At 71.7% G+C, this 180,719-nt stretch carries 151 protein-coding genes, 1 tRNA gene, 1 pseudogene and 2 riboswitches (1 of these 155 running past the window's edge); of the genes and pseudogenes, 81 read left to right on the forward strand and 72 right to left on the reverse strand.

Annotation, left to right across the window (positions count from 1 at the left end; all coding sequences use genetic code 11):
• Nucleotides 1-288, reverse strand: partial view of a glutathione S-transferase family protein gene (locus O3T09_RS03055; protein ID WP_269295326.1) — the start only. 864 nt of this gene lie to the left of the window's left edge; the window shows 288 of its 1,152 coding nt (coding positions 1-288); it begins with the start codon at nt 286-288; the stop codon falls past the left edge of the window.
• 12 nt (nt 289-300) lie between these two features.
• On the opposite strand from O3T09_RS03055, the gene O3T09_RS03060 reads away from it, so the two are divergent.
• Both O3T09_RS03060 and O3T09_RS03065 read left to right on the forward strand, forming a co-directional pair.
• Nucleotides 301-1,116 carry an MBL fold metallo-hydrolase gene (locus O3T09_RS03060; protein WP_144869279.1) on the forward strand — a complete coding sequence of 272 codons (816 nt, stop codon included), beginning with the start codon at nt 301-303 and terminating at the stop codon, nt 1,114-1,116.
• 72 nt (nt 1,117-1,188) lie between these two features.
• Entirely contained in the window at nt 1,189-1,725 is a 537-nt protein-coding gene (locus tag O3T09_RS03065; RefSeq protein WP_144869282.1) for a universal stress protein, read from the forward strand.
• A 16-nt stretch (nt 1,726-1,741) separates the two neighbouring features.
• Here the strand turns inward: O3T09_RS03065 and O3T09_RS03070 are convergent, their stop codons facing one another.
• Together O3T09_RS03070 and O3T09_RS03075 are read right to left on the reverse strand one after the other, a co-directional pair.
• Nucleotides 1,742-3,136: a mechanosensitive ion channel family protein gene (locus O3T09_RS03070; RefSeq protein WP_269295394.1), complete on the reverse strand. Its 1,395-nt coding sequence runs from the start codon at nt 3,134-3,136 to the stop codon at nt 1,742-1,744.
• Nucleotides 3,137-3,144: 8 nt separating this feature from the next.
• Entirely contained in the window at nt 3,145-3,312 is a 168-nt protein-coding gene (locus O3T09_RS03075) for a hypothetical protein (RefSeq protein ID WP_269295327.1), read from the reverse strand.
• 134 nt (nt 3,313-3,446) lie between these two features.
• On the opposite strand from O3T09_RS03075, the gene hisD reads away from it, so the two are divergent.
• Both hisD and O3T09_RS03085 read left to right on the forward strand, forming a co-directional pair.
• Entirely contained in the window at nt 3,447-4,763 is a 1,317-nt protein-coding gene (gene hisD / locus O3T09_RS03080; RefSeq protein ID WP_100058012.1) for a histidinol dehydrogenase, read from the forward strand.
• A gap of 10 nt (nt 4,764-4,773) precedes the next feature.
• Nucleotides 4,774-5,142 carry an RNA-binding S4 domain-containing protein gene (locus tag O3T09_RS03085; RefSeq protein ID WP_002855797.1) on the forward strand — a complete coding sequence of 123 codons (369 nt, stop codon included), beginning with the start codon at nt 4,774-4,776 and terminating at the stop codon, nt 5,140-5,142.
• 47 nt (nt 5,143-5,189) lie between these two features.
• Here the strand turns inward: O3T09_RS03085 and O3T09_RS03090 are convergent, their stop codons facing one another.
• The gene (locus tag O3T09_RS03090; RefSeq protein ID WP_269295328.1) at nt 5,190-5,810 is read right to left on the reverse strand and encodes a hypothetical protein; all 621 of its coding nucleotides are present in this window, start codon (nt 5,808-5,810) and stop codon (nt 5,190-5,192) included.
• A gap of 188 nt (nt 5,811-5,998) precedes the next feature.
• Nucleotides 5,999-6,118: riboswitch (SAM riboswitch) on the forward strand.
• 73 nt (nt 6,119-6,191) lie between these two features.
• On the opposite strand from O3T09_RS03090, the gene O3T09_RS03095 reads away from it, so the two are divergent.
• Nucleotides 6,192-6,716 carry a flavin reductase family protein gene (locus tag O3T09_RS03095; protein WP_020628180.1) on the forward strand — a complete coding sequence of 175 codons (525 nt, stop codon included), beginning with the start codon at nt 6,192-6,194 and terminating at the stop codon, nt 6,714-6,716.
• 238 nt (nt 6,717-6,954) lie between these two features.
• Nucleotides 6,955-7,158: a cold-shock protein gene (locus tag O3T09_RS03100; RefSeq protein ID WP_010080175.1), complete on the forward strand. Its 204-nt coding sequence runs from the start codon at nt 6,955-6,957 to the stop codon at nt 7,156-7,158.
• Nucleotides 7,159-7,368: 210 nt separating this feature from the next.
• On the opposite strand, the gene O3T09_RS03105 is transcribed toward O3T09_RS03100, so the two are convergent.
• The 4 genes from O3T09_RS03105 to O3T09_RS03120 all read right to left on the reverse strand — a co-directional run bounded on the left by O3T09_RS03105 (nt 7,369) and on the right by O3T09_RS03120 (nt 14,980).
• Entirely contained in the window at nt 7,369-8,589 is a 1,221-nt protein-coding gene (locus O3T09_RS03105; RefSeq protein ID WP_144819999.1) for an MFS transporter, read from the reverse strand.
• 119 nt (nt 8,590-8,708) lie between these two features.
• Nucleotides 8,709-10,721, reverse strand: a complete 2,013-nt coding sequence (locus O3T09_RS03110) for an FMN-binding glutamate synthase family protein (RefSeq protein WP_041102661.1) — start codon at nt 10,719-10,721, stop codon at nt 8,709-8,711.
• Between the two features lie 13 nt (nt 10,722-10,734).
• Nucleotides 10,735-11,316: an acyl-CoA thioesterase gene (locus O3T09_RS03115; protein ID WP_036338752.1), complete on the reverse strand. Its 582-nt coding sequence runs from the start codon at nt 11,314-11,316 to the stop codon at nt 10,735-10,737.
• 19 nt (nt 11,317-11,335) lie between these two features.
• The gene (locus O3T09_RS03120) at nt 11,336-14,980 is read right to left on the reverse strand and encodes a bifunctional proline dehydrogenase/L-glutamate gamma-semialdehyde dehydrogenase (RefSeq protein ID WP_036338749.1); all 3,645 of its coding nucleotides are present in this window, start codon (nt 14,978-14,980) and stop codon (nt 11,336-11,338) included.
• A 131-nt stretch (nt 14,981-15,111) separates the two neighbouring features.
• On the opposite strand from O3T09_RS03120, the gene O3T09_RS03125 reads away from it, so the two are divergent.
• The gene (locus O3T09_RS03125) at nt 15,112-16,161 is read left to right on the forward strand and encodes an agmatine deiminase family protein (RefSeq protein ID WP_101966108.1); all 1,050 of its coding nucleotides are present in this window, start codon (nt 15,112-15,114) and stop codon (nt 16,159-16,161) included.
• Here O3T09_RS03125 and O3T09_RS03130 read toward each other — a convergent pair.
• Nucleotides 16,127-17,413, reverse strand: coding sequence for an AI-2E family transporter (locus O3T09_RS03130; RefSeq protein WP_101966109.1), 1,287 nt, complete (start codon nt 17,411-17,413; stop codon nt 16,127-16,129). The two genes, O3T09_RS03125 and O3T09_RS03130, sit on opposite strands and share 35 nt — an antisense overlap.
• A 46-nt stretch (nt 17,414-17,459) precedes the next feature.
• Nucleotides 17,460-17,565, forward strand: a riboswitch (TPP riboswitch).
• 66 nt (nt 17,566-17,631) lie between these two features.
• Here O3T09_RS03130 and O3T09_RS03135 point away from each other — a divergent pair.
• The 7 genes from O3T09_RS03135 to O3T09_RS03165 all read left to right on the forward strand — a co-directional run bounded on the left by O3T09_RS03135 (nt 17,632) and on the right by O3T09_RS03165 (nt 25,290).
• Nucleotides 17,632-18,699: a thiamine ABC transporter substrate-binding protein gene (locus O3T09_RS03135; protein WP_041102657.1), complete on the forward strand. Its 1,068-nt coding sequence runs from the start codon at nt 17,632-17,634 to the stop codon at nt 18,697-18,699.
• On the forward strand, nt 18,699-20,429 hold the full coding sequence (locus tag O3T09_RS03140; RefSeq protein ID WP_269295329.1) for an ABC transporter permease: 1,731 nt from the start codon (nt 18,699-18,701) through the stop codon (nt 20,427-20,429). The genes O3T09_RS03135 and O3T09_RS03140 overlap by 1 nt, the downstream gene beginning before the upstream one ends.
• Nucleotides 20,429-21,130, forward strand: coding sequence for an ABC transporter ATP-binding protein (locus O3T09_RS03145; protein ID WP_036316162.1), 702 nt, complete (start codon nt 20,429-20,431; stop codon nt 21,128-21,130). The genes O3T09_RS03140 and O3T09_RS03145 overlap by 1 nt, the downstream gene beginning before the upstream one ends.
• Entirely contained in the window at nt 21,127-21,633 is a 507-nt protein-coding gene (locus O3T09_RS03150; protein ID WP_002857997.1) for a TetR family transcriptional regulator, read from the forward strand. Before O3T09_RS03145 ends, O3T09_RS03150 begins: the two co-directional genes overlap by 4 nt.
• A 212-nt stretch (nt 21,634-21,845) precedes the next feature.
• Nucleotides 21,846-23,201: an RNase H family protein gene (locus O3T09_RS03155; protein WP_269295330.1), complete on the forward strand. Its 1,356-nt coding sequence runs from the start codon at nt 21,846-21,848 to the stop codon at nt 23,199-23,201.
• 60 nt (nt 23,202-23,261) lie between these two features.
• Nucleotides 23,262-24,704, forward strand: coding sequence for an alanine/glycine:cation symporter family protein (locus tag O3T09_RS03160; protein ID WP_049161123.1), 1,443 nt, complete (start codon nt 23,262-23,264; stop codon nt 24,702-24,704).
• A 190-nt stretch (nt 24,705-24,894) separates the two neighbouring features.
• Nucleotides 24,895-25,290 (forward strand): hypothetical protein, encoded by a 396-nt coding sequence (locus O3T09_RS03165; RefSeq protein WP_049146465.1) that lies wholly within the window; start codon nt 24,895-24,897, stop codon nt 25,288-25,290.
• 138 nt (nt 25,291-25,428) lie between these two features.
• Here O3T09_RS03165 and O3T09_RS03170 read toward each other — a convergent pair whose 3' ends face one another.
• Entirely contained in the window at nt 25,429-25,683 is a 255-nt protein-coding gene (locus O3T09_RS03170) for a DUF6480 family protein (RefSeq protein WP_049146454.1), read from the reverse strand.
• A gap of 257 nt (nt 25,684-25,940) precedes the next feature.
• Between O3T09_RS03170 and O3T09_RS03175 the strand changes: the two genes are divergently transcribed.
• Genes O3T09_RS03175 through O3T09_RS03185 form a run of 3 tightly spaced genes read left to right on the forward strand, consistent with a single transcriptional unit; the run spans nt 25,941 to nt 29,907 of the window.
• The gene (locus O3T09_RS03175; protein WP_070709059.1) at nt 25,941-27,089 is read left to right on the forward strand and encodes an acetyl-CoA C-acetyltransferase; all 1,149 of its coding nucleotides are present in this window, start codon (nt 25,941-25,943) and stop codon (nt 27,087-27,089) included.
• Nucleotides 27,090-27,109: 20 nt separating this feature from the next.
• On the forward strand, nt 27,110-28,708 hold the full coding sequence (locus tag O3T09_RS03180) for a fatty acyl-CoA synthetase (protein WP_269295331.1): 1,599 nt from the start codon (nt 27,110-27,112) through the stop codon (nt 28,706-28,708).
• On the forward strand, nt 28,705-29,907 hold the full coding sequence (locus O3T09_RS03185) for an acyl-CoA dehydrogenase family protein (RefSeq protein WP_144820005.1): 1,203 nt from the start codon (nt 28,705-28,707) through the stop codon (nt 29,905-29,907). Before O3T09_RS03180 ends, O3T09_RS03185 begins: the two co-directional genes overlap by 4 nt.
• Before the next feature lie 9 nt (nt 29,908-29,916).
• On the opposite strand, the gene O3T09_RS03190 is transcribed toward O3T09_RS03185, so the two are convergent.
• Nucleotides 29,917-30,303: a hypothetical protein gene (locus O3T09_RS03190; protein WP_051050341.1), complete on the reverse strand. Its 387-nt coding sequence runs from the start codon at nt 30,301-30,303 to the stop codon at nt 29,917-29,919.
• A 132-nt stretch (nt 30,304-30,435) separates the two neighbouring features.
• On the opposite strand from O3T09_RS03190, the gene O3T09_RS03195 reads away from it, so the two are divergent.
• Nucleotides 30,436-30,978 (forward strand): MarR family winged helix-turn-helix transcriptional regulator, encoded by a 543-nt coding sequence (locus tag O3T09_RS03195; protein WP_002857975.1) that lies wholly within the window; start codon nt 30,436-30,438, stop codon nt 30,976-30,978.
• Between the two features lie 9 nt (nt 30,979-30,987).
• On the opposite strand, the gene O3T09_RS03200 is transcribed toward O3T09_RS03195, so the two are convergent.
• Nucleotides 30,988-31,116, reverse strand: coding sequence for a hypothetical protein (locus tag O3T09_RS03200; protein WP_255351296.1), 129 nt, complete (start codon nt 31,114-31,116; stop codon nt 30,988-30,990).
• Between the two features lie 21 nt (nt 31,117-31,137).
• Here O3T09_RS03200 and O3T09_RS03205 point away from each other — a divergent pair, with 21 nt between their 5' ends.
• Nucleotides 31,138-31,938: an enoyl-CoA hydratase/isomerase family protein gene (locus O3T09_RS03205; RefSeq protein ID WP_144820006.1), complete on the forward strand. Its 801-nt coding sequence runs from the start codon at nt 31,138-31,140 to the stop codon at nt 31,936-31,938.
• A gap of 90 nt (nt 31,939-32,028) precedes the next feature.
• Here the strand turns inward: O3T09_RS03205 and O3T09_RS03210 are convergent, their stop codons facing one another.
• Both O3T09_RS03210 and O3T09_RS03215 read right to left on the reverse strand, forming a co-directional pair.
• Nucleotides 32,029-32,238, reverse strand: coding sequence for a hypothetical protein (locus O3T09_RS03210; protein WP_002857973.1), 210 nt, complete (start codon nt 32,236-32,238; stop codon nt 32,029-32,031).
• A gap of 75 nt (nt 32,239-32,313) precedes the next feature.
• Nucleotides 32,314-34,854 carry a GmrSD restriction endonuclease domain-containing protein gene (locus tag O3T09_RS03215; protein ID WP_269295332.1) on the reverse strand — a complete coding sequence of 847 codons (2,541 nt, stop codon included), beginning with the start codon at nt 34,852-34,854 and terminating at the stop codon, nt 32,314-32,316.
• Nucleotides 34,855-34,969: 115 nt separating this feature from the next.
• On the opposite strand from O3T09_RS03215, the gene O3T09_RS03220 reads away from it, so the two are divergent.
• Genes O3T09_RS03220 through O3T09_RS03235 form a run of 4 tightly spaced genes read left to right on the forward strand, consistent with a single transcriptional unit; the run spans nt 34,970 to nt 41,967 of the window.
• Entirely contained in the window at nt 34,970-37,081 is a 2,112-nt protein-coding gene (locus O3T09_RS03220) for a site-specific DNA-methyltransferase (protein ID WP_185194494.1), read from the forward strand.
• A 4-nt stretch (nt 37,082-37,085) separates the two neighbouring features.
• Entirely contained in the window at nt 37,086-39,656 is a 2,571-nt protein-coding gene (locus O3T09_RS03225; protein ID WP_269295333.1) for a DEAD/DEAH box helicase family protein, read from the forward strand.
• A gap of 38 nt (nt 39,657-39,694) precedes the next feature.
• Nucleotides 39,695-40,018, forward strand: a complete 324-nt coding sequence (locus O3T09_RS03230) for a nucleotide pyrophosphohydrolase (protein ID WP_101967490.1) — start codon at nt 39,695-39,697, stop codon at nt 40,016-40,018.
• Entirely contained in the window at nt 40,015-41,967 is a 1,953-nt protein-coding gene (locus tag O3T09_RS03235) for a DNA/RNA helicase domain-containing protein (RefSeq protein ID WP_269295334.1), read from the forward strand. Before O3T09_RS03230 ends, O3T09_RS03235 begins: the two co-directional genes overlap by 4 nt.
• Before the next feature lie 327 nt (nt 41,968-42,294).
• Here O3T09_RS03235 and O3T09_RS03240 read toward each other — a convergent pair whose 3' ends face one another.
• Together O3T09_RS03240 and O3T09_RS03245 are read right to left on the reverse strand one after the other, a co-directional pair.
• The gene (locus tag O3T09_RS03240; RefSeq protein WP_269295335.1) at nt 42,295-43,707 is read right to left on the reverse strand and encodes a hypothetical protein; all 1,413 of its coding nucleotides are present in this window, start codon (nt 43,705-43,707) and stop codon (nt 42,295-42,297) included.
• A gap of 11 nt (nt 43,708-43,718) precedes the next feature.
• Nucleotides 43,719-44,822: an alcohol dehydrogenase catalytic domain-containing protein gene (locus O3T09_RS03245; protein WP_269295336.1), complete on the reverse strand. Its 1,104-nt coding sequence runs from the start codon at nt 44,820-44,822 to the stop codon at nt 43,719-43,721.
• A 122-nt stretch (nt 44,823-44,944) separates the two neighbouring features.
• Here O3T09_RS03245 and O3T09_RS03250 point away from each other — a divergent pair, with 122 nt between their 5' ends.
• Nucleotides 44,945-46,669 (forward strand): helix-turn-helix domain-containing protein, encoded by a 1,725-nt coding sequence (locus tag O3T09_RS03250; protein WP_269295337.1) that lies wholly within the window; start codon nt 44,945-44,947, stop codon nt 46,667-46,669.
• Nucleotides 46,670-46,830: 161 nt separating this feature from the next.
• On the forward strand, nt 46,831-47,658 hold the full coding sequence (locus O3T09_RS03255; RefSeq protein WP_269295338.1) for a hypothetical protein: 828 nt from the start codon (nt 46,831-46,833) through the stop codon (nt 47,656-47,658).
• Nucleotides 47,659-47,667: 9 nt separating this feature from the next.
• On the opposite strand, the gene O3T09_RS03260 is transcribed toward O3T09_RS03255, so the two are convergent.
• Nucleotides 47,668-47,943, reverse strand: coding sequence for a DUF1540 domain-containing protein (locus tag O3T09_RS03260; protein WP_020624892.1), 276 nt, complete (start codon nt 47,941-47,943; stop codon nt 47,668-47,670).
• 224 nt (nt 47,944-48,167) lie between these two features.
• Here O3T09_RS03260 and O3T09_RS03265 point away from each other — a divergent pair, with 224 nt between their 5' ends.
• Both O3T09_RS03265 and O3T09_RS03270 read left to right on the forward strand, forming a co-directional pair.
• On the forward strand, nt 48,168-49,751 hold the full coding sequence (locus O3T09_RS03265; protein ID WP_269295339.1) for an alkaline phosphatase D family protein: 1,584 nt from the start codon (nt 48,168-48,170) through the stop codon (nt 49,749-49,751).
• A 91-nt stretch (nt 49,752-49,842) separates the two neighbouring features.
• Nucleotides 49,843-50,604: an OBAP family protein gene (locus O3T09_RS03270; protein WP_269295340.1), complete on the forward strand. Its 762-nt coding sequence runs from the start codon at nt 49,843-49,845 to the stop codon at nt 50,602-50,604.
• 170 nt (nt 50,605-50,774) lie between these two features.
• Here O3T09_RS03270 and O3T09_RS03275 read toward each other — a convergent pair whose 3' ends face one another.
• From O3T09_RS03275 to O3T09_RS03295, 5 genes are all read right to left on the reverse strand, one after another.
• The gene (locus O3T09_RS03275) at nt 50,775-51,956 is read right to left on the reverse strand and encodes an NAD(P)/FAD-dependent oxidoreductase (protein ID WP_269295341.1); all 1,182 of its coding nucleotides are present in this window, start codon (nt 51,954-51,956) and stop codon (nt 50,775-50,777) included.
• A gap of 112 nt (nt 51,957-52,068) precedes the next feature.
• Nucleotides 52,069-53,022, reverse strand: coding sequence for a WcbI family polysaccharide biosynthesis putative acetyltransferase (locus tag O3T09_RS03280; RefSeq protein WP_269295342.1), 954 nt, complete (start codon nt 53,020-53,022; stop codon nt 52,069-52,071).
• A gap of 17 nt (nt 53,023-53,039) precedes the next feature.
• Entirely contained in the window at nt 53,040-53,966 is a 927-nt protein-coding gene (locus O3T09_RS03285; RefSeq protein ID WP_269295343.1) for a hypothetical protein, read from the reverse strand.
• Between the two features lie 64 nt (nt 53,967-54,030).
• Nucleotides 54,031-55,410 (reverse strand): glycosyltransferase, encoded by a 1,380-nt coding sequence (locus O3T09_RS03290; protein WP_269295344.1) that lies wholly within the window; start codon nt 55,408-55,410, stop codon nt 54,031-54,033.
• Nucleotides 55,407-56,519: a hypothetical protein gene (locus O3T09_RS03295; protein WP_061867497.1), complete on the reverse strand. Its 1,113-nt coding sequence runs from the start codon at nt 56,517-56,519 to the stop codon at nt 55,407-55,409. Before O3T09_RS03295 ends, O3T09_RS03290 begins: the two co-directional genes overlap by 4 nt.
• Nucleotides 56,520-56,684: 165 nt before the next feature.
• On the opposite strand from O3T09_RS03295, the gene O3T09_RS03300 reads away from it, so the two are divergent.
• Complete coding sequence (locus O3T09_RS03300; RefSeq protein ID WP_269295345.1) at nt 56,685-58,679, forward strand: glycosyltransferase; 1,995 nt, start codon at nt 56,685-56,687, stop codon at nt 58,677-58,679.
• Between the two features lie 33 nt (nt 58,680-58,712).
• On the opposite strand, the gene O3T09_RS03305 is transcribed toward O3T09_RS03300, so the two are convergent.
• From O3T09_RS03305 to O3T09_RS03320, 4 genes are all read right to left on the reverse strand, one after another.
• Nucleotides 58,713-59,804, reverse strand: coding sequence for a glycosyl transferase (locus O3T09_RS03305; RefSeq protein ID WP_144818990.1), 1,092 nt, complete (start codon nt 59,802-59,804; stop codon nt 58,713-58,715).
• On the reverse strand, nt 59,804-60,931 hold the full coding sequence (locus tag O3T09_RS03310) for a glycosyltransferase (RefSeq protein WP_144818988.1): 1,128 nt from the start codon (nt 60,929-60,931) through the stop codon (nt 59,804-59,806). The genes O3T09_RS03305 and O3T09_RS03310 overlap by 1 nt, the downstream gene beginning before the upstream one ends.
• Before the next feature lie 244 nt (nt 60,932-61,175).
• Nucleotides 61,176-61,248, reverse strand: a tRNA-Ala gene (locus O3T09_RS03315).
• Nucleotides 61,249-61,282: 34 nt separating this feature from the next.
• Nucleotides 61,283-61,693, reverse strand: coding sequence for a VanZ family protein (locus tag O3T09_RS03320; RefSeq protein ID WP_043278591.1), 411 nt, complete (start codon nt 61,691-61,693; stop codon nt 61,283-61,285).
• Nucleotides 61,694-62,046: 353 nt separating this feature from the next.
• On the opposite strand from O3T09_RS03320, the gene O3T09_RS03325 reads away from it, so the two are divergent.
• From O3T09_RS03325 to O3T09_RS03335, 3 genes are read left to right on the forward strand one after another with little or no spacing between them, the layout of a single operon-like run.
• Nucleotides 62,047-63,744, forward strand: a complete 1,698-nt coding sequence (locus O3T09_RS03325) for a sodium:solute symporter family protein (protein ID WP_269295346.1) — start codon at nt 62,047-62,049, stop codon at nt 63,742-63,744.
• 33 nt (nt 63,745-63,777) lie between these two features.
• Nucleotides 63,778-63,906 carry a putative transporter small subunit gene (locus tag O3T09_RS03330; RefSeq protein ID WP_036339645.1) on the forward strand — a complete coding sequence of 43 codons (129 nt, stop codon included), beginning with the start codon at nt 63,778-63,780 and terminating at the stop codon, nt 63,904-63,906.
• A gap of 21 nt (nt 63,907-63,927) precedes the next feature.
• Nucleotides 63,928-64,137: a hypothetical protein gene (locus tag O3T09_RS03335; RefSeq protein ID WP_269295347.1), complete on the forward strand. Its 210-nt coding sequence runs from the start codon at nt 63,928-63,930 to the stop codon at nt 64,135-64,137.
• A 31-nt stretch (nt 64,138-64,168) separates the two neighbouring features.
• Here the strand turns inward: O3T09_RS03335 and O3T09_RS03340 are convergent, their stop codons facing one another.
• From O3T09_RS03340 to O3T09_RS03350, 3 genes are read right to left on the reverse strand one after another with little or no spacing between them, the layout of a single operon-like run.
• Nucleotides 64,169-64,864, reverse strand: coding sequence for a LutC/YkgG family protein (locus tag O3T09_RS03340; RefSeq protein WP_101965925.1), 696 nt, complete (start codon nt 64,862-64,864; stop codon nt 64,169-64,171).
• Complete coding sequence (locus O3T09_RS03345) at nt 64,861-66,501, reverse strand: LutB/LldF family L-lactate oxidation iron-sulfur protein (RefSeq protein WP_269295348.1); 1,641 nt, start codon at nt 66,499-66,501, stop codon at nt 64,861-64,863. Before O3T09_RS03345 ends, O3T09_RS03340 begins: the two co-directional genes overlap by 4 nt.
• Nucleotides 66,498-67,361, reverse strand: a complete 864-nt coding sequence (locus O3T09_RS03350; protein WP_060775468.1) for a (Fe-S)-binding protein — start codon at nt 67,359-67,361, stop codon at nt 66,498-66,500. Before O3T09_RS03350 ends, O3T09_RS03345 begins: the two co-directional genes overlap by 4 nt.
• 201 nt (nt 67,362-67,562) lie before the next feature.
• Between O3T09_RS03350 and O3T09_RS03355 the strand changes: the two genes are divergently transcribed.
• Together O3T09_RS03355 and O3T09_RS03360 are read left to right on the forward strand one after the other, a co-directional pair.
• Entirely contained in the window at nt 67,563-69,224 is a 1,662-nt protein-coding gene (locus tag O3T09_RS03355) for an L-lactate permease (protein WP_206397483.1), read from the forward strand.
• A 79-nt stretch (nt 69,225-69,303) separates the two neighbouring features.
• Nucleotides 69,304-70,032, forward strand: coding sequence for a FadR/GntR family transcriptional regulator (locus O3T09_RS03360; RefSeq protein ID WP_206397484.1), 729 nt, complete (start codon nt 69,304-69,306; stop codon nt 70,030-70,032).
• Between the two features lie 58 nt (nt 70,033-70,090).
• Here O3T09_RS03360 and O3T09_RS03365 read toward each other — a convergent pair whose 3' ends face one another.
• Complete coding sequence (locus O3T09_RS03365) at nt 70,091-70,588, reverse strand: DUF456 domain-containing protein (protein ID WP_078026223.1); 498 nt, start codon at nt 70,586-70,588, stop codon at nt 70,091-70,093.
• Nucleotides 70,589-70,632: 44 nt separating this feature from the next.
• On the opposite strand from O3T09_RS03365, the gene ald reads away from it, so the two are divergent.
• Nucleotides 70,633-71,775, forward strand: a complete 1,143-nt coding sequence (gene ald, locus O3T09_RS03370) for an alanine dehydrogenase (protein WP_269295349.1) — start codon at nt 70,633-70,635, stop codon at nt 71,773-71,775.
• A 36-nt stretch (nt 71,776-71,811) separates the two neighbouring features.
• Here ald and pdxT read toward each other — a convergent pair whose 3' ends face one another.
• The 4 genes from pdxT to O3T09_RS03390 form a co-directional block, all read right to left on the reverse strand.
• A complete protein-coding gene (gene pdxT, locus O3T09_RS03375; protein WP_217565173.1) occupies nt 71,812-72,447 on the reverse strand; it encodes a pyridoxal 5'-phosphate synthase glutaminase subunit PdxT in 636 nt (211 codons plus the stop codon).
• A 42-nt stretch (nt 72,448-72,489) separates the two neighbouring features.
• Nucleotides 72,490-73,434 carry a pyridoxal 5'-phosphate synthase lyase subunit PdxS gene (gene pdxS, locus O3T09_RS03380; protein ID WP_098470839.1) on the reverse strand — a complete coding sequence of 315 codons (945 nt, stop codon included), beginning with the start codon at nt 73,432-73,434 and terminating at the stop codon, nt 72,490-72,492.
• A gap of 107 nt (nt 73,435-73,541) precedes the next feature.
• A complete protein-coding gene (locus O3T09_RS03385) occupies nt 73,542-74,027 on the reverse strand; it encodes a DedA family protein (protein ID WP_269295350.1) in 486 nt (161 codons plus the stop codon).
• A 51-nt stretch (nt 74,028-74,078) separates the two neighbouring features.
• Nucleotides 74,079-74,924: an HpcH/HpaI aldolase/citrate lyase family protein gene (locus tag O3T09_RS03390; protein WP_144824972.1), complete on the reverse strand. Its 846-nt coding sequence runs from the start codon at nt 74,922-74,924 to the stop codon at nt 74,079-74,081.
• A gap of 158 nt (nt 74,925-75,082) precedes the next feature.
• On the opposite strand from O3T09_RS03390, the gene O3T09_RS03395 reads away from it, so the two are divergent.
• The 10 genes from O3T09_RS03395 (at nt 75,083) to O3T09_RS03440 (ending at nt 87,479) form a co-directional block, all read left to right on the forward strand.
• Nucleotides 75,083-75,880: a hypothetical protein gene (locus O3T09_RS03395; RefSeq protein ID WP_269295351.1), complete on the forward strand. Its 798-nt coding sequence runs from the start codon at nt 75,083-75,085 to the stop codon at nt 75,878-75,880.
• Nucleotides 75,881-75,952: 72 nt separating this feature from the next.
• The gene (locus tag O3T09_RS03400; RefSeq protein WP_269295352.1) at nt 75,953-77,167 is read left to right on the forward strand and encodes an aminotransferase-like domain-containing protein; all 1,215 of its coding nucleotides are present in this window, start codon (nt 75,953-75,955) and stop codon (nt 77,165-77,167) included.
• Nucleotides 77,168-77,261: 94 nt separating this feature from the next.
• Nucleotides 77,262-78,860, forward strand: coding sequence for a fumarylacetoacetate hydrolase family protein (locus tag O3T09_RS03405; protein WP_269295353.1), 1,599 nt, complete (start codon nt 77,262-77,264; stop codon nt 78,858-78,860).
• Nucleotides 78,861-78,862: 2 nt separating this feature from the next.
• Complete coding sequence (locus tag O3T09_RS03410; protein WP_269295354.1) at nt 78,863-79,564, forward strand: GntR family transcriptional regulator; 702 nt, start codon at nt 78,863-78,865, stop codon at nt 79,562-79,564.
• An 80-nt stretch (nt 79,565-79,644) separates the two neighbouring features.
• A complete protein-coding gene (hpaE, locus tag O3T09_RS03415) occupies nt 79,645-81,189 on the forward strand; it encodes a 5-carboxymethyl-2-hydroxymuconate semialdehyde dehydrogenase (protein WP_222958629.1) in 1,545 nt (514 codons plus the stop codon).
• A gap of 116 nt (nt 81,190-81,305) precedes the next feature.
• Nucleotides 81,306-82,472, forward strand: coding sequence for a 3,4-dihydroxyphenylacetate 2,3-dioxygenase (gene hpaD, locus O3T09_RS03420; RefSeq protein ID WP_060775458.1), 1,167 nt, complete (start codon nt 81,306-81,308; stop codon nt 82,470-82,472).
• 394 nt (nt 82,473-82,866) lie between these two features.
• Nucleotides 82,867-83,652: a 2-keto-4-pentenoate hydratase gene (locus O3T09_RS03425; protein WP_227448805.1), complete on the forward strand. Its 786-nt coding sequence runs from the start codon at nt 82,867-82,869 to the stop codon at nt 83,650-83,652.
• Nucleotides 83,653-83,788: 136 nt separating this feature from the next.
• On the forward strand, nt 83,789-84,649 hold the full coding sequence (locus tag O3T09_RS03430) for an HpcH/HpaI aldolase family protein (RefSeq protein ID WP_070709502.1): 861 nt from the start codon (nt 83,789-83,791) through the stop codon (nt 84,647-84,649).
• 209 nt (nt 84,650-84,858) lie between these two features.
• Nucleotides 84,859-85,809, forward strand: a complete 951-nt coding sequence (locus O3T09_RS03435; protein WP_269295355.1) for a hypothetical protein — start codon at nt 84,859-84,861, stop codon at nt 85,807-85,809.
• Nucleotides 85,810-85,982: 173 nt separating this feature from the next.
• Nucleotides 85,983-87,479 (forward strand): protein adenylyltransferase SelO, encoded by a 1,497-nt coding sequence (locus O3T09_RS03440; protein WP_269295356.1) that lies wholly within the window; start codon nt 85,983-85,985, stop codon nt 87,477-87,479.
• Between the two features lie 27 nt (nt 87,480-87,506).
• Here O3T09_RS03440 and O3T09_RS03445 read toward each other — a convergent pair whose 3' ends face one another.
• Both O3T09_RS03445 and O3T09_RS03450 read right to left on the reverse strand, forming a co-directional pair.
• Nucleotides 87,507-88,796 carry an NAD(P)/FAD-dependent oxidoreductase gene (locus tag O3T09_RS03445; RefSeq protein WP_269295357.1) on the reverse strand — a complete coding sequence of 430 codons (1,290 nt, stop codon included), beginning with the start codon at nt 88,794-88,796 and terminating at the stop codon, nt 87,507-87,509.
• Nucleotides 88,793-89,122, reverse strand: coding sequence for a bifunctional 3-phenylpropionate/cinnamic acid dioxygenase ferredoxin subunit (locus O3T09_RS03450; protein ID WP_002857882.1), 330 nt, complete (start codon nt 89,120-89,122; stop codon nt 88,793-88,795). Before O3T09_RS03450 ends, O3T09_RS03445 begins: the two co-directional genes overlap by 4 nt.
• Before the next feature lie 321 nt (nt 89,123-89,443).
• On the opposite strand from O3T09_RS03450, the gene O3T09_RS03455 reads away from it, so the two are divergent.
• Nucleotides 89,444-91,513, forward strand: coding sequence for a LysM peptidoglycan-binding domain-containing protein (locus tag O3T09_RS03455; protein WP_269295358.1), 2,070 nt, complete (start codon nt 89,444-89,446; stop codon nt 91,511-91,513).
• A gap of 151 nt (nt 91,514-91,664) precedes the next feature.
• On the opposite strand, the gene O3T09_RS03460 is transcribed toward O3T09_RS03455, so the two are convergent.
• The 3 genes from O3T09_RS03460 to O3T09_RS03470 are packed head-to-tail and all read right to left on the reverse strand — an operon-like array spanning nt 91,665 to nt 94,590.
• Nucleotides 91,665-92,345, reverse strand: a complete 681-nt coding sequence (locus O3T09_RS03460; protein WP_269295359.1) for an ABC transporter ATP-binding protein — start codon at nt 92,343-92,345, stop codon at nt 91,665-91,667.
• Nucleotides 92,342-93,631, reverse strand: coding sequence for a hypothetical protein (locus O3T09_RS03465; protein ID WP_269295360.1), 1,290 nt, complete (start codon nt 93,629-93,631; stop codon nt 92,342-92,344). The genes O3T09_RS03460 and O3T09_RS03465 overlap by 4 nt, the downstream gene beginning before the upstream one ends.
• Nucleotides 93,628-94,590 (reverse strand): hypothetical protein, encoded by a 963-nt coding sequence (locus tag O3T09_RS03470; RefSeq protein WP_269295361.1) that lies wholly within the window; start codon nt 94,588-94,590, stop codon nt 93,628-93,630. Before O3T09_RS03470 ends, O3T09_RS03465 begins: the two co-directional genes overlap by 4 nt.
• A 534-nt stretch (nt 94,591-95,124) precedes the next feature.
• Between O3T09_RS03470 and O3T09_RS03475 the strand changes: the two genes are divergently transcribed.
• Nucleotides 95,125-95,646 (forward strand): HPP family protein, encoded by a 522-nt coding sequence (locus tag O3T09_RS03475; protein ID WP_002857872.1) that lies wholly within the window; start codon nt 95,125-95,127, stop codon nt 95,644-95,646.
• A 16-nt stretch (nt 95,647-95,662) separates the two neighbouring features.
• On the opposite strand, the gene O3T09_RS03480 is transcribed toward O3T09_RS03475, so the two are convergent.
• Together O3T09_RS03480 and O3T09_RS03485 are read right to left on the reverse strand one after the other, a co-directional pair.
• Nucleotides 95,663-96,793 (reverse strand): histidinol-phosphate transaminase, encoded by a 1,131-nt coding sequence (locus O3T09_RS03480; protein ID WP_269295362.1) that lies wholly within the window; start codon nt 96,791-96,793, stop codon nt 95,663-95,665.
• 56 nt (nt 96,794-96,849) lie between these two features.
• Nucleotides 96,850-97,578: an IclR family transcriptional regulator gene (locus tag O3T09_RS03485; protein WP_020624880.1), complete on the reverse strand. Its 729-nt coding sequence runs from the start codon at nt 97,576-97,578 to the stop codon at nt 96,850-96,852.
• Between the two features lie 198 nt (nt 97,579-97,776).
• On the opposite strand from O3T09_RS03485, the gene O3T09_RS03490 reads away from it, so the two are divergent.
• Nucleotides 97,777-99,690: an FAD-binding monooxygenase gene (locus O3T09_RS03490; RefSeq protein ID WP_269295363.1), complete on the forward strand. Its 1,914-nt coding sequence runs from the start codon at nt 97,777-97,779 to the stop codon at nt 99,688-99,690.
• A gap of 31 nt (nt 99,691-99,721) precedes the next feature.
• Here O3T09_RS03490 and O3T09_RS03495 read toward each other — a convergent pair whose 3' ends face one another.
• Nucleotides 99,722-101,221, reverse strand: a complete 1,500-nt coding sequence (locus tag O3T09_RS03495; protein WP_240008935.1) for a hypothetical protein — start codon at nt 101,219-101,221, stop codon at nt 99,722-99,724.
• A 29-nt stretch (nt 101,222-101,250) separates the two neighbouring features.
• The gene (locus O3T09_RS03500) at nt 101,251-101,688 is read right to left on the reverse strand and encodes a hypothetical protein (RefSeq protein WP_269295364.1); all 438 of its coding nucleotides are present in this window, start codon (nt 101,686-101,688) and stop codon (nt 101,251-101,253) included.
• A 259-nt stretch (nt 101,689-101,947) separates the two neighbouring features.
• Between O3T09_RS03500 and paaA the strand changes: the two genes are divergently transcribed.
• From paaA to O3T09_RS03560, 12 genes are all read left to right on the forward strand, one after another.
• Nucleotides 101,948-102,955, forward strand: a complete 1,008-nt coding sequence (gene paaA, locus O3T09_RS03505) for a 1,2-phenylacetyl-CoA epoxidase subunit PaaA (protein ID WP_222958637.1) — start codon at nt 101,948-101,950, stop codon at nt 102,953-102,955.
• Nucleotides 102,956-102,958: 3 nt separating this feature from the next.
• Entirely contained in the window at nt 102,959-103,261 is a 303-nt protein-coding gene (gene paaB / locus O3T09_RS03510; protein ID WP_020624884.1) for a 1,2-phenylacetyl-CoA epoxidase subunit PaaB, read from the forward strand.
• A complete protein-coding gene (paaC, locus tag O3T09_RS03515; protein WP_002857862.1) occupies nt 103,258-104,091 on the forward strand; it encodes a 1,2-phenylacetyl-CoA epoxidase subunit PaaC in 834 nt (277 codons plus the stop codon). Before paaB ends, paaC begins: the two co-directional genes overlap by 4 nt.
• Nucleotides 104,088-104,597, forward strand: coding sequence for a 1,2-phenylacetyl-CoA epoxidase subunit PaaD (gene paaD, locus O3T09_RS03520; RefSeq protein ID WP_060775444.1), 510 nt, complete (start codon nt 104,088-104,090; stop codon nt 104,595-104,597). Before paaC ends, paaD begins: the two co-directional genes overlap by 4 nt.
• Complete coding sequence (gene paaE / locus O3T09_RS03525) at nt 104,597-105,766, forward strand: 1,2-phenylacetyl-CoA epoxidase subunit PaaE (protein WP_269295365.1); 1,170 nt, start codon at nt 104,597-104,599, stop codon at nt 105,764-105,766. Before paaD ends, paaE begins: the two co-directional genes overlap by 1 nt.
• A 31-nt stretch (nt 105,767-105,797) precedes the next feature.
• Nucleotides 105,798-106,583 (forward strand): enoyl-CoA hydratase/isomerase family protein, encoded by a 786-nt coding sequence (locus O3T09_RS03530; RefSeq protein ID WP_216879561.1) that lies wholly within the window; start codon nt 105,798-105,800, stop codon nt 106,581-106,583.
• Nucleotides 106,584-106,819: 236 nt separating this feature from the next.
• Nucleotides 106,820-108,178 carry an MFS transporter gene (locus O3T09_RS03535; RefSeq protein ID WP_269295366.1) on the forward strand — a complete coding sequence of 453 codons (1,359 nt, stop codon included), beginning with the start codon at nt 106,820-106,822 and terminating at the stop codon, nt 108,176-108,178.
• Between the two features lie 347 nt (nt 108,179-108,525).
• On the forward strand, nt 108,526-109,743 hold the full coding sequence (locus O3T09_RS03540; RefSeq protein WP_144825812.1) for a thiolase family protein: 1,218 nt from the start codon (nt 108,526-108,528) through the stop codon (nt 109,741-109,743).
• Nucleotides 109,744-109,747: 4 nt separating this feature from the next.
• Entirely contained in the window at nt 109,748-110,533 is a 786-nt protein-coding gene (locus O3T09_RS03545; protein WP_269295367.1) for an enoyl-CoA hydratase/isomerase family protein, read from the forward strand.
• An 8-nt stretch (nt 110,534-110,541) separates the two neighbouring features.
• Nucleotides 110,542-111,429 (forward strand): 3-hydroxyacyl-CoA dehydrogenase family protein, encoded by an 888-nt coding sequence (locus O3T09_RS03550; RefSeq protein ID WP_269295368.1) that lies wholly within the window; start codon nt 110,542-110,544, stop codon nt 111,427-111,429.
• Between the two features lie 115 nt (nt 111,430-111,544).
• The gene (locus O3T09_RS03555) at nt 111,545-111,928 is read left to right on the forward strand and encodes an MmcQ/YjbR family DNA-binding protein (protein WP_144818946.1); all 384 of its coding nucleotides are present in this window, start codon (nt 111,545-111,547) and stop codon (nt 111,926-111,928) included.
• Nucleotides 111,928-112,422, forward strand: a complete 495-nt coding sequence (locus O3T09_RS03560) for a polyketide cyclase (RefSeq protein WP_269295369.1) — start codon at nt 111,928-111,930, stop codon at nt 112,420-112,422. The genes O3T09_RS03555 and O3T09_RS03560 overlap by 1 nt, the downstream gene beginning before the upstream one ends.
• A gap of 21 nt (nt 112,423-112,443) precedes the next feature.
• On the opposite strand, the gene panD is transcribed toward O3T09_RS03560, so the two are convergent.
• Both panD and O3T09_RS03570 read right to left on the reverse strand, forming a co-directional pair.
• A complete protein-coding gene (gene panD, locus O3T09_RS03565; protein ID WP_098470865.1) occupies nt 112,444-112,881 on the reverse strand; it encodes an aspartate 1-decarboxylase in 438 nt (145 codons plus the stop codon).
• A gap of 196 nt (nt 112,882-113,077) precedes the next feature.
• Nucleotides 113,078-114,070 (reverse strand): DUF559 domain-containing protein, encoded by a 993-nt coding sequence (locus O3T09_RS03570; RefSeq protein WP_144818942.1) that lies wholly within the window; start codon nt 114,068-114,070, stop codon nt 113,078-113,080.
• 285 nt (nt 114,071-114,355) lie between these two features.
• Between O3T09_RS03570 and paaZ the strand changes: the two genes are divergently transcribed.
• The 3 genes from paaZ to O3T09_RS03585 all read left to right on the forward strand — a co-directional run bounded on the left by paaZ (nt 114,356) and on the right by O3T09_RS03585 (nt 118,574).
• On the forward strand, nt 114,356-116,473 hold the full coding sequence (paaZ, locus tag O3T09_RS03575; protein ID WP_269295370.1) for a phenylacetic acid degradation bifunctional protein PaaZ: 2,118 nt from the start codon (nt 114,356-114,358) through the stop codon (nt 116,471-116,473).
• Nucleotides 116,474-116,611: 138 nt separating this feature from the next.
• Nucleotides 116,612-117,544: a 3-hydroxyacyl-CoA dehydrogenase gene (locus O3T09_RS03580; RefSeq protein WP_269295371.1), complete on the forward strand. Its 933-nt coding sequence runs from the start codon at nt 116,612-116,614 to the stop codon at nt 117,542-117,544.
• A 115-nt stretch (nt 117,545-117,659) separates the two neighbouring features.
• A complete protein-coding gene (locus O3T09_RS03585) occupies nt 117,660-118,574 on the forward strand; it encodes a hypothetical protein (RefSeq protein ID WP_269295372.1) in 915 nt (304 codons plus the stop codon).
• Nucleotides 118,575-118,587: 13 nt separating this feature from the next.
• On the opposite strand, the gene O3T09_RS03590 is transcribed toward O3T09_RS03585, so the two are convergent.
• The 3 genes from O3T09_RS03590 to O3T09_RS03600 all read right to left on the reverse strand — a co-directional run bounded on the left by O3T09_RS03590 (nt 118,588) and on the right by O3T09_RS03600 (nt 121,128).
• A complete protein-coding gene (locus tag O3T09_RS03590; RefSeq protein ID WP_002854256.1) occupies nt 118,588-119,199 on the reverse strand; it encodes a TetR/AcrR family transcriptional regulator in 612 nt (203 codons plus the stop codon).
• 91 nt (nt 119,200-119,290) lie between these two features.
• On the reverse strand, nt 119,291-120,640 hold the full coding sequence (locus O3T09_RS03595; protein WP_269295373.1) for a phenylacetate--CoA ligase family protein: 1,350 nt from the start codon (nt 120,638-120,640) through the stop codon (nt 119,291-119,293).
• A gap of 71 nt (nt 120,641-120,711) precedes the next feature.
• A complete protein-coding gene (locus tag O3T09_RS03600; RefSeq protein WP_020624995.1) occupies nt 120,712-121,128 on the reverse strand; it encodes a PaaI family thioesterase in 417 nt (138 codons plus the stop codon).
• Between the two features lie 209 nt (nt 121,129-121,337).
• On the opposite strand from O3T09_RS03600, the gene O3T09_RS03605 reads away from it, so the two are divergent.
• Nucleotides 121,338-124,919: a TM0106 family RecB-like putative nuclease gene (locus O3T09_RS03605; RefSeq protein WP_269295374.1), complete on the forward strand. Its 3,582-nt coding sequence runs from the start codon at nt 121,338-121,340 to the stop codon at nt 124,917-124,919.
• Nucleotide 124,920: 1 nt separating this feature from the next.
• Here the strand turns inward: O3T09_RS03605 and O3T09_RS03610 are convergent, their stop codons facing one another.
• A complete protein-coding gene (locus O3T09_RS03610) occupies nt 124,921-126,501 on the reverse strand; it encodes an AMP-binding protein (RefSeq protein WP_269295375.1) in 1,581 nt (526 codons plus the stop codon).
• Between the two features lie 184 nt (nt 126,502-126,685).
• On the opposite strand from O3T09_RS03610, the gene purB reads away from it, so the two are divergent.
• The 4 genes from purB to O3T09_RS03630 all read left to right on the forward strand — a co-directional run bounded on the left by purB (nt 126,686) and on the right by O3T09_RS03630 (nt 131,512).
• Nucleotides 126,686-128,125 carry an adenylosuccinate lyase gene (purB, locus tag O3T09_RS03615; protein WP_269295376.1) on the forward strand — a complete coding sequence of 480 codons (1,440 nt, stop codon included), beginning with the start codon at nt 126,686-126,688 and terminating at the stop codon, nt 128,123-128,125.
• A 140-nt stretch (nt 128,126-128,265) separates the two neighbouring features.
• The gene (locus O3T09_RS03620) at nt 128,266-129,429 is read left to right on the forward strand and encodes a hypothetical protein (protein WP_269295377.1); all 1,164 of its coding nucleotides are present in this window, start codon (nt 128,266-128,268) and stop codon (nt 129,427-129,429) included.
• 101 nt (nt 129,430-129,530) lie between these two features.
• Nucleotides 129,531-130,427 (forward strand): trimeric intracellular cation channel family protein, encoded by an 897-nt coding sequence (locus tag O3T09_RS03625; protein WP_269295378.1) that lies wholly within the window; start codon nt 129,531-129,533, stop codon nt 130,425-130,427.
• A 71-nt stretch (nt 130,428-130,498) separates the two neighbouring features.
• A complete protein-coding gene (locus O3T09_RS03630; protein WP_269295379.1) occupies nt 130,499-131,512 on the forward strand; it encodes a trimeric intracellular cation channel family protein in 1,014 nt (337 codons plus the stop codon).
• Between the two features lie 58 nt (nt 131,513-131,570).
• Here the strand turns inward: O3T09_RS03630 and O3T09_RS03635 are convergent, their stop codons facing one another.
• Entirely contained in the window at nt 131,571-132,494 is a 924-nt protein-coding gene (locus tag O3T09_RS03635; protein ID WP_036313896.1) for a LysR family transcriptional regulator, read from the reverse strand.
• Nucleotides 132,495-132,594: 100 nt separating this feature from the next.
• Here O3T09_RS03635 and O3T09_RS03640 point away from each other — a divergent pair, with 100 nt between their 5' ends.
• From O3T09_RS03640 to O3T09_RS03650, 3 genes are all read left to right on the forward strand, one after another.
• Nucleotides 132,595-133,617, forward strand: a complete 1,023-nt coding sequence (locus tag O3T09_RS03640) for an MBL fold metallo-hydrolase (protein WP_036313894.1) — start codon at nt 132,595-132,597, stop codon at nt 133,615-133,617.
• 97 nt (nt 133,618-133,714) lie between these two features.
• Nucleotides 133,715-135,127, forward strand: a complete 1,413-nt coding sequence (gene nhaC, locus O3T09_RS03645) for a Na+/H+ antiporter NhaC (protein WP_269295380.1) — start codon at nt 133,715-133,717, stop codon at nt 135,125-135,127.
• Between the two features lie 67 nt (nt 135,128-135,194).
• Nucleotides 135,195-136,751 carry a DUF1846 domain-containing protein gene (locus tag O3T09_RS03650; protein WP_269295381.1) on the forward strand — a complete coding sequence of 519 codons (1,557 nt, stop codon included), beginning with the start codon at nt 135,195-135,197 and terminating at the stop codon, nt 136,749-136,751.
• 483 nt (nt 136,752-137,234) lie between these two features.
• On the opposite strand, the gene drmB is transcribed toward O3T09_RS03650, so the two are convergent.
• The 14 genes and pseudogenes from drmB to O3T09_RS03715 all read right to left on the reverse strand — a co-directional run bounded on the left by drmB (nt 137,235) and on the right by O3T09_RS03715 (nt 158,755).
• Nucleotides 137,235-139,169 (reverse strand): DUF1998 domain-containing protein, encoded by a 1,935-nt coding sequence (gene drmB / locus O3T09_RS03655; protein WP_269295382.1) that lies wholly within the window; start codon nt 139,167-139,169, stop codon nt 137,235-137,237.
• Nucleotides 139,166-142,684, reverse strand: a complete 3,519-nt coding sequence (locus O3T09_RS03660; RefSeq protein ID WP_269295383.1) for a helicase-related protein — start codon at nt 142,682-142,684, stop codon at nt 139,166-139,168. The genes drmB and O3T09_RS03660 overlap by 4 nt, the downstream gene beginning before the upstream one ends.
• Nucleotides 142,681-144,381 carry a nuclease-related domain-containing DEAD/DEAH box helicase gene (locus O3T09_RS03665; RefSeq protein ID WP_269295384.1) on the reverse strand — a complete coding sequence of 567 codons (1,701 nt, stop codon included), beginning with the start codon at nt 144,379-144,381 and terminating at the stop codon, nt 142,681-142,683. The genes O3T09_RS03660 and O3T09_RS03665 overlap by 4 nt, the downstream gene beginning before the upstream one ends.
• Nucleotides 144,369-145,436, reverse strand: a complete 1,068-nt coding sequence (locus O3T09_RS03670) for a hypothetical protein (RefSeq protein ID WP_269295385.1) — start codon at nt 145,434-145,436, stop codon at nt 144,369-144,371. Before O3T09_RS03670 ends, O3T09_RS03665 begins: the two co-directional genes overlap by 13 nt.
• A gap of 443 nt (nt 145,437-145,879) precedes the next feature.
• Nucleotides 145,880-146,569: a hypothetical protein gene (locus O3T09_RS03675; protein WP_269295386.1), complete on the reverse strand. Its 690-nt coding sequence runs from the start codon at nt 146,567-146,569 to the stop codon at nt 145,880-145,882.
• A gap of 456 nt (nt 146,570-147,025) precedes the next feature.
• On the reverse strand, nt 147,026-148,150 hold the full coding sequence (locus O3T09_RS03680) for a DNA cytosine methyltransferase (protein ID WP_269295387.1): 1,125 nt from the start codon (nt 148,148-148,150) through the stop codon (nt 147,026-147,028).
• Nucleotides 148,151-148,968: 818 nt separating this feature from the next.
• Nucleotides 148,969-149,685, reverse strand: coding sequence for an LD-carboxypeptidase (locus tag O3T09_RS03685; RefSeq protein ID WP_441338886.1), 717 nt, complete (start codon nt 149,683-149,685; stop codon nt 148,969-148,971).
• Nucleotides 149,680-149,856, reverse strand: a pseudogene (locus tag O3T09_RS11880) (LD-carboxypeptidase); the annotation flags it as partial. The pseudogene O3T09_RS11880 and the gene O3T09_RS03685, both read right to left, overlap by 6 nt.
• Nucleotides 149,857-149,889: 33 nt before the next feature.
• On the reverse strand, nt 149,890-151,470 hold the full coding sequence (locus O3T09_RS03690; protein ID WP_441338885.1) for a long-chain-fatty-acid--CoA ligase: 1,581 nt from the start codon (nt 151,468-151,470) through the stop codon (nt 149,890-149,892).
• 42 nt (nt 151,471-151,512) lie between these two features.
• Nucleotides 151,513-152,694, reverse strand: coding sequence for an acyl-CoA dehydrogenase family protein (locus O3T09_RS03695; protein WP_206395898.1), 1,182 nt, complete (start codon nt 152,692-152,694; stop codon nt 151,513-151,515).
• A gap of 46 nt (nt 152,695-152,740) precedes the next feature.
• Nucleotides 152,741-153,592, reverse strand: coding sequence for a CoA transferase (locus O3T09_RS03700; RefSeq protein WP_216880203.1), 852 nt, complete (start codon nt 153,590-153,592; stop codon nt 152,741-152,743).
• Nucleotides 153,589-155,766, reverse strand: coding sequence for a 3-hydroxyacyl-CoA dehydrogenase NAD-binding domain-containing protein (locus tag O3T09_RS03705; RefSeq protein ID WP_269295388.1), 2,178 nt, complete (start codon nt 155,764-155,766; stop codon nt 153,589-153,591). The genes O3T09_RS03700 and O3T09_RS03705 overlap by 4 nt, the downstream gene beginning before the upstream one ends.
• Nucleotides 155,767-155,812: 46 nt before the next feature.
• Nucleotides 155,813-157,027, reverse strand: coding sequence for an acetyl-CoA C-acetyltransferase (locus tag O3T09_RS03710; protein ID WP_269295389.1), 1,215 nt, complete (start codon nt 157,025-157,027; stop codon nt 155,813-155,815).
• A gap of 45 nt (nt 157,028-157,072) precedes the next feature.
• Nucleotides 157,073-158,755: a long-chain-fatty-acid--CoA ligase gene (locus tag O3T09_RS03715; protein ID WP_269295390.1), complete on the reverse strand. Its 1,683-nt coding sequence runs from the start codon at nt 158,753-158,755 to the stop codon at nt 157,073-157,075.
• 216 nt (nt 158,756-158,971) lie between these two features.
• Between O3T09_RS03715 and O3T09_RS03720 the strand changes: the two genes are divergently transcribed.
• The 3 genes from O3T09_RS03720 (at nt 158,972) to O3T09_RS03730 (ending at nt 163,045) form a co-directional block, all read left to right on the forward strand.
• Nucleotides 158,972-159,577, forward strand: a complete 606-nt coding sequence (locus tag O3T09_RS03720) for a TetR/AcrR family transcriptional regulator (RefSeq protein ID WP_269295391.1) — start codon at nt 158,972-158,974, stop codon at nt 159,575-159,577.
• Between the two features lie 276 nt (nt 159,578-159,853).
• Nucleotides 159,854-160,420 carry a DinB family protein gene (locus tag O3T09_RS03725; protein WP_269295392.1) on the forward strand — a complete coding sequence of 189 codons (567 nt, stop codon included), beginning with the start codon at nt 159,854-159,856 and terminating at the stop codon, nt 160,418-160,420.
• A gap of 93 nt (nt 160,421-160,513) precedes the next feature.
• Nucleotides 160,514-163,045 carry an HAD-IC family P-type ATPase gene (locus tag O3T09_RS03730; RefSeq protein ID WP_269295393.1) on the forward strand — a complete coding sequence of 844 codons (2,532 nt, stop codon included), beginning with the start codon at nt 160,514-160,516 and terminating at the stop codon, nt 163,043-163,045.
• A gap of 10 nt (nt 163,046-163,055) precedes the next feature.
• On the opposite strand, the gene O3T09_RS03735 is transcribed toward O3T09_RS03730, so the two are convergent.
• On the reverse strand, nt 163,056-164,429 hold the full coding sequence (locus tag O3T09_RS03735; RefSeq protein WP_205800319.1) for an MFS transporter: 1,374 nt from the start codon (nt 164,427-164,429) through the stop codon (nt 163,056-163,058).
• Nucleotides 164,430-164,440: 11 nt separating this feature from the next.
• Nucleotides 164,441-167,617: a cytochrome P450 gene (locus O3T09_RS03740; RefSeq protein ID WP_136940116.1), complete on the reverse strand. Its 3,177-nt coding sequence runs from the start codon at nt 167,615-167,617 to the stop codon at nt 164,441-164,443.
• A gap of 78 nt (nt 167,618-167,695) precedes the next feature.
• Here O3T09_RS03740 and O3T09_RS03745 point away from each other — a divergent pair, with 78 nt between their 5' ends.
• Together O3T09_RS03745 and O3T09_RS03750 are read left to right on the forward strand one after the other, a co-directional pair.
• The gene (locus O3T09_RS03745; RefSeq protein WP_119217731.1) at nt 167,696-168,703 is read left to right on the forward strand and encodes a LysR family transcriptional regulator; all 1,008 of its coding nucleotides are present in this window, start codon (nt 167,696-167,698) and stop codon (nt 168,701-168,703) included.
• A gap of 850 nt (nt 168,704-169,553) precedes the next feature.
• A complete protein-coding gene (locus O3T09_RS03750; RefSeq protein ID WP_051050163.1) occupies nt 169,554-170,006 on the forward strand; it encodes an acyl-CoA thioesterase in 453 nt (150 codons plus the stop codon).
• Nucleotides 170,007-170,044: 38 nt separating this feature from the next.
• On the opposite strand, the gene O3T09_RS03755 is transcribed toward O3T09_RS03750, so the two are convergent.
• The 3 genes from O3T09_RS03755 to O3T09_RS03765 are packed head-to-tail and all read right to left on the reverse strand — an operon-like array spanning nt 170,045 to nt 172,103.
• On the reverse strand, nt 170,045-170,680 hold the full coding sequence (locus O3T09_RS03755; RefSeq protein ID WP_101965957.1) for an energy-coupling factor transporter transmembrane component T family protein: 636 nt from the start codon (nt 170,678-170,680) through the stop codon (nt 170,045-170,047).
• Nucleotides 170,680-171,441 (reverse strand): energy-coupling factor ABC transporter ATP-binding protein, encoded by a 762-nt coding sequence (locus O3T09_RS03760; protein WP_101965958.1) that lies wholly within the window; start codon nt 171,439-171,441, stop codon nt 170,680-170,682. The genes O3T09_RS03755 and O3T09_RS03760 overlap by 1 nt, the downstream gene beginning before the upstream one ends.
• Nucleotides 171,438-172,103, reverse strand: a complete 666-nt coding sequence (locus O3T09_RS03765; RefSeq protein ID WP_049159323.1) for a biotin transporter BioY — start codon at nt 172,101-172,103, stop codon at nt 171,438-171,440. The genes O3T09_RS03760 and O3T09_RS03765 overlap by 4 nt, the downstream gene beginning before the upstream one ends.
• Nucleotides 172,104-172,400: 297 nt before the next feature.
• On the opposite strand from O3T09_RS03765, the gene O3T09_RS03770 reads away from it, so the two are divergent.
• From O3T09_RS03770 to O3T09_RS03795, 6 genes are all read left to right on the forward strand, one after another.
• The gene (locus tag O3T09_RS03770; protein ID WP_227448837.1) at nt 172,401-172,817 is read left to right on the forward strand and encodes an SUMF1/EgtB/PvdO family nonheme iron enzyme; all 417 of its coding nucleotides are present in this window, start codon (nt 172,401-172,403) and stop codon (nt 172,815-172,817) included.
• A gap of 112 nt (nt 172,818-172,929) precedes the next feature.
• Complete coding sequence (gene merA / locus O3T09_RS03775) at nt 172,930-174,366, forward strand: mercury(II) reductase (protein WP_020624860.1); 1,437 nt, start codon at nt 172,930-172,932, stop codon at nt 174,364-174,366.
• A 59-nt stretch (nt 174,367-174,425) separates the two neighbouring features.
• Nucleotides 174,426-175,088: an organomercurial lyase MerB gene (gene merB / locus O3T09_RS03780; RefSeq protein ID WP_036336638.1), complete on the forward strand. Its 663-nt coding sequence runs from the start codon at nt 174,426-174,428 to the stop codon at nt 175,086-175,088.
• Between the two features lie 163 nt (nt 175,089-175,251).
• Nucleotides 175,252-176,622, forward strand: a complete 1,371-nt coding sequence (locus O3T09_RS03785; RefSeq protein ID WP_144819261.1) for a dihydrolipoyl dehydrogenase family protein — start codon at nt 175,252-175,254, stop codon at nt 176,620-176,622.
• Nucleotides 176,623-176,744: 122 nt separating this feature from the next.
• On the forward strand, nt 176,745-177,134 hold the full coding sequence (locus tag O3T09_RS03790) for a heavy metal-responsive transcriptional regulator (protein ID WP_036334145.1): 390 nt from the start codon (nt 176,745-176,747) through the stop codon (nt 177,132-177,134).
• 483 nt (nt 177,135-177,617) lie between these two features.
• Nucleotides 177,618-178,871, forward strand: a complete 1,254-nt coding sequence (locus O3T09_RS03795; RefSeq protein ID WP_206450750.1) for an IS256 family transposase — start codon at nt 177,618-177,620, stop codon at nt 178,869-178,871.
• A gap of 250 nt (nt 178,872-179,121) precedes the next feature.
• Here the strand turns inward: O3T09_RS03795 and O3T09_RS03800 are convergent, their stop codons facing one another.
• From O3T09_RS03800 to O3T09_RS03810, 3 genes are all read right to left on the reverse strand, one after another.
• Nucleotides 179,122-179,442 carry a hypothetical protein gene (locus O3T09_RS03800; protein ID WP_144819872.1) on the reverse strand — a complete coding sequence of 107 codons (321 nt, stop codon included), beginning with the start codon at nt 179,440-179,442 and terminating at the stop codon, nt 179,122-179,124.
• 291 nt (nt 179,443-179,733) lie between these two features.
• Nucleotides 179,734-180,057, reverse strand: a complete 324-nt coding sequence (locus O3T09_RS03805) for a DMT family transporter (protein ID WP_144819320.1) — start codon at nt 180,055-180,057, stop codon at nt 179,734-179,736.
• Nucleotides 180,057-180,413 carry a DMT family transporter gene (locus O3T09_RS03810; protein WP_020626388.1) on the reverse strand — a complete coding sequence of 119 codons (357 nt, stop codon included), beginning with the start codon at nt 180,411-180,413 and terminating at the stop codon, nt 180,057-180,059. Before O3T09_RS03810 ends, O3T09_RS03805 begins: the two co-directional genes overlap by 1 nt.
• Nucleotides 180,414-180,719: the final 306 nt, after the last annotated feature.

Raw genomic sequence — 180,719 nt, forward strand, 5'->3', positions numbered from 1 at the left:
CGTCCGGTTCGCCCACGGGCATGCCCGCGCCGCCACGAGCCGGTAGCGGCCCGCCTCGACGGGCCACGCCTCGGCCCCCTCGGTGAGCCCGCCGCCCACGCGGCCGACCGTGGACGGCTCGGCCACGGGCAGGGCCCGCACGGCCTCCGGGTCCGCCACGATCCGGTCCGCGATGTAGTTCGTGTCCCGCGTGAACTCCGCCCCGGACTGCACGTAGTTGCCCTTGAGCCCCTCGCGCGAGTCGATGGTGCCGCGGTCCGCGGCCTGGCCGGTCTGCTGGTTCTCCATACACTCGAGCCTATGACGACGACCACCGCCACGCCCGGCCCCACGCCCGCCCCACTGGTGCGCTGCGTGACCGCCCAGAACCCCTCCCCGATGACCCTCGCGGGCACCAACACGTACGTGGTCGCCGCACCGGACTCGGACGCGGCCGTCGTGGTGGACCCGGGCCCGGAGGACGACGTCGCCGCGCACCTCGAGCGCGTCCGTGCGGCGGCCGAGGGGCGCCGGATCGCGCTCATCCTGGTGACGCACCGGCACGCCGACCACACCGGCGGGGTGGACGCGTTCCACGCGGCCTCGGGCGCCCCCGTGCGCGCCGCGGACCCGGACTGGTGCCGCGGCGGGGCCGCCGTCCTGACGCCGGACGAGCGGATCGACGTCGCCGGCACCCCGATGCTGGCGTGGCACACCCCGGGCCACACCTCGGACTCCTACTCGTTCGCCGTCCCGGACGCGGGCGCGCACGGCGCGGTCATCACGGGCGACACCATCCTCGGCTCGGGCACCACCATGCTCGACCACCCGGACGGCACCCTCACCGACTACCTGGCCAGCCTGCGCCGCCTCGAGGCGGCGGGCCCGCTCACGGTGCTGCCCGCGCACGGGCCCGTGCCGGAGCCGCTCGACGTCGTCGCCCGCGACTACCGGCACCACCGCGAGGGCCGCCTGGAGCAGATCCGCGCCGCTCTGGCCGCGCTGCCCGAGACCGAGGCGGCGACGATCACGCCCGAGGACCTGGCCCCGCGCATCTACCCCGGCCTCACCGGCACCGTGGCCCGCGTGGCCGTCCAGACGGTGGCCGCGCACCTGCGCCACCTGCGCGAGGGCTGAGCCCCTCCGCGGCGGGCCCGGCCCGCACTACGCTGACCTCAGACCCGTCCCTCGACCCCGCGGAGGCACCCCATGACCATCCTCGTCGGCTACGCCCCCTCGAAGGCCGCGGACGCCGCTCTGGACACCGCCCTGGACATCGCCCGCTCCACCGGCGAGCGCGTGGTGGTGGTCAATGCGGGCCCCGGCGGCGAGCACCGCACCAAGTCCCTCGTCACGGAGGAGCAGCAGCGCGGCGTGCAGGCCCGGTTGGACGCCTCCGGCGTGACGGCCGAGTTCCGCCAGTACGCGCGCGGCCGGTCCACGGTGGAGGAGATGAAGGACGTGGCCGCGGAGCTGGACCCGTCCATCGTGGTCATCGGCGTGCGCCGCCGCGGCGGCTTCGGCCGGTTCGTCATGGGATCGGTCTCGGACGAGCTGCTGCAGGAGATCGATCAGCCCGTGCTCTGCGTGAAAGAGTACCGGCAGTACGGGGACCACACGCCCGAGGCCGTGAGCCACGTCGCCGAGACGGACCCGGGCACCCACGGCCTGCCCGCGTCCGAGCCGATGGCCGAGCGGCGCCGGCTCACGCCCGTCGATCCCGAGGGCTCGACGCTCGAGCGCTGAGCGCTCCCGCCGGGCCTCAGTCCTCGTCGTCCTGACGGCGGCGCGTGACGGCGTCGTCGAGGAGGCCGTCCGTGTGGGAGCCGGCGCCGCTGCGCCGCCCGGCCTCGTCCGCCGCCGCCTGCTTGGCCTGCTGCGCGCGCCGCTCGGCGAACGCCTCCTCGCCCGGGCCGGCGAGTTCGCGGTTGCGCTGCACCGCCGTCATCGAGCCGGTGTACAGGCCGGAGTGGTCGCCCACGCGGGTCAGCGGTGTGGTGAGGGTGTCCGGGCGCGGATCGGCGCCGTCGACGCGCGGCAGCGGCGCGGTGCGCGGGCGCGGCTCGCGGGCCGCCACCCCGGAGCCGTCCGGGCCCGGCTCACCCGTCCGGTCGCCACCGCGGGCCTCCGCGTCGGAGCCTTCGGAGGCGGGTGACGCGTCGCCGTGGGCGGGGTGCCGGACCACCATGCGCTGCACCACGATGCCCTCGGGGTGCTCGTGGCGCAGGAAGGACACGAGGTCCTCGCGCACGAGGCAGCGCAGGTCCCAGAGGTCGCCGGAGTTGCGGGCGGAGACCACGGCGCGGATGCGCACGATGCCGCCGGTCGCGTCGGTCACCTGCAGCGCGTGCTCGCGTCCGTCCCACAGGTCCGTGGACTCGAGCAGCTGGGTGAGTCGTGCGCGCAGCGCGTCCATGGGCACGCGCCAGTCCACGTCCAGCTCCACGACGCCGGAGACCTCGGCGCCCACCCGCGTCCAGTTCTCGAACGGCTGGGTGGTGAAGTGCGAGGACGGGTAGACCATGCGGCGGCCGTCCCAGAGCTTGAGCACCACGTTGGACAGGGTGATCTCCTCGACGGTGCCGAACACGCCCTCCATGTCCACCACGTCGCCCACCCGGATCGCGTCCGTGAAGGCGAGCTGGAATCCGGCGAACACGTTGGTCAGCGTGGACTGCACGGCCAGGCCGGCGATCACCGAGATCACACCGGCGGAGGCGAGCAGGCCGGCCCCGAGCGAGCGCACCTCGGGCACCCCCAGCAGGACCACGGCGACGGCCACCACCACGATCACCGCGTTGAGGATGCGCCGGATCAGGATGGTCTGCGTGCGGATGCGTCGCTCGCGGCGGTGCTCGACGCCGGTCTCCTGGTAGCGGCCGAGGATCCCCGCCTCGATCACGCCGACCAGGCGCCACGCGGCCCACGCGCCCGCGGCGGCCACGGCGATGAGCAAGAGGAACGACGCCGGCCGGTACCAGGTCTGCTCCTCGGCCATGACCCCGAGCCAGATCCGGGAGGCCAGCAGGCCGGCGGCGACGGCGGCCGGCAGGCTCAGCCGCGCGGCGCCGTGCTGGAACGCGGGGCGGCGCACGAGCACGACGCGTGCCACCTGCAGGGCCAGGTACACGACCGCCGCGCCGATCGCGAACGCCATCAGCACGGTCAGCAGCGTCCCCCATTCCATTCCACGCCGAAGGCCCGGGTGGTGGCGGCCGCCCCGTCCTGGATGTCCCCCTCCACCCCGGTCGGCACGGTCTCGCCCGCCAGGAGGCGGTCCAGGGCGGTCAGCAGGGGCGGGGTCGCGAGGGCGGGCAGGACGGGGAAGACCATGACGACAGTCTGACACCCGCCCCCGGACGCACCCCGGAGAAGAGCACAATGGAGCCTGACCGTCCGCGCGGTCCGGGCCCGGCCGTCGTCGTGCCCCGTCCCGCCGGCCCGCCACCGCCCCTCTGGAGGAATCCGTGCTCTCCGTCACCGACCTGCGCCCACTCGACACCGCCACCGCGGACCTGTCCCGCATCATCCCGCGGGCGAACGTGGACGTGTCCTCCGTGGTGCCGGTGGTCGCCCCGATCATCGAGCAGGTCCGCCACGGCGGCGAGCAGACCCTGCTGGAGCTGGCCGAGCGGTTCGACGGCGTCCGTCCGCCCGCCCTGCGCGTGCCCGCCGAGGCGCTCGAGGCCGCCCTGGCCGGGCTCGACCCGCGGGTGCGCGCCGCCCTGGAGGAGTCGATCCACCGGGCCCGGCTCGTGCACGACGCCCAGCACCCCCAGGACTCCACGGTCGAGCTCGGCGAGGGCGCCGTCGTGGAGAACCACTGGATCCCCGTGGGCCGCGTGGGCCTGTACGTGCCCGGCGGCCGCGCCGTGTACCCCTCCTCGGTGGTGATGAACGTGGTGCCCGCGCAGGCCGCCGGCGTGGGGAGCCTCGCGGTGACCTCACCCCCGCAGCGGGACCACGGCGGCCTGCCCCACCCCACCGTGCTCGCCGCGTGCGCGCTGCTGGGCGTGGACGAGGTCTACGCGGCCGGCGGCGCCCAGGCCGTGGCCATGCTGGCGCACGGCGTCCAGGACGACGACGGCGGGTGGCTCTGCGCGCCCGTCGACCTGGTGACGGGGCCCGGCAACGTGTACGTGGCCGCCGCCAAGCGCGCGCTCCAGGGCGTGATCGGCGTGGACGCCGAGGCCGGGCCGAGCGAGATCGCCGTGATCGCGGACGGCACCGCCCGCGCCGACTGGGTGGCCGCGGACCTGATCAGCCAGTCCGAGCACGACCCGCTGGCCGCCTCCGTGCTCATCACCGATTCCGAGGACCTGCTCCGGGACGTGCAGGCGGCGATCGAGGCGCAGGTGCCCGGGGCGTTCCACGAGGATCAGATCCGCGAGGCCCTCACCGGCCCCCAGTCCGGCGTGCTGCTGGTGCGGGACATGGACCAGGCCGTGGAGGTCTCCGACCGCTACGCCACCGAGCACCTCGAGATCCAGACGCGCGACCCCGAGGCCCTCGTGGGGCGCATCCGCAACGCCGGCGCCGTGTTCGTGGGCCCGCACGCCCCCGTGCCGCTGGGCGACTACTCGGCCGGGTCCAACCATGTGCTCCCCACCTCGGGGACGGCCCGGCACTCCTCCGGTCTGAACACGGTGACGTTCCTGCGCCTGCAGCAGCGCATCCGCTACACGGAGACCGGGCTCAAGGAGGTCGCGGACGGGATCGGCGTGCTGGCCGAGGACGAGCGCCTGCCCGCGCACGGCGCCGCGATCCGCGCCCGCTTCGCGTGAGGGGGCGGGCGTGAGCGGCGTCCGCATCGACGCGTGGCTGTGGGCCGTGCGGCTGTACAAGACCCGGTCGGCGGCCACGGCGGCCGTGCGCGCAGGCCACGTGCGCATCGACGGCGAGCCCGTGAAGGCGGCGACGCCCGTCGTCGTCGGGAACCGGGTGCGGGTGCGCCAGGACGGACGCGAGCGGATCCTCGAGGTCACGGGGCTGATCGCCAAGCGGGTGGGTGCCCCCGTGGCCCGGCAGCAGTATGTGGACCACTCCCCGCCGCCCGTGCCGCGTGAGCTGCTCGCGGTGCCGTACCGCGAGCGCGGCGCGGGCCGGCCCACCAAGCGTGACCGCCGGCAGCTGGACGCGCTGCGCGGCCGCGACCGACGCTGAGCGACTCAGTCCTCCCCGCGCCGTCATCCGCCGTCGTGATGGTGGCCTCATGCGGAGGGTGCGGTCAGCACCATCCGGAACGGCTTGTCGTTGTCCACCGTGACGGTGAACGTCATCGGCCCCGCCTCATCCACGGGGGGAGTCGCCGCCGACCAGCCGCCGCACAGCGCCTCCGACCCGGCCATCCAGGTCTTCGTTCCCCCGCCGCCCCGTGAGGTCCGGATCTCCGTCTCACCGGTGGCATCCGAAGGACACAGCACGATGACCCGAAGGACCGCACCCTGTTGGGCGTCCACGGTGATCTGCTGCGTGCCCGACCCGACCGCCTCCTCCAGGACGGACTCCTTCTCCGGGTCGAGATGGCCCGCATCCGGATGTCGGCGCGTGTACTCGACCAACGTCATCCCGTCCTCCTCGAACAGCGCGGCGGGGAGTGCTTCTTCGCCGGCCGGTGACGACGCGGACGAACCGGTGGCGGAGGTCGACCGGGTTGCCGAGGGGGCTGCTGACGTCGCGGTGACGGAGGACGCCGCAGCGGTGGAGGCCTTCGCGGTGGAGGAGACGCTGCCCGGGGAAGCGGAGCATCCCGAGATGGCGGTACCGAGGAGAGCCGCGACGACCACGGCGGCCGGCAATGCCGCAGGCTTCTTCTCGATGTCCATCCGCATGATCTGATCCCTCCCAGAGAACCGTCTGCGGGGGCCGCGGGCTGCGGTCTCGAGCTCCTCCCTCTCGAGTGAGATGATCCTGGCTGGGGATGCGCGGTGTGTCAAGCTTCACTTTGGGGAACTCTCATGACGCCGCGCGACCGCCGCGCTTTGACCGTCCCACGGACCCCTCCGTAGGCTTGGCTCAGAATCACGAGTTCCCGTCATTCACGGCCCTGGCCGGCGGGACGGCAACCCTCTCACGCAGTAGTGGGGTGCTCCAGGTGATGATTCGGCCCCTCGGACACCCCGACGGGCAAGTACCGCGCCTCCGCGGATCCGGGCGATCCGCGTTCCCGCCGTCTGCGGAGCCGCGCCAGTCATCGGAAGAGGACGCGCGCCATGACCCTGACCCACGAACCCCACACCGCCACGTGGGACACCGACCTGTCCCTCGGCAACCTCCGCTCCGGCCTCTCGGCCTTCCCCACCGGGGTCGTCGCGCTGGCAGGCCTCGCCGACGGCGTCCCCGAGGTGATGGTCTCCTCCTCCTTCGGCGTGGGCATCTCCTGGGAGCCGGCCCTCGTGTCCTTCTCCGCGCAGAACAGCTCCCGCACCTGGCCGCGCCTGCGCCGGGCCGGGGCGATCGGCGTCTCCCTGCTCGCGGCGGACCAGACGCCGCTGTGCCGCCAGCTGGCCTCCCGCGAGGGCGACCGCTTCGCCGGTCTCGACGTGCACCGCAGCCCGCACGACGCCCTGCTGATCGGGGGCTCCTCGCTCTGGCTCGAGACGCGGGTGCACGCCGAGGTCCCGGCGGGCGACCACACGGTGGTGCTGCTGGAGGTGACGGCCTTCGCGGATCACACGGACGCCGCTCCCCCGGCCGCCCTGCACCGCAACCTCTTCCACGGCCTGCGCGCGCTCTGAGCGAACTCCAGGTGAACAATCGGGCCCCTGGTTCCCGGTCGGCGAGATCCGTGCAATGATGGAGCCTGAAGTTGATCAAGCTGTATCCCGCCATCTTCACTGCTCGTCAGCCCGGCATCGCCGGCGTCGATGAGTGTTGGGCAAGCGGTTCAGTCTCGCCGCTTCACCCGCGTCCCACATCCGGGCCGCGGTCCAACACCGCCACCGCACCGCGGGGGCACATCGAAAGGACACCATCATGGCTGTCGGTACTGTCAAGTGGTTCAACGCTGAGAAGGGCTACGGCTTCATCGCCCCCGAGGACAACTCCGCGGACGTGTTCGTGCACTTCTCCGCCATCCAGGGCAACGGCTTCAAGGAGCTCCAGGAGAACGACCGCGTCGAGTTCGAGACCCAGGACGGCCCCAAGGGCCTCCAGGCCGCCAACGTGACGAAGCTCTGATCTTCGCCTGACGCACGGCTTCCGACGCCCCCGGTCCACACGGACCGGGGGCGTCGTCGTGTGTCAGGCGTCCACGCCCCGCCGCGCACTGCGCCGCACTCCGCCGTACGCCCGTTCGACCGCGGCGCTGCGACATCACCGCAGGGCTGCACTGCGGTGATGTCGCTGAGGCGCGGTCCTCCGGGGTGGGCCTCGTCCTGGCCCTGCGCGTCAGGCCGCGCCCCGCCGACCCACGTGGCGACGCAACAGCAGCACCACGCCCAGGGCCAGCAGATACCCGGCCGCGACGACCGCGAAGCCGGCCCGGTAGTCGCCCGTGACGTCGCGCAGCAGGCCCATCAGCAGCGGGCCCAGGGCGAAGCCGGCGTACATGCCCATCGAGTTCGCCCCGGTCGCACGGCCCAGCCGCTCGGCCGGCACCTCGCTCAACAGGCCCGCGTTGATCACCACGTTGGCGCCCAGCACCGTCAGTCCGTGCACCGCGGCGCCCACCCACAGCAGGACCGGCAGATCCAGCAGGTCCGCTGCGAGGAACACCAGGACGCCGGCCACGGCACCCAGGCAGATCACGGTCAGCAGGGTGGTGGGCCGGTCTCCGGAGCTCATCCGCCGGCTCCACCCGATCCGGGAGAGCACCCCCACCACCCCGGACACGGCCGCCGCGGCACCGCCGGCCACGAGCGTCATCCCCAGCGTCTCGACCGCGAACAGCGGCAGGTACGTGTTCGTGGCCTGCATGCCCAGGCCGGTGAGGAACGCGATCGCCGCGAAGAACCAGACCGTGGCCGGCAGGGGCGAGGTGTCCCGCCGTCGTCGTCCGCCGACGGGGCCGGTGGCCGGCGGCGGCGCCCCGGGCAGCGGCGGGGCGGCGACCAGCGCGAGCACCCAGAGCGCCCCGATGAGCACCGCGGCCCCCAGCGCGGCGCCCGTCCAGCCGAGGGCGAGGGACGCGGCCGGGAAGAACAGGCCGCCGACCAGCTGGGCCGCCTGCACGCCGGACTGCTTCACCCCGACCCACCCGATGCGCCTCTCCGGCGGCACCACGGTCCGGATGATCCGGTTCGTGGTGGGGTTGGAGATGGCCTGCGTGACGCCCGCGACGGCGGCCGCCGCGTACAGCACGGGCAGGGACGGGGCGACGGCGCCGAGCACGAGCGCCGCGGCGGTGCCGCCGAAGATGATGCTCAGCTGTGCGCGGGCGGACAGGCGGTCGGCGGCCCGGCCGAGGCCGAGCGAGGTGACGGCGGCCGCCGCGAACACGACCGTCATCACGGTGCCGAGCTGGCCCGAGGTGACGTCGAGCCGCTCCATCACGACCGTGGAGGAGGCGGAGACGCCGTAGTTGAACAGGGGCCCGGCGCCCATGGCCGCCAGCAGCACCCACAGCAGGGCCGTGGAGGGGCGGCGAGCGGCGGGGGCGGGCGGGGTCACGGCCCCAGGCTACGACCCCTCACGCGACGAGGCGGGAAATCCATCTCATGGGCGCCCGGGGGCGTCGTGTGAGGTGGATTTCCCGCCTCGAAAGGGGCGGGGGTGACTGCGGGGGTGGGTCAGCCGACGCGGCCCTCGCCGCGGTGCTCGCCCTCGACGCGGCCGGTGGTCCCCCGCTGGGTGACCTCCTCGCCGTCCTGGCGCTCGGGCCGCTCGCCGGCCTCCGCCGGCAGGCCCTCGTTCTCGTCGGTGGGCGTCTCGCCGGCGGTGGCGGCGGGTGCCGGATCCTGCGGGGCCCGACGACGGCCGCCGTGCGAGGACAGCGACTCACCCTCACCCAGCGAGCTGACGCGCGGCATCGGCGACGTGGTCAGCGGCACGGACTCGGTCCGCCGGGCGTCGACCAGCGTGGAGCCCGTCCCGGAGACGGGCGAGCCCTGCACTGGGGCGCCGGCCGCCTCGCGGCCCGGGATCAGCAGCTCGGAGCGCCACTGGGGGTCGCGCTCGGTGAGGTAGTCCACGCGGGCGTGCTCGCCGAAGTGGTCCGCGTCCGCCTCCTCCCAGTCCATGGCCCAGCCGGCGGGCGGGTCGTTGAGCAGCTCGTCCGTGCGCAGCCAATGGTAGATGGACGCGTACGAGCGGGTGCTCAGGTGGTCCACGCGGCGGCGCAGCATGCGGGTGTTCAGCTGGGACGGATGCGTCAGACCCATGGACGCCATGATCTGCACGGCCTCGCGCACGGTCAGGCGGTGGTAGTTGAAGACGCGGTTGCCCTTGTCCTCCACGTCGATGGCGCGCATCAGACGCGGGTCCTGCGTGGCCACCCCCACGGGGCACTCGTTCGTGTGGCACTTCTGCGCCTGGATGCACCCGGTGGCCATCATCATCGCGCGGGCGGACATGGTGAAGTCCGCGCCCTGGATCAGACGCTTGACGATGTCCGAACCGGTGGCGACCTTGCCGGCCGCGCCGAGCTTGATCATGTGGCGCAGGCCGGTGCCCACGAGCGCGTTGTGCACGAGCATGAGGCCCTCGGTCAGCGGGGTGCCCACGCGGTCCGAGTACTCGAGCGGGGCGGCGCCGGTGCCGCCCTCGGAGCCGTCCACGATGATGAAGTCGGGGGCGATCCGCTCCTCCCAGATGGCCTTGGTCATGGCCAGCACGTCCACGCGGGAGCCCACGCAGAACTTGATGCCGATCGGCTTGCCGTCCGAGAGCTCACGGAGCTGCTCGATGAACCTGACCATCTCGCGCGGGGTGCGGAACGCGGAGTGGGACGCCGGGGACAGGCAGTCCTTGTCCATCGGGATCTCACGGGCCTCGGCGATCTCGGGGGAGATCTTCTCCTTGGGCAGCATGCCGCCCAGGCCGGGCTTCGCGCCCTGGGAGATCTTGATGGTGATGCCCTTGACCTCGGGCAGCAGCGCCTTCTCGGCGAACTTCTCCGGGCTGAAGGTGCCGTCCTCGTTGCGGCAGCCGAAGTAGCCGGAGCCGATCTCCCAGAACAGGTCCGCGCCGTTGCCGCGGTGGTACTTGGTGAGGCCGCCCTCGCCGGTCTCGTGGATGAACCCGCCCAGGCCGGCGCCCTTGTTCATGGCAATCACGGCGTTGGCGGAGAGGGAGCCGAAGGACATGGACGAGATGTTCATCAGCGAGATGTCCACGGGCCGGCGGCAGTCCGGGCCGCCGATCCGCACCGTGGGGGGCTCCTCCGGCGGGTTGACCGGGGCGGTGGAGTGCAACAGGAACTCGTAGCCGATCTCCGAGGTGTCCCGCTCGGTGCCGAACGCCTTGTGGCTGTCCAGTCCCTTCGCACGGGCGTAGACGATCGAGCGGGTGTCCCGGTCGAACGGCTTGCCGTCGAAGTTGCGCTCGATGAAGTACTGCTGGATCTCGGGGCGGATCGACTCCAGCAGGTACCGCATGTGGCCGAGCACGGGGTAGTTGCGGAGGATCGCGTGCCGCTTCTGGGTCATGTCCCACACGGCGAGCACGAGCAGCGCCACCAGGAGCACCGCCAGCACCCACCACGCGCCGCCGCCGATGGCGGCCACCAGCACGACGACGAGCGCGGCCAGCGAGAGGGTCGCGACGATCAGGAGTCTGTTGTTCACCCGACCATCGTGCCCCATATCACTCGAACGTTCATCCTCGCCGCACTGTATCGAGGTCCCACGTGTGGGGCAGGGGCGTCCGGGCCGACGGCAGGGCCACGCTGCGCCGCCACTCGTGCAGCCACTCCGGCAGCGTCGGCTCCCCCGCGAGGTCGTGGCCGGCCGCCGCCGCGATCGCCCGGACCTCGTCGTTCTCCACGGGGCGGCCGTCCTTCGTGCGCAGGCGCGTGCAGATGTACGCGCGCACCGCGACGTCGCCGTCGACCACGACGCGCTGCTCGAACCACACTGCGCGCTCATCCAGGCCGATCATCCGCGTCTCCACGTCGAACCGCTGCCCCAGGGTCACCGAGCGGCGGAACGCGATCTGCTCGGCCTGCACCACAGGCGTCCAGCCGCGACGGCGGATCTCGTCCCACAGGCCGGTGCGGACCATCGCGTCGAAGCGGCCGAGGTCGAACAGCCCGAAGTACTGGCCGTTGTTGACGTGCAGGGCCATGTCCACGTCCGTGGGCAGGGCGCGCATCGGCAGCGTCGTCGGCTCCCAGAGTCCGGCGCGCGGGCGGCGACGCGCGCGGGCGACGACCCAGATCGTGCGGGGGATCAGATGCATCGGATGTTCCTCCTCGGGGTCACAGGACCCCCTCGGTCAGATGGTCCGGCGTGCCGAACCGGTGGGCGGTCACGGACACGGCCTGTTCGTGCAGGAACGGCAGCAGCTCCACCTCGCCGGCGCTCACCACGGGGCCAGCGTAGACCGCCACGTCGGGGGTGTCGCCGAGCGCCGCGTGGAGCGCGCTCCGCGCCGCCTCGGCCGCCTCCCGGTCGCCGGCCCAGTCGGCGACGAGCCGGATCCGTGCGTCGCCGCCGCCCTCCGCTGCGGGCGGGATGAGGGCCAGCCGCCGGGCGCGGTCGTGGAACGCGGCGTCGTCCTCGACGACGACGTCCACCGGCGCGGCCGTGCCGGAACCCTCCGTGCGGACGGACCGGACCAGCTCCTCCACCCGGCCGCGCACGGCCTCGGCCGAGAGCCCGTCCGCATCGGTCCCCTCCACGGTGGGGGTCGGGCCCAGGCTCACGGTCATGGGCGCCCCGGCGCGCAGGCCGGCGGAGACGATGCGCAGCAGGTGGTTGGCGGGCCCCGAGTGCCGCCGCACGAGGACCGGGGTGGGCACGTGACGCAGCACGTTCCGCTCGGCCTCGAGCGCGGAGACGTCCGTGGCCACCCCGAACACGGTGGTCCACGCGTGGGTGTCGAGGGCGCGGGCGGTCTCGAGCCAGGACGCGCCCGCACCGTCGGCCTCGGACCCGGGCCGTCCCTCTCCCCCGCCCCACGTGGGCGCGTCCTCCCAGTCCACGAGGCCGTGCAGGTAGTGCGGCCCGCCGGCCTTCGTGGTGGGGCCGACGACGGAACGCTTCCAGCCGCCGAAGGGCTGGCGGCGCACGATGGCCCCGGTGATGCCGCGGTTCACGTAGAGGTTGCCGGCGCGCACGCCGCGCAGCCACACGTCGATCTCCTCCCGGTCCAGCGAGTGCAGCCCGGAGGTGAGGCCGTAGTCCACGGCGTTCACGATCCCGATGGCCTCCTCGAGCGTCTCGGCCGTCATCACGGCCAGCACGGGGCCGAAGTACTCGGTGAGGTGGGCGTCGGCGCCGGGGCGTACGCCGGAGCGGATGCCCGGGCTCCACAGGCGACCCGTCTCGTCCAGCTGCCGCGGGCGCAGGGCCCACCGCTCCCCCGGGCCGAGCTCGGTGAGCCCGCGGCGCAGCTTCTCGCCGGGGGCCTCGATCACGGGGCCCATCTCGGCGCGCGGGTCCGCGGGGTGCGCCACGTGCAGGGACGAGGCGGCGTCCAGCAGCTGCCGGTGGAAGCGCTCGGAGGTGGCCACGGAGCCGACGAGCACCACGAGGGAGGACGCCGAGCACTTCTGGCCGGCGTGACCGAACGCGGACTGGACCACGTCCTTCGTGGCCAGGTCCAGATCCGCGGACGGGGTCACGATCACGGCGTTCTTGCCGGAGGTCTCGGCGAGCAGGTGCAGGTCGGGGCGCATCCCCTTGAACAGCCGTGCGGTGTCCCAGCTGCCGGTGAGGATGAGCCGCTCGACGGCCGGGTCGGTCACGAGCGCCGCGCCGACCTCCGCCTCGTCCTCGTCCGCCAGCGTCACCAGGCGCACGAGGTCCGCGGGGTCGTGCCCGGCGAGCGGGCCGCCGTCGTCGAACAGCCCCGAGTCCCGCAGCCCGGCCACGATCAGCTCCCACGCGACCGCGCCCGTCCGCTCGGACTGCGGGGCCGGCTTGAACACCACGGGCGAGCCGGCCCCGAGCGCGGCGAGGACGCCCCCGACCGGGATGGCCACGGGGAAGTTCCACGGCGGGATCACCAGGGTCAGGCGGACGGGCACGGCGCGGGCGCCCTCCACCGCGTCCAGGCCGCGTGCCAGGCGCGCGTAGTAGTGCGCGAAGTCCACGGCCTCGGAGACCTCGGGGTCGCCCTGGTCCAGGGTCTTGCCGGTCTCGGCGGCGGCCACCTCCAGCAGGCGGGCCCGGCCGGCGTGCAGGGCCCGTCCGACGGCGTCCAGCGCGTCGGCGCGCTCGTGGCCGGTGAGCGCGCCCCAGCGGGCGCCGGGGTCGGCGGTGGCGGCGATGGCGGCGCGGGCGTCGTCGGCCGTGGTGGCGCGGTGGGCGCGGACGGTGTCCGTCCCGAGGTCCGAGCCCGGGACGGCCGCGAGGATCCGGCGGGCCCACTCCCGGTTGCCGGGCAGCGCGGGGTCCGTGTCCGGGGTGTTGGCGAAGCCGTCCACGGGGGCGGGGGTCGGCCCGTCCTCCCCGCGGGACCGGTCCTGGAGGCGGTTCGGACGGGGCACGGCCGCGTCCAGGTGGCGCAGCGAGGCGCGGAAGCGCTCCTCCTCGCGGGCGAACAGGTCCGCGTCCGCGTCCAGGTCGAACACGGCGGACATGAAGTTCTCCGGGGAGGCGCCCTCCTCGAGGCGGCGCACGAGGTAGGAGATCGCCACGTCGAACTCCTCGGGCCGCACCACGGGCGTGTAGAGCAGCAGGGCGCCGACGTCGGCCCGGACGGCGGCGGCCTGGCCGGTGGCCATGCCGAGCAGCATCTCGAACTCCACCGCGGCCGGGTCGAGGCCGCGGTGCTCGATCAGCCGGTGGGCGAGGGCGACGTCGAAGAGGTTGTGCCCGGCCACGCCGATGCGCACGTGGGCCAGATGCTCCGGGGTGAGCGCGTAGTTGAGCACGCGCTTGTAGTTGGTGTCCGCCTCCTGCTTCGAGCCCACCGTGGCCAGCGGCCAGCCCGTGAGGGAGGCCTGCATCCGCTCCATGGGCAGGTTGGCGCCCTTGACCACGCGCACCTTGACCGGGGCGCCGCCGGCGGCGACGCGGCGCGCGGCCCACTCCTGCAGGCGCACCATGGCCGCGAGCGCGTCCGGCAGGTAGGCCTGCAGCACGATGCCGGCCTCGTAGTCGCGCAGGCCCGGCTGCTCGAGCAGGGCGGTGAACACGTTGAGCGTGAGGTCGAGGTCGCGGTACTCCTCCATGTCCAGGTTGATGAAGGTGTCCCGGTCCCGGGCGAGCTCGAACAGCGGGGTGAGCCGCTCGGTGATGTCCGCGACGGCCTCGTCGAACGCGTAGGGCGCGTGCGGGGCGGTGGCGGCGGAGACCTTGACGGACACGTAGTCGACGTCGTCGCGGCGGATCAGCGCGGCGATGCCCTCGAGTCGGCGGTCCGCCTCGCCCTGACCGAGGATCGCCTCGCCCAGCAGGTTGATGTTCAGCCGGGTGTGCTCGTCGCGCAGGGCCGCGATGGCCTTGCCGAGCTGCCGGTCCCGCGCGTCGACGATCAGGTGGGAGACCATGCGCCGCAGCACGCGGCGGGCCGTGGGGACGGCGATGCGCGGCACGAGCGGGGCCGCGCGGCCGCCGACGCCGAGGACGGCGCGCAGGGCCGGGGGCAGGAAGCCGGGGGCGCGGCCGGCGAGCTCCCGCAGCGCCCGGGCGGCGATCGCGGGGTCCTCGGGGCGGACCACGTGGTCCACGAAGCGCACGATGAAGTCGAGGCCGCCCGGCTCCTTCAGGGCGCCCGCCAGCTGGCGGGCCGCGAAGTCGGCCTCATGGTCGCGGGACTCGGCGAGCCAACGCCGCACCTGCGCGACGGCGTCGTCGGCGAGGGCGTGCAGGTCGGCGGGGTCGGGGATCCCGCCGGTCGCGCCGAGGACCCGGTCGAGATCGTCGTGGTCCTGGGCGGAGAACATCGCGGTCATGGCCGCACTCTGCACGTGTGCCGGGTCACAGGTCAAACCGCCGCGGCTTCCTGTCAGACGCCTATGCTCGATGGACATCCCCTCGCCGCGCGCCCGCGCGTCGCCGCCGTCTTCCCAGGAGCCCGTCCGCCATGGCCGCCGCCGACCCCGTCCCCACCGACGCGCGGGAGCGCCGGGACGTCGTCGTGCCCGTGCCCGGACCCGAGGATCCGCCCGAGCGGGCCTGGCTCGTCCTGCCCCACCGCCACCCGGTGCCGACGCTGTTAGACGAGACGCGGGACGCCGTCGTGGGCCTGGCCGAGACGCTCGCCGCCGTGCTGCCGGTCACCGTGCTCGCCCACCCGCGCGACGCCGGGGCGGCGCGGCTGGTGCCCCCGGAGGTGGACCTGTTGCGCGCGCCCGTGGGCTCACCGCTGCTGGGCCGCACCGGGCCGAGCTTCGTCCGCCGCCCCGAGGGCCTGGCCGCCGTCGCCTGGCGCAGCGCCGCGGGACTGACCGGGACCGGGCCGCTCGACGGCGCGGCCGCGACGGCCGTGGCGGAGGCGGCGGGACTGCCGCTGCTCACCCCCCTGCTGTGCGCCCCGCGCGGGGCCTGGGTGAGCGACGGCGAGGGGACGGCCGTGGTGGCCGCGGACCCCGTGCTGGACGGGCGGATCAACGGCGCGTGGACCCCCGGCCAGGTGGCCGCCGAGTTCGCCGCCCTGCTGGGGATCACCCGGGTGCTGTGGGTGCCGCCGGCACCGCGGCCGGACACCGGGCCGTGGGGCGGGCCCGGCCACCTGGCCTCGTGGGTGCGGCTGGGGGGCGACGGCGAGGCCGCCGTGCACTGGCGCGGCGACCGGTTCCACCCCGAGCACCCCTACGCGGCGGCGGCGCTGCGCTTCCTGCAGGGCGCCGACGACGCCGCCGGCCGGCCCCTGCGCGTGCGCACGGTGACCGGGGCGGTGCAGCCCGCCGAGTACGACCCGGCCGAGCGGGGCCCCCGCTCCCTCCTGGACACGCTGCCGCTGGGCGCGGCGGTGCTGCGGCCGGCGTTCGAGGACGCCGCGGGTGAGGAGGCCGCGGCCGCCGCGTGCGCGGCACTGCACCCGGGGCTGCCCCAGCTGTCGTTCCCCGCCCCGCCGCTGCTGCGGCTGGCCGGCGCGCTCAACGACCTGGTGCTGCTCCAGCCTCGCCCGTGACCTCGTCCGCCGCGGGGCCGTCGTCGTCCCCGCCGTCCGCCGGGGCGCGGTCCTCGTCCTTCCCGTGCGCGTCGGACCGCCAGGCCGCCGGGCGCAGCCGTTCCAGGAGCGAGGACTGACGGCGCTCCATGCCCTTCAGGTCGGAGGCGATGAGCGCGTTGATCCAGCGGGCGTTCGGGTCGGCGTCGATCAGCACGGCCTTGGCCAGCAGCGTGCAGGGCAGCGCGAGGATGGCGCCGAGCGGCCCGAGGACCCAGGCCCAGAAGAGCAGGGAGAGGAAGCTGACGGTGGGGATCACGCCGATCGCGTCGCCGGCCACCTTGGGCTGGATCACGGACTGCAGCACGAAGTTCAGCACCGAGTAGCTGACCACCACCCACAGGAAGTCGGACCAGCCGCCCGCCGCCAGGCCCAGGACGGCCGGCGGCAGCAGGCCGATGATGAAGCCGATGTTCGGGACGTAGTTGGTGAGGAAGCTGAGCACGCCCCACACGAGCGCGAGCGGAACGCCGATCAGCATGAGGGCGATCACGTCCAGCACCGCCACGATCAGGCCGAACACCGTGGTGACCACCCAGTAGCGGCGCACGCCCTGGGCGAACTCGACCAGGGCGTGGCCGAACTCGTGGCGGGCGGTGCTGAGCAGGCGGACGCGGCGTTCGACGTCCATCGAGTCCATCGCGAGGAAGAACATGCCCATGATCACGGTGACGAGCAGGCCGAAGACCGCGTAGACGTTCGTGGCGATCTTCGTGATGGCGCTGACGGCCGTCCCGGTCACGGTGCTCATGTCGATCGAGGCCAGCTGCTGGGACACCATGTCCGGGGTCACGCCGCGCTCGTTGAGCCAGTGCGAGACGTCCAGGACGATCTGCTGGAAGCGGTCCGCGTACTTCGGCAGCTCCGCCACCAGCTCGAGGCCGGACCACACCATCATGCCCCCGAACACGGCCATCACCGCGACGACCAGCAGGACGGTGGTGGCGGCCCCGAGCACGGGGTGCAGGCCCCGGCGGATGAGCCAGGCCTGCAGGGGATAGACCACGATCACGAGGTTCAGCCCCAGGAAGACGGGCGCCGCGATGGAGGCGATCCCCTGGAAGAACTGCACCACCAGCACCAGGCCCGCGAGCGTCAGGACGATCACCAGCATGCGCGGCCACATGCGGTGGGGGCGGCGGATGTCCCAGTCGGAGGCGGGGCTGGACGAGGCGGGCGGCGGGGTCACCCCCGCGGGCTGTGCGGCGCTCACGCGGGCAGTCTATGCGCGGGCCGGACGGGGTAGGGTCGGGACCAGTCCACATCGACAGGGGAGCGCCCGCGCGGCGCTGAGAGTGCGGTCCGCCGCAGACCCTCGAACCTGCTCCGGTCCGCACCGGCGAAGGAAGTCGAGTCTCCCGGTCGACGTCGTCCCGGGATTCCGGTGGCGGCCTCGTCCCGGCCCCTCTGCCGTCCCAGAGGAGAACCGCCATGTCCCGCACCCCGCACCGCGCCCTCGCCGCCCTCTCAGTGGCCGCCCTCGCCCTCACCGGCTGTTCGGTGTCCGGCTCGTCCGGCGACGGGGCGTCGTCGTCCGCCTCCGGCGCCGGCGGCGGCGAGCCGACGACGGTGACGATCATGACGCACGACTCGTTCAACCTGCCCCAGGAGCTCGTCCAGAAGTTCGAGCAGGAGTCCGGCTACACCCTGAAGACCACGGCCCCCGGCGACGCCGGCAGCGTGGTGAACCAGCTCCTGCTGGCCAAGGACGAGCCCACCGTGGACGGCGTCTACGGCGTGGAGGACCACTCGGCGCACCGCCTCGTCCGCGAGGGCGTCGTCGCCGAATACACCCCGCAGGACCTGCCCGCCTCCGCACAGGACCGGATGGTGGAGGACCGCATGACCCCGGTGGACCAGGGCCAGGTGTGCTTCAACACGGATCCGGCATGGTTCGAGGCCCACGACGTCGAGGCCCCCACCTCGATCGACCAGCTCGACGACCCCGAGTACGCGAAGCTGACGGTCGCCACCTCCCCCGTGGCCTCCTCCCCCGGCCTGGCGCTGCTCGCGGCCACCACGGAGAAGTACGGCGACGACGGCTGGCAGGACTGGTGGCGGGGCCTGATGGAGAACGGGGGCAAGATCGCCGACAGCTGGTCCGACGCCTACAACTCGGACTTCTCCGGCGGCGAGGGCAAGGGTCGGTTCCCGGTGGTGCTCTCCTACTCCTCCTCCCCCGCGTTCGCCCCCGAGACCGAGGTGATCGAGGACTCCTGCACCCCGCAGGTCGAGTACGCCGGCGTGCTCGAGGGCGCGAAGAACCCCGAGGGCGCGCAGGCGTTCGTGGACTTCATGCTCACCGAGGAGGTCCAGTCCGCCCTGCCCGAGTCGATGTACATGTACCCGATCGACGAGTCGGTGCAGCTGCCCGAGGAGTGGGCGCAGAACGCGCCGCTCGTCGAGGACGCCATCACCCCGGACCCCGCCCGCATCGACGAGCGCCGCGAGGACCTGCTGAAGGAGTGGACCGCCCTGGCCGAGGCCTCCCGGCGCTGATGTCCGCGCTCACCGAGGTCGCGGCCCCCGGCACGGACCTGCCGCGCCGGCGGGCCCGCGGCCGGGGGGACGGGCTCGGCCCGTGGTGGCTGGTGGCCGCCGTCCTGCCGGTCGCCTTCCTGCTCGTCTTCTTCGCGTGGCCCGTGGCGGCCATGCTCTGGCGCGGGATCGGCGGCGACGCCGACGCGTTCACCGGCGCCGTGGACCTCACCGCCTTCAGGGAGACCCTCGCCCGCGAGCGCACGTGGCGCATCCTCGGCCAGACGCTCGGGATGGCCGCCGCCGGCACGGTGGTCTCGGTGGCGCTCGGCCTGCCGACCGCGTTCGTGCTGCACCGGCGTCGCGTCCCGGGGCGGGCCGTGCTCCGCGCCCTCGTGCTCGTGCCGTTCGTGCTGCCCACGGTGGTGGTCGGCGTCGCGTTCCGCGCCCTGCTCGCCCCCGGCGGACCGCTGGGCTTCACCGGGCTGGACCAGACGACCACCGCCGTCGTGCTGGCCATGGTCTTCTTCAACGTGTCCGTGGTGGTGCGCCAGGTGGGCGCGCTGTGGAACGCGCTCGACCCGCGCCAGACCGAGGCCGCCCGCACCCTGGGCGCCTCGCCGTGGCGGGCGTTCCGCACCGTGACGCTGCCCCAGCTCGCCCCGGCGATCGCCGCGAGCGCGGCGCTGGTGTTCCTGTTCTGCGCGTCCGCGTTCGGCATCGTCCAGACGCTCGGCCGGCCCGGCTACGGCACGCTCGAGTCGGAGATCTGGGTGCAGACCTCCGTCTACCTGGACCTGCGGACCGCGGCGGTGTTCTCCGTGCTGCAGTTCGCGGTGGTGCTGGCCGCCGTCGTGGTCTCCGGCGTGACGGCGGCGCGCACCCAGCGGGCGCTGCGCCTGCGGGAGACGCCGCCGGCCCGGCTCACGCGCGCGGACGCGGTCCCGGTGGCCGTGATGCTCGCGGTGGTGGCGCTCGTGGTGGCCCCGATCCTCACGCTCGTGGTGCGCTCCTTCCACACCCGCCACGGCTGGGGGCTGGGCAACTACCGGCTGCTGTCCACGAGCGCGGGCAGCGGGTTCGTGGGCGGGTCGACGCCGGCGCAGGCGCTCGAACAGTCCCTGCGGGTGGCCGTGGACGCCACGCTCGTGACGCTCGTGGTGGCCGTGCCGCTGGCCCTGCTGCTGACCCGGCCCTTCCGCTCACGCGCGGCGCTGGCGGCCCAGCGGGCCCTCGACGGCGCCCTGCTCCTGCCGCTCGGGGTGTCCGCGGTGACCGTGGGCTTCGGCTTCGTCGTGTCCCTGCGGGCCACGTTCCCGGAGCTGGCGGCCTCGGGCGTGCTCGTGCCGCTGGCCCAGGCGGTGGTGGCGCTGCCGCTCGCGGTGCGGGCGCTCGTGCCCGTGCTCGCAGCGGTGGACCCCCGGCTGCGAGAGGCCGCGCGCACCCTCGGGGCGGGCCCGTGGCGGGTGCTGGCCACGGTGGACGGCCCGTTCCTCGCCCGCGGCGTGGGCGTGGCCGCGGGCTTCGCGTTCGCGGTGTCCCTGGGCGAGTTCGGGGCCACGAGCTTCCTGGCGAGCCCGTCCGCGCCCACCCTGCCGGTGCTGATCGCCCGGCTGCTGGGCCGGCCGGGCGCGGACAACTACGGGATGGCGCTCGCGGCGGCCACGGTGCTGGCCGTGCTGAGCGCCGGGATCATGCTGGTGTGCGAGCGGCTGCGCCCCCGGGGCCCGGCCGGGGCGGGAGGTCTGTGATGACGCCGACGACGACGGGGGCCTCCCTCCGGCTGCGGGATGTGGCGATCCGCTATCCGGACGGCTCCACCCCCGTGCGGGGGACGGACCTGGACGTGGCCGCCGGGGAGATCGTGGCGCTCGTGGGCGCCTCCGGCTCGGGCAAGTCCACGATCCTGCGCGGGATCGCCGGGCTCGAGGACGTCGTGGCGGGCACGGTGGAGCTCGACGGGCGGGACGTGGCGGCGGTGCCGACGCACCGCCGGGGCGTGGGGATGGTGTTCCAGGACGGGCAGCTGTTCCCGCACCGGACCGTGGGCCGGAACGTGGCGTACGGCCTCGAGTCCGCCGGCTGGGACCGGGCCCGGCGGCGGGCACGCGTGGCCGAGCTGCTGGACCTGGTGGGCCTGACCGAGCTCACGGACCGGCCTGTGCAGCGGCTCTCCGGCGGGCAGGCCCAGCGCGTGGCGCTGGCCCGGTCGCTGGCCCCGGCCCCGCGGGTGCTCCTGCTGGACGAGCCGCTGTCCGCGCTCGACGCGGACCTGCGCCGGCGCCTGGCCGAGGACATCCGGGCGGTGCTGCGGGCGGCGGGGACGACCGGCGTCGTCGTCACCCACGACCTCGCGGAGGCCGCGGTGATGGCCGACCGCACCGTGCGCCTGGGCGCGGGGGGACGCATCGCGGCGGAGGAGGACGGCCCGGCGGTAGCCTCTCAGGCATGACCCCGCCCGCACCCCGCCCCCGGCTGACCGCCCAGGACGTGGTGGACGCCGCCGTCGGGATCCTGCAGGACTTCGGCATGGGCGACCTGTCCATGCGGCGCGTGGCCGGGGTGCTGGGCGTGCAGGCCTCCGCGCTGTACTGGCACGTGCCGGACAAGCAGTCGCTGCTGGCGCGGGTGGCGGACCGGATCGTCGCCGAGGCGGAGGAGACCGTGCGGGCTCGCCGCGTCACGGACCTGGCGGGCCGCGCCGAGGCCGCGGAGGCCGCCCTGCTGCGGCACCGGGACGGGGCGGACGTGGTGCTCTCCGCCCTCGCGCTCGGGCTGGGCGGCCTCGGCCTGCACCGTCTGCTCACCGAGGCGGCGGACACCCCGGAGGACGGGGAGCGGGCCCTGGCGCTGCTGCTGGGCACCGTGTCCCTGCGGCAGCAGCGCGCGCAGGCGCAGGCGCTCGGCGTGCCGACCGGCCCGGACGTGCAGCGGCACCGCACGGACCCGCTCTGACGCCTCGTCCGACGCGGCCGCGCGGGAGGCCGAGGAGAGGAGACCTGCCTCCTCACAGGTGCGCTCGGTAAGGTCGCCCAGAGCAGAACAGGTCGGGACGGGTCGTCCCCTTCGTCCACGGCGATCCCGCCCGACCGCCGCAGGACCAGCATGGCCCGCCGGACCCGGCTCACAGTTCCGGCGCGGTCCCCTTCGACACAGCCGGCGAAGCCATGGGAGCACGGATCAACCACCCGCGGACGGTCGTGGACCGGACGCTGCATCACGACGTCGAGCCCGCACACCCCGCGGCGCTCGTCGACGTGGGCTGGGACTTCCGTGGCCCGGGCGCCAAGGCGGAGGAGCAGCACCGCCCGCTGCGCGTGGTCCGTGCCCGCCGGCCTCGGGGCACCCCGCGGGACCGGGACGGCGTCGACCTCACGCGCACCGGCCCCGTCGTCCCCCGCCCCTCCCCGCCGCGCACCCGGATCCGCCGGGACGGCGTCCGCGTGGTGGCCAGCCCGCTGGCCATGCTGCCCGGCGTGGACCACGGCCCCGCCCTCCGCCTGGACCTGCATCCGACGACGGGGGGCATCGTCTACGTGGCCCGCGAGCTCGAGCTGCGCGAGCTCGGCGACGACGTCCGCGGCCACGTCTACACCGGGATGGTCGGCACGGCGCATCTGAGCGCCTTCTGGTCCACCGTCACGGTCGAGCTGCCGCCGGAGCGGCCGGTGATCGTGCGGCTGCGCTCGGACCGGGACGCCGAGCTGCTCGCCCTGCTCGAGGTCCTCGCCCCCGTGGACACGCGCGTGGTCTCCTACCGGCTCGATGAGTCCCCCGTGGGCACGCAGCGCTCCAGCTACCTGCTGCCGGACGTGGACCCGGAGACGGTCGCCCAGACGGGCGCGGCCCGGATCCCGCTCGAGGCCATCGAGGCCGCCCAGGAGGAGGAGGACGCGCTGCGCCGCTCCTCCGGCGTCTTCCTCTCCCGCCGCCGCACGGACCGCTTCCTGCGCCGCAACCTGCCCGGGGTGACCCACAGCCTCACGTTCGCGGACGAGGCTGACGTGACGGACGTGTACGTGGACGGCTCCGTGCTGCGCGGCTCCCGCATCGGCGGGGCGGCCGCCGTCGCTGGGCCGAGCATGTGGGCCGTGCAGGCCGTGGCCGGGGCCACGATGCCGCTCGAGGTGGAACTCGAGGCGCTCGTGCTGGGGCACGTGATCTGCGCGTGGGCGGGCACCCCCGGCGGCCGGGTCACCATCCACTCGGACTCGCGCGCCGCGCTGGCCCTGCTCAACGCCGCCCGCCGCGAGCGGCTCACCCTCGGCGGCGCCCGGGGCGAGCGCATCCGCCGCACCCTGCGGCGCCTGCTGGCCGCCGTCGACCTGGCGCAGGCCGCGGACGTCCAGGTGGACACCACGTGGGTCAAGGGCCACGTGGGGGTGCACGGCAACGAACTGGCCGACGACCTCGCCCGGGCCGCCGCCCGCCACGCCAGCGTCGGCACCCCCGAGGGGGACCTGCCCGAGCGGATGGGGCAGCTGATCCGGCTCCGCGTCGAGGACGACGCCGCCGCCGGTTGACCCCGGCCCCGATTCCGCGTCCTCCGCCCCAGCCTCTAGGGTGGGGCTGTGGAAGCGACAGTGGAACAGATCACAGCGGCCGTCACCGCCTTCAACGACAAGTACTGGTACGTCGTGATGGCGCTGCTCTTCGTGGCGGGGGTGTGGTTCACCATCCGGACCGTGGGCGTGCAGGTGCGCATGCTCCCGGAGATGCTGCGGTCGGTGACGGCCAAGTCCCAGACCGGGTTCGAGAACGACGGCGTGAGCCCGTTCCGCGCCTTCACCATCTCGGCGGCCTCGCGCGTGGGCACCGGCAACGTGGCCGGCGTGGCGATCGCGATCGTGATCGGCGGCCCGGGCGCCGTGTTCTGGATGTGGCTGCTGGCGATCATCGGCGGCGCCACCGCGTTCGTCGAGTCCACGCTGGCCCAGCTGTACAAGCAGAAGGGCGCGGACGGCTACTTCGGCGGGCCCGCGTACTACATCCGCGACGGTCTGGGCGCGAAGTGGCTGGCGGCCGTGTTCGCCGTCGCCATCACCGTGACCTACGGCTTCGTGTTCAACGCCGTGCAGTCCAACTCGATCTCCGAGTCCGTGCAGGCCAACTGGGGCGCGTCCTCCACCACCGCGTGGATCGTGGGCCTGGGCCTGGCCGCCCTCACCGGCCTCGTGATCTTCGGCGGCGTGCGCCGGCTCTCGGCCGTGACCAACGTGCTGGTCCCCGTGATGGCCACGTTCTACATCTTCCTGGCCCTGATCGTGATGGTCGTCAACATCACCGAGGTCCCGGGCATGATCGCGCTGATCGTGGGCCACGCCTTCGGCCTGCGCGAGGTCGCGGGCGCCGCCGTCGGCATGACGATGGTGATGCAGGGCGTGCGCCGCGGCATGTTCTCCAACGAGGCCGGCATGGGCTCCGCCCCGAACGCCGCCGCCACCGCGGCCGTCTCCCACCCGGCCAAGCAGGGCTTCGTGCAGTCCCTGGGCGTCTACTTCGACACCCTGATCGTGTGCTCGGCCACCGCGTTCGTCATCCTGCTCTCCAACCCGGCCTACGGACGCGGGGAGGCGCTCGGCATGCAGGTGACCCAGGGTGCGCTCCAGCAGGCCGTGGGCGCGTGGGCCGGCCCGGCGCTGACCGTCATCATCTTCTTCCTGGCCTGGTCCTCCGTGCTGGGCAACACCTACTACGGCGAGGCCAACATCCGGTACCTGGCCGGCCGCCACGCGGGTCGGGCCATCACCGTGTTCCGCGTGCTCGTGCTGGTGTGCGTGGTCGGCGGCGCGCTCGGCTCCGTGGCGCTGGTGTGGAACCTCGCGGACACGTTCGCGGCCCTCATGGCGACCATCAACCTCGTGGCGATCATCCCGCTCGGCGGGCTGGCCGTGAAGCTGCTCCGGGACTACGAGCGCAAGCTCAAGGCGGGCATGGATCCGGGCTTCCACATCTCCGACCTGCCCGAGGCGCGGAACGTGGCCCTCTGGAGGGACGAGCCGAAGACCTCCCCGCTCCAGGACTGACGCCCCCGCCCGCGCGTTTCGAGGCGGGATATCGACCCCATCCGGCTGCCGCGGGCGGCCGTGGGGTGGATATCCCGCCTCGATGCATGAGGAGGCGCGGTCTGGACACCGTGCGGGGGTCGGCGCCTAGGTTGAGGCGCACCCGACCGGCCACGCACGAGTGGCCGGCACGACGTCCGAGGAGGACACCATGGGCATCCTCTCCAGCCTCACCCGCACTCTCGGCGGCGGTGGCCGCCGCTCCAGCCGACCCACCATCGGTGCGCACATCGGCCGGTCCCCCGGCTTCGGCCGGCAGGCCCGCTCTCAGGGACGCCGGTCCAGCGGCCTGGGCGGTGCCCTCCTGGGCACGCTCGGCGGTCTGGCGCTGCGTGAGCTCTCGCGCCGCGGCGCCGGAAGCACGACGCGCGGGCGCAGCTCCGGTGCGTACCGCGGCGGCTTCGGACCCTCGGCCCGGTCCACGGGCGGCCTCGGCACCGGCCTGCTGGGCGGGCTGCTCGGCGGGGCCCTCGCCTCCCGCGGCCGGTCCGGTGCCGCCGGCCGACGCACGGCGGGTGGCCGCCGGACCGTGGGCGGCGGCTTCTGACCGCTGCGCGGGCGCGGAGTCGCCGCTGAACGGCATCACCGCGGAGCGGACACGACCACGGGGCGGGCACCGACGGATCGGTGCCCGCCCCGTGGTCGCGATGGGCCGGTGGCGTGCTCGAGGCGTCTGCGCCGCGGCTCAGCCGAGGCCGGCGACGCGGCCCAGGATGAACACCAGGACGCCGATGACCACGAGGGCGATGATCAGCCCGAGCACGATCTTGCCGGCCGAGCGCTCGCCGGTCTGCTCCACGTCCATGCCCGGGTTGTGCGGGCCGACGCCTGCACCCTCGGCGGGGGGCGTGTCGCCGTCGAACGCGACGCCGGAGGTCTCGTCCGTCGCCTCGCGTGCGCGCCGGGCGTCCTGGGGGTCGGGGGTGTGCGGGGTGGCCATGGCCGGCTCCTCTCGTCTCAGCGGCACGGGTGCGTGCCGCTGGCCCTCACGGTAGGCCCGGGGCAGGGGGTCCTGACCAGGGCGAGGCGACGCCCGCCCCGGCGCTTTCGTGGCCGAAACGGCGCGCCCCGAGCCGCTTTCGTTGACGAAACGGCGCCCTCCACGCCGCCGCGACGGATCCCGTCACCCTCTTGATCGTTGGACATCCAAGCAATAGCGTGATCGGCGTCACGTCCCCGCCGTCCGGAGGAGCCCCCATGCCCGAGGCCTACATCATCGACGCCGTCCGCACCCCCGTGGGTCGCCGAGGGAAGGGGCTCGCCGGCGTACATCCCCTCGATCTGGCGGCCGCGCCGCTGCGCGAGCTCGTCGCCCGCCAGGACATCGACTCGGCCGAGTACGACGAGGTCATCCTCGGCTGCATCGACCAGCTCGGCCCGCAGGCCATGGACGTGGCGCGCAACGCCTGGCTCGCGGCCGGGCTCTCCGAGGACGTCCCCGGCACCACGGTCGAACGCCAGTGCGGCTCCGGCCAGCAGGCGGTCCACTACGCCGCGCAGGCCATCATGAGCGGGACGGCGGACCTCGTCGTCGCCGGTGGCGTGCAGTCCATGTCCGCGATCCCGCTCTCCCTGTCCAACACGGCCGCCCGCGAGCTCGGCTTCCCCGACCCGTTCACCGGCTCCGAGTCCTGGGCCGCCCGCTACGGGGACGAGGAGATCTCCCAGTTCCGCGGGGCCGAGATGATGGCCCGGCACTGGAACCTGGACCGTGACGCCCTGGAGGAGTTCGCGGTGCGCTCCCACGAGCGCGCGCTCGCCGCCCAGGCCGACGGTCGCTTCGACCGCGAGATCCTGCCCCTCGCCGGCCTCACCGCGGACGAGGGCCCCCGCACCCCGGACGCCGCGAAGATCGCCTCGCTCGACCCGATCGTCCCCGGCGGGCTGCACACCGCGGCCACCGCGTCCCAGATGTCCGACGGCGCGGCCGCCCTCCTGCTCGCCTCCGAGGAGGCCGTGCGCCGCCACGGCCTCACCCCGCGAGCCCGCATCCACCACCTCTCCGCCCGCGGCGCCGACCCCGTCATGATGCTCTCCGCCCCGATCCCGGCGACGGCGTACGCGCTCGACCGCATGGGCCTGACCATCGACGACATGGACCTCGTGGAGATCAACGAGGCGTTCGCCGCCGTCGTGCTGGCCTGGCTGACCGAGACCGGCGCGGACCCGGCGAAGGTCAACGTCAACGGCGGGGCGATCGCCCTGGGCCACCCCATCGGCGCCACCGGCGCCCGCCTGATGACCTCGCTGCTGCACGAGCTCGAGCGCAGCGGCGGCCGCTATGGCCTGCAGACCATGTGCGAGGGCGGCGGCCAGGCCAACGTCACCGTGATCGAGCGTCTCTGACCCATCCCCCGGAGGTTTCCATGCCAGGCCAGATCACCCACCCCACCGACGCCGGCCACCTCTCCCCCGCCCCGGAGGACACGATCGGCCGCGTGTTCGCACGCGCGGTCGCCCGTTCCCCGCAGGCCGTCGCCCTGCGCTTCGAGGACCGCGACTGGACCTACGCCCAGCTCCGGGACGGAGCGCACCGCGTGGCCCGCCGCCTCCAGGACACCGGCCTGCCGGCCGGCACCCGGGTGGCCGCCTACGCCACCAACTCGGACGCCTACGCGCTGCTCTTCCTGGCCTGCGTCACGGCCGGCTACGTGCACGTGCCCGTGAACTTCGCGCTCAAGGGCGGCGAGCTCGCGCACGCCCTCGAGGACTCCGGCGCGGAGCTGCTCGTGGCCGACGCCGGCATGCTCGAGCGGGTCGACCAGGTCCGGGCCGAGGGCCGCGCGTCGGCTCTGCGGCACGTGTGGACCATGCTCCCCGCCGGCCACGCCGAGCCCTCCGTGCTTCAGACCGCCCGGGACGAGACGCTGGACGCCGCCGCCCCGGAGGCGGAGGTGTCGGCCACCGACCTGGCCCAGCTGCTCTACACCTCCGGCACCACCTCCACCCCCAAGGGCGCCATGATGTCCCACCGGGCGCTCGTGGCGGAGTACCTCTCCTCGATCATCGCACTGGACTTCACGGCCGAGGACCGCCCCCTCGTGGCCATGCCGCTGTACCACTCGGCCGCGATGCACGTGTTCCTGCTCCCCTACCTGAGCCTCGGCGCCACGGTGCGCCTGCTGGCCGCCCCGGACATCCCCCGGATGCTCGAGCTGGTGGAGACCGAGCACATCGGCTCCCTGTTCCTGGCGCCCACCGTCTGGGTGCCGCTGGCGAACCATCCGGACCTGGCCACGCGCGACCTCTCCTCGCTGCGCAAGGCCCAGTACGGCGCCTCGATCATGCCGGTGACCGTGCTGCAACGCCTGCGCCAGAGCCAGCCGGGCATCGGCTTCTACAACTGCTTCGGCCAGTCCGAGCTGGGCCCGCTGTGCACCGTGCTGCGCCCCGAGGAGCACGACGCGCGGCCGGCCTCGTGCGGCCGCCCCGTGTTCCACGTGGAGGCCCGGGTGATGACGGCCGACGGCGTCCCCGCCGCGCCCGGCGAGCCCGGCGAGATCCAGTACCGCTCTCCGCAGCTGCTCTCCGGCTACTGGAACCGCCCGGATGCCACCGCGGACGCCTTCACCGACGACGGCTGGTTCCGCTCCGGCGACCAGGTCACCCAGGACGCGGCCGGCTACATCCAGGTGGTGGACCGCATCAAGGACGTCATCAACACGGGCGGCGTGCTGGTCGCCCCGCGGGAGGTCGAGGACGCGATCTACGAGCTCGACGAGGTGGCCGAGGTCGCCGTCATCGGCCTGCCGGACGAACGCTGGATCGAGGCGGTGACCGCCGTCGTCGTGCTCAAGGAGGGCGCCGAGCTGACCGCGGAGACCGTGCGCGCCCACGTGAAGGAGCGGCTGGCGGGCTTCAAGGTGCCCAAGCGCGTGGACTTCGTGGCGGAGCTGCCGCGGAACCAGTCGGGCAAGCTGCTCAAGCGCGCGCTGCGCGCCGAGCGGACGCAGGGGTCGAAGTGACCAGCCTGCAGAAGCCGATCTACGACGTCGTCACGCCCCTGGACGTCGACTACCTGGACGCGTTCGGGGAGGCGACGGAGGAGGACCGCGCGCACTGGGACCGCGCCCGTGCCTACGGCCGGGAGGTGCTCGAGCGGATCGACGGGCACTGGGACCGGGCGGAGTACCCGTTGGACCTGGTGGCGCGGGCGGGCGAGCTCGACCTGCTCACCGACGGGCTGGAGGTGCCGGGGCACGCGGTGATGTCGCCGTTGGCCGCGGGCCTGGTGGCGATGGAGATCTCCCGCGCGGACGGGTCGATGGCGGCCGCGGCGGCGGTGCAGGGCGGGCTCGTGCTGCGCGCCCTGGTGCACTGCGCGAGCCCGGAGCAGAAGGAGCGGTACCTCGAGCCGGTGGCGCGCGGCACGCTGCCGGGCGGGTTCGCGCTCACGGAGCCGCTGCACGGTTCGGACTCGGTGTCCCTCGAGACGTCCGCGCGGCCCGACGGCGCCGGCGGCTGGGTGCTGAACGGCGCCAAGAAGTGGATCGGCAACGGGGCCGCCGGGGGCATCACGATCGTGTGGGCGCGCGACACCGAGGACGGCCAGGTCAAGGGGTTCGTGGTGGAGCAGTCCACGCCCGGCTACGAGGCCGAGGTGATCACGGGCAAGGGCGCGCTGCGGGCCATCCACCAGGCGGAGATCACGCTGACCGACGTGCGGGTCGGCGACGACGCCCGGCTGCCGGACGTGGCGACGTTCAAGGACGCCGCGCGCGTGCTGGTGGCCACCCGCGTGAACGTGGGCTGGTCCGCGCTGGGCCACGCGACCGCCATGTTCGAGGCCGCACTCGCGTACGCCCGGCAGCGCGAGCAGTTCGGCAAGCCGCTGGGAGCGCACCAGATGGTGCAGGAACGGCTCGCGCAGATGCTGGACGAGGTGACCGCGATGCAAACCCGCTGCGTGGCCGTGGCCCGCCTGCAGGCGGCGGGGCGGCTGCGCGACGAGCAGGCGTCCCTGCTGAAGTACGCCTGCACGCGGGGCGCGCGGCGGGTGGCGCAGATCGCCCGCGACATGCTCGGCGGCAACGGCATCCTCCTCGAGCACCGGGTGATGCGGCACTTCGCCGACGTCGAGGCGCTGCACACCTACGAGGGCACCGAGTCCGTGCAGGCGTTGATCCTCGGCCGGGACCTGACCGGGATGAGCGCGTTCGCGTGAGCGCCTCCCTCAGGGCGCGGAGACGACCCCCACGCCCACCCGGGGCAGGCTGCGGTCCACGACCAGCTCCAGCCGACGTTCGTGGAACCGTGCGCCGAGCAGCTCCTCGAGGTCCTCGACGAGGTGCACCGTGATGGTCTCGATGACCGCCGCGGTGTCCTCTCCGTCCCGCAGGATGCAGTCCACCTCCAGCTCCGGGGCGGAGGGGGTGCCGGTGATGGCGAACCTCGCCTCGGCGACCTCGGGGAACACGGTGACGGCCCGCGCGGCACTCATGGCCAGGCGGGCGCAGCGCTGACGGAAGGCGGCGGGCTGGGGCGCCGGGGACTCGAGGACGGGCGGGACGGCGGACAGGGTCCGCCCCATGGCCTGGGGGGCCTCCAGCGTTGCTGTCATGACATTCCTCTCGCCGCGGCCCGGGCGCCCCCTCACAGAGATCGCCGTGACCTGGATAATGTTAGTATAACTATGCGTTAGGAAGACTAACCAAATTTTCGGGGTGACGTGAACAGGGAGGTTCAAGAGCGCATGGGTGAGGAGCACACCACGCTGACCAGCACGGATGGCGAACCGACGTCGGGCTACTGGTACACCCGCGGCGCCCGCGAGATCGAACCTGTGGACGTGCTCAACCTGCTGCGACGCTACCGGGAGGCCGAACGGCGCATGCGCGCCCGCACCCGGGACAGCATGGGGATGGGAGAGACCCACCTGTCAGCCCTGCGTTACCTGCTGCGGGCCGACCGACGCGGCCACAAGGTCCGTCAGCGGGATCTGGCCAGCGCCCTGGAGATCACCCCGGCCTCCGCCAGCGCCCTGGTGGACCGACTGGTCCGAGACGGCTACGCCCGACGGGCACCCCACCCACAGGACCGCCGATCCGTGGTGGTGGAGCCGACGGCCAAGACGGACCACGAGGTCCGCGCCACCCTGGGCGCCATGCACCGCAGTATGCTCGCCGCGGTGGAGGGCCTCACCCCGGCCGAGCTCGCCGGCGCGGCCGCGTTCCTGCGGGCCCTGATCCGCAGCGTGGAGGAGCATGACGAGGACGAGGCGGACCAGCCCGCGTGAGGAACAGACTCAGCGGAACAGGTCCCAGACGCTGAACGTGGTGCGCTTGTAGACCGCGTTGTAGGCGGCGCGCTTCGGATCGCGCACCCACCCCATGCCCGGCCGGCCGTCCTCGCGGCCGGCACCCGTGCACCGCACCCGCCAACCCCAGGAGCTGACATGAGCACCGCACCCACCCCTTCTTCCTCCGACGACGCCCCCGCCGTCCTCGTCGAGACGCGGCCCGGCGTCGTGCGGCTGACGCTGAACCGGCCCGCGAAGGGCAACGCGCTCGGACTGACGATGGCGCGCGAGGTGCTCGCGGCGATCGCCGCGGCCGAGGCGGACGAGTCCGTGCACGTGCTCACGCTGACCGGCGCCGGGCGGATCTTCTGCGGCGGCGGGGACGTCCAGGCCATGGCTGCCGCGCCTGCCGGGCCGGAGCGGCGCGCGATGATCCAGGAACTCGGCGAGGCGGCGGGCGAGGTCGCGGTGGCGCTGACGGGCTCACGCCTGCTGGTGCTGGCCGGCGTCAACGGGACGGCCGCCGGGGCGGGGCTCGGGCTCATGCTGGGCGGCGACGTCGTGCTGGTGCGCGAGGATGCGCAGCTGGTGACGGCGTTCTCCGCGCTCGGGATGACACCGGACACAGGCGTGTCCTACTGGCTGCCGCGGGTGCTCGGGCCGGTGCGCGCGACGCAGCTGCTCCTCGGCGGGCGGCGCCTGAACGGGACCGAGGCCGTCGCATGGGGCCTGGCGACCGAGGCGGTGGCCGGCGGCGCGTTCGCGGCGCGTCTGGCGGAGCTCGAGGACGATCTGGTGGCCGGTCCGGCGCACACCTATGGGCCGACGAAGGCGCTGGCGCGCGGGGCCGACGTCGAGGCGCTGCGCGCGCATGTGCGGCAGGAGGCGGCGTCGATCGCGGCGGCGTCCGAGCACCCGGAGGCCGTGCGGCGGGTGGAGGCGTTCGCGGGCCGGTGAGAGGTGGGCGGCGGCGCGGGCCGTGAGTGGCCAGGCCGGCGGCGCGTGTTCAGCGGGCCGACCCCGGCCGGGTCCGCGAGGGCGTGGAGGTCACTTGAACATCTTCAGGACGTCACCCAGGCCGACCGTGGTGCGCCGGTAGACGGCGTTGTAGGCGGCGCGCTTCGGATCGCGCAGCCAGCCCATCCCCTTGCGGCCGTAGCCGGGGATGACCTTGCGCTTGATCGCGCGCTTGGCGCGGCCCGTGGTGCGGGCCTTGATGGACTTCTTCAGGCTGGGCTTGCGGAGACCGATCTTCATGGGGCGAGCGTACTGGGTGGGGTGGACGGGGTGAGGGGGTCAGCGCCTCGCCAGGGCCTGCCCCTGGCAGGGCTGTTAGTAAGTCCTGTCGTCCTCCTGGACGGTGCGCAGGAACCATTCCAGCGCGTCGAGGAACGCCTCCTGCGCCGCGGCCGGCTGAAGGGTCTGCGGCTTGATGCTCGGGCGTCGGCGGAGAGACTCAGGGCCGAATTCCACCCCGGGGATGAGATTCAGACGTCCCCGGAATTCGTCGAGAAGCGTCTCGTCCGTGAAGGGAGCCCACTTCGCCAGGTGATAGAGGACGACCTCGACGCCGTACGTCGGGTACAGGATCACCGGCCAGATGGCGCGTGCTGACGTGCGCGGGACGACCAGGAAACAACCGCCGGCAGCATTGTCCGCGAATTCCGCCCGGCCACCGCGCTCGACCCAGCCTCGTTGGACCTCGATCAGTGCGCGGGCCGATTCGGGATCGTTGTGGTCGTGAAGTCGGTCGACCCAGCGGTCCCGCAGCGCAGGGTCGTTGCCCGGGGCCGCGAGCGACCGGGGATCGGTCAGGTCGACGTCGGCGTCGATGAGCTCGGCGAGCTGCTCCGCCAGCAGCCGCTGGCCGCCGTCGGCACGTCCGTCCTCGGCGAAGCGCACGCCTTCGGCTGCGAGGACGTCGTGCGGATCGTCCGTGCGCTGGACGTCGGCCCACCGGAAGGACGGAGAGACGGTGCCTCCCGCCTGGAGCACACGATGAGCGTGCGGCAGGGCAGTCCGTGCGAGGTAGGTCCCCACGGGGACCGGATGGCTTCCGATCAGCCGTGCGAGTTCGCCGTAGGAGGTCCAGAACCCGGCGGGAATGGCCGCGACGGCATCCGACAGCGTCTGCCAGGCAGTGTGAGCGACTCCGGAGGCGGCCTCTGCTGAAGGCCCCGGCCAGATACCGACGATCCGGTCCGCCAGCCGCTCGGCGCGAGCACGGATCTGCGCGGGACCCCATACCGGCTCAGCGGAGATCTCCTGGTTCATGCGGATGCCGCTCTTGGCCAGCTCCGCACGCTTGACCGCGAAGGGCCCGTTGCTCAGCTCGCTGTTGTACCCGGTGAGGGTGAGGTTGCCCAAGGTGTGGAGGAGTTCGGTGTGCACCTCTCGAAGGTCCTGGTGCGCCTCGAGCTGGCCGGCCAGAGCGCGCTCCCACTCCTCCGTGAGGGTCTGCGGCATGACATGCTCGATGGTCGCGCTGTCGAGGTCCACCGGTTCCTTGCTGCCGTAGGACTCCTCGATCCACCGGAGGATCAGCTTCCGGTGGGCCGCCCGGCCCGTCGTGTAGAAGGGTGCCGTCATCACGGCCTGGCGGATCTGATCGTCGGAGGCGAAGTGCTTCCGTCCGCTGGAGAGGAAGCGCTGCAGGGCATCCGCCGGGTCGTCCTGACCCTGGATGTCAGCCGTGGCCGCGAGCAAGGTGGTGTTGAGACCGTCGGAATAGCGGCCGAAGACGAGGCGCCGGACCAGGTACGACTCGAGGTAGAGGAGCGCACGGGCCAGTTCGTCCGAGTCGATGTCCCCCAACGACCGGCGCTCCATCAGGTGCAATGTGATCGGGAACGTCGTCGTCGTGCGCCAGGCGCGCAGGCGCGTCAAGCGGAACCGCACTGCGGCGTCCTTCTCCTTCTCCGGACGGAGCATGACGTCGTAGAGACGCCCCAACGCCAGGAACCGCTCGACTTCCGCCCTGACCTGCGACTCGTCCTGCAGGCCACGCATACGACGCTGCTGCCCCGCGTAGATCTCCGTCTGGCGGACCTTGGGATCCTGTTGCACCAGGTCAAGCCAGAACAGGGTCTCCATTTCCTCATTGGAGAGCAGGTTCTGCAACGGGAGCCACAGGGTGGTGTAGACCTCATCCGCCCGTGTGGGCAGCTGCATGAACAGGTAGTTCCTGAGCAGGTCGCCCTGGGTGAGCTTGAGGCCGGTGTTGTTCAGCGACTCGAAGATGCGGTGGGCGTTGTCGTTCTCCCCGGTGGTCACGGACACGATCGACAGGCCGGCGACGACGGCGGACTCGACCTCCGCCAAGGTCAGCGGCTCCTCTTCACCGTCAGCAGACGGCTGACTCAACCCGAGCAGCTTCGTCAGGAAGAACTGATGGGCTTCGCTGATCCTGGAGCCCTCGGCAGCATCCGGGGCGTGCTCGATCCGCCCACGGTAGGCGGCACGGTCGGCCTGGGTGGGCAGGACCTTGTACCGGAGATCGCCGTCCTCCCACTTGTTGACCAGGTACTTCTCGTTGACCCGATCGGCGTGCAAGGGGCCTTCGTGCTCAGCCCGGTGGTCGCGGACAGCGGCGAGAAGGAGCGTCAACGTCGTCAGCCGCTGCTGCCCGTCGACCACGAGCCACCGCTGGACGCCACCGGGCCCGTTGTCCCGGAAGCCGGCGAGAACGAGGGAGCCGATGAAATGGGTTGCCGAAGGGTTGTCCCGCCGCCGGTCGGCGACGTCCACCACGTCCTCCCACAGGCGCTGCCACTGCTCACGGCCCCAGGAATACGTCCGCTGATACAGCGGCACCGTGTACTGGTACGAACCCCCGAGGAGTTCTTGCAGGGTGACTTCACGTGCGGCGACCATGGAAGGAGCCTAACGGGGGACTCTGGTACCACCCCTGACCGCCCCATGCACACCATAGACTGCTGGAGTTTCCGGCGGACGAAGCCGTCCGCACCGTCGACGAGGGAGATCCATCGTGTCCCGGCTCACCGACCTCCTGGCTCAGGCGCGCGCCAAGGACCCTCAGCTGGCCGCCGATCTGGAGGGTGAGATCCGGCAGTTGACCCAGGGCCGGCGGTTCGGTCTGGTCTTCGAACGCCATCAGCCGGAGGGCGTGGAGCTGCCCGGACGGCCGATCCGCGTGGGAGACACGGTGCGGGTGCTCCCTCCCCGTGGTTCGACGCACGGGGGCGACTCCGTGCGGTGGCGCGTAACCAGTCTTCGGCGCACGTCCGATGGAGTGCTGGCGAACCTGGAATCGGAGGGCGACGAGGCCGAGCGTGAGACCCGGTCCGTCTCCACCGCGGATCTGGTGGCTGTGGCCGGCATCCAGGACCGGATCTTCCCGGGGCTGGTCGAGACCGGCCGCGTCGAACGCGGCGGGGACAAGCCGTTCCACACGGTCATCAACGCGGAGAACTTCCACGCCCTTGAGATGCTCACCTACACCCACCGCCACAAGGTGGACTGCATCTACATCGACCCGCCCTACAACACGGGCGCCAAGGACTGGAAGTACAACAACGACTACGTCGAGTCCGACGACGACTACCGCCACTCCAAGTGGCTGTCGTTCATGGAGCGCCGCCTCCAGGTCGCCCGCGAACTCCTCAACCCCGAGGACTCGGTCCTGATCGTCACCATCGACGAGAAGGAGTACCTCCGACTTGGAATGCTCCTCGAGCAGACATTTCCCGAGGCGCGGATTCAGATGATCTCTACACTCATCAACCCGGCTGGGACGGCTCGTGCAGACTCGTTCAACAGGACCAATGAGTTCATCTACTTCGTGCGTCTAGGTAAAGCAGAGATTTGCCCGGAGGAGGTCGAGGGCAGTACCTCCGAGGAGATGGATTGGCGAACTTTTCGTCGGCAGGGCGCGAGCAACCTCCGTCACACGCGCCCCAATCAGTTCTACCCGATTTATGTGAATGAGAAGACTCATAAGATCGAGGAGATCGGTGAACCGATTGGACCAGAAGTAGATCGACGTCGTCAGCCGTCCCGTGAGGGGTGCGCTACTGTTTGGCCGATCAGGCCCGACGGAACGGAGATGATGTGGTCCCTCATCCCCAGTGCCGCGAGGGAGAAACTCGCCAAAGGTTTTATCCGTGTGAAGCCGTCACCGAATGAGCCGCAGCCCTTCATCATTAGGTACATCACCGGAGGCCGGGAAAAAGAGATCGACAGTGGCCTCGCGGAGGTTACCGGCTATCGCGAGGACGGGTCCGCACTAGTGTCTTACCAGAGGACAAAACGCAAGCCTCCCACAACCCAGTGGGCACGTCCATCGCATGAGGCGTATCGGTCTGGGACGAATATTATCCGTGCGCTCATGCCGGATCGCAGATTCCCCTTTCCGAAGTCTCTGTATGCGGTGGAAGACGCACTGCGCTTCTTCATCAAAACTAAGCCCGACGCCGTCATTCTCGACTTTTTCTCGGGTTCCGGCACTACAGCCCACGCGGTCATGCGCCTGAACAAGCAGGACGGCGGGCGCCGCCAGTGCATCTCAGTGACGAACAATGAGGTCTCCGCTGAGGAGCAGAAGGGTCTGCGGGCCAAGGGACTCCGGCCGGGTGACCCAGAGTGGGAGCAGTGGGGCATCTGCGACTACATCACCAAGCCCCGCATCACCGCGGCCATCACGGGCGAGACCCCGGCCGGGGACCCGATCAAGGGCGACTACAAATTCACGGACGAGTTCCCCATGGCCGACGGGTTCGCGGAGAACGCGGCGTTCTTCACCCTGACCTACGAGGCTCCCCTCGAGGTGCGCCATCACCGTGCGTTCGAGCGCATCGCACCCCTGCTGTGGATGCGGGCTGGGTCCCGTGGCCGCATCATCATGAACCTCGGAGCCCGGGGCTGGGACGTCGCGGAGGCCTACGGCGTGCTGGAGTCGATCGACCAGGCCGCTCACTTCCTCGAGGCACTCGAGTCCCGTGACACGGTGGAGACGGCCTACATCGTCACGGACTCCGCGGCCGCCTACCAGAACGTGGCCCGCGCACTCCCCGAGCGCGTCACCCCGGTGCGCCTCTACGAGTCCTACCTCCACAACTTCCAGATCAACCGGAGGGACTGAGAGCATGCGCTACACCCTGAAGGACTACCAGGTGGACGCCGTCGCCGACGTCCTGCGCCACCTGCACCGCGCCCGGGACAACTACCAGCGCTACGAGGCGCTCTCCCAGTTCGCCCTCGCGGCCACCACCGGTGCGGGCAAGACCGTGATGGCGGCCGCCGTCATCGAGGCCCTCTTCTTCGGATCCGATGAGTTCGACTTCGAGCCGGACCCCGGGGCGACCGTGCTCTGGTTCTCCGACGACCCGTCCCTCAACGAGCAGTCCCGCATCCGCATCAACGCCGCCTCCAGCGAACTCGGCAGCCGGCTCCGCACGGTGGAGGCCTCCTTTAGCGAGGAGAGCTTCGCGCCCGGGATGGTCTACTTCCTCAACGCCCAGAAGCTGCGCGAGGGCGGCCGCCTGGTGCGCGGGGCCACAGCCCCGACGAACAGCCGCACACCGGTGCTGGCGGCCCCGGACATGGCTCAGCGCACCCTCTACGACGTCATCGCCGCCACGGTCGCCCGGGAGGGGCGCACCCTCTACTTCATCCTGGACGAGGCCCACCGCGGCATGAAGCCCCAGCGGGACCGCCAGACCATCGTCCAGCGCCTGATCAACGGCACGGCGGGGGCCCCGCCCATGCCGATCGTGTTCGGCATCTCCGCCACCGTGGAGCGGTTCACACAGGCCATGGCCCAGGCCCAGGGCCGCGACGCGCTCTCCCCCGTGCAGGTCGACCCGGTCCGGGTGCAGGCCTCCGGGCTGCTCAAGGACGACATCGTGCTCGTCATCCCAGCTGAGGCCGGCGTGTTCGACACCACCCTGCTACGCGAAGCAGTGCGCCGTACCAAGGCCTCCACCGAGGCTTGGGCTGCGTATGCAGTCGAACAGAGCGAGGCCGACCCCGTGGTCCCGCTGCTGGTGGTGCAGGTGGCGGACAAGCCCTCGGACGACCACCTCAGCCAGATCCTGGACGTCATCCACGACGAGTGGCCCGAGCTGCGCCCGCAGGACATCGCCCACGTCTTCGGCACCCACGCGGACCGCCACCTGCCCGGCCAGGTGGTCAACTACATCGCCCCGCAGCGCGTCCAGGACGCCACGCACATCCGCGTGCTGCTCGCCATGGAGGCGATCTCCACCGGCTGGGACTGCCCCCGCGCCGAGGTGCTCATGTCCTTCCGTACCTACCAGGACGCCACCTATGTCCACCAGCTTCTCGGCCGCATGATGCGCACGCCGCTCGCCCGCCGGATCCCCGGCAACGAGGTGCTGAACTCCGTCGACTGCCTGCTGCCCCACTTCGACCGCGACACGGCCACCACGATCGCCGAGAAGCTCATGCGCGGTCAGAGTGACCTCGACGACCCCACCCCTGGCCCGAGCCCCGACCCCCTCCGTCGCGTGCTCTTCGACCCCGTCCGGCTGGAACCGAACGAGGCCCTCTCCCCGGAAGTATGGGCGGCCTTCGACGCACTCCCCTCCGTCACCATCCCAGGCTCGCGCCTCAAGCCGATCAAGCGACTCGACCGCCTGGCCGCACGGCTGACCCTCGACGGGGTCAAGGACGACGCCTTCGAGGCCGCCACCGAGCGGATGTGCGCCGTCCTCGACGGGCGTGCCGTGGAGTTCAAGAAGGCGGTGGCGGACTCCCGCGAAGACGTCCTCCGCATGTCTGCCGAGGTGCTGCGCGGCCGGGCCGGCACCGACGCGCCGGTGGCGAGCTCATCCCTCACCCTGGACGCGGACGCCCGCGCCATCGAACACGCCTACTCCGAAGCCTCCCGCGCGCTGTCCGACTGGCTCGCCGGCGCCTACGTCGATCACATCGCGCCCCCGGGAGACGAGACGACCACACTCGCCGACGCCCACCTGGTGGTGGCGGCGCTCGGCCGCACGTCCGACGTCGTCCAGGCCGCGGAGGATGCAGCAGATGCGCTCGTCCGGCAGTGGCTCGACGAGACACGCGTGGCCCGCCGAGGGCTCAGCGACGAGCAACAGGCCGAGTACGACACCATCGAGGGCGCCTCCCGCACACCGGAGGAGATCACGGTCTCCCGCCCGAAGGTGGCACAGGCGGACCGCCGGTGGCGGGGCGCGGACCGCGCCGAACACGAGTTTCCGACGCGGACCGGTCATCTCATGTCCGCTCCGGACGGCACCTTCCCCGTGAACCTCAACGACTGGGAGACTCGCGTCCTGGACCAGGAGGCACGCGAGGAGAGCTTCCGCGGGTGGTACCGCAACCCTTCCCGGGCCACCCGGGAGTCGCTCGCCGTCGCCTACCGGGACGGGACCGGTCAGTGGCAGGCCCTGCGTCCGGACTTCGTGTTCTTCCACGAGACCGCGGGCGGGCAGATCGTCGCGGACATCGTGGACCCCCACGGCCACCACCTGTCCGACGCCCTGCCGAAGCTGCGCGGTCTGGCCGACTTTGCGGAACAGCACAGCAGCGACGTCCGCCGAATCGAGTCCATTGCGGAGACCGACGGCGAGCTCCGGGTCCTGGACCTGACCAAACCCGCCGTCCGCGATGCCGTGCGAGGAGCGCAGGACGCCAAGGCCCTCTACGAGGCGGCCCCGCGGTACTGAATCGGCCGACGTCGTACCGTGCCACCCTTGGAGGACCCATGACCGACCCTCACGACGAGACCCTGGCCCAGCTGCGCGAGTTCATCGCCGAACGTGACTGGGCCCGGTTCCACACCCCGGCCAGCCTCGCCAAGTCCATCAGCATCGAGGCCGCGGAGCTGCTCGAGCACTTCCAGTGGACGGAGGACGGCGCGGACATGGACGAGGTGCAGGACGAGCTGGCGGACGTGCTGACCTACGCATTCATGTTCGCGGACCACATGGGTTGGGACGTGGATGAGATCATCCAGGCCAAGCTGGTGAAGACGCGGATCAAGCACCCGGTGCCGACAGGCGGGGACGAGGAGGCGACGTCGTCATGACCGACCACAACCCCGGGTACACGTTGGAACGCCTGCCGTTCAAGGGTGCCCTTCCCCCCGAGCAGGAGAAGAACGCGCGCATGCGGGACTGGCCCGCCGTCTACGTGATCGACAACGAGAAGCAGGTCTACGTCGGCGAGACGACGAACGTCGTCGCCCGACGAGGACAGCACCACATGGACCCGCGCAAGGCCCGCCTGACGACGATGCGCGTGGTGCTCCATGACGAGTTCAACAAGTCCGCCGCCCTGGACCTGGAGCGCTACCTCATCCAGATGCTCAGCGGCGACGGCGCCCGCGAAGTCCTGAACCGCAACGCCGGCATGACGGAGTCGGACTACTACGACCGCACGCGCTACCAGGAGATGTTCGCGGACATCTTCGAGCGGCTGCGGGCGGAGAAGGTGTTCAGCCGCTCCCGCGAGCAGATCCTCAACAGCACCCTGTTCAAGCTCTCGCCCTTCAAGGTGCTCACGCCGGAGCAGGAGGCATCGCTGCGGCACATCGTCCAACTGCTCGTCGCCGATGACGACGTCGATCGCGGCCCACTCGTCATTCAGGGTGGCCCCGGCACCGGCAAGACGGTGGTGGGCGTGTTCCTGGCGAAACTGCTCGTGGACCTCGCGAACCTCACGGAGGAGGACGTCGAGGTGGACCTCAGCTCCGACCACGACTTCTTCGACCTGTTCACCCACGCCAACCGGAACGCCCTGCTGCGCGGCACCGAGGGCCGTGGTCTGCGCATCGGGATCGTCGTCCCGCAGCAGTCCCTCCGCCAGTCCCTCAAGCGTGTCTTCCGCCGGACGCCGGGGCTGCACCCGTCCATGGTGCTGTCCGTGTGGAACGTCGGAGACGCCGAGGAGCGCTACGACATCCTGATCGTTGACGAGGCCCACCGCCTCGGTCTGCGCTCGGCGCAGTCCAACGGCGCCCTCAACAACAAGTACACGGCCATCAACCAGCGCCTCTTCGGCGACGACGACGTCTCCCACACCCAGCTCGACTGGATCACCCAGCAGGCCAGGGACGTCGTCCTGCTCGTGGACCCGCGCCAGACCGTGCGTCCGGCCGACCTCGACACCGCGACGGTGGACGCCCTCCTCGCGCGGGCGCGTGCCGAACATCGTCACCACGCGCTGGTGTCACAGCTCCGCGTCAAGGCGTCCGACTCGTACGTCGACTTCTTCGGGAAGCTCCTCCGAGGCGAGCACCCTCCGGCCCCGGACCTGGGCGAGTACGACCTGCGCATGTTCACGGACTTCGGCGCGATGCGCGAGGCGATCCGCGCGCGCGACACCGAGTTCACGCTCGCCCGTCTTGCCGCTGGGTTCGCTTGGAAGTGGCAGAGCAAGGGCTTCCGCAAGGACCCTTCGAAGCCGGACTGGGACATCGAGCTCGACGGGGTACGGATGCCGTGGAACGTCGCCGACACCGACTGGGTCGACTCCCCCGGCTCACTCGACGAGATCGGCTCCATCCACACCCTCCAGGGATACGACCTCAACTACGCCGGCGTCGTCATCGGACCTGACCTGCAGTGGGACGACACGGCCCAACGGGTGGTCTTCTCCCGTGCCGACTATGCGGACACGGGCGGCAAGAAGAACAACGGCTACCTCAGCCGCACCTACTCGGACGAGGACCTGCGCGAGTACGTCATCAACATCTACAACGTGCTCCTGACGCGCGGCGTCCGCGGGACCTACCTGTACGTCGTGGACGCGGGTCTCCGGGAGCAGCTCGCCCGCTGGTTCCCGGGCATCGACGAACCCGGCGTGACGTCGGCGTCCTTCGGCGTCCCTCCGGGTGGCCGTCCGGGCGAGGTCCTGCGCGCCGTCGATGTCGGCCACTCGGCGGAGACCGAGTTCATCCTCTCCACGGACGACCTCGAGCAGGCCCGTCGTCGTGCTGAGGAGCTCCGCCGTTCCCGACAGCGGGCCCGGGAGTGACAGTCCCTACCCCCGGGGGAAATCTTCTGCGCATCTGACCCTTCTGACCCAGCCACGGCCGCCTAGAAGGGTCAGATCCGCAGAAGATTCCGGCTCCGGTTCGGACCCGATGAAGGCCGCTCAGACCGTATGAGAGCGGGTGTTGGAGAAGACCCAGCCCGTGGCCCAGGCGGCCGGGGATCTGGACTGGGTGAAGCCAGCGACGTTCCCCGGGGAGATGGCGGGCCTTCCGGCAGCCAGACCCACGCACCGAGGCCCCGGTCTGCATCGCACGGAACGGAACGATGCATCCCGGGGCCTCGGTCGACAGCTGTGGCCCGTGAGACGTCAGCTCTCGGCAGCCTGGCCCTCCTGCGCGCGGAGCATCGCCTCGAAGGTGGCATCCGGCTCACCGCGGAAGAAGTCCCGGCCGTAGACCACGAGGCAGAGGATGACGCCCGTCGCCAGGCCCCATGCGGCACCGTTGGACGCCAGCACCGCCGCGGTGACTCCCGCAATTCCCAGATCCTTGACGCTGCGGGCCTCCATGATGCCGACCTTCACGGACACGAATCCCTGGATGAGCAGGGTCAGGGCCAGAGCCACCCCGAGCACCGGCTGCACCAGCGTCACGATCGGCAGCAGCAGGAGCCCGGTGTTCGTGCCCCACCGGAACGACCCTGCCCCGCCGAAGATCGACTTCATGGCCTTGCGGCCCTCCTTGTAGCGCTCCACGATCACGACGTGCATGGCAGACCAGATCGGTCCGCACATGGCCACGTCCGGACCGATCATGGACATGAGGGTGTTGCGGCCGCCGAAGATCAGGTGGGCACGGTCCGGGTTGTACACGACCGCCTCATCCGTGCGGATCTGGTCGGCCTCCTTGAGGATCGCCCGGGCCTGGAGGACGTCGCCGAACACGACGATGTAGGTCGCGAGGACGGTGGGCAGCGCGGTGAGGAACATCGAGGCCGGCGGGAGGCCGATGCCGAAGATCGTGTACCCGGCGAAGAGGCCTGCGAAGTCCGGGGTGTTGAACCCCCACTCGATGGTCGGCCAGGGCGCTTCGCCGGCCAGGGGTGCGATGACCACGGCCAGGAGGATCACCGGGAGGATGCCCAGGTTGCCGATCGTGCGCCACATCGGGTTCTTGGTCCGCATCGCGGCGAACCGGCTGGAGAAGAGCAGGAGGAAGGCGATCCCCACCGCGATCGTGATGGTGACCGGGAAGGTCTCGAAACGCCCTCCGGCGACGAAGAGTGACTGGACGGCGGCGATTCCCGCACCCACCAGGACGCCCGCCTTGATGGCGGAGGGGATCAGCGAGACCACCTTGGAGGCGAGTCCCGTCGCACCCAACGTGATCGAGAAGACGCCCAGCATGAACTGGAACGCGATGAGTGCATGCACACGCTCCTCCCCCTCGGGGAACGCTGAGCAGTAGGCCATGACCAGCGGGATCGCCGGGGTGATCCACCCGGGAACCACCGGATCGCCGAGGAGGTGATGGGTGAGGTACAGGAGACCGTTGAACACCACGACGGCGAGGGCCACCTCGAACGGCATGCCGAGCAGTTCGACCATCAGAGGGATGGCCGCGAGGTCCACGGCGCACATCAAGAGACCCTGGACGTAGTCCGGCCACTCGAAGCGGTAGTGCACGAATGGCAGGCGGATCTGGAAGGGCCCTGCCTTCCAGTGCGGGGGGACTTCTCCGATGCCTTCCTCGTCCAGCGGATGATGCGCAGTAGTCGTCATGTACGTGGCCTTCAGTATTCGATGATCTGACGGACCGCACGGCCATCGGCCAGCTGGTCCATCGCTTCGTTGATGTCGTCGAGCCGCATGGTCGCGGAGACGAGCTTCTCCACGGGCAGCCGACCTTCACGCCACATCTGCTCGTATCGCGGGATGTCGCGAGCGGGCACCGAGGTGCCCAGGTACGAGCCGATGATCGTGCGGGCCTCACCCGTGATGGTGAGCGGTGAGATCTCCGCCGTCTGCTCGGGCGAGGGGAGCCCCGCCGTGACGGTCCGGCCGCCCGGCGCCGTCGCGTTGAACGCCGTCATGAAGGCAGCCGGATGGCCGGCGCACTCGACGACGTGGGTGGTCTTGATGCCGCGCTCCGCCATCTCTTCGGGCGAGTAGGCGGCATGCGCGCCATAGCTGAGGGCGAGCTCCCGCTTCTCCTCGGACATGTCCACCGCAATGATCTCCTGCACACCGCTCGCCACCGCCGTCAGAAGGCAGGCGACCCCCACGCCGCCGAGGCCGACGATCGCGATGGAGTCCCCCTCCTCCGGGGCCGCGGCGTTGAGCAGGGCGCCGCCGCCGGTCAGCACGGCACATCCCAGGACCGCAGCGACGGCGGCCGGCACGTCAGAGCCGACGGGCACCACGGACTTCCGATTCACGACCGCGTGGGTCGCGAATCCGGAGACGCCCAGGTGGTGGAACACCTCGTCGCCGTCGCGGTGGAGTCGGATCCCGCCGCCCAGGAGGACGCCGGCGTTGTTCGCCTCCGTGCCGGGGATGCAGGGCAGGCGACCGTCGGTCTTGCACGCATCGCATTCGCCGCATCGAGGCAGGAACGTCATGACGACCCGCTGGCCGACCTCCACGTCGTCGACACCCTCACCGAGCTCCTCGACGATCCCGGCGGCCTCGTGGCCGAGCAGCATGGGGACGGGCCGCACGCGATGACCGTTCACCACGGACAGATCCGAATGGCATACGCCCGAGGCCTCCATGCGGACGAGGATCTCGCCTGCGCCCGGGGGATCGAGCTCCAGGTCCGAGATGGTGAGGGGACGGGACGAGGCGTACGGCCTCTGCCGGCCGATCTCCTCGAGAACAGCTCCACGGATCTGCATGTGAGCGCCTTCCACGACGGGGATGTGTGATGTAGGCCTCAGGGCCTCGTCCCATCCCACCAGCGCTCCTTGTTCAGCGCTACAGACATCCAGTCCATCTCTCACCGAATAAAGTGGGCAGAGTGACCACTGACACCCTCGACCACCGCCTCCTCCGAGCCCTGCTCGACACGGCTGCCGACCTCGCGGAACTGGCCGACACCGAATCCGTCCTGGCGTCCATCGTTCGGCGCACTCGGGCCCTCGTCGGAACAGACATGGCCTATCTCAGCCTCAATGACCACGCAGCAGGTGAGACGTACATCCGCCGGGCCGAGGGCGTCGTGACCCACGCGTACCGGACGATCCGCATGCCCATCGGCACGGGAGTGCTCGGGAAGGTGGCGGAGGGTCTGGCACCCTTCCAGAGCCTCGACTACTCCAACGACCCGACGATCACCCACATCCCCCAGGTGGACCATGCGGTGCAGGCCGAGGGTGTCCACGCGATCATGGGCTCACCCCTCGTCGTCGACGGCCGACCGCTCGGCGCCCTGATGGTCGCCGAACGTCGCGCCCGGAGGTTCACCCACTCCGAGGTGACCATCGTCGAGTCACTCGCCAAACATGCCGCCATCGCGATCCAGAACGCACATCGCTACACGGAGGCACTCAACGCCGCGGGGCGCGCGGACGCAGACCGGGATCACGAACGCCAGTCCTTGCGTGAGCTCACTCGCCTGGAGGAGCTCTCCTCGCGCCAATGCCAGGCCCTGCTGGAGGAGCCCAATGAGACGGCCGTGCTCAATCGGGCCGCCGAGCACTTCGGGGTGGAGGTGGAACTCCTCTCCCCCGAACGTCCGACGTCGCCGCTGCGGCCCGCCCCCGCCCTGCCCTCCCGTCACGCGGCGGGTGCGGCCCACCAGGTCGAGGCGCCGGATGGCCGCACCTGGACACTCGTTGCCGCAGATCGGGACGCGCGCGACTGGCTCGCCGTCCGCCGCGCCCTCGACCCTGCCGAGGAGAAGGCCCTGTGCAGGACCGCGCAGCACCTCCTGCTCGCACGACGGCTCCGCACCGCGCGGCGCGCCACCGAGCTCGAGGCGGGCGCCGGCCTGCTGGCCGAACTCGTCGATGACTCCGCCGGTGGAATCGCGCGACGGCGTCGGGCGCTCGCCGAGCTCGGCCTGCGCGAGGATTCACAGGTCAGCTTGGTCGTCATCGATCTCGCCGCCGTACCCGAACCCCAGTTCGCCGAGCGAGTGCTCTCACCCGTGGCGGGAGTGCGCCTCAGCGCCCCGTGGGGCGGCACATGGTGCGTGATCGGCGACCGCCCGGATATGCCCGCCCGCGTGGAGGCGGCAGTGCGGCATGCGACGGAGGCCGTATGGCAGATGGCCTTCCTTGGGCCGGGCGAGCACTTCCGCGATCTGCCGGGAGCGTTCCGCACGCTCGAGAACGCCCTCGCCGTCAGCCGGGTGGCCGGAGGGCTCCACGCCGTGGACGCGTCGACCGTGGGCGCCGTGGGCATGGTCCTCACCGGGGCCGGCGAGGCGAGCAAGGACGTGACGGCCCGCCCGCTGGCGCCGTTGCGCGACCTGCCACCCCAGCGCGCCGCGGCACTCCGAGAGACCGCACTGGCCTACCTAGACGCCGGAATGAACGTGGCCGAGACGTCCCGCCGGCTCTTCCTCCACCGCAACACGGTCCTGCAACGACTGGAGCAGCTCGGCGCCGTCCTGGGTTCCGACTGGCACACGCCTCCGCGATCGCTCGACCTCCATCTCGCCCTGCTCTCGGCAGCATGCGACGACGACGGCGCCTCGGGAGTGACAGCCCCCATCCTCGGGAATCTTCTGCGCATCTGACCCTTCTGACCCGGCCACGGCCGTCGAGAAGGGTCAGATCCGCAGACGATTCCTGACACACGCCCCCACCGCCCCACACGCGACAAATACACAACACTCGCCTTGCGTATCTCACTGAGGTGTGCCTTACTGGTTCTCGGACCCCCGCCGGAAGGACCCCCATGGCCCACGCCTCCACGCACCCCGCCCATCCGCTGCCGCCCGTGGCGCCCCGTCGCCTGCTGCTGGCCCAGCGGCTGCTCCGCGGCGAGGGCTCCGTCGAGGTCACGGCCTTCCGCGCCGGCGAGACGCTCACGACGGCCGTCCACGGCGTGAGCGCGGACGGCCGCCTCGTGATCGCCCACGTCCCCAACCTCCTCGGTTCGCTCGGCGCGTTCCACACGCCCGCGCCGCTGGACGTGCGCGTGGACGTCCTGCGCGACGCCCTGGACCTCACGCTCCCCACCCGCCTGGCGTCCGTGCATCTGCTCGGCACCCTGCGCTGGTGCCGGGACTCGGCCGAGGTCGCGGAGCTGGGGCTGCGCGGTCGCGTCGCGGACCTCGTGGCCGACGTCGGCCCGCGGGTGCGCGTGGGCGTCGTCGAGACCCAGCGGATCCTGCTGCACGACGTCGACGGCGTCGCCGTGTTCTGCCGCCACACCCTGCCGCTCACGTCGCGCGGGCTCATCGACCAGACCGAGCTCGCAGACCTGGCGGACGACGTGCTGGGCACCGCCCCCGAGGTGCTCGCGGACCTGGCCGACGCCGTCGCCCTGGGCCTGCTGCCGGGCGAGAGCACCCCGTTGCAGGTCGACATCGAACCCCTGGCCGAGTCCCCCGCCCACGCCCTCGACGCGGACGAAGCCGGGGTGACCCTGCTCCGCGTCCGCGACGGCGAGAGCACCGCGGTGCACGTGGCCCTGCCCGGTGCGGGCCGGCTCGATCACAGCCCCCGACACGCCTGGCGGCGACTGCTGGACGCGATCCCGGCGCGGGTCGCCCACCCCTGAGGGGCGGCGTCAGTCGATCGTGTAGGTGGCGCAGGTGGCCACGTCCGTGACCTCGATGCCCTCGGCGGTGCAGGCGAGGTCGGCGTTGTACGTGCACTCGAGGCGGTGGCACGCACCGACGGTCGAGGCGCCCTCGGTCACCGGGCGGCGGACGTCCAGCTGGACGAAGGTGCCGCAGCCGGGCGTGCGGTCGGAGCCGGCGACGGTGATGGCCAGGGCGTTGCAGGACGTCTCGGCATTGAAGGCGCAGGCACTGGCGGCGCAGGTGCGGACGGCGGTGGTCATGGCGTGATCCTCCCGGTTCGGGCCCGCCCCGGGCCGGGGCGGTGCTGCTGGAATCGAGATTACTCCCGCCCGCGAATAGCACAAGAGGGGCTAGCCTTAGTCGATAGGCGATTAGCGCAAATGTATTTTGCGCATTGTCGCGTGCCGTATGGACCGACGTCACGCCCACCCCGCCGTCACCGCCCGGTCACGTCCGCGTCACCCACCCCTGCCACCCTGCACGGGTGAGCTCGCACACTGATCCCGCGCACCCGACCGCCCACCCCGTCTCCCGCCGCACCCTCCTCGGCGGGGCGGGCCTCGTCGTCGCCTCCGCGGCGCTGCTGTCCACGCCGGCCGGCACCGCCCACGCGGCCACCGGCCCCACGCCGTTCACGCTCGGCGTCGCCTCGGGCGACCCGTGGCCCGACGGCGTGGTCCTGTGGACCCGCCTGGCCGTGGACCCCCTCGCGCTCGACGGCCTCGGCGGCATGCCGGACCAGTCGTTCCGGGTGGAGTACCAGGTGGCCACGGACGAGGGCTTCCGCAAGGTCGTCCGGTCGGGCGCCGTCACCACGGACCGCACGCAGGGCTACGCGGTGCACGTCACGCTCACCGGTCTACGCCCCGGCACCGAGTACTTCTACCGGTTCCGCGCGCTCGGCCACCTCTCGCGCGTCGGCCGCACAGTCACCGCGCCCGCCCGCGGCTCGAACCCGAGCAGCCTCACCATGACGGTCGCCTCGTGCGCCAACTGGGAGCACGGCTACTTCACTGCCTACGGCCACATGGCCGCCGAGCGTCCCGACCTCATGGTCCACCTGGGCGACTACTACTACGAGATCATGCCGTACGGGTACCCGGTCTCCTCGGGCGTCCCGCGCGCCCACAGGAACGGGGAGTCCCGCACCCTCGCCCAGTACCGGGCCCGCATGGCGCAGTACAAGACGGACCCGCACCTGCAGGACGCGCACGCCGCCGCCCCGTGGCTCGTGATCTTCGACGACCACGAGGTGGAGAACAACTGGGCGGACGAGACCCCGGAGATCTGGGACCCGAATTTCATCGCGCGCCGCGCCGCCGCGTTCCAGGCGTACTACGAGAACATGCCGCTCCGCGCGTCGTCCGTGCCCCGCGGCATCGACATGCAGCTCTACCGCCGCATCCACTGGGGAAACCTCGCCACGTTCCACCTCCTGGACACGCGCCAGTACCGCTCGGACCAGGCCAACCTGGACCTGGTGAAGGTCGTCGACGCCGACGCACGGGACTCGCGGCGCACCATCACGGGCGCGGCCCAGGAGGCGTGGCTGCGCGAGGGCTTCGAGACCTCGGTCGCCCGCTGGGACCTCATCACGCAGCAGGTGCCGTTCGTGCAGTACGACCGCTCCTCCGGCCCGGTCTTGTGGGGCGACATGGACTCGTGGGACGGCTACGTCGCCTCGCGCGACCGCGTGGTCAGCGCATGGACCACGGCGGGCGTCCGCAACCCCGTGGTGCTCACCGGCGACATCCACGAGGCCTTCGCCTCGGACATCAAGCAGGACTTCAACGACCTCTCCTCGGAATCCGTGGGCGTCGAGCTCATCACCACGTCGATCACCTCGGGCGGCGACGGCTCGGACGCCGCCGCGGAGGCGCTCGCGTGGAACCCGCACATCAAGTTCAACAACGACCTGCGCGGCTACCTCCGCGTGGACCTCTCCGCCCAGCTGCTCGAGGCCCGCTTCCGCGTGGTCGACTACGTGAGCGAGCTGGGCTCGTCGGTGCGCACGCGCGCGGTCTTCGGCGTCGGCGACGGCGAGCATCGGCTCCACCGGATCGCCTGAGGCGAGGGGCCGTCGCCGTCCCCGCCTCCTGAGCAGACCCGGCAGCTCCACCACCCTGGCCGAGTCCGCCCCGCGCTCCTAGCGTGGGGCCATGAGCACCCATCGCCTGTCCTCCACCGCCCTCGGGTTCGCCGCCGGACTGGGCACCGCGGCCGCTGTCACCGCAGCCCGCAGGATCGCCCTCATGGCCGCCGTCGGGAAGGGCCACCCGCTCAAGCACCGCCTCCTGGACGCGGCATCCGGCCTGGTCCAGCCGAAGTACCCCATGGGCGCGATGAGCACCTACCTCAACGGACTGCACTTCTACGCCGACGACCTCGGCCGGCAGGTCGAAGCCAGCCACTTCTGCATCCACCTGCGCCACGACCTGCACCAGTGCGTGATCTTCGACCGCAACGCGCCGGACGCACGGCTGATCGGCATCGAGTACATCATCAGCGAGGAGCGGTTCCGCAGCCTCCCCGACGAGGAGCGGCGCCTGTGGCACAGCCACCACTACGAGGTGAGCTCCGGCGCCCTCACGGCCCCCGGGGTGCCCGAGCTGGCCGAGCACAGTTACTTCGAAGACCTCATCCACACCTACGGGAAGACGTTCCACACCTGGCAGTACGACCGGGACGACTTCCCGTACGGCATCCCCCAGCTGATGATGGGCCTCACCGGCGACGGCCAGGTGGACGAGGCCCTCCTGCGCGCCCGGGACGAGCGCGTGGGCGTGGACACCGCGGCCAAGCGGCGCCACCGCGCGGACATCCCGGTCCCGGACGTGGTGGCGGGGGCGAACAGCTGGGAGCGCGGGCGGGTCGTGCAGACCACGCTCGAGGAGCGCCCGGTGCGGGGCCGCGACGACTGAGGCCGGCGTCGTCGGCAGGGCGCCGTTTCCCGAACGAAAGCGGTGCGACACGCCGCCGTTTCCCGAACGAAAACGCCCGGCGGGCCGGCGCCGTCATCCGGATTGGGCAGGCGCGCCCCGCGTGGGACAGCACGTCCGCCGCACGGGTCGCGGCAGCGAGAACGCTGGGCTCAGACCTTCCCCTTGAGCAGTCGGTGCCAGTAGATCCGGGGCTGGCCGAAGCGGTCGAAGGCCGCCGTGCTCTTCCGCGGCGTCGTCAGGTCCACGCCGGGGATCGACCGGTCCTCGGAGCCGTCGCGGACGTGCTCGTCGAGGACCAGCTCGTCCCGGCTGACCATGACGGGGATCACGGTGTAGCCGTCGTACTTCTGGAGCGGCTTCCCCGCGTCCGCGGCCTGGATGTTCTGGGCCAGGATCTTGACCTGCCGGCGCAGGGCACCGCCGGAGGGCCGTGTGCCCAGGGCGGCGGCGTCGCCCAGCGCCCACACGTGCGGGTGCACGGGATGCCGCAGGGTCTCGGGATCCGCCGCCGCCAGGCCGGCCTCGCCGTCGTCCGCCAGGCCCGCCTCGGCGATGAACTCCGGGGCCCGCACCACGGGCGTGATGTACGCGGCCGCGACGTCGGTGATCCGCTCACCGGTGTTGAGCACCACCTCGCGGGCCTCGTGGTCCACGGCGTTCACCTCTGCGCCGGCGTGCACATGGATGCCGTACCTTGCCACGGCCTCGGCCAGAGCGGGGTCGATGGTCTGCCGGCCCAGGATCCGGCCGTACGGGGTCACCAGGTGGACATCCACGTCCGGCAGGATCCCCGTGCGCTCCCACGCCGCGCAGGCCAGGAACAGCGCCTTGAGCACGGTGCCGCCGCACGAGGAGGGCTCAGCCGGCACATTCGCCACCACACGGTCCCCCGCGGCCACACGCGACAGCAGCGCCCGGGCGGTGTCCACGTGCTCGGGCACGTGCGCACTCGCCGCCCATCCGGCGGCGTAGGCCTCACGCAGCCCGTCGATTGCACCCCACCACGGGGTCAGCCCCGGGCAGAGCACGAGGTGGTGGAAGCCCATGGTCAGCCCGGTGGTCGTCACCGCGGTCCGTTCCTCGGCGTCCACGGCCACGACGTGGTCCGGGATCCATTCGACCCCGTCCGGGATGACGGCCCGCATCGGCCGTTCGAACCGGGCCATATTCGCCTGCCCGCCCGCCGCGTAGTTCAGCATCGGCCGGTAGCGGTGCAGCTGTTGGCCGTCGGCGATGGCGACCCGACCCTGCCGCTTCCGCCGCAGTGCGGCGGCCAGGGACACGCCGGCGTTGCCGCCACCGACGATCAGGATGTCGTACTGCTCGGTCACGTGGTCCTCCGTGGGGTGACGGGGTCAAGGGAACGGTACGACCGCCCCCGCAGACGTGCTCCGCGGCAGACGGGACGTGCAGCCCATCCTCCACTGCGGGCCGGAGCCGGCGCTAGCCCGCGAGGCCCAGCAACCGCAGCTGGTCGGCGTACTTGCGCATCCCGACCTCCCTGGCCTGCGGGTTCTGTGCGTACCAGTCCAGGTGCACCTCGCGCAGCCGCTCGGCCGGGACGGTCTGTCCGGCTACGGTCCAGTCCTCGGTCGGCTCGGCGTCGAGGTCGAGGGCCTCCACCACGACCGCCTCGAGGGGCGCGCGCACCCCGCCGAGGAGCACGCGGGAGGCGGGCACGGGCTGGACGGCGACGTCGCCTGGCAGGTGCGCGGCCACGCGCTCGGCCACGCGGGTCAGCACCGTGTTGGTCGGGTGGTTCACGGTGTAGAAGCCGACGCCCCGCTCCGCCGCCACGAGGTCCGCCATGGACAGCGTCCCCTTCGCCTCCTCCCGCGCCCGCAGCGCCTGCACGGACGCGGCCGCGGCCTCGCGGATCGCCGCCGGCGCCACCTCCCGACGACGGCCCGTCGCCGCCTCGGCCAGCACGCGCAGGTCGTGGTACGGCACGACGGGCGGGTCCTCCCCCGGCCGCTCGGCCGCCCCGGGCGCGAACTTCCAGTTGCGGAGGGTGACCTGCCAGGGGAAGCGCGAGACGTCGTACACCACGGGGATCCGCACCACGGCGGCGTCCTCGGGCAGCCGGGCCACGAGCTGGTCCGTGCCGATGGGCATGCCCCGGTAGTCGTGCGGGATCGGCTGGGTGACGAGCGCCTTCACGCGCGGCAGCAGCCGCTCCAGGTGCGCGGCCTCGTCCGGCTGGACCTCGAAGGCGGGCGGCACGCGAACGCTCACCAGGTCCGCCCCGTGCAGCGGTGTGCCGGGCTCCCCGCCGAGCAGCCGCCGATACGACTCGCCCTGGCAGTTGCCCCACACCAGCAGCAGGTCGCCCTCGGGCAGGTCCTCGAGCCCGTAGAAGTGCCCGTAGTGCCGGCGTCGTCCCTCGTCCTCGTGCACGCTTGCGTCCTCTCTCCTCAGCCGTCCTCGCGCCGGATCCAGTCGACGCCCGTCTTCCCGAACCACCAGGCCAGGAACGCGGAGAGCGCCGCGATGCCCATGCCCACGGTGGCGTCCGAGCCGCGCCCGTCCTCCAGGTACTCCATGATCACCGAGATGCTCGCCACGAAGAACAGGGCGGCGCCCAGCGCGATCCCCACCATGGCCGTGCCCGCGAGCTTCCAGCCCACGCCGCCCTTGCGCGCGGCCGATGCCGCGGACGCCGCGACGGGTGCCGGTGACGGCGGCGCCCACCGGTGCGCACCCGCGGGCGGCACGGACGGCTCCGTGCCGTGGCGCCGGCGCAGGGACTCCGGGATGATCGGCCCGTCCGGGGCGGGCGGCGCCGCCTCGCTCCAGAGCCGGCGCACGGTGCCCCGCCCGCTCTGACGCGCGAGCGCCAGCACCACCTCGGCGGTCCGCACGGCCTCGGACCCGGCGCAGGCCGGGCGGGCGCCGTCGGGGACGCCGAGGACCTGGGCAGCGGTCGCGATCCGGGGCGGGTCGACGTCCGGGCGGAGACGGCCCACCAGGGCCAGGGCGTCCCGCCACTCGTGCTCCTGCGGCGTCCCGCCGGTCGCGCGGGTGGCCGCCTCGTACGCGCCCCGGTCCCGGTCCGCCCCGGACGCCACGAACGGCAGGTGTTCCCCCAGCAGGTCGAGCTGGGCGGCCACCTCGGGCCAGTCCGGCGCGTCGGCGACGGCGGCCTCGTCCACCCCGTGCAGCTGCGTGTGCAGGCGGGAGAACGACGTCGGCCCCGTCGGCGGGCGCACGGGCCACCGTTCGGCGGCCACGATCTCGCCGCCGCGCACGAGGGCCATGTCCACGGCGCACACGGACGCCGGGTCGGCCCCCGCGGTGTGGATCTCCACGGCCACGAAGTCCAGCTCGTCCAGCTCGCTCATCGGTCCTCCCGTGTTCCGTCCTGTCCGCGATTGTGCCAGCCCCGCCCCGCGGGCACCGGCCCGCTCAGCCCCAGCCGCCCCACCACGCCTCGAGGTCCGGCACGGCGGCCACGGGCGCCCAGCCCAGCCGGGAGGCGGGCACCCGCCACACCCGCGCCGTCCCGCCCCGCCGAGGCCGCCACCGCGCCCGTGCGCACGTCAGCACGGCGAGCACGCCCCGCTCGCCCGGCTCACCCGGCTCGCCCAGCACCTCCACGCGCTCGACGCCGGCCCGTTCCAGGCGCAGCAGCCACGCGGCGACGGCGTCCGCGTCAGGGCGGGCGCCGGCCCCGGCGGGCCGCAGCGGCACGCGCACGTCCACGGACCAGTCGGGCACCGACCGCACGGCGTCGAGGTCGCCGCGCGCCGGCGTCGGCGGCAGGTCCTCGGCCGACGCCGCGCCGCCGTCGGGCTCGCCCAGCAGCCGCACGCGGGGGTCGCCGAGCGCCAGCGCCGCCGCCTCGTCGAGGCCGCCCACGACGCCGACCCGCGCCCCCGGCGCCGCGCGCAGCACGGCGTCCACCGCCACCACGGCCGCCGCCGCGCCGTCCGTGCCCTCCGGCACCCGCACGCGCGCCTCGACCCGCAGCGGGCCGGCCAGGGACAGGCCGTGGCCGCGGGCCGTCGTCGCGGGGATGCGCGAGGCCAGGACGAGCGCCTCGCGGGCCTTCACCCGGGCGGCCTCGGCGGCGTCGCCGCGTCCGCCGAAGTCGGCGCCGGCCTGCCACGCCACCGCGTCCGGCGCGTGGCGCAGCGCCGCCCCCACGCGCCACAGCCGGTGCGCCAGCTCCCAGTCCTCCCCGCCGTAGCCCACGAAGGCGGGGTCGAAGCCGCCGGCGTCCTCGTAGACCTCGCGCGCCACCGCGAGCACGGCCGAGATGACGTACCGGTAGCCGGTGGAGTCGGCGCGGCGCAGGCCGTCCGTGGCCCGGTACCCCTCGCGCAGCCAGGCCGGCTCGGCCAGGCGGGCGTCCGCGGGCACCTCGTCCCCGGGCCGCCAGCCCTCCGCCCAGGCCCGCTCCAGCCAGGCCTCGGCCAGGTGCCGCCGCCGGCCCACCACCGCGGCGTCCCGGGGCGCCGCGGCCACCGCCGCCAGCGCCGCGGCGAGGTACCCGGGCTCGGGGAGCATGTCCCCGTCGAGGAAGGCGAGCACGTCCCCGTCAGCCGCCTCCGCCCCGAGCGCCCGAGCCGCCGAGGCGCGGAACCCGCGGTCCTGCTGGCGCACGGTCACCACGTCGAACGGCAGGCCCGGGTCCACGCGGGGCGGGACGGGCGAGCCGTCGTCGGCCACCACGAGCTGCAGCCCCCCGGTCAGGCCGCGCTGGGCCGCGAGCGCGGCCGTGAGCCGGTCGAGGTCCGCCTGGGCCCGGTAGTAGGGCACCACCACGGAGACGGCGGCGCTCACGTCCACCTGTGCACGCGGCGGAGCACGTCGAAGAGCATCCGCGCGCAGTCCTCGGCGCCGGGCGAGAGGTCCACGCCGGGGCCCAGCCACGTGCGCTCGGGGTCCTCGACCGCTTCGGCGATCGCCTCGGCCATCGCGAAGGCCGGCGACCCGTTCGGGTGCACGAGCCGCAGGGTGCCCGGGCGCAGGCGCGCCATCTCCTCCGTGTAGCGGCCGGCGGAGGCGATGGCCCGCCGCCCCACCGAGGTCCACGCCGCCAGGGACCCGGACGCGGACACGTTGCGGTGCGCCGCGAACGGGATGCCCGCCGAGAGCAGGGCCGCGTCCGCGAACTCGTCCGGCACGAACCCGGTGACGCGGAACTCCAGGCCGCGCGCCTCGGCGTCGCGGGTCAGCTCCGCCACGAGGTCGTCGTGGCCGGCGCTGACCGGTCCGAGCGCCGTCAGCCGGCGCGGCGCCCCGGAGTCCGGGCCCCACTGGCGGTGCAGCTCGGTGAGGGCCTCCAGGGCGAGGGCGTGCCCCTTGCCCGGGTAGACGAAGCCGAAGAGCACGACGTCCTGGTCGAGGCCGGCCATGCTCTCCGGCACCACCGGCTCGGCGCGGGCGGCCGCGGCCCGGCGGTCCTCCACGGGCAGCGGGACCACGTCCGCGGCCACGTCCACCAGGTCCGCCAGCAGCGCCCGCTCGTGCTGCGAGGAGACCACGACGCCGGCCGCCGCCTGGGCGAGCCGCGCGTACGCCTCGCCGCGGCGGCGGTAGCGGCCGTCACCCTCGGCGGGCTGCGGGATGTCGTGCAGGGTGAGCGTGGTGCCCTCGGGCAGCACGTCGACGAGCAGGTCCGCCGCGGCGGTCGCGGTGGGGCCGAACAGCGCGTCCGTGACGTCCAGGTGCACGGCGGCACCCAGCGCGCGCGCCTCCTCCAGCAGGGGCACGAGGCCCCGGAACGCCGCGACGTCCTCCGCCGTCAGCAGCTCCACCTCGGCGCCCACCCGACGGAGGGCGGCGGCCGTCTGCCGACCGTGGCGCACCACGCCGTGCTCCGGCGCGCCCACGGTCACGTACAGCACACGTCCCTGCGGCTGCGAGTCCACGTCCACGATCCCCTTCACCTGCGGCGGCGCTCCTCGACGCGGCGGCGCGCCGGAACGGACAGGATGCCGCTGCTCCGATTCTCCGATCCTGCCCTGACAGACTAGATTTCGCGACCCCCGACCCGGGACGGGGACACGCCGCCCGCGCGGCATCGCATCCCCCAGGTCAGGAGGCCCTCCCCCGTGAGCATCACCGTCCAGCACGTGCCCGCGCAGCACCCGTACACCCGCGCGATCCGCCCCCTCGACCCGGGCGCCGCGCCGGACGTGGAGTTCCTGGCGGACCCGCCGGTGCCGGGCGCGCCCGCACACCGGTGGTGGCCGCCCCGGGCCCTGCGCGCGGAGTGGCTGGCCGAGCACCGCCCGGACGTGCTGCACGTGCACTTCGGCTTCGAGCACTTCAGCCCCGCCCAGCTGGCCGCCGCCCTGGACGCGCAGCACGCGCACGGGGGCGCCGTCGTCGTGACCGTGCACGACCTCGAGAACCCGCACCTGACGGACCAGGGCCCCCACCGGGACCGCCTGGCCGTGCTGCTGGGCCGCGCGGACGCCGTGCTCACGCTCACCCCCGGCGCCGCGGCGACCCTCGCCCGCGACTACGGCGTGCGCGCCCTCGTGGTCCCCCATCCGCACATCGTCCCGCTCGAGGACCTCGTGGCGCAGGGCGACGACGACGCCCCCGGCCTGCTGCCCCCCGACGCGTCCGACGAGGGCGACGGCGCGGCCGCCCCCGCCCGCCTGCTGGTGCACGCCAAGGACCTGCGGGCCCAGGTGGCCCCGGTGGCGCTGCTGCCGGTGCTCGCCGCCGCTGTCGGGACTCTGGCCGACCGCGGTGTCGACGCGCGGGTGACCGTGGAGGTCCAGGACACCGTGCAGGACGAGGACGCCCTGGCCGCGCTGCGCGCAGGCTGCGCCCACCACGGCTTCGAGCTGTGGCAGCACGACCGGCTCGACGACCCCGCCCTGCACGCGCTGCTGCGCGACGTGGACGTGTCCGTGCTGCCGTACCGCATCGGCACCCACTCGGGCTGGGTGGAGATGTGCCGGGACCTGGGGGTGCCGGTGGCCGTCGCGGACATCGGGCACATCGCGGACCAGTCCGGCGCCTGGTTGACCCCCGACTCGCTCGCCGCGTTCGACCCGGAGGACCCCGACTCCCTCGCCGACGCGCTCGAGACGCTGGTGCGCGCCCGCGCGCGCACGGCCCCCGCCGACCCGGCCGCCCGGGCCCGGCAGCGCCGTCGCGTGGCCGCCGCCCACGTGGCCGTCTACCGCGAGGCCCTCGCCCGGGCGCGCGGGGCACTGCCGAGCATGTCCGTGCTGGTCATCACGGGGCACCGGGACGAGCACCTGGCCCGCGTGATCGCCGGGCTGGAACGCTCCCACCGCCGCCCGGACCAGGTGGTCGTGGTGTTCATGGGCCAGCCGGACGGCCGCGTCCCGGCCACGGACCTGCCCGTCACCGTGGGGCACGTGTCCGCCGAGGCCGGCCTGCCGCTGGCGCAGGCCCGCAACCGCGCGGCCGAGCTCGCCACCGGCGAGATCCTCGTCTTCCTCGACGTGGACTGCATCCCGGCGGCCGAAACCGTCGGCGTGCTGGCCACCGAGGTCGCGGCCCACCCCGGGTCCGTGGTGATGGGCCGGCCCCGCTACCTGCGGCCGGGCTGGACCCGCGACGTCGGGGAGGCCGATCTGACCTCGCACCGCGCCGACGCCCTGCTGCGCCGCCTCTCCGTGCCCCACCGGGCGCGCGCGCACCTGACCGCCGGCCCTTCGGACGAGTGGCACCTCGTGTGGACGCTGATCCTGGCGTTGCGCCGCGCGGACCTGGCCCGCATCGGCGGTTTCGACGCGGGCTTCACCGGCTACGGCGCCGAGGACACGGACCTGGCCTTCCGCGCCCGCGACGCCGGCCTGACGCTGCGGTTCAGCCCCGCCGAGGCGTTCCACCAGCACCACGGGGTGATGGTCCCGCCGCTGCACCACCTCGAGGACATCCTGGTCAACGCCCGCCGCTTCCGGCAGGTGCACGGCCGATGGGCCATGGAGGGGTGGCTGCGCGCGTTCGCGGACGCGGGGCTGATCGCGTGGGACCCCGAGGGCGAGCGGCTCGAGCTGCTGCGTCACCCCACGGAGGCGGAGCTGACGGCCGCCCGCCGCGACGACGCCGCGTACTGAGCACCGTGACGGCCGGGGGCGGCGGGGGCGGACTCAGCCCAGGGCGCCCTCGATCGCCGCCTCCCAGCGCCGCCGGTACTCGTCCGGCGCCACGAGCAGCAGGCCCGCGAGCCGATCGGCGGCGGCCGGGTCCGCGAGGGCGCCGCGCACCGCGCCGGCCCAGTCCGCGTCCGGGTCCTCCCACGCGCACCACGGCACGCCCGCGGCCCGGTGGATCTCGCGGACGAACACGCGCTGCTCGTCGAACGGCCGCGGCTCGGGGGCGAGCACCACGGGGCGGCCGGAGCGGGCGGCGTCCACCACGGCGTTGTGCCCGGCCGAGACCACCACGACGTCGGCGTCCGCGGCCCGGCGGGCCGGCGCCTGGACCCAGCCGTGCAGCGTCACAGTGGCGGGCATCGCCTCCGCCGCGAGCCCGCCCGGCGCCTCCGGCTCGCCCACCCCGGCGATCGGGCCGTACACCTCCCACGTCGCCTCCGGCACGGCGGATGCCGCCCGGGCCAGGTCCGCGGCCCGCACCCCGCCGCCGCCCGTCCCGGCGATCACGGCGACGCGCGGGGCGGTGCCGGCGGACGCCGTCGTCGTGGCGCGGGTGCCGAGCCGGCCGGTGACGTCCGCGACCCCGAGGTAGGTGACCCGGCCGACGTGGGCGGCGCGCCAGGCGGGGACCTCGAGCTCGGCGGCGTAGTGGGCGAAGAGGCCGTCGGCCTCGGCGTAGACGAGGGCGTGCGCGGGGTCGGTGCGCTCGCCGTGCATGCGGCGGTGCAGCACGGGCCAGCCCGCCAGGCGCAGGAACAGGGCGGCCTCCACGGACACGTCCACCACGCACACGTCCGGGTCCACCCGCCGCGCCGCCGCGTGGAGGGCGTCGAAGCGCGCCCGGATCTCGGGCCCCACCGGGGACCAGTGCAGGGGCGAGCGGGCCGGCTGCTCGTGGCCGGGCACGAGGTCCGAGGGCAGCGGGATGACGGGGACGTCCGCGGGCAGCAGTGCGGCCGCCCGGGGATGGGCGGTCACGACCGTCACGTCGAACGCCCCGGTCGACGCCAGGCCGGCGGCGTGCCGCAGATGCCCCGCCCCGTGCTGGTGGGCGTAGTAGAGGACCCGCCTGCGGGCCGGAGCCATCAGAGGGACTCCAGGTCCGCCGCCTCGGCGGACGGGCGCGGGACCCCCTGCGGGTCGAACCCATACGCGTCCTCGGCGGCGGCGAGGTCACGGGCGTCCTCGGCGGCCTGCTCGAGCAGGTCCACGTAGCCCTCCACCATGGTCTCCGCGCTGAACCGGCAGGCCCACGCACGCACGCGTCCCCGGTCCTTGCGGCGGGCGTGACGGATCGAGACCGCGAGCTCCTGCGCCGTGTGGTGCACGGCCAGCGCGCCGGCCTGCGGGGCGACGATCTCCCCCATCGCGCCGCTGAGCAGCGCGGCCACCGGCACGCCGAGCGCCATGGCCTCGACCACGGCGAGCCCGAACGGCTCGGCCCACAGCGGGGTGGCCAGGAAGACCTCGCCCGTGGCCAGCATGTGCGGCAGCGCGTGATGGTCGAGGTGGCCGTGGTAGACGGTGTCCGGACCGAGCCGCGGCACGACCTCCCGGGCGTGGTACTCCTCGTCCGAGATCGGCCCGGCGAAGTGCAGCTCCATGCCCGCGATCCGGGCGGCGTCGATCGCCACGTGCAGGCCCTTCTCCGCCGTGATCCGGCCCGACCACACGGCGCGGCCGCGCACGGGGACGGCGTCGGAGACCCAGTGGTGCAGCTCGATCCCGTTGGGCACCACGTCCACGCGCGGCAGCCGGTGCTGCCAGGCCAGCGCGTTCGACGCGGACACCGAGGCCCACCGATGGTGGTCGGGAGCCGTCCAGCCCGGGGCGTCGACGACGGCCAGCACCTCCGCCAGCGTGGCCGGCGTGTGCAGGACGGTGACCACGGGGCGGGCGCGCAGCAGCTCGAGCGGCGCCGGGGAGAGGGAGTTGTTCAGGACGGCGTCGGAGTCGTCGTCGAGGATCAGCGCGCAGGCCCGGCGGGCGGCCGCCTCGCGCACGCGGGCGCCCGCGCGGCCCGGGCCGGCGCCCTCGGCGGGCAGCACGGCGACGACGTCGCCCGGCAGCCGGGTGCCCTCCCGCGCGTAGACGGTGACGTCGTGGCCCCGGCGCACGAGGTGCTCCACGGTCATGGCCGTGTGCATCTCCAGCCCGCCCTCGTAGGGCGAACGGATGGGGTGGAGCATGTGGGTGAGCACGCTGATGCGCATCGGCGTCCCCTTCCCGGCCCGGGCCGGGCCGAACGGCCCCGTGCGGGGCGGCAGAAGCGCGACTGACCTGCGGTGAGACGGCCGCATCACGTCCGCGCTGACGTACCCCGGCACTGTAGACACCCGGGGGGTCCCCCCGGAAGCGCCGACCCCCCTCCCGGGTGAGGGCGGGGAAGGCGCACACGCCCCCGTCACGAGAAAGTCCCGGCCCGCGACCACGAGGATCGCGGACCGGGACGGTCCGTGGAGCTAAGGGGAATTGAACCCCTGACCTTTTCATTGCGAACGAAACGCTCTACCAACTGAGCTATAGCCCCAGGTCATGCCCTCCCGCAGGAGCGCACCGGACCATCATACGCCCGACGCCCCCGATCCTCCAATCCGGCGGCTGCGCGCGGCGACCACGCCGAGCACCACCCCCGCCAGGTCCGCGACGACGTCCACCGGGTCCCCCGTCCGCAGCGGCACCCACGCGTGCTGCACGAGCTCACTCACCGGCGCGTGCACCGCGAACGGCAGGGCCCACCACGCGCTCCGCCCCCGCCCCACGGCGAGGAACGCGGGCAGCGCGAACACGGCCACGTGGATCGCCTTGTCCAGCCCCGGCACGGCGAACCCGGCCTCCGGCACCTGCTCGCCCGGCAGGTACAGCACCACCAGCTGCACCACGACGGCGACGACCAGCGCCGCCGCCACGGCGCGGCGCCGTCGTCGGGAAGCGGGGGCGGAGGGGGCGGCCGGGGAGCCGGAGGGAACGGTCATCCGCCCATTCTGTCCGGCTTCCGTGCCGGGCGCTCCTGATCCCGACCCCGCTGAAAAGGCTCTATGTTTTTGCCATTTCTGCGCCGACCATGTGAGGATCAGCCCATCCGGGCGGGCTCGTCCCGCCGGGATGCCGGTGTTGACAGCGCCGCCCAGGGCCGAGGGACCGCGATGGCTTGAGCAGAGAGCTCGCCGTTCGTGGACTCGGGACCCGGCGGGATGCCCTCCACCTCCCCGGCCCCCCTGGCCGCGACGTGATCGGTACGCCACCCTCCGCCCTGCGGAGCCGTGCCCTGACCGGACCGCGCCGGGGGACCGGGACGTCCACAGTCACTCGTGCGAAAGGAAGTCCGATGCCGCCCTCCCAGGACGCAGCATCCCTGACCCAGCTCGGCGTGATCGGGGTGATCCTGCTCGTCGCGCTGTTCTACGGCGGGACCATGATCATGTCCGTGGCCATCTCCAAGAAGAAGGAGAACGCCGACGCCTACATGACGGCCGGCAATCAGATCGGCTTCGGCGTGTCCGCCGCCTCCATGACGGCCACCTGGATCTGGGCCGCCTCCATGTACGCCTCCGTGACCGCCGGCTACACGTACGGCGTCTCCGGCCCCCTCCACTACGGCCTCTGGGGCGCCCTGATGATCCTGTTCATCTACCCGTTCGGCCGCCGCATCCGCGCGGTCGCGCCGCGCGCCCACACCCTCGCCGAGGTCATGTACGCCCGGCACGGCCGCTCGTCGCAGCTCATGCTGGCCGGCTCCAACGTGCTCGGCTCCGTCATCTCCCTGACCTCCAACTTCATCGCCGGCGGCGCCCTGATCTCCCTGCTGTCCCCGCTGTCCTTCGGCGCGGGCATCCTGATCGTGGCCGCGGGCGTGCTGCTGTACACCCTGTGGTCCGGCTTCCGCGCCTCCGTGCTCACCGACTTCGCCCAGGTGATGGCCATGCTCGGCGCGACCGTCATCATCATCCCCGCCGTGTTCTTCGCCGCCGGCGGCCCGGGCATGTTCCAGGCCGGCGTCGAGGCCGGCCACGTCACGGCCCAGCAGCAGAGCTTCTTCTCCTCCGAGGCGTTCATGAACCAGGGGGCGCCGTACATCGCCGCCGTGCTGGCCTACGCGATCGGCAACCAGACCATCGCCCAGCGCCTCTTCGCCGTGCGTGAGGACCTCATCAAGCCCACCTTCATCACGGCCACCCTCGGCTACGGCGGCACCGTGATCGGCGTCGGCATGCTCGGCGTCATGGCGCTCTACCTGGGCGCCGAGCCGCTCGACGGCGACGTCAACAACCTCCTGCCGCAGATGGTCGCCGACCACCTGCCGCTGGCGCTCGTGGCCCTGGCGTTCCTGATGATCATCGGCTCGCTGTCCTCCACTGCCGACTCGGACCTGTCCGCCCTCTCGTCGATCGTGATGACGGACGTCTACGGCCAGTCGGTCGGCCGCAAGAACGCCGACCCGAAGACCATGCTGCTGATCGGCCGCATCACCATGATCGTGGCGACGGCGGCGGCCCTGTACTTCGCCACCGCCAAGTTCGACATCCTTGACCTGCTGGTCTTCGTGGGCGCCCTGTGGGGCTGCCTCGTGTTCCCCGTGATCGCGTCCTTCTACTGGGGCAGGATCACCAACGTCGCGTTCACGGCGTCCGTGCTCGCCGCGCTGGCCGTGTTCCTGCCCGTGCGCTTCGAGTGGATCCCGATCGAGGGAGCCTGGGCGTTCGTGGTGGAGACCCTCGCGATCCTCGGCGTGGGCGTCGTGCTGGGCATCATGTGCTTCGGCTTCTTCGGCCTGCGTCCGGCGGCCGTGGTCGGCGCGATCGCCTCGGTCGTGATGCTGTTCCTCGGCTACGGCTTCCTGCGGGACTACGCCACCCTCACGGGCTCGCTCGTGGCCTACGCCGTGTCCTTCCTCGTGTGCTGGGGGCTGTCCGTCCGCTCCGGCCAGGACTTCGACTTCGACCGGATCGCGCGCGTGACCGGCGACTTCGACCCCGCGACCGAGGACCTGCCGCAGGTCGAGCGCGCCTCGGCCCCCGTGTCCTGATCCCCCGTCCCCCGACTCGCAAGGAGCATCCGCATGACCGTCGGTCTGACCCTGTACGTCCTGATGTGGCCCGTCCTCGTGCTGGCCGTCCTCGTCGCGATCGCCCGCGGCTTCGTCGCCGACTGGGCCGCGGCCCGCCGCGAGGGCCGCTCGATCATCTGAGGCCTCCGCCGGGGGCGGCCCGTGACCCTGGTGGTCCTCGCCCTCGACACGGTCTTCCGCCTGACGCCCGCCGAGACCTCGGCCGTCATCCCGGGCATCGCCGGACTCGGCCACATGCTCGTGACCGCCGGTCTCGCGCTGCTGTTCGTCGCCCTGTACAGCGGTGTGCGCGAGCGGCAGGCCCGCCTCGAGACGGGCCGCGTCGGCGGCGCCGTCGTCGAGGGGGCCTGAGCCGCCCGACCCCTGCCCGGCCGCGCCCGCGTCAGCGAGCGCGGTCGAGCAGGATCACGTCCAGGCGGCGCGGCCCGTGCACGCCTTCGACCCGCTCGAGCTCGATGTCGCTCGTGGCCGAGGGCCCGGAGATCATGGTGATCGGCGCCGTCGCCTCCACACGGGCCAGCGCCTCCGGGAAGAGCTCCACCACGGAGTCCAGCGGCACGATGCACACATGGTGGTCCGGGACCAGGGTGATCGCCCGGCGGCCCTCGTCCGGGCGGCCGGTCAGGAAGATCGTCCCGGTCTCCGCGCAGGAGACCGTCGAGGACGTCACCACCGCGTCCACCTCGTTCAGCGCGTCCACGCTGAGGGGCTCGCGCTCGCCGTCGTGGGCGCCGCGGACCGCGGCCCGCTCCCCCGTGTGACCCACCGCGGGCTCCGTGATGCGCTCCCGGCCGGCCCCGCGCGAGTCCGCGGGGAGCCAGTCAGGCTCCAGACCGGCCGGCACCACGTACCGGGCGTCCGGGCCGAGCAGCTCGGCGATGGCCGCGGCCACCGTCTCCTCGGTCTCGTCCCGCACGGAGGCGCGGTAGTCGATCAGCCGATCGCGCAGCATCTCCACCACCTCGGCCCGGTCCCGGGAGGAGGTCCGCCGGTAGGTGCGCTGCACCGGGTCCGCGACCGGCCCGTCCGCCGTCGCCTCGCGGATGCGCCGCAGGATCTCGGCCTTCGCCTCGCTCATCGTCCGTCCTCCTCGACGTGCTCGTCCTCCGGCCGGTCCAGCCCGGTGACGCCGTCCATGGCGACTCGGTGCTCGGTCTCATCCTTGTGGCGGGCCCACCAGTTGCGGAAGGACTCCCGCGGGGGCGCCGGCACGTCGCGCTCGTCGGTCCAGCCGCCGGCGATGCCCGGCAGCCAGCCGAGCACCCGGTCCGGCCCGGCCGCGACCCGGCCCAGCCCCAGGCCCCGCTCGGCCAGCGACATGCGCCGACCCGAGGACATCACCACGGAGGCGCCCTTCATCGCCACGTCCATCTGCGAGGGCGTGACGGACTCCACCGCCGTCTTGGCGCGGGCCAGGGGGCCGCCGGCGGCGTCCTTCTCCGTGCGCAGGGCCTTCCGGGCGGCGTGGGTGGCCTGCACGTCCTCGTCCCGGAGGTGGATGAGGATCGAGGGGATGTCGATGGCCACGGGGCACACGTCGTAGCACGCGCCGCACAGCGTGGAGGCGTAGGGCAGGGTGCCGTTCTCCCCCGCGTCCACACCGGTGAGCTGCGGGGAGAGGATCGCGCCGATCGGGCCCGGGTAGACCGAGCCGTAGGCGTGGCCGCCGGTCTGCTCGTACACGGGGCACACGTTCATGCACGCCGAGCAGCGGATGCAGTGCAGCGCGGAACGGCCCTTCGGGTCGGACAGCACGGCGGAGCGGCCGTTGTCCAGCAGGACCAGGTGGAACTCCTGGGGACCGTCGCCCTCGGTGACGCCCGTCCACATGGAGGTGTACGGGTTCATCCGCTCGCCCGTGGACGAGCGCGGCAGCAGCTGCAGGAACACCTCGAGGTCCTCGAAGGTGGGCACGAGCTTCTCGATGCCCATCACGGTGATCAGCGTCTCCGGCAGGGTCAGGCACATGCGGCCGTTGCCCTCCGACTCGACGACGGAGAGCGTGCCCGTCTCGGCGACGCCGAAGTTCGCCCCGGAGATCGCCACCTTCGTGCTCAGGAACTTCTCGCGCAGGTGCCGGCGTGCGGCCTCGGCCAGGTCGGCCGGCTCGGAGGTGAGGCTCTCGTCCGTCTCCGGCATCTCCCGGAGGAAGATGTCCCGGATCTCCCGGCGGTTGCGGTGGATCGCCGGGACGAGGATGTGGCTGGGCCGGTCGTGGCCGAGCTGGACGATGAGCTCGGCCAGGTCCGTCTCGACGGCGGCCACACCGGCATGCTCGAGCGCGGCGTCCAGGCCGATCTCCTGGGTGGCCATGGACTTGACCTTGATCACCTCGTCCACGCCCTTGGCGGTGACGAGCTCCGTGATGATGCGGTTGGCCTCGGCCGCGTCCCGGGCCCAGTGCACGACGCCGCCGCGCGCGGTGACCTCGGACTCGAGCCGTTCGAGGAGCGCGGGCAGGTCCGCCATGACGGACTGCTTCAGCGCGGAGCCGGCGGCGCGCAGCTCCTGCCAGTCCGGCAGCTCCTCGACGACGCCGGCACGCTTGGCACGGATGGTGTGGGTGGCCCGGCGGATGTTGGCGCGCATCTGGCCGTTCCCCAGCTGCTCGCGGGCAGACTCGGGGAACGGGGTCTTCAGCAGGATCTCGCCCTCGCCGTGGACGGGGCGGACGGTGGGCATTCCCAGGCGCACGCGGGTGGGTGCGGTGCTCATCGGCGGGCCTCCTCGACACGGGCGGACGGTCCGCGGCGGACGCCGGCGGACGCGGGGATGGACAGTTCGACGGGGCCGTCGACCTCGAGCGGGTTCTCCCGGGTGGCCGCGAGGATCTCGGCGAGGTGGACGGTGCGCAGCGGGCGGCCGTCCTGACCGCGCGCCTCTCGACGGTGCATGGCCCCGTCCAGGTGGAGCAGGCAGGAGGCGTCGCCGCCCGTGCAGAGGGAGGCGCCGGACGCGGTGACCTTCTCGATCTTCTCCTCCGCGATGGCGGCGGAGACGTCCGGGTTCTTCAGGGAGAAGGTGCCGCCGAAGCCGCAGCACTCCTCGGCGTCCGGCAGCGGGCGCAGATCGATGTCCGCGACGGTGCGCAGCAGGTCCTCCTGGCGCGAGCCCAGGCGCAGCAGGCGCATGCCGTGGCAGGAGGGGTGGTAGGTCACGGTGTGCGGGAACCAGGAGCCGAGCTGGGCTCCGGCGTCCGTCACGCCGAGGACGTCCGTGAGCAGCTGGGACAGCTCGAGGGTGCGGGAGGCGACGACCTCGGCGTCGCGGGCCAGCCCCTCGTCCCCGCCGGAGCGGGCGACGTCCGGCTGCTGGTGGCCGAGCGAGGCCACGCAGGAGGCGGAGGGGGCGACGGCGAGGTCGTAGTCGGCCTTCATGAAGGTGCGGACGTGGTTGCGCACCACGGGCAGGGCGTCCTCCATGTATCCGCTGTTGACGTGCATCTGCGAGCAGCAGACCTGGCCGGGCGGGAAGACCACCTCATGGCCGAGCCGCTCGAGGATGCGGACGGTGGCGAGGGCCACCTTGGGGTACATCGCGTCCACGATGCATGTGGCGAACAGGGCGATTCTCATGCCGGTCTCCGTTCCGGACGGGGCGCCTGGGGCGCCGTGCGGTGCGGCAGCACACGGGTGCCGTAGTGGTCAGACCATATCATGCCAGCCCCTTGCAAGGTGACCGCCCTCACAGTACGCTCCTTGGTCTGACCACAGTGGTCCGACCATCACCGGCCCGACCGGATCCCGCCCCGTCCCCTCGCCCACCGGGAGACCCCCGTGCACACCTTCACCGCCACCCCCGATGCCGCCGGCAGCGTCGCGCTCTCCGCCGCGCTCGGCGTCCTGCCCCTGCTGACGTTCTTCGCCACCCTCCTCGGTCTGCGCCTCAAGGCCTGGCAGTCGGGGCTCGCCGCGCTCGTGGTGGCTCTGCTCGTGGCCGTGCTGGGCTTCCACATGCCGGCCGACCTGGCGGCGCTGGCCGCTGCCCAGGGAGCGGCCTTCGGCCTGTTCCCGATCGTCTGGATCGTCGTGATGGCGCTGTGGTTCTACCAGGTCACCGTGCTCTCCGGGCGATTCGACGACATGCGCGCGATCTTCGACTCGCTCGGCGGCGGAGACATCCGCATCCAGGCCGTGCTCATCGCGTTCTGCTTCGGCGGCCTGCTCGAGGCCCTCGCCGGCTTCGGCGCCCCCGTGGCCATCACGGCCACCATGGTGCTCGGCCTGGGTGTGCCCCCGCTGCGGGCGGCCACCGCCGTGCTGCTGGCGAACACCGCGCCCGTGGCCTTCGGCGCCGTGGGCACCCCCATCACCACCGCCGGCACGCTCACCGGCATCCCCGCCACGCACATCGGCGCGATCGTCGGCCACCAGGCCCCGTTCGTGGCCGTGTTCGTGCCGTTCCTGCTCGTGTTCATCATCGACGGGCTGCGCGGCGTGCGGCAGACGTGGCCGGCACTGATCGTGATCGGCGCGAGCTTCGCCGTCGCCATCTGGCTGGCCTCGACCCACTTCTCCTACGAGCTCACCGACGTCGTGGCCTCCCTGGTCTCCCTCGCCGCCGCCGTCCTGCTGCTGCGCTTCTGGCGGCCGCGCGGCGCCGAGGAGGCCCGCCAGCGCCTCGACGCCCCCGCCCGCGCGGCGGCGCAGGACCTCACCCCCGGCCGGATCTTCATGGCCGTGCTGCCCTACATCGTGGTCGTGGCCGTGTTCGCCCTGGCCAAGCTGGTCCCCTCGATCACCGCGGCCCTGAACTCCGTCACCGCGAAGATCCCGTGGCCCGGGCTCGACGGGCACCTCGTCGACGCCTCCGGCGCACCGCTGGCGAGCACCGTGTACAAGTTCGAGTGGCTGGCCTCCCCCGGCACGCTGCTGCTGATCGCCGGCCTGATCATGGCCGTGGTCTACTCCCGGTTCGACCACGACGGCCGGTTCCCGCTCTCGGTGGGGAACGCGATCGCCGAGATCGGCCGCTGCTTCGCCCGCATGCGCTGGTCCGCCCTGACGATCGTGATCGTGCTCTCCCTGGCCTACGTCATGAACTTCTCGGGCCAGACGGTCGCCATGGGCACGTGGGTGGCCGGCCTGGGCGCGGCCTTCGTGTTCCTGTCTCCGGTGCTCGGCTGGCTGGGCACCGCCGTGACCGGCTCGGACACCTCCGCGAACGCGCTGTTCTCCACCCTGCAGCAGACCGCAGCCACGAACATCGGCGCCGATCCGGCCCTGCTGGTGGCCGCCAACACCTCCGGCGGCGTCGTGGGCAAGATGATCTCCCCGCAGTCCCTGGCGATCGCCGCGACGGCGGTCGGCATGGAGGGCCGGGAGTCCGAGATCCTGCGCCGCGTGGTGGTGTGGTCGCTCGTGCTCCTGCTGGCGGTGTGCACGCTCGTGTACCTGCAGTCCAACGTGCTGGCATGGCTGCTGCCGGCGGCGGGCTGACCACCTGCACCACCCGAGCGGGGCGGCGTCCGTCGGTAGGATGGACGGTCGCCGCCCCGCCCCCTCGGAAGGTCCGTCCATGACCGCTGCCCCCGCCTACACCATCGTGCTCGACTGGCTCGAGGCCGAGCTGCGCTCCGGCGCCGTGGTCGTGGGGGACAAGCTGCCCGGCGAACGCACCCTGGCCGAACGCTTCGGCATCTCCCGGGCGTCCGTGCGGGAGGCCACCCGGATGCTCGAGGCCATGGGCCTGATCCGCGCCAGCGTCGGCTCCGGGCCGAACTCGGGCGCCGTCGTCGTCTCCGAGCCGTCCGCGGCGCTGGGCTGGGCGCTGCGCCTGCACATCGCCACCCGGTCCCTGCCGATGGCCGACGTCGTCGCAGCGCGCGTGCTCCTCGAGACCGATGCGGCGCAGGCTGCCGCCGCCACGTCCGGCGACCCTGAGAGCGTCGCCGTCCTGGCCGAGGTGGAAGCCCTGCTGGACCGGATGGACGATCCGGCGCTGCCGGAGGAGGACTTCCACCTGCTCGACACCGAGTTCCACGTGCGGCTGGCCACCCTGGGCGGGAACGTCGTGACGGCGATGATGCTGGACTCCCTGCGCCAGGCGACCATCGGCTACGTGACCGAGACCGTGGCCGGGCTGTCCGACTGGCCCGCCGTCCGCGCCGGCCTGCAGGACGACCATCGGCGGATCCTCGCAGCCTCCGCCGCCGGGGACGGCCGGGCGGCCGCGCAGGAGCTGCGGGAGCACGTCCTCGGCTTCGCCGCCCTCGCCCAGACCGGCAGGGTGCCCGCCGCCGGCTGAGACGGCGAAGGGTCCGGCGAGCACGCGGGGGTCCCGCCGGACGGACGGCTCCGGCGGTTCAGGCGGTGAGGCCGTGCACCAGGGCGCCCACGCCCACGGCGGTCAGCGAGCCCAGCGCACAGCAGAACTCCACGAGCATGCCCACACCCATGGCCGTGAGCGCGCCGATCGAGCTGCTCAGGGCGGCCCGGGCATCCCGGGTGCGGGCCCACTGGGAGGCGAACAGGCCGACGGCGAAGCCGAGGAACAGCCCCACCACCGGGATCACGAAGAACCCGACGGCGGCGCCGGCCACCCCCCACAGGATCGGGCCGCGGGTGACGCGTTCACGCCGCAGCCGCCGACCGGTCAGCACGGCGGACGCGCTCAGCCCCGCCACGGCGAGGCCGGCCGCGATGACGCCGAACGTCCAGGACGCGGGGGAGCCCAGCAGCGCGGCCCACCCGAGAGCCGTCACGAGGTTGAGCAGCGAGCCGGGCAGGACGGGGTACACGGTGCCCACCAGCCCCACCAGGAGCAGGAGCACGGCCACGAGGGAGATCAGCGCGGGAGTCACCGCACCAGTATGACGGGACGGGCCGGATGGGCTAGATTCGCCGCATGTTGGTCGCCGTGCCCACTGAAGTGAAGAACAACGAGTTCCGCGTCGCCCTGACGCAGGGCGGGGTCCAGGAGCTGGTGCGCGCGGGCCACCAGGTCCTCGTGCAGTCGGGGGCCGGCGTCGGCTCCGGCGCCTCGGACCAGGACTACCGCGACGCCGGTGCCGAACTGGTCGACGACGTCGACGAGCTCTGGCAGCGCGCGGAGCTGGTCCTCAAGGTCAAGGAGCCCCAGCCGGAGGAGTACGGCCGCCTGCGCCGCGGCCAGGTCCTCTTCACCTACCTGCACCTGGCCGCCTCTCCCGCGTGCACGCGGGCGATCCTGGACGCCGGCACGACGGCGATCGCCTACGAGACGGTCACCCGCGGTCGCTCCCTGCCGCTGCTGGCCCCCATGAGCCAGGTGGCCGGCCGCCTGGCCCCCGCCGCGGGCGCCTACCACCTCCTCCAGCCGCAGGGCGGCTCGGGCGTGCTGATGGGCGGCGTGCCCGGCACCCGCCGCGCCCGGGTGGCCGTGATCGGCGGAGGTGTGGCCGGCGAGGCGGCGGCCGTGATCGCCGCGGGCATGGGCGCGGACGTGACCGTCCTGGACATCTCCCTCGAGCGGCTCGCGCAGCTGGACGCCGTCCACCAGGGTCGGATCCGCACGCTGGCCTCGTCCCACCTGAACATCGGCGAGACCGTGGCGGACGCGGACCTCGTGATCGGCTCCGTGCTGATCCCCGGCGCCGCGGCCCCGAAGCTGGTGACCGCGGAGATGGTGGAGTCCATGCGGCCCGGGTCGGTGCTGGTGGACATCGCGATCGACCAGGGCGGCTGCTTCGAGAACTCGCGGGCCACCACCCACCAGGATCCGACGTACCTCGTGGGGGACAAGATCTACTACTGCGTCTCCAACATGCCCGGCGCCGTGCCGCAGACCTCCACCTCGGCCCTGACCAACGCGACGCTGCCCTACATCAAGCGCATCGCCGACCTCGGATGGCGCGCGGCACTGGCCGCGGACGAGGGCTTCGCGGGGGGTCTCAACGCGCACGACGGCGTGCTCACCCTGCCCTCCGTCGCCACGGCCGTGGCCGACGAGCTCGGCCTGGACCCCCGGAAGGACGTCCGCGTCACCTCCGAGGTGCTCGCGGAGGCCTGAGCCCCGCGCCCGTCGCGCGCGGGGCCGGCCGGCCCCTCAGAGCCCCGCGAGGAACGCCCGGTGGAAGGACCAGTCGCCGGTCACCTCGGGGTGGAAGGCCGTGGCGAGCAGGTGGCCCTGCCGCACGGCCACGGGCAGCCGGGCGTCGCCGTCGAGCACCGGGTCCGCCGCGGGCACGGACACGCGCGACGCCGGCACACTCGCCAGGACCTCGACGCCCTCCCCCGCCTGGACGACGGCGGGGGCGCGGATGAACACGGCGTGCACCGGCTCCGCCGCGACCGCGGGGACGTCCAGGTCCTCCTCGAACGAGTCCACCTGCGCGCCGAAGGCGTTGCGCCGCACGGCCACGTCCAGCACGCCGAGCCCGCCCTGATCCGGCGCCGGGTTGCGGATCTCGCGGGCCAGCATGATCAGCCCCGCGCACGTGCCGTAGGCGGGCAGGCCGTCGCGGAGGGCGGCGATGAGCGGGTCCTTCAGCCCCATGATCCGGGCGAGGCGGTCCATCACGGAGGACTCGCCGCCGGGCAGCACGATGCCGTCCAGACCCTCGAGGTCCGCAGGGCGGCGCACCGGGCGCGTGCGCGCGCCGAGCGACTCGAGCACGTGGGCGTGCTCCCGCACGTCGCCCTGGAGCGCGAACACGCCGACGGTCTTCTGTGGACTCACCATGGCCCCGACCCTAGGGCCTCCGGGCGCCCGGGACTCCGCGGCTCACCAGCCGCGCTCGGCCAGGCGGTGCGGGGCGGGCAGGTCGCCCACGTTGATGCCCACCATGGCCTCGCCCAGGCCGCGGGAAGCCTCGGCGACCGCCATCGGGTCGTCGAACTGGGCGGTGGCCTTGACGATGGCACGGGCGCGCTCGGCCGGGTTGCCGGACTTGAAGATGCCGGAGCCCACGAACACGCCGTCGGCGCCCATCTGCATCATCAGGGCCGCGTCGGCCGGGGTGGCCACGCCGCCGGCGGTGAACATCACGACGGGCAGGGCGCCGGTCTCGGCGACCTCGCGCACCAGCTCGTACGGCGCCCGCAGCTCCTTCGCGGCCACGTACAGCTCATCCTGGGCCAGGCCCTGGAGCTGGGCGATCTCCTTGCGGATGGTGCGGATGTGCTTCACGGCCTCGGAGACGTCGCCGGTGCCGGCCTCGCCCTTGGACCGGATCATGGCCGCGCCCTCGGTGATGCGGCGCAGGGCCTCGCCGAGGTTGGTGGCGCCGCACACGAAGGGCACGTCGAAGTCCCACTTGTCGATGTGGTTCACGTAGTCCGCCGGGGAGAGCACCTCGGACTCGTCGATGAAGTCCACCTTGAGCGCCTGCAGCACCTGGGCCTCCACGAAGTGGCCGATGCGCGCCTTGGCCATCACGGGGATGGACACGGCCTCGACGATCCCGTCGATCAGGTCGGGGTCGGACATGCGGGCCACGCCGCCCTGGGCGCGGATGTCGGCCGGGACCCGCTCGAGCGCCATGACGGCCACGGCGCCGGCGTCCTCGGCGATGCGCGCCTGCTCCGCGTTGACGACGTCCATGATCACGCCGCCCTTCATCATGTCCGCCAGGCCGCGCTTGACGCGGGTCGTGCCGGTGCCGCGGGCGCCGTCGTCGGCGGCGGAGGCGGTGGAGGCGGAGAAGCTGAGGGCACGCTCGTCGCTCATGGTGGTCCTTCCGAAGGGGGTGGCGTCCCGGCCGCGGGGCGGGGCGGAGTCTCGGTCAACTCTAGTCCCCCGGCGGCGAAGCCCGGCCCGCGTCACGGACGACGACGTCACCCGGCCCCGTGCCGGCGCAGCGTGCGGCGTCGGCGCCAGACGACGAACGCGGCCACGGCCACGAGGATCAGCACGAGGGCGAGGACGCCCCGGCCCTCTCCGAGCGCCGCGCCGATGACGGCCCACACCACGGCCATCCCGACGGTCCCGTACACCAGGCCCCACAGGAACGTGCCGAGCGCGGCCGCCGGCAGGAACCGGCGCCAGGGCATGCGGGCGACGCCGGCGGAGCCGATCACCGCCGTCTGGATGCCCACCGTGAGGTAGCAGAACGGGATGGCCCACACCCCGTGGCGCTGGATGAAGCGCTGGGCGCGGACATAGACGGGCCCCTCCATCACGCGGGCGAACCAGCGGGTCCGCTCGACGCCGGAGGCCAGCCCCCGCCCGAGCGAGAACACGATCAGGGTGCGCAGGATCGCCAGCATCCAGAAGAACCCGATGGACCACAGCAGCGGCAGCCCGTCGATCCACGCCATCATGGGCGGAGCCACCCGTCGGTACGGGGACTCATGCGCTCGCCCCGGCCGTGCTCACGCGTTCCAGAGCCCGTACGAGTCCGCGAGGTCCGCGATCTTCTGGGCACGCAGCACACGGGGCAGGTACGAGCCGTCGCCGACGGCGGCGCCCTGCGCGTGCTTCTCGAGCAGGTCGCGGGCCCACGCGAGCTCGTCCTCGGACGGGGACATCGCCCGGTTGACCCAGTCCACCTGATCCCGGTTCAGGACGAGGCGGCCGGTCATGCCCATCGAGGCGGTGACGGCGCTGGAGTCGATGACCGCGTCCTCACCGTCCGTGTTGCCGGGCGGCCCGTCGATCGCGCCGGGCAGACCGCCCACGCGGGAGGCGATCACCATGCGGGAGCGGGCGTAGGCCATGGCCAGCGGGTCCTCGCCGACGCCGACGTCCTTGCGGAAGTCGTTCACGCCGAAGGCGAGGCGGAACGTGCCCGGCGCCTTGGCCACGGCCGTGGCGTTCTCGATGCCCAGGGCGGACTCCAACAGGGCGATCACCGGGGTGCCGGCGCGCAGCCGCATGGCGGTGAACGTGACCTGCTCCGGCTCCTCGGTCTCGGCCAGCACGACGCCGCGCACGCCGTCGAGGCCCGCGAGCGCCTCGAGGTCCCGCTGCCAGTGGTCCGTGGAGGTCGCGGAGATGCGCACCCACGCCGTCATGCCGCCGGAGAGGGCGTCCACGACGTGCTGGCGGGCCGCGTCCTTGTGCTCCTCCGGCACGGCGGCCTCGAGGTCGAAGATGACGGAGTCGGCCTCGGAGGCCAGGGCGGGGGCGAACGCGTCGGGGGTGGCCGCGTTGACCAGCAGCCAGGAGCGGCTGAGCTTGGCGGGCAGGGCGGCAGCGCGACGGTTCCTCACGGGCATGGCCTCCAGCCTAGCCCGCCGCGGCCGTCCGCCCGCGGGCCCCTTCCCACCCGTGGGAGGCCTCACACCCGCTCGCGGCGGGCGAGGCGGACGGCCGTAGCATGGAGAGGCCGTCGGCCCGTCCGACGCCGCCGAGCCCCGATCGCCAGGAGTACCCGATGCGCCCGACCTCCCCTTCCCGCGCCCTGCGGCTCACGGGTGCCGTGGCGGCCGCGTGCCTGCTGGCCGGCTGCGCGGTCGCCCCCGACCTGGCCGAGGGCTCGGCGTCCGACGACGGCGTGCCCCTGCCGGCGACGGAGGGGTACCAGCCGCTGACGGTCCACCTCGCCGTCTCCGAGGCGGAGGCGGTCCCGGGTACGAGCGGCCGGCCCTTCGGCTGCGGCGATCTGCTGGTGCCCGTGCAGACCGTGCCGACGGACACCGAGGACGAGGCGGACGCCGCCCTGGACTTCCTGTTCGCGGACGAGCGCGGCTGGCACGGCGACCCGTCGCTGTGGAACGCCGTGTTCGACGTGCGCGAGACCCTCATCCCGACCGGGCACCGCCGCGAGGGCGACGTGGAGATCTTCACCTTCACCGGCACCGTGACGCCGGAGGACGACTGCACGGCCGAGCGGATCCGCGCCCAGCTGCAGGCGACGGCCGCCGCCTTCACGTCGGCGGGACAGGTCCGGCTCGAGGTGGACGGCCGGGACCTCGACGACGTGCTGGGGCTCGAGCCGCTCCGCCTCGGCGAGCCCGTGGACGTCCCGCAGGGGGACCCCACCCCGAGTGGGGAGCCGAGCGACGGATCCGGCGAGCAGACGTGGGCGCCGGAGGGCGAGTCGTCGGAGGACACGTGGGCGCCGGCCGAGCCCTCGGACGACACCTGGGCGCCGGCTGAGGAGTCGTCGTGGGGTCCCGCCGAGCCGACCCAGGGCACGTGGTCCCCCGGTCAGGAGCCGAGCGCCCCCTGACCGGGCGACCCGCCGTCGTCGCCCGTCATCGGACGTTCGGGCCCAGCAGCGCCGTGCTATAGGGTGCCGAGCGTGCGGAACCTCCGAGATCACCTGTCCCAGCGCGCCGTCGGCGTGAAGCAGTCCGCGGTCCGCGACGTCTTCGACATCGCGATGGACCCGAACCTCGTCTCGCTCGCGGGCGGGAACCCGTGGCTCGCCGACCTGCCCCTCGACGAGCTGGGCCGGATCGCCTCCGACCTGATGACCCGGTTCGGCACGGAGTCCCTGCAGTACGGCCCCGGCCAGGGCACCGAGGAGATGCGCGCCGCCGCGACCGCCGTCATGGCCGCCGACGGCATCCCGGACGCGGACCCCGACCTCGTGGTCATCACCCCCGGCTCGCAGGCCGCGATCGACACCGCCTGCCGGGCGTTCGCGAACCCGGGCGACGTCGTCGTGGTGGAGGACCCCACGTTCGTGGGCGCGTTGACCACCTTCAACACCTGGCAGCTCGAGGCCGTGGCCACGGGCACCGACGACCACGGCCTGGTGCCCGCGGCCCTCGACGAGACCCTGACCCGCCTGGCCGCCGAGGGCCGCCGCGTGGCCTTCCTCTACACGATCCCCTCGTTCGCGAACCCGTCGGGCGCCCTGCTGCCCCCGGGCCGCCGCGCCGAGGTGGGCGCGATCTGCGAGAAGCACGGGGTGCTCATCGTGGAGGACAACCCGTACGGGCAGATCGCGTTCGACGGCGAGCCCGTCGCCCCGATCGCCGCCGACCACCGGGACAACGTGGTCTACCTCGGCACGATGTCCAAGATCTTCTCCCCGGGCGTGCGGATCGGCTGGGCGCTCGTGCCGGCCGCGCTCAAGCGCGAGTTCTACCTGTGCGCGGAGTCCGCCTACATCCACGCGTCCACGTACTCGCAGATGCTCTCCACCGCCTTCGTCACGCAGTTGGACTGGCGGGGCCACGTCCGCCACGTGACCGGGCTGTACCGCGAGCGGGCCGGGGCGCTCGTGGACGCGGTGCGTGAGCACTGGGACCCGGGGGTCGAGTTCATCACCCCGCAGGGCGGCTTCTTCCTGTGGGCCACCCTGCCGGCCGGGGTGGACACCCTCGGGGTGATGCACCGCGGCATCGAGGCGGGCGCGGTGTTCGTGCCGGGGGCGGCCTTCACCCCCGTCGAGGGCACGCACTCCACCCTGCGCCTGGCGTACTCGTTCGTGGAGGCCGAGAAGCTCGTGGAGGGCGTGCGGCGCCTGGCCCCCGCGGTGAACGAGTCGATCGCCCGGGCCCGCTGAGCCGCGGCGGGCGTCCACGACGACGTCGGCCCGGCGCGTCTGCCGGGCGTGCGACCTCTTCCCCCGGCCCGCGGGATCGTATACGATCTCGACCATGACGCAGAGCACACCGGACCCCACGCCCACCGTCACCGAGCGCGACTTCACCGTCCGGGAGAACCGGCCGGGCAAGGTACTGGCCCTGCACCTGAACTACCCCTCCCGCATCGCCCAGCGGGGCCGGTCCCCGCAGGCCCCCGGCTACTTCCTCAAGGCCGGCACCTCCATCGCCCGCAGCGGCGACACCATCGAGCGCCCCGCCGGCACCGAGCTGCTCGCCTACGAGGGCGAGATCGCGCTGATCATCGGCCGCACCGCCCGGCGCGTCAGCCCGGAGGAGGGCTGGTCGCACGTCTCCGGCATCACCGCCGCCAACGACTGGGGCCTCTACGACCTCCGCCACGCGGACAAGGGCTCCAACGTCAAGAACAAGTCCGGCGACGGCTACACCCCGCTCGGCCCCGCGGTGATCTCCGCCGCGGGCCTGGACCCGGCCGCCCTGCGCGTGCGCACCTGGGTCAACGGCGAGATCGTCCAGGACGACACCACCGAGGGCCTCGTGTTCCCGTTCGGCCGGCTCGTGGCGGACCTCTCGCAGCTCATGACGCTCGAGGAGGGCGACGTCATCCTCACCGGCACCCCCGCCGGATCCTCCGTGGCCCAGCCGGGCGACGTCGTCGAGGTGGAGGTGGACGCCCCCAGCGCCCCCGGCGCCCCGACCACCGGCCGCCTGGTGACGACGGTCGTCGACTCGGAGCACGCCCTGGCCCCGTTCGGCGCGCAGCCGCAGGTGGACGACGTGCAGCGCGAGGAGGCTTGGGGTTCCCGCGAGGCCGCCGGTCTGGCCCCGCAGGCCGCGGCGCCGTCGTCGTCCGCGGTGGACGAGAACGGCCACTGGGTCGCGAGCGCCCCGCAGCCGGACCGCTCCCTGCTGACTCCGGAGCTGCGCGCCAAGATCGACGCCATCGCGGTGGCCACCCTCACCGCCCAGCTGCAGAAGCGCGGCATCCAGAACGCGACCATCGACGGCCCGCGCCCGATCCACCGGGGTCGGCGCGTCCTCGGCTACGCCAAGACCCTGCGCTACATCCCCAAGCGCGAGGACCTGTTCAAGGAGTTCGGCGGCGGCTTCAACGCCCAGAAGCGGGCGATCGACTCGGTGCAGCCGGACGACGTGGTGGTCATGGAGGCCCGTGGCGAGCACGGCACCGGCACCCTCGGGGACGTCCTGGCCCTGCGCGCCCAGGTGAACGGCGCGAACGCCGTGATCACGGACGGCGGCATCCGCGACTCCGCCGCCGTGGCCGAGGTCGGTCTCCAGGTCTACGCCGGCGCCACGCACCCGGCCGTGCTGGGCCGCCGTCACATCCCGTGGGAGGTCGGCGGCACCATCGCCTGCGGCGGCACCACCGTGCAGCCCGGGGACATCATCGTCGGTGACGACGACGGTGTGGTGGTCATCCCGCCGTCCCTGCTCCAGGAGGTCGTGGACGACGCCTACGAGCAGGAGCTCCAGGACGCCTGGGCGTACGAGCAGGTCAAGGCCGGCCACCCGGTGGACGGAATGTTCCCCCCGAACGCCGAATGGAAGGCCAAATTCGACGAGTACCGCAAGACCCTGCCGGACGCCCCGGCCCCGGAGGGCGACGCCTGAGCATGCGCCGGACGGACATCGGAACAGTCGGCCTCGCAGGCGCCCCCGTCTCCAAGGCGGACCGCGCCTACCAGGCCATCCTCGAGGGAATCCGGGACCAGCGCCACGAGCCGGGCGACCGCCTGGTGCTGTCCCAGATCGCCGCGGAGCTGGGCATGTCCGTGGTGCCCGTGCGGGAGGCGATCCGCCGCCTGCAGTCCGAGAACCTGGTGGCCTACGAGCGCAACGTGGGCGCCACGGTGGTGGGCATCGACCCGGTCGAGTACCGCCACACCATGGAGACGCTGGCGCTGGTGGAGGGGTTCTCCACCGCCCAGTGCGCCCCGCACGTGACCGCCGAGGACCTCGCGGCGGCCCGCGAGGTGAACGCGACCATGCGCGCGATGACGGAGTCGGAGAAGGCCTGGGACCCGGTGGCGTTCACCGAGCTCAACCGCCGCTTCCACTCGATCCTGTTCGAGCATCACCAGAACGAGCACGTGCACGACCTGGTGCACCGCGGCTGGAACCGCCTGGCCGCGCTGCGCTCCTCCACGTTCGCGTACGTGCCCGGCCGGGCGGTGGCCTCTGTGGACGAGCACGAGCACCTGCTGCGCCTGATCGAGGACGGGGCGCGCTTCGAGGAGATCGAGGCCGCCGCCCGCGCCCACCGCCTGAACACCCTGCACGCCTACCTGGAGCACAGCGCCGAGCCGTCCGCGTGACCGCCGGCCGGACCGGCGCCGACGCCGTCGGCTCCAGGCCCCGACCATCCGCCCCCGAAGCACTCAGCGAAAGAGACACCATGACGGAGAAGACCAGCATCGAGGCCCGCAAGCCCCAGGGCCTGCCCGACGTCCTGCGCCATTACATCGACGGCGAGTTCGTCGACTCGGTCGACGGCGACACCTTCGAGGTGCTCGACCCGGTGACCAACGAGCCGTACCTGACGGCCGCCTCCGGCAAGGCCGCGGACATCGACCGCGCCGTCGCCGCCGCGAAGCGGGCCTTCGAGTCCGGCGAGTGGTCCCAGGCCCTGCCGCGCCAGCGCTCCCGCGTGCTGCACAGGATCGCCGACATCATGGAGTCCCGCGGCGATCAGCTCGCCGAGATGGAGTGTTTCGACACCGGCCTGCCGATCAAGCAGGCGAAGGGCCAGGCCGCCCGCGCCGCCGAGAACTTCCGCTTCTTCGCGGACCTGATCGTGGCCCAGCACGACGACACCTTCAAGGTGCCGGGCCGCCAGATCAACTACGTGAACCGCAAGCCGATCGGCGTCGCCGGCCTGATCACCCCGTGGAACACCCCGTTCATGCTGGAGTCCTGGAAGCTGGCCCCGGCCATCGCCACCGGCAACTCCGTGGTCCTGAAGCCGGCGGAGTTCACCCCGCTCTCGGCCTCCCTGTGGGGCGGGATCTTCGAGGAGGCCGGCCTGCCGAAGGGCGTGTTCAACATGGTGCACGGCTTCGGCGAGGAGGGCTACGCGGGCGACCCGCTCGTGAAGCACCCGGACGTGCCGCTGATCTCCTTCACCGGCGAGTCCCGCACCGGCCAGATCATCTTCGCCAACGCCGCCCCGCACCTGAAGGGCCTGTCCATGGAGCTCGGCGGCAAGTCCCCGGCCGTGGTGTTCGAGGACGCGGACCTGGACGCGGCGATCGACGCGACCATCTTCGGCGTGTTCTCCCTGAACGGCGAGCGCTGCACCGCCGGCTCCCGCATCCTGGTCCAGCGCTCCGTCTACGACGAGTTCGTGGAGCGCTACGCCGCCCAGGCCTCCCGCGTGAAGGTCGGCCTGCCGGACGACGAGACCACCGAGGTCGGTGCCATCGTGCACCCGGAGCACTTCGAGAAGGTCATGTCCTACGTGGAGATCGGCAAGACCGAGGCCCGCCTGGTGGCCGGCGGCGGCCGCCCGGAGGGCTTCCCCGAGGGCAACTTCGTGCAGCCCACCGTGTTCGCGGACGTGGCCCCGGACGCCCGGATCTTCCAGGAGGAGATCTTCGGCCCGGTGGTGGCCATCACCCCGTTCGACACGGAGGAGGAGGCCCTGCAGCTGGCCAACAACACCAAGTACGGCCTGGCCGCCTACATCTGGACCAACGACCTCAAGCGCGCCCACAACGTCGCGCAGAACGTGGAGGCCGGCATGGTGTGGCTGAACTCCAACAACGTGCGGGACCTGCGCACGCCGTTCGGCGGGGTGAAGGCCTCCGGCCTGGGCCACGAGGGCGGCTACCGCTCGATCGACTTCTACACCGACCAGCAGGCCGTGCACATCAACCTCGGCGAGGTCCACAACCCGGTGTTCGGCAAGCAGGAGCAGGCCGCGGCGAAGATCGACGGCTGACCCCGCGCCCACCGGCGACCACGACGGCCTTCCCGCCAGCCGTCCGGATCGTATACGATCGAGCCCGTGACCGTGTCCCAGGCCACAGCGCACCGCCCCCTCACCAAGGAGCACCGATGACCAACCTCGAGAGCCGCCAGAAGACCTCCTCCGGCTTCTTCGTCACCAAGGAAGCGCCCATCACCCCGGAGAACCCCCTCCCCACCCCGACGTCCGAGGCGCCGGACATCCTGCGCTGCGCCTCGATGGAGCTCGTGGTCACGGACCTCGCCGCCTCCCGCGAGTTCTACGTGGACGTGCTCGGCCTCGTGGTCACCGAGGAGGACGAGGAGACCGTCTACCTGCGCTCCATGGAGGAGTTCATCCACCACAACCTGGTGCTGCGCCAGGGCGAGACCGCCGCCGTGGCCGCGTTCTCCTACCGCGTGCGCACCCCCGAGGACCTGGACAAGGCGGTCGCCTTCTACGAGGAGCTGGGCTGCCGCGTCGAGCGCCGGAAGGACGGCTTCGTCAAGGGCGTCGGCGACTCCGTGCGCGTCGAGGACCCGCTGGGCTTCCCCTACGAGTTCTTCCACGACGTCGAGCACGTGGAGCGCCTGGCCTGGCGCTACGACCTCTACACCCCGGGCGCCCTGGTCCGCCTGGACCACTTCAACCAGGTGACCCCGGATGTGCCGCGCGCCGCCCGCTACATGCAGGACCTGGGCTTCCGCGTCACCGAGGACATCCAGGACGAGAACGGCACCGTCTACGCCGCGTGGATGCGCCGCAAGCCCACCGTGCACGACACCGCCATGACCGGCGGCGACGGCCCCCGGATGCACCACGTGTGCTTCGCCACGCACGAGAAGCACAACATCCTGGCGATCTGCGACAAGCTCGGCGCCCTGCGCATGTCCGACCACATCGAGCGCGGCCCGGGTCGCCACGGCGTCTCCAACGCGTTCTACCTCTACCTGCGCGACCCGGACGGCCACCGCGTGGAGGTCTACACCCAGGACTACTACACCGGCGACCCGGACAACCCCGTGGTCACCTGGGATGTGCACGACAACCAGCGCCGCGACTGGTGGGGCACCCCGGTCGTGCCGTCCTGGTACACCGACGCCTCCCGCGTGCTGGACCTCGACGGCAACCTGCAGCCGCTGGTCTCCCGCACCGACGACTCCGAGATGGACGTGACCATCGGCGCCGACGGCTTCTCCTACACCCGCGAGGAGCAGGGCGAGGAGTCCATGCCGGAGTGGAAGCAGGGCGAGTACAAGCTCGGCAACCAGCTCTGACGGCACTGCCGGGCGCCGCTCCGGGACACCACGCCGACGGCGGGCACCCCACGCAGGTGCCCGCCGTCGTCGGCCGCACCCCCTGCCACCCTCCGCGTCCCCCCACCCCACGCCGTTCGAGGCGGAAAATCCACCTCATTCGAGCCGGGAGGGCCAGTTTGAGCTCGATTTCCCGCCTCGAAGCGTGGGGAGCAGAGGTGTCCCGCCTCGCAGACGGGCGTCGGGGGGCTGGCCTGGCTCACGGTGCACCGCCGCAAGCCCGGGCTGAGCATCGGGACGCGCACCCCGGACTGATCCGGGGCGGTGACAGGATGGCGACGAGTCCACGGGCCGAGCCGCGTAATCGTATACGATCAAGGCCAGGCCCCTGCCCGTCGTCGTGAAGGAGACCGCTGTGCTGGACCACGAAACCCACCTCAAGATCGCCGACGAGCTGCACCGCGCGGGCATCGACCGCGTGCCCGTGCCGCGGCTGACCGCGCGCTACCCGCAGATGGAGATCGAGGACTCGTACGCCGTCCAGCGCATCTGGGCCGAGCGCCAGGTCGAGGCGGGCCGCCGCAAGGTGGGCCACAAGATCGGCCTGACCTCCAAGGCCATGCAGGACGCGACCGGGATCGACGAGCCGGACTACGGCGTGATCTTCGACGACCAGGTGTTCGAGTCCGGCCACGTGTACGAGTGGAAGAAGTACACCCACCCGCGCATCGAGATGGAGCTGGCGTTCGTGCTCAAGGACGAGCTGCGCGGGCCCGGCCTGAACCTGATGGACGTGCTGCGCGCCACCGAGTACGTGGTGCCCGCGCTGGAGGTGCTGGACTCGCGCATCGAGATGGCCGGCCGCACCATCACGGACACCATCTCGGACAACGCCGCGCTGGGCTCCCTGGTGATCGGTGGCCGCCCCGTGGGCGTGCACGACGTCGACCTGCGGTGGGTCGCCGGCATCCTCTCCCGCAACGAGGAGATCATCGAGACCGGGGTGGCCGCCGGCGTGCTGAACCACCCGGCCAACGGCGTGCACTGGCTGGCCAACCGCATCGCCGAGCACGGGGACGCGCTCGAGGCCGGTGAGATCGTGCTCGCCGGCTCCTTCACCCGCCCGATGTGGGTCTACGAGGGCGACACCGTCTACGCCGACTACGGCCCGCTGGGAACCATCACCTGCCGCTTCGCCTGAGCCGCCCGCCGTCGTCGTCGCCCCGCCCCGCCCGCCCGCAACGCGGGTTGACCTATCACCAGTACGACCCCGCTCCACCCGCGACAACTCAACCCGCGTCGGGTGGAGGGCGCGGAGAACCCCGAAGGAACGTCCCATGCCCGTCCGCCACAACCCGCAGCCGCTGTTCCGCGACCTCTTCACGCCCGAGGCCGTCGCCGCCCGTGGGGGCCGCCCCGCCGCCGGCATGTTCCTCTCCTCGGGGGACCCGACGACGGCGGAGATCTGCGCCGGCGCGGGCCTCGACTACCTGCTCATCGACGCCGAGCACGCCCCGCTGACCCTGCAGGACGTCCTCGCCCAGCTGCGCACGATCGCCGGCTACCGCGTGCCCACCCTGGTGCGCGTGCCGGCGCTGGACACCGTGGCCATCAAGCAGTTCCTGGACCTGGGCGCCCAGACGCTGCTGGTGCCCATGGTCGACGACGCCGCGATGGCCCGCCGCGCCGTGGCCGCCGCCCGCTACCCGGACGGCTCCGCCGAGGGCGGGGTGCGCGGCGTGGGCTCCGCCCTGGCACGCTCCGGCCGCTGGAACCGGATCCCCGGCTACCTGCCCGGCGCGGCGGACCACGTCTCCGTGATCGTGCAGATCGAGACGGCCGCCGGCGTGCGCAACGCGGACGGGATCGCGGCGGTGGACGGGATCGACGGCGTCTTCATCGGCCCCTCGGACCTCTCCGCGTCCCTGGGCCTGCTCGGCCAGCAGTCACATCCGGAGGTGGTGGCCGCGGTCGAGGAGGTCATCACGAAGGTCAAGGCCGCCGGGAAGTTCGTGGGCGTCAATGCGTTCGTGCCCGCGCAGGCCGACGCCTACGCCGCCGCCGGTGCGGACTACGTCAACGTGGGCGCCGACGTCGCCCTGCTGGCCCGCGCCGCCGAGGCCCTCGCCGACCGCTGGTGCCCGGCTCCGAGCGACGCCGCGGCCGACGGGGAGGGCGCGCCCCGCGCGTCGTACTGACCTGGTCATCCCCTCACTTCGGGGCGCGAAATCCACCCCATGGACGTCCGATCCTGGCCCATGACGTGGATTTCCCGCCTCGAATGGCTCGGGGCCGGCGCCCCGGGGGACGCCACCGCCTCCTGCACAACCACGCCGGGCCCCCTCGTGCGTCCCCAGGCCCCCGCTCGTCCGTCTCGGGACGCGGAGCGACGGGGCACGCTCGCCGCATGCCCCGTCGTCCCGCCCCGCTGCCGCCGTCGATCGACCCCGCCGCCTTCACGGTCGATGACGCGCGCCGGGCGGGTGTGACGTGGTCCCGACTGCAGTCCGCAGACCTGCGGCGGCTGCGCCACGGCATCTACGGGCCGGCCGGCCCTGCGGCGGTCTCCGTGCGTGAGTGGACGATGGATGAGATCCGCGCGTACCAGCGGCGCCATCCCGACGTCGTCGTCAGCCATGAGACCGCCGCCCGCCTGCACGGCCTGACCGTGCCCGAACGGCTGCTGGCCCCCGGTGCGGTGCACGTCAGCGTCGGCACCTCGGGCGGCCGGCCGGTCCAGGCGGGTCTGGTGCCCCACCGCATCGAGGTGCCGGAGGGACAGCGGATGACGCGGGGCGGCGTGCTCGTGACGACGCCGGCCCGCACACTGTGGGACCTGTGCGCGGCACGGTCGGCGCTCACGGAGCGGGACGTCGTCGTCGCCGGTGACGCCCTGCTCTGCCCGCCGTGGCTGCCCGGCGGCGGACGCGGGGCTCCCGCCTACGCCCCGGAGGAGCTCGTCCGATCGCTGGCCGAACGGGGACGCTTCCAGGGGCGCGGACTGGCCCGGGCGGCGCTGGCGAGGATGCGCGTGGGGGCGGATTCGCCGCGCGAGACGCGTCTGCGGCTGGCGCTCGGCGATGCCGGGCTGCCGGAGCCCGAGGTGCAGTGCCGGCTGGACCCGTCAGACCGCCGCGCTCCGACGGTCGACCTCGGGTATCGGCCGTGGCGCCTCGCGTTGCAGTACGAGGGCGAGCACCACCGCACCGCCGAGCAGCAGGCCCGGGACGTGCGGCGCGACCGCTGGTGCGCCGACCACGACTGGCTCTCGATCAAGGTCATGTGGGCCGACGCCCGGGACGACTACGCCGACGTCGTCGCGCGGGTGCGGCGCCGGGCGGCCGAGTTCGGGGGGTGACGCGGTGAGATCCACGGTCACCGCAGTCCGCCACGGCCCCCTCGTTTCGAGGCGGGAAATCCAGGTCATAGCACTCTGGTCCACGCCCGTGGGGTCGATTTCCCGCCTCCAAAGGACGGGTGCGGTGGGAGTCGGCCCGTGAACACCCGTGCTCCCCCACGTAGCGTGGCCCCATGACCACGTCCGTTCCCGCCCTGAGCTCGCATTTCGCCGACACCTTCCCCGAGCTCGCCCTGCCCTGGCAGGCCCAGGCCACGGACGGCCCGCAGCTCGTCCTGCTCAACGCCGGCCTCGCGGCGGAGCTCGGCCTCGACGCCGAGTGGCTCGCCACCGACGACGGCGTCTCCTTCCTCACCGGCGAGCAGCCCGGCCCGGGCGCGCGGCCGGTCGCGCAGGCGTACGCGGGCCACCAGTTCGGCCACTACTCTCCCCGCCTGGGTGACGGGCGCGCCCTCCTCCTCGGCGAGCTCACGGCTCCGGACGGTCGGCTCCACGACCTGCATCTCAAGGGCTCCGGTCGCACGCCCTTCGCGCGCGGCACCGCCGACGGGCAGGCCGTGCTCGGCCCCATGCTCCGCGAGTACGTGGTCTCCGAGGCGATGCACGCCCTCGGCGTGCCGACCACGCGGGCGCTCGCCGTCGTCGCCACGGGCCACCCGGTCCGCCGCGAAACCGTGCTGCCGGGCGCGGTGCTGGCCCGGACGGCCGCGTCGCACCTGCGCGTCGGCACGGCCCAGTACGCCGCGGCCCTCCCCGAGCAGGCGCACCCCACGGAGGTGCTGCGCCGGATCGTCGACGAGGCCATCGCCCGCCACCACCCGCACGCCGCCGACGCCGAGCACCCCGCGCTCGCGCTCTACGAGGCGGTGATCGCCGCGCAGGCCGAGCTCGTCTCCCGCTGGATGCTCGTCGGCTTCGTGCACGGTGTGATGAACACGGACAACATGACCCTGTCCGGCGAGACCATCGACTACGGCCCCTGCGCGTTCATCGACGCCTTCGACCCGGCCGCGAGCTTCTCCTCGATCGACACCCAGGGCCGGTACGCGTACGGCAACCAGGGGCCCATCGCCGCGTGGAACCTCGCCCGACTCGGCGAGGCCCTCGTGCCCGTGCTCGACGACGACCCCGACCGCGCCGTCGCACTCGCCCAGGAGGCGCTGGGCAGGTTCCACGGCGCCCATCTCGCGGCGTGGCGGGGCGGACTGCGGGACAAGCTCGGCCTCCCGGCGTCCGTGGCGGAGGACGACGTCGCCGCGCTCACCGACCGCCTGTTCCCGTGGCTGGCCGCGGCGCGGGCCGACTGGACCTCGTTCTGGGTGCGGCTGGCCGAGCACACGGCGGCGCCCGTGGACGACGACGCGGCGCGCACCGAGGCGGCACGACTCGTCCCCGGCGCCCCGGACCCCGCGGGGCTCGCCGCCTGGCTCGCGGAGTGGCGGGCGATGGGTCCCGATCCGGCCCGCATGCGCGCGGTGAACCCCGTCTACATCCCGCGGAACCACCTGCTCGACGAGGCCCTGACGGCCGCGGAGGACGGGGACCTCACCGCCGTCCACCGGCTGCTCGAGGCCGTCACGGATCCCTTCACCCCGCGCCCCGGGTTCGAGCGGTACGCGGAGCCGGGTCCGGCGGACGGGGCCCCGTTCGTCACCTACTGCGGCACCTGACCGCTTCCGTTGACGAAACGGCCGCCTTCACCCCCGCGCCAGCGACTTGACCGGCACGGCCGGGTCCGCGAGCGCGGCGGCGTCCACCACGATCCCCCGGTCGATGATGCGCCGGGCGGTCTTGACGGTCATGGGGTCGTCGATCGACGCGGCCCCGCGCAGGGTCCCGTCCGCGGCCAGGGCGAAGCTCGCCACCACCGTCCCGCGCACTTCCCGGTCCACGATCCGCCCGCCGGCCGGCACTGTCATGTCCCCCACGGCCTCCACGTGGGCGTCGTACCGGTCGGACCAGAACCACGGGGCGCCCGGGGCGTCCGCCTGCTCCCCCAGGATCGCCGCCGCGGCGGCCGCACCGGAACGCAGGGCCGGTTCCCAGTGCCGCGAGGGTGCCCACGCGGACTCCCGGGCGCGCGCGGCGTCGCCCACGGCCAGGATCCCGGGCACGGCAGTGCGGCCCATCGCGTCCGTGAGCACGCCGTCGGCCACGTCCAGACCGGCGTCCTCGGCGAGGGCGGTGTCCGGCACGGTGCCCCCGGCCAGCACCACGACGTCGGCGTCCACGGTCCGCCCGTCGTGGAGGTGGAGCCGGTGGGCGGACGGCAGTGCGGCGCCGCCGTCGGCGTCCCGGTGCTCGATCCAGGCCGCCCGGCCGACCTCGACCGCGACCCCGTGCTCGACGTGCATCCGGTGCAGGCGGGTGGCCAGCGCCGGCCCGACGGCTGCGCGGGCCGGGGCGTCCGTCCCGGTCACGAGCGTCACCGCGGCGAGCGCGCGACGCGCCGCGGCCGCGACCTCCGCCCCCGTGAAGCCGCCGCCCACGACCGCCACCTCGGTCCCGAACGTCAGTCGATCGCGCAGGGCCTCGGCGTCGGCGCGGGTACGCAGGGTGACCAGGTCCGGGTGGTCGGCGCCGGCGACATCGAGGGCCCGGGGTCGCCCGCCCGTGGCGAGCACGACCGCGTCCGCGTCCAGGACCCGCCCGGAGGCCGTCTCCACCCGGTGGGGCGCGGGGCCGCCGTCGGGGTGGACACCGCCCGGCACCACCCGGACCGCCACGTCCTCCACCAGCTCCACACCGTGCTCGGCGAACCACGCCGGCGGGGCGAGCAGCAGGCGGTGCGCGTCCGCGTCGCCGGTCAGGAACTCCTTGCTCAGGGGCGGCCGGTCATAGGGCACGCCCTGCGGGTCCACGAGGACGATCCCGCCCGCGAAGCCGCGGCGCCGCAGCTCGCGGACCACGGCGAAGCCCGCGACGCCGCCGCCCACCACCGCGACCGAGCCGGGCACGCCCGCCGGGGCCCCGACGTCGTGGCTCATGCGCCGGGGACGAGGTAGAGCTGGCCCTCGCGCTCCTCGACGCGGTGCACGCCGACGCCCTTGGTGGCGGGCAGGCAGAGCGCCTCGCCGGTGCGCAGGCAGAACTGCGCGGCGTGCAGCGGGCACTCCACGCGGTCGTCCTCGAGCCAGCCCTCGGCCAGCGAGGCGTCCTCGTGGGTGCACGTGTCGTCGATCGCGTGGAACTCGCCCGCGTCCGTGTGGAACACCGCGACGTCGTCCCTCGTCCCCGCCGTCGCCGCCGGGACGACGATCGCCTCGCCCTCCGGGACGTCCGCCGCCGCGCCGATGTGGATCGGCTCCGCCATGGTCTGCCTCCTCTGGTTCCCGGGCCGAGCGGCCCGTGGTGGTCTCCCGTCACCGTATCCCCCGGCGCGGACCCGACATCCCTCCGCTGTGCTCCGCCCCGGTATGGAATCGCCTCCTCCTGTGAATGGATGAACCGGACATCACCGGGGCGTGAAATGACCCGACAAGCCTCCGAAAAATGCTCCCGTGAATGGCCGATCACGCTACGATCACGACGGCTCTCCAGCCCTCATCCCACCCGCACCACGCCACCGACCCGGGGAGGCGACACGGCCTGCGCCTGTCGTTCCTCGGGCACTCCATCTTCCGAAGGCATCCGCATGAAGATTCTCCCGCCGCGTTCCGCCGCGTCCCCCCACCCGCTCGCGCCCGCCGTCGCGGTCGCCGCGCTCTCCGTCCTCGTCGGCGGCCTGCTCCCGCAGCCGCCGTCCGCGACCACGGAGGGCGCCCCCGACGTGCGCCCGCTCGACGACGCCGCCCGCGCCACGACCGTCGGCGCGGCCGCGACCCCCGCGTCGGCCGCTCCCGTCGAGGGCGCCGGCGTCGCGACCGTCCCGCAGGAGGGCGAGAACCTCGTCCCGGCCGAGGAGGCCCCGGCCGGCGTCGTGCTCGGCGAGCCCGTGGTGGACCGCCCGTTCACGGTGGCAGCCGCCGTATGGGACACCGCGGCGGACGACGCCGTCGAGCGCGTGGAGATCCGCGTGCGTCAGGACGGGGCCTGGGGCCCGTGGCAGGTCCTGGATCGGCCCGTCCTGCCCGAGGACGCCGCCCCCGCGCGCACCGGCACGGACCCGTTCGTCGCGTTCGGCGCGGACGGCGCCCAGCTGCGCGTGACCACCGCCGACGGCGCGGCCCCGGCCGGCCTCGAGCTGTCCCTCATCGACCCGGGCACGGCCGCCACGGACGAGACCGTCGCGAGCGCGCACCCGGCGGTGACCGCCGAGCAGGCCGCGGAGACGGCCGGCCTGCCCCGGGGCGTGAAGTCGAGCGCCGTCGTCGGGGGCGAGGAGCCCGCCGAGGCCCGCACCGTGGCCACGGCCTCCGACGCGCGCGCGAAGATCCTCCCGGACGTGATCACCCGCGCACAGTGGGGCGCGGACGAGTCCTGGGCCGAGTCCTCCCCGCAGTTCGGCCAGGTGCGCGCGCTGACCATCCACCACACGGCCGGCACGAACGACTACACGCGCGCCCAGGCCGTGGAGCAGATGCGCGGCATCTACGCGTACTACACGAAGACCCTCGACTGGGGCGACTTCCCCTACCACCTGATCACGGACCGCTTCGGCAACATCTACGAGGGCCGCCGCGGCGCCCTGGACTCGAACCCGCTGGGCACGCACGCGGGCGGGTTCAACCGGGGCACGATGGGCGTCTCCACGATGGGCAACTACGACGTGGTCGCCCCGTCCGAGGAGGTCGTGGACGCGATGGCCCGCGCCACCGCCTACTACCTGTACCGCGACGGCATCGACGTGCGGGGCCGGGTCACCCTGACCTCGGGCGGCAGCACGAAGTACGCCGCGGGCACCCCCGTCACCGTGGACACGATCTTCCCGCACCGGGCCACGTCCGCGACCGCGTGCCCGGGGCAGCATCTGATGGCCCGCTTCGACGACCTGCGGGACCGCGCCGAGGCCATCGCGACGGCGGCCGGCCAGCCGCCGGCACCGGCCACCCCGGCTCCGACACCGGCTCCGACGCCGGCCCCGACGACCGCCGGCACGTACACGGTGCAGCCGAACGACGGCTGGTGGACCATCGCCCGCCGCACCGGCGTGCCCGCGGCCACCCTCCAAGAGCTCAACGGCATGACCGAGTCGACCGTGCTCCACCCGGGCATGGTGCTGCGCACCGTCGCCGACCCGACCGCCCCGGAGCCCACCCCGATCACCACCGGCACCTACACGGTGCAGCCGAACGACGGCTGGTGGGTCATCGCCCGACGGACAGGCGTCACCGCCGCGGAGCTCCAGCGGCTCAACGGCATGACGGCGTCCACCGTCCTGCACCCGGGGATGGTGCTCATCACGGCCGCCACGGCGCCGGCCGCCACGCCCGCGCCGACCCCGGCCCCCGCCCCGGGCACGTACACGGTCCGCGAGGGCGACGGCTGGTGGATCATCGCCCACCGCACCGGCGTGACCATGGAGACCCTCCAGCGCCTCAACGGCATGACCGCGACCACCGTGCTGCACCCGGGGAAGGTGCTGCGGACCGGCCAGACCGCCTCCGCCCCGGCGCCCTCGCCCGCCACGTACGTGGTCCAGGCGAACGACGGCTGGTGGCTCATCTCCCAGCGCACGGGCGTCGCCATGCAGCGCCTGCAGCGCCTCAACGGCATGACGGTCTCGACCATGCTCCACCCGGGCATGGTGCTGCGCACCGCCTGAGCACCCCGCCGGGACGACGCCGGCCCGCACCTGCGCGTGACGGTGCGGGCCGCCGTCGTCGGTTGAGTTGTCACCGGTCGCAGGCCGCCGCACCCGGGATAAGTCAACCGACGTTGCTCGCCACGAGAAGTCGACGAGGGTGCGCGCCGCCTCAGTCCTGTGGGGCCAGCTCCCCGTCCACGAGGTGCCAGCGCCGATCACAGGCGGCCGCCACCCTCGGGTCATGGGTCACGACCACCACGGCCCGCTCAGGCCCCACGGCTCCGCGCAGCAGGTCGACGACGTCCCGCGTCCTCTCCTGATCCAGCGCCCCCGTCGGTTCGTCCGCCAGGACCAGCGGCGGCTCGTTGATGAGAGCGCGGGCGACGGCCACCCGCTGCTTCTCCCCGCCGGACAGCGTGCGGGCCCGGTGACCCGCGCGCGTTCCCAGCCCCACCCGCTCGAGGGCCTCCCCCGCGCGGCGTCGCTGCTCCCCACGCGAGACCCGGGCCGGGCCGTAGCGCAGGGGCAGCATCACATTCTCCAGCGCGGTGGCGTGCTCCATGAGGGCGAAGTCCTGCAGGACGATGCCGCACCGCTGGTTCCGATACCGGTCCCCGCCCCGGCTCCACGGCTCCGGGAGGGCTTCTCCCCCGAGCAGGACGCGACCCGAGTCCGGGGAATCCAGGCACGCGAGGATCCGCAACAGGGTGGATTTCCCAGACCCGGAAGGCCCGGTGACGGCGTGCATCTGACCGGCCGGGACCAGCAGAGAGGCCCCCCGGAGGACGGGCACCGCCGCCCCGCCGGAGACGAACGTCTTGTCCACGTCGTGGACCTCGAGGAGGGTCATGCGGTCTCCGTGGTCGGCCGGTGGCGGCGGGGGCGGCGACCGAAGGTCGCCGCGAGTGCGCGCCAGGAGGACAGGGTGGCGCCCGCGCCGATCGCCATGACGGCGATGAGCGCGGCGGACATCGGGCCGGTGGACGGCGGCCCCGGCAGGGCGGACGCACCCGCGGTGAGACCGACGGCGGCCGGCAGGACCCACGCGAAGAGCACGGGAACGGTGATCCGCACCGCGGCCTGCCAGCGGGCGGCGCCCACCATCGCGGCGATCCGCCAGGTGGGGGCGAGAGCCCGGGCGAGCACGCCGAGAACGCCGAACAGGGAGACGACGGCGCCGAGCACCGCCGCCCCGAACAGGACGAGCAGCGTGCGGGAGCTGGCGCTCAGGGACTGCAGCAGCGCGGAGGACTGCGGAGTCAGGGGTTCGGCGGTGACCACCAGAGCGTCCGTTTCGAGGGCTCGTCCTGCCGCATCCAGTGCCGGGACGGCATCCTGGCCCAGAACGATGGTGCGCAGCAGGAGGCCCTCCAACGCGTCTGGCGGGTACAGGCTCGCCAGCATCGAGGTCGGGACGACCACCAGGGCGGCTTCGTCCAGCGGAACCGATCCCATCATCGGATCCAGAGCGGTGGCGCCCGGCGCCAGCCGTCCGGTCACCGGGATCATGGCGTCCTGGAACTGCACACGCGTCGGCGGTGGCAGGACGCCCCCGACCGTGAGCGCGTACGGATCCTTCGCCGAGGAGTCGCTGCCCAGCACCGCGTAGGGAGCGGCCGTGCCGTCGGCCTCGCGATGCGGGGACTGACCCGTCGGAGACATCGTCTCGTCGAGACCGGACCCGGCGAAGAAGTCCTCGGTCACCAGCAGGGCGCCGGGGAGGTCATCGCCGAATCGGTCCCCGTAGGGGTCCATCGTGTACGCCGTCCGGTCCGGGTCCGCCAGGAGGGCGAACAGCGCGGCGGTGCGTCGACCGTCGTCGGCGTAGTCGGCCTTGGAGCCGGCAGAGAGGTCGGGCTCGGGCGGCTCCTGCTGCGGTTCACCCGGGGCGTTGCCGCGCCCTTCCAGATCCCCCAGCCCCGCGAGGTAGTAGCCCCGCAACGAGGCCGCACCGAGCTGCTCCCACCGTTGCAGGTGCCGATCGATCTCCTGCGCCTCGCTCGCCTGCTGGAAGGACAGTCCCAAGAGCGAGCACGAGGCGACCGCGTGGACGAAGGCGACCAGCACCAACGGCCAGAACCTCAGCGTGTCGCGCAGCCCGTCGCTCCAGGCCACGCCGAGACTCCGGACGCTCACCGGGGCGCTCGCATCCAGAGGGAGACCACATGGGTCGCCGCCACGAGCACGGCATCGCCCAGCAGCACGACCAGGATGACGCCACTTGCGACGAGCGGGGACGGTTCCGTGGCCGCACCGGTCAGCACCATCCCCTGCCACAGCGCGGCCGAGATCCCCGCAGCGCCGAGGAACGGCACCAGGCTCACCCTGGCGCGCGACGCCGCGGCCCGAAGCGGGGGCACCCCCAGCAGGCGGAGGACTCGCAGTGCGGCGCGCTCCGTCGAACGCAGGGTCAGGACCCAGAACGCCGTGACGCTGATCAGAGTGAGGCCGGTCAGCGTCGCGGTCACGCCGAGCACCGGTGACGTGATGGCCGCGTTCAGTGCCGAGGGCGCTGGAGTCGCCTCGGCCCCCAGCCCGGACGCTCGCAGGGTCTGGAGGAATCCCTCCAGATCACCGGGCTCGCCCACGAGGATGCCCACGTAGGAGGCGGAGTTGTCGAACGCCGGGGTCGGCTGGATCACCCCGTCTGCGGGGAGACCTCGCCAGTCCGCCGCGGAGGCGAGGGCCACTGGCCGACCGGCCAGTTCCCCGCTCCGACCGGCCCGGTCGGCCAGAGTGCTGCCCTCGCGCAGCAGAAACCCTCGCGCTGCCCGCAGAGATTCCAAGGTCGGTACGTCGACGCCCGCAAGACACGGGGCCGCGGGGCCGGCCAGGTGGCGCACGCCGGGGTCCGCCCCGCTCGCCATCAGGGTGAGGTTCCGCCCGGTCGTGGCAGCCTCTGCCATGGTCCAGACCTCGCTGCCGCCTCCGATGCCGACATCCCAGACGGCCGGCCCGCACTGCGCGGCTCCGAAGTACTGCCGATGGTGGACGGACAGGGAGCCCACGAGGCTCAGCGCCAGCCCGCACAGTGCCACGAGCAGCACGGCACGGGTGACGAGCAGCCCGAGCGTCCGCAGCCCCCTGCCCGTCACGGTCAGTTCCCACTGGTGGGCTCGGACAGGACCCCGTACTGCACCCGCGCCACAGCACCGACCGCAGCGGCTCCCCACGCCGCAGTCTTCCTGAGCAGGGCCACGATGGCCTCCTTGCTGTATGGCACCCAGAGGATCCCCTGACCCTCTGTGATTCCTCCCACATCCCTGTGATTAGGGTAATCATCATTCCCCCCGACGGGGTGTCAAGGAGATTCCTCGGCGCATTCCGACCGCGCTCGAGGGCCTCGCCCGTGCCGTGCCGCTGGTCGTTCACGGCGCGGGGCGGCCTGCGGGCCGACGTCGTCGGTTGAGTTGTCACCGGTCATAGGCCGCCGCACCCGGGACAAGTCAACCGGCGTTCCTCCGAGGCACGAGTGGCACGCCGAGGACGCCCTCGTGGCGCTGCGCCGCTGAGCGGCCGTCACAGTCCCTCCCCCTCTGCCCCCGGACGGCCCCGGGCCCCGCCCGCGGCCTACCCTGGAGGAGCCCGACCCGGGCCGCGACCGAGTCACGAGGAGATGAGAAGAGCGCATGACCCGCCTGCCCGGTCTGCGTCGCCCGCGGTTCCTGGACCCGTGGCGTCGCCCGCTGGCCCCTCGTCTGCCCTGGCACGTGGTCCTCGCGGCCTCGATCGCGGGGGCACTGACCATCGCCACCCTCAGCCTCGGCGAGGACCTGGCCTCCGCGCCGCTGCTGGTGGGCGCCTTCGGCTCCTCCTGCGTGCTCGTGTTCCTCGTGCCGCACGGCCCGCACTCCCACCCCGCCAACGTGCTCGTGGGGCACGTGGTCTCGGCCGCATGCGGAATCGCCGTGGTCTCCGTGCTGCCCCTGGCCTGGTACTCGCTCGCGGCCGGCATGGGCCTGGCCATGGCCGTCATGGCCGGGCTCCGCGTGATCCACGCCCCCGCGGGCGCCACCGCGCTGACGGTCATGCTGAGCAACGCGGACTGGCACTACCTGGTCACCCCGGTGCTCGCCGGGGCGCTGGTCCTCACCGCGTGCGCGCTGCTGTACCGCCGCCTGATGTGGCGGGTGATCGGGCCGCCGGCGTGAGCCCACGCCGGGCCGCTCACGCCAGGAAGTCGCGCGCGACCTCGAGGAAGCGGTCGTTGGCCTCCTTCTCGCCGATGCTCACGCGCACGCCCTCGCCCGCGAACGCCCGGACGGACAGGGCGCGGGCCTGGGCGGCCTCGGCGAACGCCTGGGTGCGCTCGCCGAGCGGCAGCCACACGAAGTTGGCCTGCGAGGAGGGCAGGTCCCAGCCGGCCTCGGCCAGGGCGGCGGCGACGCGCTCGCGCTCGTCGACGACGATCTGCACGCGCTCGAGGACCTCGTCCAGGTGCTCGAGCGAGGCGATCGCGGCCTCCTCGGCCACCGTGGACACCGCGAACGGGGTGGCCACGGTGCGCAGGGCCTTCGTGATCTCCGGCTGCGAGACCGAGTAGCCCACGCGCAGGTTGGCCAGGCCGTGCGCCTTCGAGAAGGTGCGCAGCACGACGACGTTCGCGTGCTTGCGGTACATCTCCAGGCCCTTGACCGCGTCCTCGTCGCGGACGAACTCCACGTACGCCTCGTCGATGACCACGAGGATGTGCGCGGGCACGCGCGCCAGGAAGTCCTCGACCTCGGCGGTCGTGAGCACGGGGCCGGTCGGGTTGTTGGGGGTGCAGAGCAGGATCACGCGGGTCCGCTCCGTGATCGCCCCCAGCATGGCCGGCAGGTCGTGGCGGTGGTCCGCGGTGAGCGGCACCTGCACGTCCACGGCACCGGCGGTGCGGACCACGATCGGGTAGGCCTCGAAGGAGCGCCACGCGAAGATCACCTCGTCGCCCTCGCCGGCCTCGCCGTGGCCGGCGAAGGCGGTGACGACCTGGGCCAGGGCGCCGAGGGAGCCGGCACCCGTCACGACGTCGTCCGCCGGGACGTCCAGGTGCGCGGCCAGGGCCTGGCGCAGGCCGGTGGAGAGGGTGTCCGGGTAGCGGCAGAGGGTGCTGGGCGCGCCCTCGGGGCCGGTCACGACCTGACGCACCCGGTCGATCACGCCGGGCACGGGCGCGTAGGGGTTCTCGTTCGAGGAGAGCTTGTAGGGGTGCAGGCCCGGGACGGCGACCGGCGGCTTGCCGGCGGCGTACGGCGGCAGCATGCCGACCTTCTTGTGGGGCGCGACCACGGCGGGCGTCTGCTGTGCGTCATCAGTCATGGCCACCAGGGTAGTGCGGGCCGCGGACGCTGTGAGCGGCACCACGGGACCCGGGTTCAGGCCGCACCGAAGGCGACGGCGACGGCCCGGGCCGCCTCGCCGAGCCGGTCGCCGAGGCGCGCCGGGTCCTCCGGCCGCGTCGCGTAGACCACGGCGAGGGCGGCGGGCAGCTGGCCGGGGACCCGCAGCGGCACGGCGACCGAGGAGACGCCGGTGATGACCTCGTCGGAGCTGACGGCCCAGCCGCGCTCCCGCACGTCGTCGAGCTCGGGCCGCTCAGGCGGGGCCTCGCCGGGCAGCCGCGCCCACTCCTGTCCGGTCAGGGCGACGGCGATCGCCATCCCCGGCGCACCGACCCCGAGGGGGTGCCGGGTCCCCGGCCGCTGCGTGACGAGGTTGCCGCTGGGCGGCTCGGCCGTGGCCAGGGTGAGGCAGTGGGCCCCGTCCCACACCACGAGGAACGCGGTCATGCCCAGGTCGGTGGAGACGGCCGTCAGGTGCGGCATGGCCGCCGCGCGCAGATCCTGCTCCACCCGGCGGGCGAGGACGGCCAGGCCGGGGGCGGCGTGGACGCGGCCGAGGCCGTCGCGGCGCAGCAGGCCGTGGGCCTCGAAGGTGCGCAGCATGCGGTAGGCGACCGAGCGATGGACGCCCAGGCCGTCGGCGAGGTCGGCGATGGTGGGCGGCTCGGGCGCCTCCACGACGGTCTCGAGCAGGGTGAGCGCGCGGGAGAGCGTCTGGGAGGGTGCGCCCTCCCGGACCGGGCCGCCGTCGTGCTCCGCCATCTGTGCTCCTCGCCTCGCGTGCCGGACGTGACGCGCCCGGGGCGTGGTCGGCCCGCGCGCCGGTTGTGAACCCGGTCACGTCCGCGTACAGTCTGGCACACATGTGTTCCCAGGGAGAACACCGTGTTCTCTGAGAGAACACGCCGTCGGGTGGCACGCGCACCGCGCAGCGACATCCCCCGCAGCGAAAGGACCCCCATGCTCTTCCACCACCACGGCTATGTCTCCACGAACCCGCGCGTGCAGGTGGCGGCCGGCATCGGCCTGGACCGCCCCGCCGAGCTGCCGGACGAGATGGACGTGCTGATCGTCGGCTCGGGCCCGGCCGGCATGATCGCCGCCGCCCAGCTCGCGATGTTCCCGGACGTCCACACCCGCATCATCGAGCGCCGCCCCCACCGCCTCGAGATCGGCCAGGCGGACGGCATCCAGGCCCGCTCCGTGGAGACCTTCCAGGCCTTCGGCTTCGCGAGCGAGATCATCGACGAGGCCTTCGACCTGACCTCCATGGCGTTCTGGAACCCGGCCGAGGACGACGCGGACACGATCGTGCGCACCTCGCTGGCCGAGGACGACCCGGAGGGCGTCTCCGAGTTCCCGCACCTGATCGTGAACCAGGCCCGCATCCTGGACTGGTTCGCCGAGTACATGAAGAACTCCCCCACCCGCGCGCGGCCGGACTACGGCTGGGCGTTCGAGACCCTCGAGGACACGAACGACGGCGAGCACCCCGTGCTCGTGACCCTGCGCCGCACCGTGGACGCCGAGGAGAACGCCCTCGAGGACCCCGCCTCGGGCCCGACCCGCCAGGTGCGCGCCAAGTACGTGGTGGGCGCGGATGGCGCGGGCTCTCGCGTCCGCAAGGCGATCGGCCACACCCTGACCGGCGACGCCGCGAACCACGCGTGGGGCGTCATGGACGCGCTGGCCGACACGGACTTCCCCGACATCCGCACCAAGTGCGCGATCCACTCGTCCAGCGGCTCGATCCTCCTGATCCCCCGCGAGGGCGGCCACCTGTTCCGCATGTACGTGGACCTCGGCGAGGTCCCGGCGGACGACGACCACAAGGTGCGCCAGACCCCGCTCGAGGAGATCATCCGCCGGGCCCAGCAGATCCTGCGCCCCTACACGCTGGACGTGAAGGAGGTCGCCTGGCATTCGGTGTACGAGGTGGGCCACCGCCTCACCTCGGGCTTCGACAACCGCGAGCGCGTGGCCCACCCCAACGTGTTCCTGCTCGGCGACGCCTGCCACACCCACTCCGCGAAGGCCGGCCAGGGCATGAACGTGTCCATGCAGGACGGCTGGAACCTCGGCTGGAAGCTGGGCCAGGTGCTCTCCGGGCTGGCCCCGGTCGAGCTCGTGCCGACCTACGCGGAGGAGCGCAAGGAGATCGCCAAGAACCTGATCGACTTCGACAAGGAGTGGTCGACGCTCATGGCCACGCCCACCTCCGAGCTGGGCGACCCGAACGAGGTGGCCGAGTTCTACACGAAGACCGCCGAGTTCCCGGCCGGCTTCATGACGGAGTACCAGCCCTCCCTCCTCACCACGGACGCCACCGGTCAGGCGCTGGCGCAGGGCTACCCCATCGGCAAGCGCTTCAAGTCGGCGCTGGTGGAGCGCTCGTGCGACACCAACGTCAAGCACCTGGGCCACCTGCACCGCGCGGACGGCCGCTGGCGCGTCTACGTGTTCGCCGACGCCGCCTCCCCGCGCGCCGAGGATTCGAAGGTCGCGGCGTGGGCGAAGGCGATCGATGAGGACCCGCGGTCCTTCCGCAACCGCCACACCCCGTCGGACGGGCCAGAGGACGCCCGCTTCGACATCAAGGTCGTGTACCAGCAGAAGCAGACCGAGTTCGCCCACCCGGACGTGCCGTCGATCTTCCGGCCGACCACCGGCTCCCTCGGCCTGCACGACCTGAACAACATCTTCGCCACGTGCCGGCCCCAGCACGGCGAGGACATCTTCGAGGCCCGCGGCATCAGCCGTGACGGTGCCGTCGTCGTGGTCCGCCCGGACCAGTACGTCTCCGGCGTCTTCGGCCTGGACGAGGTCGACCGCCTGAACACGTTCTTCGCGGGCGTGCTGCTCGACGCGAACTGAGCAGGCGGCGGGCACCCCGCCGCCGGGGCGCTCACCGGGATCCCGGGGGCAGGTGGTCCCGCTCCGGCGGCGTGCGGCGCAGGCGCACCGCCCGACTCGAGGCCACGGTGCCGACGGTCAGCCCGGCCAACGCGGCGGAGAGCCCGGCGACCTCCGCCCGGGCCGCGGGCTCGGCGGCCTCGAACTGCCGGATCAGGTCCACCTGGCCCTCGAAGTCGTGGGCGGCGTCCAGGTCGCCCTTCACCGCCAGCGGAGAGCCGGTCCGGAAGCCGCCCCCGGGCGCATCCCACCCGTGGCCGGCCGGATGGAAGACCACCTCGGCCCGGCGCGACGAGACGGGGGTGGGCGCCCCGTCCGCGGCGACGGCCAGGTCCCCGTCCGCGGAGAACTCCAGCACCGCGGCCCGCCCGGTCTCCACCGCGTTGCCGGACGGCGCCGCGATCGTCATGACGCCGGCCACGGGGTACACGGACGTGAAGTCCTCCCGGCCGGCCAGGTTCACGGCGTGCACCCCGCCCTGCGAATAGCCGGCCAGGACGAGCGGAGCGCCGTGCGGGACGCCGGCCGCCTCGAGCGCCGCCCGCACCGCCGGGGCCGTGACCTCGGACTCGGAGCCGAGGGCGTCCAGCAGTCCGCCGGCGTCCCACGGGTCGGTCGACTCGGGATCCGGGATCAGGCCGCCGCGGGTGCCCGGCAGGCCCACCACCCAGGCGCGGCTCCCGTTCTCCTGCACCACCTCCGTGACCGTGAGGTCCCCGTCCCCCTCCCCACGCGGGATGAGAGAGGCCAGCCCCGCGGCCGAGCCGTCCAGCCGGGCGGGCGCCGCCGGCCGGTCCTGCGGCGCCCCGTGCGGGGTCACCGCGCCCCGGGGCGCCGCGCCGGCGAGGGCCAGGGCGTCCGCCGCCACGGTCCACGCCTCGTCCGGGGAGACCCGCAGCGCCTCGGTGAGGTCCGACGCGGCGTCCGTCCCCTTCTTCGCCGCGGTGGAGACGGGCCGCTTCAGCACGTGCTTCTGCGCCCTCGTCAGCATCTTCACGTCGATCCGCGCCAGGGCCGCGAGCAGGGGGAACCCGGCGGCCGCGAGCGCGGCGGACACGATGGCCTCGGGCACCGCCTGGACGAGGTCCTGCACGAGCCGCTCCGCCTCGCGGGTGGTGAGGCCGTCATGGCCGTCCCGCCAGAGCAGGCCGGGCAGCTCCTCCAGGGAGGCGTCCTCGGCGGCCATGATGCCGGCCGCGGCGCGCTCGGCCTCCTCATAGCGGGCCGCCGCGGAGAGCAGGTCGCGGTGCAGCTCGGCGCACTGCTCCGACAGGCTCCGCACGCGACCGACCGCCTCCGCCAGCCGGTCCTGCAGCAGGGCGGCGGAGGCGAGCCACGTGGCCGACCGGCCCAGCCCGAAGGCGGCCGCGTCGACCTGCCACGAGGCTCCGGCCGCCTCTTCGGCGGCGTGCTCGTGCCGCCCGGCCACGACGCGCATCTCCTCGGCCTCCGCGTAGATCGAGCCCGGTCCGCCGTGCGTGCTGAAGGCCACCGCCCCCGGGCCAGCACCCCGCCCGCCGGTCATGCCGCCACCGCCAGCGAGCGCAGGACGGCCAGCGCCGTCTCCTCGGCCGCCCGCTGCCGGGCCTCCGCGTTCCGGCGCGCGTCCTCGGCGTCCCGCTCGGCGGTGGCCCGCAGGGCGAGCCACTCGCCGGCCTCCCGTTCGAGCTCCGCCGCCAGGGCCGCCGCCCGTCGCACGGCCTGCCCGTAGGCACCGGCGGCCTCCCCGCGCCATCCCGTCTGGATCGCGGAGCGCACGTCCGTGGCGGCGCTGACCAGCCCGCCCAGCGCCGCGCGCAGCTGCGTCTGGGCCACGGCGAGGTCGGCGAGGGCCTGCTCGGCGGCCTCCCGCTCGCGCCGGGCGGGGTCGGCCCACGCGACCAGGCGGGCGGCGTCGTCGTCGAGTCCGACGGCCCGCAGGGCCGTGGCGATCTGCTGAGGTCCGATGAGCGGTGGCATGCGGCCACCGTAGGGAGCGCCCGGGTCCCGCGACCGCGGCGCGGGACGATCCGGGGATGGGGGCCGCCGTCGGGACGCCTGTGCAGGAGCCAACCCTCCCGCACCGTCCCGATGGCCGCATCGCACCCGGGTCGCACCGGCTCCGGCGTGTTGACCGAGGTCACACCTTGGCCTATCCTGAACGAGCGGTCAGTAATTCGGTGCGCCCCGGTGCGCCCTGACCACGGAACCAGCCCGCACTCAGCGTGAGGTGATCCCCATGACGCAGACCAGCTCCCCCCAGCACCTGGCCTCCGTCCCGTCCCCCGAGGATGCGGCCGGCCAGGAGAACTTCGACCGTCTGATCGCGGAGGACTCGCGCATCGAGCCCCGCGACTGGATGCCCGAGGCGTACCGCAAGTCCCTGACCCGCCAGGTCTCCCAGCACGCGCACTCCGAGATCATCGGCATGCAGCCGGAGGCCAACTGGATCACCCGCGCCCCCTCCCTGAAGCGCAAGGCGATCCTCATGGCCAAGGTCCAGGACGAGGCCGGCCACGGCCTGTACCTGTACTCCGCCGCCGAGACCCTCGGCACGCCGCGGGACGAGCTGAACGAGCAGCTGCTCTCCGGCCGCGCGAAGTACTCCTCGATCTTCAACTACCCGGCTCGCACCTGGGCGGACATGGGCGCGATCGGCTGGCTCGTCGACGGCGCCGCGATCTGCAACCAGGTGCCGCTGTGCCGCGCCTCCTACGGCCCGTACGGCCGCGCGATGGTGCGCATCTGCAAGGAGGAGTCGTTCCACCAGCGCCAGGGCTGGGAGATCCTCTACGAGCTCTCGCACGGCACCCCGGAGCAGAAGCAGATGGCCCAGGACGCCGTGAACCGCTTCTACGGACCGGCCCTGCAGATGTTCGGCCCGCCGGACGAGGACTCCCCCAACTCCCGCCAGTCCATGGCGTGGAAGGTCAAGCGCTTCTCCAACGACGACCTGCGCCAGCGCTTCGTGGACATGATCGTCCCGCAGGCCGAGGCCCTCGGCCTCACCCTGCCGGACCCGGACCTGAAGTGGAACGAGGAGCGCGGCCACTACGACTTCGGCGAGCTGGACTGGGACGAGTTCATGTCCGTGATCAAGGGCGACGGCCCCATGAACACCCAGCGCATGGCCCGCCGCATCCAGGCCCACGAGGACGGCGCCTGGGTCCGCGAGGCCGCCGCCGCCTACGCCCGCCGCCAGGCCGAGCAGCACGCGCCGGCCGAGACCCACCTGATCGGAGCTTGACCCATGAGCGAGACCACCGCCGCCTCCCACGCCTGGCCCCTGTGGGAGGTCTTCGTCCGCGCCAACCGCGGCCTCTCCCACGTGCACGCCGGCTCGCTGCACGCTCCGGACGCCACCCTGGCGCTGCGCAACGCGCGTGACCTGTACACCCGCCGCAACGAGGGCACCTCCGTGTGGGTCGTCCCGGCCGAGGCCATCGCGGCCTCCGACCCGGACTCCAAGGGCGGCTTCTTCGAGTCCGCGCAGGGCAAGTCCTACCGTCACGCCACCTACTACCAGCAGTCCGAGGGGGTGCCGCACCTGTGAGCTTCGCGACCAACGACTCCGCCACGAGGCACTCCGCGGGCGTGGCCATCACGGCCGAGGAGATCGCGGCCGGCGAGCAGAAGGCGAGCGACGACGTCGCCCGCTACGCCCTCGCCCTCGGTGACGACGCCCTGATGCTCGGCCAGCGCCTGTCCTGGTGGATCTCGCGCGCCCCGGAGATCGAGGAGGACATCGCCCTGGGCAACATCGCCCTGGACCTCGTGGGCCACGCCCGCTTCCTGCTCTCCTACGCCGGCACGGCGTGGGGCAAGACCGAGGACGAGCTCGCGTACTTCCGCGACGAGGAGGAGTTCCGCTCCGTCCGCCTCGTGGAGGCCGAGAACGGCGACTTCGCCAAGACGATCGCCCGCCAGCTGTACTACTCGTTCTACTCGTACGAGCTGTACACCCGCCTGCGTGAGTCCACGGACCCCACGCTCGCCGCCATCGCGGACAAGGCCCTCAAGGAGGTCCTGTACCACCAGGACCACGCCGCCCTGTGGCTGCAGCGCCTGGGTCTGGGCACCGAGGAGTCGAAGCGCCGCATGCAGCGCGGCCTGGACGAGCTGTGGCCCTACGTGGCCGAGCTCTTCCACGACGACGACGTCGTCCGCGCCCTCGCCGAGCAGGGCGTCGCCGTGCTGCCGTCCTCGCTCGAGGAGCCGACGATGACCCGCATCCGCGCGGCCATCGAGGAGGCCGGCCTGACCGTGCCGACGACGGGCACCGCCCGCGGCGGCGACCGTTCCGGCGCCATGAGCGAGTACCGCGGGTACATCCTCGCGGAGATGCAGTCCCTGGCGCGCCGTCACCCGGGAGCGACCTGGTGACCACCGCCAGCGAGCTGCGCCCCGCCGATCCCGCCGGCGCGCGGGTCTGGGATGCGGCCTCCACCGTGCACGACCCGGAGATCCCCGTGCTGTCCATCGCGGACCTGGGGATCCTCCGGGAGGCACGGGTCGAGGGCGAGAGGGCCGTCGTCGTCATCACGCCCACCTATTCCGGCTGTCCCGCCATGGACACCATCACCACGGACGTCGCCCGCGCGCTCGGGCGCGCCGGGTTCCCCGACGCCGAGGTGCGCCTGGTGCTCCAGCCGGCCTGGACCACGGACTGGATGACGGACGAGGGCAAGGCCAAGCTCAACGAGTACGGCATCGCCCCGCCCGTCGCGCGCACCACGGACGGCCCGATCAGGATCGGCATGGCCGTGAAGTGCCCGCGCTGCCACTCCCTGAACACCCGCGAGATCACCCGCTTCGGCTCCACCTCCTGCAAGGCCCTTTACACCTGCCGGGAGTGCCTCGAGCCCTTCGACTACTTCAAGGTGCACTGATGACCGAGACCACCGACGCCCCCACCACCGGCAAGCGCCGCGCCACGTTCAACACCCTCGAGGTGTCCGAGCTGCGGCGTCTGACCGAGGACTCCGTGGAGGTCACCTTCGCGGTGCCCGAGGAGCTCGCCGACGACTACGACTACGTGCCGGGCCAGTACGTGGCCCTGCGCAAGGAGCTCGACGGCGCCGAGGTGCGCCGGTCCTACTCGATCTGCGCCGTCCCGAAGCGCGGCGAGATCCGCGTGGCCGTGAAGAAGGACATCGGCGGCACGTTCTCCACATGGGCCAACGAGAGCCTCGAGGTCGGCGAGAGGATCGACGTGATGAACCCGCAGGGCGCGTTCACGTCCCGCACGCACGTCACCTCCCTCAACGACGCCCAGAAGGTGGCGGCGGAGAAGGTCGCGGAGAATAAGGACACGCACCTGGTGGCGTTCGCGGCCGGCTCGGGCATCACCCCGATCATGGCGATCGCCAAGGCCGTGCTCGCGGCCTCCGAGACCTCGCGCTTCGACCTGGTCTACGCGAACCGCTCCGCCATGGACGTGATGTTCGCCGAGGAGATCGGCGACCTCAAGGACAAGTACCCGGCCCGGTTCACGGTCCACCACGTGCTCTCCCGCGAGCAGCGCGTGTCCCCGCTGCTCTCCGGCCGCATCGACGAGGACAAGCTCACCACCCTCCTGGACCGCGTGATCGACGTGGAGGGCACCGACGAGTGGTTCCTCTGCGGCCCGTTCGAGCTCGTGCAGCTCACCCGTGAGACGCTCGCCGCCCGCGGCGTGTCCGAGGACGCCGTGCGCTTCGAGCTGTTCACCACCGGCCGCCCGGAGAACCCGCAGGGCCACTCCGGTCGCGTGGTGGAGGTGGACCCGAAGGGCGACAACGTGACCATCGAGTTCAACCTCGACGGCCTCACCGCCAAGGTCGAGTCCCCCAAGTCCGCCCACGAGACCGTCCTCAACGCCGCGCTGCGCGTCCGCTCGGACGTGCCCTTCGCCTGCGCCGGCGGCGTGTGCGGCACCTGCCGCGCCAAGGTCGTCGACGGCGCCTACGAGATGGACGAGAACTACGCGCTCGAGAAGGACGAGGTGGAGAAGGGCTACGTGCTCACGTGCCAGACCCGCCCGACCTCCGACTCGATCACGCTGGACTTCGACGCCTGAGCGCCCGCCCACGAGACCGAAGGAGCCCCCGATGATCGAGATCACCGTCGAGCACGGCGTCGCCGAGATTGTGCTGGACGCCCCCCAGAGGATGAACGCCCTGGACGAGGCCGCGCTGGCTGAACTCCAGGCCGCCTACGCGCGGGCCGCCGCCGGCGTCGAGTCCGGCGAGGTCCGGGCCGTGCTGCTGCGCGGCGAGGGCCGCGGCTTCTGCGCGGGCCGCGACATCTCCGCCGTGGACCCGGCCGAGGACGACGCCACCGCCTACCTGCGGGACAGGGTCACCCCGGTGCTGCGGGCCATGTCCGCGATCCCGGTCCCCACCTTCGCCGCAGTGCAGGGCGCCTGCCTGGGCGTGGGCTTGGGCCTCGCGATCGCCACGGACGTGGTGTACGTGGCCGAGGACGCGAAGATCGGCTCGCCGTTCGCGAACCTCGGGGCCACCCTGGACTCGGGCGGCCACTGGCTGTTCACCGAGCGCCTGGGCGCACACCGCACCCTGGACCTGATCTACACGGCCGAGCTCCTCTCGGGCGCCGAGGCCGTCCAGGCCGGGCTGTTCTCCCGGGCCCTGCCCGCGGACGAGCTGCTCGAGTTCACCCGCGCGAAGGTCGCCCAGGTGGCCTCCGGCGCGACCCTCGCATTCCGCGCGTCGAAGGAGCTCGTGGCCCAGGTCCGTGACCACCGCGTGGGCCTGTGGGAGTCCCTCGACGCGGAGAACATCGCCCAGGGCGAGCTCTGCGGCACCGCGGACTACGCCGAGGGCTTCCGGGCCTTCCAGGAGAAGCGGAAGCCGGAGTTCACCGGCCGCGGCTGAGCCGCCGCACCCCGCCATCGACGACGGCGCCGCACCCTTCGCGCGAGGGGCGCGGCGCCGTCGTCGTCCCGGCCCGGCCCGGCCGCGTCACATTCCCGTCATCAGCCCGGATCGTGGCGTGAGTCACAGAGGATCGTATACGGTGACGGGTGTCACTTCCCGACCGATCGGTCGGGAACCACACCGTCCCGCCGCCGTCTCACGGTCGGCTGCCGCCCCGCATCCCAGGAGCACCCATGAGCCACACCGTCGCATCCCCCGCGGCGCCCGTCCCCGCGCGTGACCGCCGCGAGGAGCGCAAGGTCATCGCCGGCACCGTCGTCGGCACCACCATCGAGTGGTACGACTTCTTCATCTTCGCCCAGGCCACCGCACTCGTCTTCGCCGCCCTCTTCTTCCAGCCGATGGGCGAGAACGGCTCCCAGATCGCCGCGTGGGTCACCCTCGGCATCTCCTTCCTCGTCCGCCCGCTCGGCGCGATCGTCGCCGGCCACCTCGGCGACCGCTTCGGCCGCAAGCTCGTCCTGTCCCTCACGCTGATCGGCATGGGCCTGGCCACCACCCTCATCGGCCTGTTGCCCACCTACGCCCAGATCGGTGTGTGGGCCCCGATCCTGCTCGTCGCGCTGCGCCTGCTGCAGGGCCTGTCCGCGGGCGGCGAGTGGGGCGGTGCGGCGCTGCTGTCCGTGGAGCACGCCCCCCACGGCAAGCGCGGCCTGTTCGGCTCCGCCCCGCAGATCGGCGTGCCGCTGGGCATGATCCTGGCCACCGGCGTGCTGTTCATCGTGCGCTCCACCATGTCCGAGGAGCAGTTCCTCACCTGGGGCTGGCGCATCCCGTTCCTGATCTCCGTGATCCTGATCGTGGTCGGCTACCTGATCCGCAAGGCCGTCGAGGAGTCCCCGGTCTTCAAGGAGATGCAGCAGCTCAAGGTGGACGAGTCCGCCCCGCTGGGCGAGCTCTTCCGGCACCACACCAAGGAGGTCATCCTCGCCGCCGTGATCTTCGCCGCGAACAACGGCGTCGGCTACCTGCTCATCGCGTGGTTCTCGAAGTACGGCGGCCCGAAGGGTCTGGGCATGACCTCCTCCGAGGTGCTCATCGCGAGCCTCGTCGGCGGCGTCGGCTGGTTCATCTTCACCCTGCTCGGCGGCTGGGTCTCGGACAAGATCGGCCGCAAGCTGACCTTCGTGTTCGGCTACGGCTTCCTGATCGTCTGGGCCTTCCCGCTGTTCGGGCTGCTGAACACCGCGTCTCTGCCGCTGTTCTCGCTGGGCCTGTTCGTCCTGACCCTCGGCCTGGGTCCGTCCTACGGCCCGCAGTCGGCGATGTACGCCGAGATGTTCCCGGCCCGCGTCCGCTTCTCCGGCGTCTCCATCGGCTACGCGCTCGGCACCATCATCGGCGGCGCCTTCGCCCCGCTGCTCGCCGACCAGCTCGTGAAGACCGGCTGGGAGAACGTGGCCTGGTACATCATCGTGATCTCCGCGGTCTCGCTCATCGCCGTCCTGTTCGTCCCCAAGGGCATCCAGGACCGCGAGCTGCACGACGAGCAGGTGGTCGCCACGCGCTCGAACCCGGTGGTCCCGGCCTGATCCGGCCCGCCTGACGGGCTTCGCCCGTCCCCACCCCACGACGACGGCGCGTCCCCCTCCGGAAGGGCGCGCCGGCGTCGAGGGCGGTCAGACCGTCGCCGAAGCCCGCAGACACGCCGCTACCTCAGAGACGAAACGGCGCGTCTGCGGGCCTCGGCGCGGGGTGCGCCGGGTCAGACGCCGATCGACTTGGCCTCGGCGCAGCCGCCCGGCTCCGTCTCCACCCCGTCACACCCCGCCCCCGCAGTTGACCCCCGTCACACCGGCCCGGGATACTGAACCTGAACGCACGGTCGGTAATTCGCCGCGCCCGCCCCGCCCCGTCGTCGGTCACTCAAGGAGTCTCCATGTCCGCACAGTCCCAGGCCCTGCTCGTCGGCGGTCGCCGCACGCCCGTCGGCAAGTACGGCGGCGCCCTCTCCTCCGTCCGCCCCGACGACCTCGCCGCCCTGACCATCAAGGCCGTGATCGAGGACGCCGGCATCGACCCGTCGGTCGTGGACGAGGTCATCCTCGGCAACGCCAACGGCGCCGGCGAGGAGAACCGCAACGTCGCCCGCATGGCCTGGCTGCTGGCCGGCTTCCCGGACACCGTCCCCGGCATCACCGTGAACCGTCTCTGCGCATCCGGCATGTCCGCGATCGGCATCGCCACCGCGATGGTGCGCTCCGGGATGGCCGACGTCGTCGTGGCCGGCGGCGTGGAGTCGATGTCCCGCGCCCCCTGGGTGATGGAGAAGCCGACGACGGCGTTCGCCAAGCCCGGCGCGGCCTTCGACACCGCGATCGGCTGGCGCTTCGTGAACCCCCGCTTCGCGGACGGCGAGTTCGGGGAGAAGTTCACCTTCTCCATGCCGGAGACCGCCGAGGAGGTCGGCGAGGTGGACGGCATCACCCGCGAGGACGCCGACGCCTTCGCCGCCCGCTCGCACGAGCGTGCGCTGGCCGCCATCGAGGCCGGCCGCTTCGCGGACGAGATCGTGCCCGTCGTCGTCACGGGCCGCAAGGGCGCCGAGACGGTCGTGGACACGGACGAGGGCCCCCGCCCCGGCTCCACCCCCGAGGTGCTCGCCGGCCTGCGCCCGATCATCAAGAAGGACGGCGTGGTCACCGCCGGTAACTCCTCCTCCCTCAACGACGGCGCCTCGGCGATCCTCGTCGTCTCCGAGCGGGCCGCGCAGAAGTACGGCCTGACCCCGCGGGCCCGCGTCGTGGAGTCCACCTCGGCGGGCCTGGCCCCCGAGATCATGGGTCTGGGCCCCGTCCCGGCCACCGAGAAGGCCCTCGAGCGCTCCGGCTGGTCCGTGGCGGATCTGGGCGCCGTCGAGCTCAACGAGGCCTTCGCCACCCAGTCCCTGGCCTCGATGCGGCGCCTCGGCCTGGACCCGGAGACCGTCAACGCCGACGGCGGCGCGATCGCCCTGGGCCATCCGCTGGGCTCCTCGGGGTCGCGTCTCGTGGTCACGCTGCTCGGTCGGATGGAGCGTGAGGGCGCGGACAGGGGCCTGGCCACGATGTGCGTGGGCGTGGGCCAGGGCTCCGCGATGCTCGTCGAGAGGGTCTGAGCAGATGACCGGCTTCAGCCACTTCACGGCACTGCGCGTCGAGGAGCGTGAGGACCGCGTCCACGCGCGCATGGACCGCCCGGGCGTGCGCAACGCGATCGACCAGACCATGGTCGACGAGTTCCACGAACTCTGCGCCCACCTCGAACGCGAGCCGAAGATCCTGATCATCTCGGGCACACAGGTGGAGTCGACGCGCGAGCCGGGGAGGTTCTCCGGCATCTTCGCCTCCGGCGCGGACATCGGACAGCTGCGCGAGCGCCGCCGCGACGACGCCCTGCGCGGCGTGAACTCCCAGGTCTTCGACCGCATCCACCGGCTGCCCATGCCCGTGATCGCGGCGATCGACGGCTTCGCCCTCGGCGGCGGCGCGGAACTGGCCTACGCGGCCGACTTCCGCATCGCCACCCCGGCGCTGAAGATGGGCCAGCCCGAGACGAGTCTGGGGATCACGGCCGCTGCGGGCGCCCAGTGGCGGCTCAAGGAGCTGGTGGGTGAGCCGGTGGCCCTCGAGCTGCTGCTCGCCGGGCGGATCCTGGACGCGCAGGAGGCCCTCGAGCTCAAGCTCGTCACCGAGCTGCACGAGCCGGACGCCCTCCTGGACGCCGCCGACGCCCTCGCCGACCGCATCGCTCAGCAGGACCCGCTGGCGGTGCGGCTGTCCAAGCGCGTCTTCCACCTCCCTCGCGAGGCGCACCCCCACGTGGACGAGATCGCGCAGGCCATCCTGTTCGAGTCCGAGGCCAAGTTCGAGCGCATGCAGGCGTTCCTGGACCGCAAGAAGAAGTGAGGACTGACATGACCGATCAGCAGCGCACCCCTGACACCGCTCCGTCCTCCGTGCCCGCCGTCGTCGGCGTCCTCGGCGGTGGCCGGATGGGCGGCGGCATCGCCCACGCGTTCCTCGTCTCCGGCTCGTCCGAGGTGGTCGTCGTCGAGCGCGACCCGCAGTCGGCCCAGGCCGCCAAGGAACGCATCGAGGCCGACTTGGCCGCCTCCCTCGAGCGCGGCAAGATCGACGGCGACCTGGACGAATGGGCGCAGCGCCTGACCGTCTCCGTGGACCGTGCCGACTTCGCCCGCTGCGACCTCGTGGTCGAGGCCGTGTTCGAGGACATGCAAGTGAAGATCGACGCGCTCACCGACGTCGAGGCCCACCTGCGCGAGGACGCCTGGCTGGCCAGCAACACCTCCTCCCTGTCCATCGGCGAGATCGCCACCCACCTGCAGCGCCCCGAGCGCTTCTGCGGCCTGCACTACTTCAACCCGGTGCCCGCCTCGAAGCTCGTGGAGGTCGTGATCGGCGAGCAGACCGGTGCGGAGCTCCAGGCCCTGTCCACCGAGTGGGTCCGCGGGCTCGGCAAGACCCCCGTCGTCGTCAAGGACGCCCCGGGCTTCGCCTCGTCGCGCCTGGGCGTGGCGATCGCGCTCGAGGCCATCCGCATGGTCGAGGAGGGCGTGGCCTCCCCCGAGGACATCGACGCCGCCATGGTGCTCGGCTACAAGTTCCCGGTCGGCCCGCTGGCGCTGACCGACATCGTGGGCCTGGACGTGCGCCTGGGCATCGCGGAGTACCTCGAGTCCCAGCTGGGTGAGCGCTTCGCCCCGCCGCAGCTCATGCGGGACATGGTGGCCCGCGGCGAGCTCGGCCGGAAGTCCGGCAAGGGCTTCTTCGACTACCGCTGAGCCCCCGGGGCAGGCGCTTTCGAACGGGAGACAGGGCCTATCTCCCGTTCGAAAGCGCCCATTCCCCCGACATCACGTTCGAAAGTGCGGGGCCGGCGCGGCTAGCGTGGTGGGCATGGACGAGCCCACGCTGCTGCGCATCGCCCGCGACCGCGCCCTCGAGCTGCCGGGCAGCGCCGCGTCGCACCCCTTCGGCCCGGACACCGAGGTCGTGAAGGTGCAGGGGAAGCTGTTCGTGGTGTTCATCGACCACGACGGACGCCGCCTCGTGAACGTCAAGGCCCGCCCGGAGGACGGCGCCCAGCTGCGCGCGGCCCTGCCCGCGGCGATCACGCCCGGCTATCACATGGACAAGCGGCACTGGCTCAGCCTGGCCGCGCACCCGGACCTCGACGAGCAACTCGTCCGGGACCTCGTCACGGAGTCGTACCTGCTGGTCGTCGCGAAGCTCCCCCGCACCCGGCGCCCCGTGGACCCCGAGACCTTCGGCCGGGCCTGATGTCGGCCGACCGCCCCTTCCGCTTCACCCACCGCTGGGCCGTCCCCGCGGACGCCCGGTCCGTGCTGGCCCTGCTCGCCGACCCGGCCGGCTACCCACACTGGTGGTCGGCCGTCCCGCGCGCCCGCCACCTGGGCCCCGACCGCGCCGCCGTCCGGCTGCGCGGGTTCGTGCCGGTGCGCCTGACGATGGAGCGTCTCATCGACGACCGCGCCCGCGGCCTTCTGCTCGCCCACCTGAGCGGAGACCTGACGGGCACCGTACGGGTCACCGTCCACGACGACGGCGCCCCGGCTGGACACGCGCCGCGCTGCATCGTGGCGTGGGAGCAGGAGGTGGTGCTGACCTCGCCGTGGATGCGCGCCGTGGCCCGCGTGCCGGGCGCCCGCGCCGCGATGGGCCTCAGCCATGCGGCCGCGATGCGCTCCGCGCGTCGGGCGCTCGGGGCGAAGGCCGTGCCGACCGCTGATCCCGCTCGAACGTCTCGTTCATGACGGCCCGGTGCCCCGGCCGGCTCAGAGCTCGGCCTGGGCCTCGTTCCACTCGCGGGACAGCGGCGGGCGGGAGAGGCCGTCGAGGAGGCCGTCGGCGGGGTCGACGCCGAGCTCCACGATCCTGTTGTCCGCGTCCACGTGGACGACCTTGGGCTGGAAGGTGCGAGCCTCGTCGTCGTCCATCTGCCCGTAGGCGATGAGGATGACGATGTCCCCCGGATGCACCAGGTGGGCGGCGGCGCCGTTGATGCCGAGCACGCCGGAGCCCCGCTCGCCCGCGATGGTGTAGGTCTCCAGTCGCGCGCCGTTGGTGACGTCCACGATGGACACGAGCTCGCCCGGGAGGATGTCCGCGGCGTCCAGCAGGTCCTGGTCCACGGTCACGGAGCCCACGTAGTGCAGGTCCGCCTGGGTCACGGTGGCCCGGTGGATCTTGGCGTGGAACATGGTGCGCAGCATGCGGCAGAACTCTCCGGATGAGGGGGGGGTGGGGCGGGTCCGAGGGGACCGGTGCTCGATTCTACGCCGGTCCGGAGACGAGGGGCAGGGGGTCGACGCCGGCCCGAGGGCCCGAGGCCTCCGCCCCTCTCGCCCAGGCCCGCAGACTCGCCGCTACGTCTGGGCGGTAGCGGCGCGTCTGCGGGCCTGGGCGGGGTCAGATCCACGACGGCGGCACTCGGCCCGGCCGCGTCCGCGCGGCCACCAGGCCCCGCAGCTGCCGTACGAAGAGCTCCCAGTGCCCCGGCCGGAACACGTCGGCGGTCACCCGGATCACCTCCCAGCCCTCCGCGCGCAGGGCCGCGTCCCGCTCGCGGTCCTCACGCCACTGCCGGCGATCCGTGCGGTGCTGATCGCCGTCGTACTCGACCGCCACCTTGGCCTCCGCCCACACCAGATCCACGCGGAGCCGCTGTCCCGTGGCGAGGCGGATGCACGGGTTCACTGCGGGCTCGGGGATGCCGTCCAGGACGAGCCGCGCCCGCAGTCGGCTCTCCTGCGGCGAGTCGGCCCCGGGGCGCACGAGCTCCAGCGCCTCCCGGGCCGCGCGGATCCCGCGCACCCGTCCGCGTTCCTCGACGGCGGCGCGCAGCTCGGCCACGTCCGTCACCCCGGGAGGCAGCCGGCGGCGGCGGGCCTCCGTCGGGGCGGTCCGCACCATGCTGTCCCCCAGCGCGACGAGATGCTCGAGCGGCCCGGCCTGCGCGGCGAGGTCCACGAAGATCCACCCCGGTGCGGTCACCCGCACCCCGTCCACGATCCGCACCGGTGCGTCGGCGCGGAGGCGGTGTGAACAGATCCCGGCCCGGCGCGACGCGGTGCCGTGGCCGCGCGGGGTCGCGATGTGCACGGACCGGTCGGCGGCGAGCGGCCCGGTCAGCCATAGGCCGAGCACCCGGGCGGCCGTGACGTGGCTGAACACGCCCTCGGGGTGCAGATCCTGCAGAGCCCGCACATGGTCCATGGGGTCCGGTTCGACGCCGCGCAGGCCCCAGAGCCCCCAGCCGAGGGAGACCACGTCCCCGCGCCGCAGCCGGGCCGCACTCACGCCCGCCTCGCGCGCGGCCGGGGTCGAGAACACGGTCGGAGCGCGGAGGAGGCCGTCCAGTCCGCAGCGCATCGGAGGCAGGGGCGCGGGCGAGCGGGGCATGCGCCGAGCGTGCCCGATCCGGGCGCGCCGCCGTCGTCGTCCGCCGGGATCTGTGGACGACGCCCCGCCGAGGCCCGCAGACACGCCGCTATGTCCTGGCCATAGCGGCGTGTCTGCGGGCCTCGGCGCCACGGGTCGCGCCGCCAGACCCCACCCCACTCCCCACGACGACGGCGTCACCGGCCCGGCTCCCCCTCCCGCGTGATGCACGTCTCGGCTAGGGTGAGGGGCAATAACCGACCGATCGGTCGGGACTCGTCCGCGCCCCCGACACCAGGAGCCCCCGTGACCGTCACCGCCCCCTCCCTCCCGGAGATCCTCCCCAGCTACGTCGCCGGCAGCTGGTGGACACCGTCGCACCCGTCCAAGGTCACCGACGTGACGGACGCGAACACCGGGGCGCGCCTGACCGGCGTCTCCACCGACGGCCTCGACACGGCCGCCGCCATCGAGCACGCCCGCACCGTCGGCCAGCAGACCCTGGGCGAGCTGACCATCCACCAGCGCGCCCTCAAGCTCAAGGAGCTCGCGCTCTACCTGAACTCCCGCGTCCAGGAGCTCTACGACGTCTCCTTCGCCACCGGCGCCACGCAGCGCGACCACGCCTTCGACGTCGACGGCGGCATCGGCACCCTCTTCACGTTCTCCGGCAAGGGCCGCCGCGAGCTGCCGAACTCCACCGTGATCATCGACGGCGACGTGGAGCCCCTCTCCCGCGACGGCTCCTTCATCGGCGAGCACATCTACCAGCGCATCCCGGGCGTGGCCGTGCAGATCAACGCGTTCAACTTCCCCGTATGGGGCATGCTGGAGAAGTTCGCCCCGGCCTTCGTCGCCGGCGTGCCCACCGTGGTCAAGCCGGCCACCCCCACCGGCTACGTCACGCAGAAGTGCGTCGAGCTGATGCTCGAGTCCGGCGTGCTGCCCGAGGGCTCGATCCAGCTGATCTCCGGCTCCGCCCGCGACCTGCTGGACCACCTGGACTACCGCGACCACGTCGCGTTCACCGGCTCCGCCGCCACCGCGGCCACCCTGAAGAAGCACCCGAACGTCCAGGAGGGCGGCGTCCGCTTCACCGCGGAGACCGACTCCCTCAACGCCGCCATCCTCGGCCCCGACGCCACCCCCGGCACCCCCGAGTTCGAGGCGTTCGTGAAGGTCGTCTTCCAGGAGATGACGGTCAAGGCCGGCCAGAAGTGCACCGCCATCCGCCGGGTGATCGTCCCGCAGGAGCACGTGGACGCCGTCGTCGAGGCCCTCTCCGCCCGGCTGGGCAAGGTCGTCCTGGGCGACCCGCGCGTCGAGGGCACCACCATGGGTGCCCTGGCCTCGAAGGAGCAGCAGGGCGAGGTCCGCGGCGCGGTGCAGCGCCTGGTCGACGCCGGCGGTCAGGTCCGCCTCGGCGGCCCCGAGGGCTCGACCGGCGACGCCGACGCCGAGTCCGGCGCGTTCTTCGCCCCCACGGTGCTCACCTTCGAGGACGCGCGCACCCCCGAGGTGCACAGCATCGAGGCGTTCGGTCCGGTCACCTCGGTGATCGGCTACACGGACGTGGCCGACGCCGTGGCCCTGGCCGCCCTGGGCTCGGGATCGCTCGTGGCCACGGTCGCCACGAACGACGGTGAGACCGCCCGCGCGTTCGCCGCCGGGATCGGCGCCCACCACGGCCGCGTGCACGTCCTGAACCGCCAGACCGCCGCGACCACCACGGGCCATGGCGCCCCCGTGCCGGTGCTGATCCACGGCGGCCCCGGCCGCGCCGGCGGCGGCGAGGAGCTCGGCGGGGTCCGCGCCGTGAAGCACTACATGCAGCGTACGGCGATCCAGGGCTCCCCGGACATGCTCACGGCCATCACCGGCGTGTGGCATCAGGGCGCCGCGGCCCACACGGTGACGCGCGAGGACGTGGAGGCCGGCACGGCCGTGCACCCGTTCTACAAGTCCCTGGCCGAGCTGACGGTGGGCGACCAGTTCGCCTCCGGCCTGCGCACCGTCACCCTGGAGGACATCACCGCCTTCGCGGAGGAGACCGGGGACAGGTTCTACGCCCACACGGACGAGGAGGCCGCCATGGCCAACCCGTTCTTCCCGCGCCGGGTGGCCCACGGCTACCTGCTGGTCTCGTGGGCCGCGGGGCTGTTCGTGGCCCCGGATCCGGGCCCGGTGCTGGCCAACTACGGCCTGGAGAACCTGCGCTTCATCACGCCGGTGACCTACGACGACGCCATCCGCGTGACCCTGACCGCCAAGCGCATCACCCCGCGCGTGAGCGACGAGTACGGCGAGGTGGCCTGGGACTGCCGGATCCACAACCAGAAGGACGAGCTCTGCGCCCAGTACGACGTGCTGACGCTCGTGGCCAAGACCTGGCCGATGGCCCCGTCCGAGACCTCCCAGGGCTGAGCCTCCCCGCCCCGACGGGCCGTCCCGTGCGCCCGCTGCGCGCCGGGCGGCCCGTCGTCGTCCCCGGGAACAAGGAGCGTGCCCGGGGCGTTCACCTGTACGTCCCATTCGGACCGCGAGAGAAGAAGGTCGACACACATGTCCGAGTTCACCCGTTTCGAGCAGGTCGCCGTGCTGGGCACCGGCGTGCTGGGTTCGCAGATCATCATGCAGGCGGCGTACCACGGCAAGAAGGTGATGGCCTACGACGCCGTCCCCGCCGCCCTCGAGGGGATCGAGCGCCGCTGGGCGTGGATCCGCCAGGGCTACGAAGCAGACCTCGGGGAGGGCTACGACCCGCAGCGCTTCGACGAGGCCATCGCCCGCATCACGCCGACCTCGGACCTCGGCGAGGCCCTGGCGGATGCGGACATCGTGGTCGAGGCCGTCCCGGAGAACCTGGAGCTCAAGCGCAAGGTGTGGGCCCAGGTGGGCGAGCTCGCCCCCGCCACGACCCTGTTCGCCACGAACACCTCCTCCCTGCTGCCCTCGGACTTCGCCGACGCCAGCGGCCATCCGGAGCGCTTCCTGGCCCTGCACTACGCCAACCGCATCTGGGCGCAGAACACCGCCGAGGTCATGGGCACCGCCGCGACCTCGCCGGAGGCCGTCGCGGGAGCCCTGCAGTTCGCCGAGGAGACCGGCATGGTCCCCGTGCACGTGCGCAAGGAGATCCCGGGCTACTTCCTCAACTCCCTGCTCATCCCGTGGCTGCAGGCCGGCTCCAAGCTGTACATGCACGGAGTGGGCAACCCGGCGGACATCGACCGCACCTGGCGCGTGGCCACCGGCAACGAGCGCGGCCCGTTCCAGACCTATGACATCGTGGGCTTCCACGTGGCCGCCAACGTCTCCCGCAACACGGGCGTCGACTGGCAGCGCGGCTTCGCCGAGCTGCTCGAGAAGAGCATCGCCGAGGGCCACAGCGGTGTGGCCGACGGCCAGGGCTTCTACCGCTACGGGCCGGACGGGGAGAACCTCGGCCCGGTGGAGGACTGGAACCTGGGCGACAAGGACACCCCGCTCGGCTGACCTCCTCCGCCGGCGGATCCGGGGCTGTCCGATGCGCACCACGCATCGGGCGGCCCCGACGCATGCCCCCGCCGCTTCCTTGTGGCATCCGTCACAGCGCACGTAGAGTCGAGCCATGACAACCTCCCGACTCCCCCTGCTCGGCGCCCTCGCCGTGGGCGCGCTCGCCCTCGCCGGGTGCGCGGGCGGCGGCGCAGAGCCCCCCTCCCCCGCCCCCTCGTCGGCATCGTCCACGACGACGGCGGCCTCGTCCGCGTCCACGTCGCCCGCGGCCAGCAGCGCCACGGCGAGCACGGGCGCCGCCTCCTCCTCGGGCAGCCTGTCCCTCGAGATGCCCCCCGCGCTGGACGGGCAGCGGACCCTGGCGGTGCAGGCCGCCGTGCAGCGGGCCGCGGGGCCGGGGTCCGAGGTGGGGTTGAGCGCCGCCTCGCCGCTGGAGCGGCAGACGGAGCTGCGTCAGCGGGCCGCCGGCCTGGAGCAGGCGGTCGACGCCGCCGCGAGCCCGGCGCCCACCCGCAACGCGGAACAGCAGGCCTGCCTGGACGCCACCCGCTCCGACCTGGAGCGGGACGCCGAGGCCGGGGCCGCTGACCTGGGGCTCACGGCCCAGCCGGAGACGGCCGCCACCACCGGCGGCGGGCCCACCTCGACGCCGCCGCCCTCCTTCACGGCGTCCCCCGACGCCGAGGTCACTCCGCTCGGCGTGCGCGTCACCGTGTACCCCACGGAGGAGGCCGCCCGCGCCGCCCTGGAGGACGCCCGAGCGGCGGGGCAGGCCTGCACCGGGGTGGACCTGGCCGGGCTCGGCGTGGAGAGCGTGACGCGGACCGAGCACGAGGGCGGCACCGCCTACACGGCGCTCCCGGCCCCCGGGGGGTCCGTCTACTCGCACCTCACGGCCGTGCAGGACGGCGCCCGCATCGTGGCCGTGGCCCAGGCCGACGCGGACGGCGGGGTCCCCGCGGACGCCGAGGACCGTGCGGCCTCGATCGTCACCGACGTGCTCGCCGCGCTCGACGGCGAGGGCTGAGGACAGCGGACCCTCAGCCCCGCAGACCCCCGAGCACCACGCCCGTGACGGCGTCGATCATCTGGCCCGGTCCCTGCTGGCCGGGGGCGCCGCGATCCGGCCGGTACCAGTCGACGATCGAGTTGATCATGCCGAGCGCCAGGCGGGCGAGGTTGCGCGGGCTCACGTCGGAGCGCACCGCACCCGCGGCCTGGGCGGCCTCGAGCAGGTCGCCCAGACGCCGGGTGATCTCGCGGCGGCGCTCGACGGCGGCCAGCTCGACCGCCGAGTTCCCGCGCAGGCGCAGCAGCAGGGTCACCTCGGGCTGCTTCTCCGCCAGCACCCCGAGCGTGCCGCGGATGGCCGCCTCGACCTGCGCGCCGGCGTCGGCCCCGCTGGCCACCACATCGTCCAGGCACGCCTCGAGGGCGTCGAGCGCCTCCGTCACCGCGTGGTCGAGGATCGCCTCCTTGGACTCCACGTGGTGGTAGATCGCGGACTTGGAGATGCCCAGGTGGGTGGCGAGCATGCCCATGGACGTCGCCTCGTAGCCGTGCCGGTTGAAGAGCTCGACGCACTCGGCCAGCAGCGTCTGCCGGTCATAGCCGGGCCGGCCGCGGCGCGGGGTGGGGCTGCTCTGGGGCACGGGGCTCCTTCGGAGGCGGGCGGACGCCGACGACGACGCACCGGTCCACTCTACCGGGCACGCCGGCGCCGGGATCGGCCGCGGGGCGGGATCAGGCCTGGTCGCGCAGGTCGTAGATCCGCTTGAGCTTGCCGGAGGAGCGGGCGAGGGTCTCCGGCTCCACCACGTTGATCACGCACGAGGAGCCGATCTTCGTCTTGATCTCCATGCGCAGGTGCGCGGCACAGGCCTGGGCCTCCTCGAGGGTCGCATGATCGCGGCGCTCGATGTTCACGGCCATCTGGTCCATGCGGTCCGGGCGGGTGATCTCGAGGGTGAAGTGCGGCGACAGGGCCGGCTCCTTGAGGGCCAGCTCCTCGATCTGCGACGGGAACAGGTTCACGCCGCGCAGGATGATCATGTCGTCCGAGCGGCCGGTGATGCGGCCCATGCGGCGGTGGCCCGGGTGCGTGGTGCCCGGCAACAGGCGGGTGAGGTCGTGGGTGCGGTACCGGATGATCGGCAGCGCCTGCTTGGTGAGCGAGGTGAAGACGAGCTCGCCGTGGCGGCCGGTCTCGAGGACCTCGTCCGTGAGCGGGTCGATGATCTCGGGGCGGAAGTGGTCCTCCCAGATGTGGGAGCCGTCCTTGGTGGCCGCGGACTCGCCGGCCACGCCCGGGCCCATGACCTCGGAGAGGCCGTAGATGTCCAGGGCGTCGAGGTCGAAGGTCTGCTCGATCTCGCGGCGCATCTCGTCGGTCCACGGCTCGGCGCCGAGGATCGCGACCTCGAGGGAGGACTCGCGGGGGTCCAGGCCGAGCTTCTTGAAGCCGTCGGCGATGGTCAGCAGGTAGGTGGGCGTGGCGAGGATGGCGCGCGGCTGGAAGTCGGTGATCAGCTGCACCTGCTTCTCCGTCTGCCCGCCGGACATCGGGATCACGGCCGCCCCGATGCGCTCGGCGCCGTAGTGGGCGCCCAGGCCGCCGGTGAACAGGCCGTAGCCGTACGCGTTGTGCACGCGGTCACCGGGGCGGATGCCGCCGGCGCGGAAGCAGCGGGCGACCAGGGTGGCCCACGTGGCCAGGTCGTCGTCGGTGTAGCCGACCACGGTGGGCTGGCCGGTGGTGCCGGAGGAGGCGTGGATGCGGCGCAGCTCGGGGCCCGTGGCGGCGAACGCGCCGAACGGGTAGCTCTTCCGCAGGAACTCCTTGTCCGTGTACGGGAACTTGGCAAGGTCCCCGAGCTCTGTGAAGTCCGAGGGGTGGACGCCGTGCGCGTCGAAGTGCTCGCGGTACGCGGGCACGTTCTCGTAGGCGTGGTGCAGGGTCCAGCGGAGGCGCTCGAACTGGAGCGCCTCGATCTGGCCCCGGCTCATCGTCTCCTCGGGGTCCGGCGCCCCGCGGTCGGCGGGGGCGGGCAGGGGTGCCGGCGTGTACGGGTTGGGGATCGAGGCCTCAAGCATGGCGTCCTCCTGGGGATGCGGGGTCGGGCGGCGGTCGACGACGGCGGCGCACCGGCGGGTGCGCCCGTCGGTCAGCGTCCGGGGGCGGGGATGGTGCGGGAGCGGCCGCGGAAGGCGGCCACCGGGGTGCCGTCGTCGGTGGTGACGGTGATGTCGTAGACGGCCGAGCGGCCCGCGGCGGCGACCAGGCGCCCCTCCGCGACGAGGGTCTGCCCGGCGCGGGTGGCCGCGAGGAAGTTGACGTCCACGCCGGAGGCCACGGTGAGGGTGGAGCCGTCCGAGGCGGGGTCGTTGCACGTCAACGCGAAGCACGTGTCCGCGAACGCGAAGACGGCGCCGCCGTGGGCCAGGCCGAAGCCGTTGTGCTGGTCCTCGGTGAGCGTCATCCGGATGCGCGCGTGGTCCTTCTCGGCGGCCTCGAGGGTGACGCCGAGCCACCGCGCCACGCGGTCCTCGGCGAGCATGGGGTGGTGGGCGGTCTCGGTCATGGGCGGGCCTCCCTGCCGGCACGGGCGCGCCGGCGCGGCGGCGCATAGAATTACTGAACGATCATTAGGTAACTATCTGGATGTGACCCACGTCAAGTCCGGTCCGGTGTGTGACGCGCCCCGCCCTGCCGCCGCCGGGGCGAGGCGCACCGGGACCCTGTGCGCGGGCCCTGCCCATCGTGTCCGCGGCTCCTGTCTAGGGTGACGGCATGGTGACCTTCGCGCCGGACCGCGCCTCCTTCATGCTCAGCCCCTCGGACATCACCGCCGCCGCCACGTGCACCTACGGGTGGCTGCGCGGGACGGTGGACCCCAAGCTCGGACGCGCCTCGTGGATCGGCGTGGCGGACGCGTTCCTCGAGCGGGTCTCCCGCCTCGGGGACGAGCACGAGTCCCGCGTGCTCGCGCGCCTCGAGGCGGAGCACGGCGCGGACCAGGTGATCCGGCTCGCCCGCCCGGAGCGCTACACGCCCGAGGGCGTACAGGCCGCCCGCGAGCGCACCGCGGCGGCGTTGGCCGCGCGCCCCGCCGTCGTGTTCCAGGGGATGCTGCACGACGGCGCGTTCGGCGGCCTGGCCGACTTCCTCGTGCTCCGCACGGACGAGGAGCACCCCGAGGGCGCGTACGAGGTGGTGGACACGAAGCTGGCCCGGCATGCACGGGTGACCGCGCTGCTGCAGATCGCCGCCTACGCGGACCTGCTGGACGGCATGGGCGTGCCGCGGGCGCGGCAGGGCAGCCTGTGGCTCGGGGACGGTTCCCGGCACGTCGCGGACCTGGACGAGGTGATCCCGGTGTACCGGCACCAGCGCGCCCGGCTGGAGGCGCTGCTGCAGGATCACGTGGCCGCCGGGCAGCCCGCCCGCTGGGGTGACGACCGCCTGAGCGTCTGCGGCGCGTGCGAGGAGGCCGTCGCCGAGCACCGGGACGTGCTGCTCACGGCGGGGGCCACGCGGTTGCAGCGCACCCGGCTGCGCGAGGCCGGCATCACGACCATCGAGCAGCTCGCGGCGTCCGTCGCACCGCCGGAGGGCATGGCCCGTCGCACGTGGGAGGCACTGCGGGAACAGGCGGCGATCCAGCTGGAGCCGGCCGGGGCGGACGGGCTGCCGCCGCATCGGATCGTGGACCCGCGCGCCGTGGCGGGGCTGCCCGTGCCGGACACCGGAGACGTCTTCTTCGACTTCGAGGGGGACCCGCTGTGGGTCTCCGCGGACGGGAGCATGGAGGGCCTCGAGTACCTGTGGGGATGGGTCGAGGCGCCGGGCGGGGACACCGCGCGCACCGCCTCGGCCGACTTCCGGTTCACGGGCCTGTGGGCGGACACCCGTGCCGCCGAGCGGGCGGCGCTCGAGCAGTTCGTGGCGTTCGTGGAGGCGCGGCGCGCGACCCACCCGGGGATGCGGATCTACCACTACGCCGCGTACGAGGTCACCGCGCTGAAACGCCTGACCGTGCGCCACAGCGTGGGCGAGCGCGAGCTGGACGACTGGCTGCGCGCGGGGCTGTTCGTGGACCTCTACGCCACGGTCCGCGCCGCCCTGCGGGCCGGTGTGCCGAGCTACTCCATCAAGAAGCTGGAGCCCCTCTACATGGGGGCGGAGCACCGGGCGGAGGACGGCGTCACGACGGCGGCGGACAGCGTCACCGAGTACCACCGGTACGTCGCCGCGATGGAGGCCGGGGACACCGAGGTCGCGCGGGCGATCCGCGCCGACATCGAGGACTACAACCGGTACGACTGCGTCTCCACGGCGCGGCTGCGGGACTGGCTGCTGGCGCAGGTCGAGCCCGAGGAGACGGCCGTCGCGGACCGTCCCGCCGACGACGCCGCGACCGGGGACGAGCCGCTGGTCGAGGCCGCGCCGTCGCTCCAGGAGCAGGACGCGGCCCTCGCCGCCTCGCTGCAGGCGCTGGCGGGCGTCGAGAGGGACGAGGCGGGCGGGACGGGGGCCCCGGAGACGGAGCTCGACGGCGGGCCGCGCGGTATCGCCCTGCTGGCCGCTGGCCTGGGCTACTTCGCGAGGGAGAACAAGCCGCTGTGGTGGGCCATGTTCGATCGGGCGGTGTCCGCCCCGGACGAGTGGCAGGAGCCGCGCGCGAACCTGGTGTTCGACACCGTCGAGTCGGTGGGTGCATGGGAACGTCCCACCCCGCGGAGCAACCCCGCCCGGACGCTGACCGTGACCGGGCGCCTCGAGCCGGGCACCGAGGTCCGGCCGCGTCGGAACAGCAAGGAGAGGTTCAAGCTCAACGCCCTGTACGAGCAGCCGCCGCGCTGGGCGGAGCTGGCCCCCAACGCCGTCCGCTGGCAGAGCCGATCGCCCGTGGACGTGACCGAGGTGGAGGAGATCGCACCGGGCCGGTTCCGCGTCAGCCTGCTGCAGCGCCTCAGCGCCAAGTACGAGCCGGAACCGCACGCAGAGGTGCCCATGGCGGTGTTCCACCTCAACTATGTCCGGCCCGGCGGCCTCCTCGAACGCATCCGGGAGCAGGCCGCCGAGGCCGCCCGCCGCGGCCGGCTGCCGGACGGAGCGGTGTTCGGCATCCTGGCGCGCCGTGCCCCGCGCACCACGGGCCGGACCCTCGCCGCGATCGGGGCGGACGTACGAGACGGCCGGCGGGACGGCGTCGGCGGCCTGGTCGAGGCGGTCGAGTCCGCACGCGGCTCCTACGTGGCCGTGCAGGGCCCTCCCGGCACCGGCAAGACGTTCGTGGGCAGCCGCGCGGTGAAGGAACTCCTGGACCGGGGCTGGACGGTCGGTGTCACGGCCCAGTCCCACGCGGTGGTGGAGAACTTCCTCGACCAGCTGATCGGCGTCGGTGTGGACCCCGACCGCGTGGGCAAGGAGCCCAAGGACCCGGACGAACCGCACCGCTGGACGTCCCTGGGCTCATCGGAGGTCCATGCCTTCCTGGCACCGGGCCGGGTCCTGGGCGGCACCGCGTGGACCTTCGCGAACGCCGCGGCCCAGCCGGTCGACCTCCTGGTGGTGGACGAGGCAGGGCAGCTCTCCCTCGCGCACCTCCTGGGCGCGAGCGCCCTGGCCGAGACGGTGCTGCTGCTGGGTGACCCGCAGCAGCTCCCCCAGGTCAGCAGGGGCGAGCACCCCCAGCCCATCGGCGACGCGGCCCTGACCTGGATCGCGGAGGGCGCCCCCGTGCTCCGCCCCGACCGCGGCTTCTTCCTGGACACCTCGTGGCGCATGCACTCGGCGCTCACCCGCGCGGTCTCCGAGCTCTCCTACGCCGGCCGGCTCGGCGCGCGGGAGGAGGTCACGGACGCCCGCTGGCTCGACGGCGTGGAGCCCGGTCTGCACCCCTGGCCGGTCTCCCACACGGGCAACGCGGTGTCCTCGCCGGAGGAGGCCGCGGCCGTCGTCGAGATCATCCGGTCACTGCTCGGCCGCACCTGGTCCACCGGCCCGGACGACCCCGGCCGGCCGCTCGTGCCGTCCGACGTGATCGTGGTGGCCCCGTACAACGCGCAGGTCGCCACGGTCCGGCAGGCACTCGACGCCGCCGGTCTCGAGGGCACCACCGTCGGCACCGTGGACAAGTTCCAGGGCCGGGAGGCCGCCGTCGCGATCCTGACGATGGCGGCGTCCTCACCGCAGGAGGTGCCGCGCGGGCTGGACTTCCTCCTGAACCGGAACCGGCTCAACGTGTCGATCTCGCGCGGACAGTGGGCCGCCTACCTCGTCCACTCCCCCGCCCTCGCGGACGCGCTGCCCACCAGGCCCGAGGACCTGCCGATGATCGGCGCGTTCCTGCGGCTCGTGCACCGCTGACTCAGTCGGCGGCGCCCTGGCGCAGCAGGAACCGCTGCAGCTTGCCGGAGGGGGTCTTGGGCAGTCGGTCCACGAAGTGCACCCGGCGCGGGTAGGCGTGCTTGGAGTACTCGTCGCGGACCTTGGCCTGCAGCTCGGCCGCCAGGGCGTCCGGGTCCGCGACGGCCCCGGCGGGCACCACGAACGCCACGACCTCCTCACCGCGCACCCCCTCCGGGTCCGGCAGGCCGACGACGGCCACGTCCTGCACCCGCGGGTGGTCGATGAGCACGGACTCCACGTCGAACGGGCCGATCCGGTACCCGGCGGCGAGGATCACGTCGTCGTCCCGGGAGGAGAAGAAGAACCAGCCGTCGTCGTCCTGCCGGGCGGTGTCCCCGGTCAGGTACCAGCGGCCGTCCGGGGTGAAGCGCTCCGCGGTCTTCTCCGGCTCCCCGAGGTAGCCGGGGAACCAGAACAGGGGCGAGGCCGCGTCGATCGCGATCTGCCCGTCCCGGATCTGGGCGGCGATCCCCGGCAGGGGCACACCCATCGAACCCGGACGGGGCGGCGCGGCCAGCTCAGGGTGCGCAAGGGTGCAGATGACCATGCCCAGCTCGGTCTGTCCGTAGTGGTCGCGGATCTCCGTGCCGAGGGCCGCCCGGCCCCACTCGAGCACGGACGGCGGCAGCGGCTCCCCCGCCGTGGACACGCGCCGCAGCCGCAGCGGGGCGTCCTCGGTGACCTCCCCGGACTTGGCCAGCGCGCGGAACATCGTGGGGGCGCCGGCGAGGTTCGTGACGTCCTGCGAGCGGATCACCTCGACCATGGTCGCCGGGGAGAACGCGCCGCGGTACTGCACCGAGGTCGCCCCGAGCACCAGCGTGCCGACGATCCCGTAGTACAGCCCGTACGCCCAGCCATGGTCGGCCGCGTTCCAGAACAGGTCCTCGGGGCGCAGGTCCACCGCGCACGTGAGGTAGACGGCGAACGCGGCGGCCGCGCGCAGCGGCACGGGCACCCCCTTGGGGCGGCCGGTGGTGCCGGAGGTGAACAGCAGGGCGATCGGCCCGTCCCCGCCGACGGCGACGTCCTCGGCCAGCGGTGCGGAGTCCGCGAGCGCGTCCCACTCCGGGCCGGTGCGGATGATCTCGATGCCGGGGATGTCCGTGAGCTTCTCGGCCTGACCGGGTTCGGCGACGACGAGCCGCGCCGCCGCGCCCTCGATGCGCATCCGTGCAGCGCCCTCGGCGAACGCGGTGAACAGCGGCACGTGCACGGCACCGAGCCGCCACAGGGCCAGCAGCGTGATGACGAGCTCCTCCCGCTTGGACATCATCACGGGCACCCGGTCGCCGCGCGTGACGCCGCGGGCGGCGAGGCCGGCGGCGAGGCGGCGGGAGCGGTCGGCCAGCTCGCCGAAGGTGAGGTCGACGGCGGACATGTCCTCCGCCACGAACCGAAACGCCACGGCGTCGGCCGGCCAGCGGTCGCAGAGCAGGTGGGCGGCGCAGGCGTCCGGGGTCTCGACGTCGGCGACCCACCCGGCCATCAGCCGGTCGATCGTCCCGGCCTCGCTGGCCTGCCCGGTCCGTTCCGTCATCTCGGTCTCCTCATCCCTCTCGGCACGCCGACGCCGGGCGACGGCGACGTCAGCCACGGTAGGCCCGCCGCGCCCCGGGCCACCGGGCGCGTCCGCATGTTGCACTGGCCACTCCGTCGCGGTCGGGGACGGACCCGGTCGTCGCCTTCGTCGGGCGTCCGCGGCGCCTGCCAGAATGGGGGCCATGACCTCGCAGCCCGCGCCCGCGTCCACCGCCCACCGTCGTTCCCTCGCCGAGGCCGGCATCGCCCTCGGCCCCCTGGACGGCCGCTACCGTGCGGCGGTGGAGCCGCTCGTGGAGCACCTGTCCGAGGCGGCGCTGAACCGCAACCGCATCCACGTCGAGGTCGAGTGGTTCATCCACCTGGCCGAGCACCGCGTGCTGCCGGGTCTCGAGCCGCTCACGGCCGAGCAGCAGGCGGGCCTGCGGGCGATCGTCACGGACTTCGACGCGGACTCCGTGGCCGAGCTGGCGGCCACCGAGAAGGTCACGGTGCACGACGTGAAGGCCGTCGAGTACTTCATCGCCGACCGCCTCGAGGGGCTGGGCCTGGGCCGGCTGAAGCCGCTCGTGCACTTCGCGTGCACCTCCGAGGACATCAACAACCTCGCCTACGCCGTGGGTGTGCGCGACGCCGTCGAGCAGGTGTGGCTGCCGGCCGCCCGCGCCGCCGTGGCCACCGTCTCCGCGATGGCCGCCGAGGCCGCCGAGACCCCCATGCTCTCCCGCACGCACGGCCAGCCGGCCACGCCCACCACGCTGGGCAAGGAGATGGCCGTGTTCGTGCACCGTCTGACCCGCCAGACCCGGCGCATCGCCGGCCAGGAGTACCTGGGCAAGATCAACGGCGCCACCGGCACCTACGCCGCCCACCTCGCCGCCGCCCCGGACGCGGACTGGCCGGCCCTCTCCCGGTCCTTCGTGGAGCACCTCGGCCTCACCTGGAACCCGCTGACCACCCAGATCGAGTCCCACGACTGGCAGGCGGAGCTGTACGCCGACGTCGCGCGCTTCAACCGGATCCTCCACGGCTTCTGCGTGGACGTGTGGAGCTACATCTCCATCGGCTACTTCGCGCAGATCCCCGTGGCCGGCGCGACCGGCTCCTCCACCATGCCGCACAAGGTGAACCCGATCCGCTTCGAGAACGCGGAGGCCAACCTCGAGCTCTCCTGCGCCCTGCTCGACTCGCTGGGCGCCACCCTCGTGGAGTCCCGTTGGCAGCGCGACCTCACGGACTCGACGTCGCAGCGCAACATCGGCGTGGCCCTCGGCCACTCGGTGCTCGCCCTGACCAACGTCACCAAGGGCATGGGCCAGCTCCAGGTGGCCGAGCCCGTGCTGGCCGAGGACCTCGACACGAACTGGGAGGTGCTCGGCGAGGCCATCCAGACCGTGATGCGCGCCGAGGCGATCGCCGGCGTGCCGGGCATGGACAACCCCTACGAGCGCCTCAAGGAGCTGACCCGCGGCCACCGCGTGGACGGGGCGCGCATGCGCGAGTTCGTGCAGGGCCTGGGCCTGTCCGAGGACGCCGAGGCGCGCCTGCTGGAGCTGACCCCGGCCGGGTACACCGGCGTGGCGGCGGAGCTGGCCAAGGAGTTCGGGCCGGCGCAGGACTGACGCCCAGGTCTCGATCCGAGGACAGGATGGTCACGACCTGAGCACACCTCTGGTGTGGCGTGCGCCACGCGGGCAGGCTGAGGGCGTTGCCGCCACCCGGCGGCCACGACCCGCCGCAGAGCACGCCCCGAGGAGACCTGATGTCCGCTCGCCGCACCACCCGCCCGCTGTCCACCGCCCTCGCCGCCGCCGTCCTGGCGGGCGGCCTCGCCGCCACCGCGGCCACCCCGGCCTTCGCCGCCCCCGCCGAGACCACGGACGGGTGGCAGAACGGGCACTTCGTCGGGGGCACCTTCGGCTCCACGGAGCTCTCGCCCCTGACGGGCCGCTTCTACACGCAGCACGCCGTCAAGGACGTCCGCGTGACCGTGGCGCCGTTCTACCCGTCCTTCACGGATCTCGAGGAGATCTCCTATGACGTCCCCGGTGAGATGGGCCCGGAGACGGATGTGGAGTTCACCTACGACGCCGAGCTCGAGACCGGCTACGTGGACGTCCTGGAGCAGCGTCGGGTCCTCGGCGAGGAGGGCACCGCCGGCGCCGTCTTCACCCTCTACGTGGACGGGAAGGCCACCGCGACTCTGGTGTTCGGGGAGGACCGGAACCTCGGCGACGACGTCCCCGGCATGTTCCTGGACGCCAGGGGCCCGCAGGCCTACGAGTTCGGCGGACGCCCGACGGTGGACCACCAGACCCACCTCGCCGCTCCCGGATCCCGCCTGGTCCGCCTGCAGGGCAACTCCAGCGGCGACGTCGCCGGCGTGGCCACGCTGACCGTCACCGAGCAGCCGGAGCACGGCACCCTCGTCGAGCTGCCCCGCGTCGGCGACCCCGCGAACTGGACCCCCGACGGGGCGAACGGCAGCTTCGCCAGCACCGTCTACGTGGCGGACGAGGGCTTCACCGGCACCGACCAGGCCGTCTTCACCCTCACTGACGGCAGCACCGGCGAGCAGAAGACGCTCGTCGTGACGTTCTCGATCGGGGACCCGCGGGCCGCCGACCCCCACCTGGGGGTCCAGGGCACGGGTCTCCCGTTCGACGAGGCCCGCGTGTGGGAGGCCCTCGAGGCCCAGGGCGAGGACGACGCGTCCGAGGCACCCGCACCGGAGTCCCCGGCGACCCCCGCCCCGGATTCGACGGACGCCCCGGAGGCCTCCGAGCCCTCGGAGCCCGCCGGCGAGCACACCGTCCCCGAGACCGTGGAGACCGGCTCCGGCCAGGCCTGGTGGCTGGCCGCGCTGGGCGCCCTCGGCGCCGGCGGTCTCGTGGCCGCGCGTCGCCGGTTCGGCCTGACCCGCTGAGACCGCGGGGCGGCGCGCACTTCCCCCACGCGCCGCCCCGCACCCCCGGCCCCGGTCGCCCGTCGGTGGCTGGGTGCCGCCCGACAGGGGACGATGGGCGGGTGCTGCTTCCACTTCTCCCCGTGTGGCTGCTGTCCGCCACCCCCAAGGACCCTGCCGAACTCGAACGGGACGTGCCCGAGCCGATCGACGCGCACGGCGAGCTCGCCGACGCGATCACCGCGGCGATCACCGCCGTGGACCTCGTGGGCGTGTTCTTCTTCGCGATCTCGGGCGCCGTCCTCGCCGTGCGCAAGGGCTACGACATCGTCGGCTCCCTGCTGCTGGCCCTCATGGTCGGCACGGGCGGCGGCGTCGTCCGCGACCTCGTGGTCGGCCGGGACGTTCCTGCCGCGTTCGACAATCCCTGGTACCTGATCCTGCCGGCGGTCGCGTCCCTGGCGGTGTTCCTCCGGATCTTCGACGGCGAGCGCGGCCACCACGCCGTCATGGCCTTCGACGCCATCGGCCTGGCCGTGTACTGCGTGGTGGGCACGCGCATCGCCCTGCTCGCCGGCCTGAGCCCGGTCGCCGCCGCGGTGCTGGGCCTGGTGACCGCCGTCGGCGGCGGCATCCTGCGCGACGTCGTCGCCGGGGAACCGCCCGCCGTGTTCGGCGGGCGCGGCTGGTACGCGCTGCCGGCCATCCTCGGCGCGGGCACGACGGCGGCCCTCGGCCAGGTGGAGCTCCTCGGCCCGCTGACCTCGGCGGCGGTGATGGTGCTCGTGCTCGTGCTGCGCGTGGTGTCCATGCGCCGGGAGTGGCTCGCCCCGGGGGCCGAGATCTCGGGGGAGACCCAGCGCCAGCGCATGGATCCGCATGACGAGCCGCCCGTGCCGGACATCCGCGACCGCAAGGGCAGGGACGGGCCGCCCGCCGACCCCGGTGAGGACGGCCCCCCGGCGAACGAGGAGACGCCCGGCACCGTCGAGGACGGCACCCCGGGGACACCCGGGTGAACAAACGAGCCACCGCGCGGGCCGCACGGGACAATGGCCGGTGACCCCCGGACCCGATGGAAGGAGCCGCCGTGGACGTGCAGCAGTTCTTCGCCACCCTCACCGACGTCCCGTGGCTGCTCACGACCCTGGACCTGATCGGGATCTTCTTCTTCGCCACCTCGGGGGCGCTGCTGGCGGCGCGCAAGCAGTTCGACCTGGTGGGCTCGATGGCGCTGTCCCTGCTGGCCGGGCTGGGCGGCGGCTTCACCCGGGACATCCTGCTGGACCGCGGTCTGCCCGCGTCCCTGGAGAACCCGGTCTACCTGGCCCCGCCCGTGCTGGTGTCCCTGCTCGTGTACGTGAAGGTGATCCACCCGAACCGGCTGAACCTGACCATCACCCTGTTCGACGCCGCCGGGCTCGCCCTGTTCACGGTGTCCGGTGTGCTGCTGGCGCACTCGATGGGCGTGCACCCGGTGTCCACGGTGGTGATCGCGATGGTCACGGCGCTGGGCGGCGGCGTGCTGCGGGACATCGTCGCCAACGAGGTCCCGTCCATCTTCGACCCCCGCGGCGTCTACGTGCTCCCCACGTTCCTGGGCGCGGTGCTGGCGACCGTGGTGGCGATGAACGGCGCGCTCAACGCGTTCACGGGCTTCCTCATCGCGTTCCTGATCTTCGCGGTGCGGATGATCGCCTACCGCTACCAGTGGCGGTTCTTCGGCGCGGAGATCTCCCAGGACAAGGAGTCCCTCGAACGTCTGCGGCGCCTGGCCACGCAGGCGCAGGAGGCGGCCGCGCGCCGGGTGGAGCGCACCCTCGAGCGCCAGCTGCGCTCCCCCGGCGCCCCCGCCTTCCCCGACGACGACACGCACGGGTCCTATGGACCGCGGGAGGAATACGAGGACCAGGTGCGGGTGGACGACTACGACCCGCAGACCCAGACGATCACCGTCGTCGACCCCGCCTCACACCAGCAGGTGCGCCTGGACCGCGGCACCGGTGTCATGGACGTCACCGACCTGCGCACCGGGCGCACGCGCAGCTTCGACGACCCCGAGCACGACTGGATCGCGGACGACCCGGAGGACGAGAAGGGCTGAGCGACGGGGTCGGGCCGGCCGCGGACGACGTCGTGATGGCAGGCGCCTCGACATGGCGTCATGCGCAGTCGACGTCGGGGCGTCCCTCCTCCTCAGACAGGACCCGGCGGAGCACCTCGAGGGCATGCCGGACGCGCTGATCCACCCGGTCGCCGTCCGGCACCACGGCGCACACCGCGTTCGGAGGTGTGGGGTCTGCCACGGGTATCTCCACGAGGCCGCGCGCGGCGGGCTGCTCGCCCGGCAGCGTATAGCGCAGCGACCAGCCGAGGCCAGCCCCGACGAGGGAGGCGACCGTGGCGAGGTTGTTGCTGGACCACCGCAGCGTCGGCTCGACGCCCGCGGCGCGCATGAACTCCAGTGACCGCTCCGTGCTGGGCGGCAGGTCGATGAGGATGGCCGGCTCCTGAGCGACGTCCGCGAAGGCGACCTCGTGCGCGGCGGCCAGCCGATGCCCCTCGGGCAGCATCACCTTCAGCTGCGCCCGGGCCACTTCGATCGATCGCAGCCCCGGTGCCTGCTGACGGCTGAACATGACGGCCATCTCGAGTCGACCCTGCAGGACCTCCCGCTGCAGGTCCGTGGCCGCCCCCTCCCGGTAGTGCAGCGTGACCCGCGGGTGCCGTCGCGAGAAGTGCTCTGCGAGGACCGGGACGGCCTGCGGCGAGAGGGAGGGCACGCATCCGACCTCCAGGTCTCCGGCCAGCTCACCGGGCATCGCCGGCACCGACGCCTCCATCTCGTGGACCAGCCCCAGGATCCGCCTGGCCTGGACGGCCATGCGGTGGCCCGCCAGGGTCGCGGCGACCCCTTTCGCCGGCTGGCGGACGAGGAGGGGGACGCCGAGGCGTCGCTCGCATTCCGCCAGGGCCATGGACACGGTCGCCTGCGTGACATGCAGTCGGGCGGCAGCCGCCGTCATCGACCCTTCGTCGATGACGGCGACCAGGTACTCCATGTGTCGCAGGGTGATGCCGACCATCGACTCCTCCTATGGGTTGACGTGAGTGAATTGATTATCCCTGATATGAGATCTGCACCACAGTGGAGGGGACCGCCGGACGAGAGTGAAGGACAAGGACATGTCGACAGGACTGCGCGGAACACAGGTGATCACCCTCGGCACCGCCGGAGGCCCGCGCTGGTGGCGCCACGGCGGAGGGACGCCCCGCGCCGGCATCTCCACGGCCGTCGTGGTCGGCGGGGCGGTCTACCTCATCGACTGCGGCTACGGCGCCGGTCGTCAGCTGGTGCGGGCGGGATACGGGCTCGACGACGTGGAAGCCGTCTTCCTCACCCATCTCCACTCCGACCACATCGTCGACCTCACCGCCATCGCACTGTTCAGCACCTTCGAGATCACGCAAGACGACCGGGACGCCATCCGCCTGATCGGGCCCGGAGACCGCGGGGCGCTCTATCCGACCAGTCCTCACACGACGGCGGCCCCGACGCCGCTCACCCCCCACGACCCGACCCCGGGGACCGCGGAGACCCTCCGGCGGATCGTCGCCGCGCACGCGACCGACCTCAACGAACGCATCCTCGACAGCCTGCGGCCCTCACCGCTGGACCGCATCCACGCCCACGACATCGTCCTGCCCTCGAACATCGCCTTCGACCCGGATGCCGAGCAGCCCCCGGCGATGGACCCCTTCGTCGTCTTCGAGGACTCCCGGGTGCGCGTCTCGGCGATCCTGGTCGAACACCCTCCCGTCGCACCGGCCTACGGCTACCGCTTCGACACCGACGAGGGGTCCGTCGTGGTCTCCGGTGACACCGCCGCGACCGACAACATGCGCCGTCTCGCCGACCGGGCGTCCCTGCTCCTCCACGAGGCCATCGACTTGGACTGGCTCGTGGCGAAGTTCCCCGACCCGGAGAGCCCCCAGGCCCACGCCATCCGCAGCCATCACGAACGCGCCCACACGTCGGTCGCCGACGCGCTCAGGATCGCTGACGACGCCGCGGTCGGCTCCCTCGCTCTGCACCACCTCGTCCCCGGCACGTCCGGCGCCTCGCTGGGCCGGCAGCTCGAGGGCCACCACCCCTTCAGCAGCACGGTCCCCTCAGACCTCCAGGTCATCCCCCTCGCATCCCGCTGAGTCTCGCGCCGTCGCATCCACAGGAGGCCCCATGTCGACCGACACCCGCACTGCCACGCCCCACACGAGGGGCTCCACCCGGAGAGGGGACAGGCCCATGCCCGTCCCCCGCGACCCGCACCCTCTGGTGGCCCCGCTCCCGCTCCTCGCCCTCATCGCCCTGGCGAGCGCGTCGACGCTTTCCTGGAAGATCGGGATGATCCTCCCGATCGTCGCGGGGATCGTGGTCGCGGCCGTCATCGGCAGACTCACAGGTCACAGCTGGAAGGACATGGAGGCCGCCATGACCGACGGCGTGAGCCGCGCAATGCCGGCCGTCTTCATCCTCCTCATCATCGGCATGATCATCGGGACGTGGATCAGCGGCGGCGTCATCCCCACGCTCATCCACTACGGCCTCGAGTTCATCAACCCCACGTTCTTCCTCCCGATGGCCTGCCTCGTCACGGCCTTCATCTCCCTGGTCCTCGGCAGCTCGTTCACGTCCATCGCAACGGTCGGCCTCGCGTTCATGGCCATCGGAGGGGGCATGGGCGTCCCGCTTCCGATCGTCGCCGGCGCCGTCATCTCGGGCGCGTTCTTCGGCGACAAGCTCTCCCCGCTGTCCGACACGACCAACGTCGCGCCGGCGATGGTGGGCGAGGGGCTCTTCGACCACATCCGCCACATGCTGTGGGACACGATCCCCGGCCTGGTCCTGAGCGCCGGCCTCTTCTGGTTCATCGGCCTTCGGGTATCTCCCGGCGGCGACGTCGACACGGCCGCACGGGACACGATCCAGGCGGGTCTCAGCGGCCAGTTCACCATCCACCCGGCCCTGCTCCTCGTCGTGCTCGCCACCCTGGTCATCATCGCCCTGCGGGTCCCGGCGATCCCCGCCCTCGTCCTCGTCGCAGCGCTGGGCGGGCTCTCAGGGGTGCTCGTCCAGGGCCGCCCGGTGGGCGCCGTCCTGAAGGACGCCACGACCGGCTACACCTCCACCACCGGTCAGGAGTCCGTGGACAGCCTCCTCACCAACGGCGGGGTGGCCTCGATGTTCATGACCATCGGCCTCGTCATCGTCGCCACCGCCCTGGGCGGCCTCCTGGAACGGACCGGGGTCTTCCGCGCCCTCATCGATCCGCTGGTGCGCCGGATCCGACGGACGGGCTCCCTCATCGCGGCGACCGTCATGGCCTCGTTCCTGGTCGGGTTCTCCACCGGCGCCCAGTTCCTGGCGGTGATCCTCCCTGCCCGGGGCATGGTCGACGCGTATCGCCGCATGGGGCTCTCCCCCCTGAATCTCTCCCGCGCCGTCGAAGCCGCCGGGACGGTGGGCATCAACCTGGTGCCCTGGGGTGTGCCGGCCGTCTTCGCCGCCGGAGTGTTCGGCCTCGAGCCGATGGAGTTCATCCCCTGGATCCTCTTCGCGTTCATCGTGCCGGCCCTCAACGTGCTGTACGGCTACACCGGCCTCAGCATCAAGCGGATCACACCGGTCGAGGTCGACCTGGAGGACCCCAGGGACTGAGGGGTGCGGTGGGCCCGACGCCGGGCCGCGCACGCGCACCCCGCGGACAGGTCTATGCTGAGAGTCCATGACCGGCACGCATGAGACCGCCCGCCCTGCCAGCACCACCACGGAGGCCGCGGCCTCCGGCCCCCTCCACCGCGTCGGATTCGACCGCGCGAAGTACATCGAGCTCCAGTCCCAGCACATCCAGGAACGCCGCCGCCAGATCGGCGGGAAGCTGTACCTGGAGATGGGCGGCAAGCTCTTCGACGACCTGCACGCCTCCCGCGTCCTGCCCGGCTTCACCCCGGACAACAAGATCGCGATGCTGGACCGCATCAAGGACGAGACCGAGATCCTGGTGTGCTTCAACGCCAAGGACCTCGAGCGGAACAAGGTCCGCGCGGACCTGGGAATCACGTACGAGGACGACGTCCTGCGCCTCGTGGACGTGTTCCGGGAGCGCGGGTTCCTGGTGGAGCACGTGGTGGTCACGCAGCTGGAGGACGCCAACCACCGTGCGCTGGCGTTCCTCGAGAAGCTCGAGCGGCTCGGCCTGAAGGTGGCCCGCCACCGCGTGATCCCCGGCTACCCGCACGCCATGTCCACGATCGTCTCGGAGCAGGGCTTCGGCGCCAACGAGTGGTCCGAGACCACGCGGGACCTCGTCGTCGTGACGGCCCCCGGCCCGGGCTCCGGCAAGCTGGCGACGTGCCTGAGCCAGGTGTACAACGACCGGCAGCGGGGCATCCCGGCCGGCTACGCGAAGTTCGAGACGTTCCCCATCTGGAACCTGCCGCTCGAGCACCCGGTGAACGCCGCCTACGAGGCCGCCACCGTGGACCTGGACGACATCAACCTGATCGACCCGTTCCACCTGGCCGAGTACGGCGAGCGGGTGACGAGCTACAACCGCGACGTCGAGGTGTTCCCGCTGCTGTCCGCGCTGCTGGAGAAGGTCACGGGCACCACCCCGTACAAGTCCCCCACGGACATGGGCGTGAACATGGCCGGTGCGGCGATCGTGGACGACGAGGTGTGCCGCCGCGCCGCGGAGCAGGAGATCATCCGGCGCTACTACAAGGCTCAGGTCAACGAGGCCCTGGAGGGCGCGGACGACACCGAGTCCGAGCGCGTGGCCCTGGTGATGTCCAAGCTCGGCCTGAGCTCGGAGGACCGCCCGGTGGTGGGTGCCGCGCAGCTGGTGGCCGAGCGCACCGGCGAGCCCGGCGCGGCCGTGCAGCTGGCGGACGGCACCCTGGTGACCGGCAAGACCTCGGAGCTGCTGGGCTGCTCCGCCGCAGTGCTGCTCAACGCCCTCAAGGTGCTGGCCGGCATCGAGGACGACGTGCACCTGCTCTCCCCCGCCTCGATCGAACCGATCCAGACGCTCAAGACCGTGCACCTGGGCTCCAAGAACCCACGGCTCCACACGGACGAGGTGCTGATCGCGCTGTCCGTCTCCGCGGCGACCGACCAGAACGCGAAGGCGGCCGTCGAGCAGCTGGCGAGCCTCGAGGGCTGCGACGTGCACACGACGACGATCCTCGGCTCCGTGGACGAGGGCATCTTCCGGTCCCTGGGGATGCTCGTGACGAGCGAGCCGAAGTTCCAGAAGAAGGGGCTGTACCGGAAGCGGTGATCGTCGCCGTTCGCGAGACCGCACCGCCGGGCCGCTTTTGCTACTACGCAGACGCTGAAGCGGCCCGGCTTTTATTCTGAGATCAAGGTGCCAATCGCATTACGTCTCGGCCACCAATATTGACCGTCCAGATCTCAGGAACAATGCAATTGCCCAGGGCCCCATACACGTTTAAGGTGCCGCACTAAAGCACGCACCCCTTTGAGGCCAAATTCACCGTATCGACAAATCCCAGGAGCGCTTGGAGCGCATGAAGGAGACCCCATAGAGGCCATGCGCCGCCATGGCGTGGCCACGCCAGCCACCCGAGGTGCCCCCCTCCCCGAAACACTCACCCCCGCAGCGATATACGCTTCGGAGAGGGTAAATTCAGGGACCGAAAAGACCCTGCGACCATGGTTCACCAAACCCGATTCTGCTTCACACAGAAGAACGGGGTAGTTTGCTTGATAAAAAGCGAGCCGACGCACTTGGATCTATGGCTCAGCCCTTGGCATACGTTGAGAAGTACCCCAGCGTTGGATCGTCAAATGTGCCGACAACCAAACCTCTGTCAAGGAAACGATTAAATTCCTCGCAACTTGTCTCAGGCACCAGAGCGCAGCCGTGGCATGCCGCCAAATTACACGAATCAGGCCCCTGCCCCCGCTCCCCCGCATCCATGCACACTGGATCAGTCGAACACCAATGGGCTTCACCGAGGGCCGCCGCGACAACCGGTTCCAGGCGGTCTGGTTGAGCCATGCGGACGAGACCCCCCATCGTGCCCTCCGAGTCTCCCGCTGCCGTGTAGATCAAGAGCCCCGCCATGTCCCGGTCACCATCGCGCGACACGTACAACCGCTCCCGGAGTGAAGCTGAGCTGTATCCACAGGTAAAGACAAACTGGTTAATCAGAAGGTGCGCGAACGTGTGCAGCATTATCATCCGCGGAGAGACATCACGCACAATACCACCCCGATCGGCAATTACCTGGCCGTACTTGTCCGCAAGACGCCTGGCTCGGACTTGAACCTCACCGCGTGCCTCCCATGCGGCAAGACGCTCGTGGTCTAGCTCAAAGTAGATTCCTTCACCCTTGACCACGTAAGCCGGCAGCCAGTCCTTCTCGGGCGGCAAAGGACGACGGCGAAGCAGGGCCTTCCCCTCCGCGACCTTCAGATCGCCGTCCCGACCACGCGCGAATCCTCGCAAAACCCGCGTCTCACGTAGGACAGTGACACTGCGAACGCGATCGAAATGTCCGGCCATCGCAGGGTGAAGGCCCGGATCTGAGGCACGGAGCTCGTCGTCTTGCGGCGTCTCGCGGATCAGCTTGAACTCCGGGTGGCGCCAAATATCAAGGTCGGTGGAATCATCCTCATTACCATCCCCTTCGGCAGAGCCGACGCCGAATCGGTCCTGGTAGGCGGCTAGCAGTTCCTCATCGCTATAGTGTTCGAATAGGTCACCGGCGCCTCGGGTTGCATTTCGAATTTCAGCAACACTGGCGTCATGACCGCGCATACTGAAAAGAAACACCATTGCCGGTTCAACGTCGGCTCGCTTTATCAGGTCTCGCAATGCGCCGCTGACTGCACCGATCTTAAGGGGCAGAAAGATCGACGACTCGACGTAAGGGAAATACACATTGCCACTGGCGCGGAGCGCAGCTTGCACTGGCTGATCACAGGTGCCCTGCTCCTCGTGAAGCCAAGGCCGGGCACCGGTACACATATACGGATCCGACAGACCTTCTAACTGCTGCGTCAGGAAGGTGCTGGCCTGGCCAGATTCGTCCATCTTCCCTCCCGTGGTGATCCCCAGCAAGGAACGAGACGCACCGCATCCAGCGCGCGGGTCGCGCCTATTCTTGGCGTCGTAGCCACAACGGACAACCTGGCCCTCCAGGCCAGCGGCGCCTGTCGAGAATAACCGCAACACTCCAGGGCAACTGGGATTCTTTGACCGATGTACCCATTCACGAAATGGGAAGTCGTCTATGTGCCCTTTGCGACAGATTGCAACGAAGGGCACCTGCGACATCTTCGGCCCGTAGCGCCGTTTCCCCACACATGAGGACTCCTTACAGCGGACAACGTCTTGGAAGCTGAGCGGAACCTTTTCCAAGCGCTTGCAGTACATGCAAAACGAATACCGTGGGAACCTTAAAGCGGGGATGCTCAGCTTCTCGTTGCGATGATCGTCCTTCGATCCTTCGCGATAATCTGGGGGCAGACGGAACTCCTGGACTTTTAACCGGGCTTCCAGCCGCCAGTCGTTGACGCGGAACTCTTCCAGTGCCAGGTCGACGTTATTGCGCGGGAACCAGTGATCGAGTCCAGCCGTAATAACCGACGTACCATCGACGAGGACGCTCATGGCACCCACACCAAACGGGGACACTAACTGAGCTCGACGCATGTTTCCTGACGTCATGGTTGTAACTCCGTCTCTTCTAGGTTGTCATTGAGGTAATCAAGGGTGACGGAAAGCCGACACTCGGCGTCGACACTGCGCATACTCATCGGCGTCTCCCAGGTGATGTTTTTATTCCCAGAATCGGCCATGTCACCCGCGGGGCGCATGAGGCCCTGCTTTGGATCACCGTCAAAGTACTTGACCGTCGCCCAGGTCGTTCGCTCCCCTCTCACCCACTGTCGGGCGCGCTCACTGACCCAGCGGTCGAATACCGGGAGCTCCCCGCTGTCAACCAATGCCGCGCGAGTACGGAGGAGTGCAATAGAGTCGTTGAACTCGGTCTGCGGGAACGGACTCGGATCAAGCATAGGGTTGAGCTGGCGCATGCGTGAGATTGCCGCTGCGTGGAGAGCGCGTTTCAGAACCGGCTCAGCGAAAGGGGTCACGGAGGTTGGTTCGACCTGGGCATACAGCTGCTGGTGATAGGTCCAGAACCGCTCATAGTGGCTGCGGTCCCGAGGCTTTGCGGCCCCATAGATTGTGATGACGAGGCCGGGTGTCCTGGCACTTCGCCCGACGCGACCGCTAACCTGAATGTACTGCGCCGTAGTTTTGGGCTGACCGACAATGGTCATCAAACCGAGCCGATCGATGTCGATGCCGACCTCGATGATGTTCGACGCAAGGCAAATGTCCACACATTTCGCGTTCTCGGGGCAGGATCCTGAGCTGACACATTTGGCCTCAACCACACATTCAGGATGCGGCAGGCGTAGTTCGAGTTCCTCGATCGCCTTCGGAATCTCGTCGCTTCGACGTCGGGAAGTAAGTTCCATCTTGTTCCGGGGGTAACGCGGCGTGATACCGTCGCGCCGCTGGAGACCGACCAAATAGTCAGGAACATCCGATTCGAGCAGGGAGAGCGTGTTGCCGAGCTCTCGGAGGCTGTTGAGGAAGTTGAGATTGGTCCAGTACCCGTCACGATCCGCTGGGTCCGGGATCTGCGAACCGGCCTGAAGGGTCGCGGCTGTGACTCGCGCCTGGACCGTCTGTGTAGAGCCAAGCGATGAACTCATAACGCCAAGATATCGCCGTCCTGGAGCCGGCTTGCCGTCTGGAAGCCGAGCCGGCTCCGCAAAAAATGACCGCCCTTCTTCAAGACCGTGCGGCGGGAAGAGAGCTACGTCCTTTCTCCCAAACAGTCCGAGAATTTGATCTTCGTAACGGCGTACTGTAGCGGTGGAGGCAATGATCTTGGCCGGGATGGGCGGATCACATCGACGGTCAGTCGTGAGGTCGTCGATTATTGGTTCGTATAGACCGACCATGGAGCCAAGTGGTCCAGAAATAAGGTGCAACTCGTCTTGGATGACCAGGCTAGGGGGTGAGCAAACGCGTTCACCATTGTCGCCAAAACCAAACAGGGCCCTGGCCGCGGGCTGCCATGCCATCATGGCGAACTTATCTACTGTGCCGATTACGATTGAGGGGCGCGCCTCGTAAATTCCCTCATCTACTACGTGGATGGGCAGGCCTTCTCTTCCACTGAATCGACACAGTTGGTCTGGGCAGCGAAATAGAAATCGTCCGCCGGACCACACGTAGCCGGGAGTGTCCTGGCCGCGTCGCTTGCTGACCGGCCCCATTCCCGTACCGCACCAGGGACACTTAAGGAGCAGAAATTTATTGGAGGCTCTGGAGTCGCGTCGCAGCTCGGACAAGTCTCTCTGCGCGGCAGACCACCTGTTTGGCGTCGAGTCCCGTCCCAGCCAGACCCCGATGCTGAACGGGGCGGTACCGAGCTCATCCTCCATACCTGAGCGGATGTCCTCCAAGACGCAGACTAGGGATGAAGCGCGCAGAAACTGCTGGGCGGTGAGTAGTCTCAGGGTGTACCGCATGAGAGTATCGGTGCCGGCGTCGTCTGGATTCCGGAGCCGCCGCGCGATCAGTGAGATTGCCGAGGCGCCGAGGTAGGCCTCGGTTTTGCCGCCTCCAGTGGGGAAAAATATTAGATCGACAAGTGTGCGATTCTTGTGCGTCGGGGTGATTAGCTCCGGCAGGCTCGCCAAGATGAAAGCGATCTGAAAAGCGCGCCATTGGCCGCCATTGGGGCCGGGCAATGCGGTTGGATGATTCCCTTTTGGCCTGTAAATACCCTCTTTGTCCTGCACGAGGTCTCGCCGCTCAAGCCGGGAGCGGACTTGCTGGTTGAGCATCGCATGATTAGCTAGTCGGAAGGCACGACTTGCGAGGGGGTTATGTTGAACGAGGCGCCACCCCTCCTGTATTCGCTCGAGGGCCTCAGTGCACTTCGTGACATGACGTCGCGCTGCCCCGTGGTACCGAACGGGCAAGTCGTCGATCGAGGCGGCCCGGTCGTCAATCCACTGGGCGTAAAGTTCAATAACCTTTTCGACCTGAGTGTCCCCAGTGGCGGTATTCTTGGCAAGTTCCTCCATGCTCACGCTAACCGACGTGCGGGTGCCGTCGGCGTGCTCTTCGTAGACGTCCGGTGTTAGGCTCGTGACTTCGTAGGCAGGTAGCGCCTCGGCTTCGACGCACGAGACGGCCGGGACGGCGTCCTCACCGGTCATGTCCTTCCAGGTCGCGGCGCAACCGTGGCCGATCGCGAAGGTGCGTCGGTGGCGGTATAGGAGCGCAATCGATTCCTCCTCGTCATCAGTGTCTGGCTGCTCGACGTCGGGATATGGCTCAATTTTGAGCCCTTGTGCCGCTTCGGCGGAAAAAGCCACCTGGAAGAAGTTATCCCCTGCGCCAGCGCCGGCCAGGTCATTGACGACCGCCAGCGTGACCAATCGAAGATCCGCATCCGTCTCACCAGGCACTGCGCGGCTGTAGATCAACACACTTGGCGTGATGCGAGGCTCAAGTTTTGGTTCGACAACAATCGGCGTGGCATTCAGAAGAGAACGCTTTTTTTCCTTTCTGAGCACATCTTCCGATGCAATTGACTCAAGGATGAAGGGCCGGCGAACCCACCAGTTCAGCTGCGGCGTGTCTGGTGCGGTGATCTTGATCGGGTCGTAGTAGGCACCCGTCACCCGAATCTTCAGTTCTGATCCACGAGCCACACGGACCTTGAACGAAATTGCCATTGCTGATGGCTTGCGCCGGTTCGCGTCCGAAAGGTCGAAGTCATCGGAGTCCGGTTGATCCTGGCGCCGAGAGCCACGTACCTCAGTGGTGGGCGCTTCGGGGTTCTCCATGTTCGACCCCAGCCCTGGAATGACGACAAAATCCTCACCCCGGGATGCCTGCCCACCAGTTGAGGCGCCACCACTGGTAAGAACGCCAACGCCGTAGCGGCGAAGCGGATCAGAACGTGTCAGCACCTCTTCAAGCGTATCTCGATCGTGGAACTGCCCTTTTGCGTCGTCCTTCGTCTGAAAGGTCAGGGACGGGCCGGAGCAGTTGATGGGGTTGCCGATCGGCGCCTCTCCATCGGGCGGCCCGAAGAGCTCGCGTCTTACTGCTGCCTCGACTATGTCACGTGCTTCAGTGCCGGTCATCGCTTCCCTGCCATTCCCACTAGTCCGGTGTCCTTTTCCACGAGACCATAAACGCGATCAGTCGCCCGAGTTAGGCCCACGTAGAGGACAGATTGAAAGTTCGGAACATTTACACGATCCAAGTCAGTGACAATAACGGCAGGCGCCTCGAGGCCCTTGAATGCCTGGATCGATGAGAAGCGGATCTTCCCCTTCTTAGCGTGCAGGCCGTCAGCTTGAACAAGGACGCTTCTTAACCATGAATCGGTCGTGGTGGCGGCGGCCGAGTCGGCGGCCAGCGGGCTCAAGACGACAATCTCGCTGAGGTCGAATGACTCGTCGCGCAGAGCTTCGACGGCCTGGCGGAGTAGCGGCGACTGGTCCTCACCACGGGTGTATTTCAGGAGCACAGGGTTTACTCCGTCGTCGTCTCGTCGGAACCGCTGATAGCCAGGAGTGAGCCCACTGAAGAAGTTGACGCTGAACCCGATTCTCGGAAGGTTGCGGCAGTTCATGGAGAGACGATGCGACGGCATGTGGGGCACCCGTTCTCGAAGGAGCTCTCGGCCGGACCCGTCGTTATAGATGACCTGGCGCTCAAAGTCGCCGAACATCAAGACGCGGCCGCCGGCCAGCCCACCTTTAACCGTCAGCTCGAGGACGTCCAAGTATGCCTCGGTCAATAGATCCTGAATCTCGTCCACGATCAGGAAGTCAAATGGCGGCTCTCCCAGCTCAAGGAGCACCTCAATGGCCCGTTCGGGCAGTTCATTTTTCCAGAACAGCTCGCCAGCGCCCTCCGGAACCTTCAAACCCGTAAGCGCTAGAAGCTGGCTATGGAAGGTGCCGACTGATAGTCGCGGTTCATCGACATCTGCGGCCAGGCGTCGGCCGAGTAGCTTATTGAAACACATGAGGGTGCCGTTCCCTCCGAGGGCTATCTCACGCCGGGCCGCTTCCAACGCCAGGAACGTCTTGCCAGAGCCTGCCGGTCCAGTAAATAGCACCGCCTGATTGTCGGACATGGCATCGAGCGCGAGGAATTGTTCTTCGACGAAGCGGACGAGTTGATGCTGGCGGGCCGCCCGCACGTCGCCGGCCACGACACCAAACTCAAAATTCGGCCGAAGCAACATCGCGATCTGCTTCGCTTCTGTTTGACTTGGCCCCACCCCGCCAGAGGAGTAACCTTTGAAGGTCGCCTCGAGATTGGCAAGGCCACCTTCGAAGGCACGACGGATCGTACCGATCGGATCTTTTTTTAGGTCTTCGGAGTCGAGAATCTGCCAGTCAAACCACTCGTTTGTTGGCCGTAGCATCGTGCGGGCCCGTGCCTCTGTAAACCATACGGCACTAAGCACCGGAGTCGAACTAAGATCGACTTTTTTTCTTATCAGGTACTTACGAATCGAGTACATCGCTTCGCTAGCCTGCTTAAACGGGCCTCGCGTCGTTGGAGCCTGGCTCCCGAGCCTCCAAACCCCATCATCGAAAGTGAAGTGTTGGTGCGACTTGACTTCGACCACGAGGATCCCGAGCCGTGGGGCGATGATGACAAAGTCAGCCTCACCCTCCGGTTTGCGCACATGCTCCGCGATATTCAGCGAATGGAGGACAATCCAGTCGTCAGTCATCCGGTCTTCTGCGAGTACCCTATAGACCGACTTCTCACCCGGCGGTGCATCCTCTGGAAAGATCGGCGGAATCAGTCGAGCCACTGAGCGCTCCCTTCCACGAACGGTACGCGAACTTGATGTCTGCTGACGATCTCGGTGAACGGCGCCCTCGCAAGCACTCGGGCAACGAACATGCTGCGCAGGCCTTCGCGGGGCAGGTTCAAGTGAAGAATCCCATCACGCTCCAGGACCCGCAAGTCGGCGCGGCCAACGGCTGCTTCTAGCTCCCGACGCAAATTGGCGCTGGCCTTGTAGACGGCCCGGCGTAGGGTGATCGCGTTGTCGAAGGTTGGTTGAGACGGAACACCGAGCCAGTCCAGGAGAAGCGCGAAGTCAGCATCTCGTTGGGGACAAATCAGGCGCGCGTCTAACCAGGCCTGGACTTGCCCGCTCGAACGGACACCAAGGCGCTCGAGCTCCGCGATCGCCCGGAGGGAGCCAACGCGTGAGAGCTGCTCTTGGAGCCGCGCCTTCCAATATGCCTGCGTGGAAAAGATGTCGCGTGCACCCTCGCCCAGCGCAACCAGCGCCTCGTCGTGCATCGCACCGCGTTCGGTCTCGCCCTCGCGAAGGACAAGGTACGTACCCGGAAGGATATGGTTCACTGCTTCGTACCCAAGGCGCGCACCCTCCGGTTGCTTCGGGTCCAATGAACGGATCCGATCACCGTCGTCAAGCCACAAGCCCCGTCCACCGGCGAGAAGGACCTTCCAGGCTTCCACCTCCCCGGTGGCGAGCTCCCGATCATCCGAGGCCCGTGTTCCCCATACGGGCTGAGGGAAATAGACGTCTTGGATCTCTTCATCGTCAACAACCGCGGTTTCGGGCTCGGCCATATCGCCAATTTGATGCACGCTGGTCTTTACCACGATTTGACCCTCGGCGTGTACACCCAACTCGGACGTTGGCAAGGATTGGTTAGTGAACCAGGCAGGAGTAATGAACGTGACCTCGGGAGTCACTGGAGCGGTAAGAACAGCACGCGGAGTAAAGGTCGGGGGCGTAATGACATAGCTAATTTCGGCGACGCCACCGATTGATTCCAGCTCGCTCGACACGGCAACTTTGGCTCCGATGCCATGAAGCCAGTCGGCCATCCCGGCGCGAGCCGCTCCATTGGTAGCGACGACTATACACGCATCGGGGCCCACCTCCTGGATTGACTCGAGCAGGACTGAACCAAGTGGTGAATTGTTCATTCCCACGGCTACCGCAGCCTCCGCAAGAAGATCGAGTAAATCCCCGTTAGTTACCAGACTACGCAACCGATCCGCTTGGCTCACTATGTAATCAATGAGGGACTGATGAGTCTGAAATTGCGCTGGTTGTGGCTGTGTCATCCGGCGCCAGCGGAGTACTCTAGCGGCCTGGATGACACCATTCCATATCTCGCTTCGGTCGTTTCCAAGTGCAAGCACTGCGCGGCGGATAGCAGCGTTCAACTGTGCGCCCGCTGGATCGCCGACGGCAAATATGTTGACGCCCTGATGTATTACCGAAGCCGCCGCTTCATATCGTCGGCCAACGTCATGAACCCGACTCATGCGACTACCGTAAATGCCAGAGCTTCGACTGCGGTCGGCGGGCACCAGCCGAGCTCGTCGATCACAGAGACTGGTCGGCTATTGTTGCGACGGGCCTCTACGATTGTCTCCCCGGCGGAGCCGTCCGCAACTGACCGGTCCACGATGCAGACGACGATGGGCACGGTGATTTCGTTGAGGTACTTAATAGCACCGTAGCGATCCAGGACAACTGCGACACACGACCTAGGCAGAGCCGTGCCCTCACTGAGGCGGGCCGCCGGAATGACCGGCGTTGACCAGGTCGCCGCGCAGCCCTCGTCCGGTAGGACATATGAACCGAGTGACGTCCATGAGTCGTCGATGGAAGTGCTGTTTCCTATGACAGCCCGAAGGTCTTCACGGAGCCATTCGCTCGTCCCCACGAGGGCGAGATCCATCGGCGGCGCCGCGAGGCGGTGCAGCCACGACTTCGCAGCCCCGGATAGTTCAGCCAAGTATCCACCTGCGGGAACCTCGCTGACAGTGGACTCGACGACGTCGTCGAGCACCGAGACGGCGCGGTAACGATCGGCAGGGAGGAGCTTGCCGCCAGTGAGGACCCGCGCGCCGCCCGCGTACGGCTCTATCCTCGTAAATCGACCGGTAACAATCAGCTTATCGGTAACGCCCCTTAAGTACGTAGACTGGTCGGACGTCTCGAACACGCTGAGCGGATCATCCAGTGCAGGGGCCGGACTCGACAGCATCCAGCCCGTACCGATGAGGGCTGCGACGTAGTCACGGCGGGGCACCGATACAGCTAGGACTAATTGTCGCCCTTCAAGCTTCGAGAGGTACCGGCGCAACAGTGACCCAAGGCCGACAAATGATCCGATCCACGGTCCTACGGCCATCGGCTCGCCAAGATCATCGGCGAGGCCCAGGAGAGTGCGCGGACGAGACGATGATTCACCCATACCGCTGCCTCCGTGGGCAAGACGGGACCGCTTCTTCGCTAGGGACGGGGCTAGTGGGCATTTCCGATAACCTCAACTGAAGCCGGCATGGTAGGCCCTTTATTTCGTTTCCGTCGTCCGCGCTCGCACCGGCTGCGACGCCTTGCCTAAGCTCCGCCGCACGAACGGCTGGTCGTGGTTGGGAGTGATTTCTTCGCGGGAAGTTCATGCGCTGAGCGCCCTTTCAGCAAACGCTTGGTCGGCTACTTCACGCATCGCAGTCTTAATAGCTGCGGCAAGTGACTGAGCGAGCGGCGGGGGAACAGCATTTGAGACCTGCTCGACCTGGGACGAGAGGGTTCCTTCAAGGACAAACCAATCTGGGAACCCCTGAAGGCGCATCGCTTCAAATATGCTGAGGCGGCGTCGACCGTCGGGATGTACATGAATCTCTCGATGGCCGTAGGCAACTGTGGGACTTGGCTTATCCCATTCTAGTCGTCGGAAGCTGCGACCTGCACGATCAGCACCCCCGGGCTGATGAAACCGCTTCGAAAGCGGACGCATTGTCCAATGGTTCTCGTGATGGGGAATCGAGGACTTCTCTAGATTATGAGCGAAGAATGCCGGGGCCGGTAGATCACCAATCGCCGAGCGCACCGTGAGCCCACTAGCTTTGGCCTTAACTGGCTTGACTCTTCGGGCCACTTCCCTATTCCGGAAGCCCGAGATGATGACCCGATTCCTAGTCTGGGCGACACCGTAGTCGAGAGCAGAGTACTCGTTCACATCGGGGACGAGTCCGATCTCCCTGAACATGGAAAGGATCCCGCGAAACGTCCCCAAGTGCTTAGCGTCACGGATGCCAATGACGTTCTCAAATAAAACAAACTCAACGACATACTTTTTTTGAAGTGCTTCGACGATTTGAAGGTAGAGTATGGGTAGCCGGTTGCGCGGATCATTTGCAACCGAGGCGACATTTGCCCGGGAAAAACCCTGACAGGGTGGCCCACCTATGACTCCGATTGATTCACCTGGATTCAGAAGTTTTTCAACGTGAGCAAGAACCCCACTGGGACCCAGGTCCTGCAGGTCAGCTGCGACTGACGTTGCTTCCTTGAAATTCCGTCGGTGGGTTTGAATAGCGGCAGGCGAAATGTCGACCGCAAACGTCAGCGGGAAGCCCGCCTGACTAAATCCGAGGTCCAAACCACCTGCGCCCGAGAACAGGCTAATAATTTTAGGCAAAACATTCGGCGTCTCCATGTCCGTACCTACAACGTTCGCTGACTGAACAAAGGGCATGGACACCTCCGGGCCGTGGGAAGTTTCGACACAGCTTCTCATGACTCAACTCTACCGCCGAGCGGTCTGATGCACGAGCTCGCGTTACAGCGGACCCCTACGTCTCGTGCGCCCGGCTCATGCCTTGGGCCTCGAGGCGCCGACCAGCACTTGAGCCGTTGTGGCTCCGCCAGCATTATGGCCACCTCCAGGGCTTCTTTGTCTTCGATTCCGAACCCATATTCGGTGGGGAAAGCGCCGCGAATCTGATCAATCATGTCGATCCCGCAGCGTTTCGCAACTACACCCCCTACGGCTCAGACGGACAACCCGTGCCCTCATGAAGGCGCTGCCCCCGCGGAGGTTGTTGGGATCCACTCTTAGATCGGTCACACCCCCTCGTGTGCGTCTGCCTACAAACGCCGTCGTATCGAAAGGGTGTGACCCCGATCTCCCCGCCCGGTTTAGCCGCGGCGCAGCCCGCGTGCTTTTCCGAGAACCAGGCTGCGCAGACCGTCGAGGATGGCGACGGGGTATTGGGTACAGACGGGCGACCAATCAACGACCCACAGCGCGGCGGCTGCGTTGTCCGTGGGCGTCCTGTACATACGTGAGAGGGATCGACCCAGATTCGTGTAGTCCAATGGTCGGCCCCTCACGCGCACGTTGCGAGCAGAGGCCTTTGGTCGGCATTGAGCAGCCAGGCGGTCTTGTCGAGGCCCCTGCGCTCGGTAGGGCCTCACCCGGCCTCAACGCGACCAGCGCCCAACGCAGCGACATGTTTTACCAACGTTCTTGAGATCCTTCACGCCCAGCCTCGCCGCTCAACGCACAACGCCGCTGGGATCCGGACGAGGGCGGTTTCCCCTCCCTCCACGCCCTTACCCGAACTCCGCCCATACCCGCCTCGCCTCACCGTCTACGGTCATCACCCCGCCATGCGGCAGCACCCACTGCGGCCGGGTGTGGCCGAACGGCGCACCCACGCACACCACCGCGTCCGGGTTGTACTGCGCGACGGTCTCCACCACCACGTCGGCCTGCTCGGCGCGCAACCGCGCCCGCTCCTCCGGGCTGCGCGGCACCTCGAAGGAGCTCGCCGGCGGCCGGGCTGCCAGCACGGCGTCCACGGCGCCGAGCAACCCGCGCTCGCCCAGGATCCGCAGCAACCGCCGCACTTCCCCCGCCGACGGCAGCTCCTCGCTCGTCTCGATCAGCAGCAGGCCACCCTCCAGCGCGCCCAGATCAGAGGGTCCGCGGCCGGCCGCCATCACCCACGGCAGCACCTCGAGGCAGCCGCCCCACGTCCGGCCGGTCACCGCGCGCCGCGGCCCGGCCCAGCGCCACGGTGAGAGGTCCTCGCCGACGCCGCGCGCGCCGTCGTCGTGCGGGCCCGGCACCGGCTCGCGGGTCCCGAACTCGGTGAGCGCCCGCGGGTCCAGCCAGTCGACGCCGTGGTCCTCCGACTCCCCCGGCTCCGTGATCTCCAGCCGCCCTCCTGTCAGGAGGGCGGCCCGCAGGGACGCGGCGTGCACCTCGTCCACAGCCGGCCCCGGCCCCAGGTGCACCTGGGTGGACCCGCCGTAGAAGCTCGCCACGCCGTTCGCCCACAGCCACTGGTGCAGGTTGGTGTTGTCGCTGTAGCCGAGGAACGGCTTGGGGTCCGCGCGCACTGCGTCCGCGTCCAGGTGGCCGATCACGGTGATCTGGTCCTCCCCGCCCACCGTGGCGATCACCGCCCGGATCTGGGGGTCCGCGAACGCCGCGTTTAGGTCCCGCGCCCAGACCGCCCGGCACGCCCCTCACCCCTGACGCAGCTCGCGGCGCAGGATCTTGCCCGTGGCGTTCTTCGGCAGCCCGTCCAGGACGGTCACCTCCCGCGGCTGCTTGTAGCGGGCCAGCCGCTCGGCCGCGAACGCCTGGAGTGCCTCCCCCGTGACGGCGCTGCCCGGGGCCAGCGAGACGAAGGCGGCGATCTCCTCGCCCAGCCGCTCGTCCGGCACGCCCACCACGGCGGCCTCGACCACGTCCGGGTGCTCGTAGAGGACCTCCTCCACCTCGCGGGGGTACACGTTCATGCCGCCGCGGATGATCACGTCCTTGAGCCGGTCCACGATCATCACGTACCCGGCCTCGTCGCGGCGGGCGATGTCCCCGGTGCGGAACCAGCCGTCCTCGTCGAACGCCGCCTCCGTGTCCTCCGGGCGGCCCCAGTAGCCGGCCATGATGCCCTCGCCCCGGATGCGCAGCTCACCGGAGGTCTCGAGGTCCTCCTCGGGCACCTCGGTGCCGTCCATCGCGACGATCCGGAACTCGAAGCCGTCCACGGGCCGGCCCACGGTGCCCGGGCGGGTCGGCGCGTCCACGGGGTTGAAGAAGCACGCACCCGCGTTCTCGGACAGCCCGTAGCCCTCCAACACGGGCACGCCGAACAGCTTCTCCGCCGCGCGCAGGGTCTCCACGGGCAGGCTCGCCCCGCCGGAGAGGGGCATGCGCAGCCGGGAGAAGTCCGCCGGCTCGGCCCCGGCCGCACGGCGGGCCCGGGCCACGGCGAGGAACGCCCCGTGCATGGTGGGCACGCCGGGCAGGAACGTGACGCCGTGGTCCTGCAGCTGGTCGTAGGCGGCCGCCGGCTCGAACCGCGGCATCAGGGACAGGGTGGACCCGGCGAACACCGCGCCGTTGAGCACCACCGAGAGCCCGAACACGTGGAACATCGGCAGCGCCGCGAACACGACGTCGTCCGGGCCGAGCCGGCCCAGGCCGGTCGCCGTCGCCATGGCGTTGGAACGCAGGTTCGTGTGCGTCAGCCGAGCACCCTTGGGCCGCCCCGTGGTGCCCGAGGTGTAGAGCAGGACGGCGTCGTCGTCGGGGTCCCGCGGGGTGATCTCCGTGACCGGGGCGATGCCCTCGGCGGCGCACTCCCGCCCGACCGCCTCCAGGTCCAGGGTGACCACCTCGACGTCGACGTTCCCGGCCACCTCGGCCACGGCCGGCAGCCCGGGCATGGCCCAGAGCATGCGCGCCCCGGAGTCCTCGAGGAAGTACTCCAGCTCACGGGCGGTGAACAGGGGGTTGAGCGGAACCATCACCGCACCCAGACGCATGAGCGCCTCGTAGACCGCCACGAAGGCCGGGACATTGGGCAGCAGCACGGCCACCCGGTCCCCCGGACCCACCCCGCGGTGGCGCAGCCAGCCGGCCGTCGCGGCCGTGACCTGGTCCAGTTCGCGGTAGGTCATGCGGGCCTCGCCGATCCGCAGGGCCACGGCATCCGGCTGCCGGGCCACGGTGGCCGAGAGCAGCTCGGCCACATGGCCCCGGCGCTCGGTGGGCCGGCCGGGGGTGGTCGTGGAGGTGTCGGGGGTCTCGGAGGTGGTCACGGTGGCTCCTGATCTGGTCGGGACGGTCGTCGGAGGGGGGGGTCAGAGGAAGGCGGAGTGTCCGGTGAGGCCGCGGCCCACGATCAGCGAGTTCACCTCGTAGGTGCCCTCGTACGTGAAGATCGCCTCGACGTCGCAGAAGAACCGGCCGAGCCCGACGTCGGCGAGGATGCCGTTGCCGCCCATCATCTGCCGGCCCAGCGCGGCCGACTCGCGGCACATCTGGGAGGTCTTCAACTTCACCAGGGAGGCCTGCGTCATGGACACCTCCCCGGCGGCCTCCAGCTGCACCGCCCGGTGCGCCATGCCCAGGGTGGCCGCCAGGTTGGCCGCGATCTGCACGAGCAGGGACTGCACCAGCTGGTGCCCGGCGATCGGGCGGCCGAACTGGGTGCGCTCCAGCGCGTAGCGGCGGGCGGCGTCGAGGATGCCCTGCTGCGCGCCCGCGGCCTGCCAGCCCAGGCCGTTGCGGGAGCCCAGCAGGATCACGTTGGTGTCAGCGAAGGTGTCGGCCTTCTCCAGCTTGTTCCCCGCCGGGATGCGCACGTCCGTGAAGGTGATGTCCGCGTTCTGGACGATCTTCACCGCGGTCTTGTGCTCGATCTTGGTGGCCTCGTAGCCGGGGGTGTCGGTCTCCACGATGAAGCCCTTGACCTGGTCGTCCTCCTCGTCCCGGGCCCACACGATCGCGATGCGGGACATGGTGCCGTTGCCGATCCACCGCTTGGCCCCGTTGATCACCCACTCGTCCCCCTCTCGGCGGGCCGTGGTGGCCATGCCGCCGGCGACGTCGGAGCCGTGCTCCGGCTCGGTCAACGCGAAGCAGCCGGTGTACTCCATCGCGTACAGGCCCGGCAGCCACGTCTGCTTCTGCTCCTCCGAGCCCAGGGCCTCCAGGGTGGCCCCGACGAGGTCGTTGTGCAGGGCGAAGTACACGCTGAGGGAGATGTCCGCGCGGGCCAGCTCGGCCATCAGGTGCCCGCGGAACAGCGGGTCCTCGGTCATGCCGCTGATGTGGTTGTAGCCCAGCTCGCCGACGCGGCGGGCGATCTCGTGCGGGAACTCGTCCCGGCTCCAGGCCTCGGCCACGTGCGGGGTGACGATCTCGGCCAGGGCGGCGCGGATCTCCGTGAGCTTCTCCTGCTGCTCGGGCGTCAGGAGGCGGTGGTACTCGAGGACGTCGACGTCGGTCAGCGAGCGGGTGCGGGAATCCGTGGTGGTCATGAGGGGCTCCTTGAGGTCGTTCGTGGGTGGTGCTGAGTCGTGGGGGTCAGGCGGTGGGGCTGGCCAGAGCGGTGAGCGGGATGCCCCGCTCCTCCCCCCAGGCCTGCCAGTGGGCGGCGTCGTGCCGGGAGAGGGCCTCGGTGAGCTGCGCGCGGACGTCCCCGTCCGAGTCCAGCCCGAGGCCCGCCACGAGCGCGGCCGCGAAGTGCGGCTCGAGCGCGCCGACGGCCACATGGCCCTCGGCCGCCGGATACACCCCGTAGTGGGGCAGGGCCCCGCCCAGGGGGCTGCGCGGGCCCGTCATGCGGTGCCGGTTGGGCAGGGCCAGGGCGTGCGCGGCATCGGCGAGCGCCACCGTGGCGTGCCCGCCGTCCCCGTCCGCGCCGCGGGCCCACAGCAGGGCCAGCGCAGCAGAGACGGCCCGCTCGGCACCGTGCAGATCCGCCGCGAGGATCCGCGGTGGAGCCCCCGGCGCCAGCAGGCCCGCCGCGGCCTGGTAGTTGATGTCATGGCCTGGCACGTCCGTGCGGTCCCCGTCGTAGCCGGTGATGTCCACCTGGCAGATCCGCCGGTGGCGGGCTCGGACGGCGTCGGCGTCCAGGCCCAGCCGGCGCAGCGCCCCGGAGCGGTGGGAGGTGAGGAACACGTCCGCCTCGGCCAGGATCTGCTCCATCTCGGCGGCCCCGGCCTCGGACTTCATGTCCACGGTGCGCACCGACTGCCCGCGGTGCAGCTCCTCGTAGAGGGCCGGCACCAGGGTGGCCACGGGGTCCCCGCTGGGCGGGAGCACCGTGACGACGTCGGCGCCCAGCTCCTGCAGGCGGGCCGCGGCGACGGGCCCGGGCAGGTTCAGGGCGATGGTCACCACGCGCACCCCGGCCAGCGGTGCGGCGCTCATCGGCCCGGCCCCTCGCCGCGCTCGGCCAGCTGCCGGAGGGTGTCGCCGGGACGGAACCGCTCGCCGTAGCGGTCGGCCAGCTCGTCGGCGCGGGCCACGAACGCGGCCGGTCCGCCCTCGCGGTGCGTCATGAACGTCACGGGCCCGCCGGTGTGCGGCGGGAAGCCGATGCCGAACACGCCGCCGAGGTTCGCCGAGGGGGCGTCGGTGAGGACGCCGTCGTCGAAGCAGCGGGCCGTCTCGATGGCCATGCGGTACAGCAGGCGGTCCTGCAGGTCCTGCTCGGGCACGTCCGCCCCGGTGGCGAAGTGCTCGGCCAGGCCCGGCCAGAGGTGCTTGGGGCCCTGCTCCGGGTACTCGTAGAAGCCGGCGCCCTGAGCGCGGCCCGGACGGCCGAACTCGTCCACCATGCGCTCCACCACGCGCTCGCCCGGACGCACCGGACGCTCACCGCCGGCCTCGGCGACGGCCTTCTCCTCCTCGCGGCGGATGTGCTGGATCAGGGTCAGGGAGACCTCGTCCATCATGGCCAGCGGGGAGGCCGGGAAGCCGGCGTGGCGGGCCGCCCGCTCGATCCGCTGCGCGTCGACGCCCTCCTCCACGAGGGCCGCGGCCTCGAGCACGAGCGTGCCGTAGACGCGGGAGGTGTAGAAGCCGCGCCCGTCGTTGACCAGGATGGGCAGCTTGCGGATCTGCTGCACCAGGTCGTAGGCGCGCTCCACCGTGCGCTGGGAGGTCTGCTCACCACGGATGATCTCCACGAGCCTCATCCGGTCCACCGGGGAGAAGAAGTGCAGGCCGATGAAGTCCTGGGGCCGCTCCCGCGGGCCCTGCAGCAGGGTGATCGGCAGCGTGGAGGTGTTGCTGCACAGCAGGGTGTCCGGGCCGACCACCTTCTCCACCTCGGCGAACACCGCGTCCTTGAGCTCGACGTCCTCGAACACGGCCTCGATCACCGCGTCCACGTGGGCGAGGTCCTGATAGTCCTCGGTGGGCTGTACCCGGGCCAGGACGGCGTCGGCGTCCTCGCGGCTCATGCGCCCCTTCGCCACGCGCCCCTCGAGGAGGGCGCCCACCCGCTCACGACCGCGCTCGGCGGCCTCCAGGCTGACGTCCTTGAGCATCACCTCCACACCGTTGAGCGCGAGCGCGTGGGCGATGCCCACGCCCATCATCCCGGCGCCCAGCACCGCCGCCGTGGTGATCGTGCTGCGCTCGCGGGAGGGACCGCCCAGGGCCGCGCCGGAACGCAGCGCCTGCATGTCCGAGTGGAACGCCTGGATCATGGCGGAGGAGGTGTGGCCCGTCACGAGGGACACGAAGTACCGGGTCTCGATGCGCGAGGCGGTGTCGAAGTCCACCTGCGAGCCCTCCACCGCGGCGCTGAGGATCGCCTTCGGGGCGGGCAGGTCCGCGCCGTGGAGCTGCCGGCGCAGGGTGGCGGCGTACGCGGGCAGACGGGAGGCGAAGGAGGGCTGGGCGGGGGTGCCGCCGGGGATCCTGAAGCCCTTGACGTCCCAGGGCTTCACGGCGGCGTCGGCGTCGTCGCGGTGCTCCAGGATCCAGCGCTTGGCGGCGGGCACCAGGTCCGCGGGGTCGGTCACGACCTCGTCGACGATCCCCTTCTCCATCGCGGCCCGGGCGTCGCGGGCGGTGCCCTGCAGCAGCCAGTCCATCAGGGCGCGCTCCACGCCCACCATGCGCACCAGGCGCGTGATGCCGCCGCCTCCGGGCAGCAGGCCCAGGGTGACCTCCGGGAGGCCGACCTTCAGCCCCGGGTCGTCCACGGCGATGCGCCGGTGGCAGGCCAGCGCGATCTCCAGGCCGCCGCCGAGCGCCGTGCCGTTAAGCGCGGCGACCACGGGGCGGCCGAGGGTCTCGAGGCGGCGCAGCTGGCCCTTGACCCGCTGCGTCAGCGCGAACACGGACTCCACGTCCTCGGGGCCGGCCTGGGCCAGGGAGTCCAGGTCGCCGCCGGCGAAGAAGGTCGTCTTCGCGCTGGTCAGGACGACGCCGGTCACCGTGTCCCGCTCCGCCTCCAGGCGGTCCACGACGGCGTCCATCGCGTCCTGGTACCGCTCGTTCATCGTGTTGACCCGCGCCTGCGGGTCGTCCATGGTCAGCGTGACGACGCCGTCGGCGTCCTGGTCCCAGGTGATCATGTGCTCACTCATGCCGGTGCTCTTCCTGCCGTGCTGGTCGGTCGGGTGGGTGGGGCGCTCAGACGCGCTCGACGATCGTGGCGACGCCCATGCCGGCGCCGATGCAGAGCGTGGCGATGCCGGTCCGCAGGTCGCGCCGCTCGAGTTCGTCCACGAGGGTGCCGAGGATCATGGCGCCGGTGGCGCCCAGGGGGTGGCCCATGGCGATCGCGCCGCCGTTGACGTTGGTCTGCTCCTCGGTCCAGCCCATCTCCTTCATCAGCAGCAGCGGCACGGCCGCGAACGCCTCGTTGATCTCCACGAGGTCGATGTCCGCGGCGGTCATGCCGGCCACCTCGAGGGCCTTGCGGCACGCCGGGGTGGGACCGGTGAGCATGATGGTGGGCTCGGAGCCGACGACGGCGGCGGAGACGATCCGGGCCCGCGGGCTCATCCCGGCCCGCCGGCCGGCCTCCTCGGAGCCGATCAGCGTCAGCGCGGCGCCGTCGACGATGCCCGAGGAGTTGCCGGGGTGGTGCCGGTGCTCGATCTCCGCGAGCGAGCTGTACTTCTCCAGCGCCACGGCGTCGAAGCCCGCCTCCCGGCCCAGCGCCTCGAAGGAGGGCTTGAGCGTGGCCAGGGTCTCCACGGACGAGTCGGGGCGGATGGTCTCGTCCCGGTCCAGCACGGTCATCCCGTTCATGTCCGTCACCGGGACCACGGAGCGGGCGAACCGGCCCTCCTGCCACGCCGCCGCAGCACGGCGGTGGCTCTGCGCGGCGAAGCGGTCCAGCTCTGCGCGGCTGAAGCCCTCACGCGTGGCGATCAGGTCCGCGGAGACGCCCTGCGGGATGAAGTCGGTGGCCAGGGAGGTGGCCGGGTCCATGGCCCACGCGCCGCCGTCGGAGCCCATGGGCACGCGGGACATGGACTCCACACCGCCGGCCACGAGCAGGGACTCCCAGCCGGAGCGGATGCGGGCGGCGGCCTGGTTCACGGCCTCGAGCCCGGAGGCGCAGAACCGGTTCACCTGCACGCCGGCCACGGTCTGCGGCAGGCCCGCCTTGAGGGCGGCCACGCGGGGCAGGACCGCACCCTGGTCGCCCACCGGGCTCACGCAGCCGAGGATCATGTCCTCGATGTCGGCGGGGTCGAGCCCCTCATGGCGGTCGCGCAGCGCGTGGGTCAGGCCGACGACGAGGTCGATCGGCTTGACCTCGTGGAGGGAGCCGGAGGGCTTGCCGGCACCGCGCGGCGTGCGGAGGGCGTCGTAGAGGAAGGCGTCCTGGGTCACGGGGTCTCCTGGGGTCGGGGTGGGTCTGGGGAGGTGGCGGGCCGGTCAGCGGCCGGAGGTGAGGGCGTCGGCGTAGTCGGCGCGCAGCTTGCGCTTGTTGACCTTCCCGACGCCGGTGCGGTCGATCTCCGTCACGAAGCGGACCTCGTCCGGCAGCTGCCAGGTGGCGAAGCGCTCGGCGAGTGCGGCGAGGACGGCGTCCTGGTCGACACCGGAGTCCTCGTCCCGCACCACGAGGGCCAGGGGGCGCTCCTCCCACTGGGGGTGGGGGACGCCGATCACGGCGGCGTCGCGGACCCCGGGGACGGTCATGATGTGGTTCTCCAGGTCGATCGAGGAGATCCACTCGCCCCCGGACTTGACCACGTCCTTCAGGCGGTCGGTGACCTTGAGGTAGCCCTCCGGGGAGAGGTAGCCCAGGTCCCCGGAGCGCCAGTAGCCCTCGTCGTCGAAGCCGGCCTCGGTGGCCTCGGCGTTGTCGGCGTAGGAGGTGGTCACCCAGGGCCCGCGCAGGCGGATCTCGCCCACGTTCTCCTCGCCGGGCGGCAGCAGCTCGCCCAGGGGGTCGGTGATCTTCACGTCCACCCCGACGACGACGAGGCCCTGGAACCGCTTGAGGTTCCACCGCTCGTCCTCGGAGAGGGTGTCCATGAGGCTCGGCTTCATGCGGTTGAGGGAGACGATGGGCGAGGTCTCCGTGGCCCCGTAGGCGTGGATGACCTCCGCGCCGGTGAGCTCGTCGAAGCCGCGCATCATGGCCACGGGGGGCTCGGTCACGCCGCACAGCAGGCGCACGCCGTCCATGCGTGGGGGCGTCTCGAGGGTGCGGAGGTGGTGGAGCATCGGCATGAGGATCGCGGGGGCGGCCGGGGCCACGGTGACGCCGTGGTCCACGAGGGTGGAGGTCAGCCACGGGGTGTCCGTGAGGTTGAACCGGCCCGGCAGCACCAGGCGCGCGCCCACGGCGACGGCGGCGAACGGCAGGCCCCAGCACTGCGCGTGGAACATGGGGGTCAGCAGCAGGGCGGTGTCCGCCATGGTCATGCCCAGGGTGGACACCACGGCGTGCGCGTGCAGCCAGGTGGCCCGGTGCGAGTAGAAGACGCCCTTGGGGCGGCCGGTGGTGCCCGTGGTGTAGCAGGCGCCGGAGGCGGAGCGCTCACTCACGTTCGGCAGCCCCGCTGTCTCGAGCGGCTCGTGCCCGTCGAGGAGGGCCTCGTAGGAGAGGACGTCGCCGCGACCGGCCCAGTCGGCGGGGAGCTCGTCGTCGCCGGCCACGATCCAGCGGACGCCGTCGGGCAGGTGCGGTTCGAGCGCGGCGGCGAGCTCCAGGAGGGTCTCGTCCACGACGATCGTCCCCACCTGCGCGTGGGTGATCACGTAGGCCAGGTCCGTGGGCGCCAGGCGCAGGTTGAGCTGCACCATGGTCGCGCCCAGCAGCGGGACGGAGAAGTAGGACTCGAGATGGCGGACGTCGTTCCACAGCAGCAGGCCGACCCGGTCCCCCGGCCCGACGCCCTCGGCGCGCAGGGCCGCGGCCATGCGGCGCACCCGCTCCCACACGGCCGCGTAGGTGGTGGTCTGCCACGGGGAGCCGCCACCGCGGGTGTGGATGATCTGCTGATCCCCGAAGGTCCGGGCGGCGTCCCGCAGGAGGCGAGTGGTGGTGAGCTGCTCGTCGTCGCCCATGGTGGACGGGGTGCCGAGGACGGTGTCGGTGGTCTGCATGGGTCCCCCTGGGAGGTGTGGTGGTCGCGGAGGCGGGCGGCAGTCATCTGTGACATGCCTCATGGGGCGTGTGTTGCACACTCAAGCACGATGTTGCACTAGCGTGCAAGAAGGTGCGGGGTCGTGTCGATCCCTGCCGTAGGGTTCAGCGAGCCCCCGCATCCTCGTCTCCCGACCACGGGCCATCCCATCCGCCGACCCAGCCCCGAGGACCCGATGAACACCTCCCTGCCCTTCGACCAGGACGACCTCTCCTCCCCCGCGCGCCTGCGCCTGGCGGCCCTCGAGCTGTACGCCGAGCGGGGGGTCGAGATGGCCAGCGTCCGCGAGATAGCGCAACGCGCCGGCGTCGCCCCCGGGCTGGTGCGGCACCACTTCGGCAGCAAGGCGGGGCTGACCCGCGCCGTCGACGACGACGTGCTGCGCCTGATCGCCACGACCCTCGACGAGGTCCCGCTCGTGGGCACCCCACAGGAGGTGTCCGCGGCCCGCGACGCCGCGTTCGCGGACCTCCTGGCCGAGTACCCGGTGGTGGGGGCCTACGTGCGCCGCTCGCTGCTGGAGGCCGGCGGGGGGACCGAGTCCCTGCTCGAGCGCCTCGTGGACCTGACCACGGAACAGACCGAGCGCCTGCGCCGGTCCGGCTTCGCCCCGCGGCGCAGCATGCCGACGTCCGTGTTCGGCACCGTCATCCGACAGATGGGCCACCTCCTGGTCGACCCGTCGGCGGACCGCATCTGGCGCCGGATCGCCGAGACCCAGGAGGACGCCGCCGAGCAGGCGAGCCCGCGGGTGCGGCTCGTGGTGGATCCGCCGCGGTGAGCAGGATCGCCGCCCAGCGCAGCCGCCGTCCGCGTGCGCCGGCGCAGCCCAGTCCTCGGGCGCCCTGCCGAGCTCCTCCGGGCCCTCCTGGGTGCCGACGACGCCGGCCCACCCCCTTCCGGGAACGCCTGCGGTCGGTATGGGCGCACTGTGCAGGCTCAGAGCGACCGCACGCGTTCCAGGTCCGCCGGCTCACCCACTCCCGAGGGCCAGCTCACCCGCCCCGGACGCGCCGTTTCCCGAACGACAACGCGGGTGGGGCGTAGCCTGGCCGCCATGACCACCGTGTTCTACGACGACCAGGGCCGCCCCGAGCCGCCCTTCGCCGCGGGCGAGGCCGCCACCCTGCTGGGCTTCCTCGACTTCCTGCGCGCCACGATCGAGTGGAAGACGGCGGACCTGGACACGGCCGCGCTGCACCGCCGGCTGCCGGGCCACCCGTCCGCGATGACGCTCGGCGGCCTGCTCAAGCACCTCGCGTTCGTCGAGTTCTGGTGGTTCGAGGCCGTCGCCCTCGGCGAGCCCACCTCGGCGCCCTGGGTGGGCGCGGACTTCGACACGGACCCCGACTGGGACTGGCACAGCGCGGCGCAGGACTCGGCGGCGGACCTGCGCGTCCTCTGGCAGGGCCAGGTGGAGCGGTCCCGGCAGATCGTGGTGGACCTGCTCGCGGCGGACGGCGACGACGGCGCCGCGGCCCTGGCCCGCGCCCACCGGATCCGGGAGGGGCGGGACCCGGTCTCGCTGCGGTGGATCCTCACCCACATGATCGAGGAGTACGGCCGCCACGCCGGCCACGCCGACCTGCTGCGCGAGGGCATCGACGGCCAGACCGGCGAGTGAGCCCGCCCCACCCGCAGTCCCGCCTGCGGTCGCACCCGGGTTCATCCCCTCGTCGGATGCCCGGCCCCACGCCGGCTGGGTAGATTCTGTGCCATGGCCTCCCCCTCCCCTGCGTCCGCGCACCCGTCCGCCCCCGAGAGCGGGACGGGCCTGGGGTTCACCGGCGTGGCGGGGATCACCGGGCTCACCGCCGCCGAGGTCGCCGAGCGGGAGGCCGCGGGCCTGGTCAACGTCCAGTCCCGGGACACGTCCCGCTCGCTGGGGCAGATCCTGCGCGTGCACGTGTTCACGCTGTTCAACCTGGCGATCGCGCTGTGCGCCGTCGTCGTGATCCTGATGGGCCGCTGGCTGGACCTGCTGTTCTCGCTGGCGGCCGTCGCCAACGTGGTGATCGGCGTGGTCCAGGAGTACTCGGCCAAGCGGAAGCTGGACCGGATCGCGCTGCTGCACCAGGACGACGTCGTCGTCATCCGGGACGGGGCGCGCGTGCCCCTGCCGATGGCGCAGATCGTGCGGGATGACGTCGTGGTGCTGCGCCGCGGCGACCAGGTGCCCGTGGACGGCGAGGTCCTCGTCTCGGACGGCCTGGACATGGACGAGGCGCTGCTCACCGGGGAGAACGACCCCGTGCCCAAGACCCCCGGGGACGCCGTCCTCTCGGGCTCGGCCGTCGTGGCCGGCGCGGGCCTGGTGCGCGCGACGGCGGTGGGCTCGGCCTCGCACGCGGCCCGGCTCAGCGCCGAGGCCCGCCGCTACTCCGCCATCCGCTCGGAGCTGCGCGGCGCCCTGGAGAAGGTGGCCCGCTGGCTGACGATCGCCCTGGTGCCGATCATCGCGGTGATCGTGCACGGCCAGATGACGGCGGTCGGCGGCTGGGCCCTCGCCCTCTCCCAGCCGCGCGAGGCCGCCCTGGAGCCCGCGTTGATCGCGTCCGTGGCGGCGGTGACCAGCATGATCCCGCAGGGCCTGGCGCTCATGACGACCATCGCGTTCGCCGTGGCCGCGCTCAAGCTGGCCCAGCAGGAGGTCCTCATCCAGGAGCAGCCCGCCGTGGAGGTCCTGGCCCGCGTGGACACCGTCTGCCTGGACAAGACCGGCACCCTCACCGAGGGCGGCGTCCGGTTCGACCGGCTCACCGCGCCCGCCTCGGTGGATGCGTCCCCGGGCGCCCACGACGACGGCGCCCCGGCCGAGGTCGGCGACGGGGCTCGGGCCGTGCTCGCCTGGTTCGGCGCGGACCCGGACGTGAACCCCACCGCGGCGGCCCTGCGCGAGCCCTTCACGGCCGTCCCGGCCGTGGACCCCGCGGCCCAGGTGGCGTTCTCCTCCGCACGCCGGTGGTCGGCGGTCGCGTTCGGCCCCGAGGCTGGGGCCGCGGCCGGCACGTGGCTGCTCGGCGCACCCGAGGCCCTCGTGGACGAGCGGCTCCTCGGCCCCGACGCCGCCGAGGCCGTCCGCGCCCAGGTCCACGCCGACGCGGACGCCGGCCGCCGCGTGCTGCTGCTGGCCCGCACGGACGAGCCCCTGATCGGGGATGCGCTGCCCGGCGGAGGCGTCCCGGTCGCCGTCGTGACGTTCCGCGAGAACGTGCGCCCGGACGCCGCCGAGACCCTCGACTACTTCCACGCGCAGGGCGTGCGGACCGTGGTGATCTCCGGGGACAACCCGCGCACCGTGGCCGCCGTGGCCCGCGAGGTGGGCCTCGAGGTGACGGGTCAGGCCTATGACGGGCGCACCCTGCCGGACGAGCCCGGGGAGCTCGCCGACGTGATGGCGGAGCACAGCGTGTTCGGCCGCGTCAGCCCGGACCAGAAGAAGGCGATGGTGCAGGCGCTGCAGTCGCGCGGGCACGTGGTGGCCATGACCGGCGACGGCGTGAACGACGCCCTGGCCCTGAAGACCGCGGACCTGGGCATCGCCATGGGCAACGCGGCCCCGGCCACCAAGGCGGTGTCCCGGATGGTGCTGCTGGACGGGCGCTTCGACCGCCTGCCGCGCGTGCTCGGCGAGGGCCGCCAGGTGATCGCGAACATGGAGCGGCTCGCGCACATCTACCTGACGAAGACGACGTACGCGCTGCTGTTCGGCGTGGTGTTCTCCCTGTTCGCGTGGCAGTTCCCGCTGCTGCCGCGGCAGGCCTCCACGGTGGACTTCATCATGATCGGCGCGCCCACGTTCTTCCTCGCGCTGCTGCCGAACCCGCGCCGCTACGTGCCCGGGTTCCTGGGGCGGGCGCTGCGGTTCGCGATCCCCTCCGGCGCGGTGATCCTGCTGTCCATGGTGGCGTTGCAGACGTACGTGCGCCTCACCGCCGGCGACGTCGACCTGGCCCGCCAGCAGGCCGCGTTCATGATCACCCTGACCCTGCTGGGCCTGTGGGTGCTCAGCGTGATGTCCCGGCCGCTGAGCGCGCGCGTGGTGGTCCTCATCCTGGCGATGTACGCGGTGCTGGCCGCCGTCGTGCTGGTGCCGGCCTCCCGCTGGTACCACCAGATGGAGGTCCCGCCCACGGACGTGCTCGTGGCCGCGCTGGTGGTCGCCGCGCTCGGGTGCGGACTGATCGAGGTCATCCACCAGGTGCACCGCCGCTACGTGGCGCGGGTGCTGGCCGCCGCGGGGGCCTGAAGCGGCGGGGTCAGTGTCCGCTCCGGCGCCCGCCGAAGATCGTCGCCCCCCTCTCCTGTTCCACCTGATTGCCGACGCCGAGGTCGATCCCCGGCCGATCCCGCACCAGAGTGACGGCCACGAAAGACACGGTGATCACACACATCAGATAGACCGAGACGGACAGGGACGTCCCGGTCGCGGTGAGGAGCCACTGAGCAATGGTCGGGGCAAACGCACCGCCGAGGATCGCTCCAAGGGCGTAGGCGATCGACACCCCGGAGAACCGAACCGACGCAGGGAACAACTCTGCGTACAGCGCAGATTGCGGCCCGTAGGTCAAGCCGGTACCGATGCATACCGCAATCAGCGCGAGGTACAGGTTGGGCAGCTGGCCCGTGTCGATGAGCAGAAAGAACGGGACTGCCACCAGGAAGAGCCAGACGTACCCGATCTGGTAGATCCGGCGACGACCGACTCGGTCCGAGATCCAGCCCGCGAAGATCGTCGAGACCAGCCATACACCCGAGGCGCACGTCATGGCGAGCAGCACCTCGGTGCGCTCCAGTCCGACATTCGGACCCGTCGCATATGCCGGGATGAAGCCCCCCGTGGACATGTACCCCATCGCGTTGTTCCCGACGAAGACGAGCGCGGCGAGGATCACCAGCGGGCCATGCTTCCGGAAAAGCTCCGGGATCGGAGCGCTCTGCTCCTCGCGTTGGGCCGCCATCTCGTTGAACACCGGCGACTCGTCCACGGCACGGCGGATGAGATGCCCGACCACGATCAGGACGACCGAGAGCAGGAAGGGCACCCGCCAGCCCCACTCCATGAACGCATCGCCCGGCGTGATGACGCCGGTCATGAGGGCGGTCACGGCGGTGGCGAGAAGCATGCCGAGGGGGACGCCCGCCTGCGGCATCGCTCCGGCGAGCCCTCGGCGGTGGCGCGGGGCGTGCTCGACCGCCATCAGCACGGCGCCGCCCCATTCACCTCCCGCGGAGACGCCTTGCACGATGCGTAGCACTAGCAGCATCACGGGGGCGGCGAGGCCCACCTCGTCATAGGTGGGGAGCAGTCCGATGAGTGTGGTGGCCGACCCCATGCCCACGAGGGTCACGATCAGGACCCTCTTCCGACCCACCCGGTCCCCGAAGTGGCCGGCCAGGAAAGCCCCCAGCGGCCGGAACAGGAATGAGATCCCCACGGAGGCGAACGTGATGATCAGGGCCAGGGACTCGCCCGCCGGTTCGAAGAACAGCTGGGAGAAGACCAAGCCCGCGATCGTGGCGTAAATGAAGAAGTCATACCACTCGATCGTCGTACCGATGAGTGTCGCGGCCGCCACCCGCCGTTGGTTCACGGCGTGGGTGCGCGTCATGGTCGGGGGTGTCGTGGTCATGGGCGTGCCCTTCACTGGGAGTCGTCCGCCGTGGCGGACCGGGTGAGGAGGGGGAGATGGTCCTGCACCCAGGTGCAGGCGACGTCGGCGGCGGCGAGGCCACTGGCCGCGTCGTGCCGCCCGGGTTCGACCGCCAGGGTGGCGCTGGCCGCCGTGAGCGCCTCACACATCAGGTCGATGCCCCGGGTGTACGTGGTGCCGTAGGTGCGGTCCCCGAGCCCGAACGGCACGACGGTCAGGCCGTCCAGCCGCTGCCCTCCGCCCGTCAGCCGCTCGTAGAATCCGCGTGCGGAGGACGGTAGCTCCCCGTCGCCGTAGGTGGAGCACACCACGACGGCGACGCTCTCCCCCGCCAGGTCCTCCGGTGCGACGTCGGCGAGGTCCTGGACCGAGGTCGCGAACCGTTCCGCGAGCCGCACGGCCAGCGCCTCGGCCACCACCTCGGCGTTGCCCGACTCGGTGCCGTAGACGATGCGCAGCGGGGGCCGGCCGTCGTCTGGCTCGCCGGACGGGGTGGGGCCAGCGTCGCGGCGCCCGAGGGGCTCCCACGCCCCGCGGCTGAGCAGGCGCTGCCGCCGGGCGTCGGTCATCTTCCGCCGCGGACGGCCCGGGGACGTCTCGGCACGTTCGGCGGCGTCGATCCGCAGCCAGCCCTCGTAGTCGGAGGCGCGGTCGAGGTAGGGGCGCAACACACCCAGGCCCCGCCAGGTATCGGGTCCGCGCTCGGCGTCCGCCAGGTCGGCGGCGATCTGGACGGCCAGGGCCTTCGCGTCGGCGCGTTGGGTCGGGATGGTGCCCCGCGGCCCGCGCCGGGCCCACCCTGCCAGGTAGAGCCCGGGCTCCACCCGGCCGCTCTCCCGGGCTTCCGGTTCGATCTCCGCCTGCGGGAGCAGCGCGTCCTGCCCGTCCGTGAAACCGATCGCCGTCACCACGGAGGTCACCGGGAGTGCCACCTCCTCGCCCCGGACGCGGATCCGCAGTCCCGTGACGGCGCCCTCGTGGGCGGTCACGGCGTCCGGGTTCGTGCCGAACCACCAGTGCACGTGCAGCCGCGACTCGGGGGCCGACTGCGCGGGCAGGGCACGCACCACGCTGCTGCGCGGATCCTCGGCCGTCTCGTCCTCGGGGGTGAGCCCGTGGACGGTGTGGGACACGCCCGGCAGCGCGGCGATCTCCCGTAGCATCACCGGGTCGAAGGCCGCCTCCGCCGGGGAGGAGCGGCCGATCACGTGCAACTCCTGCAAGTCGGCGCTTAGGGCGGCGTGGGCGTCGTCGAGGATGTCGGTCCCGTCCACGTCAGCGCGGTCGCGAGCGAGCAGACGCACCACGTCCATGGCGACGTTGCCGAGGCCGACAACGGCGGGACGCGGCCCGATGCGCACCGCCGCACCCGCGGCCACGGCGGCGCATTCGACGGGGTCGCCGTTGAGCCAGCGGGTCAGCCGGCCGGCCCCGTATACGCCGGGCAGGTCGCCCCCGGGGACGAGGAGCGCGCGGTCGGCGTCCAGCCCGGTGGCGATCACGACGGCGTCGAAGGCCTCCCGCAGCTGAGCGAGGGTGAGTTCCGCACCGTCGGCGTCCTGGGAGCGGAGGGCAGGGCCGAAGACACCCGGCCGGCCGGTGAGGACAACGTCCTCGGCGGGTTCGCCGTGACGGACCCGGACCCCACCCACGAAGTCGACGTCCTCGTTCTCGAAGACGCGCGCGAACTGGTCGGCGACGGACTTGGTGCCCTGATGGTCCCCCGCCACACCCGAGCGGATGAGGCCGTAGGGGGTCGGGCGGCGGTCCAACACCGTCACCCGGGCACCCGGGAGTTCACGGCGGAGGGCCTGAGCCGTGAAGCAGCCCGCGGGCCCCGCACCGACCACGGCGATGTGGCGGTTCTCCCCCGCCAGCGCGTCGGTCGGCTCGGCCGTCGTGTCCGCGGCAGTCTCGTCCGTTTGGGGGCGACGGCGGCCCGGCTCGTCCCAGAGCACGGGAAACGTGTCCATGCCGCGGAACACCCACCCGCCGGGGATGGCCTCCCGGTCGGGGTCGAGGCCGAGGCCGGGCAGCGAGCGGAACAGGTGCGGCAGGGCGACGTCTGCTACCTGCGCGCGGGCGACCCAGGCGCCGGCGCAGACGTGGACCCCCTTCCCGAACGCCAGGTGCGCACCCTCGCCTGTGCGGGTGAGGTCGAACCGTTCGGGATGCTTCCACTGCGTCTCGTCCCGGTTCGCGGAGAGCAGGCAGATGCCCAGCCGGGCACCGGCGGGCAGGTGAACCCCGTCCAGCACGGTGTCCCGGGTGACCTGACGTGAATACATGCCGATGGGCGCCACCCAGCGGATCGCCTCGTCGAACACGGCGTGCCAGCGCGAGTCGTCCTCGGCCACGAGCGCGCGCTGGGCCGGGTCACGGAGCAGGGCCCAGGTGGCGACGCCGATCGCGTCCCGCGGCTCGTTCAACCCGCCCCCGATCGTCATCTTCAGGTTCGAGCGGATCGATTCGAGGGGCATCTGGTAGTCCGGGAAGGAGAGCAGCCCCGAGATGAGGGAGTGGTCCGGGTGCCGCAGGTGCCACTCGATCATCTCGTCGAGTGCCGCATCCACCTCCTCGGAGGCCTGGGCCCCGCGTGCCCACACCTCCGGGTCGTCCGCATAGTTGCCGGTGGCATCGATGAGGCACTGGGACCAGCGCTGTAGGTCCGCCTGCGTGACGTTGTGGAGACCGGTGACGGCGCGCAGCGACTCGGCAGTGAAGGGGGCGGCGAAGTCCCACACCAGGTCGGCGCCCGGGCCCTTCTCCCGCAGTTCCGCCACGAAGCGGTCCGCCTGGCGGTGAAAGATTTGCGTCCAGACCTTCTTCACCGTGGCCGGCTTGAGGGTGGGCATGTACGCGCGGCGTTCCGGGTGGTGCTCGGGGTCGTCCTTGCGGAGCATGGGGTGGCCCATCGCACGCTTCATGAGCGAGCCGTCCTCGTTCGCGGAGAAGGTCTCCTGGTCGAGTTCGGTGGTGTGCACTGCGGAGTAGGTGGTGATGAGGTAGCGGTTCACTGCCGGCACCCAGTGCACGCCGCCTTCCGCGCGCAGGCGCTCGAAGGTCGGGAACGGATCCGTGTAAAGCTGCGGGATGGACACCCAGTCGGCGACGGGGGCGGGCCTGGCGGAGGCGGGGGTCAGGCGGCGGGGGACGGTGAGGGTCATGCTGCTACTGTGATTCATGCCTCACCAACAGCTCAACTGAATTATTCTTCCACCAAAACGCAGAAGAGGGGGTCTGCCATGACTCTGGATCCACGACTCACGCTGCGCCAGCTCGAACACCTGGTGGCTCTGGCCGACGCCGGCACGTTCGTGGAGAGTGCGCGGCGGTTGCACGTCACCCCGAACGCCGTCAAGCAGAATATCGACGCGCTCGAAAGGATCAGCGGCACGGCTCTTACCGAGCGTAAGCGCGCCACGGGGGCGAGGCTGACCCCGGCCGGCGAGCGCGTGGTAGCCCGCGCCCGGGCGCTGCTCCGCCAGGCAGCCCAGGTGGTCGAGTCGGCGGCGGAGGACGCCGCGGTGCACGGGCCGGTCTCACTCGGCTGCTATGGCCCCCTCGCCTCAGCACTACTGCCCCGCGTGTGGCGGCGCACCGTCGACTCCCTGCCCGGTGTCCGGTTGACCGTTTCCCAGGGCGACGGTCACACCCTGGCCGACCGACTGACGCGGGGCGAGGTGGACGTGGCAGTGACGTACGCCGTCAACCTGCCGGTGGAGATGGCCACGGCCCCACTGCTGCGCCTCGGCGTGAAGGTCTGCCTGCCAGGAGACCACCCGTTGGCGCACGGCCGGACCGTGGACCTCGCCGATCTCCAGGGCGAGCCCCTGGTACTTCTGGACCGGTCGCCCAGCGGCGCGAACTCCCTCAACATCCTGCGCCGGCGAGGGCAGACCCCGCGCGTGATCCAGCGTGTGGGCGATCTGGAGCTCATGCGTTCCTTCGTCGCCCAGGGCGCCGGGTACGGCCTGCATTTCACGGCCGTGGAGTCCACCACAAGCCGGGAGGGGCTGCCGGTGGTGAGCCTGCCCGTTGCACCGGCGACGGAAGTGGAGCCGGTGGTCCTCGCGTGGCACCCCGCATTCCCGCCCAGCGAGCGGGTGCGGGCCGTGATGCAACTGTGTCAGGAGGAGTTCAGCGACCCCCAGTCTCCGGGTCTTCCCGGCGCACCGCCGCCCGATAGTCGCGCCACTCCGACACCAGCACGACGACGGCGAGCAGCAGGTACGCGACGTCCCACGCGCTGAGCCGCTCCCCGGCCACCACGCCCGGGAGACGGGTGGCCAGGATGATCACCACGAACGCGGTGACCCGCCCAGGCCCGCCGGCGGGGCGCGGCGACCCGGTCCTTCTGGACGCCCGCGGCGTACGACTCCGGGGAGCCGAGCTCCTCGGCCAGCGGGCGCCCGGCCGCGGCCCCGCGTGCCCGCGCGTCACGGACGATCTCGGCCACCCGCGCGTCGGGCAGGTCCTTGCGCAGCCGCAGGACGCCGGCGAGGCGGCGGGCCCACGCGTCGTCGTCGAGGGCGGCGGGGGGCTCTTCCACGGGCCGGCGGGCCGCCGGGAGCAGCCGGTGCGCGAGCCAGGCGAGGGCCGCGCAGACCGGGGCGACGGCGAGCAGCCAGAGCGTGCTCCCGGTGAACAGGTGCGTCTGCGCGTTCACCTCGACGAGCCACCAGGCGAGCACCAGTACGAAGGCCAGGAGGGCGACGGCGGCCACCAGCGTGGCAGCCAGCCGCGGGACGCGGGCGAGGAGCCGCTCCCAGAGCACCATCACCGCCACCCCGGCCACACCCATGAGCACCGGGGACAGCAGCAGCCCCCACGTGTAGTCGGTGGTGAGCCCGTCGCGGAGCAGCCAGACCAGGCAGAACAGGACGGCGACGCCGGCGGCGACCGTGAAGCCGAGCACCGGCACATCGCGCCAGGTGGCGTCGGGTGTGGCGGGGTCGGGGTGGGGGCGGATGGTCGTCGGTCGGGTCCCTCCTGTGTGCTCCGTTGCGGATCCCTGTCGGCGACCCTACGGCCTGGTCGAGCGCATCTCCGCATCGGGCGCCCTCCCTCGTGCCGGCGTCGGCGTCGCTCTACCGTGGGGCCATGGACTCCACGCTCTTCACCCGTTCGGCCGACCGCGCCGCCCACGACGACGTCAACTTCCGCACCCGCAAGTGGGTCAAGCCGGAGGACCTCAACGCGAACAACACCCTCTTCGGCGGCTCGCTGCTGCGCTGGGTCGACGAGGAGGCGGCCATCTACGCGACCCTGCAGCTGGGCAACCCGCGGTGCGTGACGAAGCTGATCTCGGAGATCAACTTCCTGGCCTCGGCGAAGCAGGGCGACATGATCGAGATGGGCCTGCGCGCCACCGAGTTCGGGCGCACGTCCCTGAGCATGCGGGCGAAGGTGCGGAACATCGTGACCGGCGAGATGATCCTGACCATCGACAAGATCGTGTTCGTGTCCCTGGGCGAGGACGGCAAGCCCGTGCCCCACGGCTTCACCGAGATCACCTACGACCGCGACCGCCTGCCCCTGGACAACCCCCTCTGAGCCGGCCCGCCGCCCCCAACGCGGGAGGAAGGGCGGCTCTAGTCGATGCCGCGGGCGGCCAGGGCGTCCCCGACGTCGTCGGCGTGCTTGAAGCTGAGCACCAGCAGCGGCAGCACCCAGGCCCACGGCGCCATCCGCACCCCGCGGGCGGCCTGTGCATGCCGGATCTGCTCGGCCAGCGCGCGCAGGTGGCCGATCGAGGAGAGCACCAGACCCATCGCCAGGCCCACGCGGTCGGCGCGGAACCCCGCCCGCGCCAGGCGCGGCCCCGCCCACGGGATCCGCTCGACCGGCCGCAGCACCGCCTCGGCCACCCCGGTCATGTCCGCGATCCGGGTGGTGCGCGTCAACACCTGCGCTGTGAGCACAAGCCCGAGCACGCGCGCCACCATGAGTCCGGCGGCGAACGCGTCGGTGAAGATCCACTGCGCCGCGAACAGGACCACGTAGAACAGCCACAGAGCCCGCAGGTCGGAGGCGATCATCGCCGCACCGCGCCGCAGCCCGAAGCCCACGAGGTACGCGGTCACGGCGCCCACGACGGCGGCGCCCGCCGTCCACAGGGACAGCGGCAGCAGGGTCAGGGCCAGCACCCACACCGCGAACAGGCCCGTCTTGAGGCCGGCGCGGGCGTGGTGCAGGGGCGAGTCGCCGTGGATGTACAGGGAGAGCATCAGCGCAGCTCCGCCGCCACGGCGTGGTCCAGGAAGTGCTCGTACGCCTCGACCACGTCCCCGGCCGGGCCGGTCCGCTCCACACGGCCGCCGTGGATCCACACGGCCTCGTCGCATGCACGGGCCAGCTCGAGGTCGTGGGTCACCAGCAGCAGCTGGAACCCGTCCGGGGCGGAGGGGTCGGCGGCCAGCAGCCGGTCGGCCACGATCCGCCGGTGCCGGCCGTCCAGCAGGGAGGTCGGCTCGTCGGCGATCACCAGGGACGGCCCGGCGGTCATCACCGAGCACATGGCCAGCCGCTGCGCCTGCCCCGAGGACAGGGACAGGCACGCCCGGTCCGCGAGCGCGGTGAGCCGGTGCTCCTGGAGCGCCGCGGCCACGCGCGCGGCGACGTCGTCCTTGGTCAGGCGGCGGCCGGCGTCGTCCCTGAGCGACTTCACGGTCAGCTCCACGTCCTCCCGGACGGTGGGCATGACCATCTGCGCGGCCGGGTTCGCGAACACGAAGCCGACGGTGCGGCGCAGCGCCTTCACGTCCCGGACGGCGTCCACCCCGTGCACGGTCACCTCCCCGGCGACGACGTCGGCCAGCCCGGCGATCGCGCGGGCCAGCGTGGACTTGCCGGAGCCGTTCTCCCCGATCACCGCCATACGCGGGGCGGTGAGGGTGAGGTCCACGCCGTCGAGGAGCACGACGACGCCCTCAGGGCCGTCGGCCTCGACGCGGACGCCCGTGAGGGTGAGGGAACGGTCCGGGCTCATCGGAAGGCGCGGGGGTAGGCCTTCCACAGGCCGACGACGAGGATGACGGCCACGACGAGCTTGATCAGGTCACCGGGCACGAACGGGGACATGGAGAGGACGGCGGCGCCGAACTCCATCCCGGCGATCCCGACGAAGCCGAGCACGCCGAAGAAGTAGACCATCACGACGCCGCCGATCAGCCCGGCCACGGCGGCCGCCAGCGCGATCCGTCCGGCGCCGAGGCCGGGACGGGCGCGGGAGGTGAGGGCCCAGAAGATCAGGCCGACGATCAGCGCGGACGGGATCCAGCCGAGGATGAAGCCGGCCGTCGGGCCGGCGAACACGCCCAGGCCGCCGCGGCCGCCGCTGAGCAGCGGCAGGCCGAGCGCCACGAGGCCGGCGAACAGCGCCATCGAGGCGGCCCCGCGCCACGGGCCGAGGATCACGCCGGCCAGGATCACGGCGATGTTCTGCAGCACGATCGGGGCGGGCACACCGGCGACGGCGATCGGCGGCACCAGACCGAGGACGGCCATCAACGCGGTCATGACGGCGATGCGCGCGAGGCTGCCGCCGGCGGAACCGCGGCGGGGGCGGCCGGCGTCGGCGGGGCGGTCCGCCGTCGTGGTGGCCGCGGGGCGGACGTGGCCGTCGTGGGACGAGGGCACGGAAGTGCTCATGGAGGGACTCCTGGTGCGGAAGCGAGTGCGAGGGGGCGCTGCCGAGGCGCGGGGCGCATGGCGAGTGCCCGACGAGTTGAACAGTGTTCAGGAGTCTACTGCAGGGGCGGAGGTGAGGGCGGCCGGGGTGCGCTCCCGGGCGATGGTGCGCGGAGTGACGCTGTCGAGATGCAGCGAAGATTTCACAAACGCGCAAATATGTTTCATGCGACCATGAGTCACTTAGGTATTGACATTTGAACCTTGATCGACTAGGGGTCATAGTTCTCCAGTCAGCCCGTGTGCGACGCTGACACCATGAACCAGCCCTCCATGGCCACCCTGTCTTCGGGAAAAATCACCCTGCGCGACGCCCGCCGCGGGACCACACGGGATGTGGAACTGGAGCCCTTCGAGATGGCAGTGCACCCCCTCCATGACCGGAGCACCGGACGCCCGCTCACGCCTCTGACATGGTTCGAGACCATCAACCTCTGCAACGAGCTATCCAATGCCGAAGAGCTGCAGCCGGCCTACACGCGTGCTGGGGACGGACGCTCCGTTACCTGGAACACGAGCGCTGACGGGTACCGATTGCCCACCGAGGCCGAGTGGGAGTACGCCTGCCGCGCCGGAACGACCTCGCCCGCCTACGGGCCGCTTGAAGACATCGCCTGGACCGGCCTCGACCACCTCGAGGGCCCCCAGCCCGTCGTCCGTTCAGAGAACCCTTGACCTTCCCCCGTAGGGGAAGGTGCAGACTGAAGATCAACCACTGGAAAACCAGCCATCAGCTTCTGCCGTCACGCAATGAACCGGTGCCCGATGGCAGTGTAGGGAGATTCGCATGAACGAGGCAGTACCGCATTTCGATCTGGCGATCATCGGTTCCGGTGGTGGCGCGTTCGCTGCCGCGATCAGGGCAACGAACCTCGACAAACGGGTCGTCATGATCGAACGCGGGACCGTGGGCGGGACCTGCGTGAACACCGGATGCATCCCCTCCAAGGCTCTGCTCGCCGCAGCCGAGGCACGCCACACCGCCCAGGACGCCGGCAGGTTCCCCGGCCTCACCGCCACCGCGGGACCCGTGGACATGGAAGCACTCATCGCGGGAAAGCGCGCCTTGGTGGAGAACGTGCGCTCCGATAAGTACGTGGACCTCGTCGCGGACTACGGGTGGGAGCTGCGCCACGGCAATGCTGTATTCACCGGCACCGCCGCGGACCCTGCGCTGGAGGTCACCGCGCAGGACGGGACCAGGGAGACGATCACGGCCGCCCACTATCTGGTCGCGACCGGCTCCACCCCGTGGGCCGCACCGATCAATGGTCTGGACACGGTCGATTACCTGACATCGACCACGGCCATGGAACTCGACGAGGTACCCGAGTCCTTGCTGGTCATCGGCGGCGGGTACGTCGCCCTGGAACAGGCCCAACTCTTCGCCCGCCTCGGCTCGAAGGTCACCATGCTGGTGCGCTCTCGCCTGGCATCGGGTGAGGAACCCGAAGCATCCAGGGCATTGATGAGCGTCTTCGCCAACGAGGGCATCCGGGTCATCCGCCGCTCCACCGTCTCCTCCATCACCCAGGACACGGACGGCGGCATTGCCGCCCAGGCCGACATCGCCGGCGGGCGCGAAACCCTCCGGGCCTCCAAGGTCCTCATCGCCACGGGTCGGCGCCCGGTCACCGACGGGCTAAACCTGGCCGGGGTGAGCGTGAAGACCGGGGACAAGGGGGAAGTCGTCGTCGAGGACACCCTGGTGAGCTCTAACCCACGCGTTTGGGCTGCGGGGGACGTGACCGGGCACCCCGAATACGTGTACGTCGCCGCATCCCACGGCACCCTGATGGTCGACAACGCCTTCAGCGACGCCGGCCGCGCCGTGGACTACAGCCACCTGCCCCGCGTCACGTTCACCAGCCCTAACCTCGCGGTTGTCGGCATGACCGACAAGCAGGCAAGAGACGCCGGGATCAGGTGCGAATGCCGGGTTGTACCGCTGGAATACATACCCCGCGCCGTGGTGAACCGGGACACCCGCGGATTCATCAAGATGGTCGCAGACGCCGACACCGGCAGGATCGTCGGTATCACCGCCGTCGCGAAGGAAGCCGGCGACCTCGCTGCAACAGGCGTGTACATCCTGCAGGCCGGGATGACCGTCGATCAGGTCGCGAACCTCTGGAGCCCGTACCTGACCATGGCCGAGGGCATCAAGATCGTTGCCCAGTCCTTCAAGACGGATGTCTCCAAACTTTCCTGCTGCGCCGCCTGAACACCTGAACCACCGATCGCCGAACACTGACACACCATGCCTTGAAAGGAACGACCGCGATGAACAACATCAGCGAGGTCACTGACCGGCTTGCGTCCAACGAGACGGGGATGGAGCCCTGGCTGTGGATGCCCCTACTGAAACTCCTCGCCCTGGGCGACCCGGTCGACGTGAGCGACCTCGCCGCGGCGACCGGCCGTGCCGGGGAGGAAGTCCGCACTGCCCTCAAGGCGATGGGCGACACGGAGTACGACGGGTCCGGGCGGATCATCGGGCAGGGCCTGACGCAGCGCCCCACGCAGCACCGGTTCGAGGTAAACGGTGAGCAACTCTACACCTGGTGCGCGCTGGACACCCTGATCTTCCCGACCCTGCTGGGCGCATCCGCGCGTATCGAATCCTCACATCAGGCCACAGGCACCCCGGTACGGGTGGCTGTCACAGCGATGGGTGTCACCAGCGTGGAGCCGGCCACCGCCGTGGTGTCCCTGGTGAACCCGGAGGACATCAGCTCCGTCCGCTCATCGTTCTGCAACCAGGTCCACTTCTTCGCCTCACCCGACGACGCAGCGCCCTGGCTCGAAACCCACCCCGGCGGCACCATCATGCCTGTCAAAGAGGCCTACGAACTCGGATCCTCCATGGCTGAGAAGATGCTCACCCACACACCAGGACCCGCCACCGACCAGGTAAGCAACGGCGTCCAAAGCTGCGCCTGCTGAACCAACCGACCACCCACCACTACCCGCCGGACCACCACTGGCAACTGGAGGGCTTGCACGGGTTCAGTACCGGTGCAGGAGGCGGGCCGGGGCCGGTGCGAGATGTTGACGAAGGACCGGAAAGAGCCGGGAAAGATCCGCTGAATCTGAAGGAGAAATTCTCATGAGTGAACATTTCGATGTTGCCGTCCTCGGTCTGGGCCCAGGCGGGGAGGTCGCGGCCGACCGGCTTCTGAAAGCCGGGAAGAACGTCGTGGTCTTCGAGCGGGAACTAATCGGCGGGGAATGCGCCTACTGGGCGTGTATCCCTTCCAAGACCGTCCTGCGGCCGCCGGAAGCGCGCACGGAAGTTCAACGGGCCGCCGGTGTCTCCGGCGCCGAACTGGACTGGGCTGCCACTGCAAAGTACCGGGACTACATGATCCGGAACCTCGATGACCAGGCACAGGTCGACGGGTACATCAAAGAGGGCGCCGTGGTGATCAAGGACGAAGCTCGGATTACCGGACCGGGCCGGATCCAGGCTGGAGACCGCGAGATCACAGCCGAGCACATCATTATCGCCACCGGCTCCGACGCCGTGATCCCACCGTTGGACGGCATCGACCAGATCACGGCCTGGACGAACCGTGAAACCTACACCACCAGCACGCTCCCCGAGCGGGCGGTCATCATCGGCGGCAGCGCCGTCGGCGTGGAAACCGCGACGTTCCTGGCCCGCTTCGGAGTGGCCATCACCCTGATCCACTGCGGCGAGAGGTTACTGGACCGCGAAGGGCCCCGGGTGGGGGAACTTGCCCACCAGTACCTGCAGGAGGCCGGCATCGACATCCGGCTGGCCACCTCCGCCGTCCAGGCGCGGCGCGAGGGAGCCGACAGCATCATCGAGCTTCAGACACGCGACGGCGATCCAGCCGGTGAGGTGGCAGCAGACGTCGTGATCTTCGGTACCGGCCGCACACCACGCACCGAAGGACTCGGCTTCGAACACGCTGGCGTAACCCTCGGCGACCACGGAGAAATCCAGATCGACGACCACTGCCGCGCCGGCGAAAACACGTGGGCCATCGGCGACGTCACCGGCATCATGCCTTTCACCCACGTCGCGAAGTACCAAGGCCGGATCGCCGCCGACGCCATCCTCGGCCGACCCCACCCGGCCACCTACGACGGCATACCGCGTGTCGTATTCACCGACCCCGAAATCGCCGGCGCCGGACTAACCCAGGAACAGGCAACGAAGCAGGGCATCCGCACCATCGCCACGGAACTGGACCTCGCCGACGCCATCGCCCGACCCTGGACCTACGAGCAGGACCCCCGCGGGCACCTCGGCCTACTCGCCGACGCCGACCGGAAGATCCTCATCGGAGCCTGGGCCGTCGGCCCCATGGCCGGAGAGTGGATCCACCACGCCTCCCTCGCCATCCGCACGCAACTGCCGATCGACACGCTCCTGGACCAGGTCGCCCAATTCCCGACCTACCACGAGGCCTTCCAGGTCGCCCTCGAACAACTCGACCTCACCCCCTAACCGGGTCGAGAAACGTACAGGCGGGAGCACGAAGGAATTGGCACACCACAAAGACCCCCATCACCTTCGTGATCTTCCAGCAAAATGGAAGATTACGGAGTCTTTCGAGAACGAGGTGAAGCATGCGTATCGGTGAAGTAGCGGCGGCCTCCGGCGTGACGACCAAGGCCTTGAGGTTTTACGAGGAGCGAGGGCTCCTGCCGCAGGCCGACCGAGCCACCAACGGCTACCGCGACTATCCAGAGGACACGATCGTCAGGCTTGAATTCATCCGGCGCAGCCAAGTTGCCGGCCTCACTCTGGCCGAAATCCTCGACATCCTCCAAATCCGGGATGCTGGCACGGCGCCGTGCGGCCACGTGCGTGATCAGCTTGCCGAGCACCTGACGAACCTGGACAGGCACATCGCCGAACTCACCGCGCTCAGAGAAACCGTTGCCGGCCTTCACGGAACCGCGGCGGCCGGCGACCCCGCTCAGTGCAATGCCGAAGTCATCTGTAGCTACCTTTGATCATCGGCACATCCACAACCAGACGTTTCAACGGAATCACTCAGCGACGACGGACCGCAATCCATAAGCCGCACCGCCGGCAGACGTAAGCCGCGCCATCCGCCAACGCGTGCAACCTGCTCAACGGCAGACGCCGCCCACAGCACGAACAGTGCGCACTGGTGTCGCTGGTTTGGACCATTGTCCATCGTAAGACCGACTCTTCAACCACAGGCCCTCTAGGGCGGGGTCTAGGATTTCACGACAAAACGTTTGTTGCGCCAGGGGTGCCTATGAAACCCGCCGTCAGCCGGACGTAGAACCTGTCGTCTGCGGAAAGCTCAGATCCGATCACCCACCTGATTAGCAGGCCTTAAAGCGTAGTTGAGTCCCGCATAGTGGTGTAGCGCCCGGTGGTCGGGCGTGTCGTCTCAGACGTGGACGCGGCCACCGTGTGATCCGTCGAGTCAACCTTCCACAGAATCCTCGAATGGAGTCATCACGATGACCGCTCCTCATATTCTCGACCCTGCCGGCCTGCTCGGAGAAGCCCTGTCTGAAGCGTCCCCGGACATGATGCGCCATCTGCTGCAGACCATGATCAACACCTTGCTGTCCGCGGATGCCGACGCGGTGGTCGGTGCCGAATGGGGCAAGCCCAGCTCCTCGCGCACTGCTCAGCGGAACGGGTACCGCCACCGGGACCTGGACACCCGGGTCGGCACCCTGGACGTGGCCATCCCCAAGCTCAGATCGGGCACGTACTTCCCGGACTGGCTACTTGAACGCAGGAAGAGAGCGGAGTCGGCGCTGATCACCGTGGTCGCTGACTGCTACCTCGCCGGGGTCTCGACCCGACGGATGGACAAGCTGGTCAAGACTCTGGGCGTCAACGCCCTGTCCAAGTCCCAAGTCTCCCGGATGGCCACCGAGCTCGACGAGCAGGTCGAGGCCTTCCGCCACCGCCCGCTCGGGGTGGCCGGCCCGTTCACGTTCGTGGCCGCCGATGCGCTGAGCATGAAGGTCCGCGAGGGCGGGCGCGTGGTCAACGCCGTGGTGCTGCTGGCCACCGGGGTCAACGCTGACGGCCACCGCGAGGTCCTGGGCCTGCGGGTCGCCACCTCGGAGACCGGGGCGGCGTGGAACGAGTTCTTCGCCGACCTGGTCGCCCGCGGCCTGGCCGGGGTCCGGTTGGTCACTTCTGACGCCCACACCGGACTCAAGGACGCCATCGCGGCGAACCTGCCCGGAGCGACGTGGCAGCGCTGCCGCACCCATTACGCGGCGAACCTGATGGGCATCACCCCGAAGAACATGTGGCCGGCCGTGAAAGCCATGCTGCACTCGGTCTATGACCAGCCCGATGCGGCCAGCGTGCACGCGCAGTTCGACCGGCTCCTGGACTACGTGAGCGGGAAGCTGCCCACCGTGGCTGAGCACCTCGACGCCGCCCGGGCGGACATCCTGGCCTTCACCACGTTCCCGAAGGACGTCTGGACGCAGGTCTGGTCGAACAACCCGGCCGAGCGGCTCAACCGGGAGATCCGCCGTCGCACCGACGCGGTGGGCATCTTCCCCAACCGGGCGGCCATCGTCAGGCTAGTGGGTGCGGTGCTGGCCGAGCAGACCGATGAATGGGCCGAGGGTCGACGCTACCTCGGTCTCGAAGTCCTGGCCCGCTGCAGGCTCACCACCGTGACCAACACCGGAGACGAGGTGGACCCCGACACCGAACTCAACCTCGGCCTCAGCGCCTGACCCCCATGAAGGATCAGACCGCTACACCATCACGAGGGGCTTGACCTAAAGCGTTACAAAAACCACGCCATTTAGCGCTGCGATTCACACCGTCTCTGACGTGATGGTCTCGTGGGCGGGCGGGGCGTGTAAAGGGGTATACCCGACTGGACACGGACCCAGAGAGACCCCTGCACCGCCGGGGCCCCGTCCGAAACGTGCGCATCCCCGGGACGAAGGAGGGCCCGGGTCCCTGACCCCGAGGAACGGATCAGGACCGAGCCCATTCCCTCATCTGGGCTGGAAGAGCTCCGAGTCGAGACTCCCACCAGTCGAGGTCGGCCTGGCAGCCCCTGCCCTGCGAACGGGGACGCAACGTGACCTGGGCTCGGAACTCCTGCGCCCCTGCCTCCTCCACCACCCGCAGGCGAAGCCACGCCACCTCGGGGGAATACTCCGGGAACAGCTCGAGGGAGAAGCACCGGTCCGGCCACGCCGGCCGCCCGCGGCCGAAGTCCTCCCCCACGAGACCGATCTCCTGGAAGTTGAGATCCTCATACCGGACCGGCTCCTGGGCATAGGCACCCTGCACCTTGAACGTCTCCCCCGGCACCCCCCACGACAGACCGACACAGGGCAACCCGAGCCGCTCCACACTCCATGGCCACATCATGGATTTCAGGCACTCCTGCCCCAGAATCGAGTCCCCGTGCACACGGACGCTGACGGACTGCGCACCCCCGCTCATGCGCCGCACGCTAGTCACTAAACCGGCGCGGAGGAAGGTGGCACCCCACTGGTCCGCGCCGATCGGCCACGATCAGACGTTGCGCGTGACATCACCACCTTGGCGATGAGTGCGCGGCGCGGCCACCGCCGCAGGTCAGTGGGAGCTGGAACCGATTTCGATGACCAGCACACCGGCCATGATCAGCAAGATCCCCAAGATCATGGTGCGGGTCAGGGGTTCCTTGAATAGGACATGGGACGCGATCGCGGTCAAGGCAACCCCCGCGGCGGCCCAGATCCCGTAGGCGACACCGAGCCCGATCCCGACGCGCAGCGCGAGGGTCAGGAAGACAAAGGCCAGCACGTAACCGACGGCCACGGCCGCGTAGAACCCACGACGGCCGGCGGCCGCCACACGCAGGCACAGGGTGGCAGCCACCTCGGACAGGACGGCCCCGGCTAGGAATAGCCACTGCATCACGCTGCCCCCGCCTGCTGCTCGTCGGTGTCGGGGGTATGGTGCGATCCCAGTTCAACCATCAGAACGCCGGCGATCACCAGGGCGATCCCAATCCCCATCATGGCCGTGATCCGTTCGTCGAACAGGACGGCGGACAGCACCGCCGTTGCGGCGACACCCAACGCGCCCCAGATGCCGTAAGCGACACCGAGGGCCATTCCGCGCTTCAGTACCAGGGTGAGGAAGGTGAAGGCTGAGACGTAGCCCAGCAGGACGACCGCGTACAGCGCGGGGTGGGTGAGTGCTGCCTTGAGTGACAGCGATGCGATGACTTCGCTACCGACGGCGCCGGCGAGCAGGAACCATTTGGTCATGGTCTCTCCTGGAAGGGGCGAGCGCCTGCATGCGGCTCGGCCGTGTCTGTTCATGATTCTACCGGCTGGACGCTGGTGTCCCCGCGTTTCCGAGAGGCGTGCTTCGTGGATGCACCGCCATACACGCGCTCATGCCGCTGTTTGCTGGGCCCACCTGCTCGGTTTTCAGGTGTCGATTCGGGGCGTGTCAACTTGTCTGTGTAAGCGGGGTGGTCACAGGTAGGGGTTGATCCGGTCGGGGTAGGCCGCGGCGAGCTGGGCGAGGGCCTGCTTCCAGTTCGTGACGGCCTGGCCTTCGACGAGCCG

It is taken from the genome of Micrococcus sp. H39-S4, from assembly GCF_027158145.1.
GTDB classification, from domain to species: domain Bacteria; phylum Actinomycetota; class Actinomycetes; order Actinomycetales; family Micrococcaceae; genus Micrococcus; species Micrococcus luteus.

What these genes read in the sequence shown, in the direction of transcription:
- O3T09_RS03060 (WP_144869279.1), top strand. Translation starts at nt 301, where the DNA reads ATGACGACGACCACCGCCACGCCCGGCCCCACGCCCGCCCCACTGGTG.
- O3T09_RS03065 (WP_144869282.1), top strand. Translation starts at nt 1,189, where the DNA reads ATGACCATCCTCGTCGGCTACGCCCCCTCGAAGGCCGCGGACGCCGCT.
- O3T09_RS03070 (WP_269295394.1), bottom strand. Translation starts at nt 3,136, where the DNA reads ATGGCGTTCGCGATCGGCGCGGCGGTCGTGTACCTGGCCCTGCAGGTG.
- O3T09_RS03075 (WP_269295327.1), bottom strand. Translation starts at nt 3,312, where the DNA reads ATGGTCTTCCCCGTCCTGCCCGCCCTCGCGACCCCGCCCCTGCTGACC.
- O3T09_RS03090 (WP_269295328.1), bottom strand. Translation starts at nt 5,810, where the DNA reads ATGCGGATGGACATCGAGAAGAAGCCTGCGGCATTGCCGGCCGCCGTG.
- O3T09_RS03095 (WP_020628180.1), top strand. Translation starts at nt 6,192, where the DNA reads ATGACCCTGACCCACGAACCCCACACCGCCACGTGGGACACCGACCTG.
- O3T09_RS03100 (WP_010080175.1), top strand. Translation starts at nt 6,955, where the DNA reads ATGGCTGTCGGTACTGTCAAGTGGTTCAACGCTGAGAAGGGCTACGGC.
- O3T09_RS03110 (WP_041102661.1), bottom strand. Translation starts at nt 10,721, where the DNA reads ATGGGGCACGATGGTCGGGTGAACAACAGACTCCTGATCGTCGCGACC.
- O3T09_RS03115 (WP_036338752.1), bottom strand. Translation starts at nt 11,316, where the DNA reads ATGCATCTGATCCCCCGCACGATCTGGGTCGTCGCCCGCGCGCGTCGC.
- O3T09_RS03120 (WP_036338749.1), bottom strand. Translation starts at nt 14,980, where the DNA reads ATGACCGCGATGTTCTCCGCCCAGGACCACGACGATCTCGACCGGGTC.
- O3T09_RS03125 (WP_101966108.1), top strand. Translation starts at nt 15,112, where the DNA reads ATGGCCGCCGCCGACCCCGTCCCCACCGACGCGCGGGAGCGCCGGGAC.
- O3T09_RS03135 (WP_041102657.1), top strand. Translation starts at nt 17,632, where the DNA reads ATGTCCCGCACCCCGCACCGCGCCCTCGCCGCCCTCTCAGTGGCCGCC.
- O3T09_RS03140 (WP_269295329.1), top strand. Translation starts at nt 18,699, where the DNA reads ATGTCCGCGCTCACCGAGGTCGCGGCCCCCGGCACGGACCTGCCGCGC.
- O3T09_RS03145 (WP_036316162.1), top strand. Translation starts at nt 20,429, where the DNA reads ATGACGCCGACGACGACGGGGGCCTCCCTCCGGCTGCGGGATGTGGCG.
- O3T09_RS03150 (WP_002857997.1), top strand. Translation starts at nt 21,127, where the DNA reads ATGACCCCGCCCGCACCCCGCCCCCGGCTGACCGCCCAGGACGTGGTG.
- O3T09_RS03155 (WP_269295330.1), top strand. Translation starts at nt 21,846, where the DNA reads ATGGGAGCACGGATCAACCACCCGCGGACGGTCGTGGACCGGACGCTG.
- O3T09_RS03165 (WP_049146465.1), top strand. Translation starts at nt 24,895, where the DNA reads ATGGGCATCCTCTCCAGCCTCACCCGCACTCTCGGCGGCGGTGGCCGC.
- O3T09_RS03170 (WP_049146454.1), bottom strand. Translation starts at nt 25,683, where the DNA reads ATGGCCACCCCGCACACCCCCGACCCCCAGGACGCCCGGCGCGCACGC.
- O3T09_RS03175 (WP_070709059.1), top strand. Translation starts at nt 25,941, where the DNA reads ATGCCCGAGGCCTACATCATCGACGCCGTCCGCACCCCCGTGGGTCGC.
- O3T09_RS03180 (WP_269295331.1), top strand. Translation starts at nt 27,110, where the DNA reads ATGCCAGGCCAGATCACCCACCCCACCGACGCCGGCCACCTCTCCCCC.
- O3T09_RS03190 (WP_051050341.1), bottom strand. Translation starts at nt 30,303, where the DNA reads ATGACAGCAACGCTGGAGGCCCCCCAGGCCATGGGGCGGACCCTGTCC.
- O3T09_RS03195 (WP_002857975.1), top strand. Translation starts at nt 30,436, where the DNA reads ATGGGTGAGGAGCACACCACGCTGACCAGCACGGATGGCGAACCGACG.
- O3T09_RS03205 (WP_144820006.1), top strand. Translation starts at nt 31,138, where the DNA reads ATGAGCACCGCACCCACCCCTTCTTCCTCCGACGACGCCCCCGCCGTC.
- O3T09_RS03210 (WP_002857973.1), bottom strand. Translation starts at nt 32,238, where the DNA reads ATGAAGATCGGTCTCCGCAAGCCCAGCCTGAAGAAGTCCATCAAGGCC.
- O3T09_RS03215 (WP_269295332.1), bottom strand. Translation starts at nt 34,854, where the DNA reads ATGGTCGCCGCACGTGAAGTCACCCTGCAAGAACTCCTCGGGGGTTCG.
- O3T09_RS03225 (WP_269295333.1), top strand. Translation starts at nt 37,086, where the DNA reads ATGCGCTACACCCTGAAGGACTACCAGGTGGACGCCGTCGCCGACGTC.
- O3T09_RS03230 (WP_101967490.1), top strand. Translation starts at nt 39,695, where the DNA reads ATGACCGACCCTCACGACGAGACCCTGGCCCAGCTGCGCGAGTTCATC.
- O3T09_RS03235 (WP_269295334.1), top strand. Translation starts at nt 40,015, where the DNA reads ATGACCGACCACAACCCCGGGTACACGTTGGAACGCCTGCCGTTCAAG.
- O3T09_RS03240 (WP_269295335.1), bottom strand. Translation starts at nt 43,707, where the DNA reads ATGACGACTACTGCGCATCATCCGCTGGACGAGGAAGGCATCGGAGAA.
- O3T09_RS03245 (WP_269295336.1), bottom strand. Translation starts at nt 44,822, where the DNA reads ATGCAGATCCGTGGAGCTGTTCTCGAGGAGATCGGCCGGCAGAGGCCG.
- O3T09_RS03255 (WP_269295338.1), top strand. Translation starts at nt 46,831, where the DNA reads ATGGCCCACGCCTCCACGCACCCCGCCCATCCGCTGCCGCCCGTGGCG.
- O3T09_RS03260 (WP_020624892.1), bottom strand. Translation starts at nt 47,943, where the DNA reads ATGACCACCGCCGTCCGCACCTGCGCCGCCAGTGCCTGCGCCTTCAAT.
- O3T09_RS03270 (WP_269295340.1), top strand. Translation starts at nt 49,843, where the DNA reads ATGAGCACCCATCGCCTGTCCTCCACCGCCCTCGGGTTCGCCGCCGGA.
- O3T09_RS03285 (WP_269295343.1), bottom strand. Translation starts at nt 53,966, where the DNA reads ATGAGCGAGCTGGACGAGCTGGACTTCGTGGCCGTGGAGATCCACACC.
- O3T09_RS03305 (WP_144818990.1), bottom strand. Translation starts at nt 59,804, where the DNA reads ATGGCTCCGGCCCGCAGGCGGGTCCTCTACTACGCCCACCAGCACGGG.
- O3T09_RS03310 (WP_144818988.1), bottom strand. Translation starts at nt 60,931, where the DNA reads ATGCGCATCAGCGTGCTCACCCACATGCTCCACCCCATCCGTTCGCCC.
- O3T09_RS03320 (WP_043278591.1), bottom strand. Translation starts at nt 61,693, where the DNA reads ATGACCGTTCCCTCCGGCTCCCCGGCCGCCCCCTCCGCCCCCGCTTCC.
- O3T09_RS03325 (WP_269295346.1), top strand. Translation starts at nt 62,047, where the DNA reads ATGCCGCCCTCCCAGGACGCAGCATCCCTGACCCAGCTCGGCGTGATC.
- O3T09_RS03330 (WP_036339645.1), top strand. Translation starts at nt 63,778, where the DNA reads ATGACCGTCGGTCTGACCCTGTACGTCCTGATGTGGCCCGTCCTCGTG.
- O3T09_RS03340 (WP_101965925.1), bottom strand. Translation starts at nt 64,864, where the DNA reads ATGAGCGAGGCGAAGGCCGAGATCCTGCGGCGCATCCGCGAGGCGACG.
- O3T09_RS03345 (WP_269295348.1), bottom strand. Translation starts at nt 66,501, where the DNA reads ATGAGCACCGCACCCACCCGCGTGCGCCTGGGAATGCCCACCGTCCGC.
- O3T09_RS03350 (WP_060775468.1), bottom strand. Translation starts at nt 67,361, where the DNA reads ATGAGAATCGCCCTGTTCGCCACATGCATCGTGGACGCGATGTACCCC.
- O3T09_RS03360 (WP_206397484.1), top strand. Translation starts at nt 69,304, where the DNA reads ATGACCGCTGCCCCCGCCTACACCATCGTGCTCGACTGGCTCGAGGCC.
- ald (WP_269295349.1), top strand. Translation starts at nt 70,633, where the DNA reads ATGTTGGTCGCCGTGCCCACTGAAGTGAAGAACAACGAGTTCCGCGTC.
- pdxT (WP_217565173.1), bottom strand. Translation starts at nt 72,447, where the DNA reads ATGGTGAGTCCACAGAAGACCGTCGGCGTGTTCGCGCTCCAGGGCGAC.
- pdxS (WP_098470839.1), bottom strand. Translation starts at nt 73,434, where the DNA reads ATGAGCGACGAGCGTGCCCTCAGCTTCTCCGCCTCCACCGCCTCCGCC.
- O3T09_RS03385 (WP_269295350.1), bottom strand. Translation starts at nt 74,027, where the DNA reads ATGATGGCGTGGATCGACGGGCTGCCGCTGCTGTGGTCCATCGGGTTC.
- O3T09_RS03390 (WP_144824972.1), bottom strand. Translation starts at nt 74,924, where the DNA reads ATGCCCGTGAGGAACCGTCGCGCTGCCGCCCTGCCCGCCAAGCTCAGC.
- O3T09_RS03395 (WP_269295351.1), top strand. Translation starts at nt 75,083, where the DNA reads ATGCGCCCGACCTCCCCTTCCCGCGCCCTGCGGCTCACGGGTGCCGTG.
- O3T09_RS03405 (WP_269295353.1), top strand. Translation starts at nt 77,262, where the DNA reads ATGACGCAGAGCACACCGGACCCCACGCCCACCGTCACCGAGCGCGAC.
- O3T09_RS03410 (WP_269295354.1), top strand. Translation starts at nt 78,863, where the DNA reads ATGCGCCGGACGGACATCGGAACAGTCGGCCTCGCAGGCGCCCCCGTC.
- hpaE (WP_222958629.1), top strand. Translation starts at nt 79,645, where the DNA reads ATGACGGAGAAGACCAGCATCGAGGCCCGCAAGCCCCAGGGCCTGCCC.
- hpaD (WP_060775458.1), top strand. Translation starts at nt 81,306, where the DNA reads ATGACCAACCTCGAGAGCCGCCAGAAGACCTCCTCCGGCTTCTTCGTC.
- O3T09_RS03430 (WP_070709502.1), top strand. Translation starts at nt 83,789, where the DNA reads ATGCCCGTCCGCCACAACCCGCAGCCGCTGTTCCGCGACCTCTTCACG.
- O3T09_RS03435 (WP_269295355.1), top strand. Translation starts at nt 84,859, where the DNA reads ATGCCCCGTCGTCCCGCCCCGCTGCCGCCGTCGATCGACCCCGCCGCC.
- O3T09_RS03440 (WP_269295356.1), top strand. Translation starts at nt 85,983, where the DNA reads ATGACCACGTCCGTTCCCGCCCTGAGCTCGCATTTCGCCGACACCTTC.
- O3T09_RS03445 (WP_269295357.1), bottom strand. Translation starts at nt 88,796, where the DNA reads ATGAGCCACGACGTCGGGGCCCCGGCGGGCGTGCCCGGCTCGGTCGCG.
- O3T09_RS03450 (WP_002857882.1), bottom strand. Translation starts at nt 89,122, where the DNA reads ATGGCGGAGCCGATCCACATCGGCGCGGCGGCGGACGTCCCGGAGGGC.
- O3T09_RS03455 (WP_269295358.1), top strand. Translation starts at nt 89,444, where the DNA reads ATGAAGATTCTCCCGCCGCGTTCCGCCGCGTCCCCCCACCCGCTCGCG.
- O3T09_RS03460 (WP_269295359.1), bottom strand. Translation starts at nt 92,345, where the DNA reads ATGACCCTCCTCGAGGTCCACGACGTGGACAAGACGTTCGTCTCCGGC.
- O3T09_RS03475 (WP_002857872.1), top strand. Translation starts at nt 95,125, where the DNA reads ATGACCCGCCTGCCCGGTCTGCGTCGCCCGCGGTTCCTGGACCCGTGG.
- O3T09_RS03480 (WP_269295362.1), bottom strand. Translation starts at nt 96,793, where the DNA reads ATGACTGATGACGCACAGCAGACGCCCGCCGTGGTCGCGCCCCACAAG.
- O3T09_RS03485 (WP_020624880.1), bottom strand. Translation starts at nt 97,578, where the DNA reads ATGGCGGAGCACGACGGCGGCCCGGTCCGGGAGGGCGCACCCTCCCAG.
- O3T09_RS03490 (WP_269295363.1), top strand. Translation starts at nt 97,777, where the DNA reads ATGCTCTTCCACCACCACGGCTATGTCTCCACGAACCCGCGCGTGCAG.
- O3T09_RS03500 (WP_269295364.1), bottom strand. Translation starts at nt 101,688, where the DNA reads ATGCCACCGCTCATCGGACCTCAGCAGATCGCCACGGCCCTGCGGGCC.
- paaA (WP_222958637.1), top strand. Translation starts at nt 101,948, where the DNA reads ATGACGCAGACCAGCTCCCCCCAGCACCTGGCCTCCGTCCCGTCCCCC.
- paaB (WP_020624884.1), top strand. Translation starts at nt 102,959, where the DNA reads ATGAGCGAGACCACCGCCGCCTCCCACGCCTGGCCCCTGTGGGAGGTC.
- paaE (WP_269295365.1), top strand. Translation starts at nt 104,597, where the DNA reads ATGACCGAGACCACCGACGCCCCCACCACCGGCAAGCGCCGCGCCACG.
- O3T09_RS03530 (WP_216879561.1), top strand. Translation starts at nt 105,798, where the DNA reads ATGATCGAGATCACCGTCGAGCACGGCGTCGCCGAGATTGTGCTGGAC.
- O3T09_RS03535 (WP_269295366.1), top strand. Translation starts at nt 106,820, where the DNA reads ATGAGCCACACCGTCGCATCCCCCGCGGCGCCCGTCCCCGCGCGTGAC.
- O3T09_RS03540 (WP_144825812.1), top strand. Translation starts at nt 108,526, where the DNA reads ATGTCCGCACAGTCCCAGGCCCTGCTCGTCGGCGGTCGCCGCACGCCC.
- O3T09_RS03545 (WP_269295367.1), top strand. Translation starts at nt 109,748, where the DNA reads ATGACCGGCTTCAGCCACTTCACGGCACTGCGCGTCGAGGAGCGTGAG.
- O3T09_RS03550 (WP_269295368.1), top strand. Translation starts at nt 110,542, where the DNA reads ATGACCGATCAGCAGCGCACCCCTGACACCGCTCCGTCCTCCGTGCCC.
- O3T09_RS03555 (WP_144818946.1), top strand. Translation starts at nt 111,545, where the DNA reads ATGGACGAGCCCACGCTGCTGCGCATCGCCCGCGACCGCGCCCTCGAG.
- O3T09_RS03560 (WP_269295369.1), top strand. Translation starts at nt 111,928, where the DNA reads ATGTCGGCCGACCGCCCCTTCCGCTTCACCCACCGCTGGGCCGTCCCC.
- panD (WP_098470865.1), bottom strand. Translation starts at nt 112,881, where the DNA reads ATGCTGCGCACCATGTTCCACGCCAAGATCCACCGGGCCACCGTGACC.
- O3T09_RS03570 (WP_144818942.1), bottom strand. Translation starts at nt 114,070, where the DNA reads ATGCCCCGCTCGCCCGCGCCCCTGCCTCCGATGCGCTGCGGACTGGAC.
- O3T09_RS03580 (WP_269295371.1), top strand. Translation starts at nt 116,612, where the DNA reads ATGTCCGAGTTCACCCGTTTCGAGCAGGTCGCCGTGCTGGGCACCGGC.
- O3T09_RS03585 (WP_269295372.1), top strand. Translation starts at nt 117,660, where the DNA reads ATGACAACCTCCCGACTCCCCCTGCTCGGCGCCCTCGCCGTGGGCGCG.
- O3T09_RS03595 (WP_269295373.1), bottom strand. Translation starts at nt 120,640, where the DNA reads ATGCTTGAGGCCTCGATCCCCAACCCGTACACGCCGGCACCCCTGCCC.
- O3T09_RS03600 (WP_020624995.1), bottom strand. Translation starts at nt 121,128, where the DNA reads ATGACCGAGACCGCCCACCACCCCATGCTCGCCGAGGACCGCGTGGCG.
- O3T09_RS03605 (WP_269295374.1), top strand. Translation starts at nt 121,338, where the DNA reads ATGGTGACCTTCGCGCCGGACCGCGCCTCCTTCATGCTCAGCCCCTCG.
- O3T09_RS03610 (WP_269295375.1), bottom strand. Translation starts at nt 126,501, where the DNA reads ATGACGGAACGGACCGGGCAGGCCAGCGAGGCCGGGACGATCGACCGG.
- purB (WP_269295376.1), top strand. Translation starts at nt 126,686, where the DNA reads ATGACCTCGCAGCCCGCGCCCGCGTCCACCGCCCACCGTCGTTCCCTC.
- O3T09_RS03620 (WP_269295377.1), top strand. Translation starts at nt 128,266, where the DNA reads ATGTCCGCTCGCCGCACCACCCGCCCGCTGTCCACCGCCCTCGCCGCC.
- O3T09_RS03635 (WP_036313896.1), bottom strand. Translation starts at nt 132,494, where the DNA reads ATGGTCGGCATCACCCTGCGACACATGGAGTACCTGGTCGCCGTCATC.
- O3T09_RS03640 (WP_036313894.1), top strand. Translation starts at nt 132,595, where the DNA reads ATGTCGACAGGACTGCGCGGAACACAGGTGATCACCCTCGGCACCGCC.
- nhaC (WP_269295380.1), top strand. Translation starts at nt 133,715, where the DNA reads ATGCCCGTCCCCCGCGACCCGCACCCTCTGGTGGCCCCGCTCCCGCTC.
- O3T09_RS03650 (WP_269295381.1), top strand. Translation starts at nt 135,195, where the DNA reads ATGACCGGCACGCATGAGACCGCCCGCCCTGCCAGCACCACCACGGAG.
- drmB (WP_269295382.1), bottom strand. Translation starts at nt 139,169, where the DNA reads ATGACGTCAGGAAACATGCGTCGAGCTCAGTTAGTGTCCCCGTTTGGT.
- O3T09_RS03660 (WP_269295383.1), bottom strand. Translation starts at nt 142,684, where the DNA reads ATGACCGGCACTGAAGCACGTGACATAGTCGAGGCAGCAGTAAGACGC.
- O3T09_RS03670 (WP_269295385.1), bottom strand. Translation starts at nt 145,436, where the DNA reads ATGGCCGACTGGCTTCATGGCATCGGAGCCAAAGTTGCCGTGTCGAGC.
- O3T09_RS03680 (WP_269295387.1), bottom strand. Translation starts at nt 148,150, where the DNA reads ATGAGAAGCTGTGTCGAAACTTCCCACGGCCCGGAGGTGTCCATGCCC.
- O3T09_RS03695 (WP_206395898.1), bottom strand. Translation starts at nt 152,694, where the DNA reads ATGACCACCACGGATTCCCGCACCCGCTCGCTGACCGACGTCGACGTC.
- O3T09_RS03700 (WP_216880203.1), bottom strand. Translation starts at nt 153,592, where the DNA reads ATGAGCGCCGCACCGCTGGCCGGGGTGCGCGTGGTGACCATCGCCCTG.
- O3T09_RS03705 (WP_269295388.1), bottom strand. Translation starts at nt 155,766, where the DNA reads ATGAGTGAGCACATGATCACCTGGGACCAGGACGCCGACGGCGTCGTC.
- O3T09_RS03715 (WP_269295390.1), bottom strand. Translation starts at nt 158,755, where the DNA reads ATGCAGACCACCGACACCGTCCTCGGCACCCCGTCCACCATGGGCGAC.
- O3T09_RS03720 (WP_269295391.1), top strand. Translation starts at nt 158,972, where the DNA reads ATGAACACCTCCCTGCCCTTCGACCAGGACGACCTCTCCTCCCCCGCG.
- O3T09_RS03725 (WP_269295392.1), top strand. Translation starts at nt 159,854, where the DNA reads ATGACCACCGTGTTCTACGACGACCAGGGCCGCCCCGAGCCGCCCTTC.
- O3T09_RS03730 (WP_269295393.1), top strand. Translation starts at nt 160,514, where the DNA reads ATGGCCTCCCCCTCCCCTGCGTCCGCGCACCCGTCCGCCCCCGAGAGC.
- O3T09_RS03735 (WP_205800319.1), bottom strand. Translation starts at nt 164,429, where the DNA reads ATGACCACGACACCCCCGACCATGACGCGCACCCACGCCGTGAACCAA.
- O3T09_RS03740 (WP_136940116.1), bottom strand. Translation starts at nt 167,617, where the DNA reads ATGACCCTCACCGTCCCCCGCCGCCTGACCCCCGCCTCCGCCAGGCCC.
- O3T09_RS03745 (WP_119217731.1), top strand. Translation starts at nt 167,696, where the DNA reads ATGACTCTGGATCCACGACTCACGCTGCGCCAGCTCGAACACCTGGTG.
- O3T09_RS03750 (WP_051050163.1), top strand. Translation starts at nt 169,554, where the DNA reads ATGGACTCCACGCTCTTCACCCGTTCGGCCGACCGCGCCGCCCACGAC.
- O3T09_RS03755 (WP_101965957.1), bottom strand. Translation starts at nt 170,680, where the DNA reads ATGCTCTCCCTGTACATCCACGGCGACTCGCCCCTGCACCACGCCCGC.
- O3T09_RS03760 (WP_101965958.1), bottom strand. Translation starts at nt 171,441, where the DNA reads ATGAGCCCGGACCGTTCCCTCACCCTCACGGGCGTCCGCGTCGAGGCC.
- O3T09_RS03765 (WP_049159323.1), bottom strand. Translation starts at nt 172,103, where the DNA reads ATGAGCACTTCCGTGCCCTCGTCCCACGACGGCCACGTCCGCCCCGCG.
- O3T09_RS03770 (WP_227448837.1), top strand. Translation starts at nt 172,401, where the DNA reads ATGAACCAGCCCTCCATGGCCACCCTGTCTTCGGGAAAAATCACCCTG.
- merA (WP_020624860.1), top strand. Translation starts at nt 172,930, where the DNA reads ATGAACGAGGCAGTACCGCATTTCGATCTGGCGATCATCGGTTCCGGT.
- merB (WP_036336638.1), top strand. Translation starts at nt 174,426, where the DNA reads ATGAACAACATCAGCGAGGTCACTGACCGGCTTGCGTCCAACGAGACG.
- O3T09_RS03785 (WP_144819261.1), top strand. Translation starts at nt 175,252, where the DNA reads ATGAGTGAACATTTCGATGTTGCCGTCCTCGGTCTGGGCCCAGGCGGG.
- O3T09_RS03790 (WP_036334145.1), top strand. Translation starts at nt 176,745, where the DNA reads ATGCGTATCGGTGAAGTAGCGGCGGCCTCCGGCGTGACGACCAAGGCC.
- O3T09_RS03795 (WP_206450750.1), top strand. Translation starts at nt 177,618, where the DNA reads ATGACCGCTCCTCATATTCTCGACCCTGCCGGCCTGCTCGGAGAAGCC.
- O3T09_RS03805 (WP_144819320.1), bottom strand. Translation starts at nt 180,057, where the DNA reads ATGCAGTGGCTATTCCTAGCCGGGGCCGTCCTGTCCGAGGTGGCTGCC.
- O3T09_RS03810 (WP_020626388.1), bottom strand. Translation starts at nt 180,413, where the DNA reads ATGACCAAATGGTTCCTGCTCGCCGGCGCCGTCGGTAGCGAAGTCATC.